Source organism: Mesobacillus boroniphilus (genome assembly GCF_018424685.1).
GTDB lineage: Bacteria > Bacillota > Bacilli > Bacillales > Cytobacillaceae > Mesobacillus > Mesobacillus boroniphilus_A.
In genome coordinates, this window is the sequence record NZ_QTKX01000003.1 from 57,672 (window position 1) to 288,357 (window position 230,686).

Sequence of the window (230,686 nt, forward strand, 5' to 3'; positions counted from 1 at the left end):
GGAGAAATTGTCGGTGTCCGCGATTGCCTCTAAGCGCGAGCTGGTCGAAAGCACGGTGGAAAACCATCTGATCCAATGCATCCAGCAGGGTATGGAAGTCGATTATGACCTGCTGATACCTGCTCAGTATATCGATGACCTGGAGCGGGCCGTGGCAGAAGCCGGCCGCGACAAGTTAAAGCCAATTAAGGAATTGCTGCCTGATAAAGTCAGTTATTTTATGATCAAAGCATTTCTATATATGTCTAAAAAGAAGGTCCATTGATAAGAGACGAAGCCCGCTGGCTTCGTCTTTTTTATGGCCATATGCCCGAAACAAGAGAAGCTCGTGGATTACGGTCATAAGATGGCTGGACATGTGCCCGAAACAAGAGAAGCTCGTGGATTATGGTCACAAGATGGCTGGATATGTGCCCGAAATTAGAGAAACTCATTGATTACGGTCACAAGATGGCCGTACATGTGCCCGAAACAAGAGAAGCTCGTGGATTACGGTCACAAGATGGCCGGACATGTGCCCGAAACAAGAGAAACTCGTTAATTACGGTCACAAGATGGCTGGATATGTGCCCGAAACAAGAGAAACTCGTTGATTACGGTCACAGGATGGCTGGATATGTGCCCGAAACAAGAGAAGCTCGTGGATTACGGTCACAAGATGGCCGGACATGTGCCCGAAACAAGAGCAACTCGTTAATTACGGTCACAAGATGGCTGGATATGTGCCCGAAACAAGAAAAACTCATTCATTTCGGCCACATGGTGTTGGGAACAGTATAATGTCACTCGGTTAACCAGGTGCGAATCCTGACAAACTGAATTTTAACAAGGAAAAAATACTTTTCTGAAAAATTAAAAATGGTAAAATATAACTAGTGCTAAAAAGAGGGTTGGTGTTAGAATGCATCCAATTACAGTTATTGAGATATTGTCGGCCATAGGGTTAATCATACTGATTATGGGAGTTAGTTATTTTTTACCCAGAAAAAAGCGAAAAACTGCTATAAAGATCATCCTGATTGTGATAGTCGTAGAGCTGGCTTTCTTTGCAATTCGTCCTCTTTGGATCAACTATCATCGCGGAATCAAAACGGAACAGCTGACTGACTACCTGGAGAAGAGGTATCCGGGAGAGGAGTTCAAGATCAGTTATCGGACGAGCAGGAGCTATAATCCATATCATATGGATGTCAGGTTCGCCAATGAGCCGGGCTGGAGTTACTCTTATTCTGTAAATGAGAATGAGATCAAACAGGTGGATATTGGTGTGCCGGATGCGGAACTGCCTGAAGAAGGCCGGCATTATGAGGGTTTGGGAGATTGAGAGAATGATTGTTGGAGAATAGCAGCTTTTTATAAAATACAGTGCATCAGGAGGCTTCATGGTTTATTTCAAAAAGGCAATCGAGCAGTTTGTGTTATGGATCGTCTGCGTATTTTTGTTTATCGGGATTTTGTTTTTGCCTGCTAAAACTGATTTTGAGACAGGACCGGGCGGACAGTTCAAATCCGCAAGCTATGATTATGAATTGGACACTCATATAAAAAATATCACCGGTTTCTTTGCTTATGTAAAAGAGAATCCAGACCTTGGAGAGTTTGTCCCTGGCCAGTCATACGCGAATCGGATTGGAGGCAAGGCGTGGAAGAGCTTGCTTTTGATTGTTCCGACTTTGATTCTGGCCTATATTTTTGGTGTGTTAAAGGGGATTTTCGATTTTCGGATGCAGAGAAAAAAGCTCAACTTCCTTGGGAATGGGACGACATGGCTGTTCATCTCAATGCCGGACCTATTTTTCATCATCATTATCCAGATCGGCCTGATGTATTTATATGAAAAAGGTCTGTTTTTCCATGTGACGCTATACGGCAGTGACAAGCTGGAAACCTATGTTGTTGGGATTCTATTTTTGCTGATTTATCCTGTTTTCTACCTTGCGAACATCACCAATGTAAGTTTGCAGGAGCAGGAAGGAAATGATTACATCCGGACTGCGAAGTCAAAAGGAACTCCCAGCATGAAAATATTGTTTCTACATATTTTGAAAAATGCATTTCCTAGAATACTGGCGCAGGCGAATACCATCACTCTCTATGTACTTTCGAATCTATTTATTGTTGAAAAATTAATGGATTTTCAAGGTGCGGCGGACGGTTTGTTTGATGCGGTACTAAGGGGCACAGGCTTCAGGATCGGACTTGATATTATGGTAGACGGCATTTCGGCAACGGGTTATACGATCTTTTTTGCCACGATCATTCTGGTTGCGAATTTGATCGCGCAGATTTTTAAAAGCCTTGTTTCCCCGGTTTCCCAGGAGATGAATCATGAATAAATCATTACTATTTGGCTTGATTATATTGTCTATTCTAGTGGTTATAGCATTTGTGGCACCATATCTTCCATTCGTGGATACTTCTTTGAAAGAAACAGTAATGAGGCAGAAGGAAGACGGTGGATTTGAACTTCCTCCATTCGCACCATCCGCGGATTATCCAATCGGCTCGGATGCAAATGGCAAGGATTTATTGAGCAGGGTGCTGCTGGGTACGAAAGAAACACTGTTAACCATCCTGGCGATCGTGCTGATTCGTTATATCATTGCGATTCCGTTGGCGATGGCAAGCTTTTATTCGCGATTCTTGCAAAGAATACTGATCGTATGGAATCGATTGTTTTCATTTATGCCGCCGATTTTCTTTGTCATTTTGTTAATTGGCACACCGTTCATTACTTTTTCGAGCAACCGTTATCTCTGGATTATGCTCGTGCTCGCTTTGATTGAAGCGGGAAGGGTTGCCGATGTTTTTTTCCAGGGAATGGTCAATATATCAAAAAAACCTTATGTCGAAGCGGGAATTGTTGCTGGCTCTTCGCCGGTATCGATGCTGAAAAACTACTACTGGCCGCCGTTAAGACCTTTTTTCATCGTCCAGTTTTTCTCAGACCTTGGGAGAACGTTATTTCTCATCGGCCAGCTAGGGATCGTAGACATCTTTTTGAGTGTCGAATTCGTTTCCCAGCTCAGTGGAGGGTATAAGGCCATGAATACCTCCAATGTCTGGCCGACCTATTTCGCGGAGATTACCCACCATATTTGGTCACATCCGTGGCTCCCTATTACCGGGACCATTGCGATTGGGATCACCATTCTTGCTTTCTCAATGACAAGCAGCGGGTTGCAGCGATATTATGACAAAAAGTATAAAAGAGCGTAAATGATGGAGAGGTGAACAGACACTTCTCCATTTTGTTTGAAAGTAGGTCAATTAGTTTATCAATTAATGTAACCTTTTGCTCGGTTCTCCAGACAAATATAATGAAGAGTGAATTCAACAGGAGGGTCGGAGAATGAAAAAATTATTAATGATATTGCTGCTTGGGTTGCTGGTTACAGGGTGTGGAACGGGGAATAAGGTTTCAAAAGATAATCAGGATGATGGTAAAAATGGAGGAGGTGCTGGAATCGTGGCGGGAGAGATGGCTGCAAGCTTGACGGAGAAGAGCCCGCTGGTTTTTCAATATGAGGTGAAGAATCAGACGGAGGAAGAAGTGACTCTGGAATTTACGAGCTCGCAAAGATACGATTACTCGGTGAAAACGAAGGATGGAAAAGAAATATTTCTTTTCTCAAGCGTCGCCTCCTTTTTGCAGGCACTGGGGGAAGAGACGGTGAAGCAGGGAGAGTCATTGACCTATGAAATCGACCTTCATGAGCTTAAGCTTGGAAAAGGCGATTATATTTTGACCGCCTGGATGACACCGAAAGACGGCAAAAAATTCGAAGTGACGAAGGAATTTACCGTAAAGTAGGGGGCAACCATGGTGAAGGCAATTAAATTCTTTTTCGTCTTCTTAATTGCCCTGTCAGTTAGCATGGCTGGCTGTGCAAATGAACAGGTTTCTGACGAGGGATTTATTTTAGAAGTTAACGACAATTCCATCCTTGTCGCGCAAGATATCAGTCTGGAAAGATACAACGAGCTCAAAGGTGTCTCGAGTGAGGCTTTGATCGACCAAGGCGGTTTGAAGTTAATCAGGCTGACATATGAAAAAAGTGGTGAGTTTCAAAGAGGCGACCTAGTAAAGTACTGGATTGAGGGCGGTGTGAAAGAAAGTTACCCAGAGCAGGCAAAAGCGAAGAAGGTAGAACGTAAATAAGTTTTTCAGGGCCGGTGCTTTTCGCAATCCGGCCTTTATTATGATAAAATCTGACTTAGCTAATTTACAGCAAAGGACGGAAACGATGAGCAAAACGATACCGGTTAAAAAGAATGATTTTATAGATGTAGAATTTGAGGATTTGACGCATGACGGAGCGGGAGTTGCCAAGGTGGAGGGCTACCCGATTTTTGTCCAGGGCGGACTTCCTGGCGAAAAAGCAAAGATCAAAGTAACCAAGGTGAATAAGGGTTACGGCTTTGGACGCCTGATGGAGATTCTTGAAAGAAGTACGTTCAGAGTAGAGTGTCCTGCTGAGGATGCCCATAAATACGGCGGCTGCCAGCTTCAGCATATCAGCTATGAAGGCCAGCTGAAGTATAAGGAAAACCAGGTGAAGCAAGTGCTCGCGCGAATTGGCAAGCTTGAGGATGTCATGGTACACCCGATTTTGGGGATGGACAAGCCTTGGCACTACCGTAACAAAGCGCAGGTGCCGGTTGGAGAGAAGGATGGCAGGCTGATTGCAGGCTTTTTCAAGCCGCGCAGCCATGAGATCGTTGATACGAACGAAAGTCTGTTGCATCTTCCTGAAATTAATGAAGCAGTCCAGGTGGTAAAAGAGATTGCGAGTGAACTCGGAATCCAGCCATACGATGAGGAGTCCCACAAAGGTGTACTCCGCCACATCATGGCCCGTTACGGGAGACAAACAGGAGAGCTGATGGTTGTCATTGTGACCAGGACGAATGAGATTCCGCAGCGGAACAAATTGGTGGAGGAAATCGTCGCAAGGCTCCCTAAGGTGAAATCAATCGTCCATAACGTGAACTCGAAGAAAACGAATGTCATCATGGGAGACAAAACAGAGGTCCTCTGGGGCAGCGAAGTCATCTATGACTATATCGGTGACGTCAAGTTCGCCATCTCCGCGCGTTCATTTTATCAGGTCAACCCTGAACAGACAAAGGTGCTTTACGACAAAGCGCTTGAATACGCAGGACTGACTGGTGAAGAATCCGTCATTGACGCCTATTGCGGCATCGGCACGATCTCGTTATTTTTAGCGCAAAAAGCCAAGAAGGTATTCGGCGTCGAAATCGTTCCCGAAGCCATCGAAGACGCCAAACGAAACGCCGAACTGAACGGTATCACCAACGCCGAATTCGCAGTCGGTGAAGCTGAAACAGTCATTCCAGCCTGGTACGAAGAAGGAAACAGCGCAGACGTTTTAGTCGTAGATCCTCCACGCAAAGGCTGCGACGAAGCCTTGCTGCAGACCATTATTGATATGAAACCAAAGAAAGTTGTGTACGTATCATGCAACCCAGCCACCCTGGCCAGAGATTTGCGAATTCTTGAAGATGGCGGGTATAAGACAGTTGAAGTACAGCCAGTTGATATGTTTCCGCAGACGACGCATTGTGAAGCGGTAGCGAAGATTGTACTTGCATAATTTGGAGAGCCTTATCCATTAGCGGATAAGGCTCTTATAGTGGTGATCACTTCATCGATTGAATGATATTTCCCTCCCGGATGAGATGTACATCACCGTCCCCATATCTCATGCTGAATGCTGCCATTTATAATAACTCACCAGTAGGAAATACTGTATAAATAAAATGTAACTTGGGGGACAAAATTATGCCTGAATTGCCAGAGATGGAAACATATCAAACATTACTGGGGTCATTGATAGGCGGGCTAAAAATTTCAGATGTTGAGATCGGACGCGAAAAGTCTATTAACGTACCAGTTGACACGTTTACTAAGCAAGTTTCAAATCAAGCTATAAAAACGATTACTAGAAGAGCAAAATATTTAATTTTTCAATTACAAGATGGGAAATGTTTATTATTGCACCTGATGCTTGGCGGATGGATGTTTTTTGGCAAAGAGGAAGATAAACCAGACAGGACAATTCAAGTAAAGCTATCATTTGGAGAACAACATTTATATTACATTGGCCTGCGATTGGGCTATCTGCATCTTTTATCACCCGAAGAGGTCCAGGAAGAGTTTAAAAAACTGGGACCTGAAGTACTTGATGCTGATTTTACACTGGATGCCTTTCTTCAAATAATGCAAAAAAGAAAAGGAACAATTAAAACAACATTGATCAATCAAGAAGTGCTAGCTGGAATAGGGAATGGGTATTCTGATGAAATTCTTTGGCATTCAGAGATTCGCCCTGATACAAAAATCAATGATCTTGACGTGCAACAATTAACACGGCTCTATCATTCGATTCAGTTTATCCTTAAAAAAGGAATAGAACAAGGTGGTTATATGGAAAACCCGCTATATAAAGGAGATGGCAAAACAGGAGGCTACCAATTTTATGTTTATGACAGAGAAGGTAAAGAATGTTCTCGTTGCCATGCTTCCATTATAAAAAGTGAAATTTCTTCACGTAAAACGTTCTTTTGTCCCAATTGCCAGCAATAAATGACAGTTTGTAAGGGTATAAATTTTAGATCGATTACACTACACACAAAGATTGCACTTGCAAAATTAGAGAGTCTTATTGCGGATAAGGCTCTTTTAGTAGTTTGTTTTATTTCCATCTTTTGGTGTGTTATATTGGTATGAGGTTTTGGAAGCGCTTAAGGGAACGGCTAACTTTAAAGGAAGTGAAATAAATTGGACAGTATAATTTTTGATTTAGATGGAACCATCTGGGACCCAATAGACACAGTACTTTGTGCTTGGAACAACGTGATAAGAAAAAATAAACTCATAGATAGTGAATTAACCCGGAAAGATTTTGAAGGTACGATGGGATTACAGATGAATGAAATAAGCAGGAAACTCTTTCCCACCTTAAATAATAAAGAACGGCAAAAAATAATAAAAGATTGTTGCGAAGTAGAACAATCTATCTTAGAAAAAAACGGAGGGGTTCTTTATCACAATGTAGAGAGTGTCCTAAAGGAGCTTTCTCAAAAATACAAACTATACATCGTGAGTAACTGCCAAGATGGTTACATAGAAGCTTTTTATAAGTTCCATAGGCTTGATAAGTATTTTTTAGACTTTGAAAACCCAGGTAGAACTGGTCTGTCAAAAGGTGAAAATATTAACTTAATTATTGATAGAAATAACTTATCAAATCCAGTTTATGTGGGCGACACACAAGGTGATTTTGAAGCAGCTAGATTTGCTAATATTCCCTTTATTTATGCTGAATATGGATTTGGCCATGTAAGTCAATATGATATGAAAGTTAATAGTTTTGAAGAACTTTTAAGAGTAATCTAGAGGAGGATTAACAAGTTTTCAAAGGTGAAACTTATCTGAATTTGTACATAAAGGAAGTTTTAATAAAATCATTCAAACTACAAAGCTCGTCCATATTGATACTGGGGATGATCAAAAGGTCATACGGCTGATAAAATTGCTGAATGTTCATCAAGCACACTCGTGAATTGTGTTTTATAAGAATGATTAAATCCTGTAATGACGGAAGTGAGGGTTTTTATATATGAGAGTAATTGGAATTGATTTATCAGGACCAAGAAATCATAAGGATACAGTTTTCACTATTTTTGAACAAGATGGGAACCAGCTGAAATTTGTTAAGTGGGCAAATAATTTAAGTGATCAGGATATATTGAAAGAGGTTTTTGAGCAAAGCCAATTAGATGAGGTTGTTATCGGAATTGATGCACCATTATCTTATGAAGACGGTGGAGGAGATAGAAAAGGCGACCGGGAACTAAGAAAGTTTATTGTGGATTTAGGGATGAGATCAGGTTCAATCATGCCTCCAACCTTAAATAGAATGGTGTATTTAACATTAAGAGGAATAAAGCTTAGTAGAGAAATAGAAAATTTAAACGCCGGGTATCCAATTTCTTTAGTGGAAGTCCATCCAGGGGCCATAATTGGATCGAGACTGTCCAAACAAAATATTGAATATGTGTTGGCTTACAAACAAGATCGATCAGCTAGAAGCTATATACGAAATTGGCTTGCGGAGCAGGGGCTTTTACAATTACCTATTGAAATGGAAGACGAAAGCCATTCGATCGATGCGTGTGCAGCTGCATTAGGTGCATGGCATTGGAAGGATCCTTCGTATAGTGCAAAGTGGATATTCCCGGCTTGTCATCCGCTACATCCTTATGACTATTGCTGTTAAATTCAGCAGTAGTTGGCAGTAAGTATAGAGAAACATTCCAAATATTCTATTGATGTTATTGTCATGGTGAAATTGAGGAGGTAAGTCTATGGATGTTACACATATTGTTGAAAGAATTAATGATCTGTTCCATATAACAAATATGGAAATCTATTCAAGAGAATCTGGGCTTACATACCATGCAGATAAAAAAGTTAAAAAATTAGGGTACTGTGTGAACCTAACGCTTGAAACGATAGAGGAAGCAAGAATTCATGGTGTTGATATGATGGTGACACGGCTACGAAGAAAAGGAGATAAATGGTAGGAAAGCAGTGATTGTTAAGAAAGATACTGGAAACAAAAATGTAATGTTTGATAGACAGGTCTTTCTCTTAGAAAGTTACATTGGAGCCGATGTGAGTGATGAACAAATGATGAAAGTCATAGAGAACATTTCACTCGAACCAACATCAGAAAAAAATTCATCCTATACACTGGATTATGATGTAGCCCATTTCAGCAAAGGGGATAAACCAACAGAATCGAGAGTTATTCCTTTGAAAAAAGACAGCAAACAACTATTTAGGGTAGGTCAAACGGTTCCTGTAACCGTAGAACAAGGGGTTACTGAAACTGAAGGTAAACTCGAATATGTTATAGAAAAAGTTGAAGTCTTTGATTCAATTAAGGATTTAAAACAAGAGAACTTCAATGAATCAGAGTTAGAAATTCTGAGCGAGAATAAGGCCATAGATCAAGCAAAGAAATTATTGCCTTACAAGCGGGATAAAGTTGGAAATGGCAAAGAGTCAATTGACGAATTAATAGAGTCGAAATTGGTCAATCTTAAATTTGTCTACCTGACAACAACAGTGAAAAATACTAGTAAACAGGCAACCGAAGAAATTTATATGCACCCGTCTTTACAAGTACTTCAATCAGAAAAAGATGCATGGAACTATGCTGGGAAAAATGGAATCAACGAAGAAAGTATTATGACCGGCGAAGTCGATTATTTAGAACCTCACGGAAGTGGAAAAGGCTTTTATAATATTGGGATTATCCAACCAGGTGAAACAAAGAAGATTAATTTAGGTTATTTTGTTGATGAGGATAAATTGGATTCAATCTTCCTTGATGCTTTCCATTACAGTGGGTTTGGTAATACTGAAAATATGAATGCGAAAGATCGTTGGTGGATTGATATTCGTCAATAGTAGCAGATACTATACAACAGATTAGAGCCCGTAAACTTAACCAGCATCTCATGTGTTGCCACATACACACTGGACATTGTGAAGCGGTTGCGAAAATTGTGTTAGCATAACTGAGAGCCTTATCCACAAAGGATAAGGCTCTCTTAAATTTGATACATTAGAACCATGCATCCGTGTTTCTAAACACAACAAGAACCTACCGATATCTAGCCTCATCAATAACTTCCTCGCTGTTAAAAAATCGATCTGTGATGTCTTTTTGCTGTTGTAATGCTATTCCGTCTATATGTACCCGATCCATTAGAGCATATCGCTTGGCTGTTGGAATATAGGCATCTGGTCCAACAGAACAGAAGATGGTGAATCTGTAATCCTGTAAAGTTGAAAATTTTTCATCTCCGGGCAAAACGCTGCTTCCGAATGGGAATATAAAAATATTCGTCTGCCCAATTAACGGCTCAACCTCCGCTTTCCATCTGGCAGAGTCAAGCTCCAAAGTTTTGCTGCTGATTTTCCTCTCATTTAGGTGTCGATAACTATTGTTAGCTAGTATTTCTTTATTTGTTATTACTGTCCGCATTTTCGATAGAGGAAGGGGATCATTCATATTTCTGGTTGGTAAACAGCCATTAACAAGGAAAGAAGATAATATTAACAAAACAAGAATTCTTATTTGCATGAAAAAATCCCCCATTTAAAAATCCTCTTTTTATTAATTATTTCTTTTTAGCCAGGCAAATTCCCTTGTTGTAAAAAATATTGAAGAGGGGGGACTTGACTTGTATAAGACAGGAGGAGTCATCGAAGTCAAGGAACGGCAGCCTCCCGATCCTTGTCGGGGCTGACCAAGGCGCTTGCGCTTCTTATTCTGTGAGTGAACAATCTTCCAATATATAAGATTATTGGAACATTGTTTCTGAATCTTAACCTCTTACAAAGCTTCCACCTCCGTTTATGTTCTAAGTCAGATGTGGAATTTCCCCAACGTTTCCGGCTTTTAGATAAATAGTCCAATCCCCTAGAGAGAAATTCCCATAATATATTGTGTTCTCAATAAAAAATAAGGGAGTGAGATTATTGGGAGATAAAGAGAATCACAATAAAGAAAATTCAGCGAGTATTGGCAATTGTTCAAACAGAAACGTAGTACCGGACGTGAATTTTGACGCAAGAATAAGCAAAGTACCCGTAGTCTTAGCTGAGATTGAAGTTAGTACTCCAGTTAAAGCTGATATTACCTTTCCGGAGGATGTACTGGAAATCAAGGATATAAAAAAACGTGTAGTCCTTGTTCAATGTCGTCTTTTGATGCCAACGAATCAGCTATTCATAAAAGGATATGTAGAAAAAAATATCAAATACGCTGCTGCACCAACGGGATGGATTCGTAAGTCTATAGACTCAAATATCCGGTCTCTTACCGTTAAAGTTCCTTTTGAGTGTACCACTCCAATTAAGGAGTTCATTACTCGTCCAGTAGACATTCAATTTAACCGGCGCAGTGAATTTGATTTTTTAATTACCCAACCTTTACCAGAAGGTTTTCCTGAAAAAGATGAACTGCTGACGAGTGATCTTTCGCAATATCATCAAGATAGTACACAACACTATAATGAACTTCCATACTGCGACTTGGTCTCCAGCCGTATTATAGAGTGGGATGAAGCAACAGACCGGGTTCTGTTGCAAGAGGGAGCAATATTCGAAGGAACCTTTAGGAATGTTGTAGAAAAGATGATTGTCAAGTTTACAATCAAGCTTCTTCAGAAACAACAAGTCCCAGTTGGTGGAGGAGCGCCAGGACCAACCGGTCCAACAGGAGCAACAGGACCGACTGGAGCAACAGGACCGACTGGACCAACCGGAGCAACAGGACCGACCGGACCAACCGGACCAACCGGAGCAACCGGACCAACCGGACCAACCGGACCGACCGGACCAACGGGACCAACGGGACCAACGGGACCGACCGGAGCAACCGGAGCAACCGGAGCAACCGGAGCAACAGGACCGACTGGAGCAACCGGAGCAACAGGACCGACTGGAGCAACAGGAGCAACAGGAGCAACAGGAGCAACAGGAGCAACAGGAGCAACGGGAGCAACGGGACCAACAGGGCCGACCGGACCAACCGGAGCAACGGGACCAACCGGAGCAACAGGAGCAACAGGGCCGACCGGACCAACAGGACCAACGGGACCGACGGGACCAACAGGACCGACGGGACCAACCGGACCAACGGGGCCAACAGGACCAACAGGGCCAACAGGACCAACAGGGCCAACCGGACCGACAGGACCAACAGGGCCGACGGGACCAACCGGGCCAACCGGACCAACAGGACCAACCGGACCAACAGGACCAACAGGACCAACCGGACCAACCGGACCAACAGGACCAACGGGACCAACAGGACCAACGGGACCAACCGGACCAACAGGACCGACGGGACCAACCGGACCAACAGGGCCAACGGGACCAACGGGGCCAACAGGACCGACAGGACCAACGGGGCCAACGGGGCCAACCGGACCAACAGGGCCGACGGGGCCAACCGGACCGACGGGACCAACAGGGCCAACCGGACCGACAGGACCGACAGGACCAACAGGGCCAACCGGACCGACAGGACCAACAGGGCCAACCGGACCAACAGGACCAACCGGACCAACAGGACCAACCGGACCAACAGGGCCAACCGGACCAACAGGGCCGACAGGACCAACCGGACCAACAGGACCAACGGGGCCAACCGGACCGACGGGACCAACAGGACCAACGGGGCCAATTGGGCCAACGGGACCAACTGGAATATGTGAATGTGACGAACTTGAATGTACTTGTACAGAACAAATCAGGAACGTTCTGTTGCAAATTGCTGGTGCGACAGGATCAGTTAACGTTCAAATAAATACTGAAAACGGTGGTACCGTGACAGGATCAATAACGAATGTATCGCAGGTTGGAGAAGGAATAGTTACACTTAATGATGGAACTATAATAAGTATTTGTAAGATAGCCTGGATTAGAACCCCTAATACTAATTTTGAAACATTAGGAATTGTACCGCTGGTTTTACCTGAACCACCTGAGGTAAGCTGTGAAGATGATTGTGAGCAGGAAATAAGAAATGCTTTAATGATTGGCACAGTTTACAACATATCTGCAGGCGGAAATGCAACCGGTAATAGACGAATAAACTTTAAAGCGGTCGGTATAGTCTTCATAGGACAACAAACAGGAAGTAATATTACAACAGATACAGCTGTTTCAACATGTGATATTGAATTTGCTGATCCACAATAAAGATAAATAAGAAAAACTCAACTATTATAGCCCTTCTATTACCCTTGCCTGGTATTTGAAGGGTTTTTTCTTTTGCAGTAACTGGTGAAAAATCAAAATAATAAGATCTTACGAAAAATACCTGTTTCCAGGAATTCCTTATCAAATCGCACTAATCAATTTTAATTTCATATTATAGGATCATGGTATCTTGAAATTAAACTATTTGCGGGTGAAAAGATGATACAAAAGCTCAGAAATTTTGAATTTGAAAAACGTCTGAACCTTCTTCCATTAGCAAAAAAACAACTATTAACCAAATCTAGTAGAAGAATGGAAAGACTTCACATTGTCTATGCTATGACCCATGTCGGCATTTCCGGCGGGGTGAAGGTCATATTAGAGCATGCAAACAGGCTGAAAAAAGCAGGTGCGAGGGTAACGCTGGTATCTCATTTTCAGAAGCCGTCCTGGTTTCCGATTGAAGCGGAATATATCCAGGTTCCATTTGAACTTGACCTGGCAAAAGGGATTCCAAATTGCGATGTGATTGTCGCTACTTATTGGGATCATATTCAGGCGTGCATTGAAACGGGGATTGCTCCTGTTGTTTATTTTGAACAGGGTGATTTTCATCTATTTGACTATGATTCAATGAACAGTATTTTGAAAAAATTCATTCAGAAACAACTTGAAATCCCTCCTTTTATCTTCACTGTGTCCAATCAGGCATCAAAGCAGATTGCTAGCATCTATGGAAGGGAAGCGAAGGTTATTCCCAATGCGGTAGATGAAGATATTTTTACAACAATGAAAGCTGAAAAAGAGAGCGCAGAAAAGCCTTACCTGCTGATGGTAGGGGCCGAGTCTGCGAAATTCAAGGGAATCGCTGATATCATAACTGCCTATGAAAAAGTAAAAAAAGAATTTGATGTCGATTTATACTGGATTACCCCTGAACAGCCTTCTGAGGAAATGAAAAGGAGGGTGAACAAGGTTTTTGTCGGTCCCACTCAACAAAAAATCAGCAGCTTATACAGAGGGGCTTCTTTGTATATTTGCGGGTCAACCTACGAAAGCTTTTCCCTTCCGGCCCTAGAGGCTATGGCCTGCGGATGCCCCGTTGTTACGACAAATAACCTTGGAGTACTTGAATATGCTGTCGACCAGGAGAATGCTTTAATCTGCCAGAAGACTGACCCTGTTGATATGGCAGAGAAAATAGCCTGTGTATTATCAAGTAAAGAGTTACAAAAAAAATTAACGGCCAATGGTCTCATAACAGTTGAAAACTATAAATGGAATACAATAATCGAGGAACTGCTGGATTTTTATAAAAAAGTGGCTTCGCATAAAGTAAAGGGGCAGAATCAGCTCAACGAATGGGAAATCGCTGTAAAATCAGAGCATTTTCTGGCAAAAGAAGATTTAGCGAAACTGAAAAACTTTTTGTGTGTCACCAGCGCGGATATTGTGAAAGCTCCTGTGGTTTACGCTGTTGAAAAAGCACCGCCAGTAGCCAGGTGGGAAGTCGTTGCTTGTCGCAAACACGTGGATGAGGGAAAAACGGAGCATTGCTTCACCCCATTACTGCCGTTCAACAAGCTGCAACTGTTCAATTATCCTGGATACAAGTCATTTTTAATAAAAGAATACGAGGATGCATTGGCTGAATTTCAATTTCTGTATGATCGAGAAGAAAATGAAAAGGAAAAAGCCGCAATTGGCCGGTGGATCGTTCTGAGTCTTTTGAGACTTCAAAGGAAAGAGCAGGCAAAGAAGAGATTAAAGGAGTATATCAAACAATTCACTAATCATGCCGATTTTTATTTGCTGAAAGCTCATCTTGATGAAGATGCGAAGGAAAAAGCCAGTTCAATTGAAACAGTCAGGCTTTTGGGTGATGCCGCGTCACTCCCTGAATTTTTCTATAAAGTGAATCATGAAATTTGAGCTGAAAACCAACCTGGGGCCATGTTGGAAAAGTAAACAAACACTTCTTGCGTATTTTTGAATATACCTAAAATGACTGAAAGAAATTTGAAGGTAAAAAGGAGTTTTTCAATTGACCTATTCATTTTCGCCGGAACAATGGGAGTACTTATTCAGGCTTGGCTATCCGGGTCCCTGGGATAAGGAGTCAATGGCCTCGGAGGCTATTTACAGAGGCGGAGAGGCAATTGTTAAAAGCAAACTACTAAAAAATCAATATCTTCCTTATAATCTTGAAGACATCATCGAGGAAGGCATGAAGAGCCTTTTGAATGATATAATCTGCCTGCAAACAGCAAGCGAAGTAGAAATGCAGCTGTTAGAGGCTTTGCGAGAAAAGAAGGGGTTCAGTGTAATAAGGATTGGTGATGGCGAAATACTGGCTTTATCACACGATATCCTGGTTACTTCAGAAGAAATTAATAAAAATAGACGGCTTAAGGGTATGGGGGGATTTAAGGTCCCGAACCATGAAAAAAGAGATTTATTGGCTAAGAATCTGCTAGAGGCTGATATTGTTGGCATTCCAGAAGCGAGATATCCAGTCTATCAGAGGATGTTCAATCAAGTCGCTAAGGAATATGGGCTGCCATTGCAGTCTATGAAATTGGCTGCTTCACTGATCAATTACCAGATTAACCAGGAAACAGCTTTTTATCATCATGTTTTAAAGAATTATCGAGTCCTGCTGATTGGAAATCGTTCGGCTGATGGAGAGGAATTTTTCATCAAAAAGGGCTATAACTCCATTGCAGGCACCATAAAGGTCCCAGGATTTGATTCGATTGAAAAAGTGATGGAAGAAGCCGATCGATATGAGTATGACATTGCCTTCGTTTCGGCGGGGGTAGCCGCCAACATCATCTGTGTGGAAATAGCCAGGAGGGATAAGGTGGCAATTGATTTTGGGCACTTGCTTGATTGGTATCTGTCAGGCCGCAGGGTGATCAGGACCGAATGAGGAGGCCGATCATCTCTTTTTCAATCACATAACTGGGGTGTTTTTATGATTAGCGTCATTTTGCCAGTGTACAACGGGGGGGATTTCCTTAAGGAAACCATCAGCAGCATCTTGAATCAGACATATAAAAATCTGGAGCTCATCATTGTGAATGATGGTTCAACAGATAACAGTGAAGAGGTAGTGCTGACGTTTACTGATGAAAGAATAAAATATTTTAAACAAGAGAACAAGGGAGTGGCGGAGGCTTTTAACAAGGGATTATCTGAGGCGACAGGAGATTATATCACCTTCCATGGAGCCGACGATCTCTCCCTTATAAACCGTTTTGAACGGATGCTCCAGATTCTTCAGCGCGGCGGGATTGGAGTTGTGCATTCTGATATGCTCCTGATTACAGCAGGGGGCTCACCGATGGGCTACTGGCAATCAGGGAATGTGCTGCCTGAAGGCCTGTATTCTTTTTTCCTGAATGTAGGAACTCCATTCAATAACCCAACAATGATTTTTAAAAGAGATGTGCTCAAAAGCGAAGTAAAATATGATCCTACTATTAAAGTTGGGTCCGATACGGATTTTATCCTGAAGGCTTTAAAGAGTGACTGCCTGTCCTATCATATTCCAGAGCCTTTGTATCTTTACAGGAGGCATCAGACAAATGTGACGAACCAGAAAAATCCGGCTGTACTGGCTCGGCATGTGAAACTGAATCTTTCCGATCATGACCTGAAGAATATTCACGAAGCAAATGGCGGTCCTGATGGTACGGATCACAATCTTTTTGCTGCTAAATTAATTGCCGGGCTCGCATTATCCAGGAGATGGATGATGAATGAAGCATTTATCCTCTTTAATGATGCCATTCCCTTAATCAAGAGTGACCGTGACCGTATTTTTTTTGAAGGGATGAAAGGGTTGATTGAAAAAGACTATCCGCGTGCGGTTAAGCACTTCACCAAGATCGAGAACAGGACCCATCTTGAGGAAAATTATTTAGGTGAAGCCTTGATGTTTTTAAAGAAATATAACGAGGCGTACTTCCATTTCATTAAAGCATTGGAACTGTGTCCGGATTATCATTCTCCTGTTCAGAACCTCAAAGCAATCGGCACTTTAAGAGGGCTTAATGTCATTGATAAACATATAAATAAGTATAAATAGACCCCCGGATTTAGGGGGTTCTTCTATTCAGATACCCGGGTTTTACAGAACACGAAGGAGTGGAATCCATTGAAGGAGAAACTGAAAATTTTACTGCTGGTCAAGCCGTTCTGGATTAAGTTTCCGAAGCATAAGCCAAAGTATGAAACGATTGCTGCCCTGGAGAACGATGCTGAGGTCAGGTACTGGCATAAAGACGGAAACATAAAGGATATCTTGCGAAGAATCGATTTTAAACCAGATTTCATTCTTCAGTATGATGTGGCGTGGGGATATGCTTTTTCACCGATCATCAGCGGCCTGGGGCAAATCGACATCCCTAAAGGGTCAATTGTAATCGACGTCCATTACTTTCCCTATGTAAGAAGGCAATATTTTGAAGACACCAATATGGATATGATTTTTTCCCTCACAAAGTCGCCCTTTTTGAAAACATTTCCCGAATATAAGGAGAAGTTCAGATGGTGGCCGTTTTCTATTAATCCAACTATTTTTAAAGATTGGCAGCTGGAAAAAGACATCGATTACTTACTGATGGGCCAGGTATATGACCACGACGGACAGAACAACACAAATACCCCAAAAGGGAGATACCCTTTCAGGGAGGAAGTTTTAAAGAAAATGAAGGAAGTAGATGGCTTTGTCCATCACGCACATCCAGGGCATGATGCCCCTGAAGCTGCGATCCTGAATGAAAAGTATGCCCGTGAATTAAACCGGTCTAAAATTTTCTTCACCTGTGGGGGGCAGTATAAATACCCTGTTCTGAAATATTTTGAAGCCCTGGCATGCAGGACCCTGCTGCTTGCCGAGCCGGTACAGGATATACTGGATCTCGGTTTTAAAGAAGGCCAGCATTTCGTGGCATGCGATCTTTCAAACTTTCAGGAAAAAGCGCAATATTATCGAGACCATGAAAAAGAACGGCAGCTCATAGCTGATAATGGATATAGGTTTATCCATGAAAACCATACGAATGAAGCCAGAGCCAAGCAAATGGTTCAATATATTCAGGAGTATTTAGATGGGCAGAAAAAATGAATCTGTGAGATAGCTAAAAAGATGAGATATCGAGATCTCGTCTTTTTTTTATGTAAGTTTTGGAAGAAAGGAGGGGGGATACCACTCATGGCTAATCGGTTTACTATAAACTGCCGGTGTCAACCTATTTCCATTCATGCACATTTTAATTGAGTGGTATAAAGGTCCAAGCGCTTGTCCGGACTGTCACATACTCTAATATATGTCTTTTTATCTACTGGAATAGGAAAAAGCTACAGAAAGGAAGGATACCTGTGGATGCACGCGGTTTTTATGAAATGTTAATAAAGAAGTTTCCCATGGGAGAACTGGGAAAAGGGCTGGAGCCTACTTTTCCGGGTAAGTCATATCAGCCAATGACTTATGGTTTGCTGCTTTCCTCTGAAATAATATATTATAGGTTATTTCGCGATCAAAACACTCTTGATAGAATCCAGGAGCTAGTTAACTGGCTGATTGAGAACAAGGATTTAGATAAGGACGGCATTCCGGGATGGGGTCTGCCTCATGAATGGGATGCATATCAGAACGGTTCCGTTAATCCGCCTAATCACCCCTACACTATTACAACATCCATCGTGATGAATGGTTTACTGGATGTTTTATCAATGCTTGAATTGGTGTCTTTTAAGGAGAGAGCAATCATTCAAGGCATATTGGCTAAAACTGCCCTTCATTGGTGCCAGAATGTGTGGACCTCAAATGCTAAAGGGGGCTATTTCTGGTACAGTCTCAGTAAAACTGATTCTAACTTTACCGTGAATGTTTCTGCGATGTTTCTTGGAACATTATCGAGACTATTGGCAGAACACGGCTGTATATTCACTGAGCAGAAATACAGCTTTGTAAAAGGTCGGATCAACTCTGCCGCTAATTCTGTTATTTCAAACGTGAAATTATCTAAAGGGATGCCTGAATGGTACTATACGATCTACGAAGATCCTGCAAAAAAAAGCAAATTAAATGATGTAATACACCATGGATATATTCTATGGGGGATGGAGCTTTACAGGAAGTATGGAGGGTTACATCCAGTGCCGTGGACGATTGAGCAGGCTGTTAAATCCATTGATCGTTTTATTGTTAATGATAAGGTATATAGATTTACTGAACTTAATAAAGGGCCTGCCCGACTGTGGGGAGCTGGAATGGCTTTAGCCTTTTACTCCAGTTACGATGAGCAGGAAAAGGTAAAACATCTGATAGGGATTATCGATGAACAATATGGACCATTTCCTGACCTACTTTATTATCCTTCGGTTTCTAGTAAAAACAAAAACTTTTATCCTCGCTTTGCGGCGCATGTTCTATGGGGGTTGTCACTCAGTTTAGGATAGAAACAAATAAACCTATATAACCAATGTTATATAGGTTTATTTGATTTAACTTCTTTTAAAACTCTTTCAAGATAAGCTATTACGCCATCTCTCAGGTCTTCACGCTGAAGGGCAAAATCAATTGTTGTCTGGACAAAGCCCATTTTTTCGCCAACGTCATATCTTTTGCCTTCGAATTCGTATGCGAATACTCTTTGGATCTGATTCAATTGCTGAATGGAATCTGTTAATTGTACTTCGCCTCCTGCACCCACTTGCTGCAAATCAAGGAACTTGAATATTTCAGGATTCAAGATATAACGGCCGATGATGGCGAGATTTGAGGGAGCGGTGCCTGACGGCGGCTTCTCGACAAAGTTTTGAACATGATATCTCCGTCCATCCTGTGCGGAAGGGTCAATGATGCCATACCGGTGGGTCTCCTCAACCGGCACTCGCTGAACACCGATGATACTTGAGTGTGTCTCTTCATATTGGGTGATCAGCTGCTTTAAGCAGGGAGTTTCGCTTTGAACGATATCATCTCCGAGCAGAACGGCAAACGGTTCATCTCCGATAAAATTCCTGGCGCACCATACGGCATGTCCTAAACCCTTTGGTTCTTTCTGGCGGATGTAATGGATATCAGCCAGTTTAGAGGGGTGCTGAACCCGCTCGAGTAATTCGAGCTTTCCCTTTTCGAGAAGATTGCGTTCAAGCTCATGTGCAATATCAAAATGGTCTTCAATGGCTCTTTTGCCTTTCCCGGTTACAATGATAATATCCTCAATTCCCGATGCTACTGCTTCTTCTACAATATATTCAATGGTCGGTTTATCGACGATCGGAAGCATTTCCTTTGGCATGGCTTTAGTAGCCGGCAGGAACCGGGTACCTAAGCCTGCAGCAGGAATGATGGCTTTGCGTACTTTTTTCACTAGCCTTCCTCCAATAATTAGTTGGTTTGTACATTATACTTATGAATGGTCTTGCATATGATTGGGATGACAAGAATCGGTGACTGCACAATGGCTGGAAAGAAGCTTAGGGAAAAGAGAGTGGTTTGGGATCAACTGATAATCTCCTTTAAAGCATCACAAATTTTCCGGATTTGATTCTTAGTTAACTCTGCGTACATCGGCAGAGATAAAAGGTTATCGGCATACTCTTCGCTGAGTGGAAATGTCCGTGCAGGAATTCCAAGGTCTCTGTAGGCTTCGGTGAGATGGATTGGCGCCGGATAATGGATACCAGTTTGGATGCCTCTGTCGAGCAGCTTCTTTTGGACATCTTCCCGATCCTTGATGCGGATGACAAACAGGTGGTACACATGCCTGACATCTTCTTTTTCAACCGGAAGAATGATATTTGTATCTTTCAGCATCTCCCTGTAGAGAGAAGCGTTTTTCCTTCTTGCTTCAGTCCACTGTTCGATATAGTTCATTTTAACATTCAGGATGGCAGCCTGGATTCCATCCAACCTGCTGTTATAACCGGCAATTTCATGGATGTATTTCACTTTGCTGCCATGCTGACTCAAGAGCCGTACGAGGCCAGCAAGTTCCTTGTCATTCGTCACCACCGCACCGCCATCACCATATGCCCCTAAATTCTTGCCCGGGTAAAAGCTGAAGCATGCGGCATCACCGATCGACCCAACCCGCCTTCCTTTATATTCAGCGCCATGTGCCTGGGCTGCATCTTCAATCACTTTAAGTCCATGCCGGGCAGCGATTTCCAGGATTGGATCCATATCTGCAGGCTGTCCATATAAATGGACTGCCATAATCGCTTTCGTTTTTTCGGTAATCCTGGAAGGGATTTCTTCTGTATTGATCGTATACGTCTCTTTATCATGATCGACGAATACAGGCCTTGCCCCTGTGGCTGTAATCGCTTCTGAAGAGGCAATGAAAGTATTGGCAGGGACAATTACCTCGTCCCCATGTCCGATGCCCATTGCCTTTAAGGTAAGCCACAAAGCGTCCGTCCCATTGCCGACACCAATACAATAAGACGCATGGCAATAATCAGCGAAGTTTTTTTCGAAAGTTGCGACCTCTTTGCCTCCTACAAAGGCACAATCCTCGAAAATTTTTGCGACGGCTTCCTTCACTTCACTTTCAATGCTTTTATACTGGGCCTTTAAATCTAAAAATGGGATCATCATGCTTGGTTTCTCCTTAATAAAAGATCACTTTCCTCGAGTACTTTTACAACATTCAAACCTTTATTGCCGCTGCTCAAAGGCTCTTTGTTGTTCAGGACGCAATCTGTGAAATGGGAAAGTTCAACACTCAATGCTTCTTTTAAAATAAGCTCGGGAAAATACTCTTTTCCATTCTCATACTGGTAGGAAATTTCACTTTTTGAGAAGTCAACATGCTTATGAAATACCTTTATTTTTTTCTCTGGCTCCATGTCGTCGTAAATCATCATGCCTTTTGTTCCGACAATTGCCATTTTCCGGACCTTTTCCGGGTATAGCCAGCTGTTCATAATATAGACTTTCTCTCCGGTTGAATAGGTTAAGTTGAGAAAAGCGGTATCTTCAAGCTGTGGATTGATATCTCGATGCCCATATGCTTTGATCTTGGTGATCTGGCTGCCAATCAGATAGTCGGCAATCGATAAGTCATGGGGAGCCAAGTCCCATAAGACATTGATATCCTTTTGGTATAAACCTAAATTCAGGCGCTGGGATGTGATATACCGAATGGTCCCTAATTCACCTGAATCAATAATTTCCTTCATTTTCCTTACTGCGCCTGTGTATACAAAGGTATGCCCGACCATTAGTGTAAGGTTCATGGAGTCTGCAAGTTTACAAAGTTCCTTTGAAGTTTGAACAGAGTCGGTGAGAGGTTTTTCAACAAAGACATGCTTGCCGTTTGTGAGGGCTTCTTTTGCAAATCGATAATGAGTATTCACCGGGGTCACAATCAGTACGATGTCTATTGCGCGGTCCGTGATGATATCCAGATAGTTTGTGGTGGTTTTAATATAAGGGTATAAGGCTTTTTGTTTTGCCAGCTGTTCAGTATTCAAATCTGCAACATAGATTAACTCAACTCCAGGCAGGGCATCCAGATTTCGGATAATATTTGGTCCCCAATAACCGCAGCCTATGACTCCTGCTTTTAACATAGATTGATCCCTCCTAAAAAATTCTCCTGCAGCGGGAGAGGAGACATTATTCCTGGATGTATCGAATGACCTTAGCCGGGTTTCCGGCAACGATCGAGAATTCCGGGACATTCCTGGTGACAACACTGCCAGCACCGACTATGGCGCCTTTACCGATCGTGAGTCCAGGCAGGATGGTACTGCCGGACCCGATGGATGCCCGTTCTTCTACAATCGTTTCCAGGAGGGTCCATTCGCCATCATTTTGCAAGGTGCCATCCGGATTGGTGGAGCGGGGGAACATATCATTCGTGAACATCACCCCATGGCCGATAAAAACTCCATCTGCTATATGCACTCCTTCACATAAAAAAGAGTGGCTTGAGATTTTGCAATTTTTCCCGATTTTAACTCCTTTTTGGATCTCAACGAATGTGCCAACCTTTGTTCCGTCTCCTATTTCACACCCATAGGCATTTACAAAATCATAAATCCTGACGTTCTCACCTAGCTTTACATTGTTTAAATTGCTTTTATTATTCATATAACACACCCATATCTATCATTTTTATAGATGCTATGGTATAGAGGGTCACCGATTCATAATCAGTCTCTTTATGGTATATGTCGTGAAAATGGAAGTGTATGGGGGAGAGCCTACAGATGTGAAAAATCCGCTGGCAAATGAATGATTGTGCGGATTTTTCTCGGGCCTTGATCATCCACGAAGATTCGCCAGATATTCTTCTACATATTTGATAAATTGCTGAGCCCTTACATCGTTTGTATGGTAGGTATGGATGAACTCGTAGCCTGTATCCGTTATTCGTGTTCTTTCTTTCTCGTTTTCCAGGTAATACATCGCTTTTTCATAAAAATTGGATTCATTACAGGCGACAAAGTTTTCACCATCTACGAATCCCAATTCTGTAAGATCTGGAACAGGCTTTGCCAGGAGCAGCGTTCGGCATGCAGGAGCTTCAAAGTATTTCAGTACTGGATATTGAAACTTGGACCCGCAAGTAAAGAACATTTTTGCCCGATTTAGTTCCTTCGCATATTTTTCATTAAGATAGTTTTTTGAAGTATTCTTTGCGTAGTGTCCAGGATGATGATGAAATAAAAAGCCTTCCTCTTTCCTCATCCGCACTAAAACTTCCTCTCTGAATGGGTACTTTCCCTGTGGAGTACCAGTCACATTCCTGCTCTTTCGTTCCCTGTCAAATACTTGCCCCATCAGCAGGAAATTAATATTCTTCTCAATCTGCCAATCTTTAAAAACCTCAGGATTGATGGCAAAGGGGAACCAGCGCAACTGATCCTTGTATTGAGGGAAAGTTTTTAGGAACGGTGACTTTGTTACAGAAAAGATTAAATCGATTTTATTTCTACTAAAAAATTTTCTTCGTTCGGCGGGGCTGTAGTGGATATCAATTACGATACATCCTTTTGGAATTTTGGTCCTCCCTAATCCCTTTATCCTCGGGGCCAGGGGGCTGTTCCAGGCATGATCATAATGCAGAATGAAATCTGGGGTGAAATTCAATGCAACTAAAATATCATTGATGTGGCCATCTTTATGCCAATACCGCACGTCGGCAAATTTTTCGATTGCTTTGATTGTGTCGAACTTTGGTTGATGCTTTGGTGCAGATTTGTTGAAAGACTTGATCAAAACAAGAATCTTAAGTTTTTCTTTTTCTTCCATGAAAAACACCTCCATATCGGTGTAAAGACTTGTTTATTTTAGCTTATTCACCCTGTTTCCCGATGCTTGGTCAATTGTCATAATTGAACGGCGGAATGGTCATTTTATTTACACAAACAAACTGCCACTACATAAAATAACGGAGAGTAATTGCCAGAAGCTTTCCATGATTTCGGGGGATTTCAGCTAAAAAGGCCAGAAAGGGTGTTAATATGAAAAATGTGACAGTTGTTGGTTTAGGAAAGATTGGCTTGCCCTTAGCCGCAATTTTTGCGAATTGCGGACATTTACATGTGTACGGAGCAGATATCAATCAAACTGTGGTGGACAAAGTGAACCAGGGGATTTCCCATGTGGATAACGAGCCGGGACTTGATGAGCTGATTGCAAAAGCTTATGAGTCCAAAACCCTGGAAGCAACAGTAAATACGTCAGAAGCGGTAAGTAAATCTGAAGTAGTAGTGGTGATTGTGCCGGTATTAACAAAGGAAAACGGCGCAACAAACTATCAATATATCGATTCTGCTGTAGAGGATATAGCCAGAGGGATTAAAAAAGGAACGCTTGTAAGCTTTGAAACAACTTTGCCTGCCGGTGATACGAGAAACAGGTTCGGCCGGACGATCGAAAAGATTTCAGGATTGAAGATGGGGGTCGATTTTTTCTTATCCTACAGTCCTGAACGTGTGTACTCCAACCGGATCATCAAGGACTTGTCTGCCTATCCGAAGGTAGTGAGCGGATTGAACCCCAAAAGCCTGGAGTTAGCGGCTGATTTTTATCAAAAAGGGTTAAATTGCGACATTTTACCGGTCAGCAGCCTGGAGGCAGCCGAATTTACCAAGGTTGCCGAATGCGTATATCGTGATGTGAACATCGCGCTTGCCAATGAACTTGCTATGTATGCAAGCAAGCTGGATATTGACATTATGGAAGTCATAAAAGCAGCAAATAGCGAACCATATTCGAATATTCACCTGCCGGGTGTTGGCGTAGGGGGCCACTGCATCCCTGTATATCCATATTTCTTTATCAATAACGGCCTGGATGAGGGCTTGACCACTTTATCAAGAAGGATTAATGATGATATGGCCAAGTACGCAGTGGGGATGGCAGAAAAAAATCTAGGTTCATTAAGGAATAAAAGGGTCTTAATCTTGGGCTTGTCATTCCGGGGAAATGTGAAGGAGCCAACAAAATCATCCACATTGCTTCTGATTGATGAATTGAAGGAAAAGGGAGCAGCAGTATATGTCGATGATCCTTTATTTGAGGCAGGGGAGATTTCAAAATATGGTGTTGTTCCATTTTCAAAACAGCATGCGGAAGAAATCGAACTGATCATCCTCCAGGCTTACCATGATGAATATAAGAACATGGACTTTTCAGCATACAAAAACTGCAGCCTGGTTTTGGACGGAAGGAATGTGCTGGATAAAGAGGCAATTATAAAGCAGGGCATACACTATGTTGGAATTGGGGTGAAATAGCCGGCAATCAAATAAAATGGCAACAGGAAAGAGGAAATCATCTGGATTCCCTCTTATTTTTTGCTGTTATTTTTCATGAAATCATTAAAAAATTTCTCATTGAACAAGACCTGCTTGTCATCTGGCCGGTATTTTTTGGCGTTCTGATTGTGTTCAATCGATTTTTCTACATTGCCCAGTTCCCAATGGCACACGCATAGCTGAAGATTTGGATACCAAGTGGAATAAGCCTGGTTCTGGAAACCGGCTGTGTCCTTATTCATCTGTATGGAGGTAGTATACCAGTAGATAGCTGTTTGATAATCCTTTTTGGCCTTGAAAATATCGCCGATGCGGCAGCACGGTTCAGGCCGGGGTGCATCGTATGACAGTGACTTCAGTAAAGATTCCATTTCTTCGTCCTTTTCTCCTAGATGGGCATGGCAATCAGCCAGATTCAAACACGCTCTTATATTATCCTCCACCCAGCCTTTTTTGCCTCCAAGGAACTCATGATAGTAAATGATCGCTTTTTCATATTGCCTGTGATCGCGCAGCTCATTGGCATAATAATATAAATCCCTTGGGGTGAAGTCCTCGCCTCTTTTAATCCGCTTCTCATAGATTCTTAAATTCCTGTCAGATGAATGGCCGGTCGATTGTTTTTCATTCTTTTTATGCTCAACTGAAATATCAGAGGATAAAATATTGCCGCTCACATCAAGATATTCATGGACGGGTCCAATCCATTTGAAGTTCTTGCTCCTCTTCACCAGGCGGTTTCTTCTGTAGTGGAAAGTCGGGTTCCCGAATTCATCCCTGAGGATGACATAAATCATGGAGACAGCATCCACATTCGAATTCAGGGAGGTTTTCAGCTTTTTGAACTTTTGCTGGTCAGACGGCAGCAAAATATCGTCCGCATCAAGCCAAAGGATATAATCCATCGTGGCGTTGCTGAAGGCAAAATTCCTGGCAGCGGAAAAGTCGTCAATCCACTCGAAATCGAGTACTTTATCCGTGTACTGCCTGGCTATTTCCTTGGTCCGATCAGTCGATCCGGTATCCACAATGACGAACTCATCACAGATATCCTGTACACTCTTGAGACAGTTCTCCAATACCTCTTCTTCATTTTTAACAATCATGCAGAGACTGATGGTGGGCATTGATTTCCCTCCTGTAAAAGATTTTCTTCACATTTTATGTAAAGGGATAAAGATGTGAAACCTCTTCGAATCCGGATTTGGAATATAGGCCTCCCAGGCAAATACGTTAGTTTAACTAGCCCAGTGGGATGTTAAGTGGCAGACAGTTAAAATTTCCATTTCAATCAGTTTGATAAAAAGTGCTAAAGCATGGTATAAGTGTAAAAGGAGCAGGGATATTCTGCTTTTTAATTTTGGGATTAGGAATTGGCCTGTTATCCCATTATGAGAGGATTTGAAAGAAAAGATGAAAGAAAATTTCTGGCGTGATTTACCACGACCATTTTTTATATTGGCACCAATGGAAGAAGTGACGGATGTTGTTTTTCGCCATGTGGTGAGTGAAGCAGCGAGACCTGATGTGTTTTTTACAGAGTTTACAAACTCGGATAGTTATTGTCACCCAGATGGCATCAAAAGTGTGCAGGGACGTTTGACTTTTACAGAGGATGAACAGCCAATTGTCGCTCATATCTGGGGAGACAAGCCTGAATTTTTCCGGCAAATGAGTATTGGTATGGCGGAAATGGGCTTTAAGGGTCTTGATATCAATATGGGCTGTCCTGTCCCTAATGTGACGCAGAACGGGAAGGGTAGCGGCCTGATCCGTCGTCCGGAAGTTGCAGCTGAATTAATACAAGCGGCAAAAGCAGGAGGATTGCCGGTAAGTGTAAAGACAAGGCTTGGCTTCTCGGATTTAGACGAATGGCGAGGCTGGCTGACACACATATTGGAGCAAGACATTGCGAATCTTTCCATTCATCTGCGTACAAGGGATGAAATGAGCAAAGTGCCTGCGCATTGGGAGCTGATCCCGGAGATTAAGAAGCTCCGTGATGAGGTGGCACCGGATACCCTTTTGACCATCAATGGGGATATTCCTGACCGACAGACTGGTTTGAAGCTTGTTGAACAATATGGTGTTGATGGGGTGATGATCGGGCGTGGCATTTTCCATAATCCATTTGCCTTTGAAATGGAGAAGAAAGATCATAGCAGTGATGGATTGCTTGACCTCTTAAGATTGCATATGGATCTCCATGATAAATATTCGCATTTAGAGCTGCGACCGTTCACGGCTCTTCATCGTTTTTTCAAAATTTATGTCAAAGGATTCCGCGGGGCGAGTGAATTAAGAAATCAATTAATGAACACAAAATCAACAGATGAAGTGCGTGAATTGCTTGATCAATTTGCGTCAAAGAATCTTGATTGAACGGCAAAATAAATGTATCAGTTAGTCATTATTGACGGAATCAGGTGAAACTGGTTCCGTATTTTTTTGTGAAATTACCAGCAACCTTTTCGTTGTCAATTACAGGTGAGAGTGAAGGGAGAAACTTCTAAGAGAAGTAAATGAGTATACATTCACAGAACTGTCGATAAATTTTAAAAACAGCGAAATTAATTGATACGTAATATGGTATTATTTTTTCAGAAGGTAGATGAAAAAATCCCTCAACATTACCCTCAGTATTATCCTTTAAAATGATGAAAACCATTCTGAACAACTTCGAAGCCTCGGATTTTCTTTCGTTAACATCTCTTACTCTTGTTTATTATTTCAATAAAATTCCAAAAACAACAACCGCGAAGGGAGTGATTTCACATGTAAACGACCTATCAACTTTTCTAATCTATAGCGTTTCAATTTTATATTTGAAGGAGGAATATTAATGGGTCATGATATATATGGCTTAAATAAAGCAAGGGAAGAGATTGCTTATGCGCGTTTTAGCATGGGGAATCATAACGCACTCATGCTGTACCGTTTACTTGATGCATATCAGTTCTATGCTGGAGTCAGTGGATCAGGAAAAAGTTCAATTTTCTCGTTACAACAATTAGAAAAAGCTATGAATGGCTATAAGAAATTTTTTAATACTGGTGATTCCCCGTCTGAAAGTGATTGCACATCTTGGGATCAAAAACAAATCCTGGTTTTTATCCAAAACTGTTTGGCGACAGCACAAAAAGAAAAGAGTGTAGAAGTGTATTTTGGCTAGTAGTTTAAATCATTCACTGTTTGTCTTTGAATCTTTCTTCTAAATCCAACCTTTTGTTAAACCCCAATTCATCCTCATTCGCTTCTAATCATAAAATATTCCAATTATAAATACTAAATCCCTTGTCTTTTTCATAGTTATTAATGTTGAAAGTTTAATCATTTTTATTTTGACGAAAGGGGAACAAAAATGGACAAGGATACTGCAAAAGTTGGAAAATGCCCGTTTACTCACGGGGGTGCTACTAGTCATAAAACCAGCGGGACGACGAATAGGGACTGGTGGCCAAACCAGTTACAATTGAATATTCTCCATCAGCATGATCGAAAATCCAATCCTATGGGAGAAGATTTTAATTATACGGAAGAGTTTAAGAAGCTGGACTATGACTCTCTAAAGCAGGACCTAAACGACCTCATGACAGACAGTCAGGACTGGTGGCCGGCTGACTATGGACATTATGGGCCATTATTCATCCGGATGGCCTGGCATTCCGCGGGTACTTATCGTATTGGTGATGGTCGTGGCGGCGGTGGAACTGGATCACAACGTTTCGCACCTCTAAACAGCTGGCCTGACAACGGCAACCTTGATAAAGCCCGTCGACTGTTATGGCCGATCAAGCAGAAGTATGGCAGCAAGATTTCCTGGGCTGACTTGATGTTGCTGGCAGGTAATGTGGCAATTGAATCCATGGGCGGCAAGACAGTGGGATTTGGCGCAGGGCGGCCGGATATTTGGCAACCGGAAGAAGACACTTATTGGGGTGTTGAATCGGAGTGGCTGGGAGATAAACGTTACACAGGTGATCGTGAGTTGGAGAATCCGCTTGCTGCCGTGCAAATGGGTCTTATTTATGTGAACCCGGAAGGCCCGAATGGTAAGCCGGATCCCGTTGCAGCCGCTCGGGACATACGCGAAACCTTTGCACGTATGGGAATGAACGATGAAGAAACGGTAGCACTCATTGCAGGCGGCCATACTTTTGGAAAAGCCCATGGTGCAGGAGACGCGGCCAATGTTGGTCCAGAACCAGAAGCTGCTTCTATCGAGGAGCTGGGCTTGGGCTGGAAAAACTCATACGGAAGCGGCAGGGGACGTGATACCATCACCAGCGGTCTTGAAGGAGCCTGGACGGCAAATCCAACACAGTGGGATAACGGATACTTTGATTTACTGTTCGGATATGATTGGTGGCTGACAAAGAGTCCAGCAGGTGCCTATCAATGGTTGGCTGTGGACCCTGCTGAGAAGGACCTTGCACCAGATGCGGAAGATTCATCTGTAAAAGTTCCAACCATGATGCTTACGACCGATATTGCCTTGCGCCATGATCCTGATTACGAAAAGGTCGCCCGTCGATTCCATCAGAATCCTGAAGAATTTGCTGATGCATTTGCAGGTGCGTGGTTTAAATTATTACATCGTGACATGGGCCCTAAATCAAGATATATAGGTCCTGAAGTCCCGGAAGAAGACTATATCTGGCAGGATCCTGTTCCAGCTGTTGATTATGAATTGACGGATGAAGAAGTAGAAAAGATAAAGGAATTGATCCTCGACTCTGGTCTGACAATCAGCGAGTTAGTTACAACGGCCTGGGCTTCAGCAAGTACCTTCCGTGGCTCGGACTTCCGTGGAGGAGCGAATGGTGCTCGTATCCGTCTTGCTCCACAAAAGGATTGGGAAGTGAATCAGCCGGAACAGCTTTCAAAGGTTCTAAATGCACTGGAAGACATTCAAAGTCATCTGGATAAGAAAGTTAGTCTTGCCGATTTGATTGTCCTGGGTGGAAGTGCTGCGATTGAGAAAGCCGCTCGAAACGCAGGCTTTGAAGTAACCGTTCCATTTGCTCCTGGGCGTGGGGATGCGACAGAAGAGCAAACAGATGCAGACGGATTTGCGGTGCTGGAGCCTTATGCCGATGGATTCCGCAACTATCAGAAAAAACAGTATGGTGTGAGTCCGGAAGAGCTGTTGCTGGACAAGGCACAGCTATTGAACCTTAGTGCGCCGGAAATGACGGCACTGATTGGCGGAATGCGTGTCCTCGGAACGAACCATGGCGGTACTCAACACGGCGTATTTACTGACCGAATAGGCACACTTACAAATGATTTCTTTGTAAACCTGCTGGATATGGGAGTCCAATGGAAGCCTGCAGATGGGGGGGTATATGAAGGGCGTGACCGTAAGACAGGTGGGGTTGTGCGTACAGCCACCAGAGTCGACCTGGTTTTCGGTTCAAACTCACAACTGCGCGCCATTGCAGAAGTTTATGCTCAGGACGATAATAAAGAGAAGTTTGTGCGCGACTTTATTGCCGCATGGGTCAAGGTCATGAATGCAGATCGTTTTGACCTGAATGAAAAGGCTCGTGAGACTTCGGAATTAGCACGCACACGATAAAAAATATTATAAATAGTTTATGAGATAGCAGACCATGAGAAAAATGGTCTGCTATTTTTTCTGCGCAGGGGGAGTTTCCGAAAAAGCGCCATCCCCTGCATTTTTCAATCGGTATAGTGGGGGGACCTTGATTGGATAAGTCTCTTCTATTAATAAAGTGAGTCTATTCTTTTTAAAAAGGGACCTATTCTTGGGAAGAATTATCTATTAACAGGTGGTGTGAGTTTGAGGTATGATGATTGAGTATTTAGATAGTTGAAATTTTATGTATATTCAAATCTTTATATTGTAATATAATATTTTAACCTCTATAATACATAGTATGCGAACATTTGTATTTATATGGAGGACATCGGTGGTTGATTAGACTTTTGTGTCTCCTGAAAACCAGCGCGAATTTTAAAACAAAATAACTTACTTGTGGGGGAAATGGCTATGAAAAATTTACTGAAGACGTGGAATCAAGTAAGCCTGGTGAAACAGATCATTGCGGGTATGTTAATTGGTATTATCCTTGCAATAACGATACCGGAATTAGCAAAGCCGGTTGCTATTTTAGGGTCTTTATTTGTAGGTGCACTGAAAGCAGTTGCCCCTGTATTAGTATTATTCCTGGTTATGTCGGCGATTGCCCAGCATAAACGCGGACAGAAAACAAACATGAAAACGATTATTTCTTTATATCTTCTAGGAACATTTGCGGCAGGACTTATTGCGGTTATTGCTAGTTTTATGTTCCCGGTAAGCTTGAAGCTTATAGCTGGCGCTGAGGGCATGACGCCTCCTGGAAGTGTAGTTGAGGTTCTTAAAACCGTATTGCTTAACATTGTTGATAATCCTGTTAATGCTATTATGAATGCTAATTATATCGGTATTTTAGCCTGGGCAGTCTTAGTCGGCCTTGCTCTAAAAAATGCGGCTGATTCAACAAAAACAGTTATTGGGAATTTATCCGATGCAATGTCCAAGATTGTTACATGGGTGATAAAATTCGCTCCACTTGGCATCATGGGCCTTGTATTTGATTCTATTACAACAAACGGACTTAGCTCTTTGCTAGGCTATGGAAAACTACTTGCCGTTCTGATTGGCTGCATGCTTGTTGTGGCCCTTGTCGTCAATCCGCTAATCGTGTTCACCATGATCAGGCAAAATCCATATCCGCTTGTCTTCAAATGTTTGAAAGAAAGCGGAATTACAGCGTTCTTTACTCGCAGTTCAGCTTCAAATATCCCTGTTAATATTAAAATTTGTGAGGAGTTAGGCTTGGACAAGGATTCATATTCTGTTTCCATTCCATTAGGCGCAACCATCAATATGGCTGGAGCCGCCGTGACGATTTCTGTTATGACACTGGCTGCCGTTCATACACTTGGCATTCAGGTTGACATTCCTACTGCTATTCTTCTAAGTGTTATGGCTGCCATCAGTGCTGCGGGTGCTTCAGGTGTTGCCGGCGGTTCACTGCTGCTGATTCCTCTCGCATCCAGCTTGTTCGGCATTCCAAATGATGTCGCCATGCAGGTAGTTGCTGTAGGTTTTATCATCGGTGTTTTACAGGATTCTTTTGAGACAGCCCTTAACTCATCGACAGACGTTCTGTTCACGGCTGCAGTGGAATTTAAGAAATGGCGTAAAGAAGGAAAAATCATCGAAATCAAAAAAGCAGCATAATTTTACCGGAATAACATGGACTGCCAGCCTGGTGAGTATTCTCATGCACGTGAAGCAGGAACCGAATAGGTTCCTGCTTCTTTGAGGTTCCGTTTATTTTTTTTAATTGTTCTAGTATTGATATTTCGCAGGTTATATGGTAACATTTCGTTAATTTAATAAATTAATCGAGAGATTTTCATTAACTTTGTTTACACTAATAAACTTTAGCATACTGGTTAAATATCTATTTGGCCGGATGAAAAAGCATTTTATTAAACATAATAAAGTTGATAATAAGTAAATCGATGTATTCCTTAAACTAGAACATTAGCTTAAGGAATAGATCGATTTTTTGTTTAAGGGGGATTATATGAAAAAGTCGAAAGGATCTGTTGAGTCTGATATAAGCAAGGCTATAACTCAGTGGGAAAAGGACTATCTTGGACGTGGCTCTGTTTCCGTTAAGACCGATATATTGCGGGATATGGTCATTGTGAATTTGCAAGGGGTCTTGACACCAGCTGAATATTCCGTTTGTGAAACAAAAGATGGAATGTTAACGGTAAAGAAAACGCGTTCGGAATTAGTGGAATCAGGCTTAGAAAACCTAAAAGAAATAATTTTTGCTAACAGCGAGGAAAAAGTAAAAAGTTTTCATAGTGATATAAGTTCACGTACAGGGGAACGAGTAATGGTATTTAAATTATATAACGACCTTGAGAAAAAATTTTCATGATAATAAGAGGGAGATCTTTAATAGCCTTGCGCCAGTTGAAGATAAACCGACAATTCAGTTCAATGGTTTAACCACATTGAACTCTGAAATTGTCGGTTTTTTTATTGGAAAAAATAAGAAGGAGGCAGATGAATGAACGAAATAATACTTCAAAATTTATTATCACCTGTTGTTTTGTTTTTTGTGTTAGGCATTCTTGCGGCGATCGTTAAATCAGATTTAAAGTTCCCCAATGGTTTAAGTGAAGGCTTAAGCATTTATTTATTAATTGCTATTGGAATAAAAGGAGGCATTGAACTTTCGCATTACTCTATAGAATCTGTACTGGCACCAATACTAGGAGCACTATTCTTAGGAATAATCATTCCTGTAGTTACGCTGGTTTTCATGAGAGTGATAAAAATGGATCTGAAAAACTCTATAGGATTAGCAGCCACTTATGGCTCAATCAGTATCGTTACCTATGGAGCTGCTATTACATTTCTGGATGAGAGCGGTACATCTTATGAAGGGTTTATGAATGCTTTGGTTGTCTTGATGGAGAGCCCGGCAATTTTAGTTTCTTTACTGTTATTAAAAATAGTAGAGAGCAAAAAAGACCTTTCGGTTTATTCCACCCGGAATTTAGGCTTTATCCCTGCATACTCAAACTTAATAGATAAAGAAGTACTAAGGGAAAGTATTTTTGGGAAAAGTATTTTGCTTCTTGTTGGCAGCCTGTTAATAGGCTGGGCGCTGGGTGAAAGTGCAGTCCCAATGGTTAAACCTTTATTTATAGACTTATACAGCAGTGTTTTGATTCTTTTCCTTTTAAATATGGGATTGATTGCAGGGAAACGCTTGCCAGAGGTTAAAAAGCACGGGTTGAAATTACTGGCATTTGGTTTGTTTACTCCACTTTTATTTGGCAGTTTAGGTGTGCTGGTAGGGGACTTTGTTGGCTTATCTTTAGGAGGAGTTACATTAATGGGAGTATTGGCTGGAAGTGCTTCATACATTGCGGCACCCGCAGCACTTAAAACTTCAGTGCCAGAAGCAAATCCATCTATATACCTAGGCTTATCTTTAGGGGTCACTTTTCCATTCAACTTAATAATTGGAATACCCGCCTATTATGAAATAGCAAAATGGATACAGTAAAGGAGAGATTATAATGTCAACAATTACAAGCTCAGCCACGAAAAAAACAATGATCATTACAGGTGTCAATCAGGCGATTTATCCTTTGTTTCCAGAGATCACAAATAAAAAGAATAAGGATATGATGATTCTCAACAGTTTTGGGGCAGTTATTACTCAACCCTATGGCTGCTTGATTCGAAATATTATTCTAGCGTTATATAATGAAAATGTGGAAGAAATCTATATAGTCGGTGAAATGGAAAGTAAAGAAATCATACTAAATAAAGAGGAAATACTTAGTAAAATAAAAGAAAATGGAGCTTCAGAGGAGATAATCAAGACAATTAACTACATTGATGTAGTGGAGCGTGATGTAATCAGTTGGTTAGCAGGACCACAAAATATTGAGGATGTTTTGAAGAAGAATAAGGAATTAATAAAAGGCCATCCACTAATTCCAAAATCAATGCCTGTTCATGCTTATATTGCCAATTCAGAGACAGGGGAATATTATCAGGTTTAAAAAGCTGTAAATCAAGGCTGTTTTCGTAAAGATTGTTGTTAAAATCCTAAAGCCGATTTTAACGTAATAGAACGCCATTTTGTAGTTCGGTATTAAGTTTGCATGCTCTTTTCTCATAACAAGAGGCAACTTTGGGAAGAAAAATAGTTCATTCACTCCTATTTTGTAATCAATAGCAACAAAGTTTGAGAAAAGAGCCTAAATCAAAAAGGTAACTCCCTTTCATGATACTTCCTTTTAAGTTAAACGTGAGGATCTCAAATATTAAGATTATTTGCATACGTTTCGGGTATTTATACTGTAAATAGACTTATAGAGGAGAGTGTATCATGAAGCCTTATCTTAAATTTGCAGGAATGGTTATAACCTCGACAATTGTCATGTTCATGTTCAAATACTGGAGCACCTATAAAGTGGACCATGTATTTTTTAGCGAAACAAGGGCTTATATGGCCTTATTGATGGGTGCGACAATGGCAATCATCATGCTGATTTTTATGACGCATATGCTAAAAAACCGCAAAGTGAATATAGGAATTGCTGCGGGCAGTATAGTTGTATTTTTCCTGTCCCTATTCTTATTACGCAGCCAAACCCTTGTCGATGATACAGATTATATGGAAGCCATGATTCCTCACCATTCCATTGCGATTTTGACCAGTGAACGTGCCGAAATATCTGACCCGCGAGTGAGAAAGCTTGCCGATGAAATCATTAAGGCCCAAGAAAAAGAAATTGCAGAAATGAAAGTATTAATAGAAGACCTTGATGATGAACAATAAGTTTCGCTAAAACAGGCTGCCTATTCGGCAGCTTGTTTTATAGGGTTGGAGCCTTCTTGGCTTCGGTCACCTTATAAAAGAAGCGCAATGAAGCCCCATCCTGTTATGCCAAAGCCAGCGACCAGGACCAGTGTCAGGCCGATCAGCTGTTTGTTTTCTTTCTTTTGCTGATACAAATATTCCTTGTAATCAATCTCCCCGCGGGCGAATTGAAGTCCGAGTTCATCTGGCTCGATTCGGTATTGATTCCCTTCCTTATCTGCCAATACGATCTTGGAAATCACTCCTGGGTTGTTGGCTGGGAGGGGTTCGCCTTGTTCAAAGGCAAAACTGCCTTCGCCGATAAATTCGATATACAGCGGGCGATACTTTGTGTATTGCCGGATTTGTTCCGCAAAATGGTACGCCTGCTGCTCGATGTTATGATGGGAAACACACATTTTTTTCACCTCACTACAATTATATTTAAAAAGGGCAAAAAAGGAACACCAAGTGTGATTGCTTCACCTTCTATACAGGAATTGCAGTTATAATGTTCACGGAAGCATAGGACGTACCCCTTACTTACATAATGCACTATTTTACACATAGGATTTATTTGACAGCAGCAGCGATGAAATAGAAGCAGAGAGAACGTCCCTATTCATATCAGAAAGTAGGTCATTAGCGTGAAAACGGAAAAAATCCCTTCAGTACAGGGCAAGATCTTCTCTATATCGGTGACGGCAGCGACAACAGTGTGAAGACTTTAAACCCAGTAACAGGGCATTTCCTCGGGGCTTTTGTCGTACCAGAAAGCGGCGGCTTACTATTGAGGATACAGAAGCACAGGGACGTACCATACCCTGTGCTTTTTCTGTTTGCTGTAAAGAAGGGCCCTTCCATTTGCATTGTTGCATTTGTTCACTTTTTATTCATGTTCTTAGAGCGGAAATGACAATATGATATAAGTAGGGAATCGATTTAAAGGTGGGTTAATAGATGAAGAAAGAAATCCGCTTGAATTTAATCTCGCATCTGGTTTCGCAGCATGAAATCAAAACACAGGAGGAGCTTTGTAACATTCTCCAGCAAAACGGAATGTCCGTTACTCAAGCAACTGTGTCGAGGGATATCAGGGAATTGAAACTAGTTAAAGTTCCAGCGAAAAATGGTCATCAAAAATATGATTATTCAACATCACATGAGCAGTCCGTCAAAAAAAAACTCCAGAATAGATTGAAAGATGCTCTAATCAAGATGGAGCCTATCCATTATTTTGTTTTAATTAAAACTCTGCCAGGTCATGCTCATTCCTTTGGAAGTTTGCTGGATGCCCTCGAGTTTAAGGGGAAGGTAGGAACGATTTGCGGAAATGATACTTGTCTCGTGATTTGTTCATCACCTGATGGTGCGGAAGCCTTCCATAAGTTACTTGAATCCTATCTCGATGAATAGTCAAAACACAGGAATGGGAGTGGTCAGAATGTCCAATGCAAGAGTTATCAATATCCATCCGTTATCGGAATTACAGGAATTTGATATTTTCTCATCGATCTCAATTAAGACACTCCAGAAATACCTCCCATATTTTTATTATCGGACCTATAAAAAAAATCAATGTTTGTTCATGGAAGGGGATCCTAGAGATAAAATTTTTTTTCTGCTTGAAGGATATGTCGCTTTTGAAAGAGGCAGCGAAGAGGGGAAAATGCTCTATTTGGATATCGTCAAAAGTAAGCAAATGTTCCCGTATGGTGGGATTTTTGAAGAAAAGACATATCATGAGACTGCTACCGCATTGACGGATATCAAAGTTTTTTTTATCCAGACAACGGTCATGGAAGAATTATTAAAGAAAAACCCGAAACAATTATTGAACATTATCGCTAAATTGACGAAAATACTGAATCTCCATAAAGATCGGGTGGAAAAAATCCTCATTCCAAATGCACAGGAAAGAGTGCTCCATACGCTTCAATTCCTGATGGATGATCTAGGGGAAAAGAAAGGTGAGGAAGTTGTCATACCTTGTCCTCTCACGGCTTTCTGCATTTCCAAGATTTCAGGTACGACAAGAGAAACAGTCAGCCTCATCATGAACCAGCTGAAAAGGGAAGGAATTATATCTATAAAGTCTAAAGTGATCACAATCCATGAGACTGAATATTTAAGGAATATTTAATAATCTGTGCGTTGCTGACTCTTCAAGAGTCAGCTTTTTTTTATGAAGTTGTTAGAAAAGACTTTTACCTCAAGAATTTTCTCAATTTTAGAACTTTACAAGTGAACTTTTTATGACATCCACTGTTTATTCAAGATATCAGACAAATATCGGTTGAAATTATACAGTTCATACATAAATATTCACTTTCTTTAATGAGGAAAACAAAAAAATGTGAAGGATTTAACAAATGGTTTGTAATCACTCTAACAAAAGAAAGCGCTAACATTTATTAAAATATAGGTATAGCAAGGTTATTAATCAAAAGGAGGAAAGAAGAAGATGAAGCTGATCGCAGACAATACCTGTCAAGAAAAGTCTCTAAATAAGGGAAAGCCCCCCATCAATGTGACATCTGAAATAGGCAGGTTAAGAACAGTAATGCTTAAACGTCCTGGAAAAGAAGTAGAGAATCTTGTTCCAGAGTACCTTCACAGACTCTTATTCGATGATATACCTTATTTGCCAATAATACAAAAGGAACATGATTTTTTTGCAGAAACATTGAGAAGCAGAGGAATTGAAGTTCTGTATTTGGAGCAATTATTTGTAGAAGCCTTAACAAGTGAGGAAATTAAAATTCAATTTATTGATGAAATGCTGCGTGAATGCCATGCCCATGTAAATGGGGCCTCTATCGTATTGAAGGAATATTTACTTTCATTTTCGACAGAGCAAATGGTTGACAAAATTATGAGCGGAGTCCTCAAAAAAGAAATTGACTCTGAAAAAAAGACACATCTTTATGAATTTATGGATGATCACTATCCATTCTATTTGGACCCCATGCCTAACCTATATTTCACAAGAGACCCTGCAGCCAGCATCGGGAATGGGCTGACGATCAATAAGATGAGAGAGCCCGCAAGGCAACGTGAGTCATTGTTCATGGAATACATCATAAAATATCATCCTCGATTTGCTGGAAAAGATGTGCCTGTTTGGTTAGATCGTGATTATCCATTTTCAATTGAGGGTGGGGATGAGCTCGTTCTAAGCAAGGAAGTGATTGCGATTGGGGTTTCCGAGCGTACCTCTGCAAAAGCAATCGAGAAATTGGCGCTGAATCTTTTCAAGAAACAAGCATCTTTCAAAAAAGTGATGGCAGTTGAGATTCCAAAATGTCGGGCATTCATGCATCTTGACACTGTTTTTACAATGGTCGATTATGATAAATTCACGATTCATCCAGAAATACTAGGTCCGCAAGGAAACTTAAATATTTATATCCTTGAAAAAGGGGTGGATGAAGGTACTCCGAAAATTTCATTCCGCACAGATCTGCAGGAAGCGTTAAAGGAAGTATTGGGGCTTGATGACATTATCCTGATTCCATGTGGAGGGGGAGATGAGATTGCAGCATCCCGTGAGCAGTGGAATGATGGGTCTAATACACTTGCCATTGCACCAGGTGTTGTGGTTACGTACGACAGAAACTATATTTCAAATGAATTGCTGCGCAAGAACGGCATCGAAGTTCTTGAAATTCCAAGTTCAGAGCTTTCAAGGGGCCGTGGGGGTCCACGTTGTATGAGCATGCCAATCTTCCGTGAAGATATTTAACTACAATCAATATAAGGGGAGAGATCGATATGGTAACAGTAGTTTCTAATTTTCAAGGTAAAAGTTTCTTGGCTGAAAAGGATTTTTCAAAGGAAGAGTTTGTTTATTTGATCGACCTGGCTTTGAAATTGAAAGAAGAAAAACAGAACGGGATTCCTCACCGTCATCTTGAAGGCAAGAATATTGCACTGCTATTCGAAAAGCCATCAACCCGGACTCGCTGTGCTTTTACAGTGGCATGTACAGACTTAGGTGCACACCCTGAATATTTAGGAAAAGATGATATTCAATTAGGAAAAAAAGAATCGATTGAAGATACCGCAAAGGTCTTGGGGCGTATGTTTGATGGAATTGAATTCCGCGGATTCGAACATCGTAAAGTCGAGATGCTGGCAGAGCACTCAGGTGTCCCTGTCTGGAATGGATTGACTGATTTATGGCATCCGACTCAAACACTTGCTGATTTCCTCACTGTGAAAGAAAACTTTGGACGACTTGCAGGAATTAAATTTGTTTATGTCGGTGATGGCCGAAACAATGTTGCCAATAGTCTTCTTATTGGTGGAGCACTTGTCGGCATGGATGTAAGGATCTGTGCTCCTGAGTCTTTGTTCCCGGCTTCTGAGATTGTCGAATTAGCGAATGAGTTGGCGAAGGATTCCGGAGGCCGTGTCACAATTACAAGCGATGTAGCGGAAGGAGTCAGAGAAGCAGATGTTATTTACACAGACGTCTGGGTGTCAATGGGAGAGGAAGACAAGTTTGCTGAAAGAATCGAGCTGTTGTCTCCATATCAGGTTAACATGGAAATGATGAAAATGACAGGAAATGAAAAAGCCATCTTCCTGCACTGTCTTCCTGCCTTCCATGATCTTGAAACAAGCTACGGAAAAGACATCTACAACAATCATGGACTCGCTGAAATGGAAGTGACAGATGAAGTATTCAGAAGCGAACACTCAAAAGTTTTTGATCAGGCTGAAAACAGGATGCATACAATAAAAGCTGTGATGGCAGCTACGCTTGGGAACATAAGCTGAGGAGAAGGGACATATCGTCCCTTCTTTACTCCAGTATTCGAACCTAACAATATGGTTATTTGAATGGGGGATTTTCGTGGAAGAGCTGACTGAACTCATTCCTGAACTGAGGAAACTGGAAAGTCAATTTCATAATGCGCTGATGAATTCAGTAAGGATTCCAAGTGTAATCCAGGAAAATGAAGGGCAATATCCGTTTGGAGCCCAGATTGATTTAGCTTTGAAAAATATCCTTGAACTATGTGAGCATCTAGGTTTTAAAACTTATTATGACCCAAAAGGATATTATGGCTACGCAGAAATTGGGGAAGGCGAAGAGATGATCGGTGTGCTTGGACATCTTGACGTCGTTCCAGCTGGTAAGCTTGATGAATGGAGAACTCCTCCTTTTGAACCCGTTATCCAGGATGAGAAGATATATGGAAGAGGAACCCAGGATGATAAAGGTCCGACGATTGCTTCCATTTTTGCCGTAAAGGCATTGATGAACCTGGGAATTCCATTTCATAAGCGTGTCCGATTAATCTTCGGGACAGATGAGGAAACGCTTTGGAGATGTATGAATCGTTATTGTGAGCTCGAAGAAATCCCGAGCATGGGATTCACTCCGGACTCCACCTTCCCGCTTGTCTATGCTGAAAAGGGACTTCTTCAGCTTCATTTGGAAGGAAAAAACGACACTAGCCTAAGACTGACAGCAGGTAATGCTTTTAATGCGGTGCCGGACCATGCAAGCTATCGAGGAGAGAACCGAGCAGAACTGAAAGCAGCCCTTAAGGAATTGGACTTTGCATATGAAGCAGACTCCGAAACCGTAACGGTCAACGGAAAATCGGTCCATGCTCAGGTAACGGAAAAAGGAATCAATGCGATCAATCGGCTATTGATTGCATTGAAGAGTATTGGCTATACGTCAAAAACCATTGAATTCGTCAGTGAGGTAGTGAATGAAGATCCATTTGGAAAAAGGATTTTTGGAGAATGCGAAGATGAAGAGTCAGGCAAGCTGAAATTTAATGTCGGAAAGATTGAGATGAATGAAGAGATAGAGAGACTTTCAATCGATATTCGAATTCCAGTTAAGTCTGATAAAGAAGAGATTGTACACCTATTGTCTGAGAAGGCAAGGGAATATGGTCTGGAGTACAAAGAGTTTGATTATTTGAGATCAATCTATATTCCAAAAGACCATTTTTTAATCGAAACACTGATGAATGAGTATCAGGAGGTTACGAAAGATACCGTTTCACAGCCTATTTCATCAGGAGGAGCAACCTATGCCAGGGCAATGAATAACACCGTTGCGTTCGGGGCTGTATTCCCTCATCAGTCGAAAACTGAACATCAGCCGAATGAATATATCGAACTGGAGGCCATTTTTACAGCAATGATCATATATGCAAAAGCGATTTACAGGTTAACTCGCTAGATATGTATTTCAATCATTGGAGGTATTGGTATGAAAAAGTTCAAAATGCCTACAGCGTATACATTATTATTTTTGATTATCGTCGTCATAGCCGCTTTAACCTGGGTCATTCCAGGCGGGCATTACGATACAAAGGTAGATGAAGATACTGGAAGGGAGCTGCCGATAGCAGGCACGTATCAGAAGCTTGCTGAAGATGAACAAACCCCTCAAGGCCTTTGGGAGGTATTGAATGCTCCAATCAACGGTTTCTTTGATGCAAAGGATATTGCCCTTTTTGTACTAGTTATCGGTGGGTTCCTTGGCGTTGTCATGAAGACAGGGGCTATAGATGCCGGGATTGCGAGAGTCATCCGGAAACTGAAGGGCAGGGAGCAATGGCTAATTCCAATTCTAATGATATTGTTCGCAATTGGCGGATCGACTTATGGAATGGCTGAGGAAACAATCGCCTTCTATCCGATCCTCATTCCAGTCCTGATTGCAGCTGGTTATGATTCATTGACAGCGGTATCGATTATTGCGATTGGAGCCGGTATCGGCTGTCTTGGCTCAACTGTCAATCCATTTGCGACCGGTATTGCTTCAGGATTTGCGGGTATTTCGATAGGTGACGGCATTGTTCTCCGACTGATTATCCTTGCAGTCACTTTAATCGTGGGCATTCTTTTCGTCATGCGTTATGCAAAGAAAGTGAAGGATGACCCATCCAAATCCTTGATTGCCGAATTCAAAGAAGAAAATGAGAAGCATTTTCTATCCCAAAAAACAGGAGAATTAGAATTCACTGGACGCCATAAAGCGGTATTATCCGTTTTCGCCTTGACCTTTGTTGTGATGATCCTTGGTGTCATTCCCTGGGCTTATAAATTCAATATTTCAATCTTTGAAGATATGACAAACGCTTTAGCAAGTATTCCGGTCATCGGTAAGTTCCTTGGTGGTATGATGCCACTGGGTGATTGGTGGTTTGGCGAGCTGACCATGCTGTTCTTGACTTCGTCCATCATCATTGCATTCATTTACAGGATGGAGGAAGAGGAATTCACAAGTACTTTTGTCAATGGAGCAAGAGATCTCCTGGGTGTTGCTTTGATCATCGCTATTTCCAGAGGGATTACCGTTGTAATGGATGCTGGCGGAATGACAGCTACCGTCCTCCATTGGGGAGAAGGATTCCTAAGCGATATGGGATCGGTTGTATTTACAAACCTTGCTTTCTTATTCTATCTTCCGCTTTCTTTCCTGGTACCTTCAACATCTGGTTTAGCAACATTGTCAATGCCGATTATGGCTCCACTCGCTGATTTTGCGGGAGTGAGCAGGCATTTAGTCATTACCGCTTACCAGAGTGCCTCAGGGGTAGTGAACCTGCTTACTCCTACCAGTGCGGTTATCATGGGTGCCCTGGCGATTGCGAGAATACCTTATACAACCTATTTAAAACATGTCTGGAAATTAGTCGTTGTTCTTTCAGTAATTGTCATGATCATCTTAAGCATTGCGACAATGCTGAATTAATCGTATTGGCTTTTTATGAAATCCTACAAACACAGATAAAGAGGCGATTAGTATGAAAAAACAAAAGGTTGTGATCGCGCTAGGAGGAAATGCGATCCAGTCAGGAGATGCATCGGCTGAGGCTCAGCAGCTAGCGCTTGAAAATACCGCAAGACAGCTGGTCGGTTTTATTGAAAAAGGGATTGACATCATTATTTCTCATGGCAATGGTCCTCAAGTGGGAAATATACTGCTTCAGCAAAAAGCAGCACATTCAGATAAGAATCCTCAAATGCCCCTTGATACTTGCGGTGCAATGAGCCAGGGAATGATTGGTTATTGGATGCAAAATGCGATGGATAAAGTACTGAAGGAACGAGGGATTGAAAAGAATATCGCTACAATTGTCACTCGTGTCGTCGTTGATCAGAAGGATCCAGCATTTAAAAATCCAACAAAGCCAATCGGCCCTTTTTATAGTGAGGAAGAAGCGAAGAGATTGATGGAAGAAACGGGAGCAAAATTTAAGGAGGATGCAGGAAGAGGATGGAGAAGAGTAGTACCTTCACCACTTCCTGTTAGCATCAAGGAGCATTCTGTTATACAATCTCTTGTCGATGAAGGAAATATTGTGATATCTGTAGGGGGAGGCGGAATTCCGGTCATAGAGACAGAGAATGGTGTGAAAGGGATTGAAGCGGTCATTGATAAAGATTTTGCTTCGCAAAAGCTGGCAGAACTAGTAAATGCGGATGCCCTGATCATTCTAACAGCTGTTGATCATGTATATGTCGACTTCAATAAGCCAACCCAACGCAAGCTAGGAGAAATCAGCATCGGAGAACTATCATCCTATAGTCAATCAGGCCACTTCGCAGCAGGAAGCATGCTTCCAAAAGTTCAAGCAGCGATACAATTCGCACAATCAAATCCAGAGAGGAAAACAATCATCACTTCACTTGACTTTGCTTTTGAGGCAATGGAAGGAAAAGCTGGAACCGTCATTTCGATGCAAGGGGAAAAAATTCTTTCCTAGCAGGTGGATGCATAGGGACGTATCCCATATCCATCAAGTTAAGCAAATAAATATCACTTTATTGGAAAATAGCCTTTCCTTTCTTTAAATCCAAAGAAAGGTGGGCTTTTTTGTATGGTCGAACTAACATTTGAAGACGAATTCAAGCTGTTGTCTGATGAACTAGGTCGTATCTTCTCTTCCAAGTTTCTTGATGAACTGGCTAAGAATCATAAAATTAAGCAACGGAAAGGAGAAGTGGGATATGGCGTATGTCCCCATGCACCCATGGATGAAAAATAGTTGAAAAAGCCAGGAAGATGATTTACTATCAATTCATAACACGATATATTGTGTTGGATAAGTAGTTTTATAACTAAATATTGAAATTACCGATAAGTATGGTGTCTGAACAAGACTTAATAGGGAATCTGGTGAGAATCCAGAACTGTTCCCGCAACTGTAAGTGCTGACGAAATAAGGAAGAACCACTGTCTAAAAAATAGATGGGAAGGCCTTAAATTAGGGTGAAGCACAAGTCAGGAGACCTGCCATATTTATTCGTGTTATCTTCTTCGGGAATTGGGAAGGTATTACGTGGATAAATTGATAGACTCATGCTTTTTTGCTGCTTTATATGAGCTGTTAATCGATCAACGTTACTTAAACCCATCTTTCGAGATGGGTTTTTCTCATTTTTCAGGGAGCATTTTGCACTTAGGGGGTTAACAATGGAAAGATTATCATCAAATGTATCGAGGACATTTCAGAACCGGCTGGTTTTGCCTCCGGATACAAACCATCTTGGAACCATTTTTGGCGGAACGGTACTTTCGTATATTGATGAAATTGCCGCTATAGCGGCAATGAAACATAGCAGAAAGGCTGTCGTCACCGCCTCGATTGACTCGGTGAATTTTTTGTCTTCCGCAATAGTAGGCGATATTTTAACACTCGAAGCGGTGGTCATTTCAACAGGCAGAACGTCAATGGAAGTGTTCGTGAAAGTGGAAAGTGAAAACTTGAAAACTAGCAGGAAAACGTTGACTACCACCTCGATTCTTACCATGGTTGCAAAGGATGACAATGGTAAACCGGTACCCGTCGCAAGGGTGATTCCAGAGAATGATGAAGAACAGGAGATGTTCAACACTGCCGATATGAGAAGGCAGAGGAGGCTGGAAATGAGAAAAAGTAACCAAGATGGAGGAATGTTCAATGAGTATCCAAGTAAAGGATGAAAATGTAGCCAAACTTGTCGCAGAAATAGAGCGGTCGTTCCCTAAACTAGACTTTCAACGGTTCAAAGAAAAGGTGGATCATGCCCTTGAAGTGAAGAAAATGACAGACAGCCAGATCGAAAACATGCTGATTTTATCCGCCGTTGAACGAATCAGCCGGAATGAGCCTGAATGGACATATGTGGCTGCGAGGTTTTATCTAAAGAAATTATACAAGCTTAGCGCAAACTATAGAAATACAAGATTAGAGTCTGGTTACGGATCGTTCTATGAACTTATCAATAGATTAATTGGTATTGGGATTTATGACAGTAAAGTCTTAACATCCTACTCCCGTGAAGAAATAGATTACCTGGAAAAAGTCATTGATCCCGAGAGAGACAAGCTGTTTACATATATCGGTCTTTTAACCATGGCGGAAAGGTATCTGGCGCGAACACAAAATGGTGATTTTGCCGAACTGCCACAAGAACGGTTCATGCTGATCGCCATGACACTGCTGGCTAAAGAACCGAAAGAAAAACGGCTTGAACTAGTTAAGGAGGCATACTGGGCAATTTCAAATCTTTATATGACAGTGGCCACTCCGACACTCTCGAATGCCGGCAAAAGCTATGGCCAATTATCGAGCTGCTTTATCGATACAGTTGCGGACGATTTAAGGAGTATTTACGACTCGAATACAGATATATCGACCTTGAGTAAAAATGGCGGCGGCATTGGTGTTTATCTTGGTAAAATCAGAAGCCGCGGCAGTGATATCAAGGGCTTTAAAGGGGTCAGTTCCGGAGTCATCCCGTGGATGAAACAGCTGAATAACACCGCGGTTTCAGTTGATCAATTAGGCCAGCGTCAGGGTGCAATTGCTGTGTATCTCGATGTCTGGCATAAAGATATCTTCCCGTTTCTGGATGCAAAACTGAACAATGGAGACGAGCGCCAGAGGACGCATGATTTGTTTTCGGGTATTTGCATCCCCGATTTATTTATGGAACAAGTAGAAAAGCGAGGGGACTGGTATCTGTTCGATCCTCATGAAGTAAGGAAGGTCATGGGATTTTCCCTTGAAGATTATTTCGATGAGGAGAAGGGGGCAGGCTCCTTCCGTGACAAATATTGGGCCTGCGTCTACCATCCTAGTTTGTCACATGAAGTGGTACCTGCCATTGAAATCTTTAAATCGATCATGGTCTCTCAGCTTGAAACCGGCACACCTTACATGTTTTACAGGGATCAGGTTAACAGACTTAATGCCAATCACCACAAAGGGATGATTTACTGCAGTAATCTCTGCACGGAAATCACACAGAATATGAGCCCTACCCTCCTTGAAGAGGAAACAGTGAAGGACGGAAAGATTTTAATCTATAAAAAGCCGGGTGACTTTGTCGTCTGTAATTTATCCTCGATTTCTTTAGCGAAAAGTGTGATGGATGATGTATTGGAGAGAGTCATTAATATCCAGGTTAGATTACTGGATAATGTCATAGATATCAATGAAATCCCGGTCCTGCAGGCGCAAATAACCAACAAAAACTACAGGGGAATCGGACTGGGAACATTCGGCTGGCATCATCTGCTGGCTCTTAAAGGAATCAAATGGGAAAGCGAAGAAGCTGTCGAGTATTGTGATGCTCTCTATGAAAATATCGCCTATTTAACAATCAATGCAAGCCTTGGGCTGGCGGTAGAAAAAGGGGCATACCCTTATTTCGAAGGCTCAGATTGGTCGACTGGACAGTTTTTCGAAAAGAGACAGTACACTGGCGAAAGATGGGGGAACTTGGCTGTGGAAGTAAAGCAGTATGGAATCAGGAACGGCTACCTGATGGCAGTGGCACCCAACTCATCAACCTCCATCCTTGCAGGTTCGACAGCAAGCATTGACCCGATTTTCAGGCTTGAATACTCCGAGGAGAAAAAAGATTACAAGATTCCGGTGACCGCACCGGATTTATCAGCTGAAACCATGTGGTTCTATAAGACAGCCTACAGCCTTGACCAGCACTGGAGCATCAGGCAAAATGCACGCCGTCAGCGCCATATCGACCAATCCATCTCGTTTAATTTTTACGTGACAAACACGATTAAGGCAAAAGCACTGCTGGAGCTGCATATGGATGCCTGGAAGTCCGGTTTAAAAACGACTTACTATGTCCGATCCACATCTAGCAGTGAGTTTGACGAATGTGAAAGCTGCCATAGTTAAGAGGAAAGGAAAGAAAACCATGACCCAATTGAAGAAAAGAACTCTTGTAGACGTTGAAGCTCCAAATGCTTCGACTGGAATTATTAATGGCCGTAACTCAAACATATTAAATTGGGATGATGTTCGCTTCCCCTGGGCGTATCCAAAATATAAGAGAATGCTGGGAAATTTCTGGACCCCTTTTGAAATCAATATGTCCAAGGATATTAAGCAATTTTCGAGGCTTTCCGAAAAAGAAAAGGATGCCTTTTTAAAAATCATTGGGCTGTTGGCACTCCTTGACAGCATTCAGACGGACTACGCCAGTAAAGTTGCCGATTATCTAACTGACTCCAGTTTAAATGCTTTGATGATCATTTTGGCGCAGCAGGAAGTAATCCATAATCATTCTTACAGCTATGTGCTGTCAAGCATCGTTCCCAAATCAAAGCAGGAGGAAGTGTTTGATTATTGGAGGACAGAACCAATCCTGCGCAAGCGAAATGAATTTATTACGGACGGCTATAAAGGTTTCGCGGAAAACCCAAGCATCGAAAATCTATTGCATTCCATTGTCTATGATGTCATCCTTGAAGGCCTGTTTTTCTACTCGGGCTTCGCCTTTTTTTATAACCTTGCGCGGAATCAGAAAATGGTTGGCACCAGTACGATGATTAACTACATCAACCGTGACGAACAGCTGCATGTAGGATTATTTGAAAAGATCTTCAAAGAGATTCTAAGTGAAAATCCCGAGCACAACACAGAATCATTGAGGGGATTTGGTACCGCAGCCTTCAAGGAAGCTGCACAGTTAGAGATTGAGTGGGCTAATTATATAATCGGCAACGAGATCGACGGTTTGCTCATGTCAGACGTGGAAGCCTATATAAAGTTCATGGCTAACAAACGAGCAGAACAATTAGGCTTCAATGCGCCTTTCGAAGGACATCGGACCAATCCGTTAAGGTGGATTATCGCCTATCAAGAAGTAGACCTTGGCAAGACAGATTTCTTTGAGCAAAAATCAAGACAGTACACCAAGACATCCGATGAAAACGGATTTGATGAACTATAAAACTCCCGGCAAATTCCTTTTATAAGTTCCGCTAATATTGATAGTATGGGAGCATAGGGACGTACCCTTTGCTTCAATTGGCAGCGGCAGTCATGAATTAGTGCACAGGACGTTGCCATTCATAACCGAAAGTAGGTCAACAAAAATGAAAACGGAAAAAGAGAAGATGTTGGCTGGAGAAATGTATAATCCTGCTGACCCAGTATTAGTAAAGGAACGCGAGGAAGCTAGACGAAAAGTTAGGATATATAATCAAACATTGGAAACCGAAGGAGAAAAACGGACAAAGTTATTAAAGGAATTACTCGGCTCAACTGGAGAAACCGTGGTTATGGAGCCGAATATCCGCTTTGATTACGGTTATAACATACATGTAGGAGAGAACTTTTTTGCCAATTTTGATTGCACCATCCTGGATGTTTGTGAAGTCCGATTTGGCGACAATTGCATGCTTGCACCTGGCGTGCAAATCTATACAGCAACACATCCACTTGATCCAACTGAACGGAATTCAGGAAGGGAATATGCCAAACCGATCACATTTGGAGATAATGTATGGATTGGCGGAAGTGCAATCATTAATCCAGGAGTAACAGTAGGAGACAATGTCGTAATCGCATCAGGGGCAGTCGTGACGAAAGATGTGCCGGATAACGTTGTCGTTGGGGGCAATCCGGCTAGAGTCATTAAACAGATTGAACTTTAAGCAGGTAAGCCTGGCTTGATTTTGGACAAGGATCCCGATAGAGCGAGAGAAATGTCAGGACAAGGTCTTGCGCTGGTAACGAAGTGTTAATGAATGGAGGAAACCAGAATGAAAGAACAGGTTGTGATTGTCGGGGCTGGCCTATCAGGTTTGCGTGCTGCCTCTTTGCTGCAATCAAAAGGCATAAGCTGCAGGGTCCTGGAGGCGCGCAGCCGGCTTGGGGGCAGGGTTTTGAGCATGGCAGCCAAAGACAGGCCGGAGCTTGGCCAGTTTGATTTGGGCCCGACCTGGTTCTGGCCTAATCACGAGTCTGCCATCACCAAATTGGTAAAAGACCTTGGATTGCCCACCATTGAACAGCATATCTCAGGATCAATGCTTTTTGAGCAATCGCAAACTGGGCAGGCACAGCGTCATGTTCTCCCAAAAGGTGCAGTCGAGAGGTCGGTGCGGCTGGCCGGCGGTATGCAGTCCCTTATTGATGCCATCGCATCCTCACTTCCGTCTGGCACAGTCGAACTGAATACCCGGGTTAATGCAATCCAACTGGAGGAGGCAGACGGAGTCACAATAGAAGCTGAACAGTGTGATGGAATAAAGAGAAGCTTTCGGGGTGCAGCTGTAATCCTGGCATTGCCGCCGCGAATACTGGCAGAAAGGATCGCTTTTGAACCGCGACTCCCCGATGGACTAATAGCAAGCCTTAAAGACAAGCCGACGTGGATGGCGGGACAAGCGAAAGCGATTGCGATTTATGATCGGCCATTCTGGAGGGATGCTGGTCTCTCCGGCCAGATCACCAGCTGGGCCGGGCCCTTGCAAGAAATTCATGATGCTTCACCTGATACAGGATATGGCGCACTTTTTGGTTTTTTCGGGCTTCCGGCAAATATGCGTCAAGAAATTGGTGAGGAGCATATTCTGCGACTGGTCACTGACCAATTGACAAGGCTTTTTGGCCCGCCAGCTGGAAAACCCATTGCTCTCCTTTACAAAGATTGGGCGAGCGATCCAGAAACAGCTGTGGAGGAAGATGCACTGCCGTTGACCAGCTTCCCAGACTATGGCCTGCCGGCAGGGAAGAGTTCTTGGGAAAAGAGGGTTATTTTTGCGGCTACAGAAACAGCGCCTGGACATGGCGGGCATCTGGAAGGAGCACTTCAAGCAGCGGAGCGAGCGGCATCTGAAGTAATGAAAGTTTTATGATATGAAAAGAAAGGCCTGGTCCTAAAAAGTGGATCAGGCCTTTTACTAATGGCTCTTTTCGTAAACTTTGTTGCTTTCTCTTTTAAAAGTAAAAATCGGATTCTGGATTTTTACGACTTTTTAAGCATTTGCAGTCAAGGAGCAGGAAGAAAAGAGCCTGAGACCAGTCACAATACGGCAAATAGGGTTATATACGCAAAGCAATAATCAATGCGAAAGCAGCCTTACTTCTCCCCATTGTTACCTGGAAACGTTATGTCGCAGCTTGCTAAAGTCGGACTCTTGATAGTAACTGTTTTTTACGAGAATATTCGGACCGAGGCAGGAAACAGCCGGGCAGTGACAGCTTAGCTGCTTAGCGATTTCGGATTTCTGCCACTTTTGATAGGCATCTTCAAGACTGGTGTTTTGAATATTGCCAAGCGGCGGAGTATCGCCGAAATCGGTGACGATGATATCGCCGTTGAAAATATTCACATTGAGGCGCGAACGACCATCCGGGTCATTCCTGACGGTCACATTTTTGCTGTTGTAAAGACGTTTTAGCAGGTCCAGATCCTCCTGCTTATTGCTGCATGCATAGAAAGGCAGCGTTCCGAACAGCATCCAGACATTTTCGTCACGGATGTCGAGCAGGTGGTGGATGGCTTTGCGAATTTCTTCGAGTGTCAATGATTCGAGGCTGCTTGCGAAATCGCTAGGGTACATTGGGTGCACCTCGTGTCTCTGGCAATGCATTTCATCGACGATTTGCCTGTGAATCTTTTCAAGATACGGCAAAGTTCGCTTGTTCAGCATCGTTTCTGCCGACACCATGACGCCGGCTTTCACGAGTTCTCTGCTGTTTTCTATCATTCTTGTAAAATATTTTTCGCGCTGCTGGTAGTCAGGCTTCTTTTCCATCATCGCGAATCCGCCCTCGACGAAATCATCGACAGTGCCCCAGTTGTGTGAGATATGAAGTACATCCAAATACGGGATAATCATCTCGTACCGCGAAAGATCCATCGTCAAATTGGAATTGATCTGCGTACGGACGCCGCGTTCAAAAGCGTATTTCAAAATCGGAACGACATAATTTTTAACCGAAGAGAGAGAAAGCATCGGTTCGCCGCCGGTAATGCTCAAAGAGCGCAGCTTCGGGATTTCGTCCAGCCTGTGCAAAAGTAGCTCCAAGGGCAGTGCAGCAGGGTCCTTTGTTTGAAGCGTATAGCCGACTGCACAATGCTCGCACCGCATGTTGCAAAGGGTCGTTGTCGTGAATTCGATATTGGTGAGTTGAGGGCTGCCGTATTGTTCGACATCAAGGTAAGCTTCCCAGGGGTCGTGTTGAGGGGTGATTGCTTTTATGTATGACATAATTAGCTCCTTAAAGAGTGATTTTGAAAAACCATTACATTATAACTTAGCTTTCATGCTTCGACTATTCCTTGCCCCCTATTTTCTAGTAAGCTATTTGGAAGTAAGGAAGCAGAAGCAGAAGCAGAAGCAGAGGGCACATGCTGGATCATTTTACCTACTGTTAACAACAGTGATATAGTAATAATTAACTAACTTGAGAGGAAGCTGTAGTACATGACTTGTAATGCGTGTGTCGTCAGCAAATTGCAGTATGAGATTAGGGTAGAAGGGGACCGGAATTTTCTCATTTATCCGGAAGTGGTCCGCCATATGGAACGCAATGGAGAATTAGTCCGTGCCGAAGGGGATACTTTGGTTGTAAGAGAAGCGGGAATGAAGGATTTCCTTGATTTTTGCCATGATCACATGGAGGCGGACAGTGTTTATTTCCGTCTGGATGGCGAAAAATGGCGAGGGCTTACTCAAGCAGAAGAAATCCTTGATAGCCAGTGGATTGACGAGGTCATCCGCAAGGAGCTTGTTACCTGCCACGCTCAGCCGATTCTTGATGCGGAGGGCGGAATTTATGCGTATGAGATGCTGGCCCGATTTTACCGTGAGGATGGTTCAATGATTTATCCTGGAGAAATCTTCGGGGCGGCGAGGAAAAGAGACCGATTGTATGCGCTTGACCGGATTTGCAGGATGGCTGCGGTAAGGGCAGCTACTTTTACTGATAAAAAGGTTTTTATCAATTTCATCCCGACTTCCATTTATTCACCAGAGTTTTGTTTGAAATCGACCACCATGCTGGCAGATCGGTTAGGAGTCAACCCGGATCGTCTTGTATTTGAAGTGGTAGAAACGGAAAACGTGGAAGACACGGATCATTTGAAAAGGATCCTGGCTTTTTATAAAGAAAAAGGTTTCCGTTATGCGTTGGATGATGTAGGCGAAGGATATAGTACACTTGAGCTGCTGTCAGATCTGCAGCCGCATTATATGAAATTGGATATGAAGTATGTCCAGGGAGTTGCACAAGACCCGCAAAAGCAGCGAACGGCTACAGCATTTTTAGCCGAAGCGAAGAGGCTTGGATCGGTTCCGCTTGCAGAGGGAATTGAAGCGGAAGAGGATTTTTCTTGGCTTATGCAAAAAGGATATCAGCTATTCCAGGGATACTTCTTTGGCAAACCGGCTCCAATTGGGAATCTTGGGGGGCAATGCTAGTGATTGGGTCTCTTAATCACTAGTGCTGCCTCTTGGTCTTATTTGAATATTGACATCAGGAATATACTGCAGAATGAGTGATAAACAGATACACTTAATACTTTGAAGCAGAACAGCCTTACCCATTACTGGATAAGGCTGTTATTTGTTAATACGCTTCTGTTTTTACCTTTGCTTGATCGGTTCACGGGCTAAGATTGGTGAAGGAATTGTGATACTCTTTTCTTTTGAACGATCAGGCTTGTTTTTCACAATGGTGAATAAGAAGCAGCCCACAATGACAATGATGCTGCCGACGGCTTGAATCCAGGTCATTTTCTCACCTAGAAAAGCAAAGGCTAAAACGGCTGTGAAGATTGGGTTGAAATTAAGGAACAACCCAGAAGTACTTGGTCCAAGTTTATTCACTCCGATATTCCAGAGGACCATACAAAGTACTGTTGAGACCAGGCCTGTATATAAAATGGATTGAATGAATGATGCATTTACGTTTGTTACAGTGAAATCTGAGATTGAAAAAGGAAGAAGGACAAGAAGGCCAAAAATGCCAGAGTAAAGAATGGACATCATCGGTGTAACGGTTGCCATCGCCCATTTGCTGCAGACCGAATAAATCCCCCACATGCCCACAGCAGCCATCATATAGAGATCCCCTGTATTGAACTGCAATGAGAATATTACCTCGAAATTTCCTTTTGAAAGAACAAGTAAAACACCCAATAGTGAAACAAACATTGAAAAGAATTGAAGTGGATTTATTTTCTCTTTTAGAAAGAAGAAAGAGAAAGCTGCGATTGAAAACATGTTTAACGTCGAGATTAAACCAACGTTGGTTGCCGAGGTTTTTTCCAGAGCCATGAATTGCAATGCCTGAAACAAGGCTACCCCGGTAATTCCCATTAAGAATAAAGGCAGGATGGACTCTTTTGGAGGTATCAGCTTTTTTTCTTTCCACCAAACAAGCGGGATCAGGCAGAGAATCGCGATCGTCCACCTTAGAACGGTCAAGGTGATAGGAGAAGCGTGGTCCACAAGTGTTTTTCCTACGATAAAATTTCCGCCCCAAAGAAAGCTGGTCAGAAGTAATAATAAATAATATTTCACGTCATTTAGCTCCCTTTTCTTAAAGAGCCATTGTGCACAATGACATTGTTTATATGAATTATTTTAACATTTTGCTTAAATAACAAAAGAATATTTTGTATAATTTACTTAATTTGAAATAAATGAAAGTATATTAGACTTTAAGTTTAAAAAAATCGTATATAGGTAGTTATTTAGCGTGTTTTATGAATAATTGAAAAGGGTGTATGGACATGGAATCGATTGTAAACAAAGTTTTGGACAATGTGGATATTAGAATTTTGGATTTGCTTCAAAAGGATGCGCAGCTAAGCAATCTGGAACTTTCAAAGCGTGTGAGTTTATCGGCGCCAGCGGTTCATGCAAGAATTAAGAGATTGGCGTCAGAAGGGTATATAAAAAAGCAGGTCGCCATATTAAACCATGAGAAGCTGGGATTTGATTTACTATGCTTTGTATTTATAAGCACCAATATGCACCAGGCTGAAAAGCTCGCATTACTGGAAGAAACATTGGAATCGATGAAGGAAGTTCTAGAGTGTCATTGCTTATCAGGCGAGTATGATTATCTGCTAAAGGTTGCCTGCAAGGATCGCAAAGGACTGGAGATATTTATTAGAAAGTTGAATGAGCTGGGGATCACCAAGATACAAACAAGTCTGGCTTTAAGGGAAATCAAGGATTCGACGGTATTGCCGATCCATGGTGATAAGTGAATTATTCAAATATTGAATATATTTAAGTGTGTATCCTATAATAAAGAGAGATAAGTTTTGCCTCAAGATATACATAAACAACATCATATTTTTAATCTGGAGGTAATCATGGGAAGATTAGTTCATTTCGAGATTCATGTGAGTGACATGGATCGGGCTAAGAAATTTTATGGAGAGGTATTCGGATGGTCATTTCAAGATTGGAGTGAATATGCAGGAATGCCGTACTTTGGTGCTGTGACTGGCGATGAGAAAGAGCCTGGAATCAATGGTGCATTAATGCAGCGGCAGAGTGCTCCTCCAGTAGCGAACCAGGCATTAAACGGATTCGCATGCACCATGGGAGTAGAAAATTACGATGCAACTGAAGCGAAAATTCTCAAGAACGGCGGCAATGTGGCTATGCCTAAATATGCCCTCCCTGGAATGGCATGGCAAGGATATTATATCGATACTGAAGGCAATATCTTCGGAATTCATCAACCTGATGAGAATGCGAAATAGAAACTATGATATGTGAACAAGTGCAGGATCAAAGGAGACATCAAGCATGCTTGAAAAAGTGCGCACTATCTGCCTTGCACTGCCAGAGGCAATTGAGCTTATCGATGGCTTTGGGCACAATACTTTTAAAATCAATGGGAAATCTTTCGTGATATCAGGAGAAGATGACAAAGGATTCAGCTTGTCGTTCAAGTCTGATTACGAAACACAAGCATTATTGCTGCAAAAAGAGCATTTTTTTAAAACCCCATACATAGGGCATCACGGTTGGGTATCTATTCAAAATCCTGATGGCGAAGTCTGGAATGACTTGAAGGATTTAATCCAAGAAGCCTATTTACGAGCGGCACCAAAGCGTTTGGTTAAGAACTGGGTTGAACTGCGAAAATGATAGACAGAAAATATTAAGTGAAAAATATTAATATTGTAGATTTAGCTGTTTTAAAAAAATCCACAAAAGATTTATTTCTTTTGTGGATTTTTTCGATTTTCCTCTAATGTACCCGTAATGGAGATATTGCCGCGCCTACGGTCACATAAACTTTTTTAATGTGCCCGTAATCGGGATAAATAATTTAATCAAACGTTTGATTAAATTTATGGGTAAAAAAAGACCAATGCTTTTTCTATGATAAAATCAGAATTTCTTATGCAACTAACTATAAGGTTACAACAGAAAAATCCCAAACTTAAATCATATTGTTACTTTAATGGTGAACTATCGAAACATTTTAAAACTTACCTGTATTGGTTCCATTTATAGAATAAGAGCAATCCATCACATGATGATTGCTCTTTATTTTATTCTTCCACTGAAAGCCAAAAGGCCATGGCCAGTCCCGCATAATTCAGAACATTTGCCAAGGAATTCTCCGCTTCTGTCGGCAGAGAAAACCATTTGTTCTCCTTGACTTAATGATCCATCTAACAGCCGCCAATGAGAATGGAGAATCCCAGGATGAAACTGAGAAGTATGGACTTCAAGCTGTATTTCCCCCTTTTTTCTAAATGCCAATTATAAAAAAAGGATATCGGTATGTCGATGCTTTTTTTGTTTTTTTCTTTCATCAGCGATAATTTGATACGGACAATAATTTAGTGCAAAATCAAAAAAGTTTTATTAAAGAATATTTTTTGGTTGAAGGAAACTTTTAATAAAGATAGAATATACATAAATAGAAAATGGGGTGCTAACATGAGGAATTCACGTATCCAGAAGAAAATCTTAATGTATTCATTGATTTGCAGAAAGTTAGGGATTTTAAGCAAGGAGGAATACAACCGAATTATTGGTAAATCATTTTCTGATTAGAATGGAGGTGAAAAGCGTATTTGAACGATAAGTTAATGAAATGGATTTTCTTGTTTCGACACTCCTAATTAACATCATTTTCATTGTGATGATGCCTGCATCAAGAATCGGTGCAAGGTGATTTTTTTTACCGAAAAAGTTGCCCTTGTGCAAAAAAAGTGCAGAAGGCAAATAAAAAGAAAAGAGGGAATGCCCATGTTAAAGTCAATCAAAGGTTTATTTATCCTGTTCATTTCAGTAGGATTACTGCTAGTTGGCTGTTCAGGCGAACAGGCTGGAAAAAGTGAAGATGGGAAAATCAACGTAACAGCAACGATCGGAATGATCGCGGATATAGTGAAAAATGTAGGAGGAGAGCATGTTAATTCAACAGGATTAATGAAATCTGGCGTTGACCCGCACCTTTATAAAGCATCTCAAGGAGATATAAAAAAGCTTGAAGAGGCGGATATGATCTTTTATAACGGGCTTCATCTCGAAGGGAAAATGGTGGATATATTTGAGAAGATGGAAGCAAAGAAACCGACCATTGCAGTCACGAAGGATATTCCTGAGGCAGTATTGCTAGGAGCAAGCAGTGGTTCGTATGCCCATGATCCGCACGTATGGTTCAATGTGAAGCATTGGATTTCAGCGACAGAGACTGTTGCGAAGGAGCTTTCCAAGTTCGACCCAGATCATGAGCAGGACTATAAAAAGAATGCAGAAGAATACATTGCGAAGCTGGAAGAATTAGATCAGTACGTAAGCGAACAGGTTGCAACAATCCCTGAAGAAACAAGGGTTCTCGTTACAGCCCATGATGCGTTTGGTTATTTCGGAGAAGCATATGGCATTAAAGTTATGGGACTTCAGGGAATCAGCACGGCGTCCGAATATGGTTCGAAGGATGTAAGCAATCTTCGGGATTATCTTGTTGACAACAAAATCAAGGCAGTTTTCGTTGAATCCAGTGTCCCGAAAAAAGCGATTGAGGCTGTAATTGAAGGGGCGAAGGAAAAAGGGCATGAAGTGAAAATTGGCGGTGAACTGTTCTCGGACGCAATGGGAGAAGAGGGGACAGAAGAAGGAACCTACCTTGGAATGGTAAGGCATAATGTTGATACGATTGTGAGCGCATTAAAATAGAAGGAGATGTTGATAAATGGTTTCACCTGTAAAAGTAAGCAATTTAACGGTTGCATATCAAAAGAAACCGGTTCTGACTGATGTCTCTTTCAGCGTTCCTGAAGGAAAATTGATTGGAATCATCGGTCCTAACGGGGCAGGAAAATCAACTTTAATTAAAGCGATTCTTGAATTAATACCATCGATCAGCGGCAATGTTGAGATTTTTGGAGATTCATATAAACGGAACCGGAAAAAAGTAGGCTATGTACCGCAAAGAGAGTCGGTGGATTGGGATTTCCCTACCGATGCGCTTGATGTCGTGACTATGGGGCGCTACGGCCATTTGGGCTGGTTTAAAAGTCCGGGGAAAAATGACAGCGCCATTGCAATGCAATCCCTCGAAAAAGTAGGAATGGGCCAGTATGCTCACCGCCAAATCAGCCAGCTCTCCGGCGGCCAGCAGCAGCGTGTTTTCCTGGCTCGTGCACTTGCCCAGGATGCCGAGCTGTATTTTATGGATGAACCATTTGTAGGTGTGGATGCAGCAACAGAAAAGGCCATCATCACCTTGTTGAACAACTTAAAGAAACAGGGGAAGACAGTTTTAGTGGTTCATCATGACTTGAACACGGTCAAAGAGTATTTTGACTGGATCATGCTCCTTAATAAAGAGTTAATTGGAATCGGGCCGACAGAGGAACTATTCACAAAAGAGCTGCTGCAGAAAACGTATGGCGGGAAGTTGACGATGCTCGAGAAAAACTCTTCGCCAATCATTATTAGCTAAGGAGCGTGAGGAAAGATGAACTGGCTTGAAATTTTTCAGGATCCTAATACTCAATGGATTCTGCTGGGATCGATGCTTCTTGGCTTAAGCAGCGGAGTCATTGGCAGTTTTGCCTATTTGCGCAAGCAATCCCTGATGGGGGACGCACTTGCTCATGCCGCATTGCCAGGGGTATGCATTGCCTTCATGATCACGGGGACGAAATCCATCCTCTACTTTTTGATTGGTGCCGCAGCGGCGGGTGTGCTCGCTACATTCCTGATCGGCTATATCACAAGGAATTCACGCATTAAACAGGATTCCGCACTCGGAATCATCCTGACTGTATTTTTTGGATTTGGAATCGTTTTGCTGACACAAATTCAGCATGGCGACAGCGGCAATCAAAGCGGACTCGATAAATTCTTGTTTGGCCAGGCGGCATCGATGGTTCAATCAGATGTATATACTATGGCCATCATCAGCGTCATCCTGGTCGCTTTATCGTTTCTGTTTTTTAAAGAATTCAAGCTTTTATCCTTTGATCCAGGTTTTGCAAAAGGGATTGGGTTGCCAATCATGCTCTTGGACCAATTCATCATGCTGCTGATTGTGACAGCGGTTGTGGTAGGAATACAGGCTGTTGGTGTGGTATTGATGGCTGCGCTCTTGATTACACCGGCTGTAGCTGCTAGGTATTGGACAGAGAAACTGCATATCATGGTGATGTTGGCAGGACTTTTTGGAGCGTTGAGCGGCTTTGCCGGAACCGTCATCAGTACGATGGCCAATAACCTTCCGACCGGACCGCTTGCCGTGCTGTCTGCAACTGCCATATTTGTGTTTTCTGTCATTTTTGCTCCGAAGCGCGGGGTCATTGCAAAGAGCATGATGCAGCTGACAGCGAAACGCGACTACGAGAAACAGTATGCTAGTCAAAAAATGAAGGAGGGATCCCTTTATGAATGATATGTGGATCATCCTGATCGGAATTCTTGTTGCCTGGTCATGCAGCATTTTAGGCTGCTTTCTTGTCCTTAGAAAAATGTCCATGATTGGGGATGCCATCAGTCACTCTGTTCTGCCGGGCATTGTCATCGCCTTCTTATTCAGTGGAACGAGAGATTCCTTCATTATGATGCTTGGCGCGGCAGCCATTGGGCTGGTTACCGTCTTTCTTATCCAGATGTTCCAGAACTCTGGAGTTCAATCTGACGCCTCCATCGGTGTGGTCTTCACGGCTTTGTTCGCCATTGGAGTCGTCCTGGTCAGTATTTTCACAAGGCAAGTGGACCTTGACCTTGATTGTGTATTATATGGAGAAATCGCTTATGCTCCTTGGGATACCATCGATTTCCGGGGAACAAATATCGGACCTAAAGCGATATGGGGGATTGGTGCAAGCTTTTTCCTGAATGTTGTGGTGATTGGATTGTTCTACAAACAATTCAAGCTTTGTTCCTTTGACCCCGCCCTGGCGGCTGCACTGGGAATACCGGTTGCTTTCTTTCACTACTTACTTATGGGACTCGTTTCCATTTCAACGGTTGCTTCATTTGAAAGCGTTGGAGCCATCCTTGTTGTCGGTATGATCATTGTGCCGGCTGCAACTGCCTATTTGCTGACAGAGAGCCTCGGGAAAATGATCGTCATCAGCATGATTGTCGGTGCCATTAGTTCAATAGCTGGCTATTACGTTGCCTATCTCCTTGATGCATCTATTGCCGGATCAATGATTACTGTAGCAGGAGGGATTTTCTTTATCGTGTTCCTGCTGTCTCCGACTCACGGAATCATTTTCAAAAAATGGAGAAGGAAAAAATTAATTTCTGAGATTTCATAGCCCTTCCTATTGGCAGCTTTTTTAAAAAAGAAGAGCAGTTTGATATTAGAGATAGGGGGATGTTTTTTATGGCATCACCAAGTGAAGAAAAGTATCTTGAAGAAATTTATAATAAAGTTTTAGAAAAAGAGTTTACAAGCGTGACAGAAATTGCAAGTTCCCTGAACGTAAACCGATCTTCTGTAACCAAAATGGTTCGAAAATTGAGTGATGAGGAGTATCTGCATTCTCAGCGATATGGGAAGATTCGAATGACGGAAAAAGGGCTGGAGAAAGGGATGGAATTAGCATTAAACCACAAAGTATTGGAAGAGTTCTTTCAACTCATCGATCTTGAGGAAGAGCAAATCCATCGAGAAATATCGAATATTGAATATTACATCAGTGGCAATGCAGTCGCGAAAATCAAGGATTTCATAAAGAAAGAAAAAGGCGAGTAAACAATTTAATAGAAATGTGAGTGATTAACACCGAATAACTTAATCACCCATTTTTAAGAAATTTGGAGCGGTTGGATATCGCTTGTACGAGCAAGATAACGCCAGCTTTAGCGTTTAGTGCAAAATAATGTGCCAACCTTAAGCTTCCAATTACCTCGAGCAGAACTCACGATAGAAGAACTGGTCAGCCAGATAGAAAGACTGGAAGATTTAATCGCTGAGAAAAATGCAACCTTAACAAGATAACAATAAAAAGGCGCAACGAGTGATCATCTAATACTCGTTGCGCTTTTTTCGTTGGCCCTGCGGTTCATCACACTATAAACGAAAAGCCTTACCATTACGGATAAGGCTTTTCGCATTGGATGCTAGGCTATGGTTGCAGTCTTTTGTTGTGCACTGGTCGCTTCTGAGGTCTTTCTCTGGTAGTAATACCAGTTTAAGATAATTGACAGTACATAGAAGCCAATGAAGATAAAGAATGCAGGCGCATAGCCTCCGGAAATATTGATGGACCAGCCGAACAGCTTTGGAATCAAGAATGATCCATATGCTGCGAAGGCGGCTGTGAAACCAAGTACTGGTGCTGCTTCTTTCGGAACGAAGATTCCAGGGATCATTTGGAATGTTGAACCAGAACCGATTCCAGCAGCAATGAACAGGATCAGGAATGAAACCAGGAAGCCGCTGAATTGTTTATTGCCAAGGAAGAAGATGACACTTCCTGCTCCAGCCATCATTACGATCAAGACAATTGATGTGAGTTTGGCTCCACCCATCTTGTCAGCAAGCCAACCGCCTACAGGGCGTGATGCTGCAGCAAGGAATGCGCCAAGGAATGCTAACGAAATATGTTCAGGGAATTGTGACTTCAATAGAAGCGGGAATGCCGCTGAGTATCCAATGAATGATCCGAATGTTGCTACATAAAGCCATGTCATGATCCAAGTGTGCTTTCTTTTTACAATAACGAATTGGTTAGAGAACGATTGCTTTGTTCCCGGCAGGTTATCCATGCCAAACCATGCTGCGATTGTTACGATTGCGATCGGGATCAGCCAGATGAAGGCCGCGTTTTGCAGCCATACTTCCTGGCCGTTTGATAATTGCTGTCCATCACCTGCGACAAAAGCGAAAGTTCCAGTCGTAATAATTAAAGGTGTAATGAACTGAACGACCGAAACCCCCATATTACCTAACCCACCGTTAATACCAAGCGCTGTACCCCGAGCTTTTTTCGGGAAAAAGAAGCTGATGTTGGATGAAGAACTTGAAAAGTTTCCGCCACCCAGTCCGCAAAGTGCTGCTAGCAATAGCATGACTGAGTATGGTGTTTCAGGGTTCTGGACTGCAAAGCCAATGCCGACTGCCGGAATTGCAAGAACCGCGGTTGTCAGGACTGTCCAGTTACGGCCGCCCATCATTCCTACACCAAAAGTGTACACAAATCGTAAAGTTGCACCAACAAGACCTGGCATTGCCGCCAATGTGAAAAGCTGCTGATCGGTAAAACTGAAGCCAATGTCATTCAAGCGAATTGCGACTACAGACCAAATCTGCCAGACAATGAATGCGAGCATCAAGGATGGGACCGAAATCCACAAATTCCGCTGGGCATGCTTTTTTCCTTCAGATTGCCAAAAACGATCGTCTTCAGGATTCCATGTATTTATACGAGACATTTTAATTCCTCCATATGTGATCTGAGTGTTTACAACATTAATAAAACATTTCTATCACAGCTAAGTTGTGACGAACCTCACATCTGAGAACGCCATCACAATTCTGTCAAAAAGTCTTGAACAATTTTTGACAGAGGGTGATAAAAGTCGTTACCTATAGGGGTTTTCCCTTAGGGGGAGCATTCTTGATGGAGAAATTGTAGAAGGGTCAAAGAGTTTTCCGTCAATGGCAGTGTAGAACCAGAGCTCGAATTATTGGGAATGGAAAAGATTAAAGAGAAGCACCGTGTGGTGATTGTCGGTGGCGGTCCAGGCGGGAAAGAAGCTGCAAGCTTTTTAACGTTAAGGGCACAAAGTGACGCTTTTGAAAAAACAGCAAGCTTGGAGGCAAACTTAACTTTGAATAGATCAGCTCTGAAATATACAGCGCTGTTGAAAAACAAGGCTCTTTTCTCAAACTTTGTTGCTATTGATTACAAAATAGGAGTGAATGAACTATTTTTCTTCCCAAAGTAGCCTCTTGTTATGAGAAAAGAGCATGCAAACTTAATACCGAACTACAAAATGGCGTTCTATTACGTTAAAATCGGCTTTAGGATTTTAACAACAATCTTTACGGAAACAGCCAAAAACAAAGAGCCTGCAAATTATCAAAAGCCTTGATTCACAAGGGAATCAAGGCTTTTTTGAGGGGGCGGTAATGAATCTTTATTCTCTTTTAATGGTGACCGGGTATAAATATGGAACTTCCGGTTCTTCGGTTATCTCCCATTTAGAAACTTTAACAAGGGGGATAGGGGTGTCCATGTAGGAACCAGTCTCAATGACACCTTCTATTTTGATCCATGTGTCTTTGTCGATAGCCGCTGCGTCTGGGAACTCAGATAAAAATCCGATGATACTGGCATCTGCGACACAATGGGTGACCAGGAATCTTGATACGACCAGCTGGTCTTCTGCAAAGCCTTCCTCTTTATAAACGAATCCGTAGAGGCTTACCTTCCGGCCTTGGAATTTATCGATGTTGGAGCTGATGGACTCATAATAAGATGAATATATACTGTCATTGAAAATGATGGTGGACCCTGTCTCCAACCCTTTCATCTTTTTATTGTATTCTTCATCCGTCATTTGATTTTCGTAACCGGTGGCAGTCTCGGTGCCTTCGGTTATGTCAGTGCCTTGTCCAGCCTGATAATCGTTCTCCTCTGGCGGCTGGGAGGCATCGCCAGTTCCCTGGCTCTCTGCCCCTTCTTTCGTTTCACTAGTTGCCTGGCTGCTCTGCCCGCTTTTGCTTGAACCAGCGATAGACAGCATCGCGCCCTTTTTATCAGCAATCGAGGAATCGAGAACCTTTGCAGGCAGCATAAAGCCTGTCAGCAAAGGCAGGACGATGATCGAGTAGGACACCAGTTTTTTTACCGAAAAAGGTGTTGTCCCATGGTCATGAAAATGCTCATGGTGATCATCATGCGAGCAGCATTCACCTTCATGACTGCAGGAGTCGTGATCATGTGCCCCTTTTATTGTCCACACCCGTGTAATCTGGATAAAAAACAGCAACAAAAAGAGGAACGCGGCTGCCTGGCTTAAAAGCAAATACTTTGGATTAATGAATAAATAAATCTTACCTGTAAAATGCAGCATATAAATCAAGACGGAAAATCCGAGCAGGATCAGGGACCTTGCCGCCTGCTGTGCATGAAATTGCATGGACAAGACCTCCTATAGCATGCTGCTGAACAGCATCAGAATAGTAAATACAGTTCCTGCCACTAGCACCAAAACGGTCATGACAAATTTAAAACGGAACACACTCATCATCATTAGCGTATTCTTCAGATCAATCATCGGCCCGAAAATCAGGAAGCCGAGAATCGAAGTAGAAGGGAAGATGCTGCTGAACGATGCACCGATAAAAGCATCAGCTTCTGAACAAAGAGAAAGGAAGTATGCAAGCCCCATCATTACGGCAAGGGAAGATGCTGCTCCGCTGCCGATTTCCAGCAGAGTTTTCGCTGGCATATATGTTTGGACAAGAGCAGCAAGAAAAGCCCCAATGATTAAGTACTTGGCCATATCGAAAAACTCATCGATTGAATGCTGGAGCATGGCCCAAAATTTCTCAAGAAAAGATTGTTTCTTGGAATGGCTGTGACTCACAAAGGAAACAGACGACTTGAACTGAGTCCCTTTGAAAAACATGCCTACAAGCAAGGCGACAATGATTGCGATGCCAAAACCAAGTCCCATACGAAGGGCAGCAATTTTAGCATCGTTGCCAAAAGCCATATAGGTTGAAGCTATAACAATGGGATTGATAAGTGGGCCTGTCAGCATGAAGCCAATGGCAGCAGCTATAGGTACCCCCTTGCCCACGAGCCTGCGGATAATAGGCACAATCCCGCATTCGCATGCCGGGAAAAGAGCGCCCACACTGCAGCTCATGAAAATTGCCATATACTTGTTCTTGGGAATCCACCTGCTTATATGCTCTTCAGTTACAAAAATCTGGATCATTCCCGCAATCAGCACACCGATCAGTACGAAAGGGAAGGCTTCTATTAAAATACTGAGAAATATCGTATTCAGGTTCAGAATGGAAGATGGGATTTCCAAATTACTCTTAAACCCCATCCCCAGGCTTAACAGCATTAGAAATGCCAGAATGACAGCAAACCCTGTAATATCCAATAGATTAGACCGGATTAAACGAATCATTTTCTCCTCCTAGTTACTTTTACTAGATTGTACTAATTTAATAAAGAAAATATGTACAATCTAGTAAAAAGAATATCAATTTAACACTTTTTCCAGCGTCTGAAGATTTTTCCGCATCAGGCTGAAATAATCTTCTTGATTCTCCATATCTTGAGCTGAAATGGACTCGAGGTTATACAGGGTCACTGTTTCAGCCCCGATTTCTCTTTGAATCATTTCTGCCACGCGTGAAGAAACATTCTGTTCAAACGCAATGTATTTCAAATCATGTTCTTTTGCTTCTTCAATCAACTTTGTCAATTCTCGTTGTGAAGGCTCCTGTGTAGGAGAAAGTCCATTGACAGCGATCTGGATAATTCCATATCTATTTGACCAGTATCCATACGCTTCATGGGCGACAAGCAAATGTTTGTTTTCTGCCAGGTCAATCACGTTCTTGAATTCATTATCCAATTCCTTTAGGTCTTGCTCAAGTTGCGCGAAATTATGTTCAAACTCCTGTTCATGATCAGGCATAAGCTCAATCAAGGAATCTTTGATATATGATGCCAGTTTGATAGACAGGATTGGATCAAGCCAAACATGTGGATCTAAGTTTTTATCATGATGCTCCTCGTCCGAGTTGGTGTTTTCTTCGTCATGGTGTTCTTCTTCGGAGTGAGCGGCTTCTTCCTCATGGTGTTCTTCTTCGGAGTGAGCGGCTTCTTCGTCATGATGTTCTTCTTCGGAGTGAGCAGCTTCTTCGTCATGGTGTTCTTCTTCGGAGTGAGCGGCTTCTTCGTCATGATGTTCTTCATCAGAGTGAGCGGCTTCTTCGTCATGGTGCTCTTCTTCGGAGTGAGCGGCTTCCTCGTCATGGTGCTCTTCTTCAGAATGAGCATCATCCCCTTCATGAGAATGATCATGGGAAGACTCAATCATATCCACATTTTCTGTGGCTTTTACAATCATGACCTTTTCATTTTTCAAGGCTTGCTCCGCTTTTTCCGCAAATCCTTCAATTCCCGCACCGGAATAAATGAATAAATCAGCTTCAGCAAGCTTCATCATATCCTTCGTGCTTGGTTCGAAACTGTGGGCATCTACATTCGGTGGATAGATGCTTTCCACATCCACTAAGTCCCCGCCGATTTTTTTCGCAAAATCCTGGAGAGGGTAGATGGTTGTAAAGACTGTCAGCTTAGTGGCTTCTGGATTATTTTTGTTGGCTGATTCCTTGCTGGAAGAACAGCCGGCTAGTGTCAAACCGACTAATAGCAGTAAACCAAGTGATAGTTTAGTAATTTTCATAGTGATCTCCTTATACGATAATTCCATTAATCGAAATGATTACGATTTAAATTGTAAAACAGAAAGGTATATTTGTAAATGATTTTAGGAATCATTACGATTTATTAAATGGTTCTAAGTGAACATTATTGATTTAAGAACTAAATTTATATGTAGGTTGATAGATCAATTTTAAAAAATGAACCGAAGATGAAAAGAATAGGCTTTTTTAACATTTAATGTTAGACTGCAATAGTTAATCGGGAATACTAACGGTACAGCTTTCTATAGGAGGATTTTTAATGCTTAACAATGATATAATGATCCGTTTGCGGTATGCGCTGGATATCAAGGATACTGATATGGTGGAGATGTTCAAGCTTGGCGGCGTGAACGTGACGAAGGACGATGTCCGAATGATGCTGCAGAAAATTGATGAAGATGAGTATGGGGATGAAGATGTACCTGAGGACTACATAAGAATCAATAACGCGATGATGGAGCAGTTTTTGAATGGCATGGTTACTTTTAAAAGAGGGAAGCGTCCGGGGGAGAATGGTGCTCCGCCACTAACCGGGGAGACTGTGAATAACCAGCTTTTGAAAAAAGTGAAGATCGCCCTGTCGCTCACGAGCGAGGATATGCTCGAGATTTTTGACCTTGCGGGAGTCCGCGTGTCAAAGGGTGAGCTCGGCGCGATTTTAAGAAAAGAAGGGCATAAGAACTATCGGGAATGTGGCGACAAATTTGCGCGGAATTTCCTGAAGGGCTTGGCCTTGAAATTCCGTGGATAGAAATCTTAAGAGACGGTTCTCATGAAGCATGAGAACCGTCTTCTTGTTTTGTAAGCTGGATTTCTTTAATTTTCTGACGCTGTTCCTCTGGCCACCATGCCCCACAGTCATCGGAGACGACACAGGCGGCGCATTTTTCGAGATCATAGACCTTCATCCCGCTGATGGGCGGGGAATAGAGGTGGAGAGTGACGAGTCCTCTTGCGCCGTCTGCCTGCATTTTATGGACACCTTTCTGCGGAGCATAGAAAAGATGTCCTTGATGATGGTACTCCTTGAATAGTTCTTTCGGAAGTCTGTCGCTCTTGATCTCGTAGACGGAATTGAGGGAAGTCCCGTTAAGGACGTGAATCCAGCCGTGGGAATCGCCATGGTCATGAGGTGCACATTCTAAATCTGACCAGTTCATCACCAGCAGCTCGACATCCTCGCTTTTGTATAGGAGTTTTCGATAATAAGGCTTTCCGGAAGATGATTGGAGGAATGGCTCCATTTCATCGATAGGCATATTGATCTTCGACAGTGCTTCCTTCATCTCGTGTTTGGATGGATTTTTCAATGAATCTAACACATTTTTTACCTGAGGATTCAAAGTCATGAGAGCTCCCACCTTCTTCATTTTCTTAAAAGGGTACGCGCCAATAAACTCGCAAGACCACCATTGACAATGGCCACTCCTATAATAATTATGATTCCGCCAATCGCACTTATGAGGATAAATTTTTCATGTAAAAGAAAAATGGCAGCAATCAGGGTAGCCAGCGGCTCGAGGTACAAAAACATTGACACTTTCGAGGCATCCAAAACCTCCAAGGCCTTTCCCCAATACCAATATCCAATTCCAGACACGAATATCGCAAGGAACAAAAGATGTGCCCACTCCGTCTGTGTCAGCAAGGGCAGGGATTCCCAGCCTCTGTTGCGGATGATAAAAGGGAGAGTGAGCACAAAGCCGATTAAGCTCATGTAAAATGTCACCAAAAGGGCAGGATAGGGGATATGAAGCCTTTTTAAAAGGATGGAATAGACCGCCCAGTTCAGTGTGCTCAGGATCATCAGGATGAAGCCGATGTTCATGGCGAACTCGAAGGAATGGCCGCTTCGGGTGGTAGTGACGATAAATACCCCCGTAATGGCGACCACCATTCCGATTGCTTTTTTTACATCCATCTTTTCATGTAAAAACAGAACTGAGAGGATGACGGTGAAAATAGGCGAAAAAGAAATCAGCCAGCCGGCTGACGAGGCATTGATCGTTAACAGAGCAGTTGCCTGCAGGAGTTGGTGAACAAACACACCCAGTATTCCGAGGACAACCAAGTGAGGAATGTATGCAATCGAAATTCGCAAACGATAGCGATTCAGCAGTAAAATCATCAATAAAAACAGAGCTCCGAGGCCAAAGCGGAGCACCAATAATGAGTACGGATCGAGCTTTCCGAGTACAGCTTTCGCAGAAACAAAGGAAACTCCCCAAAAACTGATTGATAATAGAGCATAAAAAGAAGCGGTAAGCTTGGCGCGAAACGGAATCATTGCACGGAATCCTTTCTGGTGGACAAGATTTCTACCATTCTATGCTTGTCCTGGAGGAAGAAGAATCATGAAAAAATATCCAAAAATATTTACAAAATAATGTAAATCTGAGATGATAAAACAAATGATTGAGGAGGGAAAGTAAGTTTATGGAACCAACATCTAATTGCTAATTATTAATTTTTGTAAATTAATATGGATTTTGTAACGAGTGTAAAAATGCCTATTGCATAGGTTTATTTCGTTATGCTCTTTATGGAATTGCGGCAATTAGAAGATAACTTACTTTACTGAATCGTGATAGTGATGTTTTGGCATGGGCTTTTTTGGCTTGCTGAAATTGTTGATTCAAGACTGTAGGGATTTCTACGGTCTTTTTTTGTTTATATATTAAGAAAAGTAATTTTCCACTTCGAGAATTGTCCAGCTCCAGCGCCTAGCCAGTTTTCATCGCTGAGGTGGCTTCTTGGAGTATCTTGCGAGAAGCGTTAGCTTTGAGCAGCTCGAGTCGCTTGTCTAGTGTCGCCTCCTAGAAACTCCGAAACTTCAACTCTGCCGGCAGAAGCAAAAAGCGCTTCTTTGTCGGAGTCTCCAGTTTCTGCGTTTCTGGACAGTCGGCTATACTTTTCGATTTCGGTCCGCCCAATGAAGTCAAAGAACGACTTCACTGGTCGGCCCTCCACGCTTGTCGGGGCTGACCAAGGCGCTTCCGCTTTTCTTATAAAATTGAATAGTAAATAGGTTCTTCTTTGTGCTGTCCATAAAAAGCGTAGCTTCATTATGGATGAAAGAAGGAGTTTATATGTTAGAACTGAAAGTGCATGGCATTAAAAAATATATGGAAGCGACGCTGGTCGTGAATAGTTTTACATTGGAGGCATTTGAAGGGGATAAGGTTGGGATTGTCGGAGCGAACGGAAGCGGCAAAAGCACGATTCTTAAGGTGATTGCCGGAATCGAGCCTATGCATTATTATCCGGGCTACCCGCAGACCTCAAGCCCGGGCTATGATGAAGGGCTGGTCCACCGTCCTCGGGGAGCATCGTTTGCCTATCTGGAACAGATGCCTTCGTATCCGGCTGGGCTGAAAGTGATGGATGTGCTGAATCTTGCATTTGAAGAGGTTCATGCCATTGAAAAGCAGATGCGTGAAATCGAGGAGCAGATGCAGGTTTTAGAGGATGCGGCCCTGGAAAAAGCACTGAATAAGTATAGTGATTTAGTGAATCTGTATGAAGCAAAGGGTGGTTATGATCAGGAGGAGAAGTTAAGCAAGGTTTGCACCGGGCTTAAGTTTACCGACAGCTTTTTACAGAAGGACTTTGATTTGTTGAGCGGAGGAGAGAAAACGACGGTTGGATTAGGTAAGATCCTGATTCATCACCCGGACATCCTGCTGCTGGATGAGCCGACGAATCATCTAGATATGGATTCAATTGAATGGCTGGAAGGCTTTTTGAAAAATTATAAGGGAATTGTGCTGATTGTCTCGCATGACCGTTATTTCCTCGATAATGTCGTCAATAAAGTCGTTGAGATTGAGGACATGGAAACGATCAGCTACAAGGGCAATTATTCAGCTTTTATCAGCCAGAAAGAAGAAAATATGCGGGTGCAATATGAGCAGTTCCGCGAGCAACAGAAAAAGATCAACAATATGGAGAAACAGGTGACGAGCCTTCGCGACTGGGCATTGAGGGCGGACAATAATAAGTTCTTCAGGCGTGCGGCGAGCATCCAAAAGAAGCTTGATAAAGTGGACCGTATAGATAAGCCGGTTTTTGAACGAAGGAATATGAGGCTCAATTTTAACGACGCGATGCGCTCAGGGAATGAAACGATCAAGGCGGTTGGTGTTTCTAAGCGCTATGAGGATAAGCTGATTTTTGATGGTGCTGATTTGATGGTTCATTATGGTGAGCGGGTCGGCCTTGTTGGTCCGAATGGCAGTGGCAAGACGACGTTCCTGAAGATGCTTTTAGGCGAGGAGCAGCCAGATTCGGGCGTCGTGGAGTTTGGTGCGAATGTGATGGCCGCCTACCTTCCTCAGAAGATTGAGTTTGAGAATGAGCAACTTACGGTTCTCGAATGCTTCCGGGAGGATATCTCGATTGTCGAAGGGAAAGCACGCGAGTACCTGGCGAAGTTCATGTTTTACAAAAAGAGTGTCTTTAAAAAGGTGAAGTTCCTATCAGGCGGGGAGCGAATCAGACTTAAGCTGGCGATGCTGATGTTCCAGGATATCAATTTGCTGATCCTTGATGAGCCGACAAATCACCTGGATATTGATTCAATCGAAACGCTTGAGGCTGCACTGGAAGACTTCAAAGGCACGATTTTCTTTATCTCACATGACCGCTATTTCATCAATAAAATTGGTGAGCGCGTGATTTCGGTTGAGGATTTTGGGTTGAAGAGCTATCAGGGAAACTATGATGATTATAAGAAGGAGAAGTCCGCGGAAAAGGAGAAAGCTGTGACTGAACCGGTGTCTGTTTTCAAGGAGAAGAGGGTGTCGCAACAGTCACACCCTGAACCTTCCGCGAAGCTTTTAAGGAAAATCGAAGGCCTTGAAAAAGAAATCACGGAGCTTGATTTAGTGATGGGTGTTAATCAGGATTATGAGGAACTTGATAAGCTGTATAGCAGGAAACAGCAATTGAATGACGAACTCGAGCTGGCAATGGAGATGTGGTTGAGTGCCGGGGAGTGAGTGAGAGGAAGCATGAAATTTATTCATGCTTCTTTTTTTGTAGTTATAGTAGAAAATCACTATAAATAAGTTAGAAATATCAGAATTTTTTACCTAGAAAGGAATATTTATGGTATAAAAGTAATAAGGGGAATGAGAATGACTTTATATGGGTTATTGGTTTTGGTTCATGTAATCGCCGCCGTTGTTGGTTTAGGAGCGAGCTTTGGAATGCCGGTTGTAGCCAAGTTTGGTGCTAAGTCAGTAACGAATGCGAAAGTTTGTTTTGAGATTAATAGGAAAATAGAAATGTTTGCGAAGATTGGATCGCTTACTTTGTTAGCCAGCGGGATCTTGATGGCCATCGTCAATCCAGTGCTTTGGTCACAGGGATGGTTTATCGGTTCTTTGATCATCTACATCCTGATCCAGCCAGTCGTCGCAGCCATGTTACCAAAAACAATCGAAAAGCAAGGCGATATAGTGATGAACAGCGGTGATGGCGAACTGCCAGCCGAGTATCATCAGTTGGATAAAAAAGCTGCCAAGCTAAACGGCATTGCACACGTCGCTGCTGTCTTGCTCATCGTGCTAATGTCAACAAAACCATTCTAGGGGGATACGAAAATGCAAGCAAAGCCAATGTTCTATGACGGATGCGGAGAAAAGAAACAGACGACAGGTGCCGCACAGCAATCAAACGTGGTAATTACTGCAGAAATGAGAAAATCCATCGGCGGAAATCCTTATGTTCTTGTTAAATAGGATGATAGAAAGAGAGTGCTGGCCTTTTAGGCTGGCGCTTTTTTTGTTATTTAGACAGGTTCTGGGTTGATAGAGGAGATGGTGTCAGAAGTAGGTCTGAGTTCGGACAGGTTTGGAGGTGAAGGGAGAAAAGTTGTCAGAAGTAGGGTGAAGTTCGGACGGGTTTGGTGGTTACGGGTGAAAAGCTGTCAGAAGTAGGTGGAAGTTCGGACAGGTTTGGTGGCGTCAGGGGAAAAGCTGTCAAGAAACCGAAGGAATTAAGACAGGTTTGGTGGCGTCAGGGGAAAAGCTGTCAAGAAACCGAAGGAATTAAGACAGGTTTGAGTGCACCAAGACAAAAGCTGTCAAGAAACCGAAGGAATTAAGACAGGTTTGAGTGCACCAAGCCAAAAGCTGTCAAGAAACCGAAGGAATTAAGACAGGTTTGAGTGCACCAAGCCAAAAGCTGTCAAGAAACCGAAGGAATTAAGACAGGTTTGAGTGCACCAAGCCAAAAGCTGTCAAGAAACCGAAGGAATTAAGACAGGTTTGAGTGCACCAAGCCAAAAGCTGTCAAGAAACCGAAGGAATTAAGACAGGTTTGAGTGCACCAAGCCAAAAGCTGTCAAGAAACCGAAGGAATTAAGACAGGTTTGAGTGCACAAAGCCAAAAGCTGTCAAGAAACCGAAGCAATTAAGACAGGTTTGAGTGCACCAAGCCGAAAGCTGTCAAGAAAACGAGGTAATCATGACAGGTTTGAGTGCATCAAGCCAAAAGCTGTCAAGAAACCGAAGCAATTAAGACAGGTTTGAGTGCACCAAGCCGAAAGCTGTCAAGAAAACGAGGTAATCATGACAGGTTTGAGGTCATCAAGCCAAAAGCTGTCAAGAAACCGAAGGAATTAAGACAGGTTTGAGTGCACCAGGCCAAAAGCTGTCAAGAAACCGAGGTAATCATGACAGGTTTGAGTGCACCAAGCCGAAAGCTGTCAAGAAACCGAAGGAATCAAGACAGGTTTGAGGTCATCAAGCCAAAAGCTGTCAAGAACCCGGAGGGATTAAGACAGGTTTGAGTGCACCAGGTCGTTCTTATTTTTCAAATAGAATCTTCGTGGATCAGCATTTGCAGAGATCGGCCTGCTGCTGGGCATGATTACATTGACGACATATCAATACTATCAAAAAATCGCCGGCCGGCTGATGCTGCCGTATATTGCGTGGGTTGCTTACGCTCTTCAGCTTAACTACAGTATGTGGAATTTAAATAAACAGAAAATGTAAAACTTTTATTAATTATGTAACTTTTCCAATCTATCCCCGTCTAAATTAATAGACTACCAATCCTTCTAAAAATTGGGTGAATAAAAGTTTGCTAGAGCGGGAATACTATAACCAACAATATATTAACAACGGAGGTAGATTAGGATGAAACAAATTAAGGAATTCATGAATGAAGAGGGTTTTGAATTAACAGGTTATATTACACAGTTGTTTGAACAATCTTCTGATAAAAATGAAAAGAAAAAACGCTGATCGCGGGTTAAGCTGATCAGCGTTTTTTCATTTGTTCCAAAACTTCCTCGATTTTTGCGTGATCCTCAGGTGATTCATCGATATGCTTCCACAAGAGTTTACCGTCGGCTGAATAGAGCCAGGTTCCTCCCTGGATGTAGACGTCCTGTGTCTTCATCGATTTCATGACGAATTCCTTTTGTTTCTCATTTTTAGGAATAAAATCTTTAACCTGGCCAGTGATGAATCCGAATCCGGCTTTAGCCAGCAGCTTCCATTTTGGCATCGTTTTATGGCCCATGCCCCGGTATGCTTGGCGGGAAGGATCCCCGAGTATAGGAAAAGGGAAAGGCCCGAACTGGTCAACAAACTGCTTGATAAAAGTTCCTTTTGAAGGGGCAACCGCAACAACCTGGTAGCCTGTTGCTTCAACTTCTGTTATTCGCTCGCGCAACTGCGCAAGATATGCCCGGCAGACTGGTCAGCCAAGATGACGGACAAATACGACCATCGTCGGTTGTCCCTTGATGGCAGCTTCCAAGGTCAGGGATTTTTCAGGATCTGTTGTTTCCAATACATACTTCATTTCGAAACCTCCTTTCCCCCACTATATACAACATCTTCCTTTTGGGAAAGAATTAACATTCCTTAACAATCCTTTTCAATTAATTTACAACTCCTTAAAACCCCATTAATAACTGTCTAGTAATCTTGTACTTGTAGCAACGGACATAATATTTAGGGGGAATTAAGAAATGAAGAGTTTTAAAAAGTTAGCGATGTTTACTATGCTTGCTTCAGTAATGGCATTTGGGACAGCTTGTTCAGATGGAGAAAGCAACGCGGAAGCAACGAATGGCTCTAATGAAACTGAAACTCAACTTGAAGGCAGCGTCGTGATCGATGGTTCTGGAACTGTATATCCGTTCATGGCAAAAATGGCTGAGAATTATATGGATAAGCAAGAGGATGTTTCTGTAGAAGTAAGCCGCTCTGGGACTTCTGCTGGCTTCAAGAAATTCCTCGTTGAAGACGGAACGGACTACAATGATGCATCACGCCAGATCAAAGACGAAGAAAAAGCAAAAGCTGAAGAGCTTGGCATCGATGTGAAAGAAATGAAAGTAGCTTTAGATGGTATTACCATCGTTATTAATAAAGAGAACGATTGGGCTAAGGAACTGACAAAAGAAGAAATCATTGATATCTTCCTAGCTGAAGGCGGTAAGAAGAAATGGTCTGATGTTCGCCCTGACTTCCCGGCTGAAGAGATCAAAACATACGGCCCTAACGAAAACCACGGAACATATGAGTTCATGTTCGAAAAGATTCTTGAAGAAAAAGACCTTGTAGAAGGCATCAACCTTCAGCAAGACTATGCAACACTTGTTGACCTAGTATCAAAAGACAAGAACGGAATCGGCTTCTTCGGCTATGGATATTATGCAAACAACAAAGACAAATTGTCTGCAGTAAACGTTGATTTCGGTAACGGTCCTGTTGAACCTTCTCTTGAAACAATCAAGGAAGACGGCGACTATGCTCCATTCACGCGCCCAGTATTCACATACTTGAACGTGAACATGGCAAAAGAAAAGCCACAAGTGCTTGACTATGCAATCTTCACTATGGAAAACGCTCAGGATGTAGCAGCAGAAACAGGCTTTGCACCACTTTCTGATCAAGACATCCAGTCAACATTGGCTGAACTGCAAGAATTGAAATAAGAAAAATAAAAGGATGGGGGAATCCCCATTCTTTTTTTATGGGCAAAAAAATAACAGTGATTTCCACTGTTATTGCTAATCTAATGACGCCATGAATTTTTGGCGTTATTAATGGCCTGCAGCAAGGAACCTCTTTCCTCATCTGTTGTTGCGTTCAGCAACCGAAGCTTAAGATCTGCGAGTTTTTGCTTTTCCTCTACGGTCAGCCCCTCCCTCATCTTTTCATCCTCCTTAAGCTTTTTTTTATGTCTAGATGAAGAGTGTTAAGGGAGATGTATCTTTCCTTCATCCAAGTTAATTATTCCTTGAACACTTAATTGAGAAATAACAAGAAGGATTGTTGGTTATACTACATTTGATTTCCTTTATTTGTAAAAGAAGAGGCGGATTTATGGTCAATACAATCTATGGGCTGATATGGGCAGGTATATTAATAAAATGGGGAGACTGGAAGAACTGGAGAAAGTACTATCCAACCGTTCTCTTTTTTATCCTCGGGGACTTTCTCTATATGTACCTTTTGTCGGATCATTATCCAATGTGGAGGTATGTTCCTTCACCCGGTGACGAAGAAGCTGGGATCACGAATACGCATATTTCTTTTTCAATCATGGCGATAAAGTATCCGGCGACATGCCTGGCGTACTTAGCCCATTTCCCAAAACACGGCTTCATGAAAAAAACACTTTATTATCTGGCGTGGGTGATTGTCTATTTTGCAAATGAGCTCGTGGATTTACATTTTCAGCTGATCAAATATTTTAATGGCTGGAATCTCTGGTGGTCTGCGCTGTTCAATTCGGTTATGTTCCTCATTTTAAAACTGCATTTTCATAACCCGCTGTTTGCCTGGATTGCCTCTGTGGTTTTTATCTTGTTTTTATGGAACCAGTTCGATGTGCCGGCAACAGTCTTCCGTTGATGGCATAAAAAAATAAGCCTGATTCCCTGTGTGGAATCAGGCTTATTTATTTTCCGATTTTGAACTGCTGGTGAATCTGTGAAAGGAGCAGCTCGATTGCGCCATTTCCTTTCAATTCATACGATTTACTTATTGGATGAAGCATACAGAGATAAGGATAATTGGATAGTGTAATCCGGTCAATTTAAGATATTTATTGGCTTGTGCTGTCTCTTTTTTTAATCCAGACAAATAAGTCAGTTATTAATTTGGCAAAGATTATTATCGATAAGTAGCTGAGAAATAAGTGAATGTAGTTAATCGATCCATACATTCGGAATAACCCTAATCCTACAAGCATGGGTTTAAAAACAAAAGATAGAAATACCGAAGTAAGAATAGAATACAAATAATATTTTTTATTACTGTTTAGCGTGGATTGATAAATGAATATAAAAATTACTGGAATCAGGCTTGAGTCGAGTGTAAGCCCTGGCAAAGCAGGGATGACAGGAAAGGGATAATTCCAGTACCCCAAATTTTTCCCATACAAGTCTTCATATCCAAAAGAAATATGAACACTGTAGCCGTAAAAGAGAATTTGGAAAAGTTTATCTTTATTGATTTTAATAAATAGTAAAACTAAGGGGCCAACAGTAAAAGGACCATCAGCCAGTACTCAAAAGACGTGTATAGAGCGTAGTCCAACCAGTACTCATTTAAAGCCTTTTGCCCTTCCTTTCCCATCTCGACAATCTTATCAAAGCGTGAAAGACGATCATTTTTCAAATTAATCATTCCTTTTAGATCTGCTTTGGATACATATCTATAGATTGCCATGTTCAATAATTTCGTATGCGCAGTGTAGAGGTTATGGAAAAATATTGAACAAAAATGAGTAAGTTCATCATAATGGGGGAAAAAGAGGAAGACAATGATCCAGAAGAACCTATGGAGATTTTCACTTTCAGGAGGTGCTGTTATGTCGTTTAACTATACCGAAGAAGATGGACGTTTTGTCGCGAAGGATTCAGATGGACTTGAGGTCGGGGAAGTGACCTTTACTCGTGACGGGGATGATTACCTTGTCATCAACCATACAGGTGTCGACCCGGCGAATCGTGGACAGGGCGTGGCGGAGGAATTGGTTCGCCATGTTGCGGAAAAGGCGAAGAATGAGGGCTTGAAGGTGGAGCCGGTTTGTTCTTTTGCACAAAAGGAATTCGAGAGGAAACCTGAATATAAAGAAGTTCTTAAGCAATAGTTGGAAGCCTTTGAGTGATCTCAAAGGCTTTTATCCGGGTTGACATGGAAATAGCCTCATGATAAAATTATCTCGAATTCAAGATATTATGTTTTTTTCAAAGTGGATAAGGATAAAGTAATGATAGATATTTTTTTGTATCAATATCTCGGTTTCGAGATAAAGGGGGAGACAACTTGAACGAATTAAAAGGAATTCACCATGTTACAGCTATTACAAGCAGCGCGGAAAAGAACTATGAGTTTTTCACATATGTTTTGGGGATGCGTCTTGTAAAAAAAACAGTCAACCAGGATGATATCCGCACATATCACTTATTTTTTGCGGACGATAAAGGGTCAGCGGGCACGGATATGACATTCTTTGATTTCCCAGGGATTCCAAAGGGTTCTCATGGAACGGACGAGATTTATAAAACTGGCTTCCGTGTGCCGACCGATGCGGCGCTGGAATACTGGGTGAAGCGTTTTGATAAATACGACGTCAAGCATACGGGCATCAAGGAATTGTTCGGCAAGAAGACAATTTCATTTGTCGATTTTGATGATCAGCAATACATGCTGGTTTCAGATGAGTTCAACAAAGGCGTAGCTTCAGGGACTCCATGGCAAAACGGTCCGGTACCGTTGGAGTACGCAATTACAGGCCTTGGACCGATCCACATCCGCATCTCACGCTTCGATTATTTTAAAGAAGTATTGGAAAAAGTCATGCACATGCGTGAAGTAGGGCAAGAGGATTCCTTGCACCTATTTGAAATGGGTGAAGGCGGGAATGGCGCACAGGTCATTGTTGAGGACAATAAAGTGCTTCCGGCGGGACGCCAGGGATTCGGCACCGTGCATCATGCCGCATTCCGTGTTGCCGATACTTCAGTACTTTATGAGTGGATCGAGCATATGAAGGCGGCGGGATTCGGAACATCTGGCTATGTCGACCGATTCTTCTTTGAATCATTGTATGCACGTGTGGCACCAGGAATCTTGTTTGAATGGGCAACAGACGGACCAGGTTTCTTGGGTGACGAACCATACGAAACTCTTGGTGAAAAATTGTCATTGCCGCCGTTCCTCGAATCGAAGCGGGAGCAGATCGAGGACTTTGTGCGTCCGATTGATACAGTCCGCAGCACGCGTGAAATTGAAAAAGAGTATCTATAAGCAAGTTTGTCATAGAAGATTAGTGGAAATACCTTAATGTAGGATCAAATAAGGGAGGCAATCAATATGGTCAAATTAGCAGTGATTTTTTACAGCATGAGCGGAACGAATGTACAGCTTTCGAAATGGGCTGCAGAAGGCGCAAAAGAAGCTGGAGCAGAAGTGAAGGTTTTCAAAGTGAAGGAATTAGCGCCTGAATCAGCGATTGAAGGCAATGAAGCATGGAAAGCAACTGTTGAAAACACAAAGGATATCCCTGAAGTAACTCCAGACGATCTTGAATGGGCAGACGCGATTATCTTCAGCGTACCTACACGATTTGGAAACATGCCATCCCAGATGAAGCAATTCCTTGACACGACAGGCGGCCTATGGGCTCAGGGCAAGCTGGTGAATAAAGTCGTGAGCGCCATGTCATCCGCGCAAAATCCGCATGGCGGACAAGAAGCTACTATCCTGTCTCTGTACACTACGATGTACCACTGGGGTGCGATTGTCGCAGCGCCAGGTTATACCGATCCAGTAACATTCGGAGCTGGCGGCAACCCATACGGCACAAGCGTAACCGTCGACCAGGACGGCAATATGGTTGAAGACGTCGAAGCAGCGGTAAAACACCAGGCGAAGCGCACTGTGACTGTCGCTGGATGGGTTAAGAATGGAAATCAATAAACACTGGAAAAGGCGAACATTGAGAATGTTCGCCTTTTCATGTTCTTTTATATGTTTTAAGCCGATAGTAGGGCTCTATCGGATAAACAGAAGGAGGAATCTCGAGAAAGTGTCCGATAGGTTTGTTTCTGAATGTATTTTAAAAAAATTTAATCACAGTCTGAAAACCTGCGAGATAAAATTAGTCTAACCACTATGTGATCAGGCTGTTGTCGCATTCTAAGCCCCTGAATCCTAAACAATAGTCAGCTTCATCAATCAGTGGGGAGGGTATATTAAGTAACAGGAAGAATACATTAATGGATATGAAAAATGCACGAAGGTATAGTGAATGTAAAGGAGGTAATACAATGACTAATAAGTATGCTGGCTGGAATATTGATAATAGCTATTCGCGTCTGCCTAAAATATTTTATAACCTGCAGAAGCCAACTCCTGTGGAAGCACCGGAAGTGGTTATCTTCAATGAGTCGCTTGCGGAAGAGCTTGGGCTAAATCCCGAAGCAGTGCAAGCTGCTGAAGGGGCTGCTCTGTTTGGCGGCAACGAGATACCTGAAGGAGGTACTCCGCTTGCCCAGGCATATGCAGGACATCAATTCGGCCATTTCACCATGCTCGGTGACGGCAGGGCGGTACTGCTGGGAGAGCAGATTACTCCTGATGGTGAGAGGTTTGACATTCAGCTGAAAGGCTCAGGTCGGACACCATATTCCCGTGGCGGTGATGGCCGTGCAGGCCTGGGGCCGATGCTCAGGGAATTTATCATCAGTGAAGCGATGGTAGGATTGGGAATCCCGACTACAAGAAGTCTGGCAGTGGCGACAACGGGGGATCAAATCATCCGCGAAACAATGCAGACCGGAGCGATCCTTACGCGTGTGGCAGCAAGCCACCTAAGGGTTGGAACTTTTCAATTTGCCGCGAACTGGGGAAAGACAGAGGATCTTCGGGCATTAGCTGATTATGCGATCGACCGCCATTATCCTGAAGTTGAAGGTGAGGATAACGGCTATCTTTCCTTTTTGAAAAAAGTGATCAAGCGTCAGGCAGCATTGATTGCGAAGTGGCAACATGTTGGTTTTATCCACGGTGTCATGAATACGGACAACATGACGATCAGCGGTGAGACGATTGATTATGGACCTTGTGCTTTCATGGACACATATGATCCGGCGACCGTTTTCAGTTCAATTGACCGGGAAGGCCGCTACGCTTATGGTAATCAACCGTATATCGGTGGCTGGAATCTGTCGCGGTTTGCTGAAGCCCTATTGCCTTTGCTGCATGAAGATGAAGACGCAGCGGTAAAGCTGGCGGAAGAAGCCCTCTCAGAATTCCCGGAAATATTTGAGTCAGAATTCATATCCGGAATGAGATTGAAACTGGGTATTTTTAATGAGGAAAAAGAAGACAAGGCGCTTATTTCCGATCTCCTCAATTTAATGCATACACATAAGGCTGACTTTACGAATACGTTTAAAGCCCTGACCTTTGATCAGTTTGAAGGGTCAGAGTTGTTCAAGTCTGAAGAGTTCAAGAAGTGGCATGAAAAATGGCAGGAAAGACTCGGACGCCAGGAGCAATCAAAGGAAGACTCACAGGAACTGATGCGTGACAGCAATCCGGGCGTCATTCCGCGCAACCATAGGGTTGAGGAAGCACTGGAGGCCGCTGTAAATGGTGACTTAAGTGTCATGGTGAAGTTGCTCGAAGTGCTTGCCAACCCATATGAGCACTCAGTTGAACAGGCCGAATACTGCAAGCCGGCACCGCCATCGGCCCAGCCGTACAAGACTTTTTGCGGGACATAAGAGAAAAGCAACGCTGCAGCGTTGCTTTTCTTGTGCGAATTTTTATTAACCCCGCATAAACGATTCGTACCATTTATCCCAGTCAAAGCCGAGTGAGTAAGTGACAGATTTGGACTCCAGTTTTGGACAGTCATGGACACAGCTGCCGCCAATGATGAATTTGAGTGAAGTGTTCGTTTCAAGGCATGACTGTATCCAGTTTTCTACCGTTTTGACCGGAGCGGGATTTGTCATCGAAATTGCGACAACGGAAATGTTCCTCATTTTCATCAGATCTTCTAATCCTTCGAGAGGAGTATTCGGACCAAGATAGATCACGTCATTTCCCTTTTTCTTTAAAAACAAGCTAAAGACCATCAACCCGATTTGATGATGCTCTCCTTCTGGGCAGAATGCCAACACTTTCGGAAGGGCATGGTTCACAGGCAGAACCCTCAGGAATTGGGTGCAGCGGTTAATGATGAACTGCGAAGAAAAATGTTCCTGGGCAACACTGATGGTGCCAGTCTCCCATTCGTCCCCAACCTTATACAAAACCTGAACTAATATGTGGTGGAACACCTCTTCATAGTCATACAAGGAAAAAGCAAGGTCAGCAATCCGGTTTGCCTCTTGGGTATCAAGGCTGACAAGAGCCTGATAAAGCTGTTCCGTTAATTCTTCGAATTTGTCACTGACATGTGGAGGTGACGCTGGAGCAGGGGGAGATTCCCGCAGAAGCCTGACGGCGTCACTGATTTTCATATTCTTTTCGTGTACCTGTGTCTTGATCCACTTGAGTGTTTCTAAATCCTTTTCGTTATATAAGCGATGCCCGCCCTCTGTCCGGGTAGGCGTGACAACGGTGTATCGATTTTCCCATGCGCGAATTGTCACAGCCGGGATATCAAGCAGCTCCGAAACTTGCTTAATGCTATACAAATATTTTCACCTCCACTAATAAGTTATACAAAAATTGCACAAAACAAAAGCCTTAATATCGGGTATTTGAAAAAAAATAAAAAATGTTTGATAATTTTGTATATGTTTTGTATAATTAATCTCGAAAAGGTTACACAAAAATTATACAATTGGTGGTGTCAGAATGAAAACTTTAAATTTGGTATCATTAGTATTGCTTATTGTCGGCGGATTAAATTGGCTATTGGTTGGATTATTTGAATGGGATTTGGTCGGCGGCCTTTTCGGAGGCATGGACAGCCCAATCGCTAAGTTGGTCTACATCCTTGTAGGTCTTGCAGCCATTTACAGCATCACACTTTTATCAAAAGTGAATAAATAGTCATGGAAGGCGTACAGAATTGTCTGTACGCCTTTTGTGTGTCTATGCTTCTTGAATAAAAACGCCAATATGGCTATTCTAGATAAAGGAATCGTCAAAACAGGGGGATAAACCAATGGATAAAAGAGAAATTGAATATAAAATCGTCGAACTGAAGGATGAGTATCTGCAGTTACAGCATAATCTCGAAAAATTGGAATCTGTAAAAGGCAATCTGCATCCGCTGGAGAAGCGTCTTGCCGCAATTGAAGAGGAATTAAGCTCATTGAACACAATGCTTCGTGATATGTAGAATGACAGGCCTATTCTTTAATTTAAAGGATAGGGCTTCTTTATGAGATAAAGTAGGGAATCGGAAAAGTGTCCGTCATTAAGGACATGACGGACGCAAATAGGTGAAGAACTTGAAAAAATGTCCGTCAACAAGGTTATGACGGACACAAATCGGTGAAGTAATTGAAAAAGTGTCCGTCATTAAGGCCATGACGGACACAAATCGGTGAAGAACTTGAAAAAATGTCCGTCATCAAGGCTATGATGGACACAAATAGGTGAAGAACTTGAAAAAGTGTCCGCCATTAAGGCCATGACGGACACAAATAGGTGAAGAACTTGAAAAAGTGTCCGTCATTAAGGACATTACGGACACAAATCGGTGAAGAACTTGAAAAAATGTCCGTCATCAAGGCTATGACGGACAAATATCGATGGGAAAACGGAAAAAGTGTCCGTCGCCAATAAAGCTTAGCTTGTAAAACGGTACTCATCCCGGGTAATCCGTCGGTATCATTAATAATGACTTGCTTCTTTATTTAACTTCGACTTTTATGCCTTCGCTTGCAGAGGTCCTAACTGCGTCTAAAACTTTTTGAGTTGCATGTCCTTGTTCGAAATCGGCGAGGTACGGATGTTTCTTTCCGGAAACCAGAGTTTCATGTAGGGCATCTAATGCCCTTTGAAAGCCGTTATAGTACCTTGCGGCGATCTGCGGCATAGTTGAAGGTGCTTCTATATTTGGTACTAGCTCGACTGCTTCAAAAGGAGAACTTTCAGCAGAAAGCAGAACCTTTTTGTCATCCAGCATCACAAGTGTGCCTTCCGTTCCGTAAATTTCAAGACGCCATGTGTGATCGGTTTGGCGCGCCGCAGAAATGAGTTCAAGCGTTACAGTAGTTCCGGTTTTCAAAGTCCCGATAATCTGGAAAGCATCGTCCGCTGTCCGATGTTCAACATTCCCATTATCATCAGTCTGAGTAGGGATGTGAACGGGAAGCTGGGCAAACACTTCTTTAAATGTGCTGTTCAACCACCATTGAAGAGCATCGGTCATATGGGAGCCGATTGCGCCTAGCATTCCGCCACCCTTTTCCTCCTGGCCCAGCCAGCCGCGAGGTTTTGAAATAAGGCCAGTATAATTCGCAAATGAGCATTGGTAACGGACGTGCAAAATCTCCCCGAGTTTACCGCCTTCCATGATTTCCTTTACCTTTGTACGAGCCGGAAGAAAGCGGAATTCATGGTTGATCAGGCCAAGTTTTCCTGCCTTGTCTCTGGCTGATATCATTTCTTTTGCTTCTGAATCATCCAGAGCCATCGGCTTTTCACAGACTACATGAACCCCCTTTTCGAAAGCGGTGACAACCATCTCCTTATGTAAATGCACTGCAGAAGCAACGACCACTAAATCGAGAGTCTCCTGTTCGAGCATCTGGCGCCAGTCAGTATAGATATTCTCAATCCCGCTGGCATTACGTGCTTCCTCAATATTACCCCTTGATACACTTGAAATTGCCACAACCTCGAATCCTTCATGATGGTCCATCATTGGCGCATGAACCCTGGCACCAAAACCCGTCCCGATTATACCCACTCTAAACTTTTCCAAAAATACCACCCCTGTCCAGAATATAGTTTAATAGTAAGTCCAGCAGGGGCGGTATGTAAATTAATATAAATTAAGAAACAAACTCAATATCTATTCAGGTTTATTCCCTTTTTATTATAAAGCAGGAGGAAAACCAGACAATCAAGGAGAATATGAACTGACAATATACTCTAGTATAGTAGGGGGTTATTATGTTAAAAGCTTGCTGGAGAAACTTTCTATATATACTTGAACATAAAATCAATGTTTTAGTTGAATGTTGGAATGAAGGTTTATACATACAGGGAATTACTCATGACTTATCAAAATTTAATCCAAAGGAATTTTTACCTTATACGAAAAAATTCTTTTTGGATAGGAAAATAGATTCTATTGATGAAAAGAAATGGAAGTTTGCCTGGCTCCATCATCAACATAAAAATAAACATCATTGGGAGTATTGGGTAGTTGATCCGAATCAAAAACAAGCACTGCCCATGCCGAGAAAATATCTATTAGAGATGGTATGTGATTGGCGTTCATTTTCGAGAAGGTGGGGGAAGAAGGTAAAGCTGTCGAATCTCAGTCTTTCAGATAAAATGATACTGCATCCTGAAACGAGAGATGCACTTGAAATGATTATTAAGAATGAAAGAAAAGCGAAGTCTAAAGAAACTATAGGATAATTTTTTTAAAAAAATTGAGGCGGGGTTAATATGAATATTGGGGATCTATTATTTCAGTTAATTTTTTTCATTCTATTGATTGGTATTGTCGCTGCTGTTTTTTATGCTGTCCGGACACTTGTAATAAAGAAACCTGACAATCAGAAGAGCATTGAGCAAAAACTGGATCAAATAATTGAGCTGCTTGAAAAAAACAATAAAGAGTAAAAACAGTTTACCACCTCACGTTTATATGATTGTATGCTGGCACATGTTATAATGAGGGACTAGGTTAATGATAAATTATATATAATTGCACGGATGCCTGAAAAGCCTCCGCCTGGCGATAATATATGGAGGTATAAGAGATGAACAAACGATGGACGATCGGAAAGATTAAAGAGTTTGTGGAGAACAATTCGGAGAGTAAGCTGCTGACGACAGAGTACCAAGGTTTTTCGCAAAAATTACTATTTAAATGCGGATGCGGCAATAACTTTGAAAAAACCTTCAAGAAATTTAAGGATAATCACCAGCGTAAATGTGAAGTGTGTCAACCGCCAAAAGCGTCACGTTAATTGGATACGAAGTGTAAAAGCTAATTGCTGCCTGGGGCTCTATTATATGCTGCCAACCAAGGTGGCTTTTTTTTCGTGTGAACCAATGGAAGTGTGGATCATGGAAGGATTAACGCTTCTGTTTGTTGAACTTATTTGAAGAAGAGAATCTTACAGGAGCAACAAGATTACTATGAAGAGATATATGCTGAAAAACGACTTTAAGGGTTTGGAAAAAGCTACACAATTCTATTTGATTGCGGAATCTGAATTTATCGGAGTCAAAGAGTATGTGCTGCGAACTAGAGACTTGAAAGTCAGGATCTCTATCAATGAAAAAGAACTTCGGGGGAATTTCATTTTATTGAATTAGGTAAGGGAGAGCGGATATGTACTTGTTTTTATCCATACTATTGAGTGTTGTCCTGGGCTATTTTTTACTGGCCATGGGACCAATTTTCGGCGGAATTGTTGCTTTTGGAATTATAGCAGGATGTTTATTTAGAGGGGTCTATTTGCTAAATGATATTCGAAAAAGGATTGCGGTAATTTCTCCTGATGTAAAAGAGGTCCAAGAGCAGGTTCAGGTTCCGGAACTCGTTCCCGAGCATTTGAAAAGCCCGAGTGCATATAAAAAATATCTGGAAGGAAAGCAAGGAAGTCGATAAAAAAGTGGAGGGATCTGATTGCAATTCACAGAAATAGTGGTTTTTGCGATTGTCTGGGGAGGATTGATGACTTATTTCCTGATTCCTTTCGACAATAAAATTAGTATAGAAGGGACGTTCCCCAAAGCTTTTATGGTGAGTTTAAAGAAACAGGTTTTTCACAAAAAGGCTATTCTTGCTTTCGCATTGTTATTGGTCACTTTAATCACTATATGGTCAGATTTTAAATCGGCTGTAGTATATGACATACTCCACGGAATCACTAGAGAATCTGCAGCGGATCCACAGGAGCAGGCAATCTTTTATATGATAAGCGTAATGATATATGCCGCACTTCTCTATCTCTTTTTGGCAGTCAGGTGGACCGTTAAAGCAGTAAAGGCAGCAAAAATAGATTAAGTGACTGGAGAGATAATCGTTTTAAAAGAAACCATAATAATAGTAAACAATTTTGTCCTTATATAATGAGGACTCAAAATAAGGAGAGTATTAATATGGCTAATGGAAATAAAGAGTTATCACGGGAACAGCAGGAAGAACTGCTTGGAGTTTTGAAAGCCCGATTTGAGAAAAATATGGACCGACATGAGGGTCTTGATTGCACAAAAGTGCTGGCTAAACTTGAAGATAACACTGAAAAATTATGGTCGCTCAATGAGATGGAATCAACTGGCGGGGAACCGGATGTTGTTGGTTTTGATCCAGAGACGGGTGAATACATTTTTTATGATTGTTCAGCGGAAAGTCCTAAAGGCCGCAGAAGTCTTTGCTACGATCGTGAAGCACTCGAGGCAAGGAAAAAACACAAACCTGAAAATAGCGTTATGGATATGGCAACTGCGATGGGCATTGAACTTTTAACGGAAGAACAATACCGGGAGCTGCAGAAACTAGGGAATTTCGATCTGAAAACGTCGAGCTGGGTGCAAACGCCTGAGAATATTAGAAAACTTGGCGGGGCTCTCTTTTGTGACCGTCGTTATGACACTGTTTTTGTGTACCACAATGGTGCAGATTCCTACTATGCTGCAAGGGGATTCCGTGGCTCGCTAAGGGTCTAAATCTTTTTATAAAGTTTATTGAGGGTGAGGTAAAAAAATGAATTCCATTATAATTAAGAGACTCACTAATTTAGGTTCTTTTGTTGTTATCGCCGGTCTAATATTAATATTTCTAAGTGATTATTTTGGAACACTAATAGCCGATAGTTGGATAATGGCACAAGGTGGTTCAGCAGACGCTTCTACTTATCAATTTAAAGTGAAAGTAAATACAGATAAGTTTATTATACCTGGAAGCATCCTTTTTGGAATTGGGGTTTCTACCCTGGTTTATACTTATTACAAGCTGTTTAATCTTAATGAGAATAGTTAAAACTAACGAGTCTAAAGTTGAATAAGCTATACATTGAGACTGTGCTCAGAGTTATTAAATACTCTGGGCATTTTTTGTTTTTAGTTACTCTGCTTAGCATTCCATGTTTCACATTACCTCCTCCTGGGAAGATGAAAATATTAGGTCGTATGATAGGAGGTTTCGGAAATGGCTAAAACGATATTTATCACGGGTGCTGGAAGCGGGCTCGGAAGGGGGGCTTCTCTGGGGCTTGCGAAGAAGGGCAACCGTGTGATTGCGACCACTGAACTGACTTCCCAGAAGACGGATCTTATGAGGGAAGCTGAGGAGCAGGGACTTGATATGGAAGTGTTTAAGCTTGATATAAAAAATGAGCGGGATCGTGAACAAATCAAAGAGTATGATTTTGATGTGTTTGTCGCGAATGCGGCGATCAATGAAGGAGGTCCGCTGGCTGAGGTGCCGATGGACCGGATTCGGGCACTTTTTGAAGTGAATGTTTTCTCGACGCTGGAAACTGTGCAAATTGCAGCTAAAAAGCTAGTGGAAAAAAGAAGTGGAAAAATCGTCTTCATGAGCTCGATGGCTGGTATTTCTGCAACACCGTATGTTGGGCCATATACGGCAACAAAGCATGCTATCGAGGGAATCGCACAAACATTGAAGTCGGAGCTTGCGGATTTCAATGTGAAAGTAGCAACGATTAACCCGGGAGCATTCGAAACGGGCTTCAACAAGCGAGCTGCCGAGGAAAAGTGGAAGTGGTACGATGAGGAGAATAATTTTACCCGGAAAGAGGACATGGAAAAGCAGGAGGATGGATTAAAAAACCAATTCGATCCTGAGGATATGATTGCGAAAATGGTAGAAATCATCCCTGCAGATCACCATAAATTCCGTACGGTTTATCCAGAAGAGACGGAACAGCAACTCAAAAAGACGCAAGAAGAAAGATGGACGATGGAAATATAACAGTGGAGATAAGGAGCCTGGCATTTGCTGAGTGCCAGGCTATTTCATATGATGGAACTTCCATCATATTCAACGTGTATAGGTTGTATGTTGTGGTATAGCTTTATGTAGCCTGAAATATTCCAAGGAGGGGAGACGATGGCGAAAAAATCGAATGAGCGGATGAAAAGGCACGATGTGGATGAAAAGCAGACATGGGACTTAACGGCTCTTTTTGAAACGAAGAGTGACTGGGAGAAGGAGCTGAAGGCGGTCAAGGGTGATTTGCCGGAAGTCACTAAGTATAAGGGGAAGCTTGGCGATAGTGCAGGTGAGCTGCTGGAATGCCTAGAGGCTAAGGAGAAGCTGTTGGAGCGATTTAACCTTGTTTCGATGTATGCTAATCTGCGGCAATCCGTCGACCATACTGATCCGGAAAGGCAGAAGGATGCGGCAATTTCGGCGGATGTCCAGTCAAAAGTCAATTCGGAACTGTCGTTTGTCGAGACGGAAATCATCAAGCTCCCGGATGGGAAAATAAATCAGTTTTTAGAAGAGGAGCCAGGATTGGACCCCTTCAAAAAATACTTGAGCGATTTACAGGATCGCAAGCCTCACGCTCTCGGAGAGGAAACAGAGGAAACGCTCGCGGCGTTAGGGTCGCTCTTCAGTTCTCCGTACAATGTTTATAGTCGAGGCAAATTATCTGACATGCAGTTCGATTCTTTTATCGATGACGAGGGAAATGAAATTCCTCTTTCATTTGCTCTCTATTCAGGCAAATACGTGGCTTCGCCGTCAGCAGCCGTACGCCGAAATTCATATGAATCTTTTAACAAGACATTGAACCACTATAAGCATACGTTTGCGGCAACCTATGCGACTCAGGTGAATCAGGAGGTGGCGATGGCCAGGCTCAGGAACTATGATTCTGTGACCGATATGCTGTTAGATGATCAGCAGGTCACCCGGGAGATGTATGATAACCAGCTGGACATCATCCAGGAGGAGCTCGCCCCACATATGAGGCGTTATGCGAATTTGAAAAAACGAGTTTTAGGACTGGATAAGATGACGAATGCAGATCTTAAAGCGCCGCTCGATCCGGATTATAAAATAGAGACCAGCTATGATGAGGCGGCTGAAACGGTCCAGGAAGCACTTGAAATCATGGGGCCGGAGTACAGTAAGATGATCAAGACGGCTCTATCCGAGAGATGGGTTGATTATGCTGATAATGTTGGGAAAAGCACGGGTGCTTTTTGCTCGAGTCCATATGGCACACATCCTTACGTTTTGATGACCTGGCCGGATACGATGCGCGGTGCGTTCACGCTTGCACATGAATTGGGGCATGCCGGACATTTCTACCTGGCAGGAAAGAATCAACGAATGACCAATACCCGGCCATCGAGATATTTTATCGAAGCGCCATCAACGATGAATGAAATGCTGCTCGGAAACTACCTGTTGTCGAATACAAAGGACAAGCGGAAAAGGCGTTGGGTCATCCTCCAGCTATTAGGGACGTATTATCATAATTTTGTCACCCACCTGCTGGAGGGAGAGCTTCAGCGAAGGGTCTACAAGCTGGCCGAAGAAGGAGAGCCGTTGACAGCGAGCTTATTGTCTAAGCTAAAGCTGGAGGTCCTTGAAAACTTCTGGGGAGACTCCGTTGAAATGGACGAAGGAGCCGGACTGACCTGGATGCACCAGCCGCATTACTATATGGGCTTGTATCCGTATACGTATTCAGCCGGGTTGACGGTCTCAACCCTTGTGTCTCAGAGGATTTTGGACGAAGGAGAGCCGGCTGTTGAACAATGGCTTGACGTTTTGAGGGCTGGCGGAACGTTGAAGCCATTGGATTTAATCAAAAAGGCAGGAGTCGATATGTCCAAGCCTGAGCAAATCCGTGAGGCAGTCGCTTATGTCGGTAAACTGATCACCGAGCTGGAAGAAAGCTTCGTGGAATAATGCTTTATAAAAATGGCCGGATCCTCTGTCAGGATTCGGCCGTGGATTACATATTAATCAGTCACAATAAAAGCATCGATTCCCTGACTCTCGATCTCCCGGACGCGAGTTTCGGCGTTTTCGCGGCTTGAAAAAGCACCAGCTTGTACACGGTACCAAGTTTCGCCGGAAATCGTTGCCGTTGCGACAAAGCTCTCAATGCCTCTTGATTGAAGGAATGCTACACGATTGTCTGCATTTTCTCTGTCCTTAAAAGAACCGGCAATCACTTTATAAAGTGTTCCCCGATCATCATTTTGTTTTGGAGTAAGATTGAATGCTTTTGCAATCCCAATCGCGTGTCCCTGGGCAACATCTCGACGCCAGGCTTCCTGCTTGATCAGCTCGGCGTCATGCGCATTATCGATGAAGCCATTCTCGGAGAGCATTGCATCCATCGTTGTTTCGCGAAGCACGTGAAAATCTGCTTTCTTCTTGCCGCGGTCATCGAGTTGATTCAGCTTCATTACCTCTGTATGGATGATGTCACGGTATTTAGCTGTAGCAGAGCTGTCAGATAGGCTGCTGTGGATGTAATCCTCATATCCCTGGGCAGAGCCATTAAAAGCGTTGATGTGAATCGACATATAAAAATCAGCGCCCCAGGCATTTGCCTCATCCGTCCTCTGGCTCAAACTTTTTGTTATATCGCTTGTCCGACTCATCCTGACATCAATATTTTCATAGTTATTTTCGAGGATGGAGCGGATTTTCAGGGCGATATCCAGGGCCAAATTCTTTTCCTGAAGACCATTTCCCTGTGCGCCAGGATCCGAGCCGCCATGGCCTGGATCTAAATATAGTTTCATTGAATCTCCTCCTTATTAATGGTTGTTCCATATAGGATATGTAGGAGAAAAGTATTGGTACGGGTGCATGTCCCGGGATGGAAGAGCTATTTTAATTATTACGGAACATTTGATTGTTTAAATCGTAAAGTTAATAAGTCTACATATGTGAGGTGATATGTTGGAAACGAATGTGAATGCGACGAAAAATGTTAGAACAGTGAGGGAAGATGACTCGAGTCTAAAAAAGGTATTGAATATCATCGGTTTATTCATCTTTGGTGGAATGGCGCTGACAAGTGTTACGAACGCAATGCCTCCGGATTATATGATAGAATACTTCCTATTTATCGCAGGAAGTGCTTTGATCTATTATTTTTTAGTGAACATATACTTCCTTGGACAGACGTGGAGAAAGGTGTTTTATGGTGTTATCAGCTTGCTTGGCGTTGGCAGTTTGATAATGGCCTTTTATCTTGTGAATCATTCATCTCATTAGATTACTAGTTTTTCGACTTGATAGATTTTACTTAATTCTTTGGTGACGGTGCAATTTTACTCTTTAGCGTGCGTTTTCGGTCATTTTTCGTACAAATTTAGAAGATGCAAGTTAGTACGCTTAACGGTGCAATTTTCGTGTATAAGTTTAAGAAACTCCCTTTTCTCGGGGAGTTTCTTATTTTTAAAAAACTGCTTGATTAGTCGCTAAATGTTTGTTTCTGAATATTCATAATATATTTACTTTAATAAATTTTGTAAGCGTTACCATTACTAACATGATGGTCAGGGCGCGGTTTTAGCCTGTTCGTAATATCGTGTAACATCCTTGAAACAAACAAGAATGTTTGTTAGGTTAGATAACCGTAAGCCCCGTGAGGGCAGGAAAAACTTGGACGGCATAATTAACATAAGAATTTTTTTCTGTGTGGTACGGCTGGATAGCTCTTATAACATTCATGCTTAAGAATTCATTTTTCATTCTTGTACGTTAGCCGATTTTTTATTGTCCAGCTACAGCGCCTAGCCCCTCGAGACGTTTGTCTAGCTGAGGCTCCTAACTCCTCGAGACGCTTCGGTCCTGCCAATGAAGTCAAAGACCGACTTCACTGTCAGGCCCTCCAGTGCTTGTCGGAGTTGAGCAGTCGCCTCCGCATTTCGAATTCGGTCCGCCCAATGAAGTCAAAGATCGACTTCACCGGTCGGCCCTCCAACGCTTGTCGGGGCTGAACGAGGCGCTTTCGCTTTTCTAACCACTATGTTAATTATTTCGTTTAGGGAAAACGAAAAGGAGAGATTTGGTGTCTTTTGAAGTATTAATATCTTTAGGAGTTTATTTTATTGCAATGATCCTGATCGGATTGTATGCATACCGCAAAACGTCTGATCTATCAGACTATATGCTTGGCGGACGTGGTCTTGGACCATCGGTAACGGCTCTATCAGCTGGTGCGTCCGACATGAGTGGCTGGATGCTGATGGGCTTGCCTGGCGCGATGTACACATCAGGTATTTCCAGTGCCTGGATCGCAATTGGATTATCGATTGGTGCCTATTTGAACTACCTCATCTTAGCTCCAAGACTTCGAACATATACGGAGTTGGCAAATGATTCAATCACAATCCCCGATTTCCTTGAAAACCGCTTTTCAGATAAGACTAAAATCCTGCGTTCTGTATCTGCAGTCGTTATTATCATTTTCTTCACGCTGTACACTTCAGCGGGTCTAGTGTCAGGCGGTACTTTGTTTGAGTCAGCATTTGGACTTGATTATCGCTGGGGCTTGTTCCTGACAGCTGGTGTTGTAATTGTTTATACACTATTCGGTGGTTTCCTTGCTGTTAGTTTGACTGACTTTGTTCAAGGTGTCATCATGTTCCTTGCACTTGTCTTGGTGCCGGTCGTTGCCTTTACGGAGCTTGGCGGACCAGGTAATGTTATGGATACTGTAAGTGGAATCGACCCAACGTTGATGGATCTTTTCAAAGGTACAACATTCCTTGGAATCATCTCGCTATTGGCATGGGGGCTTGGTTATTTTGGCCAGCCGCATATCATCGTCCGCTTTATGGCAATCAAATCAATGGAAGAGCTTAAGCCTGCGCGCAGAATCGCGATGACATGGATGATCGTTTCGATCGTTGGCGCTTTGGCCGTTGGTCTTGTGGGTATTGCTTACGTACAGGTGAACAACGTAACGCTTGAAAATCCAGAAACTGTCTTTATCATGTTTGCGAACATCCTGTTCAACCCTTATATCACTGGATTCCTGCTCGCTGCGATTTTGGCTGCGATCATGAGTACAATTTCTTCACAGCTGCTCGTCACATCCAGTGCGTTGACAGAGGACTTTTACAAGGCGTTTTTCCGCCGCGAAGCATCTGATAAAGAATTGGTGTTGGTCGGCCGTGGCGCAGTATTGCTTGTTGCATTAGTCGGCATTGCGCTATCATACACGCCGAATGATACGATTCTTTCATTGGTTGGTAATGCTTGGGCTGGATTCGGTGCCGCATTTGGACCGGTCATGCTTCTGAGCTTGTACTGGAAGCAGATGAACCGCTGGGGTGCGCTTGCCGGTATCGTTGTCGGTGCGCTTACCGTCATCATCTGGATCAGCATTGATGGATTATCAGCATTCATGTATGAAATGATTCCAGGATTCTTCTTGAGCTTGATTGCAGTCCTTGTTGTAAGTAAAATCACAACCGGACCAGGTAAAGCTGTAAAAGAAGAGTTTAAAGAAATGGAAAACATAATGTCTGAGTAATAGAGTAATAGGCTGCTAGATTGCTAGCAGCCTGTTTTTTATTCAAGATTTGAATTTCTCCGGCTTCTTCACATAACTTTCTATGATGTATCCACAATCCGTGCAGATAATGTATAAAATCTCAGAGCCTAAACTCATCACCTTATTCTCGGGATACATAACAGCATATCCAGCATGTTTGCCTTTCCCGATTTCCGTTCCGCCGCACTTAGGACATTCTTTCGCATAGTTCATGGGATACATCCTTTCAAGTCCATTTTTTCATATTAGCTGAATTTACGAATTAGCTATGCAATATGTTTCAAGAAATAACCAATTCATTTGATTAAAGCCATGAAGGCTTATCACCGTGGACATTTATTTTTTAAAAAGGTATAATTAATTCGGTTTACGAAATATATTTATTAATAGTTTACCAAACCTTTTTGTTAGGTAAGAAGTTTTTATGCCTGGACCCATGCTCGAAAGTGGAAAAGGGTAATATATGAATATGAAGGTGAACGTATGCAAAAAGAAAAACTATGGACGAGAGATTTCGTCTCGATTTCGCTTGTGAACTTCGTGATGATGCTGTCGATGTATTTGCTGATCGTTACGATGGCATCGTATGCTATCGACACATATGATGCGTCCAGCAGCATGGCAGGATTGGCCTCCAGCATTTTCATCATCGGGGTTCTTTCTGCCAGATTGTATGCCGGCAAGGAAATTGCGAGGATTGGCAGCAAAAAGATGCTAATTGGCGGAATTTTGTTTTTCGTTCTGATTACTGCTCTATATTTAATACCGTCGAACATCTATGTCCTACTGATTGTCCGTTTTCTTCATGGAATCGGCATCGGGTTCGCGGCGACAGCAACGGGAACGATTGTAGCACAGGTTGTTCCCAAGAGCAGGAAAGGGGAAGGGATCAGTTATTTCAGCTTGAGCGTGATTTTATCGACCGCGATCGGTCCGTTGATTGGCCTTCCAATGATCAATGAATTTGGCTATGAGAGTATGTTCATTTTCTCCCTGGTCGTCGGGATCAGCTGTTTACCAATCGCTCTTACGGTTAAAGAACCTGTCGTGGATTACCAGGCGCAAGGTGGTAAAAGCCAAGGATTCAGCTTGGCGAATTACTTAGAGCCCAACGCATTACCTGCATCGATTGTCATGTTTGTTATCGCGCTCGCTTATTCAGGAACACTTTCATTCATCGCATCGTTTGCGAAGGAGGCTGGATTAATAGAGGCGGGGAGCATGTACTTTTTCGTTTACGCGATGGCCGTCTTATTTTCGCGTCCATTCACCGGAAAACTGATGGACGCAAAAGGAGCAAACAGCGTTGTCTATCCGGCATTGCTTGCTTTTGCGGCTGGAATGTATGTACTAAGCCAGGCAAATTCGACAGTGGTATTCCTCCTGGGAGCCGCGCTCATCGGATTAGGATACGGCAATTTCCAGTCAGTTGCCCAGACGATCGCCATTAAGATGACACCGCCGCATCGCATGGGCCTGGCCACCTCGACTTTTTTCATTATGATGGATATCGGTATCGGTGTGGGGCCATTCCTCCTCGGGTACATGATTCCGGACTACGGATATCGAGGGTTATATCTGGCGATGGTTCCGCTGATCATCATCGGCGTGATAATCTACTATGCCCTGCATGGAAAAAAAGAAAAAAGCCTCACCCCTAATGCATAAGAGCCCCTCGCCTGACATTGGCGAGGGTTTTCCTTATATATTCGGTGCATAGTTCGTGTTCTTTTCAACGTCGTTTTCCTCAGCCAAGTCTTCCATTTCCTGCGGGAAACCATTGGCCTGCCAAAATGAGGATTGAGCCAGGAAAAGGTCACATAGAAGGATTCTAAAAAAGCTGCCATGTAATCATGACAGCTCTCAATGCAATATCTACATATTTTCCATCATCTTCTCATCCAGATGTTCCAGGATCATTTCCCATGCGGAATCATGCCTGCTTTTGGATTCTTCGTCAGGGAACCCTTTGTGTGTGAGACTTAAGAGGGTCCCGTCCTGTTTGGGTTGAAGTTCGATTGTCACCACGGTTTCAGCGCCTTTTGTTCCAGCGGCACCAGTCAACCAGGTAAATTCGATCAGTTGGTCCGGTGTCAACCGAAGAAATCTCCCGTAATGAGGGTGGCGCTGCTCGACATTATCTAGTTCGGTTTTGAAGACTGTCTCAAAGAAAAAAACGGAATTGACCTCTGCCTTCATGATCAGCGTTCCGGGTGAAGCAAACCATTCGTCGAACTTCTCGGTCCATGCCTTGAAAAGAACTTCAGGCGATGATTTCATTTTGCGTTCAACCTTGAAGCCATGCGGTCTTGATGAAAGATCGGGTGTTGTTATAGGTTCCATCAGAAATCCCCCTTATTATTTAGCCGGGTACCTTTCTTGTAAAAAGGCCACAGATTGATTAATCAGTGCTTTTAAAACATCAACATCGATGTCGGCTACTTTATTTATGTAGACACACGCTTTTCCAGAGGTATGCTTGCCGAAATTCTTTAATAACGATTCTCTTCCTGTATCTCCTGTAGCAAAATACAAGCTGATTTTCGCTTTGCGAGGCGAGAAGCCTACTAGCGGCGCATCTCCTTCGTGTCCGGACTCGTACTTATAATGATAGGATCCAAAGCCGATGATGCTCGGCCCCCACATTTTCGCTGGGTAACCTGTGGTTTCTGTGAAAATATCCAGAAGTCTATACGCATCCTCCCGTTTTTTGGGGCTGTCGACATTTTCAATAAACTCGATGACACTATTGTCATTTTCTTTTGTTTTCAATTCGTACATCCTAACCAGAGCTCCTTCAAGCCATTTTCCCTTCAAATCAATCGTTTTCTAAGAAGGTTTTCCTCTATATTTACTTTCTAGACCTGCATTGAAATATCCTCTGTCATAATTCGTTCAAAGCTTTTCAACAGAATTGTGACTAATGTCACAACGCAGTCTCTTTTTGATCCGAATTTGATATCTTATAAGTGTAATAATAATAAATAACTTATTGGAGTGAGGAACATGTTTGCAAAATGGTTAAGAGAGAACAATGTTGCTGCTGGTCTACTGGCTGTTATTAGAATATGGCTTGGATACAACTGGATGACTGCTGGATGGGGTAAATTGACTGGGGAAGGATTCGATGCTTCTGGTTACTTGAAAAATGCTGTTGCCAATCCGGTTAAGGGTCCAGACGGAAACATGGTATACGGCTGGTACGTAAACTTCCTTGAAAGCTTCGCGATTCCGAATGTCGAATTGTTCAACTTCATCGTTCCACTTGGAGAGTTCCTAGTAGGACTTGGTTTGATCTTGGGAACACTGACAACTGCTGCAATGTTCTTCGGTCTAGTGATGAACTTCAGCTTCTTCCTTGCCGGAACAGTATCTCACAACCCAACTGACATCTTCTTCGGTTTTATCATTCTTGCTGCTGGTTACAACGCAGGTAAATACGGTTTAGACCGCTGGGTTGTGCCATTTATCCGCAAAACTATTTTCAAACGCGGAGAGGACGTCACACGCAACGCTGCTTAACTTGCTTAAATCCCCCTTTAATATAATAATTGGGCTGCCGGGAATTTCTCGGCAGCCATTTTTTTAATCTCAGTTTTACTCCATAAAACCACATAATTTGTCGAGAGGGCAGGGAGCAAATCCTTTAAGTTTTTTTCGCGCAACCAAAAAAGCATAGGAAATTAAATCCTATGCCTCTTCGCAATTGATGAAGTTATCTACCAAAGAAGTTATTCATCGTGTCTCTGAAATCTTCAAACATGCCATCCCTGTTCCTGTTATTGCGGATGTCATCAGCGAATGTACCCATTCTGTCAAACGCGTTATTATCCACAGAGACATATACATTGTCAATCCCTCTGTGAGCCTGGCGGACCTTTTGTTCAATTTCGCTTTCCAACCCATTTCTACTAACAGTATTTCTATCTGTGCCAACATTCTGGCGGTTTCCGTTTCCGGCATCACCTTTGCCGTCAATGATTCCATCATTTCCAGCACGGTTGTCATCCTGGTCTACTCGTCCATTCTCAGCAAAAGTCCTGCCGTTTCCATCCAAAGCATTATTAACATCAGCATTTCCATAATTGTCGTTATTACCGCCTGCCAGTCTTACAGCTACATACGCATTGTTTTCGGAGATAATGACACGAGCGTCGTCTACTTCTGCCATTTGCTCTACCTGGCGTTCAGCACGATCAGCAAGCTGAAGTCTGTTGTTTTCAGTAGCCGGGCCACGACGAACCTGGCTTGTCTGAACACGCTGTTGGCCGTTGTCGTTGTTATCATTTGCTGCGTTGTTATTCGCTGTGCATCCAGCCAATCCGAATGTAATAGCGGCACAGCTTGCCAAAATTAATGACTTTTTCACTTTATTCACTCCTTGTTTTGTTGTTATTCGTCCTTATGATGGCTTGAAATTGGCGCAGTATGCAGAGGAGAAAAGATTTTTTTAAAAAAATGCTATTCCAAGGATCATTGTTTCTTGTGTCATTCCGGTAATCATCAGGGTTTGGCATTTTTATGGTCCTCATGAAAAAACAAATCTAGTTTGTAACGCCCTGGAGAGTCTTCATTAAAGAACGATTTAATGCTTAGACATAATTCGTTCAAAACATTTCAACAGAATTGTGAATACATTCACAAAAACCCCTATTTTCAAGATAAATTTGATATCTTATAAGTGTACTAATACTAATTAACTTAATTGGAGTGAGGAACATGTTTGCAAAGTGGTTAAGAGAAAACAATGTTGCTGCTGGTATATTGACTGTCATTAGGGTTTGGCTAGGGTACAACTGGATGACTGCAGGTTGGGGTAAATTGACTGGGGAAGGTTTTGACGCTACTGGGTTCTTAACTCGAGCTGTAGAAAACCCTGTTAAAGGCCCAGACGGAAACGCAGTGTACAGCTGGTACGTAAGCTTCCTTGAGAGCTTCGCGATTCCGAACGTCGAATTGTTCAACTTCATCGTGCCAATGGGAGAGTTCCTTGTAGGACTTGGCTTAATCCTTGGTACACTGACAACTGCTGCCATTTTCTTCGGTCTAGTGATGAACTTCAGTTTCTTCCTTGCCGGCACAGTATCTCACAACCCAACAGACATCTTCTTCGGCTTCATCATCCTGTTCGCAGGCTACAACGCTGGTAAATACGGCTTAGACCGCTGGGTGGTGCCATTCATCCGCAAAACTGTTTTCAAACGCGGTGAAGAAGGCGTCCGCAACGCTGCTTAAACATAGTTAAATCCCCCTTTAAAATAAAATGGCTGCCGGGAATTCCTCGGCAGCTTTTTCTTATAGGTCACTTCTTTGTCTTTTAATCTTATATTTCCTGATCTTGTACAAAAGGCCTTGCCTTGTGATGCCGAGAGCTTCGGCAGCGCGTGCCTGGTTGCCATTTTCGCTTTCCAGAGCAGTTTCAATGACTTCTCTTTCAACCTGCTCGAGATGCTCTGACAAGGAGAAATCATCAGTCAGTTCAACTTGAACATCAGGAGTCTCAACCTCTTTCGCTGAAAAATAGTTCTGGATCTCCACAGGGAAATCTTCTAGCATCAATTGTCCGGACCTTGAGAGGACGGTTGCCCTGGACAAGGCATTTTGCAATTCACGGATATTGCCAGGCCAAGGATAGGAAGTGAGATTTGTTAAAAGCTCTTTGGAAATCGAGTAGCTTCGGTTGTGTTCTTCTTCAAAGCCAGCCAAAAATTGTTCCACGAGCAAAGGGATGTCCTCTATGCGCTCACGCAATGGCGGCAATTTAATCCCAATGATATTCAAGCGGTAATACAAGTCCTCGCGAAACTCGCCGTTCTGGACCATTTCCCATAGATTTCGGTTAGTGGCCGCGATGATGCGGACGTCTGAATGAAATTCTCTGGAGGTCCCAAGTGGTGTAAAGGTTTTGTCCTGTGTAAACTGCAGAAGCTTCGCCTGTACATCAAGCGAAATCTCGCCAATTTCATCGAGAAAAAGCGTGCCCTTGTCGGCAGCAGCGCATTTGCCCTCCTGAGACCTTACAGCGCCGGTAAAAGCACCTTTTTCATAGCCGAATAACTCACTTTCCAAAAGATTCGACGGGATGGCGGCACAATTCACCTTGATGAAAGGACCAGTCCTCCGTGTACTTTCCAGGTGAACAGCGTGAGCACCTCGCGATTTCCCGGTCCCGCTTTCACCCTCAAGCAAAATCGTGATATCCTGCCTGGCGACTCGTTCAATCAAGGAGTATACCTCCTGCATTTTAGGGCTCTTTCCAATCATGCCGTGAAGGTCATATTTTTGCTGGACAGCCTGTTTTAATTCTTTGTTTTCTTTTTTCAAGTGCTTCAATTCGAAAGCTCGTTCAATGACAACCTTCAGTTCATCAGCCTTGATTGGCTTGGTCAAGTAATCATATGCCCCTATTTTCATCGCTTTGACCGCATCTTCAATATCTCCGTAGGCAGTACAAGGGATAAAAACGGTATCGGGATAATTTGGCGCCCATTTTTCAAGGAGCTTTAAACCGGTTGTATCCGGCAAAAGAAAATCCAGCAACACAAGATCGATGTTCTCGCTCTCCATAAGCTTTTCAGCGATTTTCCCGGTCTCCGCTTCAATCACCGTATATCCTTGTTTTTGCAAGGTCAGCTTTGTCAGACGGCGGAATTTTTCATTATCTTCAACTAACAAGATTGTTTTTTGCATTGTGATCGCCTTCCTTGTGCTTTTTCAATGAAATCAGGAATGAGGTTCCTTCACCCATTTCACTTTCTACCTCGATATGGCCGTTATGGGAAGAGATGATATCATGGGTAATCCATAATCCCAGCCCGGTACCTTCTTGTTTGGTAGAAAAGAATGGATTGAAGATACGCTTGATCTTTTGCTGCGGGATGCCGATGCCATCATCCTTTATCTCTATTTCAATAGTATCACTATTCGTTCTTTCCATGGAAACGATGATTTGGCCTTGATGGGAAACAGCTTCAATACTATTGATAAAAAGATTGATTAGAGCCTGAATCATCTGGTTCCTGTCACCTTTCACCAAGTAATCCTCACCATCAGCGTCCAGAGTGGCATGGATCTGTTTTTTCCTGAATTGATGGGATAAAAGCTGGAGTGTTTCGGCGGCGACGGTTTTCATGTTGAAAACAGATTCATCCTTCTTGTTTTCCCGGCTGAATTGAAGGAACCTTCTGACGAGATGGTCGAGTCGCTGAATCTCATCCTGGATATCCTTTGCTGCTTCGGAAATGATTTCAACGGAAGCATCATCACTCTCTTTTGCAACAACTATTTCTTTTATTTCGCTGGCGATTAAATCACTGGCAAGCTGGACGGTCCCAAGCGGATTCTTTACCTCATGAGCCAGCCCGGCGGTCATCTGGCCAATCGCCACCAGCTGTTCTGAACGTTGAATATGTGTTTCCAGCTGGCGCACCTTCGTCACATCCCAAAAGGTAATAAGTACCCCAATGACTTGGTCTTTTTCATCTAATAATGGTGAACTGGACTGCTTGATGACTTTCTTTCCCGATTCATTTTCAAAAGTGAAGTCATCTTCAAGGCCGTCAAATTTCCTTGAGACATGCTTGCACTGTTCAAAATGATTCCTGAAAGAAAGCGGCAGGACAGAGACCGATTTTCCAATGGTATTTTCCTTTTGTATATTCAATAAATCCCCGGCGGTTGTATTCATTGAACTGATGAAGCCTTCCGGATTTATAGCGAAGACTCCGAAAGGGAAGGATTCCAGGATCAGCTGCAGCTGGCGTTCATGCGACTTTAAGCTTTCAGCCATATACTTCATCGTGCTGGACAGCGTCTTGATCTCATCCTCTTTTTCAAGAACAGGAACAAACCATTCTCCGCCCTTTGCATAGCTTGCTGCCTGCTGGGTAAGGGCCTTGATCGGCTTGATGATCCAGCGGATACCGAAAATGAGCAAGGTGAGCGCCGCTAAAAAGATCAGGATGAAGCCTTTCCATAAAATATCCTTCAATGAATCTATGACAGCATTTGCTTCAGTCAGCGGGATGGAGGTAGCTGTATAAAACGGCAGCCGATCCACAGGATTGTAGGCGACGAGGGACTCTTCCCCCCAGAGCTCACCCCTGTACACCCCGGTCCTGTCCAAAAAAGCCTCTCGCGTAAACGGATACTCATTAAGCAGGCTTCCGGATTTACTGAAATCGTCCGTATCAAACAATACCTTACCTTCATGGTTAAAAAGGAAGCTGTGCCCGAGGTCGCCGATGACATTTTGCTTGAAGTATTTTTGCAAATAGACAAGGCTGACATAAGCAATCAACCCGCCCTCAACCTCAGCAGCTTCGTCAGCCTGAAAAGGAACGATAATTAATAAGGTAGGCTCTCCGTTCATTTTTTTAATCGAGTCAGCGACAAAAGAGCTGCGCCGCCATTTCAGCTCAGCATACAATTCGGCTTCGGCAGAATTCAGCTTGGAATCTGTTTCAATAAAAGGAGCTTTATAGACGATTCTTTCCTTCTCGTCATTCACAATCTGGATCCTTTTAAAGAAAGGATCATTGACGACGAGATTGGTCAGGACTCCTTCTAATTTCCGCGTCTCTCCAGCCTGATTTTCAACGATATTCTCCAGCAGCTGGATCTTCAGGTTGAATAGGTCGCTGGTCTTGTCGGACATGACCCTTGTCACCTGGATCGCTTGATTCTCCGTCTGATTTTTTATGATATCTCTTGAAGAAGTTGCGGCGAGAATGAATATGATCAACAGAGGAATAAAAATGATGATAGTAGTAAGATATAAAAACCTTTTGGTTAATCGTGATGGGTAAAGTCTTTTCATGCGATTTCACCTTTCTGACAGCCTGCCCGATCAAAAGAAATAAGGAGGCGGGGCAGCTAATAATCTATTACCTTTATACCATACTATTTAATTGCTATGGGCGGTACCCGGGACAAAGGAAGAAGTTAGTATTTTACTAAATGCAGAATATGAGTTGGAATTTTGAAGGCGGTAAAACAAGCTTTAAAAAAGGAGGAAACCATTCCTGATTTCCTCCCAAAAACTATTACTCTTCAATTAACCCATTATCTGTAAGCCATTTTCTTGCGACTTCTGTTTCGCTTTTTTCTTCAATATCGACTTGGTAGTTAAGCTCAGTCATTGTTTCTGTGTTGATTTTTTCAGCCAAAGGCTTCAGAAGTTCTTCTAATTCAGGGTACTTCTCAAGTGATTTTTCATGAACGGTGATGCCGGCATTATAAGCAGGGAAGAAGCTTTTATCATCTTCAAGGTTTATGAGATTAAAAGCTTTGATACGGCTGTCTGTTGAAAAGCCTGTTGCCACATCAACCTGTCCGTCTCTCAGTGCCTGATAGAAAAGGCCAACGTCCATTTTTTTGATGTTGGAAGAACCAAATTTGAATCCATATTCTTTCTCTACACCTTTAATTCCATCAGGTCTTGTTGCGAACTCCGCATCTGCACCTAAAGACAATTTGTTGCCATCATTCAAGTAAGCTGCCAAATCGCTGATTGTTTCAATGCCTAGCTCTTTTGCTTTTTCTTCTCTCATCATCAATGTGTACGTATTGTTTAACTGTGATTGATCAAGCCATACAAGACCGTTATCTTTATCAACTTCTTTTACTTTTTCATAGGCTTCTAATGAATCGGAAAGAGGGTCAAGCTTGTTATAGTTCACAAGGCTGGTTCCTGTATATTCCCAATAAAGGTCGACCTGTTTATTTTCCAATGCCTGGCGGACAACCTGGCTTGCCATATTGTTTTTTTCCTCAACCTCGAAGCCATTCTCCTTTAAGTAGATAGCAAGAATTTTGGAAAGGACGAATTGTTCCGTGAAGTTTTTTGCCCCGACGACAAGCGTTTTGTCAGAAGCAGAAGCGGATGTGTCTTCTTCACTGCTGCAAGCGGATAGCAGTGACAGCATTAAGGTAATGATTACGGCAAATGATAAAATCTTTTTCATTTTGTTTTCCCCCTAAAATTTTGTTTTCTCTATTAATCAGAAATTGTTACAGTTTGTCTTAACCCTTTGGAGATTACCAGTTTTTCGATGAGCCTGACCAATTGATCTGCCAAAAGAGCAAGCAATGTTACCGGGATGGCTCCGGATAGAAGATAAGAATTATCTCTCATCATGATTCCGGTGAAAATCCAGTCACCCAATCCGCCGCCGCCTACTAAATAGGCTAAGGCAGCCGTTCCAATGTTGATGACCACAGCTGTACGGATTCCTGCCATAATCGGATAGGCTGCGTTAGGCAGCTCAATTTTTAAAAGAATTTGAGCTGGTGTATAGCCGATTCCTTTTGCTGCATCCAGCAGATCCGGATCAATCGATTTAATTCCAGCTACAGTATTTCGTAAAATCGGCAGCAAGGAGTATAGGAAAAGAGCAAAGACTGCCGGCTTAAAACCGATCCCCATCCAGGTCATGGCCAAGGCCAGGATTGCAAGGCTCGGAATGGTTTGTCCTAGATTGGCTGTATTCATGAACAGCCATTGAAGTCTTTGGAATTTTGGCCTCGTAACCAGGATACCCATCGGAATCGCCAGCAGGATTGCCAGCAGCGAGGACAGGAGCACCATGTTGATATGCTGCTTCAATAGAAAGAGAAATCCTTCAGAATCATCGATAATCAGCTGGTAATACCCTGACTTGAAGGACCAGGCGAAAAAGCTCCCAACCAGGGTGAAGAGAATCAACTTGATGACAAATGCTACAAAACGTTTGTTGTTCATGATTTCTCCCCCTTATTTAATATGCTGATGCAAATAGGCCTCTACATCATCAATTTGCATCGCACCAACAAGCCCATTGTTTGCCTGGACGACAAGCTGGTCGGCTTCCTGGTTGAGCAGGATGGATAAGGCATCCCTTAAATTCGTATCTACTGGAATCGTCTTTCTATTGGCTTTTTCAGGGCCATCCAATTTCCGCAGCATCCGTTCTGAAATCAAATCCTTCACGGTATGAAGGCTCAGGCTTTTCAGGGCGCGGTCCTTGCCGACGAATTCACGGACAAAATCATTCTTTGGATGTGCTAGCAGTTCGCTTGGCGAATCGTACTGCATCAATTTTCCTTCTTTGAAAATCACAATTCCATCGCCCATTTTGATGGCTTCATCAATATCATGGCTGACAAAAAGAATCGTCTTTTTGACTTCCTTCTGGATTTGTAAAAACTCATTTTGAATCCGCGTTCGGATAACTGGATCCAATGCGCCGAACGGTTCATCCATCAGCATGACAGGCGGGTCTGCAGCCATCGCACGGGCGATTCCGACTCTTTGCTGCTGTCCTCCTGAAAGCTCATGCGGGTAACGCTTCCGGTATTCATCTGGATTCAGGCCGACAAGGTCCATTAAGTATTTATATCTATCTGACTTTTTCTTTCGGTCCCATCCGAGTAAATTAGGGACAGCCATCACATTATCTTCAATCGTCATGTTAGGGAACAGGCCGTTATGCTGGATGACATAGCCGATATTCCGTCTCAACTCGATGTCATTCAAGGAATTGACATCTGTTCCATTGACGAAAATTTTGCCATCGGTAATTGACTCGAGTCTGTTTACCATTCTTAATGTTGTCGTTTTTCCACAGCCGGATGGCCCTAAGAAAACGACGATATTGCCCTCCGGTACATCAAAGCTTACATTATCTACAGCTTTCACTTTATCGCCGTACACTTTGGTGACTTGATCAAACTTAATCATACTTTCACCCCATCTTACTTTTATTTTATTGTTGAAAACCTTTTGGAGTCATGCGTTTTTGGAGTAGCCCCAAAAGTCCGTCTGTCACAATCGCCAGGATTGAAATGGCTATGGCTCCTGCCAGTACCATTGTTGTATTCGATCTTGAAATCCCCTGGTTGATCAACACGCCAAGACCCCCAGCTCCGATAAACGCTGCAATTGCGCCGATTCCGATATTCATGACCACGGCCTGCCTGACTCCTGCCATAATGATAGGAAGGGCATTGGGAATCTCAACACGCAGAAGACGCTGCATCGTACTCATTCCCAGCCCAATGGCGGCATCACGAATATTGGGATCGACATTATTGATGGCTACATATGTATTACGTATAATCGGAAGCTGCGAATATAAGATAAGTGCGATTACAGCTGGCACAAAGCCAATTCCCTGATTGACGATCGACAGAATCGGAATCATGATCCCGAAAAGCGCAATACTCGGAATCGTCATAATCACATTCGCGACCTGAAGTACCGTCTCCGCTAACTTCTCATTGGTCGTCAAGTAAATCCCGAGCGGAAGGCCAATCGCAATGGCAATCAAAATGGACAATCCGACAAGCTGCAGATGCTCCGCACTATATGTCCAAATCGAAGCCTGGTTTTCTAATATGTAGTTCAATAAATTATTCATTCTTTGCACCCCCTTCAAAATAACTAGTACAAATTTAATAATTGCAAGAAGCGTGCCAAGTTATTAAAAAAACGCAGAAAAGCGCCTGAGCCCATATTTTTCGATGGGCCAGGCGCATTTTTAGTTTGGTGATATTTAGAATAGATATTTAAACAGAGTAAAGAATTTTTACAGATTTGTTAAAAAATTTTTACATGATTAAAAGTTAGATTAATTACTTTACTTTTAGTTAACTACCCGGAAATATGGGGGGTAAACCATCTTTATATGAAAAAAGGAGTGAAAGGGAGTTTCATAGAATAAAATATACGATGAATAATAGAAATAGGGGATATGGAGAGTGCTGAGTGTGAAAAAAATACATAAACCATGGATCAAACTTAAGGAAGGCATCGATGCCGAGGATTATGAAATAATCAATGAACTTCAGGAACGCTGTGTTAAGAACGATAAAACAACTCTGAAGCTGGAGCTTGATTACAAGCTCGGGATCAGCGATGACAGCAGCAATGGTGTTAAGGATATAAATGAATTCATGTACTTCGATGGGGAGCAGCTGATTGGCTATCTAGGAATCTGCAGTTTTGGCGGCCCTTGGGAAGTGAATGGGATGGTGGATCCGGAATACCGGCGTCAGGGTGTATTCGCCAAATTGTTTGAACTGGTCCTGGCAGAATGGAAGCGCAGGGATTCAGGCAGCATGCTGCTGCTGAGCGACCACAGCTCGGAATCGGGACAGAAATTTATTGCCGGAACAGGAGCCGCATACAAGCACTCAGAATATGAGATGTTTTTGAGAAAAAATGCTCCTGTCGCCACTCCGGACGGTATAGTTTTCAGGAAAGCGACGAACGCGGATGCGAAGGAAATTGCCCGGCAGAATGCGATTTATTTTAACAGTGAGGAAGAAATTGAGGCCGATGACATGCCTTTGCCTGAAGTAGAGGAAAAGCGCGGGATGACTTCCTATCTTGTTGAAAAAGAAGGGCAAATCATTGGGAAGGTGAATCTGCAGCTGACCTCGAAACTTGGTGCCATCTTTGGTCTCGGCGTGTTGCCGGAGCACCGCCGTAAGGGTTACGGGAGGGCGCTTCTTTTGCTGGCCATTGAAAAGCTGAAGGAAGCCGAAGCACAGGAAATCATGCTTCAGGTAGCGGCGGACAACTCGAATGCCCTTAACCTTTATAAGTCCTGCGGTTTTGAAGAGACATCTACGATGGATTATTTTGAGCTGAAATAAAATAAAGGATATCCACCTAGTGCAGAACGAGGTGGATATTTTTGGATTATTTTGAAACTAACGGCTGGGAAACTCGTATTATATTATTATCAGCTCTTTGATTGGGGGGTATTCCATGAATTGGAAGAAAGACTTTAAAATTTCCGCTCTTGTCATTTTAATAGTCATCACGGCGATTGCTCTTTTGGACAATGCAAGAACAGCAGATTCTGCAGCGAAGCTTGAGGAGGATAAAAATCGACTTGAAAAGAAAGTTATTAGTCTAGAAAAAGAAATCGAAAGGCGATCACGGATAACAGATGAATTAAAGTATGAAAATGATACTTTGGCTGTCAATCTTTCAACCCTGGAAGAAGAAGTGGCGGCAGCGCAATCCTCTGTTCAATATCAGGACTTCATGGATGCGATCAGTGTCGTTAAGACCTATAAAGCTGCAGAAGAGTTTAAAGAAGTAATTGACTTAATTGCTCTTGGAAATTTTACAAGTTTTGGCACCCTTGATCAAGATGACAATTGCCCTTGCACTATTAACTTCAAATATAGCAATCTTGAATGGATCCCCGGTGTAGTTTTAGACTTAAGTGAATTTAAAATTGAAAAAGGAAGAATCGTTCTTACATATCTTACAGTGGAGGACCTGGAAGATAATTATCAATTTGTATTGACTAAGAGCGGTGGCTTTTACGATAGAACTGAAAAATGGAGGATAGAAGAAATTAGGCTTATAGAAAAGGAGGGGTCCACATTTTAAAATTCGATAAACGGTTTCTCCCATTAGTGATTTATTTTTTAGTGGTGATCTTGCTTTTGCTTTTTACGAAGCAAACGAATTTTAATCTTTCAGGTGTCCAATATCAATTCGATCAGGAAACGATGACGATGACCATTGAAAAAGGGGTTTGGAATAAGCAGGTGGATGAAAGGCAGGTTACCGCTCAGGAAGCGCTTGATGTGATGCTGCCGATTAATGAGACGAATCAGCTCTGGAAAATGAACATATATCTGATTGCGCTTTTTGCTGCCGTTTTTATCGCCCTGTTTTTTACGCCTTTACGACCGAAAAGATATTTTAAGTGGTTTATGCTGATTTATTTTATACTCCTTGCGACCTTTATAATATGGGATATTTCAATACATAAGGACCTTACAGGGAAGATTTCCGTTGTTCTGAAGAGTTTGGAATGAAATCCTGATTTCCCTAGCTAGGAAAGTGTTACGGTCATTTTGTGGAAAAATTTTGTTGACAGTTGTATTGTTTTCATGATAAATTTATCTCGAATTAAAAATAATTTATTTTGAGATTTATTTTTTTAACATAATATCTCGAATTCGAGATAATAACAAAACAGGGGGATTTTATAATGGCTAAATTTGCAGTAGACCAGGCGCACTCAGCAGTAGGGTTTGAAGTGAAACACATGATGGTATCAAAGGTAAAGGGACAATTTGGTTCTTATACAGCAAATGTGGAAGCAGCGGACCTGACAGATTTAACAACAGCTTCAATCGCATTCAAAATTGATGTAGCGAGCATCGATACACGAAACGAAGATCGCGAAAACCACTTGAAATCAGCAGATTTTTTCGATGTTGAAAAATATCCAACCATCGATTTCAAATCTACAAGTATCACAAAAGATGGCGATGACTATAAAGTGACTGGTGACCTAACAATCAAGGACGTAACAAAGCCAGTAACATTCGACGTTGAATACGGCGGAAAAGGCACAAATCCATGGGGGGTAGAAGTGTACGGTTTCGAAGCAGAAGCAAAAGTAAACCGCGAAGAATTCGGCCTTACATGGAATGCTCCACTTGAAACTGGCGGCGTTCTAGTTGGCAAAGACATCAAGATCAAAGTGGAACTAGAAGTAAATCCAGCATCATAAATTTATTGAAGTAAAGGGCGGCTATCCAAGAGGAAGCCGCCCTTTACTTTTAAGTAGCTTCGTTATTGTGGGTAACATTACAAATATCATATCCATTTGCTTATGTTTTTTCGTTGTTATATCAACGTTTTCAAAGAAAATAACCCCCTGATTCCATAGCAAATAGCACCCTAAGTAACACCTTGACCATATTTATTGTCATCGTGCGGAATTAGGGGGGATTCTCAGCTATATTGAGAAAAATCAAGAATGATATTTGTTATGGTAGGATATAGTAGAAAGTTTTGAAGAATATTAAGATCTTCAACGACGGGCAGGTGTAAAGGACAATTGGATTTTAAATTTATTCCCATAAATATGGAGTATGTAAAAGAAATTGACTCATGGAATTATAAGGGCTTTATTGAAGAAGTAATGATGACACCATATTTTGAGTCATTCAAGAAGACTAAGATGCTAAAAGGTCCCGGTGGTTGCGACGGATTTATAGCATTAATAGACAATGAGGCTGCTGGTTTATTTGAGTTCAACGTAAAAGGAAACATTATGGAAATAGGATTAGCTTTAAAACCTAATTTAATTGGTAAAGGCTTTGGAACAAAATACGTCAAGCAAGGGATTGAGTTTGGTATTCAATACTATGACATTCATTTTGACTCCGTAAAATTAGTTGTAGACCCGAAAAACAAGGCAGCAATTCGTGTCTATGAAAAGGCAGGGTTTAAAAAGGTTGAACAAAAAGAAAATGAAATTGAAATGAAAATGATTTTGTAAATATTACATAGTGCCCTATAGTGTGCTTAAAAATGTACTTGAAGTAACGGGGGCTTAAAAAAGCTTGAGGTTTAGAAAAATCCTCAAGCTTTTTTGGTGTGCTATTGTTATTTGAATTGATCATTCATATGTTAGTTAAATTGAACTTTAGGTTTACACGGTTAACGGAACTACATACTTTACAGTTCCTTCGTCATGAATGCACTGTTCGGATCTTCCGTATAATCACCGAATGGAGGACAATAGTCAAATCCGTATTTTTCATAGAGCTTCCTCGCAGGGAGGAACGCCTCCATTGACCCTGTTTCGAGACTGAGTTTTTTATAGTCACGGCGCCTTGCTTCTGTGATGATATGCTCGAGCATGGCTTGCGCAACCCCTTTCCGAAGATGGGCAGAGGCAGTCCTCATCGACTTGATCTCTCCATGCTGGCGATCAAGTTCTTTCAACGCACCACATCCCATTAGCTTCTCCTCATCCCAGACTGTCCAGAAAGTAATCTCGGGTTTTCTCAATTGCTCTAGACCCAACGCATGAATGCTCTCTGGCGGGGAGTGAAGCGTCATCCCATGCATATGCTCTCCGATCAACGAAATCACTTCAGGACCTGTCAAATTATCGACTTTGATCTCCATAGAAACCTCCAGGCAATTTTTAATTTGAAGATAATTAAATTATGAATATCATAACCTGTTGATGAAAAGGAAGACAACAAGATTTTTAGAATTAGCGGTGAGGAGTTTTACTAAGAGTAGCTGTTAGTAAGTTAAGAAATCATCGTCACGAATCTGATGCTAAAATTGTTCCAGTTGCGTTGGGGGGAAGAAGTGAAAAATTTCTTGGTAGGAATTCGGGCAGGCTATGGGAATAAGACGAAAAATTGTCCGAACTCAGAAGTCATTTGTTCTGGTTAAAGGGCGAGATTGTGGGGAGGTAATAATAGATCCAAATTGTTTTGTTAAAAATACTCTCATGTTTGAAAAATATTATGTTTTAATCTGATAATTTGGTATAATTTTACCAAAATAACCTAAGGCAAGAGGTACATACGTTGACTAAATCTAAAGTGCAATTTTGGCTGATTCAAATTTTGCTTATTACGACGATCATTTATGTTTCTACGAAGATTTCCTTTATGTTTGAACCTATCGGGATTTTTATTTCGACGGTGTTCTTTCCGATTCTGATTACTGGATTCCTCTATTTCCTGCTTAATCCGGTGGTGGATTTTTTGCAACGAAAGAAAGTACCGCGCGTGGTCGCAATATTGATCATTTATGTGCTGTTTGGGGCACTTCTGGTTCTGGCGATTGGAAATCTGGTTCCTGCGGTTTCTAAGCAGGCTACAGAGCTTGCGAATGACCTTCCTGTTTTCGCTGACAAGACGACTGAGTATTTTTACGATGTTGTTCAGTCTTCAGAGTTTAAAAGCTTCAGGGATGAGCAGCGGGAAATGATTGATACGGTCCAGGAGCGTTTGATTGAGTATGCTAATACTTTACCGAACAAGTTGACGAATGGGTTAAAGGGGTTCCTCGGCATTGTCACAAATATCGCAATCATTCTTGTGACGGTTCCGTTTTTATTGTTTTACATGTTCAAGGATGGGCATAGGTTTCCTCTAGCTGTGTCAAAGTTCATTCCGAAAGACTATCGCGATGAAGGGCTGAAAATCCTGAAAGAAACGGGTGAAACACTTGCGGCCTATATCCAGGGGCAGGTGACAGTCGCCTCAGCGGTTGGGATTTTGGCTTTTATCGGGTATCTGATCATTGATTTGCGATATGCCTTGATCATGGCGTTAATCGTCGCATTCACAAACATCATCCCTTATGTAGGACCGATTATAGGGGGAGCTCCGGCTGTACTGGTCGCGTTCTTCGATTCACCGACAAAAGCTTTGCTGGTGGTCATCGTCATCCTTGCGGCACAGCAAATTGAAGGGAATTTGCTGTCACCGCTTATCCTTGGAAAAACCCTGGATACCCATCCGGCAACGATTATCATTATTTTGCTGGCTGCCGGAAATCTGGCTGGCGTCCTTGGGATGGTGCTAGCTGTCCCAACCTATGCCGTCACAAAAACTATAGTATTGAACCTGGTCCGATTTTTAAGAGCAAGGAAAAGAGCAACGATTACCACAGAGGTAACTTGAGTCATTAACTAACATGAGAATCCTGTCATTAGTCTTTGGGCGATAGAGCTGAGTTGAAGCTGCTATCGCTTTTTTATTAGGGTGGATGTTCTAGTTTGCACGTAATCAAGCCCTTGCAGGAATTATGGTCACATGATAAAGCTAGACAGTCCGCTTGAGGTTAATACAATAAAGTTTCAAGGGAGGCTAACATGTCCGAGGAAAAAAGAGAGCGCTTGAAATTCAAGGAACAACGGAAAAATCCTGGAGCGGCTCTAAACAATGCCTGGGCACAGGCGATGACAGGGGCGCCAGGCAGTGGCTGTTTGGTGAATGTGATCTCGGTTCTGATTGTAGTGGGGGTTGTTCTTTTGATAAGAGCTTGCTCACAGTAGTAAAGGGGGGAGCAACATGAGGGCTGTATTGAGTTTTGTTCTGTTGCTGACAGGAGGTCTCTGTATTGGAATGACTGTTGAGAATTCCATTGTCGGGAACAGCATAGTAAAAGCGATTGGGGTCTTATGCATGATTGGGTTTTGGAGGTTGTTTCCTAAAAGGAATGATAATTTATATTAAGCTCAGCGAGGGGGAAAGGCTATGAAATTCAAGTTATTGATCATTCTTTTACTCATTTCAATGGTGGTTGGCTGCAAGAACACACTCCCGGAAGAGTTTATATACTCCTTCCCGGAAGAGTTTATATACTCCTTTGAAATGAATTCGATTGAAGAGGAAGACCCAGGATGAAATCCAAAGATGGCTGAACGAACCCGACCAAACTACAACAAGGACCTATGAGGTTTATGATGAGATCAACGGCCGTTATTTTGTATATGCTCATTCTCGTAAGTTCAGCGAAGTCGATGTGGAGCAAAAGGGCGACGCGATTAAAGTGATGTTCAGGAACGAAAAGGTTGATGGTTCAGGAAAAGATGCCTTTGTTAAAATAAAATTTAACCCAGACATTATTAAGAATTTTGTTTTGGATTCAGAGGAGGCGGAATGAAGAAAAGGACGTGGCTGCTATTATTCGTGGCGGTTATTACTGCTGCTGCAATCGCTATAATACAAAAGCCTGATGAATCAGACTTTGCAAGCTGGATGGAGGATACTTATGACATACAATGCCTTGATGAACGCTGCGATAACTTTCTGATAGAAGAGGGTAATGAAAGGATTTTAATGCAATCAGTACATGGAGGTTATTCATCAGGTGTCTTTCTAATGGAAGTCCATAATACTTATCGCAATTTTGATGATGCTTCCTATTATCTAGAGCTTGAGGTAGCGGGTGTCTTCGGGAACATAATGATAAAAAATGAAAAGGTAAAAAGAATAAACAAAAGGTAAAGAGATGCTTTTCTGATATGAAGAGCATTTTTTTGGGAATTTATATGTAAGGTTTACTTGACACATAAAGGAAATACTTATATTTTATATGTAAGGTTAACCTTACACAGGGAGAGGTATTCATCTTGAAAAACAAAGTAAAACAATTAAGGGAACAATTGGGCTTAACGCAAGCGCAACTAGGCCAAAAGGTAAAAGTATCACGCCAGGCGATTAATGCGATTGAAAAAAACAAGTTCGATCCTTCGATCTGGCTCGCCTATGATTTAGCGAATTTTTTCAATATGACCATTGAGGAATTATTTGAGTTTGAGGAGAGTGAGCGAAAGTGAGTATACTGAAACATCCAGCCGTAAACATCCTTTTCATTAGTTTCATGTCCGCTATCTATTCTTTCATATTTATTTTTACAGCTGGTCATATGGAATTCGCAAGTATGCTTTCACATAGCAAAACATTGAATTCAGCTTTTTGGAACGGCTGGTCTGACTTTTTAAAGTCAGGCAATATGAAATTCATTGGCTACTTGATCATCGGATTAACTGTTGTGATTGTCGTTTTTATACTTTTAAAAAGGACGAAGCAATACGACGAATATCAAGTGAGTATTTTAGCGAAAAGCCTATTAGTGGCCGGGATTTTATCAATTTTGATGATTCCGTTTCTGTTGATCATGCTATTAAGTGACCCAAACTATAGTACTGAGACGATATTTTTATTTGCCATGATACAATGGGTCGGTGTTTTGGTTTCATATTTATTTTTTGTTGTGCGGTTTTGACGTATTGGTAGGGAACGGTATTTCTGTTGCATGTAATCATTCAAAGGCTTTTTTAAGAGGATGGTTGTTTTAAACTCATCATAAGTGATCTTTTCCGCAGGATTCTTTTGAACTATTTTCCAAAAAGCACTTGGGCATTTCCATCATTAGAGCTCTGTATCTGTACATAATAAAAAAGGATTTCTCGAGGAAGTTCTTTTTCGTATTTTACAAAGACATGGAGGATAAGAGTGGATGAGCGAAACAAAAGAGGAACTTAAACAACAGCTTAGTGTATTAACAGCTCGCAGGGACCGGATGCAAAAGAATCTTTACGAGGTGGAAAAGGAAATCGCGGAAATCACCAATAAGCTTGCTAAGCTAAAATAGCGTCGGTACCAAGAAGGGAGCTGCGAAAACAAGGCAGCTTCCTTTTTGTTTCTTTTAAAGGAATATATCCCTTTTCATTGAATTCAATAAAGAAAGATTCAAGTTGGTGGATAATTCGTAAAGGTGGTCTTCGATGAAGTTCAATCGTTTGGTATGGATTATATTTGTTCCTCTATTCTTATTTTTCCTTGCACTATTCTATATTGAAGTGTCCGTGTATTCACTTTTGCCACTAGAACAGGGCGGAATGAGTTTTTATACAGAATTGAAGAATGTCTGGTATCGCTCCGTATCGCTTTATGCCATTCTTGTAATTGTTTCCTTTTTCTTTTATTTGCTTCTTATACGTAAACGAAGGTAGCCACAAATAAAAACGTCCCTCCATATGCGGAAGGACATTACAACTATTGGTTTTCATTTGCGAGTTCTTTTCGATTTGGAGCAAGTGGAGGTTGTTCTAACCATTTATTTTTTTCCATAATATCAAACCATTTCTTTGTCACCATTAAATTTTTCAAAATGATGCCTTCGTAAGTAGTTATAAGGTCTGTCCGCATGGCAGATGCCAAACCGGTACCGTGATAGACTTGGGCAGCCTGGAACAAGAAGCCGGTATGATACATCATCAGTTTATCTGAAAAAGGAGAGTCCGTTGATGTAGTGACTTCTGTCTCCCACGACCGAGGAGTTGGCAAATTATCCTGGTGCATGATTTTGGAAAAAGATTGTATTTGTTGGTCAGCTGTTTTCTCTGAATCCGTAAAAAACTTTTTAACTTCTTTTGACTGTGCAACTTGACTGAAAGCAATTGAAAGAGTTTTTGCCATAATACTCTTTTTTAGGTTGAAAGAAATACTTATAATTTCTGTGGCAGATAAACTTCTTCCTTTCCCGAAAATTCCATCCGTAAAATCTTCATTCTCAATGAATTCAGGGTTTTTTTTAGGATAAAATAAAGGGTCTCTTTGAAAACTGCCTTTCTCAAGTAATAGTTCAATTGTCTGGTGGTACATTTGTTTTCCGTCGTTATCGCATGAATCGTAAAAATCCCGTAAGTCTTTTCTGACAGAAACGCCTAAGGCAGTGACATGTCCAATCAACCCATGCAATGTCATGATATGTAAGTAATTCAAGCAAAAGATGTCGGAGAACAATTTTTTTGCTCCTTTATTTATATCTGCTTCACTAAATCCTACGGGAATTGGAAAGCCTTCATTCTCTAAAAATGTAACCATTTGTTTCTTCTGTCGTTCGAATGTCGAAATGGCATCCTCAAAAATGGCTTTTATCGCTTCATCTTCAATAATTGTGAACATATATCGATTCACTGCATCGATCATTGTCCCGTTTACATATTCGCCCCACAAGGTTCCGATTTCAGAGGAAGTAAGTTGTATTCTATCCTTGGTCATATTTTCACCTCTACAGTATTATTTCCTCATAATAGAATAAATATAAATGTTCTCTTCGAAAAACACTGATATGAGAATAGCGGAGATATACAACCGAAGGAGACCCTATGTTACATGATCTTAATATGATGGGGAAATCACCATTTCAACCACTGATACTACTAGAAACGAATATAGTAATGAAGTGTTAGTAACACAACTTGCAAATCAAATGATATAACAGAAACTGATGAATGGACTATATTTTATCAGGTTGCAGCGAAACGAAGAGAGATAACAGTATATTATTCATTTGAAAATAAAGTCATAGTTAAACCCGGGCATTGTTAATGAAACAATGCTTTGTCTCATGCCGATTTTCTCAGTTTCACCGTTCGCTTGTTGGGCATAATTTTAAAAAAGGTATGTCTCTGTGTTTCCAAAAAAAAGATTGACACTATAATGTTATAGGAGTAATTTATACTTATTAATTTGAATAAAGACCTTTTTGCTGAATCATTTGAGCGGGGGAACCAATTTTGATAAAGCTACTTTATCTTGGGGTGAATTTTAGCGAATGAAGCTAAAAAGGGATACTCTCAATCCCTAATCCGACAGCTAACTCCGTAAGCCGTGAAGAGAGAAGGGTTGATGATATTTACATTGACCATTCTTATTAGGGATGGTCTTTTTGTGCTTGCATCCACTTTTATTAAAAAATCCGACAAAGTAAAGAAGGGGTTTTCTTGACGTTTTTTAAAAGGAACTGGTTAAAACCTGCGCAAATCATTGTATTGTTTTATGTCATTGCTGTATTGATCTCTGCATTGCTCCTTAGTCTCCCTATTGCTCTAAAACCGGGGGTGAGCTGGACATTTATAGATGTTTTATTCACGGCAGTTAGTGCGGTTAGTGTAACAGGACTAGCTGTTGTATCGACACCAGATACCTTTAGTACAGCTGGGATCTTTATTTTGATGTTTATCCTTCAGTTTGGCGGGATTGGAATCATGACGCTTGGAACGTTTTTATGGCTATTGGTGAGAAAGAAGATCGGCCTTAAAGATCGACAGTTAATCATGACTGATCAGAATCAATCTCAAATATCTGGCCTGGTCAAACTCATGAGGCAAATATTGGCCATCATCGTCTTGATCGAGGCGGTTGGGGCTCTTATTCTAGGAACCTATTTTATTGGCTATTTCCCGACATGGCAAGAAGCCTATCTTCAAGGCTTATTTGCGGCGGTAAGTGCCACGACGAATGCTGGCTTTGATATTACAGGGAGTTCACTGATTCCCTTTGCGCATGATTATTTCGTGCAATCCGTAAATATCATTTTATTAACTTTGGGAGCCATTGGTTTTCCTGTATTAGTAGAATTAAAGGAATTCATTCTGAATCGAAACAAACAAAATCAATCGCATTTTTCCTTATATACCAAGCTGACTACTTTAACTTTCTTTGCTCTTATGTTCTTTGGTACATTCGCAATCCTGCTCTTTGAATATAATCATTTTTTTAGCAACTACAACTGGCATGAGTCGTTTTTTTATGCCTGGTTCCAGTCATCCTCCACTAGAAACGGGGGGCTTGCTACGATGAATGTGAGTGATTTCTCTAACCCTACTTTACTGCTTCTTTGTTTTTTGATGTTTATTGGAGCTTCCCCAAGCTCTGTAGGGGGCGGCATAAGGACGACTACTTTTGCGGTAATTATATTGCTGATCGTCAATTTTGCAAAAGGGCATAATGCGATCAAGGTGTTTGGACGTGAGCTGCATGAGGAAGATGTCCGAAAATCTGTTGTCGTCAGTTTTTTAGCGATGATCCTCTGTTTTGCGGCTGTGGTCATTTTGAATGCAACTGAAAGCTTTTCGATGATGGAGATTTTATTTGAAGTAAGTTCAGCGTTCGGGACGACAGGTTTGTCCATGGGAATAACGCCTGAACTTAGTACAGCAGGAAAGATTGTCATTATTTCCTTAATGTTCATAGGAAGAATAGGAATTCTATCGTTTATTTTCTTGTTCAGCCGCGGAAAGCTAGAGCCAAAATGCCATTATCCGAAAGAAAGATTGATTGTTGGATAGGGTTCCAGGAAGTATTGGGTGAAGGTAGTTGCCCGATGCTTCAACTAAGCGGTTTTGATGCAGGATTTTAACCTAAATCTAACCGCCTGCTTTGTTTATTGGCGAAAATATATTTTTATTGGCGATTTTCAAGATTTATTGGCGAAAAAATAATTTTATTGGCGATATTGAGCTGGTTATTGGCGAAAATCAATTTTTATTGGCGACTTGGAAATTTTAAAGGATTTTTTCCAGTTCGGATAAGGGGGACTAGGGATGCTTCTGGTGTCCCAGGAATAGTAAGGATTTGGGACGGATGAACCGTCCCTTTGTCTCTACGCATAGAACGTCCCAGTCCTCCCCCTTTATAAAGATCCTAACTTAGTGGCAGATATGGCCCCGGCTTTATTTGCAAACTCAGTATACTCCGTTAATTCAGCTTCGTTTTTAGGAATCCCCCTGTCATGAAAACAGGATAGAAGGGCTGCCATAAATGCGTCGCCAGCACCTGTTGTATCTACTGCTTTAACTACAAAACCGGGAACATGTATCCTCATATCATCATGAATGGCGTAAGCTCCGTATTTTCCTTTTGTGATAAAGAGGAATGGAATCTCCATTTTTACTAGTTGCTCTAATCCTTTTTCGAGGGTGTCTGTTTCTGTTAAAAATAGCAATTCATCCTCAGTCATTTTTACAATATCAGCCTTCTGGACATAGGATAAGATCGTTTCTCTGCACTGATTCTCATTTTCCCATCGTTTCAATCGGATATTCGTATCAAAAGCTATTAGTAAATTCTCTTCTTTGGCATATTGAAGAGCCTGTTCAGTTGTATTTCTTGCGATTGGATGAAAAAGAGTTCCCGATCCAAAGTAAAAGATTTTACTAGTATTAAACAGCCTTTTATCAAGCTCCGCCGAGGTGATCCACTCGTCAGGAGTTTCGTTTACATACGAGTGGAAATAACGTTCTCCATGCTGATTTAAGTGAATATAAACCGAGCAGATATTTTTATTAGGTTCATAAGAACAAAAGGAAAGATCAACATGCTCTTTCTTTAATTCTCCCTCTACAAATTTACTTGTTTCATCCATTCCCAATTTGCATAAGTAAGACGAGGGAATGCCATTTCTGCTAATCCCAACTGCTACATTAACAGTAGCTCCCCCTAATAATCGCTCATATGTTGTATTTGATGAATCTAATGCAATATAGTCAACTATTGCTTCCCCTAATGATATAAGACCTTGCTTTTTCAATATGTGACTCCTTTCGCGAACTGCTGCCATATGTATTTTACGAATATTTTAACAGCAATTTCAGAGGTTTGGGAAGCAAGGGGATACATCTGTGGGCTAGAAACATGAAGCTTCACTCAAAAAAGGAATCTTCAATAATCATCAGGACATCCTATTGTCAGGAGGGATGTTTTTTGGGGATTCGAGTGATGTTCATACTAATTTTCATTAGTTTCCATTTACCAATCATGGCAAATGCAGAAACTCCGCTCACTGCTGCATTTACCCGTGACCATCAGCTTTGGATCAAAACAGGGGAACAGGAAAGGCAAATTACAAAAGGGCGGTATGTGTATTCTCCAAAATGGTCATATGATGGACGTTTCATTGCCTATATCGATGGGGATGAACAAGGAGGAAAATCGAATTTATTCATTTATGATACGAAGGCAAAGGAAAGCTACCAGCCTTACATAAGAGTTGAAACCACTGACTTTAAATGGTCACCGGTAAAAAACCAATTAGCCTACACGGATCATGGATTACTGAACGTGACAAAAGAGAAGGATGGCCGCCCGCAGGGTTTCGAAAATGTTGCGCTGGGGGTAAGTGGGTTCGAATGGTTTCCAAATGGCAAAGAATTCATCGTTTCCTCACAATCCAGTTTGCGTCCTACCGGGTGGGGACCAATCCCGCTCTATAAGGTCCCGGTCAATGCGAATCTTGCAAAGGAAAAAATGCAGAAATTTTATACGATCCAAACACATGAACCAGACTTGTTTGGTATTGATGCTGATTATTTTAAGTGGAGCCATGATGGAAAATGGGTCAGTTTTATTCTGATTCCTACGGCTTCCTGGTCCATGGACAGCCAAACATTATGTGTCCTGTCAAATCAAGGAGAACAATTTCAGGCAGTAGGAAAAATGCTGGGGTACAAGGACTGGTTCAAGTGGGCACCATCCTCCAACAACCAGCTGGCCTATATTTCAGGTGAAGGAAGATTTTTCGTTGAAAACAAGAAAACGAAAATCGCTGACATTCCCATCTTTAAGGAGCAAAAGGAATACACGCCCACGGGTTTTGTAGACCTTGATTTGGAATGGTACTCACAGAATCAAGTAATCGTCGCCCGCGCAAAAGAAAACAAGGAGTGGACAGAAGGGCCAGTCCCAACGATGTACACGGCACTCTATGCAATCAATATTAAAACGGAGGAGCAAAAACAAATTACTTTTCCGAAAAAGAATGAACTTGATATAGATCCACAAGTGGCTGGCCATCATCTTACCTGGTTTCGTAAGGATCCAAATGATACCCAGGGTGATGTCTGGGTAAAGAAAGGCTTGAGTGGGGAAGAGTATAAATGGATTCAGAACGTTGATTCTGCTCCGGTGTTTTTAACTGGAAAAGAAAAGCGATGACAGGGACGGGACGAAATTCTTGTCAGGAGTTAGAGACAAGTTCTGTGGACAAGGGAAGATTTCCTCTACGCAAAAAAAAGCAGCGAACTCTGAACTGCATCTCCAATTGTTAGGTGTGTCTAACTTTTTGGGTTCAGTTCAGTCATTCGCTGCTTCAGTCATCAAGATGCTTGTTCTTTATCGGAGACAGAATAAATCATAGAATTTTCCACGCTTAGCAAGCTTTTTCGCAAATCCTTCTTATCATTAAGGATAATGACACAAGAATGCTCAAACTCTCCAAGACCATTGATATATTTTTCATATAAAGCCTCTTCAGCTTCATCAAGGTCTGTGTTTTTTGGAAGTGAAAGTTCAAGTCCAAGCACATATTGTGGACGTTCTGGAATCGAAGTGAGTTGCTTTCGGACGAGATAAGCATTTGTAATTTCCCTGTACTGTGCCAGTTGATTTATACCTGCGAGTATTTCGCTATTTTCTTTGTCATGAGTGATAAAGTGGTCTGTTGGCTGGATATAATCGCACTCTTCATTGGAAGCTTCAACGATTTCTTCCCACTTCTCCAGTTCACCTCTTGTTTTTTCAAATAACTCGCTTTGTTCGGTTTCGTAATAATAACCGCATAATAGGTCAAGCACAGGCAAGCGCAATTCCCAATCATAGGACATAGCAAGGTGGATCAATTGTATTCCTTTTTCTGCAGTGTCCTTGGATTCCAGATAATGCTCTCCTAAAGTCAACAGTGCCCCTGCAGTTCGCGGATCTTCAGAATGCTTCTCACCAATCTCCTCATACAACGGGATCGCTGCTTCCAGGCTATTGAATTCGACTGTCAAATAGGCTTTTTCCAGCAGTTCTTCAAGGGTGGCGACTTGTTTGTTGGATAACTCTTCGAATCGCTGCTTTGATTCATTAAAGTTTTCAATTTCTTCTTTCCAGTTATCCTGGTTGTAGTCAACCCACATTTTATTAAAGTCACTGATCACTCGACCTGGGAATGCGAAGAAATAGTCAAGCGCAGATTCCTGTTGTATCTTCGGCAATTCGGCTTCTACTCCAAGTGCAGAAAGTCTGTCCCTTAAACAAGGGTGGGTATCTGTCATATAACTTTCCTCGGCTAGTTGTTCATTGAAATATCCGGTTGCTTTTTGTTCACTAAGTGACTGGAACTTCTCATTGAAATTTGAATATGGCTGAGGAACGCTGTTCGTCTTTGCGCATTCTTGAAACAATTCACTGTAAAAATCACGGTAATAATAAGGTGCGGCCACAGAGATTACTGTCAATGCTTCACCCATGGCCGGCGAGGATGTTGCTAAGGCTGCCGAACGGTCTGCATCGTATTCTTCCTGTCTGGCCATCGCGAATGTATAGGCATCAAACCTTGGATAAAACCACTGGAAGAACTTTTTGAAGATGAAAGTGCCGAACTGTTCGTTTTCCTCCAATGAATGCAATAAACGGCCCCAGCTCATTCTTAAACGGTATATTTTCGCGCCCAGAGCAGTGTCTGAATTAGAAATATGGGCTAGCTCATGGGCAAGAACAGCCGTAAATTGCTGCTGGGAAAGGGTCGATAGAAGCGGGATCCCGATTACCAGGACGTTCCGCTTTTTTCCGATCATTCCATATGCTGAAATTTGTGCGACAGAGGCATTGAATTCACTATCCAGGACAATCGCATCTATTTGTGGTGTGTTCAATCTATGGCGCAAAGTGTCAATCATCTCAAATAATTTAGGAGCTTCTTCCCTTTGCAGGTAGTACCCATCAGGCATTTCCATTTTCACAATCAGGGCTTTAATAATGAAAAATGACAAGGCACCCGTCAAGAGCAGAACTTTCACATTTCCAAAGGTAAAATTCCCGTCAGCAATCATGACAATTGAAATCGCCATTAAAAATAAAAACAACGACAAAAATAATGCAACATAACCAAAACCAAGTCCAGTAAGCATGATGACTTTGAATCTGTAAAGCTTCGGGTTGGCAGATGCCTGCTTTTCCAGCTTGTTCACCAACGTTTCAAACTCTTGAACTGTCATTCTCATTCCCCTTTATTAAGTTATCGATAGTATTATATCAGGGAGGAAGTTATTGCTAAAAGATGTTTTTTATTGGAAATTATCAATAAATTAGTTATTCAGGAAATTTTTTAATGTGAGCCTGGTGGAAGGGAGCGGTTTCTCTTATGAAAACGAAGTCGAGCTGAGATTTCGGTCACCAAAGGCTTACTTCATAAAAATCTTTAATATTACGTGAAGACAGACTTGTTCCCATTGGCTGAAGGGAACAAGCCGAGCCAGCTGGTCATAGAATAAACATGAAAAAATGGTGGCCTGCCTGGAGGGAGAAGGAACAGGATGATGCGTAATGGAATGTATTCACACGGAACACAAAGCGGACCAATGAACGTGGTGGTAGTTGAGCCATATGTATATTCAGCTCTTCATAATCTTATCGGAAAAAGAGTGGTCCTGGATACAACACGTGGTTCAGTTAGCGGAATAGTTATGGATGCCAAGCCAGACCATGTGGTGATACAGGAGCGTGATTCCACATTTTTTGTCCGGATACGCGAAATCGTTTGGATTATGCCAGAGTCTTAACGGACGACGTAGCTGATTTTACATTTGCTATTAGTGCAGAGGTGAACATATACACCTTGGCATGATTGGAACACATGTTCATAAACTCTATAATCTATGTATGAGTATCCTTCGGGATGCTTTTTTTTGTTACTGGTGGGACGGTTCCTTATTATTACAGAAGGGGAAGAGGAAATACTTGTGCACTTGAATTTACATAGACTTTCGGACAAAATGACGTGCATTCGAGCAAAAGTTGTCCGAAGTAGGTTCATGTTCGGACAAAATGACGTGCATTCGAGCAAAAGTTGTCCGAAATAGGTTCATGTTCGGACAAAATGACGTCCATTCAAGCAAAAGTTGTCCGAAGTAGGATCAGGTTCGGACAAAGTGACGTGCATTCGAGCGAAAGTTGTCTGAAGTAGGATCAGGTTCGGACAAAGTGACGTCCATTTAAGCAAAAGTTGTCCGAAGTAGGATCAGGTTCGGACAAAGTGACGTCCATTCAAGCAAAAGTTGTCCGAAGTAGGTTCATGTTCGGACAAAGTGACGTGAATTCGAGCAAAAGTTGTCCGAAGTAGGATCAAGTTCGGACAAAGTGACGTCCATTCAAGCAAAAGTTGTCTAAAGTAGGATTAGGTTCGGACAAAATGACGTGAATTCGAGCGAAAGTTGTCCAAAGTAGGATCAGGTTCGGACAAAATGACGTGAATTCGAGCGAAAGTTGTCTGAAGTAGGATCAGGTTCGGACAAAGTGACGTGCAATAGAGGAGAAGTTGTCCGAAGTAGGATCAGGTTCGGACAAAGTGACGTGAATTCGAGCAAAAGTTGTCCAAAGTAGCATCAGGTTCGGACAAAATGACGTGAATTCGAGCAAAAGTTGTCCGAAGTAAGTTCATGTTCGGACAAAATGACGTCCATTCAAGCAAAAGTTGTCCGAAGTAGGATCATGTTCGGACAAAATGACGTCCATTCAAGCAAAAGTTGTCCGAAGTAGGATCAGGTTCGGACAAAGTGACGTGCATTCGAGCGAAAGTTGTCTGAAGTAGGATCAGGTTCGGACAAAGTGACGTGAATTCGAGCAAAAGTTGTCCGAAGTAGGATCATGTTCGGACAAAGTGACGTCCATTCAAGCAAAAGTTGTCTAAAGTAGGATTAGGTTCGGACAAAATGACGGCCCCTCAAGCAAAAGTTGTCCCAAGTAGAATCAGGTTTAAAGGGAATCAAATCCAGTGTAAAAAATATAAAGAATAGATAAAGGGAACATTAATAATTGTTGTTTGTCTGTCAAATATCATTTTTTTGGATTGGAAAAATGTACGATAGGACTGTAATAACTAATCGAGTTTTTAGGGAGACAATCTAAATGAAAGATTTAAAGAAATGGCTTATGACTTTCATGGTAGCATTCGTAGCAACGGGCTGCAGCAGCGAAGATTCTGAAAATCCCGAAACTGAAGAAAACTAAGAAGAAGAAAGCACTGAAACAGAAGAATAAAGTGGTTGGGGCATGGGAGTTGGTTCTCATGTCCCTTTTCATTTCTTCTTCTTTGTGTCTTCTTTTTATTGTATAAAAGAAAAAGCCAGGGTTGAGTCCCGGCTTCATTTAACACTATAAACATTCATTTTCAACGGTATGAATCAGTTTTTTTAATAATTCTACCGAGTGGTCCAGGGAGAGTGAATAATACCGCTGTGTGCCCTTTTGTTCCATTCCCACCAGGTTATGTTCGCGAAGAATTTTTAAATGATGGGATATTGCTGGCCTCGAAAGGCTTGAATGCTCTGTGATTTCGTTTACACTTAAGCGTTCATGTTCAGCTAATAATAGAATGATATCTTGTCTTGCAGGGTCACTTAATGCCGTGAAAAGCGGTATACACGAACGGAATACTTCGATTGCTTGTTCCCCCATTGGATGCTCTCCTTTGTTGATTCATTATCTTTTATTAAATCGCAGTTAAGCTTCTTTCGCAACATATTTGGCTATTTTTGCTGCAAGGCTTCTAGGCAGGAACTTCGCTGTGTAGGCTCCAATTTTGTTCACGCTTCCGGTAATGACGACACGCTTTCCTGCCATTAACGCCTGATAACCTTGTTTTGCGACTTCCTCTGATGACATGGCTCCGCTGAACATCTTTGTATTCTCTACATTTGCAATGGCCGCAAAATTGGTCTTTGTCGCTCCAGGGCACAGCGTAGTAACTGTAACGTTTGTGCCTGCCAGCTCTTCTGCCAGAGCTTCGGATAAGGACAAAACATAGGCTTTTGTCGCGTAGTAAACGGCCATCAAAGGTCCTGGCTGGAATGCAGCAGTACTGGCAACATTGAGAATCCTTGCTTTATGTGTGTTTCCCTTAAGGTCAGGCAGAAAATAATGAGTTAACTCAGTAAGTGCGGTTATATTCAATCGAATCATTTCCGATTGTTTCAAAATATCTAGCTCTTCAAATTTTCCCATCAGTCCAAACCCGGCATTATTCACTAAAGTATCGATTGTGATTCCCGCTGCTTTTACTTCTTCATACACTTCTTTGGCTGCGTCGGGCTCGCTTAAATCCTTCGTGATCACAGTAACGTTTAAGTTAGGATATTGATTTTGAATTTCCTCCATTTTGGTCTTATTTCGGGCGACTAGCACCAAATCATACCCATCTTCCGCAAACAATCCTGCAAATTCATATCCTAACCCGCTAGTTGCTCCAGTGATTAAAGCAGTTTTATTCATGTTGAATCCTCCTATTTCGTTATGTTTATAAGTTTAAAAGTTTAAACGTTTAAAACCTTAAACAAATGGTAAGCTATTTTATTAAAAACTGCAAGTAATTTTATAAGTTAAAGGTGCTATAAAGGAAGGAAAGTGTGGAGGGGGATAAATCATGCTCATCTGCACTTCAAAAGGAGCAAAGGGTCCATTCCAGGCCAGCTATGCTCCCGAATCGTCCCGAATGAAGAACGCGGTTAGTAAATGCTGGAGGAATGCACCCATTAATTGTTATTGGACGGTAAGTAAGTTTTGTATGAGCTGCCGGATTAACCAGCAGCGGGAGCAGTCGGTCCTGCTGTCCGGGCGCCTAACTCCTGATCTAATAGTAAGAGTGCAGAAGGGGTATCCTCAGCAAGCTTGAGACGATCAATAATTGTTTTAGCCTGAGCCTCTTCATCTATTTGTTCCCTTAAAAAGTCCTGGATGATTATAGCTGCCTGCGGGTCGATTTGATTGACATAATTATAGGCCTGGCGATAGGTATTCGTAACAAATTGTTCATGCCCTAATACTTTTTGAAAGGCCTCTAATGGGGTACCGAATTCATTTGGTTGTGCAGGCATACTATTAATTTGGACAGTACCGTCCCGGTCCACGACAAAATCAATTAATGTGAGCATATGGGTTCTTTCTTCCTCGGATTGCAGCCTTAACCAATGGGCCATACCAGTAAAGTTCTGTTTAGCCATATAAGCAGACATAGCAAGATATAAAGTAGACGAAACATGTTCAACTTGTATCAAATCATTAAACAAGCTTTGCAATTCCTCATTCAATTTCCTCACCCCTGATCAAAAATCCTACAATTTAGTGTATAAAAATTGGGCATGGGCGTACCTTGTATTAAGTTTTTTATAAAATCAGTACATTTTCAATAGGTTCGTTTATACGAGTAAAGTGGAAAACGAAGCACTTTCAGGAATTAATTTTGTGAGAAAGGAAACCTCTTTCCTGTGAAGTGGATTAATATTCCATGTATAGGTCTTAGGACTGATTAAAAATTAAAGCCCCAGCCTGTTAATTGATCATGGGTAATGGCTTATCATGAACCTATAATCAATTGGAGGCGAAATAAAATGAAAAAAGTGATCGGTTTTGGTTTGGCAGCATTATCAGCTGTTTTAATACTGTCAGGATGTAATAACACAATTCTTGCTAATAACGAAAGTGATGATGAAATCGTCGTTGAGAAGGATCGGGCAAAAGAGCTTGAGGTTGTTTTGAATTTTGGCGCCGGGAAAATGGATGTTGCGGGTGGCGCTGATGAATGGGTAAGTGGTAACGCAATCTATGAACCTGAAAAAATGAAACCTGAAGTCTCGTATGATTTAAAAGGGAAAGTGGGCAAAGTAGAGATTGCTCAGCCAGATCATTTTAAAATCGGAAAGATGAAGAATGAATGGGATTTGAAAATCAACGAGGATGTTCCAGTGGAACTTGTCGTAAATGCAGGCGCATCAGACACCGATCTTGACTTAAACGGGATTCAACTTTCCAACCTTGAAGTGAACGCAGGGGTTGGTGATTTAACCGTGGATCTGGGAGGAGATTGGAAAGAAAGCTTTGATGTCCGTATTTCATCGGGAGTAGGAAAGATGACTGTGATCCTTCCAAAAGATACAGGAGTGAGAGTACACGCACAAAAAGGCATAGGCTCTTCAACCTTTGAAAACTTAATTTCAAAAGGAGACGGCGTTTATGTAAATGAAGCTTACGAAGATGCAAAAGTAAAGATTGATCTTGATGCAGACTTAGGTGTCGGCGAAGTAACATTTAAAACGGCAAAATAATTCGGTAAGGGGGACGACTCCAGCGTTTCATCATTCGTAAAGAATGGTGGGACAGCGGAACCGTCGCTCTGTATTCAGAAATCAAACCTTTTTAATCAAACGTTTGATTAAGAAAAAAAATCGCTTTTTCTTTATTGTCTTATCTCAGCAATTCTTTTACGTGTACAATCATTCCTTTTGAAATCGTAAGCCTCATCCTCAAAATCCATGTGCTTAGATTAGTATTAGTGGTCATTCCGATTTTGTTTATTTTCGGCGGACTCAAAATATTCACTGATGATAAAGATCAATAAACAGGCATGATCAACCTATATTTATACCAATCAGAATAAATGAAAGGATGAGTGGGATATTATGGGTAAGCTAAGGTAAAGGGAATTGAATCCATAATGAATAACTATTTCAAAAACATTAATAATAAAAATTTTAAAGTGAACGTCTATAAATCTCCCTGGGCTGCAGCGAATGGTCTGCGTGCTTACCTGGCTTTGGCCAATTTTATAATCGGGATTATATAATCGCAATCACATTAGGCTTATGGGAAATTCTTGTTAACTTAATGAGCGGATTGAATTGGTCCATATATTATTCATTTATTGGGGATTTGCAACAATCATTTGAGGTAATAGATTGGGGATGGGGCTTGTATTATCCATCTGTATACGTCTTCAATATCTGGCATGCATACGATAGAGCCAAAACAATCAACTTAGAGCTCGAAAATAGAGGGGTTCCCAAACCAGAAAAATATGCACACAGCTTAGGTTTTTTTACAGGATTGTTCTTGGGTATGTTCTTTGGAATACACTGGAACTTTTTCGAAAGTCCAGTCTTTAGTGGGCTAACGTTAGGTCTTGTTTTGGGAATATCAGGTCATGTTCTTGAAAAACGCATATTGAAGAATAATTAATTTAACTGGAATCATCTCTAGTAAAAAGCAAAAAATATTTTCGGGACGAGGGAACAGTTATAGTACTTCACAGATTGTATACATATGTGTGACAACAGCACAGTCCCTATGTCTGCAACGCCATAACATTTTGGTGATACACATCGTTAACGGTGTGTTTTTTTGTATAAAGAGATGCCGGGGAAGGTTCTAATATTTCATTGTTGTAATAAATTGTATTTTCGTAAAGCGCGAAAACCGTCCCTGTGTTTCTCCAAGAAATCGAATAAAGGTGCAGGAATGTTCAAGAAGGAATAATAGATTACTTTGTTGAAGAATGTATCGAACAGCATATTTCGCCAGGAGCAAAAATCTAGGAGGATTAATGATGTTACATACGAAACCAGAATATGACGATTTCCCATTAAAGGCATATGACAAGATTCGGTATGCAGATACTGATCGTCAGGGGCATGTGAATAACGCACTGTTTTCAACATTCTTGGAAACTGGAAGAACAGAGCTTCTCTATGCAAACGAGCCACTGCATGCAGAAGATGCTTCATTTGTAATAGCGAGTCAAAAGCTGGATTTACTTTCTGAAATACGATGGCCTGGGACAGTTGAGATCGGCAGTGCCATTACAAGAATTGGCAACAGTTCCTTGTCTTTATTTCAAGGAATCTATCAAAATGGAAAACTTGCTGCAGTGGCAGATACCGTCATCGTGCAAATGGACGACCACACTAGAAAATCTGCGCCACTTTCACCTGAAACAAAAGAGCGATTAAAGCAATATTTAGTTGAAATTCAATAAAACTATATAACCAATGATCGAAACGCAGGGACGGTTTCAGTGTTTGAGACAGTGGAACGGTCCCTTTATCTATATCAGATTTTTAGGAGTGATTGTTTTGGAATTGAGTGATGTTATACACGGGCACAGATCGATACGAGAATATGAAGATAGGGAAATAAGTCAAGATCTGCTAGACCAAATTTTAGAGGCGGGTATTCGAGCCTCCTCAAGTGGCAATATGCAAACTTATTCGATTATCGTCACAAAAGACAAAGAACTTAAAGAAAAATTATACACTGCTCATATGGAGCAATCGATGGTTGTTGATGCACCTATACTAGTAACATTTTGTGCTGATTTTAATCGAATGAGGAAATGGCTTGCACTCAACGATGCACCGGTACATTTTGATAATTACATGAGCTTTATGATCGGTGCCATTGATGCGACTCTGGTAGCGCAAAACTGTGCCCTGGCAGCTGAAAATGCGGGACTAGGCATCTGCTATATGGGCTCGACGCTTGCAAATTGTGACCAAATTGGTGAACTGCTGAACCTGCCGCCAAATGTCGTACCCGTTGTTGGTTATTCATTAGGGTATCCCGCAGAAAACCCTGCTCCGCGTGATCGATTGCCGATGCATGGACTTGTTCACTACGACCAGTATGAAGATTACTCGGATGAAGACATTCTGGAAATTTATAAAGATCGAAATGAAAAAGGATGGAACCGCTACATGGCCGTCCCAAAACTTAAAGAAATGACAGAACAATTAGGGTTGAAAAATCTTGCTCAAATCTATACTAAAGCCAAGTATACGAAGGAATCGCACCTCGAATTTTCACAAACCGTGCTGAAGTACTTGGAGAGACAAAACTTTATGAATAATGAATAAAAAATACGATCTTATCGTTATTCAAAAACTTTCTCCTCAATTATTTTTATAAATTAGATTCTCCTTGATGATCTTTTGAAAAACGTCTCAATCCATTGGTATAACTGGGTTGAGACGTTTTTTATTTGTATAAAACTACGCGGGATGGATTATAACATGACGGAAATGAGGTTTGCATAAAAAGTCCAGGCTGTCTAATGAAATTCACAAGAAAGACGCCTTCCTATCCTCATCTCTGGGGAGGCGTCAATTCATTCACTTTCTTTTTGCAGAAAGCGGCCTGTCCTGTAAATATAACTCCAGATCAGGGCTGTTTCCTTTCATTATATCATCGGCAATGATTTTCGCTTGCATCTGGCTGTAAACTGTTCCGTTGTCTCCAAACGCAAAAAGGAAATAGCTGTTTGGATATTCGTCATACATACCAATAATCGGCAGACCGTCCGCTGTTCCCCCGTAAAACGCGCCCAAATAATAGTCAGGTTCAACAGAGATGGAAGGGAACATCTTGTTGAACTCATCGATCAGCTTGTCTCGCTTATGAATCAGTTTGCTGTCCCGGTCTTTAGGATAATTTGTATTATCATCAAGCCCGCCAATAATGATGCGGTTATCGGCTGTTGTCCGTAAAAATATATATGGCCTGGCTGTTTCCCATAAAAGCGTTCGGTTGTACCAGGCTGATAGGTCGTTAACAGGCTTTGTTGTGACGGTATACGTACTGACAAAAGAAACAAGCTTTTCCTTTTTCATGTCGATTCCTTCGTAGCCTGCAGCAAAAATCACCTGGCCTGCAGAGATGGAGCTGCCCCCTTTTGTGGAAATGATCATCCGGTTCGTTTGAGGATCATAATGATGGCCATTCATCTCGGTGTTTTCGTATATCTGAATTCCTTTCTTCGCCGCGTAGTCCATTAACGCATGAGTAAACTTGAAAGGATTCAGCTCTCCATCATTAAAGGAATAGATGGCCGCCTCTCGGCTGAATGGATATTTCTCTTCGATCTCTTCTTTTTCGAGAAAAGCCACTTTCATGCCTTGTAGCTTTAAGAATTCGTACTCTTTTCTCAGCGCATCGACATCCTCACTGCAGCTTGCAGAATAAAGTGAATCTCTTCGGCAAAATTCACAGTCGATATCAACCAGCTTCGATGCTGCTTCCATTTCATTGATGGCTTCCTGCAAGAGTTCCAAATGTCTTGAAATATAATCATTTCCAAAGGTGTTGACCAGGTTCGTGAACATCTTCTCCCCGGAATACTGAATGAGCGCAGTATTCGAACTGGTGCTGCCACTCCCAATCTTCTCTTTTTCAATGACAGCGACTTTTAACCCAGAGTCCGCAAGGTAATAGGCGCATTGCGAAGCAGAACTTCCCCCTCCAACAATCAAGACGTCACATTCCAAATTTCCCTCTAACGGTGGGTAGGAGGGAGGAGAAGGAAAAGTCGCAGGCCAATAATAAGTACCAGACATTAAATTCATGTGTTTCCCCCATCTCATAAAGATATTCAATAGTATTTCCAGGCCATGGCATGACATACCATTTTATAGGTGGGACATGGGGACATGTGTCTCCTATCATTAAAAAAGCTCCCTGATCAGGGAGCTTTCAATTATGTATTTCTAAGAACAATAATAAATCCATCGAGTATCTGATGACTTACCTTAAATCCTTTGCTTTTGTAAAATTGCAGGGCGGCAACATTCCCGTTGGATACATAGATAAACTGGTCATGAATGTCGTCAAAGGAATCAAGCCAATCCTTTGATTTTTCATACAGAACTGATCCGATCCCCATGCTGCGATACCCTTCTTTGAGATAAAATTGAGAAAGGCAGCCGACATCATTTCCTTTTACCGAATCCATGTCAAAAAAAGTAGCAAATTCATTCGAATATACTTCTTTCGGAGAAACATTACTATATACGTAGCCAACAATTTCATCGCCATCCATCGCGGCAATGATATAATTCGCCTTCGCGTTCTTAACTGAAGGAACCATTCTGGATTCAAAGCTCATGCCATTAAAGAGCTCCGGACGTACAGTGGCTAATGATTTTTGGTAACTCATCAATTCATTGCAGAGATGTTTCACGCGGGTAATCTGCTCATCAGGAATAAGCTCATAACGAATTGCCATCATCAACTTCCTTTCTAATCAGGGTTTTAATGGAATTATATATCAAAACAACAGTTCATGATAACCAAAATAAAAAGGAAGCATGGGTCAGTTCTCATGCTTCCTTTCTTGTTGTTGTGAAAACGATAAACAGCTTGTCATGATTAGTTAACATCGTTCATAAACTCTATCAAAAGGGGGTGTAGAGTTGAATCAAGTTTCTAACAGAGTAGATTATTATCTAAAAGACAAACGTCTCTTAAGTGCCAATGTAAAGCATTGGGAGCAATACATTGCAGCCTTGAGGGCCAGTAATACTGTAACGATAGACAAAAAAGAGTATATGGTAGACAAAATAAATATGGTTCATGATCCTGGAACCATAGTATTAAAAGTCAACATTGAACCACTTAGAATATATAAATAAGTATCCTTCGGGATGCTTTTTACTTTTACTGCAATTAAGTTCATGATTGTTTTTTATTTCCCATTTTTATGAAACAGCTGTGGTATTACATAAATCGTGAAGAGACAGAGGAATCGGTCCGCGGCATCACATCGAGATTTTATATTTTAAAAATATCAATTGAAAGAATATTTATAAATAGGTAGAATATTACTAATAATCAAAATTCTTCAAGAAATTTTATTGTTGAAAGGAGGGAAGGTTTAAGTCAATCTCAATAATTTTAAAGGAGAGAAGAAATGAATAGGAAGAAAATGTCACTTTCTAACAAGACACTGATTGGTATGATTTTAGGTGCAATTATTGGATTTATTATCGGACCTCGTATTGAAATGATTTCGGTTATAGGAGATATATTCTTAAAAATGCTGCAAATGGCTATTGTACCATTAATTTTCTTTACGGTCGTTTCAGCTATTGCAAGTATGAACGATTTAAAGGTTCTAGGCCGGATTGGAAGTAAATTAATTCTATTATTTATGGGAACCACTCTCGCAGCTTCAGTAATCGGAGTAATCGTTGGGCGGACTATAAATCCTGGAAAAGGCCTTCTTCTAAATGATTTACCACCAGTTGATGCGGTAGCGGAAGCGCCGACAATTCAAAGCGTCTTAATTAATATGTTCCCCCAAAATATTCTACAGGCAATGGCAGAAGCAAATATGCTGCAAGTGATTGTCTTTGCTATTTTTTCTGGAATTGCCATTCTCTTGTTGCAAAAAGACGATCGTGAACGGATAACTGGCATATTCCAAGTACTCTCTCGGTTTGTTATGAAGATTCTCAACATCGTCCTCGAGTTTTCTCCATACGGGGTATTTGCGTTAATGGCTGTGACGGCCGGAAAATATGGGACCTCAATTATTGGTCCATTAACTAAATTTATTGGGACAATCTATCTGGGACTGTTTGTGCAAGTTTTAGTTGTATATTTTGTCTTGTATTATTTATTTACAAGAAAGAATCCATTCATTATGTTTAAGAAAATTAAGTCCGTTTGGATTACAAGCGCTACAACGTGTAGCTCAAAAGCGACGATGCCTGTATCTATTAGGACTTGTGAAGAGGATCTTCACTTATCAAAAAATGTGGTAGGCTTAACAATTCCAGTTGGTGCCTCGATGAATATGGATGGAAATGCTCTATGGTTCGGTGTTGTGGCTATCTTTGTTTCAGCCCTGGCAGGGGTCGAGTTAACCCTGACACAACAACTGGTTGCAGTGTTTATGGGAGTTTTAATGACTTTAGGAAGCCCTGGTATACCAGGTGGGATTTTTGTTGCAACGGCAGTATTCTTAAATGTTTTAGGACTACCACTCGAAGTTATTGGATTATTAGCTGGGATATTCCGAATCATGGATATGGGAATCACTACGGTTAATGTAGTCGGATCCGTTGTCGTGGCTTCCATTATTGGACGTAAAGGAAAGACCGATATTCCTATAGATGCTCCCGCGTTGAATAGCTAATTTTTTTTATAAACGACAATGACAATACGAGGAGGTGTCGAGATGAACTATGCAGAAACGATCGCCGACTTGATAGGAAAGACACCACTGTTAAAACTGCAAAAACTATCAGACCAAGCAAATTGTTTTGCCAAGTGTGAATTCCTTAATCCCATCAGCATCAAAGATAGACCGGTACTGAAGATTATTGAAGATGCAGAGGAAAAGGGACAGATTAAACCTGGAGATACACTCATTGAGATGACTAGTGGAAACACCGGTATGGCATTAGCCTATATTGCGTCTGTAAAAGGATACAGAGCCATTTTAGTCATGTCTGAAATCCAGAGTGTAGAAAGAAGAAAAATCATGAAAGCTTTTGGAGCCGATTTAATCCTCACGCCAGCAGAAGAAGGAACAGCAGGAGCGAAGAAGAAGCTTCAGGAGATATTAAAAGAACATCAAGATTATTATTACGTAGGACAACATAAAAACATGAACAATCCTGAATCTCATTATAAGACAACCGGTCCCGAGCTATGGGAAGACACTGACGGTAAAATTGACATTCTTGTTGCAGGGTTGGGTACTGGAGGGACCATCTGCGGTGCAGGGAAATACCTCAAGGAAAAGAATCCGGATATGAAGCTGGTCGCTGTGGAACCTTATGATGCGCCATTCATATCTAAGGGAGTTTTCAAGGCACATAGAATCATGGGTACAGCTCCTGGATTTATGCCAGAAACCCTTAACAAAGAAATAATTGATGAAATCATGTTGGTAAAAGAAGAGGAAGCCTTTGATATGTGCAGGCAATTAGCAAATAAAGAAGGCGTACTTGTAGGGATATCATCCGGGGCTGTGGCCAGTATAATGCAGGAACTGTGTAATAGACCTGAGAATAAAGGCAAAAACATCGTTGGAATTTTTGCTGATTCAGGTCAAAGGTATCTAAGTGTAGAGGGATTATTTAATAGTTAATATGATACTTTGACTTCAAATAGGGTTCCTATCAGCCACCGAGATGATCGGTGGCCTTTTTTATTAGAAAGCAAAAGCCCCGTTCCTTGGCAGATCACTTATCGTTAACTAAAAAGTAGGCGGTGACCCAGGATGTAATTGGAATCACAAGGGTTACTCCGATTCCGGCACAAAGGATAGTGATCATTTCAGCGCTAAAGATCTTTGAATTTATGATCTCTCCTGCTGAATAGGACAAGTCTTTGAACCAGATCAGCAGGGCCAGGTAACTTCCGAAGAAGGCGAAGAATAAGGTGTTGGTGCTGGTCCCTAAGATATCCTTACCGATGCTTAACCCGGATTTAAACAATTCTTGTCTGCTGATGTGCGGATTATGGTAATGGATCTCACGCATGGGGGAGGAAATAGCAATAGCAGCGTCCGTTATTGCCCCGATCGTGCTCATGATGATGACAGATACGGCAATTTTAACGAAATCTACCCCAATATGAAGCGAGAACATGCCAAGCTCCTGGATTTCTTCTTCACCAAAGCCCTGGATTCTAGCCTTATCTGCTACGATAAAAATAAACATAAGCAAAACAATCGTAGAAATCACCGTCGAGATAAAGGCAGTTTTTGTTGTCTTGTTCACTTCATTAATGTAAAAGAGATTAATGAGGCCGATGAAAATACAAGCGACTAAAGTAATAATAATCGGATTAGCGTTTGGGTCGTTCATAAAAATGACGGCAATGAAAATCACGCTAAAATTGAAGAAGATCGCTAAATAAGATCTGACGCCTTTACCTCTTCCAATTAAGGTCATCAAGACAAATAAGATGGCAGCTAACACCACAAGTGCGTTCATAATCTAGCCTTCTTTCTATTAATAAAAAAGATCGTCACATAGAGACCAATTGGGATGGTCAAAACAATTCCAATCCCGCCTGCCAATGCCCGGGCCATTTCAAGCGAAAGGTTCATGGAAAGGGCAAAGCCTAATGGAGAACCATTTTTAAAATAAAGAATCAGGATAGGAATCGAACCGCTGATATAGACAAAGAACAAAATATTCGTCATCGTTCCCATGATATCTTTGCCAATTTCCATTCCGGATTTGATCAGTGCCTTAACAGGTATGTTGTTGTTCTTTTCAAACATATTGAAAATAGAAGAAGACATCGTAATGGCAACATCCATGACAGCTCCAAGGGAACCAAGGAACAAACCCGCAAGAAACACCATGTGGTAAGGACGGGTAATAAACTGAAGCTCTTCGTATCGAAGGCCTTTTTCTGAGGTTCCCCATAGGACCAGCCAGACTATAAGCAGGGATGCAAAAGTCCCCAGGAGGGTTGCGATGATAGCAGCATAGGTTTTTTCATTCAGGCCATTAACGAGCAATAACGAAAGCACGGTAAATATGACAACACCAATGCTGCAGATCAGCAACAGGCTCCAGTCTGGGTTATTCAGATAAATATCCAAAGCATAGGAAAGCAGAAGGGCATTGATGACCAAACTGATAATCGAGAACAGGCCCTGTTTTCTTCCGACAATCAACAGCACAAGGACAAACACCCATGCCACATACAAAAGGTATTTATCGCGTTTCACGTCTTTGATAGTACCCTGTAATTCCCCTTTATCCTCTAATTTAGGATCAATGTCCACGAATAGTTCGTCCCCGGCAACGAATTCATGATCGTACGCTTTAGATGTAGAGAATTCATTCACTAGGTAAATGAGCTCGCCCTCTTCTTCGCCATTTTTTATTTTTGCGATTAAGCGCTGTGTGAATAGATGATCTTTATTGCCGAGCGGATTTTCCACTTCCATTTTGTCGACCAGTTCTGTATCTAGCACCTTCACGATTGTACGTTCATACAGGAAATGATTATTATGTACAAACACAATTGTCGCCACAATAAAAAGGAGAAACAGGGATAGAAAAAGGATTTTCTTGAAAGACAACTTATTAAGTAGATGCTTAAACAAGTTCAAGTTAAACCTCCAGTGTGGGTTAAATTAGACTCCAAAATAAAAAACACCTTCGTTGATTGAAGATGTACATCAAAATTCTTGAAACAAATAGACTCTTTTCAACCGTGATAGATAACGGTCTCTCCAGATACAATGACAGTTCATTTGTTAACAGTCTAGTCCGCTTCTATGGACAGTTCCAGCAGCAAGTCTCCTCACCCAACAATGGGGTGGATAGTCAAAGTAATCTTAACAATAATGATTTTGGCAAGTCAAATAGAACAGGGGTCCACTCCAGGTTTTCATATGTAATGTAACTTTAGTAAGAAGAGTGCTGAATTTTTGTTAAGGCTGTAGCTAGTAAGTTCATGCAAAGATGGTGCGGAGTTCTTGCTTATTAATATTTTTTGAAGAGCTGGAATAGCAATCATCATGAAGGATTAGCGCCTTTCTTGTAGAATTTTAATGAGGTGAATGTAAGGATCGTTGATGTCCTTGTCAATCTAAGACTTAAGCCGTCTGGATGCAAGGATCTGACATTACAATTAAATGAGGGAATCTATATGAGGAACAAAATCATCATTTTAGCAGCTTTGGTCATTGTTTTTATACTTTTACATTCAACACCAACTATGGCATTAAAAACACATGTTTTTATGATGGGGTATCCGAAAGCTGCGATTTCATCAGGAGTGATTGAAGATGAATATCATAACGAAGTGGATAAAGAAAAATTTGCTGAATTAAACGCTAAAGCGTACACTCTGACAAAACCGCCTACTGAAAAGGCTACTCAAGGTGAACTTAGAAATTATCTTGTGAGGAAAGTTGGGTTTCTGCACTTTGCTGAATACTATGGCGAAGGTTAGAAATTCCTAGGTAACTGGTTCAGAGGTTCTTTTTGAACAAATGTCCGGTGAATACTAGTTTATGTTTTTTCTAATCGTTACTATTAATCAAAAAAGACAAGGTGGACAATATGGAAGGTACTATTGTAATAGAAAAAATGCGTTCAGATGATTGGGAAGAGGTAAGAGCAATCTACCTTGAGGGAATTGCTACTGGGCATGCGACTTTCCAAAAGGAAGCTCCTTCTTGGGAGGAATGGGATTACGGTCATAATGCAGAATGTCGGATTGTTGCGTGCTCAGAAGGGGAAGTTGTGGGGTGGGCTGCGTTAAGTCCTGTATCAAGCAGGAGTGTCTACTCGGGTGTTGGAGAAGTTAGTGTGTATGTCAGTCAAAAACATAATGGAAAGGGCATTGGCAGCCTTCTCTTAAAGTCCTTGATTGAAATTAGCGAACAGAATGACTTTTGGACATTGCAATCTAGTATATTCCCTGAAAACGAAGGAAGTATTAAGTTACATAAAAAATATGGCTTCCGGGAAGTGGGACGGCGGGAGCGAATTGGTAAGATGGATGGTGTGTGGCGTGATACGGTCTGGCTGGAAAGAAGAAGTAGAATAGTAGGAGATCAATAAATATTGATTTCTCACTTAATATATTTCAATCTGATAACATTTCCTTTAAAACTTCCCTTTTAATTCAAGGAATGTGATAATATGACGGACAAGTTAAGTGAAAGGGGAGTTTTTTTATGATGAAGCGCATTTTAACAGGCATTCTTTTACTGAGCGTGGCTGTCCTTGTGCTTGGCGCATGCAGTAATGATAGCTCGAAAGGGAATACTGAGAAAGATAATAAAGAAGATTTGGTTGCAACAGTAAATGGGGAAGGCATTTCGAAACAGAAATATGAGAAAGAGCTGGAGGCCATGAAAGCAACTTATGAACAGCAGGGCATGCCAGAAGACCAGATGGATAGCAAGCAGAAAGAAGAACTCGAAAAGTCCGTTCTTGATCAGATGATCAATGCGGAGCTGCTTCTCCAGACAGCTGAGAAGGACGGCATCTCGATTGAAGATAAAGAAGTCGATGCAGAGCTTGAAAAGATCAAAGCCAACTTCGAAGATGAAAAACAGTTTGAAGAAGCACTGAAAAAGAATGAAATGACCGAAAAAGAACTCAAGAGTCAGCTGAAAAAGCAATTGACTGTTAATAAATATCTGGACAGCAAGGTCGGCAAGTTAGAAGCAACCGACGAAGAAATCCAGGCCAGATATGAACAATATAAACAGCTAGCCGAAAGCCAAGAACAAAAGCCGGAAGATCTCGAGAAGGTAAAACCACACCTCGAGCAGCAACTTCTCTCGGAAAAAGAAAATGAAAAAATCAGCAAGCTAGTGGAAGACCTCCGCAAAGCTAATGAAGATAAGATTAAAATCATTGAGGCATAGGTGAGGTACTCACATCTCATGAATTTAAATTTTGGCAGACAAGAATAGGATGATTCCACCTTTGCTGTAATTTTAAATAAAGTGAGAAAAGAGGATGGACATTAGTCTATCCTCTTTTAATATGTTTTTTTAAGGCCCTTTGCTGAGAACAAACTCAATCTATCTTCTTAAAATAAACCTGGTGCAGATTCATCCTGGGTTCCCGAATGGACATAAGAACTCCCTTTATCTCAGTTCCTCATGTTTCTCCTCGTATTCCAAGGATTTTGTCGATGGATATTTCTTTATTGAGAATTACTTGTTCTTTATAATGGAATCGTAAGCTGATATTTTTCTAAGGGGGATGAAGATGGCGAAAATCATTGTTACTTATGACCAACCGAAAGACCAGGAAGGTTTTGAAAAGCACTACCATGAGGTTCATATTCCGCTTGTTCAGAAAGTGCCAAATTTAAAAGGTGCAGAGGTTCATCGTGTACTGCAATCCATGTATACTGATGAAAAATTGTACTTGATTGCTGAACTGCAGTTTGAAAGTCCGGAAGTTTTAACACAGGCACTGGCAACGCCAGAATTTCAGGAAGTTCAGGGAGATGTCAAAAACCTAGTAGCCTATCTTAATAAGCCTCCTGTAGTGGCGATTGTGGATTAAACTATTAGAAGCATGGGGTTCCCTTTGCTTCTTTCTATATTTTCGTTGTTTGAATTATTGAATAAGTATATTTTTATGAAACGCTAAGGGGTTTTTTGCTCTTAGCGTTTTTAAAGTTAATTACTGTACTTCTGATATATCCGCAAATTTTCCCCTGAGAAAGCCTCAACAGTGATTAGCCCCTCATAATGGACCTTATCTTCAAAATGTTACCGCTTCCATTCACTATCTCGGCCATATGCTCACGAATGCCCCCATATCCCTTGAAACCAAACTTGAGGATGTTACCATTAATAACGTTGGCAAAAGACGAACGGTATACGAACATTTTTTGAATGAGGTGCTTGTTCCTTCTGTTGCAGACAGATTTACGAGGAGGTATTGGATGTTAGAGCAAGACAGGAAGATAAAAAGAGTTGTAATTAAGATTGGCAGCAGTTCGCTGACGAGTATGCACGGGGAGATCAGCCGCCGGAAGCTCGAGAACCTGGCGAACCAGATTGTTGCTCTGAAGGATGCGGGCTATGAAACGGCGGTCGTTTCATCAGGCGCAGTAGCTGCAGGATACCGCAAGCTCGGCTGCATTCAGCGACCGACTTCATTGCCGGAAAAGCAGGCAGCCGCCTCGATTGGCCAGGGCCTGTTAATGGAATCTTACTCAGAACTCTTTTTATCTCATGGGTACGTGGCTTCCCAGATATTGATTACAAGAAGCGATTTCGCGAATGAAAATCGCTACAACAACATGAAAAATACGTTGAACGTCTTGTTGGAGAGAGGGATCATCCCGATCATCAATGAAAATGACACGGTTACGGTCGACCGACTTCGTTTCGGTGATAATGACACATTGTCGGCAAAGGTGGCCGCGTTGATCGAGGCAGACCAGTTGATCATTCTTTCCGACATCGACGGATTGTATGACGATAACCCGAACAACAACCCAGACGCTAAGTTGCTTGATAAGGTCCATGAAATCACTCCTGAAATCGAAGCAGCAGCAGGTGGTTCCGGAAGCGCCGTCGGTACAGGCGGGATGAAATCGAAAATCTCCGCTGTAAAAATTGCCATGGCATCCGGTATCGATTCGTTTTTAGGAAAGGCCGACAGCAAGGATATTTTAGTGAAAGCAGTGAGCGGAACGGCAAAGGGAACGTATTTCAACCAGGATCCCGAAGGCTTCAACCTCGACAACAACCAGCAATGGATCGCGTTCCATTCGGGACCTGAGGGCGAAGTAATCATCAGCCCAGAATCAAAGACGGCAGTTATCGAGGATCGGAAAAATATCCTCCCATCTGACATCCTTCATATAAAAGGCAGGTTTGGCAAAGGAGCCGTCGTCAGAGTGTTGGATGAAAACGGAGAAGAAATTGGCCTGGGCAGAATCAATTATTCTCACGAAAAATTGGACCAATTACTGATCGAAGAAGAATGTGAGCGAAAAGAAGCGATAGAACAGGACACGTTTGTTTGTTCACGTGATTTTGCAATGCCGGTATCAGTCTAAAAATTCACAGGAGGCGTTTTGATGACATTAATAATGACTCAAACAACGACAGTAGAAGAACAAGCTATTGCAGCGAAAAAGGCAGCTAAACAGCTAAGCATCCTTTCCACCGCGGAAAAGAACGAAGCCCTGCTTATCCTGGCAGACGCTCTGGAAAGGAATTATGAAGCGATTTTAGCAGAGAACGAAAAGGATCTGATGAATGGAAAAGAAAAAGGCTTCGAGGATGCATTCATGGATCGCCTCGCACTTACTCGCGAGCGAATCGCAGACTTTGCCGAAGGACTTCGCCAGGTCGCTGAGCATGCCGATCCAGTCGGGGACGTTCTTTCAGACTGGACACTGGAAAACGGACTCAATGTAAAAGAAATCCGCGTTCCGCTAGGAGTCATCGGCATGATTTACGAAGCACGCCCGAACGTAACCGTCGATGCAGCAGGCCTGGCACTCAAATCAGGAAACGCCATCATCTTAAAAGGCGGATCCTCTGCACTGTCCTCAAACAAAGCCATCGTCGACACCATGCACCACGCGCTCGAAAATACGAAGGTGCCAAAAGAAGCCATCCAATTCATCGCAACAGCAGACCGTGAAGCAACACAGCAGCTATTCACGATGAAAGAACATATCGACGTCCTGATCCCACGCGGAGGCGGAGCTTTGATCAAAGCAGTCGTCGAAAACGCAACGGTTCCTGTACTTGAAACGGGAGTCGGCAACTGCCACTTGTATGTAGACGAAGAAGCTGACACAGAAAAAGCACTGAACATCATGATCAACGCCAAAACAGACCGCCCGGCAGTCTGCAACGCAGCTGAAACACTCATTGTCCATCAAGCTTGGCTTGAGAAGAATAAAGAGCAGCTTGCGGCAGCATTCCAAGAGAACGGGATTACTGTACATGGAGACGAAGCAGCAGCTGCCACACTGCCAAATGTAGTGCCAGCAACCGAGACCGACTGGGCTGACGAATATCTTAGTCTCGACATCGCTGTTAAAGTTGTTAACGATATCGATGAAGCCATCGACCACATCGACCAGTACGGTACAAAACACTCAGAAGCTATTATTACTGAAAGTGCTGAGAACGCAAAGAAGTTCCTGCAGCTAGTAGATGCAGCAGCGCTATATCATAACGCATCCACTAGATTCACAGATGGAGGAGCATTAGGGTTCGGTGCTGAGATTGGCATTTCTACTCAGAAGCTTCATGCTAGAGGACCGATGGGGTTGCCGGCGCTAACTACCAGGAAATATGTTATGGTTGGGGATGGGTTGGTGAGGTAATATTTTCATTGACTAACTTAATAATAAAAAATGTAGGCTTTCCTTGCCAATTTGGCGGGGAGAGCCTTTTTTTATTTTCGAACATGGGGGCTGTACTAGTAAAATATGAACACTTAATGCTTTCTTTCGATCTCACAGGTCCGATACTAGAACCGTCTTGGAGTTTCCTTTTTTCGAAAAGGGATTCTTTAAGAGAAAGAGAAATTGTAGAAAGAGAATAAACTATGAAATAAAAATTGGGCATTTAATATGAAAACATTTAAAAAAAATGAACTTTTCAAGATGGTAATGACTCTAACATAGGAGCGGGGTGAGGGAATGGATGTTGTTCGGTTGGTGAAAAAGGCCAAAAGGGGAAGTAAAGAGGCGTTGATGAAGCTGATCATGGCTGAGAAAGATCATATGTATCGGCTTGCTTTTACCTATATGGGGAATCAGCATGATGCGATGGATGTACTGGAGGAAATGATTGTTCGGTTGTATGAAAACATTGATCAGCTGAAAAAGGAAGAAGCTTTTTATAGCTGGAGCAAAACCATCCTAGTGAATATTTGCAAGAAGACTCTTCGTAAGCAAAAAAAGCTGGTGCTGATTGATGAATGGCATTCTTCTATCGAAAATGAACGTATTCATTTAAATACAAACAGTGATGATCAAATGGAGATTGCCGAAATGTTATCCATCTTAAATGAAAATCAAAAAGAAGCGATTAAATTAAAGTATTTTCTAGACCTTGATTATCAAACAATCGCGGAAATGACCAATGTTCCGCTTGGAACGGTTAAATCGAGGATTTATGAAGCGTTGAGGAAGTTAAAAGACCATTATGGAGGTGAAGGCAATGAACGAGATAGAGGGTCGATTGAATGAGGAGAAGAAGCGGTTGGACGCAATAACCGCTCCGGAAGAATTCGAAGCAAGATTACGAGGTGCTCTCGATGCTAAACCTTCAAGGAAGCCTAAGCACAGATCGCGGTATTTAATGGTCGCTGCTGTGGGCTTACTATGCTTCATGCTTATTGGTTACAATTATAACGCCTTTGCCTACTATGGGAAAAAGCTATTCGGTTTTGATGAAGTCATTAGTGAGACTTTGCAAGATTTAAATGAAAAAGGCATGGGACAAATAGTTGATAAAAAGACTACTTTGATTGATGGTACGGAGCTGACCATCGATGGAATCATGACAGATGCTAACCAATTAATTATGTATTACACGTTATCAAATCCTCAAGGCTTGAAGGATACGTTCAGTGACATTTTTAATCCTGATAAAGTAACGGGCTTTCTTACCAATGCCCATGGGGGAGGAGGCACAGCCATCATTAATGATTCCGGTAAAGAAGTGAAAGGGACATTATACTTTGATCCGGTTAGCCCATTCTCAAGAAAATTGACCTTGCACTTTAGGCAAGGTGTGGATAATAGGGAAGGGAGCGTTACATTTCCTTATGATCCGAATAAAGCAATGCAGACTCAGATTCATCAGTCGATCAAAGAAACAATTAAAGTTGATAAAGGAACGTTAACTTTCAAAACGATTAAGGCGACACCGACGTCAACTGTTATTGAAGGGAAAATGGACGTTGTTGATTATGATCGGCTTCACTTCGGTCTTGAGGGAGTCGAGTTAATCGCAAATGGGAGATCCATTCAGAAACTTGGTTACGGTGTTAAGTCATCATTTAATGGAAGCAAGTTTGATCTCCGTTTCGATGGCCTGCCAGCACAACTTGATTCACTTGAATTAACCGTAAAAGAGTTTATAGGTTATAAAGAACTGGAAGAACAGATCCCGCTTACTTCGGATGAAGAAATTCACTTTGATCTAGAAGGAAATGATTTGTGGATTAAAGTAGTTGCTGCAACTGAAAAAGGAATAGAAGTCACCTTTAAGACAGACGGAAATGTATTGCTCGATGGAGTTTCAATCAAAAGCGGCTCCAGGAGCACTCCTTTAAAAACAACAATAGGCCATAAGCTGGAGAAACAAGGAGATGGACGAATCATCAGTGAGCGGACAATGATATTTGAAACGAAAACCATGCCAGATCATTTACTGGTCGAAGGCATTTATTATGTAAAACAATACAATGAACAGATTGAGATTCCGGTACATTAGGGTTTGAGCGATAGCGCCGTATTAAGGTGCTGTCGCTTTTTTTTTAGAGGGAGACACAGGGAATAGTGATTCATTATGATAAAACCGGAGGAAAGCTAGTATCAAATTCTCAACTATCCCTTATGCAGGACAACCGAATGGAAAGAAGGAACTGAGCTGATGGTATAGAATATTTAAGAAAAGGTCTAACTTGTGAAGAGAAACTGATAGATCAAAGGAGATAAGAAAATGAATGTTCTCATCGTATTCGCGCACCCGGACGGCCAATCGCTAAACGGGGCATTAAAAGACATAACGGTTGAAATCCTTGAACAGAATGGTCATAAGGTAGCGGTATCAGACCTATATGCTAAGAAGTTTAAAGCAGTTGCTGATCAAGACGATTTCCTTGTGCTTAAAAATCCAAATCGTTTCAATTATATTTCCGAACAATACCACGCGCTGAAAAATAACACCTTCGCAGCTGACATTGTTGAAGAACAAAAATTAGTAACCTGGGCGGATTTGATCATTTTTCAATATCCGATGTGGTGGACGGATGCCCCGGCGATATTGAAGGGATGGTTTGATCGTGTTTTCTCCTACAATTTTGCATACGGTCCAGGCAGATATGAAGAAGGAAACCTGAAAGGGAAAATGGCCTTCGTATCTGTCACTCATGGAGCGGAGGATCTGTCGGAGTACGGGGAAACTGGAATTAAAGGCAAAGTCGAGGAACGATTGTTCAATATTCAGCATGAGAAACTTTACTTTTGTGGGATGACCGTACTTGAGCCTTTCCTGTTCCCGGCAGGTGCAGATGAGGAAACTAGATTGCAGCATTTCGAAGACTGGAAGGAACGACTAGCGCGATTAAAAGATGAAACGCCTGTATATGCTTGATTTGTAGATGCCTCTTTCATATGATAGAGGCATTTATTTGTGAGAGCTTCAATTCAAAAGATTACTATTTCATCAGGATGGTGATCAAAATAGTCATTTTAGTCAAAGTACATTCCCTCAACAAGTGCATAGGATATCTTTATAAACTGTGAAGGGATTGACTGAAAATGTACTATGTTCCATATGGGTATCCAAATCAAAACCCTTATTATGTGAATGGATCGATGTATCACAATGCGAGACAGACTGTCTATGGGCCTTATTCGTATGCAAATCCTTATCGCTATCCCAATGGTAATGGAAATATCCTTTTAAAGGACTATGGCCCAAATCCATATGTTGTCGATATTAATCAAGCAACCATTCAAAACAACACGTATCGCACTGCTTTATGGACAGGCGAACATTTGCAAGTAACGTTGATGAGCATCGAGGTTGGCGGAGACATCGGTTTGGAGATGCATCCTGATGTTGACCAATTTTTGCGGATTGAACAGGGCCAGGGGATTGTTCAGATGGGTACAACGAAAGACAACTTAACTTTTCAAAGAAATGTCGTTGATGATTCTGCCATCATGATCCCTGCTGGCACATGGCATAACGTGACCAATACAGGCAACATGCCGCTGAAGCTGTACTCGATCTATGCTCCTCCTAACCATCCATTTGGTACTGTCCATAAGACAAAAGCAGATGCAATGGCTGGAGAAGAAGCCAGCGCAAATGGGAATACAGTTGTCTTTGGCAGGACTCCAGACGACTGGGTACGTCACACGGAATATTTAGTGAATGAAGGATTGGAAGATGTGAAAAGGGGAATAAACGCTACGCACATCCTTCAAGAATTCATTCTTATGGGAGTCCTGGTAGGCAAAGGTTATTCTCCTGAAGAAGCATACGAAACAGTAGAAGAATGGGAACGTACAGGAGAATCCAAACTCCTGCAGGAAAGCAAGAATATGTAGGGATAGGAATCGGGGGAGAAGCGAAGGGACGTACCCTTTGCGTCTTTGCTGTGTTTCGGTTCAGGTGAAAAGTATTGATATTATTTAGAAAACGTAACGAGACACAGGGCGGTCCCGGTGTCTCGTTATTCCACGTATCCCAAAAGTTTTGTAAAATTGTAAGGGAGAAGACAAGGAGCCATCCATTTGTCTCCATCAACCGTAAAGTGGTGAGGATGATTCAACAGTTACTTTTACTTCAACGTGTTATTGATTATATAGAGGATCATATTAAAGAGGAGCAGAGTGCTGAAGAGCTGGCAAGAATGGTTGGGTATTCTCCTTATCATTTTTCGCGGATTTTTCAGAAACAGACAGGTTATACATTGATGGATTATGTGGTAAAAAGGAAGCTCCAGTTTGCACTGTATGAATTAGTGAATGGGAAAAAGATCATCGAAATTGCCCTGGATTATGGGTTTGAAACACATGCTGGCTTCACGAAAGCGTTCAAGAAGTGTTTTGGAAGTCCCCCGAGTCTTTATAAGGAGCATGGCCCGACATCATTGCCTCAAAAACTAGATCTGAATAGCCTTCACGAAAAGAACACGGGCGGCATTGTCTTGCAGCCTCAGATCGTCCGCAGGAGTGCTTTTGCTGTCGCCGGGAAAATCTTCAGTATAGAGAATTTCCCTGCTGACAGAAATGTGCCGGCCTTTTGGGACCAGGAAGGTTTGACAGATGGTTCGATTGAAAGGTATTTGTACGAAGTAATGTCACCGAAAAAGCATGGAGAGTATTGTATCAATTTGAGCCGCAGCCTTGATGAAGACAGGTGCCGTTATTTATTTGCTGTAGACTATGATGATGAAAAAGGCTTACCCGACGGATTAACAGCTACAGAAATCCCCGAGGCTGTCTATGCCATATTCCGGACACCTTTGGTTGAGGTTGGCCAATTCGCTGCGGCGATTAAAGGGACGTGGAGATATATACTCGAGGATTGGTTTCCGCACTCATCCTATGAAGTGGATGAAGAAGGATTTGACTTTGAATTTTATGATGAGCATTGCCATCATTGGGATTATAAAAGAATCTATATGGAAATACATATTCCGATCAAAGAAAAATCTCGAGAGTGAAATCACCCTCGAGATTTTTTGATGACCAATTGATAAAGATAGATGACAGGCGTTAAAAGAATGGCGCTTGCAATCATGGCGATTTTGATAGAAAAGTTGGCGGCAATCAATCCAATCGCCGGTCCTCCACTTATTTGGCCAATGGCGTCAACCTGGCCTTTTACCGAAAAGAACGTCGCACGTGTCGAGGAATCAGGAATGATCTTATTCAGCCATGTATCCTCAAGCGGTGCCATGACAGACCTTGTTCCTTGTATGATTAGATAAAAGCACAGCAAACCGATGATACCAGTTGAAAGAGCAAAACCGGTCAGCGACGTGATAATCAGAACACATCCAATCAGCAAAGATGCATAGATGGTGTTCAACTGATGATGGAGAGAACTCCGGCTGATAAAATGAAGACCGACAAATGATAGGAGCATAACGACAAAATTAATGCTTCCGATTAGGACGACCAAATTGCCTTCTGTCATGTAGGCGAGACGAGTTTCTTCGAGAAAGTGAGAAATCCATAGCCGGTCAAAGCCTTCACTATATAGCCCGAAAAACAAGGCAATAAGGAGAAGAATCCGCATTAGATAACTGGCCTTTGTATAATGGACCATCTCGTTCATATTACTTTTCAGCGTCTTCCAAGTGGATGTATTTTCATGTTGGACAGGTTTGAAATTCTCTTCCTTCATAAAAAAGAGCAGAAAGACAGCTAATCCCACCATGGATAATCCGCCAATGATGATAGGCAAATTGATCATGAAAAAATAACCGATCAGCATACTCAAAGGAATCGCGATCACTTGTCCGAGTGTGCCAGCCTTTGCACCATTCACAAAAGCCTCGGAAGCACGATCTTCTCCAATCTCATCAGCAATCCAGGCTTGATGCGCTCCGCTTGTAAACGTGTAGCCAATTCCCCAGAGAACCTGAGACAATAACACGGCTGCGAAATACGGAAAACTGCCCTCGATGAGGAATCCAGCCCCAATCAAAAAATACCCGATAATCACCGAAAGCCTGCGACTTTTTAAATCCGCCATAAACCCAGTCGGAATCTCAAAAAAGAAAACAACCGCCTCCAGAACAGTGCCGACCAGAACCAACTGCAGCGGATCAAGACCAACGACCTTCACATGATAAAGCAAGTTAACCGTAAAAATAAATGTAAAAAAGAACTGTGACCAAAAACGTGTATAGATATAGACACGATACGAATCCATTTTTTGAATAAATGTCAATTTCATCTCCCCCTATCCAGATTATAGAGAGGGAGGGAGACAATTACTTTTCCAAATTTGCGGTTTTTGGAGTGTGGGGGATGTAGCCGTTTCTTATTTGGATTGGCCAAACAGATATTATCCAAATGGGTCAACGTCACCTCCCCGTGACTCATGAGAAGACCTGCACCATTGAATAAAGTAAGAATAAGATATTGGGCGATTGATTTTTGGAGGTGCAGAATGGAGAGCTATTCTACCCAAAGTATTATTGTTCTTGGTACGGCTATTCTTGTTATAGGTGCGTTTTTTGTCTTTATTGGGGAGTTTAGAAAACTCGGGGAAATAGCAGAAGATACTCAAGCGGTACATGTGTGACTTCTGGAGAATCAGGTCCCTTCTTTTAAACTATTTCAGTTTCAAGATGAAATGTGAGAAGCTTCCCTCAGCTATAAAAATACAAAACTTTTTCCATGTTGAATCGTATTAAAGGCAAGGACTGATCAATGGAGGTTTAACATGGACAAAGCAAACAGGAATATTGAGAATTATATTCTGATTTATTCCCAGCTAAGAGAAAGATACCGCTGGAAGGTGACCGATCAATCGGTTTTGATGATGGTCGCATCTTTGTATATCTCCAACAACCGGACCTTTGATATGAATAGATTTACTGAGCTTGCCGAATTTATAAAAAGTGAGTCTGGGATCTTTTCGCCTTTGCGATCCGAGTCCCGTTTCACCTTTGCCGCTATGCTTGACACAAGGTTTGAAAGTCCTAAAGAAAAATTTCCTGCCTTTATCGCCGCATACAATGCCTTGGTATCAGAGGGCTTCAGCAAAAATACGTTCACCTACATCGCCGCCATGCAACTGGTCACAGCGAACCTAGTAGACCTTAAGTCCCTCTCTGAACGGGCAAGAGCCATTTACAAGAAAATGAGGGAGGAGCATTTGTTTTTGACTGGTCACAGCGACTATCCTCTTGCTGTCATGCTGGCTCAACACGACCGTCAGACAGATGAGATGATTTCTTATATTGAAGACCTGTACAGCAAGCTTTCGCAAAACGGATTCCGGAAAGGAAACGATCTGCAAAGCATGAGCCATATACTATCACTAAATGAAAATAGCACTGCAGATGACATGGTTGCTCTATCCACTGAAATCTATGACAGAATGAAAAAAGAAGGAATCAAACCCAAGTCCATGTTCTACCCACAGATTGCGCTGCTCACCTTAATTGAAAAAGGCAACGACAATCTTTCGGAAATAAAAGCAATATGGGAGCAACTGAACGCAGAGAAGCTTTTTAAATGGAAAAAAGACATCAATTTCATGATGGCCGTTAATTTCGTCATCAGTGACAAAGTCGAACATTCACCCCTGCTTCAGACCAATCTTTCTACCACAATTGAAACATTGATCCAGGCTCAGCAAGCAGCATCGATCGCAGCTATTTCAAGTGCAGCTGTCGTGGCTTCTTCATCTGGAGGGGAATAAAGCATGGGAAGCGCAGGGGTCTGTGCTTCTTTTTTCGTTTCAGGTGAGGCATAGGGATGTTTCAATAAAGGTTAGCTTACCTTTCCCGATACATGGGGACGGTTCTGGCGTCTTATAAAAATGGGTGCGAATGTCGTCCCTCAATCCTTCAGTATAGAAAATCTAAAAAATAGTTGCATAAGGTTCAATGACAATGTATTATGTAGGTAAGCGCATACAGAACGGATTGTTACTGTTAAATCAGGCAAAACCGATTCCTTTTAACAGGGGAAGGTTTTGCCTTTTTTGTTATCGGAGGTGGAAGAAGTGAAGATCAACAAAATACTGAACAACAATGTAATTGTCTCTACAAAGGATAAGCAGGAAGTAATCGTTATGGGGCGAGGGATTGCCTTTAATAAACGGGTTGGAGATGACATCGATCAAGATAAGGTAGAAAAGATTTTCACTTCGGAAGACCAGGATCTTACAAAGAAGTTTAAGACCTTAATTGCGGATATCCCGATGGAATACATGGAGCTGTCGGAAGAAATCATTCAGTATGCTAAGCACAAGCTTGGTAAAAAGCTGAATGATAGTATCTACATCTCTCTTACTGATCATATTCATTTTGCAATTGAGCGCTATCATAATAACCTTCCAATCAAAAACGGATTGCTCTGGGAAACAAAGAACCTGTATAAACAGGAATTCGAAATTGGACTTGAAGCGTTGAATATGATTTGTGACCAGTTCAATGTAATTTTGCCAGAAGATGAGGCAGGGTTTATCGCGCTGCATCTCGTTAATGCTCAGTTAAATGAGGAAATGACGAATACGGTCGATATGACCAAGGTGATTCAAGATATTCTAACCATTGTGAAATATAGCTTCAAAATTGAGTTTGATGAAAATTCCTTGAACTATCACCGTTTTATTACTCATCTGAAGTTCTTTGCTCATCGATTGGTCAAAGGTGAGCACTATAAAGATGGGAAAGACGATCTTCTAAATGTCATTATTAATAAGTATCCTGATGCTTATCAATGCTCACTAAAAATCAAAAAGTTTGTGGAAAAGCAATATCGATATGAGCTAACGGAACAAGAGATTCTCTATCTGACGATTCATATCGAACGTGTAGTTAAAAGATAAATATTCTTTCCGTTTAGGATTGTTACTCTGTGAGGCAAAACCTAAATTACGGGAATGTCAGGCTTTTAAGGTCTGGTCTTCACGTAGTTTAGGTTTTTTCTTTTATAAAAAAGCTTTGAAAATAATAGGGGGTGCATGGTGATGAACCATCAAGAGCTAGGTATAAAAATTTTAGAGCTGGTCGGCGGGGAGGAAAATGTTCAAAGTGTGATCCACTGTATGACCAGACTTCGATTTAACCTTCGTGATAACAACAAGGTGAAACGCAGTGAGTTGGAAAATTTGGATGGTGTCATGGGCACGAATATAAGCGGTTCACAGTTCCAGATCATTATCGGGAATGACGTACCGAAAGTGTATAAAGAAATCATCAAAAATAGTAATTTAAATGAAGACAGTAACAATGGAGAGAAGTCAGGCGGAAGAAACGTTATCAGTGCAATCTTTGATGTGATCTCTGGTGTTTTCACTCCGATTCTTCCGGCGATTGCAGGGGCAGGTATGATCAAAGGTATCCTGGCGATCCTGTCAACATTCGGATGGCTTGATCCAGCCTCTCAGACATACATCATTTTAAATGCCATTGGGGACGGAGCATTTTACTTCTTGCCAATCCTGTTAGCTGTCAGTTCAGCTCGTAAATTTGGAAGTAATCCATATATAGCAGCAACTATAGCGGCAGCGATTTTGCATCCGACACTAACAGCTTTATTTAGTGCAGGTGAACCGGTCAAGTTCATTGGCTTGCCTGTAATAGCAGCAGTTTATTCTTCAACCGTTATTCCGATTATCCTGGCTATTTGGATCGCTTCACATGTTGAAAAGTTTGTAGACAAATTTACTCATAACTCTTTGAAACTGATTGTTGTACCGACACTAACCATTTTGTTTGTTGTACCGGTTACATTAATGACAGTCGGGCCGCTGGGTGTTGTTTTTGGGGATTATTTATCTAGTGGTTTAAGCTTCTTATTTAGCGATTATGGATTTATTGCAATGGTTTTACTGGCCGGAACTTTCTCGCTAATCATTATGACAGGTATGCATTATGCCTTAGTACCTATTATGATCAACAACCTGACAGTAAAAGGGATTGATTATTTAATGCCTGCAATGTTCCTGGCGAATATGGGGCAAGCAGGAGCAGCATTCGCTGTATTCCTGAAATCAAAAAACAAAAAGTTTAAATCTCTATCATTAACTGTCTCTATTACTGCACTTATGGGTATTACAGAGCCTGCGATGTATGGAGTGAACGTAAGACTTAAAAAGCCATTTGCTGGCGCTTTATTAGGGGCAGCTGTTGGAGGACTCTATTACGCATTCACAGGCGTTGCTGCGTATATCCTGGGAGGAAGCGCTGGTTTGCCTGGAGTTACATCATTTATCGGCCCAACTTTTGTGCATGCACTAATCGGGCTTGCCGTTGCCTTCTTTGCGGCAACCATCATTTCATATCTGTTAGGGTTTGAAGATATTCCTGAAGAAAACAAGGAAGAAATGAAAGCTGATGTAGCTGCGAATCTTCCAGTAGCAGAAGGTGATTCTGTATTAATAAGCCCGGTCAAAGGGGAAGTTGTCAAACTTTCTGAAGTTAGTGATCCAACCTTTTCATCTGAAGTAATGGGTGAAGGAATTGCGATTAGACCGCATGATGGAAAAATTGTTTCTCCTGTTAATGGCGTTGTGACAACACTTTTTAGAACCAAACATGCGATAGGTATTACATCTGAAGAAGGTGCTGAAATCTTGATCCATGTTGGAATTGATACCGTAAAACTGGAAGGTAAACATTTTGAGGCGCTGATTCAACAGGGAGACTCAGTGGTGGTTGGCCAGCCATTATTAGAAGTGGACATTGATGCCATCAAGCAAGAAGGCTTTGATACGGTAACACCTGTCATTATCACAAATACCACTTCTTTTACAAAAGTGGATAAAACCAATCTGGCCACTGTTACACATAAAGATGTTCTATTAAGACTTGAAGCCGAAAATTTGAATAAGAGTGCGGTTTAAAACGAATCACAACATTAAATAAAAAACTTGGAGGTAATTACTATGAATTTTCCTGAGAACTTTTTATGGGGCGGTGCGACAGCTGCCAATCAATTAGAAGGCGCATCTCAAGAAGGTGGAAAAGGTCTTAACCTTGCAGATGTTTTACCTGGAGGAAAATCTCGTCTTAAGCTTCTTTCGCAGCCGGGATTTGATTTTGAAATGGACACAGAAAAGTTTACTTATCCAAACCATGAGGCGATTGACTTCTACCACCGTTATAAAGAAGATATTGCTCTGTTTGCGGAAATGGGCTTTAAAGTGTTCCGTATGAGTATTGCGTGGAGCCGTATTTTCCCTAATGGTGATGAGCTTGAACCAAATGAAGAAGGACTGGCTTTCTACGATCGAGTATTTGATGAACTCCATAAATACGGAATCGAGCCATTGGTGACAATTGCGCACTATGAAACGCCATTGCATTTGATTAAAGAATATGGTGGATGGAAAAACCGTAAACTGATTGAGTTCTTCGAGCGTTATGTAACAGTTATTTTTAACCGCTATAAAGATAAAGTGAAATATTGGCTCACATTTAATGAAATCAATGGTGCCACACACTTCCCGCTGTTTGGTCTGGGATTCTCAGCAACCAGTGAGGAATCACGTCTTCAGGAAAGCTTCCAGGGACTGCACCATCAATTTGTCGCAAGTGCAATTGCTGTAAAACTAGGGCATCAAATCATCCCTGGATCACAGATTGGCAACATGCTGATATACGCACCAACTTATTCATACGATTCCAATCCTGAAAATGTAATGCATGCTTTGGAAGATGGTAGAATCTTTAATTTCTTCTGTGGAGATGTACAGGTTCGCGGAGAATATCCAACGTTCATTAATCGTTATTTCAAAGAAAACGATATTAAGATTGAGATGCACGAAGGTGATTTAGAGACCATCAAAGAAGGAACGGTAGACTTCATTTCATTTAGCTACTACATGTCAAGAACAGAGAAAAAGCAGAAAACACCAGAAGAGGTTGGAGAAGGAAACCTGATTGGTGGTGTAAAAAATCCATTCCTGAAGGCAAGTGACTGGGGATGGGAGATCGATCCGACGGGCCTTCGTGTAGCACTGAATGAATTATACGACCGTTATCAAAAACCGCTGATGGTCGTTGAAAATGGATTAGGCGCCTACGATAAGGTTGAAGAAGATGGAAGCATCAACGACGATTATCGTATTGATTATCTGCGTGACCATATTAAAGCAATGGGAGAAGCCGTTGAAGATGGTGTAGATCTCATTGGATATACATCCTGGGGCTGCATCGACTTAGTAAGCGCCTCATCTGGAGAATATTCCAAGCGATACGGATTCATCTATGTCGACAAACATGACGATGGAAGCGGAACATTGGAAAGAAGCAGAAAGAAATCATTCTATTGGTATAAAGATGTAATTAGCAGTAATGGGGAAAAGCTGTAAGAGATACAGGGAGACTCAGGTTTCCTGTTTGAATAAAGGGGAGGAGCGTGAAGCGGGTTAGCTTTGCGCTTCTTTTTTTAGGGTGATTCGTGGAAATGGGAGATGTCCTACACTCCATCAACACTTCTTTAATTTCAATTACCGAATGAGACGCGAGAGCAGTCGCTGTGGTTTACTCCAAGAAGGATTTATGAGTTTAAAATGGAATATAATTAAAATAAAACTTTTTAGAGGGTGTAAATGTGAACTCTGCGGGAGAAACACTACAAGAATTAACGGATAAATAACAATGGTTAGAAGCTTTTCCCATTATGAATCAGTTACGTACTGAGCTGACTCAAAAGACATATCTGGAATTACTAGAGGAAATGAGGAAAGATGGGTATTCTTTATATGCTTTATATAAAGATTATCGGATTGTATCCTTAGCTGGTTTAAGCTGGAGAGTGAACTTCTATTATAAACGTCACGTTTTTATATATGAACTCATAACAGACTCCGCTTACCGCTCATCTGGGTTTGGGGAGAAAGAAGAATTACCCATCAATTAATAATCTGGATCAAGTTGAAAGCAGGGCTGCCTTCAGGATGCCTGCGTTACATAACCATACGGATTTGACACATAGAAAAACGGAGGAATTTAGATGAAAACAGAACAACAGTATTTTGAAGAGGGAAAATCAATTCAAGCTTATATGGATGAAATGGGCACATTAAAAGAGGAAAGTTTTGCTGTTTATGAACAATTTCAACTCCCTGCAGATGGATTTGCTGAAAAGTTAAAACAAAATCAACTTCATTTCCTAACGATTACCGAAGATTGGTGTGGAGATGCCATGATGATTAATCCTGTTATTCGCAAATTAGCTGAAGCTGCCAATATTGAAATGCGCGTCGCATTACGAGATGCAGATACAGATTTGATTGATCGTCACTTAACAAACGGTGGACGTGCCATTCCAATGATTTTAATCTTTAATAATCAAGGAGATTTACTTGGAAAGTGGGGACCTCGTGCACCCAAAGCTCAGCAAATCGTTGATGAAGTTCGTGCTGTGTTGCCACCAAAAGAGGATCCTTCCTTTGCGGAGAAACAAAAAGAAGCCTTTGGTTCTTTAAGAAAAAGGTATACAGAGGATCCGGTTCTGTGGTCAGATGTTTATGATAGTTTCAAAGAGACGATATTAGCTATTTTGAAGTGAATAAAGGGGCAGGATAGGGAAACAACGAAGAGTATCCTTATGGTAATGAAAAGGTGATTTTTATGATAACGAAAAATAAATATCTATTGGCATCCATTGTGTTATTTGTGATTTGCTTTATAACTTGGCAGGTAACAGGGGCTTTAGCGGAAAACACGAGCGATATGGATAGTGTCACTTCATTTGCGATATTTAGCTTTCTAGGAACAGTTCTTTTTCTTCTGATTACTTTAGTTCTATTGTTGATAACAGTTGTATCTAAGTTTAAAAACAATAATCTTAATCTGTAAAAATCAGATTATTGCTCTAATGAAAAAATGGCGTGTCAGAACTGGTGTCAGTTTACACGCCATTTTCTGTCATTTATTCGATATGCACACTAAAACGGATCGGTTGATAAGCGTGAGACATAGGGAAGGTTCAGGTGCCGCGTGAATTGTAATCTTGGGCACAGTCTAAAATGAGTTTTGTCCATTTTATGTGACAAACAAGAATAATTATGGCTCTACTCTTTATTTCGGTTCCCACATGCGACGCGAGAACCGTCCCTGTGTCTCGACAAAAAAAGTATGCATCTCCTTATTTTAGAGGGAGGATTCTTGTTCTGCCGACTCAGGCTGACGCATTTCCTTAATAGACATCACTCCAAACAAGCCAATTAGAGAAAAGATGACTGGAATGATGAATCCATAAAAATAGCCTTCAGTCATACTGCCTGAAACAGAATGAAAATGATCCAATACTTTTCCGAAAAACCCTGGCAGTAAAACAGCACTTAGAAATCCACCAGTATTCGCAAAACCAGATACAAAGCCAGATTCCCTAATAGGAAAGGATTGACGAACGACAGCAAAAGTTAAGGCACTTGCTCCAAATCCAAAGCCGATGATAAAGAAAAGCGTAATGAGAATGAAGAATGGCGGATTCCCTTTAAATAAAAGGAAAGCAGACCAGCTTGTCAAAATAATAAAATGAACAATTACATAAGGACGCTTAATTGTTTCAAGACGACTTGAAATCCAACTGGTTAGCGGGGCTCCTATAAGTGCCCCTATAAGACCAACCATTATAAGTTGACTGGCATCTGATCGAGTCATATCATACATATTCATCCCATAGGGCACTGCCCATGAACTAATAAAGCCCACATAGCCGCCAACAACCCCAAAATGACAGAAGAATAAAGCCCACGCCTGCCGATTCAAAACGATTCTTTTCAGTAACACCGAAATGTTTTGACGTTGAATTTCATCTTTTACAGCTACCGATTCATTATGAAAGAGTTGTCTTGGTTTCTTTACCAGTACAATATAAAGAAGAATTCCTGATAAACATAAGGCTATGCCCGCAGAAAAAAAGGCTGCCCTCCAGCCAAGTAAGTCAATCCAAGCGGAGAAAGGAACGGTCGCGAGAAGGAATCCAAGACTTCCCGTCATTCCCGCAACCCCAATTAATCTAACAAACTCCTTTACTTTAAACCATTGGCTTAAAATCAATACCAAATTGACCCAAATAGTCGCATCTCCAATTCCCGTAAGTATCCTGGCAAAAAACAAGACAAACTCATGTGTTCCAAGACTATAAATGATCGTGCCTAACCCAGTAATGATTGCACCTATAATGAGAAAAAAATTCGGCCCAAACCGATCAGCTAAAATCCCCATTGGAATTTGCAAACTAGTATAAACAAAGAATTGCATACTCGTCAGTAACCCAATCGTTGTTGCTGTTACATGAAAATCCTTCATCACCTGCTCTGTAATCAATCCCGGAGCTGTTCGTTGGCTCGACATTAATAAGTAAGTTAACAATACGGAAACAAATACAACCCACCGAAACCTGCTATTTTGTTGGTCCAATGATTTCTACTCCCGTTAGCTTTTACACTATATATATGGAAATTCAGCACTGGTAATGATAACTTACTGAGAGCTTCCTTACGTTCTCTTTTTATCGGAAATGGCGACAAAAGGGTTTCTTTTCAACTGATTCATTTAGGAGCAGAAGGTACGTCCCTATGCTTCCACAGCCCAAAGCTGTCAAGAAAAAGCGGTAATTGTGACAGCTTTCAGGTTGCAGAGCCCAAAGCTGTCAAGAAAACGCGGTAATTGTGACAGCTTTCAGGTTACAGAGCCCAAAGCTGTCAAGAAAAAGCGGCAATTGTGACAGCTTTCAGGGTGCAAAGCCCAAAGCTGTCAAGAAAAAGCGGCAATTGTGACAGCTTTCAGGGTGCAAAGCCCAAAGCTGTCAAGAAAAAGCAGTTATTGTGACAGGTTTCAGGTTGCAGAGCCCAAAGCTGTCAAGAAAAAGCAGTTATTGTGACAGGTTTCAGGTTACAGAGCCCAAAGCTGTCAAGAAAACGCGATAATTGTGACAGCTTTCAGGTTGCAGAGCCCAAAGCTGTCAAGAAAGTGCTAATGCTGACGCTTTAGGGGAGATACTTTGAGCCCCAGGAACACTGGGGAAAGCTGATCTATTGGGCGACTGGTAATGGACTATACACGCCCCAGCAGTCTTTTATCGGGATATCATTAGATAATCCGGATCAAGTGGAAAGCAAGGATTGTCGTCACGATGCCTGCGTTACATTACCTGAGGGATTTAATAAAGATAACCATAAAGACATGAAGTTCAGGAAGTTGGAAGGCGGGCAATACGCCCTGTATGCCTTTTATGAAAAACCTGAAAAGCTAAATTCCGCTTATCAATACATATTTGGCGAATGGCTGCCAAATAGCGATTATGAAGCCGATTATCAAAGAAATAACCTCGAATTCAATTTGAATAACCCTTCTGAGGATCCAGAAGGGAAATGCAGAGTTGATTTATTTATACCTGTTAAAAAGGGAAAATCTTAAAGCAATAATTATAGAGTGTCACCAGTCAATGGTGACATTTTTGCATTGTACGAAGGTGAAAGAAGGGGTATTTATTTTTTTAGAGAATAGTAGTTTTGAGAATCTCTTTATATTAAATTTAGAAGCTAAAGGGTGAAAATGAAATTGATGATCAAGTTCTCAATTGATAAAGATAGAAGCTTTCATTTAAGATCTGCAGCCATTATAAAAATTAATGGTAGGGTCTTATTTCAAAGGTCAGTTAATAGTGAAAATTGGTTTTTGCCAGGAGGAAGAGTTGAATATTTTGAGTCAACAGAAGTGACATTAAAAAGAGAGTTAATGGAAGAGTTTAACTTAAAGGTAGATCATATGAAACTCTGCTGGGTAGTGGAGTATTTTTTAGAGGCTGGGAATAAAAAAATTCAGGAATTAGGTATGCATTACCTTGTGGAAATTCCCGAAGATCATGAATTAGTTAACAATAAAGATGAGTTCAAAGGAGAGGAAGACGGATATATTCACAAATGGATTGAGATCAATGAACTTGATAAGTACAAAATAGTACCCGAGTTTGTTGTTCCTCAGTTACAAAAGTTGGAAGACCTCAACGATATAGAACATACAGTTTTAACAGTAGTAAGGAACTTGGGACCGTTCTAGTGCACCGTGAAAGATAAATTTTAAGGTTCCGTATATATGCAAATTCGGCCAGTTGAGATAAGCAATCTGCTTATCTCTTTTTTAAACTCCGCGAATATGCAGATTTTGAGAATCGTCCCCGGTCCTATCTACAAGTCCTATCTACAAGTCCTATCCTCCATAGTGTCTTAGTAGTATTTTAATGACCTATAGTATGTATTTTGCCCTTGCAGCAGAGGTAAAACGAATGAGGCTCACGTATTCTTTCCTTGAAATAAGATTTTTCAAGGAGGGTTTTAGGTAGATGAAAAAACGAAAGCTCGTGACAGCTGTATGTACGACACTGCTTGCCGGTCAGGTTTTGCTCACAAGCGGAATCAATGCTAATCAAGTAACTGGCCCGGTGACCGCAGAGGGAATCCATGAGGATCATGAGTCCCATCTGTATGATGTCCGAAATGTGGTAAACAGTGTTCTGCCGACACAGGAACAGCTTGATGCCGCTAATACACTAGTAAAATCAGTTGGGGCAGGAACGAAGATTAAATGGAACACCGTGTTTGGAACCCCATCGACCATTATCAAGGAACAGGGATATTTGACAGCTCCTTCTAATGAAAGCGCTGAGACGATTGCGCGCAACTGGTTAAAGCAAAATGCAGCGCTATTTGGGCTTCAGTCCTCAGACATTGACTCATTTATCGTAAGCAAAAATTTTGAAATGCCGGGAACAGGGCTTCGTCCAGTCACTTTGCAGCAAACCTTTGATGGAATTGAGTCGGCTTACGGAGGACGAGTGATCATCGCGGTCAACAAAGAGGGCCAGATTCTTTCCGCAGCAGGAAACCTTAGCCGCGCAACAGGCTTGATTGCAGACTTCCAGCTTTCAGAAGCAGATGCCTTAAACAAGGCAGTTGAGCTGCAATTGCCAGACGTAAGCTTTGTTCCAAAGCTGCTAAATGAGGAAAAAGGCTGGTCAGTATTTGCCGGAGGAGATGTGCTGCCGGCTGAGCAGCGTGTAAAGAAAGCAACGTTTATTACGAAGGACGGTGTCCGGCCAGCTTATCGTGTGCTTTTCATCAAGGAGCTGAATGAAGGCTTCGAAATGGTGATCGATGCAGCAAATGGCAAGCTTTTATACCAACGCTCCCTCGTTGACACTCTATTAGAGACAGAAGGACTCATTTTTGAGAACTATCCTGGTGCATCTGCTGGCGGAACTCAGGTTGTGAAGTCGTTTAAAGGGGATCCAAAGGCGTCACCAAAAGGCTGGCTGATTCCGGGCACAAGCTTGGGATTGACGACATTTGGAAACAACGCCAACTCGTATGCGAACTGGAGCAACTTTTTAGTCCCGGCGGATCAGGCTGTTCGTCCGCTTGCGTTAGACGGCGATTTTAGCTACTTATTTAAAAACGCGTGGCAAAAAACAAACGGGCAAACGACACCGCCATCCTATGCAGAGGATTTAAACAGTGCAGCGACGAACTTGTTCTATCATCATAATCTATTCCACGACTATTTTTACAACCTTGGATGGACAGAAGCAGCCGGGAACCTTCAGCTTACAAACTACGGAAAAGGCGGAATGGACGGCGATGCAATCTTAGGTCTTGTCCAGGCAGGGGCGCTGTCAGGCGGTGCGCCAACGTATACGGGACGAGATAACGCCTACATGCTGACGCTGCCTGACGGGATTCCGGCGTGGAGCGGAATGTTCCTTTGGGAACCAATACCAGGGGCATTTGAGGGACAGTATGCAGATGGGGATTTCGATGCCGGGATTATTTATCATGAATATGCCCATGCGCTGACAAATCGTTTCGTAGCAGGCGGAGAAGCACTCGGCAGCCACCAGTCAGGTTCCATGGGCGAAGGCTGGGGCGACTTCTTTGGAATGCACTATCTGGCGAAAAAAGGCCTTCAAGAAAAGCCGGTTGTCGGAGCCTATGTGACTGGGAATGCTGAACGAGGAATCCGCAGTTATTCACTTGATGAGGCGCCTTACAACTATGGAGATATTGGCTATGATGTTGGCGGGCCAGAGGTTCACTCTGACGGCGACATTTGGGCAGCTATTTTATGGCATGTCAGAGATACATTAATTGATAGAGTTGGAAAAACGGAAGCAGAATCAGTCATCGAGCATCTTGTGATGGATGCCATGCCAATCTCTGTTCCGAACCCATCGATGGAAGACATGAGAACGGCGATACTTGCCGCGGATTTTGAACGCTACGATGGAAAGCACTATGATGCTTTATGGACTGCATTCGCACAGCGCGGGTTAGGAGCAAATGCATTATCCAAAGGCGGAGACGATACAGAACCAGTTCCAGGATTCAACCATCCAGATGGACAGCGAAATGGCCAGTTGATTGGAAAGGTGGTTAACGCTGCTACAAATAAACCGATCCAGGATGCACGAATCATCATTGGTGATTTCGAAGCAAGAACAAGTCCAGTGGCGGTATCGGGCCAAAAGGGCGACTTCGGGGCTTATATTGTAGAAGGAATCTATGATATTACGATTCAGGCAAAAGGTTTTGGATCGAGAACCATTCGTGATGTTGCTATCAAAGCAGGGGAGAAGAACCGATTGACCTTTACAATTGGACCAAACGTTGCCTCATCTTTTAACGGAGCATCGATTTCTAGCGTATCCGGATCATCGGACAGCAACCCGGTTAAGTTTGCGATTGACGACACAGAAGCAAGTGTGTTCGCTTCAAATACGCAGGAAAATGGGTTCCTTGGTGCGGACTTCATCGTTGATCTGGCAGGAGATGAACCAGTTGAAATTTCTCATGTTCAAGTAAGTGCCATGAAGGACATTTCCGGTTCACGATTTGCCACACTGAAAAACTTCAGTTTGCAAACGTCAATTGATGGTGAAAACTTCACAACCGTCTGGAAAGGAAAATTTGAAGCAGGAAAGCCAAGGCCAACGGTAGCTGACCTTCATTACCAGGGGATTGATCTTCCACAAACAGTGGAGGCAAAATACCTTAAATTTATCGCACATGATACACAGGACAATACAAAAGGCTTTGTTCAAGTAGCAGAAGTTCAAGCCTTCTCTGAGCAAAAATCAAAGATTGAACCTCTTGAGCTAGAACCAGAAGAACCGTTTGTTGTGGAAGGCACTGTGCAGGCAGGGAATGCAGGAACAGGAATTGGAAGTCTGGCAGGTGTGCCGGCGACACTGGCCGTCACAGAAAATGAGTTCGTGACGACCCAAAATCCAGAGCCGGCATCTCAAGGTGCAGATGGATATGTGGTGACCCTTCCAGAGCAATATGGCGATGGAATCCATAACTTCACACTAAAGGGAAGCAATGACGGATCGTATGACTACGATGTCTACTTCTATAATAAGAATTTTGAACTGATTGGGAGTGTCGCGACTTCTGGGGCGAACGAAGCAGGAGTCATTCCAGGCGGCACACGCTATGTGTATGTTGGATTATATTCAGGAGCAAATGTACCGTTTACGTTTACAGCGGTGAGTCCTTATTAAAGATATCTCTAAAACGAGGGTGTCCAAAGGTGTTAACTTTTGGGCACCCTTGCTTTATTGCTGCTGGTACATTTGATCGTGAAACAAGAGAACGGTTTTTCAGTCTGGAATTGTGAAAAATTTAAAGTGACGAACTGTCTATATTCTCAGTACGGAACGGTTCCTAGGTCTCGGCGGTGTGAAGAATCCGTTCCTGAAGGCAAGTGACTGGGGTGGGGAATCGATCCGACAGGCCTTCGTAGGGCATTGAATGAGCTATATGACCGTTATCAAAAACCTTCCGTACTAAAGTAATGTAAAGAATTAACACACTAACGCACCGGGGGTCAGACCCCCGGTGCGTTAGTGTGTTAAAGAAAACTCAATAATGTCAAAATAAAAGAAAAAGACCATCCAATGTTCTTTTCCTGCAATTAAAGGTAATTTTTTAATGTCTCTTTAAGGGTCCCTCTTGTTTCCGTATCGTTTTCAAAAAGTATTCCGCCATGGACCATTTTTCTTACTAGATCCGGTCGGAGCCCGGTTAGGATGGCTTTGCAGCCCATCATGGCCACTCCAGTCAAAATCTTTTGAAAGTAATCAATAACATCCGGATCCATCATGGCTACACCTGATAGGTCGATCACTAAATTTTGGAACCTTGTGTTGGCTATTTCGTTTAAAACTTTCTCTTCAATGATTCTAATTCTAAAGGAGTCTATTGTCCCAATTAGAGGTAGAACAGAAACAGTCTCACTTACTGGAATGATTGGGACAGACAAATGTTCAACCATCTCTCTTTGCTTATGGAGCATTTGATCTTTATATGTTGAGTAGCTGAGAAAGAAGCTGTTAAGAAACTGGTCTATTTGTTCGTTGATGAATTCTTCCATTACATAAAAATCCTTTTTTCCATCAGTCAGATTCTTATCTTCATCAATTTCACCAATTATCTGCCAAAAAGTTCTCCTGATCGCTTGAACCCATTCCAATTTTAATGACAGAGTCAATGAATGTCCTGCCCATGCAATTCCCTCTTCCTCCGCAAAGGCGATTAAATCCTTCTCATTTTGATTGATTATGTAGAAAATTAATTTCCTGGCATTTTTTAATAGATCAATGTTCCCCTTTTCTAAAATCTCAGTGATTTTCCCAGAAACATTTACAGCTTGAGAGAGGAGATTCTCTTCAAATATTTGTCCACTGGAGTTAAAGTAATTATTGATTTCTTCTCTTAAATCATTTATGTTATTCAACTTTTATACCCCCGAAGTAATAACTTTACAACCGATATTAGCTACCCTGTTAGACGGTTTTATAAACCTATTTACCTAAAAAAATGCGAATGTTTTTTGAATTCCCAAAAGTTAGGAAAAATGAACCAAATGCCGTTGGGTGAGAGCACAGGGGTGTACTCAGTGTTTTTTTTCACCGGTTTAATTTTGGGAGCATTAAGGTACGTGAAATGCTTTGTTCTTTTGATTAATTTAATTAAAAAAATCCGATAAAGAAAAATAAAAATCTCAGCCAAAAGTTGTAGATAGGTTACACCATCCTTCCGAAGAGATCGTTCAATGGTTTTCTTATAATAAAGATAAGAAAAGTCATAGGAAGGTGTTCAAGATGAACCATTATATATGTAATACTTGCGGTGTCCAATTTTCCCATTCTGCTCATGCTCCTGAAACCTGCTCGATTTGCGCTGACGAAAGGCAGTATATCCATCCGGATGGACAATCATGGACAACGCTTCAACAGCTTGTAGAATCAGGGAAATATAAAAATACCATTGTCCAAGAAGAGGAAGGACTGTACAGCCTTACCACTACACCTTCGTTTGCTATTGGGCAGACAGCCTATTTAGTTCGGAATGAAGGGTTCAACTTGTTATGGGACTGCATCACCTACCTGGACGAAAAAACAGAAAATGAAATACATTCTCTAGGAGGAATCGATGCAATCGCATTATCCCATCCGCATTATTATTCGACACAGGTTGAATGGGCTGAACGATTCGGAGCAAGCATTTATATCCACGAAGCAGATCGCCAGTGGGTCACTAGGCCGAGTGACAGGATCATATTCTGGTCTGGTGATTCTCTGGAGCTTGATGCGGGTGTAACATTGCATCGTTTGGGTGGTCATTTTCATGGGGGAAGTGTTTTACACTGGGGAAATGATTTGAACAAGCAAGGGGTACTTCTTACTGGCGATATCATTCAAATAGTGGCCGATCGACAATGGGTAAGTTTCATGTATAGTTATCCAAACCTTATTCCATTGCCAGCTAACAAGGTTCAGGAGATGGCAGCTAAAGTCAGCGTTCTAAATTTTGACAGACTATATAATGCATTTCATCGTGTCATTAAGGAAGATGCCCATCAGTCTGTTCAAAATTCCGCTAAGAGGTATATTGAGGCTTTGGAGGGAAAGTTCGTTCATATAAACAACTAAATGATCATCTGAAATAACGCCTGGTTGGTAAAACCAAGCGCTCAATGGGAGCAAGGGGACGGACCTTATGCTCCTTTTTTCGTAATTACTTTGGAGGCAAAAGGTATGTCCCTCTGCATCTCATCGTACCATTCTAGCCCATTGAAATTAGAATATACTAATGCTAGTAGTCTATAATTATAGATTATTGGAACATGGATCATGTGGATGTTGGTGCGATTTATCTATAATGCCCGTCCTGTTTGAATGGTATTTTAAATGGTCTTGTTGTTCAAAGACTTAAGCAGATGTAAACAAAAGGTTTCTCTCATCATTATTATATTCGTTCCAGAATGGCACATGGAAACCGACCCCTGCCTCTTGTTCAGCACCAAGGGGGCAGTCGATGTAAAAGGTGTTTTCGGAACTGGAAGACGTTCAGGTTAATGCTTCTGAATAAACGTGAGGTGGGTGCAGCGAAATGTGGTATAGATTAAAAAGACTTCACCAACTGAATGGATGGGCTACCTTATTTTTGTTCATAAGTGGCATCTTGCTTTTCATTCCTTCATTAAGGGGGCCATTGGCTTCATACCGTGTCATGTTGAAGGATGCCCATATTTGGATCGGTTTTGCAACTGTTGCCTTCCTTCTGGTTTATTTCCGCTATTTCGCTTTCCACTACAAAGTCATAAAAAAACAACAAGGGAAGAAACGGAACCTTGCGATGGTTATTGGATTGATCATCGGCTGGATTATTAGCGGTATGGTACTCACCTTTCAAAGGAGTCTGCCTGAAGAAATCGTTCAGACTTCATTGATCGTACATGATGTATTCACCTGGATTGGTCTGCCGGTCCTCCTTTTCCACTCAGTGACTAGGTCAGGATGGTTTAGGAAAAGATCAGATCTACTGCAAGAAAAAAAGAAAGAACTATATGCCTTCAGCCGCAGAGGATTTTTCAAATACGGCATTGTCACTTTGCTTGCGATCTTTTTGGGTCCATCTATTTATAAATGGCTTAAACAAGTGATGGATGATGGGGGATCGACACTGCAGGAGGTGGCGCTGAACAGCACAAATGAGCTCTCGCCCCTGCCAATTCCCGCCACCCAATCCTCCCCTCCCATTGGTGGAGGCTATGAAGGGAAATTCCGTGTTTATACAGTAACGGAGACACCGGTTTTTACGAATGAAAATTGGAATTTTACGATGGATGGACTCGTTGATGAACCAGCGTCGTTGTCATGGGAAGAATTCGTCAAATTGAAGAGAACAGTCCAGGTCAGTGATTTTCACTGCGTTACGGGATGGTCCGTGCTTCATGTCACGTATGAAGGCATCCTGCTGAAAGATCTCATGAAGAAGGTAAAGCTGAAAGAGAACGCCTCCCATCTAAAATTTTACTCGGGCGACGGTGTCTATACGGACTCATTGTCCCTTGAACAGGCAGCCTTGGATGATGTCATGGTCGCTGTGCTCATGGATGGAGAGCTGATCCCGTCAGATTATGGAGGCCCCGTCCGGCTGATTGTTCCCAAAATGTATGCCTATAAATCTGTGAAATGGCTTGTCAGAATCGAAGCTATCGATCATGTACACGAAGGCTACTGGCAAGTGAGGGGATATGATACCGATGCATGGGTAGGATCATAAGTGACAACTTGACCTAATCTTGTACAGAAAGATGGAGCTGTAGAAAAAACAAACAGGGAGCAAGGGTGACGGACCTTTTGCTCTTTTTTTCGCAATTGTTTTTGGGAGCAAAAGGTATGACTCTCTGCTTCCTGTGGAAGCGATAAATAAATGGAGGAATACAAAAAAGCCGCTCTGTTAAGAGCGGCTTTCCTCATTAAGGGGGGATACAAGGAAATTTAGGCGATCAAAAATTTTTGCTGGACTGGCTATTGCCATGTGATTAAATCGCAATAAAGGGATAAGTAGTTGCGCTTTCCCTATTTGCTGACATTTTTCACTCTCCCACTTTGAACATTTGGGTGGGGGTTAACCCCTAGCATCACTGCCAGGGGTTTTTGGTAATGTTGTCTATATGCCTAAAGAGCAGTGAGAACACCACCCAATCAAGCATTTTAGCGCCATAGTCAGCAGGCAGGTCCACCCATATACCTGCGTACCCTTGTGTGCACCAAAGAATAAACACCAAAACCAAGTATCCACCAACAATCTTCAATACGTCCAATAAATTTGCCATTGTACATTCCTCCTTAATGAGTTGAGCTTCCCAATACCCAAACCCATTAAGGCGGGCCGTTCCGCCCGTTATCTAAATATTACCACAAGTGGATAAAACAAGCTATTAATCGGCCTTATGCATCTGTTAAGTAAATAGCTCAATGCATCTCCAATAAGCTAAAATATGAAAAAGAGCAAAGGGGGCGTCCCAAAATCATTATTTTGCTGCGTTTATAGCATAGAGCTGAAGTTCCTCATCGTCTTGAGGAAGAGTCACGTATCCTTCAAAAGTCATACCAAGCTTTTCAAGGAGTTTTGAGGAGGAAGCATTGTCTTTGGTTGTAATGGCAACGATTCGTTCCAAACCTAGTTTACGGGCATATTCCAATGTTCCTTTTGCTGATTCAATGGCATATCCTCTTGATTGATATTCGGCAAGGAAGGCATATCCAATATCGACATCCTCTAGCCCATCCCGTTTAATCAAGCCGCATAAACCAACCGGTAGTTGACTCTCTTTTAGTTCAACCACAAAAAGGCCGAACCCAAATCGTTCGTACATTTTTCTTGGCCCGGTCAAAATATAATTCTTAGCATCCTCAAGCGACCGAATGCCTTTATCTCCAATGTATTTTAGCCATCCTGGTTCATTCAGCAATTTAAAAATAAACTCTCGGTCACTGACTTCTAGCCAGCGGATTTTCAAACGTTCTGTTTCAAATACAAGCACATGCCCTACCTCATTTCTAAAAAATAATCCAGTGTAGCACCATCTTATCATTATAGGAAGTTTTCGAGTAGATTTTTAGAGAAGGGGACAATTATAGAGTTTCATCCTGTTTATTCTGCAGTTTGTAATGCCATACCTACCAAACCGTCCCTGTATCTCATCGATTGTCTCACGGAACGAAAGGAAGAACCTGCTCAGGCATTATGCTGTCTTTTAATTGGTGGAAGTATAATTGGATTGATTATTTACCTGATCAGTGATCCAACGAGGACGGAGAGCCTTTTCGCAGCTTTGAAAATATGAGGACTTTTCCTTGCTAGTGGCACAGCCATCACAGCGAGTTATTTCATTTGGCCAAAAAAACAAAGTCACAAGCCGAACTGGATGATGGATAGGAAAATAACTGCTTCATTAAAGGTTACGTGTTCGGATTGCTATGCCGGCGATTTGGTCCTTTTCATTTATTGAGGCATTCTTACTTTAAAGGATTTAGGCCGCTCCTTATTGAATTTTCATATTAATAAGGTGCAGGAGTTTAAAAGTGCTGTTATCTTGTATTCAACAAATGGTATTTATTGTGTAGTGTTAAATCTGTAAGAGAAAAAAGGAGGATTCTATTTTTGAATATATTAATTTTGGGTGCAACTGGACGAGTTGGAAGTCAAATAGTAACTTATGCTCTTCAGGATAGACACCATGTTACGGCATTAGTTCGCACTCCAGAGAAAATTCAAATAAAAAGTGAAAATTTAAACATTATTCAAGGGAATGTTTTAAATGAAAAGGATATTGTAAGTGCAATGCACGGGATTGATGTAGTCATTAGTGCACTAAATACTGATGGCACAACCACTCTATCAGAAAGCATGCCACTAATTATAAAAGCAATGGAAAACGAGGGTATACAAAGAATTATCACTATAGGAACTGCAGGAATCTTACAAAGTAGGACTACGCCAACTTTACTCCGTTATCAGTCAAGCGAATCAAAGCGTAAATCAACCCGTGCTGCAGAGGAACATCATAAAGTTTACGAGATACTTAAACAATCATCACTTGAATGGACTATTGTATGTCCTACGTATTTACCGGATGGAGAAAGTATAGGTGAATATCGGGTGGAGCGTGATTTTTTGCCGGTGGCTGGAGAGAAAATATACGTTTCGGATACAGCAGAATTTACATATAAGCAGATTGAAAGTAACAATTATTTAAAATCACGTGTAGGAATCGCCTACTAAGAATATTCTCTTCCATTATTGTTTGCTGTCAAATGAGACATGGGGAAGGTGATGCGCCTCAACAATTGTTACATCCATAAGCAATGCTCTAAAAAAGCTGCAGGCTATTAAGATAGCACAAATGTTCAATAGTGAGTAAAGGGGGGATAACCCTCTTTTTTTGCATCTAGAAAGAGGTTAAGGTGACATACATAAATAACGGGATGGAGACAAGGAGACCGCTGTCCCGATGGTGAGACAGCGGCATTGTGATGTGCACGCGCGAAATCGTCCTACCTTGACGACACAACCAAGAACCGTATCGTCTGATCTGTATGGTTGTACCAATAATGCGTTTCGCTGGCTGAAAAGAACCAGGATTCTCCTTGTTGGAGTTCGATCATCTTTGTACCTACTTGCAGGGTTAAAGTTCCTTCTATTACATAGACAAATTCATGTCCGCTATGTGCAAATGGTTGTCCGTCGCTTTGGTTTGCTGGGAGAGTGACGAGTATCGGATGGAATTCTGGATTTGGGACTTGCTGTGTCAGGTCTTTATAATGAAATGAACGTTCACTCATCGGTTCATTATTACTTGGAAAAAAGGTACTTGGATTGACGCCAAGAACTTCGGATATTTTACGAAGGGACTCTAGTGTGACGCTGGACTTTCCGCGCTCTACTTGTGAAAGAAAGCTTATGGAAACACCTGCTCCTTCCGAAAGTTCTTTCAATGTCATTTTTTTCTCTTTACGGATTTCTTTCAGTCGTACACCGATCATAAAACTCCCACCTTCCTATTTACCATTTTTAACTTAGATGAAGATTGTGTCAATTTGAACATTGTTGACAGAAAATTAACTATTATCTAAAATCTAATTATTGAAGTGTCACTTCAATTTTAAAAAAGGAGGAAGAGAAAATGCAACAGTTAGATAAGAAAACAACTTATCGTGTATTAATCGCCAGCCTCGTTGGCAGTTCCATTGAATGGTTTCTGACTATTTCTTGTATGGAACAATGGCCGCCCTTGTATTTAATCAATTATTCTTTGTCAACGAGGATCCAACAGTAGGATTGCTTTTAGCTTATGCATCGTTTGCACTTTCGTTTTTTATCCGGCCATTCGGAGGAATTATTTTTAGTCATATCGGGGATCGAATCGGCAGGAAAAAAACACTCGTTTTAACATTGAGCTTAATGGGTGCTGCAACTTTTGCAATGGGTATCTTGCCAACATATCAAGCTATCGGTGTAGCTGCACCGATCATTTTGATCACCCTTCGTCTGATCCAGGGACTTGGAATCGGCGGGGAATGGGGAGGAGCTTTGTTGCTTGCAACTGAGTATGCTCCAGCAGAACGCAGAGGATTCTTCGGTTCGATTCCGCAAATGGGTGTGACGATCGGTATGGTGATGGGTACACTCGCTCTTTGGCTCATGAGCTTATTGCCTGAGCAGCAATTCATGTCATGGGGCTGGCGCGTGCCATTCATCTTCAGTGCATTGCTCGTGGTCTTTGGTTTATGGATCCGAAAAGGAATCGATGAGACACCGGAATTCAAGGAAGTTCAGCAAAAAGGCGAAATTCCAAAGCTGCCAATCGCTGATACCCTTCGCTATTACTGGAAAGAAGTGCTGATCACCATCGGTGCGAAAGTGGTGGAGACAGCTCCATTCTATATTTTCAGTACGTTCATAGTTTCCTATGCGACAAGTACTCTAGGATTCAGCCGCTCCGCTGTGTTAGGTTCCGTCATGGTGTCAACCGTCATTACGACGATCCTTATTCCAATCATGGGAAGTCTGTCAGACCGCGTTGGCCGTAAGAAAATGTATATCGTCGGTACAATAGCAATGATGGCTTTTGCTTTCCCATACTTCTGGATGATCCATCAAGGCAGTGTACTCATGCTGGTTTTGGCGACGATCATCGGCCTGGGGATCATTTGGGCTCCGATTACGGCAGTACTTGGAACGATGTTCTCGGAAATCTTTGATGCCAAGGTTCGCTATACTGGTGTCTCACTAGGTTATCAAATCGGGGCCGCAGTCGCTGGCGGTACAGCGCCGCTCGTTGCCACAGCGCTGCTCGCAGCATTCGATAATTCCTACGTCCCAGTTGCACTCTACATCATGTTCACTGCAGTGGTATCACTGATTGCCATCTGGGCAGTGAAAAGCCGCGTTGAACCAACTGTGATTACTGGTAAAATTAGCTCGGCCAAATAATTTGGCCGAGTTTTTACATAAGAAGGAGAGATTATACATGCTTATACTGAACGAACAACTGATCCAATCCATCTATAAAATCGAAGATGCCATTCGAGATGTCGAAGCGATGTTGGTGGCGATTCACGAAGGGCGTGTTGAAAATCCCCATCGGACAGTCCTGAATGTTCCTGAACGCAAAGGATCTGTTCTCTATATGCCAAGCTCGGATGGAACATCCATGGCAGCGACCAAAATTGTCTCGATTTTTCCTGATAACAGCTCAGTAGATCTTCCAACCACACAAGGAGCCATTTTACTCACAGAACTACAAACAGGAAGACATATAAGCTTATTGTCCGCTTCCTATTTGACACGATTGAGAACCGGCGCATTAAGTGCCATCTCAGCCCGCCACCTCGCCAGGCCAGACAGCCAAGTGCTGACCGTCATTGGCACAGGCGGAATGGCGTTCGAGCAAGTACTTGGAATAGTGAACGTCCTGCCGATTCAAGACATCTACTTAATCAACCGTTCCATCGATAAGACATACACATTCGGCGAAAAGCTCAAAGAGGCAGGTATTACCGCTAAAATACATACCGGAGTCGACCGCAACGAAGCCGTCGCACAGTCCGATGTCATTTGCTGCGCGACCCGGTCAACGGAAGAAGTATTTGATGCTGATTATGTAAAAGCAGGGACACATATCATCGGAGTAGGGAGTTACTTACCAGAGATGCGTGAAATACCGTTGGGTGCGATTGAAAAAGCAGAATTGATTTATGCGGATGATTATGAGGGGATGAAAGCCGAAGCTGGAGAATTCATTGATGCGGTGGGAAGAGGGAAATGGTCGTTTGATCAGCTTTCGGGGACGTTGGCTGAACTTCAAATGAATCCCGTTGAGCGTGGAATTGAGGATATTACTATTTTTAAATCAGTTGGAGCGGCTCATTTTGATTTGGCTGTGGCAAAAGGGGTTTTTAAGAAGGCTAGTGAGTTGAATAATGGGGAGTAGGTTTTTCTGTAGATCCCCAGTACTGTTTTTTGGGGTAAGGGGAAAGAGTTCCTGGCCCCAAAAACTTTATAAACCTTTTGATGGGAGAATCTTCGGATTTTCTTCTATGTTTTTTAGAAATGGGAGTTTTCTAACTTTCGATTACATAATATTAGAAATTTCAATAATTCTAAATCCTCTGTCCTGATAGTTAAAAACACTCATCTTTTAGAAGAAGAACTAGAAAGCCAATTCTTACTCCTTTATTTCTATTTCAGAATGAGACGCAGAACCGTCCCTGTGTCCCATTTCAATACCATAATGTGTGCTGAATGATTTAATTTAACAAAATTGTTTATTACATTTATCAATAAGGGACGATTCCGTTGTCTCGAAGTAAGTAAAAATATGTTATTTTTGGGACGGTAAAACCGTCCGCTGTCTTGGAAAATGATGAGGGAGCCCTGACTTGGTGTTGGGGTTTCTTTTATTAGCTAAACAGATGGTCAATGGACCGTGGGGAACTATATGGTAATTTTAAAAATACTAAAACAATTTTTTTGCTTCAATATTCTACAGGTATATAAATATGTAGAATCAATATTACTGTAGAATTATTTTGCGTCATTCTAATCAGTTAACGTTAATGATTTTAATATTACACTAATTTTAGAGGCGTTATTTTGAGATTTTAGTATCGCAACAGTGTAAATGTTGACAAATAACTGTAGAATTGTTATCCTGTTTTTAACAAATTTAGGAGGTTTTTAAATGGCTATTCTACAGAAGTTTACTCAGGGTATCTCGGGTGAATGGAATTATCGAAAAGAATTAGTTTCCTTGTTGTCTTCGAAAAAGTATAACAATTTTACATTCGCTTCCGCATTCGCTACAGAAAGCGGTGTAGATTTAATTGAAGAATTTCTCAAGGAACTAGGTGGAAAAATAGAAGTATTCATTGGGGTAAGGAATGGAGTAACAACCTACCAAGCAATTGCGAAATTGCTTACGCTTGGAGCAAAAGTATATGGTATCGACACTGGTAGTGCGGCTAAAATTTTTCACGAAAAAACCTATACTGCCAGTAATAAAGAAGAAGCCCTTATCCTAACTGGCAGCGGTAACTTAACTCGTGGCGGACTTGTTACGAATATTGAATCAGGTACTTTAGTAAAATGTGATTTGAAGAATGAGAACGACATGGAATACTTTCAGCAGTGTCTTGATCAATTAGAGATTCTTAAAAAAGATTACCCAAGGAATGTTTATGAAATTACCGATGTTCATATGGCAAAGGAATTATTGACAAATGGTATTTTACTAGATGAAAAGAAAACAGTGCCTAGGACAGTAAAAGGTACTTCAAAACCGAATTTAGCAACTTACGAAGTTCCTCCGATGAAAACCTTTATAGAGAAAGTTGAAGGCAAAAAAGCTTATAAATCAGCTAAAAAAGAAGAAAACTATGTATTGGCTGTTCCTAATGAAAGTCAAAATGATTACAATCTGTTAAACTTTGAAGAGATTTGGCGAAGTAAGGAACTTACAGAACGTGATCTTAATATACCTTCAAATGAAGCTACAAACACCACAGGTTCTATGTTATTAAAAAAGGGTGTCTACGACATCGACCAACAAACATACTTTTATAATGAAGCTTTTGGGGATTTAGAATGGACTCCGGGAATAGGTAAAAAAGCTCATTTCCTTTATGCTAAGGCTCATTTTGATTTCTTAATCGACGGTGTTTTTATAAAAGGCTATGATTTGGTGGTAAAACATGACCCTCGTACTGATACAAAAACTTATTTTCAAAAGCAGCCAATGACTCATTTACTATGGGGTAACGCCAAACCTTTGGTAGCTAAGCGGCATTTACTAGATGAAATTATGACCTTATATAAAGACAAAAATAATTCTGGTAAATTTTTGATTAAGATTGAAGCGGAAGAATAAAAAAATAGAAAACCTGTACATTCTGCGTAGGTGTACAGGTTTTTTTATGTTATAATAAGAACATACGTTCCCTTAACATTTAATAATAAATTAGTTGAAAATGTGTTAGAATCGAGGAAGGTGATAATAAAATGAGATTGAGACAAGATGCATCAGCTGAAAAACTTGCAGGTAGATATTACACACCATATGATTTAGCTGAATTTATCGTACAATGGGGTACCTCAAATATTGATATTAATAATATTTTGGAGCCAAGCTGTGGGGATGGGGTATTTTTAGAAGCGCTGCGTCATATTGATATGAATTTCAATTGTTCAGCTATAGAAATATTTGAGGAAGAAGCATTAATAGCTCAAAATCGACTCATTCTAGATGAGAGATTTAATATCGTCGTATCCGATTTTTATGAATCATATATTGAACTTGTAGCTAGAAATGAAAAATTTCAATTTATTATGGGGAATCCCCCATATATTCGTTACCAGTACTTAACTCCGGAACAGCGTGATATTCAATCTAATATCTTGAATATGAGTGGAATGAATGCAAATAAATTAATAAACGCATGGGTTGCATTTGTAGTCGCAGCGGTAAGTGTTATGGATAATGATTCTAAAATAGGGTTTGTTATTCCAGCTGAACTATTACAAGTAAAGTACTCAGAGCAATTAAGAATGTATTTAATGAGAGAATTAAATGAAATTACAATTATTACTTTTGAAGAACTTGTATTTCAAGATGTAGAACAAGAAGTTGTAGTGTTATTAGGTAGAAAAAGAACCGGCCATCAGGGTAGCCATGTCATGAAAATACTTGAATTTACTGATGTTGAAGACTTAGTGAATAACTTCACTACCGTGAATAGAGTTAATCGATTTCAACCGATTGATATGAATACAGTGAAGTGGACAAAGTACTTTTTGACAACAGAAGAAAATAGAGTAGTTCAGGAAGTAATTAATAATAGAAACACCATTCGATTCGCGGACATAGCAGAAGTAGATGTTGGTATTACTACAGGAAATAATAAGTTTTTCTGTGTTGACCATAAAACAGCTGTAAGCTATGACCTTCTAAATATTTCTAAGCCGTTAATTGCAAGAAGTGTAAATATTCCAGGTGTCACTTTTGATAATGATGATTGGCAATACAATATCGAAAGTGGATCAAGAACATATTTATTAGACTTTAACCAAGTACAAGAAGAACAATTAACGGAGGGACAAAGGGATTATATAAGACAAGGAGAAGTAAATGGTGAGAACCTTGGCTATAAATGCAGGATTAGACAAAGGTGGTATGCTATACCGTCTATCTGGGAGCCTGATGCTTTCTTTTTAAGAAGGAACTATCACTATCCTAAATTTGTCTTAAATCAAAATCATGCAGTAAGTACTGATACCATGCACCGGGTGGCATTTAATATGGGTGTGAGTCCTAAAAAAGCTGTATTATCATATTACAATAGCATTGCCTTTGCCTTTACAGAATTAGAGGCTAGAAGTTACGGTGGTGGAGTCTTAGAGATCTTACCTAGAGAGTTAGAAAATGTTCGTATTCCTAACATTTTTGATTTAGTCATAGAAGATGAGATAGTGGATATGTTATTTAATTTTCTAAATCAAACAATTCGTGAAGAAAGAAATATTGAGGAAGCTTTAAATTTAATTGATGAGGTATTACTCATAGAGCGAATGGGTTATACGAGAGAAACTGTCAATAGTCTCAGAGGAGTTTGGCACCGTCTAAAGAACCGCCGTTTAAGCAGAGGGGTTACTACGATTATAAACGAAATTTAATTAATTTATGTATAGATCTTTGAGCAAGAGACGTATCCTAATCTTTCATTTTTTTCTCAACCGATGAAGTGCATCTACTTTGAGCAAGCTGGCAGCATGGAGTGATTTTATGCTTCCTTTTATAAAATGAATTGTTATTAGGATTTTAAGATGCTTAGTTAACGATGGAGGGAAGCTCTGACTTAATGTCGGGGCTTCTTTATTTAGTCCGATTCATGAATCTTGAACACCTTAGCATTCTCTCCAAAAAAAGTTTAATTTCTGAAACAAAAGAGCCATCTCCGCGTTCGCAACTCTATTATTCCAGGCGAGATATGGTATTCACACATTTTAAGGTTTTATAAACAATCGCCTTCACCAGCTTGTCTAATTTTAATATAGATGCAATTGCTTCAAATTAATGAAGCCTTCGAACAAGGAAGGTTTCATTAATTTGAATATTCTGGAGCCTCTGAAACAAATAATTGTCCTGAGTAGAATCCCAATGTTTAGCAGTGAAAATTCCAAGTGCAATTGAAAGATTTGTTGATGAGCTTCCAATTCCACCTGTGTTAACTATTGGCGAAGAAAAATATGCATATTGGGTATAAGTGTAGCATTCGGCAGAATTAGTTCCACATTCCTTCTGTATGGGTTTCAGACGCTTTCTTTTTAAAAAGAAATAATAAATTCCTAAGTTTGTACTAAATAGTATTGATGCGGTGTGTACTGATACCATGCATAGGATACGATTTAAAAAGATATTGACAGGGATAAAGTACTGCTTTCTTATTACAATAGTATAACCTTTGCTTTTACTGAGATTGAAGGTAGGTGAAGGCCTGTCCAGTTATATTCATTAATTTATTTTCCAATTTTTATTCTGCAAAAGTTGAAGTTAATAAAAATCTAAGTATTGAGAAGTAAGCAATTAATTAACTTTTTGAAGTCATCATTATTTTTAATCTAATCTCCCTTTATTGTATAATTTTAGGTATATTTGTTATTTTTAAAAATTGTAGAAGGATGGTGGTTTAAAATGTCATTAAAAGAAGAGATCAACAAGAAAGCAAAGGAAATACAAGCGGATGGGTATCCAATGTCAATTGGAGAATTAATAAATATGTATAAAGATGAAGAACTTGTTATTAATCCAGAGTTCCAACGGTTTTTCAGGTGGACCGATTTGCAAAAAACTAAACTAATAGAGTCAATCCTTTTAGGTATTCCTATTCCTCCGATTTTTGTTTCTCAACGTGATGATGGAGTATGGGATGTTATTGACGGATTACAAAGGTTGTCTACCATAATGGAATTTGTTGGAGAGTTAAAAGTGCATCCTGGAAGAGAAAAAGGGCCATTGAAGTTATTTGGAACAAAGTTCTTGCCTTCTCTTGGGAATAAGGTATGGCTTGATACTGCTAGTCCTGATAATTCATTTACTTCAGAACAGAGAATAGATTTTAAAAGATCTAAGCTTGATATTAAAATAATAAAGAAAGCCAGCGATAAAGATGCCAAGTATGAGCTTTTTCAAAGGATTAATACAGGCGGTACTAAACTAGAGCCTCAAGAGGTCCGAAATTGTTTGCTTATTATGGTTGATAGGGATTTTTACTTGTGGGCAGCAAAATTGAAGGAAAATCAAAATTTTCAAAATTGTATTCCACTGACTGAAAAACAATATTTAGAGCAATATGATATGGAAATTTTTATGAGGTATTTGGTTTGTCGTCATGCAAACTTTGAGGATATTAAAGGATCAGAGGATATGGCGGATTTCATAACTGATGAAGTTATTAGGTTAATCGAAAACAAGGTTATAAATTATGAAGAAGAAGAACAGGTATTCACTAAAACTTTTCACTATCTAGACAACATTCTTTCAGAAGATAGTTTCAGAAAATATGATCATGATAAGGGAAAGTTCAGAGGAGCTTTTTCATTAGCATCTTTTGAAACGATTATTGCTGGACTAAGTGAAAATATTGATAATATATCCGCTAAAGATTCCGATGAGATTGCTACAATTATAAAAAATATTTATAGTTCAGGTCCATTTTTATCGATAATTTCTGCTAGTAGCCGCCCTATTATTAGGATAAAAGAATTAACTAGTTTAGGAAGGAATATCTTTGGACAATGAGTACAGAGCATTTGGAAAGACTCCAAGATAAACTTGATAAAAATTTAGCTTGGAGAAAAAGAGAACTAACAACTTTAAAGTCAAATATAGATGTTTCAGAAGGTACAGTGCTTAATACATTCATTAGAGTTGGAATAACCATTTTATATTCACATTGGGAAGGATTTATTAAAACAGGTGCAAGGGAATATTTAAATTATTTAAACTTTCAAGAGATAGAGTGTCAGGATATGACGGATAATTTTATTACTTTATTCTTCAAATCTACTATTGTTGATGCAAGGGAATCAAATAAATCCATAGCACATCATAGAGTTACTCAGTCTCTTTTTAACCACTCGGGAAAAATATTTAAAGTAGATGTTATGAAGAAACTAATTGTGGATACAGAGGCAAATTTAAATTATAAGGTTTTAGAAGATATTCTTTTTAGTCTGGGGTTTGACAAAACAAAGTACGAATTAAAAAAAAATTATATAAAAGATATGATGGTAGATGATAGAAATAAAATCGCACATGGTGAATATTTAGAATTGGTAGATAATAGATTGCAGGATGCTGATAAAAAAGCTAAGGACCAATTCGAAACCCTTTATAAAGAAATTCTTGATTTAATAGAACACTTCAAAGAACAAATCATGGATGCGGCATCTCATAAACTTTATTTGAAACCACCTTCTGTAGTAGAGTGAAATTTAAAAATGTTAAGTTGTAAAACGTGCCTGAGATTGAACTAGCAATTATAAGTTTGTATTTAACATAATTGCAGAGTTGGATTAAATAAATCTAAAGAGAAACGATAAGCAGTTCACCCTGCTTATCGTATTTTTTTGTCCGAATTAGTCAATTTCACCCTAAGAATTCCTATCTGATTGTTCACAAAACCGCCATAATTTTCCCTATCCCACCCTGTCCTATCCACCCCTTCATCTATATATAAAGTGTGAAAAGGTAGTGCATTAGCATTACAATTAAATCGGCGGTTATTGAGAGTTCTGGGGAGTATTCAAAGTTTGGTTCGTTGAAGGAGTTTAACAATCATTTTGAGATGTGGATGGCGGATAAGAAGCGTTTTTTCAGTAAGGGTGAGTTGATGAGTGGGTTAACCGGCAGACTCGTTTTGCTGCGAAGGTACCTGGGGTGGCCAATACCAAGATTGGAACGGTCCTTAAGCCGATTTGAAAGGAGTTTGTCTATGAAACTGCGCGCAAGAACGGATTTCAGTCTAGTAATCTGTATGTATTCAATCGTTTCCCAATGAATGAACTCCCGGATGGCGATCAATTGAGCCACCAGTATAAAACTATCATTCCTTCTGAAACTAACATAAAAAGGAATAATAAACTTAAAGAAAAGGCAGCTGAAAAGCAATCATCCATAATCACAGAGGTGAAACCCATTGCTAAACAAGTACAGGAGGATAATCTTTTTCTTGTAAAATACTTTTACCCGCCTGTTTTTAATTCCTGAACCAGAAGTGGTTGAGAATATTATAAGAAGGAGAGTATTAAATATTACAAACTCCAGGACGAATTGCTAAAAGTTGTGATGAAAATGGTTGCTACTACTGAAATATGGTCACAAATAAAGATACTATTTCTAATCTTCTTAGTATTAAGAAGGTTTTTTGCTGTTAAGGTAGCTCTGTAATATAATAAAAATATGAAAATATTGTAAAAAGGAGTGATTCGGAATGAATAAGGAAAAGATTCGATTTGTTATTTTAAGAGAAACGGAAAATGGGACTCTGTTTAAGAATGTCAGCGGAAACAATTTTAACGAGCTGGAGTTAGGATTTAGCTGGGAAGAGTTTGTAAATCAGGTAGGATTCCTGGTTAGAGAAGGCTATTTAACACGGCCATTGTATGCTGACAATACGATTTATTACTACCACTCCACGCTTACTGAAAAGGGAGAAAATTACTTACAGGAGAATCAATGGTACTCTAAAGCCTATCGAACCGCTAAAGAGATTAAAGGTTGGCTTTCATTATGAGTAAAAAAACAGGGCAATGAAAGACATAGACATGGACAAGGGGACGGTTCTCGTGGCTATCAAAAAGTGAAATTATGTAAATGTTAGAGGCAGTAAGAACCGTCCCTCTGTCTCAAAATTGAGGGGGCTTTTTTTTGGAAAATAATATTACTTTGAAAACGATTAATGAATTATTGGACTCTGCTGCGTTCTTTATACCTTCATATCAGCGTGGATATCGCTGGGACAGGCAGCAGGTTTTAAACTTATTGGATGATGTTTACGATTTTATGATAAATAGAGAAAAAAATAGTTCATCTGAATTTTATTGTCTTCAGCCAGTGGTTGTTAGAAAGATTCAAGAAGCGGAAGGAACGGTACCGCTCTATGAAGTAATAGATGGCCAGCAGCGATTGACGACAATTGCATTGATTTTGACCTATTTAAATGAAGATCCTTATCAACTTACATATGAAACCCGCCTAAATAGCAATGAATATATTTGGAACATCCGTGAAGATATTGATAAAGAGAATCATGATAAAAACATCGATTTTTATTTTTTTAAACAAGCATTTCTTACTATTGAAGAATGGTTCCAACGGCCAAGGGAAAACCGACGTACTTTAAAGCAAAAATTTTCTATTGCATTGGGAGAGGAGGTAAAAGTCATCTGGTACGAGGTTGCCGCTGACATAGAAGTCCGTGAAGTTTTCAGCCGGCTAAATATCGGGAAGATTCCATTGACAAATGCTGAATTAATTAAAGCATTGATCTTATCCAAGACTCCGGAAAAACAAAAGTTTGAACTTGCTAACGAATGGGATCAGATTGAGCGAAGCCTTAGGGAGGATAAACTATGGTATTTTATCCAGCCATTAAAAGCCTATACCAACCGTATAGAATTTTTATTTGATCTCTATACAGAGAATGTTTCTAGCAGACATCATGATCCATTTTATACTTTTTACGAAATACAAAAGGAAGAAGATTTTCAAGCACTTTGGTTAGAAATTAAATCATATCTTGCCAGATTCAAAGAGTGGTTTGAGGACCGGGAACTTTATCATTTACTGGGGTATTTAACACAGTATAAATCGGTTGCAAATTATATGAGTTTATATGACAGCGATTCTATTCTTGAAAAAGAAGATTTCCGCCGTGCATTAAGGAAAGAGATAAGGTCTGAAATAAAGAATATCAGCCTGGCTGAGTTAAGCTATGGTGACCGGGATAAAGGGAAAATTAAAAAAGTATTATTGCTATTTAATATCCTGACAACTTTAAAGCAAAAAAACGATGAGGCCAGATTTCCATATGACCGGTATGTTAAAGAACATTGGAGTATCGAACACATACATGCCCAGAATGCAGAAGGGCTTAATACAAAAGAACAATGGCAGGCATGGATTAAAGATACGATTTATACACTAATCGAACTCAACCAAATGAATGAGCAGCCAGAATATAGTGAATTAATTACAGCGCTTAAAGATGGTATTGATGACAAGAATTTTAATAAAGACAAATTCACAGAGTTATTTAACAAAACATTGGAAGTGACTGAAGACCACTTTGGTTCTGATGTGCATGTATTGGAAAACCTCGTTTTATTGGATAGAGGGACCAATAGCGCGCTTAGTAACCATTTTTATCCAGTTAAATATAGAAGGTTAAAGGAGTACGACAAGGAAGGAAGTTTTATACCAATTTGCACCCGGAATACTTTTATGAAGTATTACAGTAAAAAGGTGGATCATTTCCAATTTTGGTCAGACCAGGACCGTAATGATTATCTGGCAGCAATAGAAGAAACATTGGCAAACTTTTAAAAAGGGAGGCAATTATGTTAACATTTTGGGATTTAATAAATGATTATCAAATCAAAATACCCATCATCCAGCGTGATTACGCACAGGGTCGCACTGACGCTAAATCTTCGGACATTCGCGATCTGCTGCTGGAGCATTTAAAAGAGGCACTGAATGAAACTAGATATGTCGACTTTGATTTTATTTATGGAACAGTTAATGGTGTTGAAAATGAAAAAGTGCTTATTCCTCTTGATGGCCAACAGCGATTAACGACATTATTTCTTTTGCATTGGTATTTTAATGTTAAGGAAGAGGCGGATTTGCAAGAGACGTTATCGAATTTCTCTTATGAAACTCGGATAAGCGCCCGGGATTTTACAAGATCCCTTGTGAAAGAGTGGATTGGCTTTGAAGACATTGAAAATGAAGTATTATCCAAAATTATAATTGAAAAAAAGTGGTTTCATTATCATTGGCTGCAAGATCCTACAGTACAGGCGATGTTGGTTATGCTTGATTCCATTCATGAAAGGTTTAAAAATCTTGAAAGAGAGATAATCCCGCTCCTGACAAGCGAGGATTCTCCTATTACATTTCAATTTCTGGAGCTAAAGGAGTTTGGCATGGGAGATGAACTTTATATTAAAATGAATGCTCGTGGCAAGCCACTGTCTACATTTGAAAACTTTAAAGCGCAATTCGAACAAATACTCGAACAAGCGGGTTTCAAAGATAGAAGCAAGGACTTTTCCTTTATGCTGGATAAAGAATGGACAGATTTGCTATGGGAATACAGGAGTACTAGCCATACAATTGATGAAGCCTTTGTTGAGCTATTCAGTTTCCTTACAACTTCTCTTGCGATTAAGGATTCATCATTCCGAAATCCGCACATTTTCTCTGAGCCATTTGTTAAGCAATCAGAATTAAAATCCATCTATCAAAAGGAAGTCAATATTGAGTTTCTTTTTGAATCGTTATCATTATGGAGCAGCCGTGATGAAATACATAAAGAATTCAAAGAAATAGCAGAAAAAATCTCTTTGTTCACCCCCCGCCATCAATTGCTTGATGCATGTATTAACGGTGAATTAAGCTTGCCGGAAAGAATCTATTTGTATATTATTTTTCAGAAAAAGTTACATGGCCAAGAAGCAGATATACCTGCAACCCTGCGAATCATTAGGAACCTAGTTCAAAGGGTACGGCAGGTGAATAACGGCCAATTTAACAGTAACCTGCGTTTTGATACCCTTGGACCGATTTTCAGGACTATTGATAAACTGATTGAAACAAACCTGCCAGCTTATGAAGCGATCCTCTCATTTAAAAGCGTTGAAGGTTTTACCGACACTAGCTGGGAGCAAGAGAAAGAAAAAGCTCAATTCATAAAAGAAAATCCTCAGCTAAAGGATTCGTTATTTGAATTAGAAGATCTTCCTTTGTTCAAGGGTGCCATTCATCAATTATTACCTATTTTTAAACAGTATCCATATGAAACATTAATGTTTACAAAAGCATTGCTCCAGTTGCCGGATGAATTAGTTTCGCGTGCGATGTTAACGATTGATGATTATTCTATCCAGTTAGGCTGGAGTAATTTAGGGCCAAGGTATGTATTCGGAGGCAGTTATTATCGAGAGTTTATTTGGACAAATAACAATGATTTGACTGAGTTGTTTTCGACTTTATATACATTACTCATTGAATCGCCACTTAAGTCTGTTGAAGAAAAACTAATTCATGTCATTGAACATAATAATGAATGGGATCCAACATCTTGGGCATATTACTTTGTTAAATATCCAGCCATGCTTAAAGGAAGAAAATTATTGTATGTCTATGAAGATGAAGAGAAGTATGCTATTGAACGTTTAACAGGTGCGAATCTACAAGCAGATCATATTAACCCTTTTTATGAAGCTGTAATTAATGAGATCGATGATACAGACATTTGTTCTTATGGGTCTTCTTCAGTACGCTTAAGTGAAAAGAGTAGATTAAGAACTAAGTTTGGGATTGAGTTCGATATTTCGGAGGGAAAGTGGACTTATAAGGGAAATGAGGAAATTGCTAAAGAATTGGATAAATACGTAGATACCATAAAGGAGACCGACCTTGTACAGCAAGGTGTATTGTTAGTACGTTATGCTTATGACCAATCTAAGGCTTTAAAAGTGGCTCAGTAGGATTTAATACGAGATAACATAAATCCCAATAACTAATTAAATTGGAGGAACATATGGACTATATATATATCGATGAAAAAGGGCCACAAGAAACAATTAGGATGACGGCTCCCTATGATGAAGAAAAGAAAATTAAGTTAGGAAATGATAACATGTTTGTTTATGTTGCTAACTTAATCAAGATAAAAGAGGAATGTCTCCATGAAATTGAAGAGAAATATGAAATCCTAGAAAGAGATTACATGTCTTCTAGAAATTTTCTTGACAATAAAAAAGAATTAAAAGGAAAAGACATTTTGGGCAAGAATTTCAAGTATGGTATAGCAAGTCTTAAAGGTCGTGAACTAGATTTTTATAATGCCTTGTTTGACCTACTTCTTGAAAATCAAGTTGATAATTTATTATTGTCAATTAATAAAATTTCTCTCGTTGCAGACAATAGATTGTCAGATTGGATTCTTAAAATGGAAGAAAAAAGATTCATAGAATCGCCAAAGCTTTTAAAATATTCTATAGTAAAATATTTGGAAAGAGAAGCCAGTAAAAGTGTGATTCAATCTTTTTTTGATTCTAATAAGGGAAATAGAGAAGTTCTTACAGAAATTCAGAAAGACATGAAAGCATTCGTTGAAAAGAACCAGGATATCCAGAGAATGAAAGTCCAAATAAAGGATTACAAAAATATAATTCAAACAATAAAAAAAACAAAGCATTTTATTCAAGAAACTCCTTTTGCTGTAGTCTCATTTGATTGGAACAAGGTGTCATTTGACCTTGACTTGTGGATATCAGAAATGTCCCTTGCTAATAAAATTAATATACAGTCTTCAGAACTGATTCTTGATGAAGGGATACCCTCAGAACCGTTCAAGAAATTAAATTTTCCATTAATAAAAGAAAATGAAGATTCTGTTAATCATGTTGGACTTCGGATTTCTGATGTTTTGGTCGTAATTTCAGGAAAATATATTTCAAAATTAGCAACTGATGTCAAGTATGATAAAAATAATCCGGAAAAAAGGAAACTTTTATCTAAGGATTGGTTTCAATTAGATGAAGAGCAATTTGCTTTATTGAAAAAGATGACAAAATATTTTTTTTCTCATGATTCAACCTATTGTTTTATAGTTGATACGTATTTTGATGATGCACTTTTATTTGAAACTTATCTTAGGTATATAAGTTCTTATGAAACTTTTAATGATTTTAAGGGACATATAGAAGCACATGTAGACCAACATTTTGAATATTTAGCCGGGAAATTCAGGTCCAAATATGAACTGGCATTAGAAAATGATATAGTAGCGAAAAAGATATATGGGAGTACGCTTTCTGGCATTAAGGCTGGAATTGTTCGTCCTATATGAAAAAACTAGTACCAAAGGTATTGAATAATGTAAAAGAGTTTTTGTAGTTGCCAACAAGGCATTGAAAATAATTTTCAATGCCTTGTTTTTTTGCCTCTTAAATAACTACGGTGAACCGTACCGTAAGTAAGCGCAAATCCAACATTTGAACTGTTCCATTAACTGTCCACAAAACCGCCACAAACCACCGCTTCCCACCCTGTCCTTTCCACTCTTTCATCCATATATAAAGGGTGAAAGGGTGGTGCATTAGCATGACAATTAAATCGGCGGTTATTGAGAGTTTTGCGGAGTATTCACAGTTTGGTTCGTTGAAGGAGTTTAACAATCATTTTGAAATGTGGATGGCGGATAAGAAGCGTTTTTTCAGTAAGGGTGAGTTGATTGGGTTGAAGAGGCTGGCTCGTTTTGCTGCGAAGGTTCCTGGGGTAGCGAATGCCAAGATAGGGATGGAACTGAAGGCGATTTATGAGGAGTATGGGGAGATGGGAATTTCCCGTTCTACTTTTAAAAGGATGATTCTGAAGGCTAGTAATATTGGTATTTTTACTGTATATGAAACTGCGCGCAAAAACGGCTCACAGTCTAGCAACCTGTACGTATTCAATCGTTTCCCGATGAATGAACTACCGGATGGCGATCAATTGAGCCACCAATATAAAACTATCATTCCTTCTGAAACTAACATAAAAAATAAAAATAAACGTGAAGAAAAGGCAGCTGAAGAACAATCATCCGAAATCATAGAGGTAAAACTTGATACTGAAAAAGGACCGGAAGACCATCTATTTGTCAGTGACCGAGTTCCAAGTGATTTCGTCAATCTTGTGAAATACTTTTTCCCAGCTGCAAAGTCGATCGAAGAATTCTGGCGGATGAGCATGGTCGCTGCCTACCGTCAAAACTATGAACAAGACACCGATCCTGTTGTCCCTGTCACTTGAATCCTTCAGACAGCTTGTCCGGAAGCTAAAGTCGAAGGTGGAAGTGAAGAATCCAATTGCTTATTTTACCGGGATTCTGAACAAGAAGTTTCAGGAGCATTATTTTGAGGAGCTTTATGATATGATTCCGGTTTGTTGAATTAAGCCAAGTTTTTTCGAGGGACAAGGGGTACGGTTTTCAATGCCTCGTAAAATGCTTTGAGACAGTAGACAAGGGGTACGGTTTTAGTGTCTTGAAAATTGTGAAATATGGAGATCTAGGGGGAGAACCTTCCCTGTGTCCCGTCAAACAATTGACCCGCGCTCTCCTCCCAAAGATATCCGCCAATGCCTATCCCGATTTTATTATCATTCATATACTGATAAAAATGGCTGGAGGTGAAAACATTTGAGTTATAGTTATTTAAAATGGTCTGAGTTACCGTACGCTGGAGAGGATTTACCTCCGTCTGATCCGGTTACACCTTTAGCCGGAAGATGGCCGTTAGCCTTTTTGAAAAGAGATGAAGATGGGCACTTTCTTGATTCCTTTGGACGGAGGTTGAAACTCCCATTAGGCATCCTCGGTTGATAAACTTTGAAAAAGAATTGGAGGCTGTACAACGGACACTCGAAAATTTAACTTCAACCCAGAAGCAAATAGCTGTCTATTACGGGACAGGAGTACCTACTAAACAATGGACTCCGGTTGCTGACCGCTTAATAGATACGTATGATGTTACTCCTACTCAAGCAGCTCGAATCCAGGCAGTATTGCATGGAGCTATCAATGATACAATGATTGTTGTATGGGATTTAAAGTATCGATGGAATGTGGCAAGACCGAATCAGTATGACCAGGAAATGGAAACCATTTTATGTACCCCGAGGTTTCCAACATATCCCTCTGGACATGCTGCAATGTCTGGTTGTGCGGAAGTCATCTTGAGTTATTACTTTCCAACTGAAAAAATGAAGCTGGAGAGAATTGCTGAGGAAGATGCAGCAAGCCGTTTATTTGCCGGCGTCCATTTCCCTTCTGACAACTCAGAAGGACTTGAATTAGGAAGATCAATCGGACATCAGATTGTAAAAAATTTAATTAGAGAACAAGACCATGACATGCGGGAAATTGATCAGCAGTACAGGGGAAATTTTGATGCTGATATTTTCGCCATAGATTATCAACAATTTATTCCTTTCGATTTCTCTTCAGACTGTACTTCCCTCATAAAGTCAGAACCCAAAAAGTTATTTAAAAATGTAAATGTTCCAAAGCCCCTAATAAAAAAACTGAGGTGAAGTATTTGAAGAAGCACAGGGACGTACCCCGAGATGTGACCCTATGCTTCTTGCTTTTTATTTTGCGACAAGGGATGGTTCCGGTGTCTCGTGAATTGTAAAAATCTAACTATGTAATCTCGGGCACAGTCTAAAATGAGCTTTGTCCCAATTCTTTTCTTAACTTATAGAGCATGGACTCAACGAAGATTAATTAGGGTTATTCTTTAACTATTGCGATTCCCGAATGAGACGTGAGAACCGTCCCTGTGTTGCTTCGTTACATTGATGCGGTGATTTTAGCAAAAGATAAATAGGATGTTAATCAGCATTTTTCTAAAGTTACCTAAATAGATTTAAATGTTTAAAACTTAATCCTAAATGGATACACAAGGAATGGAGGGATGAAGATGAAAATACTTATTATCGGTGGAGATGCAGCGGGTATGAGTGCTGCGATGCAAATGGTTCGAAACAGCTCTGGACATGAAATCACTGTGTTGGAAAAGGGAGGCGTGTATTCATACGGTCAATGTGGCCTGCCTTATGTGATCAGTGGGAAGATTGAGTCCACAGATCAGTTAATCGCGCGCACTCCGTCTACTTTTAAAGAAAAATATGGCATTGATGCACGGGTATTTCATGAAGTCCAGAAGGTAGACACAGAAAATAAAATGGTAAGTGGAATAAACCATAGTAATGGTGAGCCATTCAGCGTTCCATATGACCGCCTTCTGATTGCGACTGGTGTAAGCTCGGTCGTTCCAAAGTGGGAGGGTGTGACACTTCCAGGTATTTTCTCACTAAAAACCATCCCTGATGCAAAAGCAATCATGGATTATCTAGAAAGAGATATACATAATGTGACCGTAATTGGCGGCGGATATATCGGGCTTGAAATGGCCGAAAGTTTTGCGGAGCTCGGCAAGAAGGTAACGATTATTGAAAGAAATAAGCAATTAGCCAAAATATTTGATACAGACATGGCAGAACTGATTCATGAAGAAGCAGTAAAGCAAAACATTGTGTTAAAAATGGTTGAATCCGTGGAAGCATTCGGTGGAAGTGACCATGTGGAATCTGTGAAAACCGATAAGGGAGAGTATGAAACAGATTTGGTGCTAGTCGCTGTAGGTGTGAAGCCCAATACTTCCTTTTTAGAAGAAACAGGAATCAAAACCAGTGTAAATGGTGCGATCCAAGTTAATGCCTATATGCAAACCAGTATTGAGGATATCTACGCGGCAGGAGATTGTGCCACACAATATCACCGGGTAAAAGAGAAGGATGACCATGTTCCATTGGGAACACATGCCAATAAGCAAGGACAAATCGCCGGATTGAACATGGTTGATGTACATAAAACGTTTAAAGGAATTGTAGGCACATCCATTATTAAGTTTTTCGATTTAACTTTGGGGAGAACAGGGCTATCAGAAAAAGAGGCAAACATGCTGAACATCCCCTGTGGCTCTGTAACCATTACAGCAACTGATATCGCTGGTTATTATCCGGATGATAAAAAAATGAAATTGAAACTTGTCTATCATAAAGAGACACATAAGGTTCTTGGCGGGCAAATTATTGGGGAGAATGGCGTCGATAAACGAATCGATGTCCTAGCGACGGCCATATTTCATTCCATGACGACCGAAGAGCTGCTTGATTTAGATCTGGCGTATGCTCCCCCGTATAATGGTGTATGGGATCCAATTCAGCAGGCGGCTAGGAGAGTGGAGTAGGTGGGAATAGGATAAATGAATATTGTTACAAAATCGTTTTTCATCGATTTTGCCGACAGTGAACTCAAAAGCTGACTTTATTTTGATCAGGGGAAAGATATTTTTTCAACTCCTGAGCGAGATATAGGGACGGTCCTTAAAGCGAAAATAGGAAGACTTGGTCATACAGAAGAGGATAACGACGTGAGCGGCCATTGATCATTACTGAAAAGAATTGTGATCAACGCGGGAAGCATGGGGACGTATTCTGTGCTTCTTTTTTGCATGGGGGAAAAGGAGGAAAGCCAGGGAGAATATTCCCTGGCTCAATACGTAAATTCCTGAGACGGCAGAACCGTCCCTCTGTCGCGTTCTTGTACTATGCAATATAGTAAACCATAGAACTACTTAATTATTTTGAGAATCTCTTTTGAATGCTTTAACAAACCTAGTAAACCTAGTCCTTTTTTTGCATCTTTGGATAATTTCTTTTCGGCAATCTTTACTATTTTTTCTTCAGCATTAGAATAATTACCCGAATGAAAAATTGGCTGCGGGTCGTATTCTATTGCAAGTTGAATTGCTTTAGCTTCATCTTCTCCGACAATTTTATTCGCTAAAAATAGAGCCATATCTATACCTGCTGAAACACCAGCGGCAGTGATATATTTTCCTTGCTCAACAATTCTTTCTCTTGTGGGAATGGAACCGAAATCACTTAATAGATTAATTGGCTTCCAATGTGAAGTGGCTTTTAATCCTTCGAGTAAACCTGCTGAAGCAAGTAACATAGAACCAGAACATACAGATGTAGTCCATTTTGTCGTTTTATCAATTTCCTGAATCCACTTTAAGACATTCTCTTTTTTCATTTCCTCAATAAATCCTATCGTTGAACCTGGTATGACTAAAATATCCGCCTCTTTCATGTCCGTTATACTATGTTTCACATTAATATCAATAAAACCGGAATCAGCCTTTATTTCACCTATTCTTTCAGCAACAAAGTATATTTCGGCACCAGTCATATTCCTTAAAACCTCATATGGTCCAATAGCATCGAGCATTGTAATACCGTTGTACACATAAATGATTATTTTCATAATTCTCCTTATTAGCCATTCCTTTTTTAAATAATAGCTTTTTCCTTATTTTACAATAAAACCGAGACATTGGGACAGTTCTGATGTCATATGAATAGCTGAAATATGTACCGCCCACGTTTTTTTGGAGAATTGCCGGGAGATGCTACAGACAAAATAGTTGTTGTTGAGGCAAAGGTGGTTGGAGTGAAGGTGTTGTCGATGATTCAGCCCCGGGCGAGTCTGTTTGTCTTGCGCGAGGCTCAATATGAAACGAGGTCATGGGGTACGAAGTATCGTGGCTCTCTTGCAATCCATACCAGCAAAAAAGTCAATAAGGTGGTCTGCAGCCATGTGGCGGTCAAGTCGCTGCTTTTAAAGCATGGGTACAAGGCCGATGATCTTCCAGCTGGCGTCATCATTGCCACTTGCTATCTTGAAAATTGTTTGAGGGTGTGGAAAACCACGAGACATGGGCCGTGTTTGAGGATGGGAGAATCGTAACAGGCAATGACTTTTTCCCTCGGTGATTATAAAGTCGGAGGGTATGTCTGGGAAGTCAGGAATATGAAGATGCTGGACAGCTTCATACCGGCTAAAGGAAGGCTTGGGTTATGGGAGTATGATTTGTAGAGTGCCTGTTCATCGGGGAACACGAAGCATGGGACGTCCTTAAGCCACTTGTACTTTAATCTTGTTTTCTAACTCATGGAAATTTTCTGCTTTAAATGCTTTCCGTGTTGTTTTAAACTAAGTTCAAACCAAGTTGAAAGAAATGAAGTGATAAAATGAAACTTAAAATACAAGTTCCCTTTTTTATAGTCGGACTTATCCTTTTTAGTTATGGTATAGCTGTGGCAATCAAGGTTAAGTACTTAGGGGTCCACCCCTGGGATGTATTGAATATTGCATTTTATGATAAGTTTGGTTTAACAATCGGAACGTGGAACTTGATTTTTGGTATCATGTTAGTTCTTGTAACGCTGTTGATTAATCGTACTTATGTTAATATTGGCACCTTTATTAATGCACTGATGGTTGGCCCAATGGTTGACTTTTTTCTCTGGCTAGATGCTTTGCCCCAGCCTTCCACGCTCATGTTTGATGTGTTGGTATTGCTGCTTGGTGTTGTGGTCATGGGTATTGGAGGAGGAATGTATAATGCTGCTAGAATCGGATCAGGGCCAAGAGACGGATTTATGCTTGCGATTTCAGTTAAGCTTGGGTATTCAATCAGCAAAGTGCGTATTATTGTTGAGAGTGTTGTGCTGGTGATTGCCCTGTTACTGGGAGGGCCGGTCTTTATTTTCACCTTTATTTTTACATTTATCCAGAGTCCAATTTTCCAGGCTTCCTACAAGGTGTGTACAAGATGGATTGAAAAATTATCTAGCTCAATTAACAAAAAGGCGATTTCTATTTGATAACAGACGTGCCTATTGCTTCTGCTTTTTCAAGAACCTTCCCATCATCTAACTAAAAGTTGCCGATGTGAATGAGAATCTTTCATACTTAACAGAGACATAGAGACGGTTCTCGTGTCTCATCCGTGAGCCCGTAAAGGTTTATAACTATTAATTGAAAAGGGAAGCAAAATCTTGCTTCCCTTTTCCTTTGTTCAGAGCGTGCCACTAGGAACCATCATCCTATTTTACTGGGATCCTGAATAAGAAGTTCCAGGAGCGCGTTATTTTGAAGAGCTTTATGATCTGCAGGTTTGTTGAGATAATCCATATTATTTCAAGATCACGTTACTTGGAATTCTACTATGTTCTGTGATGTATCTAATTGAGCAGGCGACTTAGGAGGGGCCATTGTGGAGTGCAACACTCCCCGAAAAGTGCAAATTGCAGTAAGCAGGGCTGTGTCACCTTCCCTGCAGCCCTTTTTTATTTCCTTTTCCTCAGTTTCTCTAAGTACAGTGCCATACCTATGTAAATGCTTAAGAGTAAAAATATGAATAATGGAGTGGATAGTGAATCCATCGCATCACCTTCTATTTCAATTCATGTAACGCTGGGTGAAAAAACAATAAGAGAACCGCAATAATTGGTGCCGACACCAGGAATGCTGCTAAAGGGTTCTTGAAGTGAATTTTAATTACAGTAAAAGTAATGATGTTAAATAATACAGACCACCAGCCGTTCCAGCCATTTTCATAAATAAACAGACCCTTTGCCTCAAAGAGATATTCTAAGATAGAGAAATATGCCACCCAGATCATTAAATATAAAATTCCTTTTAACTTTCCCTTTGGAAAATATTCAAGATAAATCATCAATACGACAGGGACAATTAAAAATGTAAAGGCAATCTCAATCAGTGTGTGATTTAGCCAATCTACTGTAACAGCTTTATACTTCCATAAAGTATGTTGATAAAAGAGGAAGTTATACAATAAATTACAAATTATATAGAACTGGACGGTGGGGTAGTATTCCTTCCACCTTTCCCACTTAACGAATTTTTTTGCAAAAGCAATATAAACAACAATGACCAATAATAAATACATGTTTAATAACCTTCTTCTACCTTTTAGTAGAATTTTCTCCAAAAATGATCTTCCTTAGACTCATTGTGAGACACATCACGGCTCTGGCGTCTCAATAATTGTATTCAGACAGGGGGACGGGCTAAATGTGTCTTTTTACGAGACGTCGGTAACGTCCCTTTTTTGTTTCTTTCTGTTTCGCAGGATATCATTTATATGTTCGAGGCAACCATCTGTCCTAGGCAGCACATTTTTAAAAGTTTGGATTAACGTTTTTCGAACCACAAAAGGGCAATGTCGCTTTTTTAATTAGGGTTACGTATAATGAAACTATAGAAAAAAATATACGATTCATTAGGAGGCCGAATGTTTCATGAATAGTGAACTAACAATGCCGACAAAAATATCGTTCAAATCTAATAGGGTTATCGTAAATGGGGAAGTTAAGCGGACAGCGATCTTCGCCAGATTCATGGTCGCCGAGGTCCAGACTGAATTAAATGAAAAATACTATCTGATTTTCTACAAAAATGCCCTTATCTATGGTGCGAAGCTCGAAAAGGTTCAAAAAGATTCATTTATTGATAAAATGCTCAATGAAGGGATCGTCTTAGATCAAAATCACCCGCTTCTGCCTGTACTAATTCCCTCGACAGCTTTAGCCATACCAGCTAAAAATAAGCTCTTCAATCATCTCCAGCGCAATTATTCCCTTCTTGAAATACCATGTATCGCCGCAGCACTCGACTCATTTTTCTCACAAGAACAGCTCGCCAAACAGATCGAAAATATCTTTTTTCACTATAGAAGAAACGGCAGTTTTTACAAGGCCTTTCAATCTATCCATATTTTGTCCAACTTATCTCCCTCCCTGGAACACCTTAAAGATCGCCTCCATGCCCGTGAATACAGCTCATATTCAAGTTTCTACGCAACTTCATCTTTATCGGCAATCCAAAAGAAAGACCCCTTATTTGCAGAGTTCCATTGCTATACGAATCGGAAAAACCCCGAACATTATCAAATGCTGGAAAACATATTAAATAACGAAGGGCGGTATGCAGAAGGGCTGCTGGTTTGGCTGGAGGACAAAAGGAATCTTACTGCTGAGTCCGTAAAGAGGCAAACAGAGTTGGCCTTGAATTATATCCCGCTCGAAAATTGGATTCTAGCTTTATCCTATGCAAAAATTAATCCATATAAGTGGGTACCGGAATCTCGGACTTTTATTGAAGCATTGATAAGAGAAGGGCAATATGAGAAAGCGGCCGTTTATTTATTCCCGTTCATTGAGGATCTGCCAGCAGAGTTTCATCAGGTCCTTAATGAACTTTGGAAGCATATTGATGCTGAATTTGTATCTTCTCATCTGGAAGAGTTTCTGTTGCTCCATCAGCAAGTTGCTCAGGAAAATGACCCGAAGCAATCTGAACAAAGAATTCTGCAGCTGACTGCAAAGCTAATGGAAGGGCATGATTTGAAAACTGTTTGTGAAAAGCTGAAACCGATTCAGATGAAATTTCCACATTCTATCATCATTCGGAAAATCAATAAAATGGCCGCTCTCATGGAGAATCCAGACAGAATGATGGAATTGGGGCAATTTTACGCAGATTTCAACCAATATGATCAAGCAATCGAATGTTTCTTCTGGGAAATGGAGCTCAACCCGGCTGACCCAGCTCCGGTCAGGCAGCTGTGCAAAATGTATCAGCACAAAGGCATGGTCAAAGAGGCGTCAGCCTATCAGCAAATTTATACACAATTAAGGAGCGACCAGGAGACGGGCTAAGGCTTGGACATGGAGAGGGGACGGTTCTCATGTCCCTGAATTGTGAAAAAGTTCCGTTTTATGAGCCGCTAAAGTTATCTCTCTTTGGTTTAATAAGGAGACTTCCCCTATTTTTGCGCTATTATTAAAAACCCCGAGCTAGTGTCTGGGGGTTCCATAAAGCTTTCAGCTTAGTATAAAAAAAACTTCCTCCTGGCCAATCACCACGGAGGAAGTTCTATGTCTAAAGATAATGATAAATTAGCACACACTACTTGGAATCGTAAGTATCACAGTGTATATATCCCTACTTCTGTGCCGTATGAAGATCGGATATTATGATTTTATTAGCTTTTAATGCTTGCTTTAAGGTTGCCTGTGTTGGAATCTTATGAAAGTTGATCCCTAGTTGGACAGCTGTTTGTGCTATTTCTGGGCGTATTCCGCTTATATACACTTTTACACCGATTAACTTCAAAATGTCAATGATTTGGAATAACTGGTTTGCTACCATTGTATCTATAATGGACACACCTGATAAATCGATAAACAGATGAGTTATTCTGTAATCTTTGCTTTGCATCAGGACGGATTCTGTTATGTACTTTGCACGCTTGGTATCAATTTCTCCTACAAGTGGCAATACTCCTATAGAATCTGAGAGTGGTATGATTGGGGCACTCAATTCATTGATCAATTCGCTTTGGACAGAAAGTCTATCATTGTAATAGTGATGGTATTCTTCAGTCAAAGTTTCAATGATTATATCAAATGTGGAATGGATCAGTGAACTCCATTCCAGTATTTCCGTTCCGGAAATTTCCTCTTTATTCTCCATTACGAACTGACTGATATGTTCCCAGAAAACACCTCGAAACACCCGGAATTGATGAATGATTTCGTGGATGGGAGTCCTTGTTTCCACGCGGTCCACTGCAACGGTTCGTGCCCAAGCTTTAATCTCTTGATCTACTTCATTTTCGGTTGCAACGAGTACTTTGGCTACGGTTTTAATAAAAAGACCATTTTGCTCTCTTAATTTAGCTTCAGCTTGGTGGTTGTCAGAAGAGTATACACTTGTTGGGTTGCTAGGTCTCGTACTTAGCCATTTATTAGTGAGAATTGAAGGGTCTTCAGTAATAAAATCATAGAGCTTCTTATTATTATCGAAATCCATAGTTTTCTCCTTAAATATTAAAATTCTTAGCCCGAATGCGCATGTTAAGTCAACTATAATGAATGTCTTATATAAAATCAAATTTAGGATATCTAGGAATAGGGACTTATCATATTTGCTTCTGAACAGTCCGGTAATCGTAAAGTGATGTTCATTAGAGAAACAGCATTGGGACAACAGGACGATTCCTACGGCTCTCAAAATGTAAAGTGTGGGAGAGAAGTGTCTCTAGTCCTTTAAGCTTCTTTTTAGTACCTCTCAAAAAATTCCCAAGCCCCATATCTCCAAATTGATAATAAATAAAATACAATAAGAATCTCCTCATTCTCTTTTTTACATACTTTTCCTGTGCCTGAGTAACATTAATAGAAAAATGAATGGGATGCAGGAGGATTCATAATGAATTTGGATGATGTAATTTTATCACGTGAAAAAATGAAGGGAATTGTCCATACGACACCCCTTGATTATTCTAAAACGTTTAGCACTCTCTCAAATAATGAAGTATTTTTGAAGCTTGAAAACCTGCAAAAGACGGGCTCCTTCAAAGTCAGGGGTTCTTATAATAAACTCATATCTTTGTCTCCTGAAGAGCTTCAAAAGGGAGTTGTGGCAGCTTCTGCCGGGAACCATGCCCAGGGTGTGGCGTATTCGAGCCAGATGCTTGGCATTCCGTGTACAATCGTGATGCCAAAAGGCGCACCTCTCAGCAAGGTGCTGGCAACGCGGCAATACGGTGCTGAAGTCATCCTCGAAGGTGCGGTATTTGATGAAGCTTTAGCTTATGCATTGGAGCTGAAAGACAAGATTGGCGCAACTTTTATCCATGCTTTCGATGATGAGGCAGTCATTGCCGGACAAGGGACAGTTGGTTTGGAAATTCTTGATCAGCTGCCAGATGTGGAGGCGATTGTCTGCCCTGTTGGCGGGGGAGGTCTTATTGCAGGTGTTGCGCTGGCGGTAAAAGAGAAAAATCCTGACATTAAGGTATATGGAGTCCAGACGCTCGCTTGTCCTAGTATGAAACAGTCATTAACAGAGAATAGACCTGTCGCAGTTGAAGCAGCTCCGACGATGGCAGATGGAATTGCTGTCCAGAAGCCTGGGCAAAAGACTTTTGAAATCATTAGAAAATATGTTGATGACATTTTTTGTGTGGATGAAATGGAAATAGCCAGAACCATGCTTCTTGTCCTCGAGAGAAATAAGTTGTTGGTAGAGGGATCAGGCGCGAGTCCGCTTGCAGCACTGCTTTATGACAAAGTAAAGCTTACCGGCAAGAAGGTTGCCGCTGTTTTAAGCGGGGGCAATGTCGATGTCAATTTCATATCCCGAATCATCGAACGCGGACTGGTTGAATCAGGAAGATTTGCCCATTTTACGATTACTTTAAAAGATAAGCCGGGAGAGCTGCAAAGAGTGTTAAGCTCAGCAACTGAACTTAATGCAAATATCCAATTTGTCAACCTGCACCGTATCGGCAAGCATATCTATCCAGGCTATGCTCAGCTGGAGCTATCAGTAGAGACGAAGAACCATGAACATATAGAGCAGCTATATAACAAGTTAAGGAATCAGGGTTTTCAGCTGCAAATGGACGAATAAATTTAAAATATGGTGAAGTCCGAAAGAGAAATGTTGAAGAAGTAAACAAGGAAGAAAAAATTAACTGATAAAGCAGAAAGAGAAGACGAGAAAGAGGAGCAAGTAGTAGGAAAGAAAGCTGAAGAAAACAAGAAGAGAAAAAAAGACAGCGAATAATGCAAATTCACGGTGCTCCCAATTTGGTGGCACTTTTTTTATGGAAAAAGGAAATCATCCTAATTAGAGGACATCCATTTTGGTGATTGATAGAAAAATAGATATTTTACAGGTACAGTTTGTCCATACATTAACGACGGAATTGAATAAATTATAGTATCCACAAGGAAAGGAGGGGATGAAAGAATGGGAAAAAAGCTCACATCAGGTCCATTTTTTGTACCATTATCTTTGGATGGAACATCTAGCGGATCGGTAGATTTTCTATTGATAGGATTCAAAAATCTGGCAGACGAAGAGTCCACTGTGAATTTATCCGTACTAGTTTGCCGCGATCCTTTTTTGTACCCGGGTATCTCTCCGGAAGTTCCAGTTCCGATAACGATATCAACTGGAACATACACGGAACTGCCAATCGATATACCAGCAGGAAGCTGCACAGTGGTAAAGGTAGATGCTGGCCAAGGAACATTCCAAGGTAACAACATGCTTCGAGTCACATTGGAAGGAGATTTGGATGAAGATGGCGAAGGAGTGGTCGTAGCACTGTCCGGTGGCAAAACAGATGGACGTACAGCAGTGTCAATGGTGTTCAAGCATGATGACTTTATCGAATTAGATGACTAAAACCAGGTAGGGTCAGGTAAGCCTCATTTGATGCCAAATGAGGCTTATTTTAGTTATAACAGAACTATAGATGCTTCATTTCTATAGAGTACTAGTGCCATCCCTCTGTCTCATGGCCAGGGAATGACTCCTCCATTCTCCACATATTATTAATTAGTTTGATATCAGGTGCTGTTTACCTTAGTACCGTAAGGGGGATGGAAAAATGGCAGAGCACAGAAAAAAGCACAGGAGAACTAATTTTCTAATTCTTATGGTTGACCAGGAGAGGTACCCTTCGGTGTATGAATCGGATCAGCTAAAGGAATGGAGGAAGAAATACTTAATTGCACAGGAGCTGCTTAGGGAGAATGGATTTGAGTTTCATAAGCATTATGCTGGGAGTACGGCGTGTTCGCCGAGCAGAGCCACTTTTTATACTGGGCAATATCCATCATTGCACGGTGTCACGCAAACGAGTGGTGCTGCAAAATCGGCATATGATCCTGATATGTTCTGGCTTGATCCGAATAGTGTTCCGACAATGGGCGATTATTTCCGGGAAGCTGGATATCGTACATTCTGGAAGGGGAAATGGCATGCATCTGAAGTCGATGTTCTGGTTCCTGGAACGAAGAATGCAGTGCCAAGTTATACATTGACAGGGCTTCCAGATAAGGAAAATGTGCAACTATATCTCAATGCGAATCGCTTGGACCCCTATGGTTTTTCAGGCTGGGTTGGTCCGGAGCCTCACGGATCAGCAGCAAGAAATTCAGGTTCTTCTGCAGCAATTGGCATCAGTGGCCGTGATGTCGTGTATGCAAATGAAACAGTTGAACTGATCCGTTCTCTCGAGGATGAAGCCAAGTCGGATGATAAGAGTCCCTGGCTATTGATGTGTTCATTCGTCAATCCACATGATATTGCTTTGTTCGGAGCACTTACAGAGAGGAGTCCTTTGTTCCATTTTGAAGTGGATCCAACGGTACCGTTTATACCGAAAGCTCCAACTGCGGATGAATCCCTAGAGACAAAGCCAAGTGCCCAGGCGAGCTATAGAATAACATATCAGCAGGCGCTGCAGCCTTTACGGGACAGTCTGTTTTACCGGCAACTGTACTATTCCTTGCAAAAGAAAGTCGACGACGAGATGCAAAAGGTCTTTCAGGCTTTGAAGGACTCCGTATTCTATGAAGATACAATCGTCATTTTTTTATCGGATCATGGGGAGTTATTGGGCGCTCATGGCGGACTATTTCAAAAATGGTATAACACGTATGAAGAGTCTATTCATGTGCCGCTGATCATCCATAGCCCAAAGCTCTTTTCCGGTCGTCAAGGCACCGAGATGCTGACGAGTCATGTGGATGTATTGCCAACGATGTTAGGTTTGGCAGGAATCAATATGGAGGAAATACATGAAGCTTTAAGTCGAAAGTATACTGAGGTGCATCCTCTTGTTGGTCGCGATCTTACGCCTTTTTTACACGGAAAAACAAGTTTCTTCCGTAAAGACGAACCGCTTTATTTTATGAGTGATGATGATTTTACAAGGGGATTGAATCAAGTCAGCCCGTCTGGCAGGCCGTATCAATCAGTGATTCAGCCCAATCATACGGAAGCGATCATTACGACGCTCTCTACTGGAGAGCATGGAAAAAAAGAGGTTTGGAAGTTAACACGTTATTTCGATAATCCTCAATTTTGGAGCGACCCAGGCTGTGAGGATGTAACGACGAGCCAAGTCGCTGATAGGCACACATCGGATGAAACTCAGTGTTCACTTTGTATAACAAACACGAAAACCAATCCAGTACCTGAACAATTTGAGCTATATAACTTGACCTCGGACCCGCTTGAAGAAAAGAACCTAGCCCACCCTCCCTTCAGAACCCCTGAATCGATCGCAGTGGAAAATTTATTGATAACTGCACTGGAAGAACAATGCCGTCAGAAGAGATTGTCCCCTACAAGCGGAAATGTGCCAGGGATGCCATCATGCGATTGCAAAGGAACAACTTGAAAAGGAATGAAGCAAGGAGCTAATCCTGCTAAATTAAACACTAAAAAAAGCAAAAGTCCGATTGCTTCTCATTTTGCTGCAGCCATTCTTCCTTGTAAAAAATTATGCAGTTTTTCGTAAAACACCAGGTTGAGCACCATCGTAATAGTGTAAAAAATAACGGAATAATAAAACTTCCAGCTTTTATAGGTGAATAAATGAAAGAAGTATACAGATATGCCTTCCAATGTACTTAAAAGAAGAACACTCAGTACTAAAAAAGACAATTTATTCAAAGGAATTCTTTTATACCAATGCATTATGAAAAGAACGGTTCCAGGATAGACAATGTTTTGGAGAAATACATCTGTTAATTCGCCGCTGTTTCGATCGACAGTATCGTAAAAGTCATACGGGGGCATCGCAAGGAAATAGTCACCCACTGTTGTCATTTGTAAGTTCAATAGAGAAATGCAGATAATCTGTGACCAAAGGAGTTTCCGATTTTTGATCGTAACATAATAAACTGCAGACAGCACTAATTCTGTAATAAAGATCGCAAACCATTCATTCTCATCGAATGTTTTTGGGAGAATCGGTTTTATGGTTCTCTCATATGTTTCGCTCATCACGGAATCACCTTTTCTTTTCTTAAAATCGGAGGCAATAGTTCCATGAAAAGAATGCATATAGAAAGAACTATCATCGACATAACAAAATCAATGGATGGATACCAGCTCTTGCTGTGCGATGCTAATACACCTATCAGGAGCAGGATTTTTTCAATGAGGACTCCTCCTGCTACCCAGGAAAAGCAAATCATGATTTTAATGGAAAATTTCAGGTCGGAACGCAATGCATACATGACCCACATAAGAAGAGCGGGAAAAATGATCCCATATTGCAATCTCACTGTCCAAAAGGGCAAATGCTCCTCTACTACCCGCAATCGGTCATAAGGGGACGATAACAGGTAGAAGAAATTCTGGCACTGGTATGAATTGAACATAAAGAGAATGAAGATTTCAAATGGATCAAAACGCTTTTGTAAGAATTTGAGGCTGATGAGTAATATAAGGGATATCGAAAAAAATGAAATGAAAATGAATAACATATCCTTACAACCTTTTTGATAAAGTTAAATGCTAGGATAGGTTCTGCGTATACGTAAAAAAATATCCATCTGTCATGCCAATAGCCCAGGGAAGTGACCAGTGCTTCATTTCTTTGATTTCAACAAAGGGACGGTTGTTCTTTTCATTTTTTGAAAAGAACAACCGTCCCACAGTTTCTTTATCGTCCGTTTAAAATGGAGTTCACAATGTGAAGGGAGTCCCATTCGCCTCTGGAAAACTTTGTGATCGGGTACTTTTTAGGGAAGAGTTTTGTGCATATCTCATTTGCGGTATCGCCCTTGCCATGGAGCGTGATCACCTCATGTTGGATGGACAGCAGGTAGTCAAGCTTGCGGGTTAGAGCGGCACGCCCATTTTCTACATATCCTGCATGACTGCAAAACATCTCCTCGAAGTCATAGGTTAATACTCGCTTTAAGGAGTCGGTGATTTGAGGGATGCTTTCTTCTGTCATGCTCACTTTGGTGCGCTCCTGGACAAATAAATCGCCGGTAAACAATTGACCTGTTTCCCGATTTAAGAACACTTTATGGTCATGCGCATGGCCGGGCGTGTCGATGGCATCCCAGGTGGCAGTGTTGGAAGTGAACGTATCGGGCATCGCTTGAGCGAGGAACGGTTTTCTCCGTCCCCAGAAAAGCTGACGGTATAAGGGATAATCCGCCTTTTGCATGCAAGACTGGATGGACTTTTGGTTTAGATAGATGGGATGCTGTGTTGATTTGGCGGCATAGGCAGCACAGCCTGAATGATCTTCATGAAAATGAGTCAGCATCACCTGCTGAAAATCTACCTCATCAATGAAAGCTTTAAAATACTTCTGCAAAGATTGCGCTCCAGTATCAATTAAAATTCCATCAGTGGCATAACTATAAACATTTAAGGATACACCTTGAAAACGAACTTGGCCGTTTATGTAGGAAACCCCATTTCTCTCGCCTTTCAATGCCTTTTTTTTCAGAAGCAACTTCATCCAATCCCTTCGACGGTTCTAGTGTATCGTAAATGATATAAGTGGGGATAGAACGATCCCACGGTCTATTAAGCAGCTTGTAATCTATCTAACTCTCCCAAGGCCCCAATCTCGATATTGATAATAAATATAAAACATGAAAAAAATAAAGTTGAGGAAGAAAGAAATAAGGAAATGAGATTTTTGAATTCTTATTTTCCACAATAAAAATACAATAAAGAAATTGATCATTATAGGAACAAATGTATAGGTTAATCTTTCATCTATGAGAGAAAGTGCATTAGGACTTAGCCAGTGAATGAATCTGTCTGATATCTGTGCTATAACGGAAAAAATGATCAAAAACCAAAATAAAATGAATAAAATTACTTTTTTCATTTCAACCCCAGCTTTCTCATTAACTTCTCCCAATATGCTTCAAGGCTTCTCTCTTGCTCAAGTTTGATAGTGGGTATTTATTTGTAATTTCGATTACTTTCTCTGGGTTTTGTTTCGCGTATTCTCGTAATGCCCAGCCGATTGCTTTATTGATAAAAAATTCCTTTGTATGGCAGGTTCGTGAAATGATATCCTCGAGCATTGCCACGTCGGTTTTCTCTTTATAGCCTAATTGGAATAGGATACAAGAGCGGATCAGCCAGATGTTTTCGGAGGCAATCCACCTGTCGACTATTTGTTGCCGGCACTGCGGGAATTTTTCGAGATAGTATCCAAAATGTTTTTTTGCAATATGATCGATGGTGTCCCACCAAGGCTTGGTCGTGATTATGAATTCCAGCAGGTGGAGATCCTTTTCTGTAAACTGTTTCTTCATTAAATCTAATAAGTAAAGACCGGCAATCTGCATTTCTCTCTCTTCCAGCTCCCAGAGAGAAGTGATGACCTGGTGTAAATCTTCCTTAGCTGGCAAGCCATAGTTCTTCACATGCTGCTTGAATACTTCCTTCATTTGCGGGGCTCTCAACCCAATAAATCTAAATTGATTCCGCATGTAATTGGACAGCCTTATTGCCTCTTCGTTATTCCGGTGTTTTAAGGCCGCTTCATATAATGCTTCAACATAGGTTTCCATTTTAGCTCCACCATTTCATGATTATTTATCTTTATTGTATAGTTATCCAGAATGGGAAGCACCTATTTCTTGTGGGGAAAAGTACTAATGAGGGAGGAACGGTCACTCTCAATATTCTTCCTTTGTTTTTTGAAAGCTGCTAGTTCCATAGTGAAATTGTTGAATCTTCCATGTACGTGGTATTTTACATACTTTTCCTACTCCTGAGCAACATAAAAAGAAAATGAATGAAGGTCAGGATAAGGGAGCGTTTTCGTGTCTCATGAAAAATTGTGAGGCGCTAGAAAAGTCCCTTTGTCTCCAGCCAAAAAACTAGGAGGAAAGTAATGAGAGACAATAAAGAAAAGAACAAAAGTCCGGAAAATAGAAAAAAGGTTCAAAACGAAGAGTCATTTGAGATAAGCGAAACAGGTTACGGGCTGGAATCAGTTGAAAAAGGGACAGATTTCGCGGAGGGAGATAGAAATAATTTTTCTAACGGTGGCGAGTTTTAAATTTATTCTTTATGTTGGATTCTTACAACAGAACTAGCAGACAGTTCTGCGGTCTCATAAGTAGAGACAAAGGACCATGCACGTATCGAGTAGCTTTATAAGAAGTTAAGGGACCAGGGTTTTCAGCTGCAAATAGGCGAATAAACAGGGAAAGGGAGCAGGAGCATGGGGTACGTCCCCATGCTTCTTTGTGAGGCAGAATGATCGATTTTCTAGTAAAAAATAATAATAGTATAATGGACTAACAAGGTTTGTTCTATATTGGACTACTAGACGCTTAAGGGGTTGGATTAAACGATGGACGAAAGAGTAATCAAGTGGGGAATATTAGGAACAGGTCTAATAGCAAGTGCTTTCGCTAGGGATTTAGCGTTTGCTAAAAATACGGAAAAGGCTGCTGTTGGTTCACGTACAAAAGAGAGTGCTGCCAGGTTTGCGGAGGAGCATGGCGTTTCACGTGCTTATGGAAGCTACGAAGAACTAGTTCAAGATCCGGATGTCGATGCAATTTATGTTGCTACGCCACACCCTTTTCATAAGGAAAATGTCTTGGCGTGTCTTCGTGCTGGTAAGGCTGTCCTTTGCGAGAAACCTTTTACCATAAATAGCGGAGAATTAGATGAGATCATTCAGTTTGCCAGAGATAAAAAGCTTTTCTTAATGGAGGCGATGTGGACACGTTTCCTGCCTCCAATTGTTAAAGTGAGAGAATGGATTGATAGCGGAAAAATTGGCGATGTACTTTTAGTAAAAGCTGATTTTGGTTATCGTGCACATTGGGATCCAGAGTGGAGATTACTTAATCCTGCCCTTGGAGGAGGAGCATTGCTTGATATAGGGATTTACCCTGTATCATTGGCCTCGATGATTTTTGGAACAAAGCCAGAGAAGATTCTCAGTACTGCCCATATTGGTGAAACGGGTGTTGATGAACAGTTTTCTATCATTATGTCCTATCCTGCAGGAAAGACCGCCACCCTTAACGGCGCATTTCGAGTTGGTCTAACTAATGAAGCTTATATACATGGAACAGAAGGATATATTCGGATTCCATCTTTCCACAGTGCCAAGTCAGCAACCTTATATAAGGATGGGGAAGAAGCAGAGACATTTAATGATGACAGAAAGTCGGCTGGTTATGCGTTTGAAATAGAAGAAGTAGGAAAATGCCTGAGTCAGGGTCTTTTAGAAAGCTCTGTCATTCCGTTGGATGAATCATTAGAAATAATGAAATTGATGGATGAAATTCGTGGGCAGTGGGGATTAAAATATCCGTTTGAATAATCTTAATGAGAAGCACGGGGACGAATCCCTGTGCTTTTCTTATTGGATTTCTTTAACATTAAGCGGAGAGACAAAATAATGTTAAAGAACAACAAGCATGGAGACGAAGAGTGCTAATAGTAATCAAACATACTATACTTCGTACTATAACCCTCGCTCCTTGTTAAGGGCCTTCTTCGTCAAGGAGGAAATAACAAAGATGATTAAAACAGCTGCCGAAATTCCAATCATCAATTGCGTGCCCGATATCGGAAAGTTTTCTGCTAATTGTACTGAGTATGCTAGTAAAGACGCGGTGAAAAATTTTGAGACTGAGGCAATCAGCAAAAATCTTTTTGGGGCTACTTTCCCTATTCCTGCACCTACACATATGATCTCATCTGGAAGGATTGGCACGATAAACAGTAGGAACATAATCAATGTTTCATTTTTAGAGACATAGTTTTGATATTTTTCCAGCTGATCTTCTTTGATCATCTTTGATGTGAATTTCCTGCCCCCGTATCTGGCGGCAAAAAACATGGCTGTTATCCCCAATAGTGTTCCGAGAAAAGCAATGGCTGCAGCAGTAGCAGGCCCGAATACAGCACTCGCACCAGGAACGGTGACAGCTTCAGGGATCGGAAGAAGAATTGGCTGGGCAAAGCTAATGAAGAAGAATATATATTTGGCTGTTTCAAGGTGTTCATTTAACAACCCTTCAAATCCGTACGTATCAGTAAGGACAATCATTTTTGTCGTATAAAAGATTGCCAGTGCAAGAAGCAATAGAGCTGCCAAATAAAGTAAGGCCATCCTGTTGACCTTCATAAGTTTTCCCTGCTTCGTAATCAGGAAATATCCATCGATTAACAAAACAATAATAACAGAGCTTAAGTAAAGCCATTTATATATTGGCAGAACAGTAGGCAATAATACGGTCAATAAATATAATGACAGGATACTGAGGGCTAAGTGTAGAATGAATTCCATTTTTTCATTGTGGGTTTCTTTATGTGATAACAAGTTGGTATTCCCCTTTATTACAATGTCAGTCTGCTTTTTTGCTTGTGTTTACATTATAGTAAAGGAGCTGATTTGATTCGACGCGCTTAGGGTTGAAACTGCGCTAGGACCTGAGGCTTAATTAATAAGACAGCAGAAACACGATTTGTTATCCGAGAAAAGCAGCCCTTTGCCTCTTCCAAAGCTTGTAAGAACTGAGAATATTTTATATGATTTGGTTGAAAAGGGGGCATTAGTTATGGTTTGGTTTTTTATTGGAATCTTTGCTGCAGATTTATTATTAGGCTTTATGCAGGCACCAGTATGGGCATTTATCGTGGTTAATCTTATTTTTATTGGGGTCTATATGTTCAAAAGTTTTTATCCGGTTCTATTTGAAAAGAATCCGGAAAAAGTATTGAACTACCTGAAAAATTCAAAGCATCCGCATTTCCCATTTTTTTATTACTTTTTTAACGATCAATTGGAAGAAGCAGAACAAAAGCTGTCTCAAATAAAATCTCCGAATTATCAGAGATTGAATCATGTGAACCTGCTTGTAAAAAGGAAGCAATACGACGAAGCAGAGGAACTGGCACAAGGTTTAAAAGATAATGTGTATAAATGGTACTCACTCGCTGGTATTGCAATCGAGCGAGGGGATCTGAAGTCGTACAAGATATACAGAGAAAAAGTCCGAAACCCTTTTTACAGAAAGCTATTAGAAATGGAAGAAATGGTTCAAGATGGGGAGAAGGAAAAAGTGATTTCTGAATTGGAAAATTTGATTCCAGATCTGAGAGGGTCCAAGTTGCTTAGCGTTATTGAGTATAAACAAGAGTTGTTAAAAAGAGGGGTATAGGGAAGCACGAGGAGAATCCTATGCTTCCATTCTAAATTTTAAGTAGACGTCTCGATGCTCCTATTCGACTAATCCAAACCCTTTCGCAAAGGAATATGTAAGAAATCCTACGCCGAAAAGTATAATCAAGAACCTTATAAACCAGGGATATCTGTATGGGTGAAAGAATGAAACGATGCCAATTGCTACAAATAAAATACCTATTAAAAGTGTATGTAACATTTGCATTCACATCCTTCAGATCAGTCTCTTTGTTCCTCAATTTCCTTCATAATATCGTAAGCACCACTGGATTTGTTTGAGCATACCACGGCAATGCTTTGATCAGCTGGATAATAAGCTGAATGAAAGCTGACTCCCGGGTCATAACCCATTACATGGTATTTCAAGACTTGATTGTCCTTCATATTAATCCAGACTCCGTAACCATAATATCCTGTTTCATTGACTTGAACGTGGGGAGTCAGTAGTTTGTTCAGTGTTTCCTTACTTAGTAATAGTTGATTGAAAAGCGCCTTCCACAGTTTAGCCATGTCAGCTGCTGTGACGTATGCGCCTCCGTCAGAACCGCCTTTTACCGGCAGTGAATAGATATTTGTTTTCCAGCTTCCATCTGGAAGGTCAATATAACCTAAAGCCGTATTCGATGGGAGAGCGTCAAAGGAAAAATAACCAGAATCATTCATCCCCGCTTTATTAAAAATATGCTCCTGAACGAATTCAGTAAACTCCATCCTCGAAGCCTGCTCGACAATTAAGCCCAATAAAATGAAGCCTGCGTTATTGTAGTGGAAGGATTGACCGGGAGCGGATTTCATTTGCTCATTCTGGAACATGGGTAAGAAATCTTTAAGACTCCTGATGTGATACATCGGTCTCTTAATCCATAGCTCCTCAAAATCATCCATGACATTCTCGTCAAAATAGTCAGGGATACCGGATGTGTGTGTCAGCAAATGGTGGATTGTAATCTCCTCACTGAAACTGGGAAACTCTATATCAAGGCAATCTGTTAATCTCGCATCAAAGCTGAGCTTGCCTTCCTCCACAAGCTGGCAGACAGCGATTGCTGTGAAAAGCTTACAGCCAGATGCAATCCCGAACCTGGTCTCCGCGTTGTTTTCTGACCGATCAGCGCGGTGGGAGTAGCCGGAGCTGGCCGTCAGGATGTGACCGTCCCTGTCATGAACCATTACTGTTCCTGAAAAATCAATCTTTGCTTGGATTTCTTTAATGCTTTCCCTTAAGTTTTTCATACTGATTCTCCTAATTTTTTGTGATTATAGTAGCATAGGGTACGTCCACATATTTCCCTCTCGCTGTTTTTCACCAAAGAGATTCCTCTTGATTCGACAGTTCTACCATAAATGGATATGTCCCAAGGTAGATGGGAATCGATACAACTAATGCCAAAATAAGCTTTTCTGCTGTCCCAGCCCAACCTGTCACAATACCGAGCTTATCTTGACAGCTTTTCTGTTGTCCCAGCTGAACCTGTCACAATACCGTGCGTATCTTGACAGCTTTACTGCTGTCTCAGCTGAACCTGTCACAAATCCGAGCTTATCTTGACAGCTTTTCTGCTGTCGCAGCTCAACCTGTCACAAATCCGAGCTTATCTTGACAGCTTTTCTGATGTTTCAGCTCAACCTGTCACAATTCCGGGCTTATCTTGACAGCTTTTCTGCTGTCGCAGCTCAACCTGTCAAAAATCCGAGCTTATCTTGACAGCTTTTCTGCTGTCGCAGCTCAACCTGTCACAATACCGTGCGTATCTTGACAGCTTTTCTGCTGTCGCAGCTCAACCTGTCACAATACCGAGCTTATCTTGACAGCTTTTCTGTTGTCCCAGCTTAACCTGTCACAAACCCGAGCTTTTCTTGACAACTTTTTTGCTTTCTCAGCTCAACCTGTCACGATTCCGAGCTTATCTTGACAGCTTTACTGCTGTCCCAGTCCAACCTGTCATAATTCCGAGCGTTTCTTGACAGCTTTACTGTTGTCGTAGCTCAACCTGTCACAATACCGAGCTTTTCTTGACAACTTTTTTGCTTTCCCAGCTCAACCTGTCCCAATTCCGAGCTTATCTTGACAGCTTTTCTGCTGTCTCAGCTGAACCTGTCACAATTCCAGGCTTATCTTGACAGCTTTACTGCTGTCGCAGCTCAACCTGTCACAATACCGAGCGTTTCTTGACAGCTTTTCTGCTGTCTCAGCTGAACCTGTCACAATACCGTGCTTTTCTTGAAAATAAGGAATGGGCCCAAGAAGACATTGAAAAGCGGCAAGTGTGATAGAGGTAAACATCGAGGAAGTTTTTCTTGTGTGAGTAGTAAGATATTGTTTTTCCCCGCTATCAGGACAAAGTATGGCATTATTCAACGTAAAGGCTTTTTTAAACGTCTTTTTCCAGCTCCATGTACTATGGCAGTTTTGGCAGGTTGGTATCATGAATCCATCCTAATATTCGGTGATTTTATCGTATCATTAACTTGCCATGCTGGTCAGTTATTCACTGTGATTTTTAAAAAGAGAGGCGAGGGAGTTGCCTTATGCTTCCGGCATTCCTTATAAGAAAGGGAACAAGGGGTACGTCATTGAAACTTTATGAAGGCTAATTCGTATATAGTAGTACTAATTATAAGGGGTTTTAGTATGGGGAATATGATTCTTTTTTCACTTTTGGTTGGATTGGCTTCTGCACTGGTTCTGATTCCTTTTTCAAATAGGGAAGATTACAGTGGGAAAGTGAAATCGTTGTTATTGATTGCTGCGATTGTTCTTTTTACACTTGGGACTTTTACGTTTTATTACATGTTTAATTTAGACCGGAATCTTTCTTCTTTGTGGCCGATTGCGATTGTCCTCACGTTTGGCGGAATGTTTTTTGCGGCTGGGAAGGAGCAGATGGTTAAAGGGAGCTTGTTTTTGCTGAGCTTGCTTGTAGGTGTGTATTTTATGATTGCTTTTCTTTTTAACGCTGAGGAAAAATATGAAACGGCGAAGATGGCGGAAAAGATGGAGATCTCGACATTTGATGAAAAGGAAACCCCGGCGAGTGTCCCTCCTCATTTTGCACGTAATAAAATGAAAAAGGCGTTCGGCCAGGTTCCAAATACAAGTTATTATGAGCTTGGGAATCTGCAGATCCAGAAGGTCAATGGAGAGTATGTCTATATCGCTCCTGTTGAATTTTCGGGCTTTTTCAAATGGTGGAATGGCGAGTCTACACCGGGGTATTTTACCATTAGTGCCACCGATTCATCAGCAAACCCGAAATTCAAGAAGTCAGATATGATTTATACACCTTCTTCATTTTTTAATAAAAATATCGAACGCCACATCCGAATGCAGTATCCAGAGTCCATCTTCTACGGAGACACCCAGCTAGAGGTCGATGATGAAGGAAAACCTTATTATATCAGGACTTTCGGCGAATTCATCTCTGCCCGCAACGGCTTTAAAGTGAAAGGGATTGTGGTCGTTGATCCAAAATCGGGGGGGACGAAGGCGTATGCTTTGGCAGATGTGCCTGAATTTATCGATGGCGCAGTTTCTCCGGAAGCCGTCAGCCTGAAAAATAGCTATTACGGTAATTACATTCATGGTTATTGGAACAGTGTGTTTGGCAAAACGGATGTGAAACATCCTTCAGATGAAGGAACCGAAGCCCAGGTCAGCCCGATTTTCGATGAAAATGGCGATATGTATTACTTCACCGATTTTACCAGCCCGAAAGAAGGAGTCGACTCCATGCTCGGGTATTCGCTGACGAACTCAAGGACAGGGAAAGCGACCTTCTATACGGGGAATCTCGAGGAGTCCTATATGGATTCCGAAGGGGCCTTACAAATTATTGAGAAGAAATTCATCGAGAAAAAGTGGCATGGTGAAATGCCGATTCTTTATAATTTCTACGGAGAAGCAAGCTGGTTGACGCCGGTGCTTGATTCGAATGGGTTCCTGCAAAATTACTTTATCGTATCTGCAGCAAACCCGGAGATTTCGTCTTATGGAAACACTCCAAATGAAGCATTGAGAAAGTATAAAACCGCATTGCAGCATGGCGGCGGAACGGTGGATGGCAGTTCGAAGGCTAAGGAAAAGCAGGCGAGCGGTACCGTATTGCGCGTCTACAAAGAAAAAACAGGCGATTACACGATTGTTTCGATCCTGCTAGATAATAAAAAGAACTACATCGTCTCATCAGAAACCAACCCACTGGCGATTTATGTAAAAGAAGGCGACCAAGTAAATATCAAATACATGGATACCGGCGAAACCTTCCTGCCGGTTAAAGAGTTAGTGATACAAGGATTGGAATAAAGATAAACAATTAGTGCCTGATTCCTGATGTTATATTGCACCCAGGCTCAGGCACTTTTGATTTTGGAAAATAGGGATTATGGAAAACTCGAGGAACTAAGAAGTATTATTGTGAGGATATTTAAGAGAGTGGCTATAAAATCCTATTGTTGTTTTTCATTCAGAATCTCTAAAACATCCTGATGCTGCTTCTGAACATTGGAAACATGCTTGATCTCACTTGAAAGTTCTGATTTCGTTTCATCAAGCTTCTTCATTAGACTGCCATAGTAAAAAGCCACTTCTTTCCTTATTTCACTCTGTTCTGCTAATAAAGACTGCTGGCCTTTACTCAATTCACTCTGTTTTGATAGTAAAGAGTGTTGGCCTTTTCTTAAATCACTCTGTTCTATTTGTAAAGATTGCTGGCCTTTGCTCAATTCACTCTGTTCTGCTAATAAAGACTGCTGGCCTTTGCTCAATTCACTCTGTTTTGATAGTAAAGATTGCTGGCCTTTGCTCAATTCACTCTGTTTTGATAGTAAAGATTGCTGGCCTTTGCTCAATTCACTCTGTTTTGATAGTAAAGAGTGTTGGCCTTTTCTTAAATCACTCTGTTCTATTTGTAAGGATTGCTGACCTTTCTCTAAAGTGCCTATACGAATCTCCATAGAATCAAACCGAGCATCAACTGAATCAAATCGCTTATCAACAGCATCAAACCGCGCATCAACTGAATCAAACCGAGCATCAACTGAATCAAAACGCTTGTCCATGGAATCCAAACGATCTAAAATCTTATTCAATATTTCCTCCATCTCATTTCACCTCCTTCTCTATGGATTTATTATACCCAGTCCAGTAAAATAAGTCAGCACAAAAAGTATGTTCTTCCAGCAGAATGAGGAACTCAGGATAGGACTGCTTGTTTAAAAGGGCATGTCGTAAAACGGTACAACCGTCCTTCAAAAAAAGGTGTTTTTCTATATAATGTAGAAATTAATATGCACATTGAATGGGAGGCACCAATACATATGTCCTTAAGTAAATCTAGTGAATTAAAACTTCGAGATATTATAATTCCAGAAGATTATGAGCAGCTTGCAGATCTTCTTAATATGATTGAACCAGGATCTGCATCCGCTCAATCCCTTGAAGAGGAAGATCGGCAAATGCCATCAACATCTAATTTGAAAATAAATGAAGATGGTTTATTAGTTGGTTTCGGGAGAACAAGAGTTATTGCTAAGAATGTAAAGGGGCAGATAATTGGCTATGGTGCTTCTTTCCGGGCTCCATGGGTGGATCCGGGGAACGTCGGAAGCGTCTTCTGTGTTCACCCTGATTTCCGTGGGAAAGGGATAGGAGAAAGGATACTGGCGCATCTTGAAAATTGGGCGAATGAGCAACAAGCATCTGTATTATCCTCTATCGTAATGGATTGGATTGATGATTCGCTTCCATTTGTGCAAAAGCGTGGCTTTTCGGTAGACGCTCATGTATTCGATTTAGAATTGGACGTCAATCAATTTAACTATGCAAAATATGCTAATATAGTTGAACGTGTCGCCAAGTCAGGCATTCAGTTTACTACTTTAGCTGACCTGACGGGTGAGGATTCAGAATCTAAATTGTATGAGTTATGTGTAGAGACATCCAAAGATAACCCTGGTCAATATTCCAGCCTTCCTCCTTTTGAGCAATGGAGGAAAGAGTTCCTGCCGGAAGACAACTCGCGCAAGCAATGGGTTTTTCTCGCAGTTGATGGTGAGCGTTTCGTTGGTTTGACTCAATTATTCAGCACGGAAGATGATGCGGTGTTTTATACAAACTATACGGGTGTCCAAAAGGATTATCGGGGACGGGGAATTGCAAAAGCGTTGAAATTATTATCTATTGATACCGCGATTAAATCAGGGGCACATACAATGACCACTGACTCGGAGGAACAGAACGCCCCGATGCAGCATATTAATAGAAGCTTTGGATATATTCCTGGAAAAGGCCACTACCGTATTTTAAAGCAATTAAGAAAATGATTTATCACTGTTGAGGGAAGGGATTGTCATGAAGGTCGAAGCACTAAAGACGGAGCAGCTTGGGGATTTTAGAGCATACTGTAAAAAACACCGAAAGGAACTGGATGATTCTTTTCTGTATGATGAAGACTTACAAAATTTTAAGATTGATGGAGAAAATCCTACCTATATTTTGACTGACGTGAGCGGGAACATAAAGGGAGCCGCCTCTCTTATTCTGAATGACTATCATCGAAAAGGAAAAAGGGCAAGGTTCCGGATTTTTCATTGTGAATTCCACGACGACCAGTTCTATAAACAGCTCTACGAGGAGATATTGAAACATACCAATTCATTGGATCATGTTTTTTTATTTGTACCCTTGCTCAATCAGAAACTGCAGGATGTCATGGTGAAGCTGAAGTTTGACGTGGAGAGGTATACCTTTCTGCTAGTCAGGGAGGACATTGAAGTTCGGGATCCGGCTATTCCACAAGGATTTGAGATTAGGAGTTTCAGGCCTGGTGTGGATGAGAATGCCTGGTGCATGGTAAGGAATGGTGCGTTCTCGAAGCTAAAGGGAAGTGAGACGCCGATTACGCCTGAAATGGTCGCGAAAATGCCGGTTGAGTCTGATTACCTGGACGGCGGAATGATGATCCTCTATGAGAATGAAACACCAGTTGGGGTAGTGAGAGGTTCGGACGATGAATATGAAGATTCCCCAATTATGAACATAGGACCACTGGCCATTTTGCCGGAATATCAGGGGAAAGGGTTAGGAAGGGTTCTTTTAAGAGCAGCGCTCAAGTTTTCGAAGGAAAAAGGATACAAAAGATGTGTTCTGTGTGTAAATGCAGACAATGAGCAAGCCAAAGCTCTATACCTGAAGGAAGGATTCGAGCAAACGGAAGGCGTAGTATGTTATCGGTATGAACTAATGCAAAATGAAAAATGATGAACTGGGCAGTTTTTTTTAAAAAAAATGCTGGTACGAGGAATAGGAGAATGACGGTATGATCAGGCTGCTAAAATATGAAAATCTTTCGCAGTTTAAAGAAGAGATAACGGGCTATTTGGAACAGGATGAAGTGGTGAATAATTTGCCGCTGGGAGTGTTGAAATCTGCAGAAAAAACCCCGCTGTTAATGGCTGTCGTGCGGAAGGATGAAGAAATTGGGTGGGCTATACTTCAAACTCATCCAGATAAGATCATTTTTTCAAAAGCTGCGTCTTTTTTACCTGATGAACTTCGACTGATCGCAGAGCAGATGCATCACGAGTTTGAGAGTATTCCGGGTCTTATTGGGGACAGGAAGCTGATTGTCGAACTGTCCGGCCATCTTTCAAAGCTAAGAGGTGTGACAGCAACCGTGGAAATGAACCAAGGAATATATAAGCTGGAAAAGGTGAAGAGGAAAATCGGATCGAATGGAAAGCTTCGGACACTAAAAGAACAGGAACATGGTCTTGTAAAAGAATGGGTGTATCAATTTTGCCTGGACGTCAACCTGCCGATTACCATCGATGAAGCGGATACCAAAGCCGATGAGCTGATTCAGAAAGGGCGATTGTGGGGGTGGGAAATAGAAGGGGAGATTGTTTCTATGGCAAATGCATCAAGGCCTACGGAAAGAAACATCAACGTCAATTTTGTATACACACCCATCGAGTATAGAAAGAAAGGCTTTGCTTCTGATTGCGTTGCAGCACTCTCACAAATGATGTTGCATCAAGGCTATCAAACAACGAGTCTATATACCGACCTCAGCAATCCTACTTCCAATAAAATCTATCAGGAAATTGGATATGAATGGGTTGCAGATTCAGTTGTGATGGCATTAGGAGAATAACCATGCTGATCAAATCAATCAGGTGTCAGGTGGAAGAACAAAAGAAGGATTTATTTTCAAAGGGACAAACACAATGGGAGCCACTCTGCTATGAGATAGGATTTCTTGGACAGCTAGGCGGCTGGTGCGAAAAGGATCCAAACAAGGCCTGGATTATTGCTTTCTGGGAAAATCCATCAGCTTATCAGCAGTTCATGAAGGAAGTGCATGATAGGATATTCTTGGATTCAGGGCAAGGAAAAACGTATTCGTCAATCGACGTTGTTTTTTTTGAACTGGAACATCAGCCACAACAGATGGTTTCCTTGGTGGAAAAGGCTGATGTCCTTAAAGCAGAAGTATTGGATTCTACTCTTAGGCTTTCAGGAGGAGAAGAAGGAATCATAATAGCCAACGAAAGTTCTATAAATGGACATCCGGTGCCTAGCCTTTCTGACACTATCCAGGTAGAGGAAGCATGGAGAGTCGTTCCAATCTTTCCTGGGGGCAAATAAATTCCGTTTGATTTTTTTGTTGCTGTTTAAGCGTGAAAAGAAACATAATCCCTTTGCTTCTTAATAAAGGAACAGGGGACGGTTCATTTTTTCATAAAATAGAACCATTGTGATACAGCATAACCATCCCGATGTTTCTTTTATTTATCTGTTTTAGCCTGTTTATTTAATAGAAAAATAGTCAGGGCGACAACAATTGCTAAAAATCCCGCTATCCATATATAAAATTCAGTTTGGTTCTGGGTGCTGCTCAAATCCACTTTTTTTGTTGGGGGTTCACCTTCACCTAGAACCTCCAAATCATTCTGTAAAGTACTCAATTTATTTGTTCGATCACAAATGATGGTTACTAGCGATTTTCCTCCGTACATGTCTGATTCGATCGCATAAACCAGATATTCTTGTCCCTCGATAAATGGATACCCGCAGTCTCCTCCTCCCTCGCCAGTGGTGATGATGACTTGTGATTCTTCCACGCCCTTCCACGTATTTGTTACTTCAAAAATGACCGATTTAGTCATATATCCGTTTGCGTTCCTGTCTTTTATATCGAGCACCTTCCCGCTAAAAACAGCTTTTGAGCGTTCCAATTCACTTTCTGCAGTCGGTAATTCCGCACAAGAACATGCACTTGTAACAGCAGGGAAGGAGCCCAATAGAAACATACCGATGAAAATAAATAAGAAAAATAGTTTCGCTTTCTTCACAACAGCCTCTCCAATCGCTTTCTTTTACATAATTATTCTAGTAGATGGAATCTAGTACCTTCTTTATTGGAACGGAAAAAGGATACATCGCAATGGACTGAAAAATAGTACATCATGTGAAACAACATCACACAGTGCTGTCCCCTGTGTACCTTTTAAAAAGATGTCTAGCATAATAGGGAATTAAAGGTAAAATAGAGTTAGAGATAAAGAGCGTGTTAAAAAGGGGGGAATGAGTTTGATCCCAGCAAAAATGGATGCCATTACGATTACCACTGTACAGGAAAAAGGGATCGATTCTGTCGTTGATTGGTTCGACCGGCATAAGCAATCCTTCTATGCACTGGGCTGGTTTTATCTTCGTAATCAGCAGCAGATGGAAGAGCTATTTTACCGATCGATTATAAAAGTGCACAAGGAATTGCCTCGATATAAAAATGATGTCTCATTCGCATTGTGGGTTACTTCGATTTTCATCGATAACTGCCGTGAGCTCTCTCAAGATAAAGTTTTACCAGTCTCCGAGGGAATGGAACCACATGAGAACTTATTTAAAGCACTGGATCAACTTGAGGATGACGAAAAGGAAGCGATGGTCCTTACATATGGTACAGGGTTTTCTCAAGAAGAAGCTGCGCATTTTCTTCGGTTTTCTGCTGATAAAATGAAAGAGTTATTATTTTCCGGGATACAGTCGGTTAGAACACAACTGTACGGGTCAACCTTTAATGGCTGTAGGGAGTACCATAAGAGTTACCTCGATTACTTGGAAAAATCCATGGATCGGCCGGAAAAAATTGAGTTTGAGATGCATATTTACGATTGCCGAGAATGCCAGGAGGATTTGGCAACCTTTCAGGATGTCACGCTAATGCTAAATCACGCTGATTGGATGAATGACTGGCCTGTGCCGGAACATTTCATGGAAAACATCAAAGAGAGGCTGGCGGAAAAAGAGAAAGACAGGCAGCAGAAGAGCAAAAAACGCAAAAAAATGGCACTTTTTTTCGCGAGTGTATTCGTTTTTATATTCGGAATAGGGTTCTTTACCGGCGCATTTGCCAACGTTTACTATGGATGGACAGAAGAAGACGAACAACTGCGTGCCTTTCTGCAGCAGGGTTTGGGTCAAAGGATGAACCTGGAAGCGGAGAGCGACGGGATAAAAATTAAGATCAAAGGCGTGGTTGCTGATGATTTCCAGACACTTGTTTTTTATGAAATTGAAGATATAAATGAAGACAAGCAATATGCAATGAATTATGGGGATGGGCTTTTTGTGGAGAACGAGAGTGAAATCATGAGCCAGGAATCATATCCTCGGTATTATCTTCCAGACCTTGATGCAGAGATGAATAAAAAAGAAAAGAATGTGTTTTATGGAAAGCTCGGGATGCGGCCGCTTGATGAAGATAACGGCATAATAAAACTGAAAATTGAAAGAATTCTAGAGCTGATTCCGGAAGATCCATCTTCAAGGATTGGGTTCGGTAACAGGAGTAATGGATTCAAAATGGGGGAGTGGAACTTTGAGGTCCCGGTCACCAAACAACCTTCTATTGAATACGAATTAGACAAAACATCAGAAATCGAAGGGGTCCAAGTCCGGTTTGATAAGTTAACCATTGCTCCTACGGCAACGATTTTGCACTATGGTATTCACACGGGAGAGCCAGAGAAAAGGATGGAATTTATTAGTTTTGGCGATCTGGAAGTGAACAATAAAAAAGTGAAAACGGATCGGTATGGCGGTTTTTATCCAGAATCACGGTTTGACATGGACTGGCATGGTTTTCAAACACATTTTGACCCGATTTTTGGTGAAAAGCCAAAGGAAGTCAAAGTCCAATTCGCATCGGCCTATTTTACAATTGAAGACGATAAAAGCATCGATCTGGATGTTAATGCTAAATACCCTCAGACATTTGAATATGCAGGGAGTACCATCAGTATCGATAAAATGGAAGTAGGACAGCCGACAACCATAGTCATCAGCAATCATGAAAATCGGGAATATGAATCTCTCCATTTAAATGTTGTGGGGGAAAACGAAGGGGATATTCATCCAATGTCGATGGATTCCAAATCAATACTTGTTGATAAAAACGGAGTCGAATACGATCCGATGTCAGGCCCAATCGAGTACGAAAAACTTGAACAACCTCGACATTTCATTACAGAGCAAACCATAAGGCTAGAAGGAAACAAAATAATTCCAAAGAGACTTGATATTTATGGATATAACACAACCAAATATTTAGATGACGTTGTGGAGATTTCGGTGAAATGACGGAAGCGTGGGGACGTACCCTGTGCTTCTTTGGGGATGAGGGTGATAAGAGGGCGATTCCAGCGGATTCGTAAATCGTAAAAACAGGTCATTTTGTGAGACAGTTGAATCGCCCTTCTGTTTATATGATGTGTCCAATCTTGTTTGATGTCTGCCATATGGAAATCGTGTAAGGAGGTAGAAGAATGAAGTTATTCATGCAAGCAGCGGTTGGTTCAATCGCCATTCATGTAATCTATTTACTTGGTTTGATGCTAATCGGTTACATTAAGACAATGAATTATACACCGGATATCGAGGGCTCCTGGAAAAGTGTTGAGCCTCTTCAAAATGAAGTGGCTTTTGGTTTGGCGAGTTCTCCTTTTTTCTTCGTCTTTACATTTATCGGAGCAGCAGTGATTTGTGGGATGGCGATAGTCTTTAATAGAAGATTACGGGGTTAGAAGTACAGGACACACTGACTCTAACAAAGGGTGAGGTTCAGACGTATCCTATGCTTTGTCCAAGTTCCACAACATGGGGATTACATTAAGAGGATCGAAATTAATTTTATACAGATTGGCTGCATTCAGTTTGGACTGCGGCTTGAGAGGACAGAAGAAGATGAAGTATGGGGCGTATTTGGGCTGGGGCGTTTCATTGGTATCTTTTCTTATTATTATGGTTGTTGACCAAACAGTGTATCATGGCGTTTGGCCTTCGAACCTGCCTGTTATACTCTTGGTTACACATGCGCTTTATTTTCGAGCAGATGTAAAGGAAAAGAGTAGAATTCCTTATTGGATGTTTGCATTGCTTTTTTTAACCATTCTGTATTTCTCATTGCCTAAATTCACCTATAATCAGGCGGAGAAAATCGTTATGGAGAAATATGAGATCATAAACGAAAAGGAGCAGACAATACCTGTGACTGGCTCCGGATTTCATCCCTTCGCACTCACACATTTCTATTTCTTTAAGGTCAGATCAATTGATGCAGAGTTAAGGGTCATAGTAAACCCGGATACAGGAGAGATCATCGTCTTGCAATAAATTAGTTATCTAGCCTTAAAGAGGAAAAACCACTCAAAGTGGTTTTTTTAGTCGCGCATAGATCCGGCCTCTCTGGAAGTCATTGCACCTTGACCTGCAGCAACATCCTTTTGGATTTGTTGTTTTACTTTTTTGGCATCCGTTCCCGAAAATCCAGGTTGCATAACGGAACCTGACTCTCCTTTAGCTTGTTGATTTTTCTGCATATGAATCCTCCTTGGTTTTGATTTAACAAACCTATTATTTACAAAAAGATGCTAAGTAACCAAAAGTGATTATGGAGACGTCCCTATACTATGCAGAAAGTATTGTTTTAAGTGAAAAGGGCTTCTATGGTTATTTTGAGATTATAAAGTAGAGGATAGTTAGTCTAATTGCATGCTCTTTTCTCATAACAAGAGGCTACTTTGGGAAGAAAAATAGCTCATTCACTCCTATTTTATAATCAATAGCAACAAAGTCTGAGAAAAGAGCCTTATTTAAAGATTAGAAGAGGAACAAAGGGACGATTCCATTATAGGAATCGCCCCTATTTTTATTCCTCGTGTTTTTCCACCTGTTTTCTTCTCCAATTTTTAGGATTAAAGTACTTTCTTATTTTACCTGCAACTTCTTTCCCGACCATAATCGCCCCAATCCAGAAAGTGATTTCAGCAAGTACCAGGCAGCTTGTGATACTGATGACCTTCAATTTGCCGGAAAGCGGGAGAAAAGGAATGCCAACTGGAATCACCCATATTATAAATGATGAAATAATAAGGGCCATTCCAATTTTATATACCAAAGGTTTTTTATTTGTTGAATCGGTTTGCATCCTAAACCTCCGGAATGAATTTATTTAATCTATTGTTTGATTTTAACACAATCGGCCTGGTTTTATAGGTAAGCCATAGAAGGTATTGTTGGTGATTTGGTGGAAATATAACAATGGGAAGAGGAAGGGGATGGATATGGGTAAAAAAATATTGTTATTGATAGTTTGTTGCATTCCAATCATTACAGCGTGTACCGATACAGAAACAGTCGATAAGCTCAAGGATGAAAAAGAAACTCTAACCTTGGATCTTACTGAGAATAAAGAGGAAATTGAAAGATTAAAAGAAAAAATAGCAGGATTGGAAAAGCAAATTGAGACAAATGAAATAGAAAACGACCTGTTTCCCCAATTGAGCAACCTGTCGAAAGATTTCGTAAAGGCACATACTACAGGTAACAAAGAAACATTGCAAACTCTTCTGTCCGATGAACTCATCCTGGAGGAAAGAGACAAGAAGTTATTTATAAAAGACAACGAAGATGTGGAATGGCTGTTATATTCTGCTGATGGTCAGTTGGAGAACTGGGTCATACAAGGTTTTCATTACGATCGCGAAAACAATACCTATACTGTCCATATAAGAGAATTTTTCAGTGATGCTGACGGTGAGCCAGTTAGTCCTCCAACATTCTTGAATCTGAAATTCAAATTATACAATGACGAGTGGAAAGTTGATGGTTTGGAGTTTGATGTATAGAAGTAAGAGAAGCATAGGGCGCACCCTATGCTTCTGTTTTATTCATAAATATAGCTGATGACGTCCAATGCCTGATCAACGGTTTCTACCGTAACATTCGCTTTATTGGATAGTTCCTTCAATGGATGAATCAAGGATTCTGGTCTGACTATGATGGTTGGTTTGTTCATCGTGATCGCAGCGCTGGCGTCCATCGCCGTGTTCCATTGTTTATATTTTTCGCCGAACAGCGCGATGACTATATCGGATTTTTGCATTAACACCTGTGTCCTGAAATTGTTGATATCAGATGCAACATCGTCCTTATATACGTTGCCTGGCTGTTTTCCGAGGATATCCTCACCAATATTGTCTGAGCGATCATGGTTTGTCTGCGGTCCGACGAAGACCAAAGGCAAGTTCTTTTCCTTCGCCTTTTTAGCCACCTGATCTCGCCAATCATCGTGAATCTGGCCAGCCAAATAAACCGTTAATTCCATCGTAACACCCTCCAATTGAATATATTGTAATTTCATCATATAAAACTTTACTGATAATTCAAAGGAATTAGGGTGTTGTGATTTCTCGAAAGGTAAATTAGTACAAGTGAATACTGCAGAAAAGAGGTTACAGACTGGTTCTGCTGATGGCCAGGAAAAGCATATCGACCGGAGCCATTTCTCTATTTTTAATGATAATCAAGCAAAATGGGTGTTGTAATCACATCAAATAGATATAGAGGTGAATAACATGTGTGAAAACTGCAATGGTCAAGTAATGAAAGCAGCGAAGGATATCATGGTCGCTCATTTCTCCTGACAAACTGCCAAACGTCTTTTTGCAGCCTGGGGCCTATTATTATAGTCTTTCCTTTTTATATGGTAGAATGGCTTACAAAAAGTTTTAAGGAGGAAGAAATATTTGAACAAGCTGCCTATTAATGAAAATGGTTTGAATGCTTCACAGCTTATTTTTGGCTGCATGGGCCTTGGAGGAAGCTGGGACAGCAGTCCAATCGAGTCAACACATGTCAAGCAGGCGCATGAGGCGGTGGAAGCTGCCCTAGAGTCAGGAATTAATATGTTTGATCATGCGGATATTTATACCTTGGGAAAAGCTGAGACTGTGTTTGGGCAGGTTTTAAAAGAAAAGCCTGGTCTTCGCGAGGAAGTCATCATTCAGTCCAAATGCGGCATACGATTCGGTGATCAGGAATCGGGTCTGCCAACACGGTACGATTTTTCCAAATCATATATTCTTGACAGTGTGGATGGCATCCTTTCAAGGCTTGGCATCGACTATCTCGATATTTTGTTATTGCACCGCCCAGATCCTTTGATGGAACCGGCTGAGGTTGGGGAAGCCTTTCATCAGCTAAAAGCTTCCGGTAAGGTTCGTTCGTTCGGTGTGTCTAATATGAGTGCTGGTCAAATTCGTTTGCTGCAGAGAAATACCGATGAAAAGATCATCGTCAATCAGCTGGAAATGAGCTTGAACAAAATCGGCTGGCTTGACACAGGCGTGCATGTGAACCAGGAAGCAGCTCGCCAGAATACATTCCCAGAAGGCACGCTGGAGTATCTTCAAATGGAGGGGATTCAGATTCAGTCTTGGGGATCACTCGCGAAGGGGCTCTATACTGGGAAAAATATCGAAAATGAAAGTGAAAGTGTAAAAAACACTGCGGCTTTGGTGCAAAAACTTGCGAAAAAAAAGCAAACCACGCCAGAAGCCATCGTGCTAGCCTGGCTGATGAGGCATCCGGCAGCTATCCAGCCTGTCATCGGAACGGTGAATCCAGCTCGGATCCAGGCATGCGGAGATGCAGTCAACGTCGATCTCAGCCGCGATGAATGGTATTCATTGTATGTGAGCTCCAGAGGCGAAAGATTGCCTTAGGAAAAGAAAATAAAGGGACGGTTTCGGTGTTTCACAACAAGAAACCGTCCCTGTTTTTGTTCGGGAAAAGCGTAAAAACAAATGTACCCCCAACCGCAAGAATTATGCGGCTGCGGGTACGAATCGTTTTAGCGAGGTTTCTTTTAATCAGTCAGTTTTTTTGCGACGATTTTTCCTTCCTTACGCAGGGAAAGCATGGGAGGAACGGTCTTTACTAGAGGATATCTTTAAGACAAATCAGCATAGAATGCCTATGCTTTTTTTGTTTGGTTCATAACTATTTATTATCGTATTCTATAAAAAACATCGAATTTTCTTATTGACAAGACAGGAATATAATATGGTCAGGAGGTGTTAAAAAATGGATTATTTCATCCTGTTTTTTATTGGTATTTTAGCGACGGCGATAGGAACTTTGGCAGGAGGTGGGGGGTTGATCAGTTTGCCGGCTATGCTGGTGCTGGGTATGCCAGTTCATTCTGCGATAGCTGCCAATAAAGTTTCGAACACGATCAGCTCCTTCTCCAGCTTTTTTCATCTGTATAGAGAAAAGAAAATTACTTTTAAGGAATCATTCTGGATTATCCCGGTTAGCCTGAGCGGCGGGGTTAGCGGAGGCATTATTGCTTCAAAGATAGAAAGTGAAGATATGTATGTTGTGGCGATTGGCTTGCTGGTGTTTGCATTTTTTGTCTCGTTCATCAAAAAAGGGAACTTATCCGGGGATCAGCCTTTAAAGGTATCTGGTAAAAGCGTTCCAGGTTTATACGCAATCGGGATTTATGATGGACTTTTTGGGCCGGGGCAAGGGACGCTGATGCTTTATTTGTTTGGCTATTTGAACATTGCCTACATTAAGGCAGTCGGATATGTTCGTCTTGCCACGTTTTCAAGTTGTTTAGGTGCAGCCATTACCTATATTTCAACCGGAGCTGTCATCTGGCCGCTGACCATCGCCTTGATGCTGGGTTCAGTGACAGGAGCGCAAATCGGTGTGCGGATAGCGAGTAAACTGAAGCCACAATACGTAAAACCCATTTTACGATTGATGACGGTGGCATTGGTTGTTCAAATCTTTTTAGAGAAAGTGTTGTAGTAACCTGAGCTAAATTATTTCCATAAGAACTTCAAAGAAACACATAAATTTTTTTTCGTTGGTCTAACAAATATACTCACAGCACATTGGAATTTGTCGATATATGTCTAGTAGGTATAATTAATCATAAATAGTATGAAAAAGGTGGAAATGTTTGTGACCAATGAATTAATGCTTAAAAACAGGATCATGACGTATTTGAGTGCTGGGGTAGTAGCTTTATCACTAATTGTGTATGTGCTGCACCGTTTCTTTCATCTTTTTGAGGATTATCTAGTGTCGAATGGACTGAGCACTACTAATGAAGGCGCACTGGAACTTGTCTTGCTCTCTATTCCTGTTTTTACTATCGCTGTCGCACTGTTGTTTTTGATCAAGGGTATTTACAATGAGTACCTTCCATTATTGAATACGGTTACGCTCACTTTTGCTTCGATTTCACTCATCGCAAGCGGGAATGGGATGGTCGAGTATCACTTCTCTATTTTCATGGTCATTGCTATGATCGCTTATTATGAGTCTATTAAAATGATACTTGTTTCAACCGTTGTGTTTGCTATCCAGCATTTGGTGGGCTATTTTACAGTGCCTGAAATCATTTGCGGAACGGACGAGTATCCTTTCGGCGTTCTTATGGTGCATGCGATCTTCTTGATTTTTACAAGCGGGGCAACGATCCTCCAGATTTCGATGAAAAAGAAATATATCCAGCAGGTAGAGGCGGATCGGGTGGAGAAAAAAGCGCAGTTTCGGCATGTTCTATCTAATCTCCAAAAAACGTCTGATAAAATCATGGATACAACAAGCCATTTAGTCAGCAATATTTTTAAAACATCTTCTTCGTCAAAAGAAATCGCTTCCGCTATACAGCAAATTGCGAGCGGTTCTGACCTGCAATCGAATTCTACGAAAGAGAGCTCAACGGCGATGAATGAGATGGCGGTTGGAATTCAGCGAATTGCCGAGAGTTCGGGGATTGTATCACAGCGCTCTCAGGAAACGGTTGATGAAGCGAAAAATGGCGCAGAATCGATCCGAAAAACAAGAAAGCAGATGGAATTCGTAGATGTTTCGGTGAAGGATCTCGCGTTGACGATTGATAAAATGGCAATGAAATCAAATGAAATTGATGGCATTGTCCAGGTCATCACGCAAATCACGGAGCAAACGAACCTGCTGGCGTTGAATGCGAGCATAGAAGCCGCGCGTGCGGGAGAGCATGGAAGAGGCTTTGCGGTTGTGGCGGAGGAAGTGCGGAAGCTGGCAGAACAATCAAAAGGATCGGCCGCTGATATTACCAGGATCGTCGAAGAAATCCAGCAAGCGACTTCAACAGCAAAGCATTCAATCGATAAAGGAATCACGGAAGTAAACGAAGGCCTGGTAAATGTAATACAAACGGATCTTGTCTTAAACAGCATCGTCCAATTTGCCGAAGAGGTTGCGGCCCAAATCGAGGAAGTGTCGGCAGTAGCCGAGCAAATGTCCGCAAGCTCTGAGGAAATATCGGCTTCGATTGATGAAATGGCATTCATCGCCGAAACATCCAATGGAAATACGATGAGCGTACTCAAACTGACAGACGAACAAATCTTTGCGATTGAAGAGGTTGAGAAAGTGTCTGGTATACTGCAGGATATCTCTGAGGATTTGAATAGATTGGTATCGGAGTTTGAGCAGGAATAAAGCTGTACCAGCCCTTATCTTATGGATAAGGGTTTTTTGCATAATACCCCACTTTCCATTCCAGTATTTTACTGCTATGTTAAGATTATAATTTGGTATTTTAATCCATTATATAAAAGGGGGAAAGATATGTCTTCGGAAGTATTAACAATCACTGGCCTGATAAAATCATATGGCAGCAAGGAGGTACTCAAAGGCATAGACTTGAAGGTTGATAGAGGTGAAATCATTGGATACATAGGGCCTAACGGTGCGGGCAAAAGTACGACGGTAAAACTGATGCTTGGCCTTGAAGAAGGATATTCTGGGCAGATTGAGATCTTTGGTGAGGATATCGCAAGGCACGATGCGAGCTACAAGAAGAGGATCGGCTATATCCCCGAGACTTCGGAAATGTATGATTCACTGACTGCCCAGGAGTATTTGACGTTCGTTGCCGAGCTGTATGGGATGGATTATGACGACGCGGACCGGAAAGCGGAGCAGCTATTTGATGTGTTTGGGCTGGGGGATGTCTACCATTCCCGCATTTCGTCTTTTTCGAAAGGCATGAGAGTTCTCCAAGTTTGAGCTCGAGCAGCTTTCAATTGATAAGACTCTTGTGAATAGCCGTGAGTTTTTCGAAGAGGCCTTTCATAATGCGCAATTGGACTATCGCGAAGTAGAATTCGAGAGCGCTGATCCAGTGCCGTCGATCAGTCTGAAAATAGATAACGGCAGGATTAAGCAAGTCTTGGCGAACTTGATTGATAATGCAGTCAAGTACGGTGGAACGAACATCATCGTGAAAGTGGAAAAGCTTGGCGGATATCTTCAAATCAATATAAAGGATAATGGCCAAGGAATTGAAAAGGAAGACCTGCCATCCATCTTTAATCCATTTTTTCGTGGCGAAAAGTCACGCTCAAGGGAATCCGGCGGAACCGGAATTGGCCTTGCGATTGTAAAATACATCATCGAAGCACACGGCGGCGAAATTCGGGCCGTAAGCAAGCCGGGGAAAGGGAGCGAGTTTGTTTTTACCCTTCCTTTATATTTAAAAGGCGAATGAAGCATGGGACGTACCCTGTACTTCATTTTTGTATACAGTCTCTCACGGTTTTTGTACGAAATCCGGTGTTCATCCGATGTTCACGCGCATACATATATAGTTAACAGCATTTTAATGTACAGCGAGGTGATGACATCATGTTTTCTGTTACGGGAATGCAGGGTTTTGAAATGTTTTCTGCACAGCATTTGATTACTCTGGGAATTTTCTTTGCGGTTTGTCTTGGATTGGTGCTATTCAGAAACCAAATCAGGCCGCATAAAAATGTTTTGAAATGGATCATATTTTGGACTCTTGTGGTGTGCCAGGTTTCACAACAGTTGTGGCTCATCCTGACAGGGCAATGGCAAATCGGTGACCTTCCTTTACACATGTGTTCGATGAGTTCCTTTCTGGCAATGTACTTATTTTTGAAGAAGAGTGTGAAAGGCTTTTATGTGCTCTACTTCATTGGCACCTTGCCGGCGGTTTTAGCCATGGTTACACCTGAAATGTCTTACACCTTTCCTCATTTCGACTATATTGAATACTTCCTCAATCATTCAGCCATCCCGATTGCCGCATTGTATTTCATCCTTTTTGAAGGCTACAGAGTTCCCCGCAAAGCCATTCTATTCACTTACCTTGTCGTGAACATCGTCGCCGTTCCAATCTTCATTTTCAATTTCCTGTTTGATACGAATTTCTTCTATTTGGCGAGTCCGACAGAAGCGAAGACAATTCTATCCTTTTTCGGCAGCGGTATCATGTATTATTTGAATCTTGAAGCTGCGGCACTCATTGTCTTCAGCATTACTTATATACCGATGTGGCAGCTGATCAAGAGAGAGAATCGAAGACGGTTGGTTGGCCAGTATCATTAGTAGGACTGATCTAAGGCGTTTGACGCTGGCATCCCCAAGATGTGGGATCAGGCGAATCGGGATGGGACTGCTAATAGTGTATAAGAGAGCGGCGAGAGGCCGCTCTCTTTGTCGTTTGGGAGGTTCTGCCTGTGTGGGAGCTTTTTTACTCCCCAAACTCTACATCAAATAGATAATTAGATGATTCG

226 protein-coding genes, 7 pseudogenes and 2 riboswitches (2 of these 235 only partly in view) are annotated in these 230,686 nt (G+C 41.3%); of the genes and pseudogenes, 165 read left to right on the forward strand and 68 right to left on the reverse strand.

The features are described 5' to 3' along the window. From recQ to DYI25_RS17685, 13 genes and pseudogenes are all read left to right on the forward strand, one after another. Window positions 1–265 carry the 3' portion of a DNA helicase RecQ gene (gene recQ, locus DYI25_RS17625; RefSeq protein WP_213371393.1) on the forward strand. It extends 1,868 nt beyond the left edge of the window, so only the last 265 of its 2,133 coding nucleotides appear in the window; its start codon lies beyond the left edge, outside the window; its stop codon occupies window positions 263–265. Window positions 266–387: 122 nt separating this feature from the next. Next, window positions 388–780: a hypothetical protein gene (locus DYI25_RS17630; protein ID WP_213371395.1), complete on the forward strand. Its 393-nt coding sequence runs from the start codon at window positions 388–390 to the stop codon at window positions 778–780. 121 nt (window positions 781–901) lie between these two features. Continuing rightward, window positions 902–1,324, forward strand: a complete 423-nt coding sequence (locus DYI25_RS17635) for a DUF3139 domain-containing protein (RefSeq protein ID WP_213371397.1) — start codon at window positions 902–904, stop codon at window positions 1,322–1,324. Between the two features lie 58 nt (window positions 1,325–1,382). After that, window positions 1,383–2,336, forward strand: a complete 954-nt coding sequence (locus DYI25_RS17640; protein WP_213371399.1) for an ABC transporter permease subunit — start codon at window positions 1,383–1,385, stop codon at window positions 2,334–2,336. Next, window positions 2,329–3,219 (forward strand): ABC transporter permease subunit, encoded by an 891-nt coding sequence (locus DYI25_RS17645; protein ID WP_213371401.1) that lies wholly within the window; start codon window positions 2,329–2,331, stop codon window positions 3,217–3,219. Before DYI25_RS17640 ends, DYI25_RS17645 begins: the two co-directional genes overlap by 8 nt. 133 nt (window positions 3,220–3,352) lie before the next feature. Then, a complete protein-coding gene (locus tag DYI25_RS17650) occupies window positions 3,353–3,814 on the forward strand; it encodes a BsuPI-related putative proteinase inhibitor (RefSeq protein ID WP_213371403.1) in 462 nt (153 codons plus the stop codon). Window positions 3,815–3,823: 9 nt separating this feature from the next. Further along, a complete protein-coding gene (locus DYI25_RS17655; RefSeq protein ID WP_213371405.1) occupies window positions 3,824–4,162 on the forward strand; it encodes a DUF3221 domain-containing protein in 339 nt (112 codons plus the stop codon). A gap of 85 nt (window positions 4,163–4,247) precedes the next feature. Further along, window positions 4,248–5,618, forward strand: a complete 1,371-nt coding sequence (rlmD, locus tag DYI25_RS17660; protein WP_213371407.1) for a 23S rRNA (uracil(1939)-C(5))-methyltransferase RlmD — start codon at window positions 4,248–4,250, stop codon at window positions 5,616–5,618. 188 nt (window positions 5,619–5,806) lie between these two features. Next, window positions 5,807–6,610, forward strand: a complete 804-nt coding sequence (gene mutM / locus DYI25_RS17665; RefSeq protein ID WP_213371409.1) for a bifunctional DNA-formamidopyrimidine glycosylase/DNA-(apurinic or apyrimidinic site) lyase — start codon at window positions 5,807–5,809, stop codon at window positions 6,608–6,610. A gap of 195 nt (window positions 6,611–6,805) precedes the next feature. Then, on the forward strand, window positions 6,806–7,423 hold the full coding sequence (locus tag DYI25_RS17670) for an HAD family hydrolase (RefSeq protein WP_213371411.1): 618 nt from the start codon (window positions 6,806–6,808) through the stop codon (window positions 7,421–7,423). 223 nt (window positions 7,424–7,646) lie between these two features. Continuing rightward, window positions 7,647–8,306, forward strand: coding sequence for a DUF429 domain-containing protein (locus DYI25_RS17675; RefSeq protein ID WP_213371412.1), 660 nt, complete (start codon window positions 7,647–7,649; stop codon window positions 8,304–8,306). 88 nt (window positions 8,307–8,394) lie between these two features. After that, window positions 8,395–8,613: a Nif3-like dinuclear metal center hexameric protein gene (locus tag DYI25_RS17680; RefSeq protein WP_213371414.1), complete on the forward strand. Its 219-nt coding sequence runs from the start codon at window positions 8,395–8,397 to the stop codon at window positions 8,611–8,613. After that, window positions 8,588–9,505 (forward strand): annotated as a pseudogene (locus tag DYI25_RS17685) (anti-sigma factor); the annotation flags it as partial. The gene DYI25_RS17680 and the pseudogene DYI25_RS17685, both read left to right, overlap by 26 nt. 196 nt (window positions 9,506–9,701) lie before the next feature. Here DYI25_RS17685 and DYI25_RS17690 read toward each other — a convergent pair. Further along, the gene (locus DYI25_RS17690) at window positions 9,702–10,184 is read right to left on the reverse strand and encodes a hypothetical protein (RefSeq protein WP_213371416.1); all 483 of its coding nucleotides are present in this window, start codon (window positions 10,182–10,184) and stop codon (window positions 9,702–9,704) included. Window positions 10,185–10,582: 398 nt separating this feature from the next. Between DYI25_RS17690 and DYI25_RS17695 the strand changes: the two genes are divergently transcribed. The 6 genes from DYI25_RS17695 (at window position 10,583) to DYI25_RS17720 (ending at window position 19,282) form a co-directional block, all read left to right on the forward strand. Continuing rightward, on the forward strand, window positions 10,583–12,811 hold the full coding sequence (locus tag DYI25_RS17695; protein ID WP_213371418.1) for a CsxC family protein: 2,229 nt from the start codon (window positions 10,583–10,585) through the stop codon (window positions 12,809–12,811). Window positions 12,812–13,123: 312 nt separating this feature from the next. Beyond that, window positions 13,124–14,743 (forward strand): glycosyltransferase family 4 protein, encoded by a 1,620-nt coding sequence (locus DYI25_RS17700; protein ID WP_213371420.1) that lies wholly within the window; start codon window positions 13,124–13,126, stop codon window positions 14,741–14,743. 112 nt (window positions 14,744–14,855) lie between these two features. Next, window positions 14,856–15,743 (forward strand): GT-D fold domain-containing glycosyltransferase, encoded by an 888-nt coding sequence (locus DYI25_RS17705; RefSeq protein WP_213371422.1) that lies wholly within the window; start codon window positions 14,856–14,858, stop codon window positions 15,741–15,743. 45 nt (window positions 15,744–15,788) lie between these two features. Beyond that, the gene (locus tag DYI25_RS17710) at window positions 15,789–16,904 is read left to right on the forward strand and encodes a glycosyltransferase (protein WP_213371423.1); all 1,116 of its coding nucleotides are present in this window, start codon (window positions 15,789–15,791) and stop codon (window positions 16,902–16,904) included. Window positions 16,905–16,973: 69 nt separating this feature from the next. Beyond that, on the forward strand, window positions 16,974–17,945 hold the full coding sequence (locus tag DYI25_RS17715; RefSeq protein WP_213371425.1) for a glycosyltransferase: 972 nt from the start codon (window positions 16,974–16,976) through the stop codon (window positions 17,943–17,945). Between the two features lie 254 nt (window positions 17,946–18,199). Beyond that, the gene (locus DYI25_RS17720) at window positions 18,200–19,282 is read left to right on the forward strand and encodes a hypothetical protein (protein ID WP_213371427.1); all 1,083 of its coding nucleotides are present in this window, start codon (window positions 18,200–18,202) and stop codon (window positions 19,280–19,282) included. A gap of 26 nt (window positions 19,283–19,308) precedes the next feature. Here the strand turns inward: DYI25_RS17720 and galU are convergent, their stop codons facing one another. The 6 genes and pseudogenes from galU to DYI25_RS17745 form a co-directional block, all read right to left on the reverse strand. Then, complete coding sequence (gene galU / locus DYI25_RS17725) at window positions 19,309–20,199, reverse strand: UTP--glucose-1-phosphate uridylyltransferase GalU (protein ID WP_213371429.1); 891 nt, start codon at window positions 20,197–20,199, stop codon at window positions 19,309–19,311. Between the two features lie 131 nt (window positions 20,200–20,330). Continuing rightward, on the reverse strand, window positions 20,331–21,431 hold the full coding sequence (locus DYI25_RS17730) for a DegT/DnrJ/EryC1/StrS family aminotransferase (protein ID WP_213371431.1): 1,101 nt from the start codon (window positions 21,429–21,431) through the stop codon (window positions 20,331–20,333). Then, window positions 21,428–22,408, reverse strand: a complete 981-nt coding sequence (locus tag DYI25_RS17735; RefSeq protein ID WP_213371433.1) for a Gfo/Idh/MocA family protein — start codon at window positions 22,406–22,408, stop codon at window positions 21,428–21,430. The genes DYI25_RS17730 and DYI25_RS17735 overlap by 4 nt, the downstream gene beginning before the upstream one ends. Window positions 22,409–22,469: 61 nt before the next feature. Beyond that, window positions 22,470–22,706: pseudogene (locus DYI25_RS22815) on the reverse strand (DapH/DapD/GlmU-related protein); the annotation flags it as partial. Between the two features lie 3 nt (window positions 22,707–22,709). After that, window positions 22,710–22,931, reverse strand: a pseudogene (locus DYI25_RS22820) (hypothetical protein); the annotation flags it as partial. A 174-nt stretch (window positions 22,932–23,105) separates the two neighbouring features. After that, window positions 23,106–24,095 carry a glycosyltransferase gene (locus DYI25_RS17745; RefSeq protein WP_213371436.1) on the reverse strand — a complete coding sequence of 330 codons (990 nt, stop codon included), beginning with the start codon at window positions 24,093–24,095 and terminating at the stop codon, window positions 23,106–23,108. A 212-nt stretch (window positions 24,096–24,307) separates the two neighbouring features. Between DYI25_RS17745 and DYI25_RS17750 the strand changes: the two genes are divergently transcribed. Beyond that, complete coding sequence (locus DYI25_RS17750) at window positions 24,308–25,585, forward strand: nucleotide sugar dehydrogenase (RefSeq protein WP_213371438.1); 1,278 nt, start codon at window positions 24,308–24,310, stop codon at window positions 25,583–25,585. Between the two features lie 53 nt (window positions 25,586–25,638). On the opposite strand, the gene DYI25_RS17755 is transcribed toward DYI25_RS17750, so the two are convergent. Continuing rightward, window positions 25,639–26,733: a glycosyltransferase gene (locus DYI25_RS17755; RefSeq protein ID WP_213371440.1), complete on the reverse strand. Its 1,095-nt coding sequence runs from the start codon at window positions 26,731–26,733 to the stop codon at window positions 25,639–25,641. Between the two features lie 286 nt (window positions 26,734–27,019). On the opposite strand from DYI25_RS17755, the gene DYI25_RS17760 reads away from it, so the two are divergent. The 8 genes from DYI25_RS17760 to DYI25_RS17795 all read left to right on the forward strand — a co-directional run bounded on the left by DYI25_RS17760 (window position 27,020) and on the right by DYI25_RS17795 (window position 36,006). After that, the gene (locus DYI25_RS17760; protein WP_213371442.1) at window positions 27,020–27,988 is read left to right on the forward strand and encodes a tRNA dihydrouridine synthase; all 969 of its coding nucleotides are present in this window, start codon (window positions 27,020–27,022) and stop codon (window positions 27,986–27,988) included. 460 nt (window positions 27,989–28,448) lie between these two features. After that, window positions 28,449–28,778: a hypothetical protein gene (locus tag DYI25_RS17765; RefSeq protein ID WP_213371444.1), complete on the forward strand. Its 330-nt coding sequence runs from the start codon at window positions 28,449–28,451 to the stop codon at window positions 28,776–28,778. Window positions 28,779–28,967: 189 nt separating this feature from the next. Further along, window positions 28,968–31,187, forward strand: a complete 2,220-nt coding sequence (gene katG, locus DYI25_RS17770; protein WP_213371446.1) for a catalase/peroxidase HPI — start codon at window positions 28,968–28,970, stop codon at window positions 31,185–31,187. Window positions 31,188–31,622: 435 nt separating this feature from the next. After that, the gene (sstT, locus tag DYI25_RS17775; RefSeq protein WP_213371448.1) at window positions 31,623–32,861 is read left to right on the forward strand and encodes a serine/threonine transporter SstT; all 1,239 of its coding nucleotides are present in this window, start codon (window positions 31,623–31,625) and stop codon (window positions 32,859–32,861) included. A gap of 352 nt (window positions 32,862–33,213) precedes the next feature. After that, entirely contained in the window at window positions 33,214–33,579 is a 366-nt protein-coding gene (locus DYI25_RS17780) for a DUF2294 domain-containing protein (RefSeq protein ID WP_213371450.1), read from the forward strand. Window positions 33,580–33,711: 132 nt separating this feature from the next. Next, a complete protein-coding gene (locus DYI25_RS17785; protein ID WP_213371452.1) occupies window positions 33,712–34,719 on the forward strand; it encodes a sodium-dependent bicarbonate transport family permease in 1,008 nt (335 codons plus the stop codon). Between the two features lie 13 nt (window positions 34,720–34,732). Beyond that, window positions 34,733–35,224, forward strand: coding sequence for a hypothetical protein (locus tag DYI25_RS17790; RefSeq protein ID WP_213371454.1), 492 nt, complete (start codon window positions 34,733–34,735; stop codon window positions 35,222–35,224). A gap of 329 nt (window positions 35,225–35,553) precedes the next feature. Continuing rightward, complete coding sequence (locus tag DYI25_RS17795; protein ID WP_213371456.1) at window positions 35,554–36,006, forward strand: DUF305 domain-containing protein; 453 nt, start codon at window positions 35,554–35,556, stop codon at window positions 36,004–36,006. 71 nt (window positions 36,007–36,077) lie between these two features. On the opposite strand, the gene DYI25_RS17800 is transcribed toward DYI25_RS17795, so the two are convergent. Beyond that, window positions 36,078–36,446, reverse strand: a complete 369-nt coding sequence (locus DYI25_RS17800) for a hypothetical protein (protein ID WP_213371458.1) — start codon at window positions 36,444–36,446, stop codon at window positions 36,078–36,080. A 541-nt stretch (window positions 36,447–36,987) separates the two neighbouring features. Here DYI25_RS17800 and argR point away from each other — a divergent pair. The 13 genes from argR (at window position 36,988) to DYI25_RS17865 (ending at window position 51,175) form a co-directional block, all read left to right on the forward strand. Next, window positions 36,988–37,443: an arginine repressor gene (gene argR / locus DYI25_RS17805; protein ID WP_213371460.1), complete on the forward strand. Its 456-nt coding sequence runs from the start codon at window positions 36,988–36,990 to the stop codon at window positions 37,441–37,443. Between the two features lie 28 nt (window positions 37,444–37,471). Further along, entirely contained in the window at window positions 37,472–38,170 is a 699-nt protein-coding gene (locus tag DYI25_RS17810; RefSeq protein WP_213371462.1) for a Crp/Fnr family transcriptional regulator, read from the forward strand. 321 nt (window positions 38,171–38,491) lie between these two features. Next, on the forward strand, window positions 38,492–39,772 hold the full coding sequence (gene arcA / locus DYI25_RS17815) for an arginine deiminase (RefSeq protein ID WP_213371464.1): 1,281 nt from the start codon (window positions 38,492–38,494) through the stop codon (window positions 39,770–39,772). Window positions 39,773–39,801: 29 nt separating this feature from the next. Next, window positions 39,802–40,812 carry an ornithine carbamoyltransferase gene (gene argF, locus DYI25_RS17820; protein WP_213371466.1) on the forward strand — a complete coding sequence of 337 codons (1,011 nt, stop codon included), beginning with the start codon at window positions 39,802–39,804 and terminating at the stop codon, window positions 40,810–40,812. 76 nt (window positions 40,813–40,888) lie between these two features. After that, window positions 40,889–42,241 carry a M20 family metallopeptidase gene (locus DYI25_RS17825; protein ID WP_213371468.1) on the forward strand — a complete coding sequence of 451 codons (1,353 nt, stop codon included), beginning with the start codon at window positions 40,889–40,891 and terminating at the stop codon, window positions 42,239–42,241. 30 nt (window positions 42,242–42,271) lie between these two features. After that, window positions 42,272–43,762 carry a YfcC family protein gene (locus DYI25_RS17830; protein WP_213371470.1) on the forward strand — a complete coding sequence of 497 codons (1,491 nt, stop codon included), beginning with the start codon at window positions 42,272–42,274 and terminating at the stop codon, window positions 43,760–43,762. A 52-nt stretch (window positions 43,763–43,814) separates the two neighbouring features. Next, window positions 43,815–44,777, forward strand: coding sequence for a carbamate kinase (gene arcC, locus DYI25_RS17835; protein ID WP_213371472.1), 963 nt, complete (start codon window positions 43,815–43,817; stop codon window positions 44,775–44,777). A 114-nt stretch (window positions 44,778–44,891) separates the two neighbouring features. After that, window positions 44,892–45,059, forward strand: coding sequence for a hypothetical protein (locus DYI25_RS17840; protein WP_213371474.1), 168 nt, complete (start codon window positions 44,892–44,894; stop codon window positions 45,057–45,059). Between the two features lie 82 nt (window positions 45,060–45,141). After that, window positions 45,142–45,326: riboswitch (cobalamin riboswitch) on the forward strand. A 161-nt stretch (window positions 45,327–45,487) separates the two neighbouring features. Next, window positions 45,488–45,997 (forward strand): acyl-CoA thioesterase, encoded by a 510-nt coding sequence (locus DYI25_RS17845; RefSeq protein WP_213371476.1) that lies wholly within the window; start codon window positions 45,488–45,490, stop codon window positions 45,995–45,997. Beyond that, entirely contained in the window at window positions 45,975–48,206 is a 2,232-nt protein-coding gene (locus DYI25_RS17850; RefSeq protein ID WP_249745536.1) for a ribonucleoside-diphosphate reductase subunit alpha, read from the forward strand. Before DYI25_RS17845 ends, DYI25_RS17850 begins: the two co-directional genes overlap by 23 nt. A 19-nt stretch (window positions 48,207–48,225) precedes the next feature. Beyond that, window positions 48,226–49,263 carry a ribonucleotide-diphosphate reductase subunit beta gene (locus DYI25_RS17855; protein ID WP_213371480.1) on the forward strand — a complete coding sequence of 346 codons (1,038 nt, stop codon included), beginning with the start codon at window positions 48,226–48,228 and terminating at the stop codon, window positions 49,261–49,263. 145 nt (window positions 49,264–49,408) lie between these two features. Then, window positions 49,409–49,969 (forward strand): sugar O-acetyltransferase, encoded by a 561-nt coding sequence (locus DYI25_RS17860; protein ID WP_213371482.1) that lies wholly within the window; start codon window positions 49,409–49,411, stop codon window positions 49,967–49,969. Between the two features lie 108 nt (window positions 49,970–50,077). Continuing rightward, a complete protein-coding gene (locus tag DYI25_RS17865; protein WP_213371484.1) occupies window positions 50,078–51,175 on the forward strand; it encodes a flavin monoamine oxidase family protein in 1,098 nt (365 codons plus the stop codon). Window positions 51,176–51,415: 240 nt separating this feature from the next. On the opposite strand, the gene yfkAB is transcribed toward DYI25_RS17865, so the two are convergent. Continuing rightward, complete coding sequence (gene yfkAB, locus DYI25_RS17870; protein WP_213371486.1) at window positions 51,416–52,534, reverse strand: radical SAM/CxCxxxxC motif protein YfkAB; 1,119 nt, start codon at window positions 52,532–52,534, stop codon at window positions 51,416–51,418. Between the two features lie 216 nt (window positions 52,535–52,750). On the opposite strand from yfkAB, the gene DYI25_RS17875 reads away from it, so the two are divergent. Next, window positions 52,751–53,746 carry an EAL domain-containing protein gene (locus DYI25_RS17875; RefSeq protein WP_213371488.1) on the forward strand — a complete coding sequence of 332 codons (996 nt, stop codon included), beginning with the start codon at window positions 52,751–52,753 and terminating at the stop codon, window positions 53,744–53,746. 165 nt (window positions 53,747–53,911) lie between these two features. Here DYI25_RS17875 and DYI25_RS17880 read toward each other — a convergent pair whose 3' ends face one another. Continuing rightward, window positions 53,912–54,850, reverse strand: a complete 939-nt coding sequence (locus tag DYI25_RS17880; RefSeq protein WP_213371489.1) for a DMT family transporter — start codon at window positions 54,848–54,850, stop codon at window positions 53,912–53,914. A 212-nt stretch (window positions 54,851–55,062) separates the two neighbouring features. On the opposite strand from DYI25_RS17880, the gene DYI25_RS17885 reads away from it, so the two are divergent. The 3 genes from DYI25_RS17885 to DYI25_RS17895 all read left to right on the forward strand — a co-directional run bounded on the left by DYI25_RS17885 (window position 55,063) and on the right by DYI25_RS17895 (window position 56,440). After that, window positions 55,063–55,545, forward strand: coding sequence for an Lrp/AsnC family transcriptional regulator (locus DYI25_RS17885; RefSeq protein ID WP_213371490.1), 483 nt, complete (start codon window positions 55,063–55,065; stop codon window positions 55,543–55,545). A gap of 108 nt (window positions 55,546–55,653) precedes the next feature. Further along, the gene (locus DYI25_RS17890) at window positions 55,654–56,049 is read left to right on the forward strand and encodes a VOC family protein (RefSeq protein WP_213371491.1); all 396 of its coding nucleotides are present in this window, start codon (window positions 55,654–55,656) and stop codon (window positions 56,047–56,049) included. A gap of 46 nt (window positions 56,050–56,095) precedes the next feature. Then, the gene (locus DYI25_RS17895) at window positions 56,096–56,440 is read left to right on the forward strand and encodes an MmcQ/YjbR family DNA-binding protein (RefSeq protein WP_213371493.1); all 345 of its coding nucleotides are present in this window, start codon (window positions 56,096–56,098) and stop codon (window positions 56,438–56,440) included. Window positions 56,441–56,845: 405 nt separating this feature from the next. Here DYI25_RS17895 and DYI25_RS22825 read toward each other — a convergent pair whose 3' ends face one another. After that, entirely contained in the window at window positions 56,846–56,947 is a 102-nt protein-coding gene (locus DYI25_RS22825; protein ID WP_213371495.1) for a hypothetical protein, read from the reverse strand. A 609-nt stretch (window positions 56,948–57,556) separates the two neighbouring features. Between DYI25_RS22825 and DYI25_RS17905 the strand changes: the two genes are divergently transcribed. The 5 genes from DYI25_RS17905 to DYI25_RS17925 all read left to right on the forward strand — a co-directional run bounded on the left by DYI25_RS17905 (window position 57,557) and on the right by DYI25_RS17925 (window position 61,520). Continuing rightward, the gene (locus tag DYI25_RS17905; RefSeq protein WP_213371497.1) at window positions 57,557–58,489 is read left to right on the forward strand and encodes a metal ABC transporter solute-binding protein, Zn/Mn family; all 933 of its coding nucleotides are present in this window, start codon (window positions 57,557–57,559) and stop codon (window positions 58,487–58,489) included. Window positions 58,490–58,505: 16 nt separating this feature from the next. Further along, the gene (locus tag DYI25_RS17910) at window positions 58,506–59,258 is read left to right on the forward strand and encodes a metal ABC transporter ATP-binding protein (RefSeq protein WP_213371499.1); all 753 of its coding nucleotides are present in this window, start codon (window positions 58,506–58,508) and stop codon (window positions 59,256–59,258) included. A 15-nt stretch (window positions 59,259–59,273) separates the two neighbouring features. Then, window positions 59,274–60,206: a metal ABC transporter permease gene (locus DYI25_RS17915; protein WP_213371501.1), complete on the forward strand. Its 933-nt coding sequence runs from the start codon at window positions 59,274–59,276 to the stop codon at window positions 60,204–60,206. Further along, window positions 60,199–61,080 (forward strand): metal ABC transporter permease, encoded by an 882-nt coding sequence (locus DYI25_RS17920; protein WP_213371503.1) that lies wholly within the window; start codon window positions 60,199–60,201, stop codon window positions 61,078–61,080. The genes DYI25_RS17915 and DYI25_RS17920 overlap by 8 nt, the downstream gene beginning before the upstream one ends. 68 nt (window positions 61,081–61,148) lie before the next feature. Further along, complete coding sequence (locus DYI25_RS17925; protein WP_213371505.1) at window positions 61,149–61,520, forward strand: metal-dependent transcriptional regulator; 372 nt, start codon at window positions 61,149–61,151, stop codon at window positions 61,518–61,520. Window positions 61,521–61,888: 368 nt separating this feature from the next. Here the strand turns inward: DYI25_RS17925 and DYI25_RS17930 are convergent, their stop codons facing one another. Beyond that, on the reverse strand, window positions 61,889–63,202 hold the full coding sequence (locus DYI25_RS17930; protein WP_213371507.1) for an MFS transporter: 1,314 nt from the start codon (window positions 63,200–63,202) through the stop codon (window positions 61,889–61,891). A gap of 261 nt (window positions 63,203–63,463) precedes the next feature. On the opposite strand from DYI25_RS17930, the gene DYI25_RS17935 reads away from it, so the two are divergent. Then, window positions 63,464–63,718: a hypothetical protein gene (locus DYI25_RS17935; RefSeq protein WP_213371509.1), complete on the forward strand. Its 255-nt coding sequence runs from the start codon at window positions 63,464–63,466 to the stop codon at window positions 63,716–63,718. Window positions 63,719–63,910: 192 nt separating this feature from the next. On the opposite strand, the gene DYI25_RS17940 is transcribed toward DYI25_RS17935, so the two are convergent. From DYI25_RS17940 to DYI25_RS17950, 3 genes are all read right to left on the reverse strand, one after another. Next, entirely contained in the window at window positions 63,911–64,915 is a 1,005-nt protein-coding gene (locus DYI25_RS17940; protein WP_213371511.1) for a TIGR03943 family putative permease subunit, read from the reverse strand. Between the two features lie 12 nt (window positions 64,916–64,927). Then, window positions 64,928–65,923, reverse strand: coding sequence for a permease (locus DYI25_RS17945; protein WP_213371513.1), 996 nt, complete (start codon window positions 65,921–65,923; stop codon window positions 64,928–64,930). 75 nt (window positions 65,924–65,998) lie between these two features. Next, a complete protein-coding gene (locus tag DYI25_RS17950; protein ID WP_213371515.1) occupies window positions 65,999–67,213 on the reverse strand; it encodes a metal ABC transporter solute-binding protein, Zn/Mn family in 1,215 nt (404 codons plus the stop codon). A 281-nt stretch (window positions 67,214–67,494) separates the two neighbouring features. On the opposite strand from DYI25_RS17950, the gene DYI25_RS17955 reads away from it, so the two are divergent. Continuing rightward, entirely contained in the window at window positions 67,495–67,986 is a 492-nt protein-coding gene (locus tag DYI25_RS17955; protein WP_213371517.1) for a DUF1456 family protein, read from the forward strand. 19 nt (window positions 67,987–68,005) lie between these two features. Here the strand turns inward: DYI25_RS17955 and DYI25_RS17960 are convergent, their stop codons facing one another. From DYI25_RS17960 to DYI25_RS17970, 3 genes are all read right to left on the reverse strand, one after another. After that, window positions 68,006–68,584, reverse strand: coding sequence for a cysteine dioxygenase (locus DYI25_RS17960; RefSeq protein ID WP_213371519.1), 579 nt, complete (start codon window positions 68,582–68,584; stop codon window positions 68,006–68,008). 17 nt (window positions 68,585–68,601) lie between these two features. Further along, window positions 68,602–69,522, reverse strand: coding sequence for a DMT family transporter (locus DYI25_RS17965; RefSeq protein ID WP_213371521.1), 921 nt, complete (start codon window positions 69,520–69,522; stop codon window positions 68,602–68,604). Window positions 69,523–70,010: 488 nt separating this feature from the next. Then, window positions 70,011–70,190, reverse strand: coding sequence for a hypothetical protein (locus DYI25_RS17970; RefSeq protein WP_213371523.1), 180 nt, complete (start codon window positions 70,188–70,190; stop codon window positions 70,011–70,013). Between the two features lie 134 nt (window positions 70,191–70,324). Here DYI25_RS17970 and abc-f point away from each other — a divergent pair, with 134 nt between their 5' ends. From abc-f to DYI25_RS17990, 4 genes and pseudogenes are all read left to right on the forward strand, one after another. Then, window positions 70,325–72,235: a ribosomal protection-like ABC-F family protein gene (gene abc-f / locus DYI25_RS17975; protein WP_213371526.1), complete on the forward strand. Its 1,911-nt coding sequence runs from the start codon at window positions 70,325–70,327 to the stop codon at window positions 72,233–72,235. A 138-nt stretch (window positions 72,236–72,373) separates the two neighbouring features. Next, on the forward strand, window positions 72,374–72,829 hold the full coding sequence (locus DYI25_RS17980) for a DUF2269 family protein (protein WP_213371528.1): 456 nt from the start codon (window positions 72,374–72,376) through the stop codon (window positions 72,827–72,829). 12 nt (window positions 72,830–72,841) lie between these two features. Then, window positions 72,842–72,979: a hypothetical protein gene (locus DYI25_RS17985; protein ID WP_213371530.1), complete on the forward strand. Its 138-nt coding sequence runs from the start codon at window positions 72,842–72,844 to the stop codon at window positions 72,977–72,979. 1,104 nt (window positions 72,980–74,083) lie between these two features. Continuing rightward, window positions 74,084–74,239 (forward strand): annotated as a pseudogene (locus DYI25_RS17990) (tryptophan-rich sensory protein); the annotation flags it as partial. Between the two features lie 268 nt (window positions 74,240–74,507). On the opposite strand, the pseudogene DYI25_RS17995 reads toward DYI25_RS17990, so the two are convergent. Then, window positions 74,508–74,939, reverse strand: a pseudogene (locus DYI25_RS17995) (AhpC/TSA family protein); the annotation flags it as partial. A gap of 286 nt (window positions 74,940–75,225) precedes the next feature. Between DYI25_RS17995 and DYI25_RS18000 the strand changes: the two are divergent. Beyond that, a complete protein-coding gene (locus tag DYI25_RS18000; protein WP_213371534.1) occupies window positions 75,226–76,197 on the forward strand; it encodes a PstS family phosphate ABC transporter substrate-binding protein in 972 nt (323 codons plus the stop codon). Window positions 76,198–76,277: 80 nt separating this feature from the next. Here the strand turns inward: DYI25_RS18000 and DYI25_RS18005 are convergent, their stop codons facing one another. After that, entirely contained in the window at window positions 76,278–76,415 is a 138-nt protein-coding gene (locus DYI25_RS18005; protein ID WP_213371536.1) for a hypothetical protein, read from the reverse strand. Window positions 76,416–76,588: 173 nt separating this feature from the next. On the opposite strand from DYI25_RS18005, the gene DYI25_RS18010 reads away from it, so the two are divergent. Next, a complete protein-coding gene (locus DYI25_RS18010) occupies window positions 76,589–77,119 on the forward strand; it encodes a CBO0543 family protein (RefSeq protein ID WP_213371538.1) in 531 nt (176 codons plus the stop codon). Window positions 77,120–77,740: 621 nt separating this feature from the next. Here DYI25_RS18010 and DYI25_RS22500 read toward each other — a convergent pair. Next, window positions 77,741–77,896 (reverse strand): hypothetical protein, encoded by a 156-nt coding sequence (locus tag DYI25_RS22500; RefSeq protein WP_249745538.1) that lies wholly within the window; start codon window positions 77,894–77,896, stop codon window positions 77,741–77,743. Window positions 77,897–78,080: 184 nt separating this feature from the next. On the opposite strand from DYI25_RS22500, the gene DYI25_RS18020 reads away from it, so the two are divergent. The 4 genes from DYI25_RS18020 (at window position 78,081) to DYI25_RS18035 (ending at window position 82,005) form a co-directional block, all read left to right on the forward strand. Then, window positions 78,081–78,362 (forward strand): GNAT family N-acetyltransferase, encoded by a 282-nt coding sequence (locus DYI25_RS18020; RefSeq protein WP_213371539.1) that lies wholly within the window; start codon window positions 78,081–78,083, stop codon window positions 78,360–78,362. 176 nt (window positions 78,363–78,538) lie between these two features. Beyond that, complete coding sequence (locus DYI25_RS18025) at window positions 78,539–79,522, forward strand: ring-cleaving dioxygenase (RefSeq protein ID WP_213371541.1); 984 nt, start codon at window positions 78,539–78,541, stop codon at window positions 79,520–79,522. Window positions 79,523–79,582: 60 nt separating this feature from the next. Beyond that, window positions 79,583–80,194: an NAD(P)H:quinone oxidoreductase gene (wrbA, locus tag DYI25_RS18030; protein WP_213372486.1), complete on the forward strand. Its 612-nt coding sequence runs from the start codon at window positions 79,583–79,585 to the stop codon at window positions 80,192–80,194. Window positions 80,195–80,544: 350 nt separating this feature from the next. Then, entirely contained in the window at window positions 80,545–82,005 is a 1,461-nt protein-coding gene (locus DYI25_RS18035) for a protein adenylyltransferase SelO (protein WP_213371543.1), read from the forward strand. A 45-nt stretch (window positions 82,006–82,050) separates the two neighbouring features. Here DYI25_RS18035 and DYI25_RS18040 read toward each other — a convergent pair whose 3' ends face one another. Further along, the gene (locus DYI25_RS18040; RefSeq protein WP_213371545.1) at window positions 82,051–82,926 is read right to left on the reverse strand and encodes a MerR family transcriptional regulator; all 876 of its coding nucleotides are present in this window, start codon (window positions 82,924–82,926) and stop codon (window positions 82,051–82,053) included. 163 nt (window positions 82,927–83,089) lie between these two features. On the opposite strand from DYI25_RS18040, the gene DYI25_RS18045 reads away from it, so the two are divergent. From DYI25_RS18045 to DYI25_RS22670, 3 genes are all read left to right on the forward strand, one after another. Beyond that, window positions 83,090–83,287, forward strand: coding sequence for a DUF378 domain-containing protein (locus DYI25_RS18045; protein WP_213371547.1), 198 nt, complete (start codon window positions 83,090–83,092; stop codon window positions 83,285–83,287). Window positions 83,288–83,402: 115 nt separating this feature from the next. Then, window positions 83,403–83,579 carry an SE1832 family protein gene (locus tag DYI25_RS18050; protein ID WP_170029930.1) on the forward strand — a complete coding sequence of 59 codons (177 nt, stop codon included), beginning with the start codon at window positions 83,403–83,405 and terminating at the stop codon, window positions 83,577–83,579. 320 nt (window positions 83,580–83,899) lie between these two features. Continuing rightward, window positions 83,900–84,028 carry a hypothetical protein gene (locus DYI25_RS22670; protein WP_274609533.1) on the forward strand — a complete coding sequence of 43 codons (129 nt, stop codon included), beginning with the start codon at window positions 83,900–83,902 and terminating at the stop codon, window positions 84,026–84,028. Window positions 84,029–84,095: 67 nt separating this feature from the next. Here the strand turns inward: DYI25_RS22670 and DYI25_RS18055 are convergent, their stop codons facing one another. Continuing rightward, window positions 84,096–85,172, reverse strand: coding sequence for a Gfo/Idh/MocA family protein (locus DYI25_RS18055; RefSeq protein WP_213371549.1), 1,077 nt, complete (start codon window positions 85,170–85,172; stop codon window positions 84,096–84,098). A gap of 191 nt (window positions 85,173–85,363) precedes the next feature. Here DYI25_RS18055 and DYI25_RS18060 point away from each other — a divergent pair, with 191 nt between their 5' ends. The 10 genes from DYI25_RS18060 to pepF all read left to right on the forward strand — a co-directional run bounded on the left by DYI25_RS18060 (window position 85,364) and on the right by pepF (window position 91,325). Next, window positions 85,364–85,837, forward strand: coding sequence for a DUF5662 family protein (locus DYI25_RS18060; RefSeq protein ID WP_213371551.1), 474 nt, complete (start codon window positions 85,364–85,366; stop codon window positions 85,835–85,837). 30 nt (window positions 85,838–85,867) lie between these two features. Further along, on the forward strand, window positions 85,868–86,044 hold the full coding sequence (locus tag DYI25_RS18065; RefSeq protein WP_213371553.1) for a DUF4083 family protein: 177 nt from the start codon (window positions 85,868–85,870) through the stop codon (window positions 86,042–86,044). 140 nt (window positions 86,045–86,184) lie between these two features. Then, window positions 86,185–86,394 (forward strand): hypothetical protein, encoded by a 210-nt coding sequence (locus tag DYI25_RS18070; protein WP_213371555.1) that lies wholly within the window; start codon window positions 86,185–86,187, stop codon window positions 86,392–86,394. Between the two features lie 172 nt (window positions 86,395–86,566). Further along, window positions 86,567–86,746, forward strand: a complete 180-nt coding sequence (locus DYI25_RS18075) for a hypothetical protein (protein WP_213371557.1) — start codon at window positions 86,567–86,569, stop codon at window positions 86,744–86,746. A 16-nt stretch (window positions 86,747–86,762) separates the two neighbouring features. Next, entirely contained in the window at window positions 86,763–87,041 is a 279-nt protein-coding gene (locus tag DYI25_RS18080; RefSeq protein ID WP_213371559.1) for a hypothetical protein, read from the forward strand. An 18-nt stretch (window positions 87,042–87,059) separates the two neighbouring features. Continuing rightward, window positions 87,060–87,440 carry a hypothetical protein gene (locus DYI25_RS18085; RefSeq protein ID WP_213371561.1) on the forward strand — a complete coding sequence of 127 codons (381 nt, stop codon included), beginning with the start codon at window positions 87,060–87,062 and terminating at the stop codon, window positions 87,438–87,440. 95 nt (window positions 87,441–87,535) lie between these two features. Next, entirely contained in the window at window positions 87,536–88,102 is a 567-nt protein-coding gene (locus tag DYI25_RS18090; protein WP_213371562.1) for a DUF4256 domain-containing protein, read from the forward strand. A 37-nt stretch (window positions 88,103–88,139) separates the two neighbouring features. Next, window positions 88,140–88,415: a hypothetical protein gene (locus DYI25_RS18095; protein ID WP_213371564.1), complete on the forward strand. Its 276-nt coding sequence runs from the start codon at window positions 88,140–88,142 to the stop codon at window positions 88,413–88,415. Window positions 88,416–88,583: 168 nt separating this feature from the next. After that, the gene (locus tag DYI25_RS18100; protein WP_213371566.1) at window positions 88,584–89,369 is read left to right on the forward strand and encodes an SDR family oxidoreductase; all 786 of its coding nucleotides are present in this window, start codon (window positions 88,584–88,586) and stop codon (window positions 89,367–89,369) included. A 138-nt stretch (window positions 89,370–89,507) separates the two neighbouring features. Continuing rightward, window positions 89,508–91,325: an oligoendopeptidase F gene (gene pepF, locus DYI25_RS18105; RefSeq protein WP_213371568.1), complete on the forward strand. Its 1,818-nt coding sequence runs from the start codon at window positions 89,508–89,510 to the stop codon at window positions 91,323–91,325. 53 nt (window positions 91,326–91,378) lie between these two features. Here pepF and DYI25_RS18110 read toward each other — a convergent pair whose 3' ends face one another. Then, window positions 91,379–92,173, reverse strand: a complete 795-nt coding sequence (locus DYI25_RS18110) for an N-acetylmuramoyl-L-alanine amidase (RefSeq protein WP_213371570.1) — start codon at window positions 92,171–92,173, stop codon at window positions 91,379–91,381. Between the two features lie 157 nt (window positions 92,174–92,330). Here DYI25_RS18110 and DYI25_RS18115 point away from each other — a divergent pair, with 157 nt between their 5' ends. Beyond that, window positions 92,331–92,651 (forward strand): hypothetical protein, encoded by a 321-nt coding sequence (locus DYI25_RS18115; RefSeq protein WP_213371572.1) that lies wholly within the window; start codon window positions 92,331–92,333, stop codon window positions 92,649–92,651. Between the two features lie 799 nt (window positions 92,652–93,450). After that, complete coding sequence (gene putP, locus DYI25_RS18120) at window positions 93,451–94,920, forward strand: sodium/proline symporter PutP (protein ID WP_213371574.1); 1,470 nt, start codon at window positions 93,451–93,453, stop codon at window positions 94,918–94,920. A 42-nt stretch (window positions 94,921–94,962) separates the two neighbouring features. Here putP and DYI25_RS18125 read toward each other — a convergent pair whose 3' ends face one another. Beyond that, window positions 94,963–95,154: a transcription initiation factor TFIIIB gene (locus tag DYI25_RS18125; RefSeq protein WP_213371576.1), complete on the reverse strand. Its 192-nt coding sequence runs from the start codon at window positions 95,152–95,154 to the stop codon at window positions 94,963–94,965. 270 nt (window positions 95,155–95,424) lie between these two features. On the opposite strand from DYI25_RS18125, the gene DYI25_RS18130 reads away from it, so the two are divergent. After that, on the forward strand, window positions 95,425–96,609 hold the full coding sequence (locus DYI25_RS18130) for an MFS transporter (protein WP_213371578.1): 1,185 nt from the start codon (window positions 95,425–95,427) through the stop codon (window positions 96,607–96,609). Window positions 96,610–96,816: 207 nt separating this feature from the next. Here DYI25_RS18130 and DYI25_RS18135 read toward each other — a convergent pair whose 3' ends face one another. Both DYI25_RS18135 and DYI25_RS18140 read right to left on the reverse strand, forming a co-directional pair. Next, window positions 96,817–97,284 (reverse strand): SRPBCC domain-containing protein, encoded by a 468-nt coding sequence (locus tag DYI25_RS18135; RefSeq protein ID WP_342032539.1) that lies wholly within the window; start codon window positions 97,282–97,284, stop codon window positions 96,817–96,819. Window positions 97,285–97,299: 15 nt separating this feature from the next. Next, window positions 97,300–97,722 (reverse strand): DUF1801 domain-containing protein, encoded by a 423-nt coding sequence (locus DYI25_RS18140; RefSeq protein ID WP_213371580.1) that lies wholly within the window; start codon window positions 97,720–97,722, stop codon window positions 97,300–97,302. A gap of 225 nt (window positions 97,723–97,947) precedes the next feature. Here DYI25_RS18140 and DYI25_RS18145 point away from each other — a divergent pair, with 225 nt between their 5' ends. Then, window positions 97,948–98,463, forward strand: a complete 516-nt coding sequence (locus DYI25_RS18145) for a DoxX family protein (RefSeq protein WP_213371582.1) — start codon at window positions 97,948–97,950, stop codon at window positions 98,461–98,463. Window positions 98,464–98,656: 193 nt separating this feature from the next. Here the strand turns inward: DYI25_RS18145 and DYI25_RS18150 are convergent, their stop codons facing one another. After that, window positions 98,657–99,310 carry a YhcN/YlaJ family sporulation lipoprotein gene (locus DYI25_RS18150; protein ID WP_213371584.1) on the reverse strand — a complete coding sequence of 218 codons (654 nt, stop codon included), beginning with the start codon at window positions 99,308–99,310 and terminating at the stop codon, window positions 98,657–98,659. A 350-nt stretch (window positions 99,311–99,660) separates the two neighbouring features. Between DYI25_RS18150 and DYI25_RS18155 the strand changes: the two genes are divergently transcribed. Beyond that, on the forward strand, window positions 99,661–100,176 hold the full coding sequence (locus tag DYI25_RS18155; protein WP_213371587.1) for a DoxX family protein: 516 nt from the start codon (window positions 99,661–99,663) through the stop codon (window positions 100,174–100,176). A 60-nt stretch (window positions 100,177–100,236) separates the two neighbouring features. Here DYI25_RS18155 and DYI25_RS18160 read toward each other — a convergent pair whose 3' ends face one another. The 6 genes from DYI25_RS18160 to DYI25_RS18185 all read right to left on the reverse strand — a co-directional run bounded on the left by DYI25_RS18160 (window position 100,237) and on the right by DYI25_RS18185 (window position 107,339). Beyond that, window positions 100,237–101,631 carry a sigma-54-dependent transcriptional regulator gene (locus DYI25_RS18160; protein ID WP_213371589.1) on the reverse strand — a complete coding sequence of 465 codons (1,395 nt, stop codon included), beginning with the start codon at window positions 101,629–101,631 and terminating at the stop codon, window positions 100,237–100,239. Next, on the reverse strand, window positions 101,606–103,759 hold the full coding sequence (locus DYI25_RS18165) for an ATP-binding protein (RefSeq protein WP_213371591.1): 2,154 nt from the start codon (window positions 103,757–103,759) through the stop codon (window positions 101,606–101,608). The genes DYI25_RS18160 and DYI25_RS18165 overlap by 26 nt, the downstream gene beginning before the upstream one ends. Window positions 103,760–103,985: 226 nt before the next feature. Continuing rightward, window positions 103,986–104,906 (reverse strand): glycine betaine ABC transporter substrate-binding protein, encoded by a 921-nt coding sequence (locus tag DYI25_RS18170; RefSeq protein WP_213371593.1) that lies wholly within the window; start codon window positions 104,904–104,906, stop codon window positions 103,986–103,988. A 32-nt stretch (window positions 104,907–104,938) separates the two neighbouring features. Then, window positions 104,939–105,682, reverse strand: coding sequence for an ABC transporter permease (locus tag DYI25_RS18175; protein ID WP_213371595.1), 744 nt, complete (start codon window positions 105,680–105,682; stop codon window positions 104,939–104,941). 12 nt (window positions 105,683–105,694) lie between these two features. Next, entirely contained in the window at window positions 105,695–106,660 is a 966-nt protein-coding gene (locus DYI25_RS18180) for an ABC transporter ATP-binding protein (RefSeq protein ID WP_213371597.1), read from the reverse strand. Between the two features lie 25 nt (window positions 106,661–106,685). Next, window positions 106,686–107,339 (reverse strand): ABC transporter permease, encoded by a 654-nt coding sequence (locus DYI25_RS18185; protein ID WP_213371599.1) that lies wholly within the window; start codon window positions 107,337–107,339, stop codon window positions 106,686–106,688. Window positions 107,340–107,688: 349 nt separating this feature from the next. Here DYI25_RS18185 and DYI25_RS18190 point away from each other — a divergent pair, with 349 nt between their 5' ends. The 5 genes from DYI25_RS18190 to DYI25_RS18210 all read left to right on the forward strand — a co-directional run bounded on the left by DYI25_RS18190 (window position 107,689) and on the right by DYI25_RS18210 (window position 111,242). Further along, complete coding sequence (locus DYI25_RS18190) at window positions 107,689–108,579, forward strand: GNAT family N-acetyltransferase (protein ID WP_213371601.1); 891 nt, start codon at window positions 107,689–107,691, stop codon at window positions 108,577–108,579. Window positions 108,580–108,694: 115 nt separating this feature from the next. Beyond that, on the forward strand, window positions 108,695–109,330 hold the full coding sequence (locus tag DYI25_RS18195) for a hypothetical protein (protein ID WP_213371603.1): 636 nt from the start codon (window positions 108,695–108,697) through the stop codon (window positions 109,328–109,330). 56 nt (window positions 109,331–109,386) lie between these two features. After that, window positions 109,387–109,764, forward strand: coding sequence for a hypothetical protein (locus tag DYI25_RS18200; protein WP_213371605.1), 378 nt, complete (start codon window positions 109,387–109,389; stop codon window positions 109,762–109,764). A 176-nt stretch (window positions 109,765–109,940) separates the two neighbouring features. Beyond that, on the forward strand, window positions 109,941–110,468 hold the full coding sequence (locus DYI25_RS18205; RefSeq protein WP_213371607.1) for a YceI family protein: 528 nt from the start codon (window positions 109,941–109,943) through the stop codon (window positions 110,466–110,468). Between the two features lie 330 nt (window positions 110,469–110,798). Then, window positions 110,799–111,242 (forward strand): GNAT family N-acetyltransferase, encoded by a 444-nt coding sequence (locus DYI25_RS18210; protein WP_213371608.1) that lies wholly within the window; start codon window positions 110,799–110,801, stop codon window positions 111,240–111,242. 179 nt (window positions 111,243–111,421) lie between these two features. Here the strand turns inward: DYI25_RS18210 and DYI25_RS18215 are convergent, their stop codons facing one another. Continuing rightward, window positions 111,422–111,877, reverse strand: coding sequence for a GNAT family N-acetyltransferase (locus DYI25_RS18215; RefSeq protein WP_213371609.1), 456 nt, complete (start codon window positions 111,875–111,877; stop codon window positions 111,422–111,424). Between the two features lie 416 nt (window positions 111,878–112,293). On the opposite strand from DYI25_RS18215, the gene DYI25_RS18220 reads away from it, so the two are divergent. The 9 genes from DYI25_RS18220 (at window position 112,294) to DYI25_RS18255 (ending at window position 116,237) form a co-directional block, all read left to right on the forward strand. Then, entirely contained in the window at window positions 112,294–113,397 is a 1,104-nt protein-coding gene (locus DYI25_RS18220; RefSeq protein WP_213371610.1) for an AI-2E family transporter, read from the forward strand. A gap of 191 nt (window positions 113,398–113,588) precedes the next feature. Further along, window positions 113,589–113,771 (forward strand): hypothetical protein, encoded by a 183-nt coding sequence (locus DYI25_RS18225; protein ID WP_213371611.1) that lies wholly within the window; start codon window positions 113,589–113,591, stop codon window positions 113,769–113,771. Between the two features lie 202 nt (window positions 113,772–113,973). Next, window positions 113,974–114,123, forward strand: coding sequence for a hypothetical protein (locus DYI25_RS18230; protein WP_213371612.1), 150 nt, complete (start codon window positions 113,974–113,976; stop codon window positions 114,121–114,123). Continuing rightward, the gene (locus tag DYI25_RS18235) at window positions 114,101–114,382 is read left to right on the forward strand and encodes a hypothetical protein (RefSeq protein ID WP_213371614.1); all 282 of its coding nucleotides are present in this window, start codon (window positions 114,101–114,103) and stop codon (window positions 114,380–114,382) included. Before DYI25_RS18230 ends, DYI25_RS18235 begins: the two co-directional genes overlap by 23 nt. After that, on the forward strand, window positions 114,379–114,726 hold the full coding sequence (locus DYI25_RS18240) for a hypothetical protein (RefSeq protein WP_213371616.1): 348 nt from the start codon (window positions 114,379–114,381) through the stop codon (window positions 114,724–114,726). Before DYI25_RS18235 ends, DYI25_RS18240 begins: the two co-directional genes overlap by 4 nt. Before the next feature lie 125 nt (window positions 114,727–114,851). Then, on the forward strand, window positions 114,852–115,058 hold the full coding sequence (locus DYI25_RS18245) for a helix-turn-helix transcriptional regulator (RefSeq protein ID WP_213371618.1): 207 nt from the start codon (window positions 114,852–114,854) through the stop codon (window positions 115,056–115,058). Continuing rightward, complete coding sequence (locus DYI25_RS18250; RefSeq protein ID WP_213371620.1) at window positions 115,055–115,507, forward strand: hypothetical protein; 453 nt, start codon at window positions 115,055–115,057, stop codon at window positions 115,505–115,507. The genes DYI25_RS18245 and DYI25_RS18250 overlap by 4 nt, the downstream gene beginning before the upstream one ends. A 234-nt stretch (window positions 115,508–115,741) precedes the next feature. Continuing rightward, window positions 115,742–115,876 (forward strand): hypothetical protein, encoded by a 135-nt coding sequence (locus DYI25_RS22675; protein ID WP_274609535.1) that lies wholly within the window; start codon window positions 115,742–115,744, stop codon window positions 115,874–115,876. 133 nt (window positions 115,877–116,009) lie between these two features. Next, a complete protein-coding gene (locus DYI25_RS18255; RefSeq protein ID WP_213371622.1) occupies window positions 116,010–116,237 on the forward strand; it encodes a hypothetical protein in 228 nt (75 codons plus the stop codon). Between the two features lie 43 nt (window positions 116,238–116,280). Here DYI25_RS18255 and DYI25_RS18260 read toward each other — a convergent pair whose 3' ends face one another. Next, a complete protein-coding gene (locus tag DYI25_RS18260; protein WP_213371624.1) occupies window positions 116,281–117,288 on the reverse strand; it encodes a DUF3231 family protein in 1,008 nt (335 codons plus the stop codon). A gap of 478 nt (window positions 117,289–117,766) precedes the next feature. Beyond that, window positions 117,767–117,915: riboswitch (cyclic di-AMP (ydaO/yuaA leader) on the forward strand. Window positions 117,916–118,013: 98 nt separating this feature from the next. Between DYI25_RS18260 and DYI25_RS18265 the strand changes: the two genes are divergently transcribed. Next, on the forward strand, window positions 118,014–119,360 hold the full coding sequence (locus tag DYI25_RS18265) for a TrkH family potassium uptake protein (RefSeq protein WP_213371626.1): 1,347 nt from the start codon (window positions 118,014–118,016) through the stop codon (window positions 119,358–119,360). A 344-nt stretch (window positions 119,361–119,704) separates the two neighbouring features. Here the strand turns inward: DYI25_RS18265 and DYI25_RS18270 are convergent, their stop codons facing one another. Beyond that, on the reverse strand, window positions 119,705–120,601 hold the full coding sequence (locus DYI25_RS18270; RefSeq protein ID WP_249745540.1) for a carbohydrate kinase family protein: 897 nt from the start codon (window positions 120,599–120,601) through the stop codon (window positions 119,705–119,707). A 227-nt stretch (window positions 120,602–120,828) separates the two neighbouring features. Between DYI25_RS18270 and DYI25_RS18275 the strand changes: the two genes are divergently transcribed. Next, window positions 120,829–122,004 (forward strand): translocation protein TolB, encoded by a 1,176-nt coding sequence (locus DYI25_RS18275; protein WP_425374536.1) that lies wholly within the window; start codon window positions 120,829–120,831, stop codon window positions 122,002–122,004. A 161-nt stretch (window positions 122,005–122,165) separates the two neighbouring features. Here DYI25_RS18275 and DYI25_RS18280 read toward each other — a convergent pair whose 3' ends face one another. After that, complete coding sequence (locus DYI25_RS18280) at window positions 122,166–124,049, reverse strand: M48 family metallopeptidase (RefSeq protein ID WP_213371632.1); 1,884 nt, start codon at window positions 124,047–124,049, stop codon at window positions 122,166–122,168. Between the two features lie 318 nt (window positions 124,050–124,367). On the opposite strand from DYI25_RS18280, the gene DYI25_RS18285 reads away from it, so the two are divergent. After that, the gene (locus DYI25_RS18285; protein WP_213371634.1) at window positions 124,368–124,613 is read left to right on the forward strand and encodes a YuzF family protein; all 246 of its coding nucleotides are present in this window, start codon (window positions 124,368–124,370) and stop codon (window positions 124,611–124,613) included. 1,591 nt (window positions 124,614–126,204) lie between these two features. Here the strand turns inward: DYI25_RS18285 and DYI25_RS18290 are convergent. The 3 genes from DYI25_RS18290 to DYI25_RS18300 all read right to left on the reverse strand — a co-directional run bounded on the left by DYI25_RS18290 (window position 126,205) and on the right by DYI25_RS18300 (window position 128,135). Further along, on the reverse strand, window positions 126,205–126,507 hold the full coding sequence (locus tag DYI25_RS18290) for an ArsR/SmtB family transcription factor (RefSeq protein WP_213371636.1): 303 nt from the start codon (window positions 126,505–126,507) through the stop codon (window positions 126,205–126,207). A 45-nt stretch (window positions 126,508–126,552) separates the two neighbouring features. Then, the gene (locus DYI25_RS18295) at window positions 126,553–127,320 is read right to left on the reverse strand and encodes an SDR family NAD(P)-dependent oxidoreductase (RefSeq protein WP_213371638.1); all 768 of its coding nucleotides are present in this window, start codon (window positions 127,318–127,320) and stop codon (window positions 126,553–126,555) included. Window positions 127,321–127,625: 305 nt separating this feature from the next. Next, window positions 127,626–128,135, reverse strand: a complete 510-nt coding sequence (locus tag DYI25_RS18300) for a ferritin (protein WP_213371640.1) — start codon at window positions 128,133–128,135, stop codon at window positions 127,626–127,628. 300 nt (window positions 128,136–128,435) lie between these two features. On the opposite strand from DYI25_RS18300, the gene DYI25_RS18305 reads away from it, so the two are divergent. The 3 genes from DYI25_RS18305 to DYI25_RS18315 all read left to right on the forward strand — a co-directional run bounded on the left by DYI25_RS18305 (window position 128,436) and on the right by DYI25_RS18315 (window position 131,732). Then, complete coding sequence (locus DYI25_RS18305; RefSeq protein ID WP_213371642.1) at window positions 128,436–129,149, forward strand: toast rack family protein; 714 nt, start codon at window positions 128,436–128,438, stop codon at window positions 129,147–129,149. Window positions 129,150–130,423: 1,274 nt separating this feature from the next. Next, entirely contained in the window at window positions 130,424–130,855 is a 432-nt protein-coding gene (locus DYI25_RS18310; RefSeq protein ID WP_213371644.1) for an acyl-CoA thioesterase, read from the forward strand. Between the two features lie 88 nt (window positions 130,856–130,943). Continuing rightward, the gene (locus DYI25_RS18315; protein WP_342032548.1) at window positions 130,944–131,732 is read left to right on the forward strand and encodes a nitroreductase family protein; all 789 of its coding nucleotides are present in this window, start codon (window positions 130,944–130,946) and stop codon (window positions 131,730–131,732) included. 255 nt (window positions 131,733–131,987) lie between these two features. Here the strand turns inward: DYI25_RS18315 and DYI25_RS18320 are convergent, their stop codons facing one another. Beyond that, window positions 131,988–133,217 carry an NAD(P)/FAD-dependent oxidoreductase gene (locus DYI25_RS18320; protein WP_213371648.1) on the reverse strand — a complete coding sequence of 410 codons (1,230 nt, stop codon included), beginning with the start codon at window positions 133,215–133,217 and terminating at the stop codon, window positions 131,988–131,990. A gap of 131 nt (window positions 133,218–133,348) precedes the next feature. Next, window positions 133,349–133,879 carry a GNAT family N-acetyltransferase gene (locus tag DYI25_RS18325; RefSeq protein WP_249745541.1) on the reverse strand — a complete coding sequence of 177 codons (531 nt, stop codon included), beginning with the start codon at window positions 133,877–133,879 and terminating at the stop codon, window positions 133,349–133,351. Window positions 133,880–134,063: 184 nt separating this feature from the next. Here DYI25_RS18325 and DYI25_RS18330 point away from each other — a divergent pair, with 184 nt between their 5' ends. The 3 genes from DYI25_RS18330 to cysK all read left to right on the forward strand — a co-directional run bounded on the left by DYI25_RS18330 (window position 134,064) and on the right by cysK (window position 136,750). Continuing rightward, window positions 134,064–134,282, forward strand: a complete 219-nt coding sequence (locus tag DYI25_RS18330; protein ID WP_213371650.1) for a hypothetical protein — start codon at window positions 134,064–134,066, stop codon at window positions 134,280–134,282. A 278-nt stretch (window positions 134,283–134,560) separates the two neighbouring features. Further along, window positions 134,561–135,790: a dicarboxylate/amino acid:cation symporter gene (locus tag DYI25_RS18335; protein WP_213371652.1), complete on the forward strand. Its 1,230-nt coding sequence runs from the start codon at window positions 134,561–134,563 to the stop codon at window positions 135,788–135,790. 42 nt (window positions 135,791–135,832) lie between these two features. Beyond that, entirely contained in the window at window positions 135,833–136,750 is a 918-nt protein-coding gene (gene cysK / locus DYI25_RS18340) for a cysteine synthase A (protein ID WP_213371654.1), read from the forward strand. 94 nt (window positions 136,751–136,844) lie between these two features. Here the strand turns inward: cysK and DYI25_RS18345 are convergent, their stop codons facing one another. Both DYI25_RS18345 and DYI25_RS18350 read right to left on the reverse strand, forming a co-directional pair. Continuing rightward, complete coding sequence (locus tag DYI25_RS18345) at window positions 136,845–137,600, reverse strand: YibE/F family protein (protein WP_213371656.1); 756 nt, start codon at window positions 137,598–137,600, stop codon at window positions 136,845–136,847. Beyond that, the gene (locus DYI25_RS18350) at window positions 137,597–138,736 is read right to left on the reverse strand and encodes a YibE/F family protein (RefSeq protein WP_213371658.1); all 1,140 of its coding nucleotides are present in this window, start codon (window positions 138,734–138,736) and stop codon (window positions 137,597–137,599) included. Before DYI25_RS18350 ends, DYI25_RS18345 begins: the two co-directional genes overlap by 4 nt. A gap of 542 nt (window positions 138,737–139,278) precedes the next feature. Between DYI25_RS18350 and DYI25_RS18355 the strand changes: the two genes are divergently transcribed. The 11 genes from DYI25_RS18355 (at window position 139,279) to DYI25_RS18405 (ending at window position 149,552) form a co-directional block, all read left to right on the forward strand. Beyond that, a complete protein-coding gene (locus DYI25_RS18355) occupies window positions 139,279–139,584 on the forward strand; it encodes a hypothetical protein (RefSeq protein WP_213371661.1) in 306 nt (101 codons plus the stop codon). A gap of 110 nt (window positions 139,585–139,694) precedes the next feature. Further along, window positions 139,695–140,198 (forward strand): GNAT family N-acetyltransferase, encoded by a 504-nt coding sequence (locus DYI25_RS18360; protein ID WP_213371663.1) that lies wholly within the window; start codon window positions 139,695–139,697, stop codon window positions 140,196–140,198. A 116-nt stretch (window positions 140,199–140,314) separates the two neighbouring features. Beyond that, window positions 140,315–141,013: a SurA N-terminal domain-containing protein gene (locus DYI25_RS18365; RefSeq protein WP_213371665.1), complete on the forward strand. Its 699-nt coding sequence runs from the start codon at window positions 140,315–140,317 to the stop codon at window positions 141,011–141,013. 349 nt (window positions 141,014–141,362) lie between these two features. Then, a complete protein-coding gene (locus DYI25_RS18370; RefSeq protein ID WP_213371667.1) occupies window positions 141,363–141,665 on the forward strand; it encodes an EthD family reductase in 303 nt (100 codons plus the stop codon). A 385-nt stretch (window positions 141,666–142,050) separates the two neighbouring features. Then, a complete protein-coding gene (proB, locus tag DYI25_RS18375; RefSeq protein WP_213371669.1) occupies window positions 142,051–143,175 on the forward strand; it encodes a glutamate 5-kinase in 1,125 nt (374 codons plus the stop codon). 18 nt (window positions 143,176–143,193) lie between these two features. Beyond that, a complete protein-coding gene (locus DYI25_RS18380; RefSeq protein ID WP_274609536.1) occupies window positions 143,194–144,462 on the forward strand; it encodes a glutamate-5-semialdehyde dehydrogenase in 1,269 nt (422 codons plus the stop codon). A 318-nt stretch (window positions 144,463–144,780) separates the two neighbouring features. Further along, window positions 144,781–145,332 (forward strand): RNA polymerase sigma factor, encoded by a 552-nt coding sequence (locus tag DYI25_RS18385; protein WP_213371678.1) that lies wholly within the window; start codon window positions 144,781–144,783, stop codon window positions 145,330–145,332. Continuing rightward, window positions 145,304–146,584, forward strand: coding sequence for a DUF4179 domain-containing protein (locus tag DYI25_RS18390; RefSeq protein WP_213371680.1), 1,281 nt, complete (start codon window positions 145,304–145,306; stop codon window positions 146,582–146,584). Before DYI25_RS18385 ends, DYI25_RS18390 begins: the two co-directional genes overlap by 29 nt. A gap of 228 nt (window positions 146,585–146,812) precedes the next feature. Continuing rightward, window positions 146,813–147,466 carry an NAD(P)H-dependent oxidoreductase gene (locus DYI25_RS18395; RefSeq protein ID WP_213371682.1) on the forward strand — a complete coding sequence of 218 codons (654 nt, stop codon included), beginning with the start codon at window positions 146,813–146,815 and terminating at the stop codon, window positions 147,464–147,466. A gap of 167 nt (window positions 147,467–147,633) precedes the next feature. Continuing rightward, entirely contained in the window at window positions 147,634–148,431 is a 798-nt protein-coding gene (locus DYI25_RS18400; protein ID WP_213371684.1) for a cupin domain-containing protein, read from the forward strand. A gap of 74 nt (window positions 148,432–148,505) precedes the next feature. Then, window positions 148,506–149,552 (forward strand): helix-turn-helix domain-containing protein, encoded by a 1,047-nt coding sequence (locus DYI25_RS18405; protein WP_249745542.1) that lies wholly within the window; start codon window positions 148,506–148,508, stop codon window positions 149,550–149,552. Window positions 149,553–149,554: 2 nt separating this feature from the next. Here the strand turns inward: DYI25_RS18405 and DYI25_RS18410 are convergent, their stop codons facing one another. Next, entirely contained in the window at window positions 149,555–150,787 is a 1,233-nt protein-coding gene (locus DYI25_RS18410) for an MFS transporter (protein ID WP_213371685.1), read from the reverse strand. A 222-nt stretch (window positions 150,788–151,009) separates the two neighbouring features. Here DYI25_RS18410 and DYI25_RS22680 point away from each other — a divergent pair, with 222 nt between their 5' ends. The 7 genes from DYI25_RS22680 to DYI25_RS18440 all read left to right on the forward strand — a co-directional run bounded on the left by DYI25_RS22680 (window position 151,010) and on the right by DYI25_RS18440 (window position 158,094). Then, a complete protein-coding gene (locus tag DYI25_RS22680; protein WP_274609537.1) occupies window positions 151,010–151,144 on the forward strand; it encodes a hypothetical protein in 135 nt (44 codons plus the stop codon). A 141-nt stretch (window positions 151,145–151,285) separates the two neighbouring features. Beyond that, on the forward strand, window positions 151,286–152,269 hold the full coding sequence (locus tag DYI25_RS18415) for a DUF4003 family protein (RefSeq protein ID WP_213371686.1): 984 nt from the start codon (window positions 151,286–151,288) through the stop codon (window positions 152,267–152,269). A gap of 306 nt (window positions 152,270–152,575) precedes the next feature. Further along, the gene (gene licT / locus DYI25_RS18420) at window positions 152,576–153,403 is read left to right on the forward strand and encodes a BglG family transcription antiterminator LicT (RefSeq protein WP_213371687.1); all 828 of its coding nucleotides are present in this window, start codon (window positions 152,576–152,578) and stop codon (window positions 153,401–153,403) included. Window positions 153,404–153,544: 141 nt separating this feature from the next. Next, entirely contained in the window at window positions 153,545–155,422 is a 1,878-nt protein-coding gene (locus tag DYI25_RS18425) for a beta-glucoside-specific PTS transporter subunit IIABC (protein ID WP_213371688.1), read from the forward strand. A gap of 42 nt (window positions 155,423–155,464) precedes the next feature. After that, on the forward strand, window positions 155,465–156,892 hold the full coding sequence (locus DYI25_RS18430; protein WP_213371689.1) for a glycoside hydrolase family 1 protein: 1,428 nt from the start codon (window positions 155,465–155,467) through the stop codon (window positions 156,890–156,892). Between the two features lie 311 nt (window positions 156,893–157,203). Continuing rightward, on the forward strand, window positions 157,204–157,443 hold the full coding sequence (locus DYI25_RS18435) for a hypothetical protein (RefSeq protein ID WP_213371691.1): 240 nt from the start codon (window positions 157,204–157,206) through the stop codon (window positions 157,441–157,443). Between the two features lie 93 nt (window positions 157,444–157,536). After that, complete coding sequence (locus DYI25_RS18440; RefSeq protein ID WP_213371693.1) at window positions 157,537–158,094, forward strand: thioredoxin family protein; 558 nt, start codon at window positions 157,537–157,539, stop codon at window positions 158,092–158,094. 584 nt (window positions 158,095–158,678) lie between these two features. On the opposite strand, the gene DYI25_RS18445 is transcribed toward DYI25_RS18440, so the two are convergent. Further along, on the reverse strand, window positions 158,679–159,953 hold the full coding sequence (locus DYI25_RS18445; RefSeq protein WP_213371695.1) for an MFS transporter: 1,275 nt from the start codon (window positions 159,951–159,953) through the stop codon (window positions 158,679–158,681). Window positions 159,954–160,526: 573 nt separating this feature from the next. On the opposite strand from DYI25_RS18445, the pseudogene DYI25_RS18450 reads away from it, so the two are divergent. From DYI25_RS18450 to DYI25_RS18460, 3 genes and pseudogenes are all read left to right on the forward strand, one after another. Further along, window positions 160,527–160,952 (forward strand): annotated as a pseudogene (locus tag DYI25_RS18450) (AraC family transcriptional regulator); the annotation flags it as partial. 147 nt (window positions 160,953–161,099) lie between these two features. Further along, window positions 161,100–161,594 carry an NUDIX hydrolase gene (locus DYI25_RS18455; RefSeq protein WP_249745579.1) on the forward strand — a complete coding sequence of 165 codons (495 nt, stop codon included), beginning with the start codon at window positions 161,100–161,102 and terminating at the stop codon, window positions 161,592–161,594. Between the two features lie 283 nt (window positions 161,595–161,877). Beyond that, window positions 161,878–165,093, forward strand: a complete 3,216-nt coding sequence (locus DYI25_RS18460) for a M36 family metallopeptidase (protein WP_213371699.1) — start codon at window positions 161,878–161,880, stop codon at window positions 165,091–165,093. 413 nt (window positions 165,094–165,506) lie between these two features. On the opposite strand, the gene DYI25_RS18465 is transcribed toward DYI25_RS18460, so the two are convergent. Next, window positions 165,507–166,328 (reverse strand): STAS domain-containing protein, encoded by an 822-nt coding sequence (locus DYI25_RS18465; protein ID WP_213371701.1) that lies wholly within the window; start codon window positions 166,326–166,328, stop codon window positions 165,507–165,509. 367 nt (window positions 166,329–166,695) lie between these two features. On the opposite strand from DYI25_RS18465, the gene DYI25_RS18470 reads away from it, so the two are divergent. Continuing rightward, complete coding sequence (locus DYI25_RS18470) at window positions 166,696–167,526, forward strand: MBL fold metallo-hydrolase (RefSeq protein WP_213371703.1); 831 nt, start codon at window positions 166,696–166,698, stop codon at window positions 167,524–167,526. Window positions 167,527–167,986: 460 nt separating this feature from the next. Further along, window positions 167,987–169,162 carry a molybdopterin-dependent oxidoreductase gene (locus tag DYI25_RS18475; protein ID WP_213371706.1) on the forward strand — a complete coding sequence of 392 codons (1,176 nt, stop codon included), beginning with the start codon at window positions 167,987–167,989 and terminating at the stop codon, window positions 169,160–169,162. 361 nt (window positions 169,163–169,523) lie between these two features. Here the strand turns inward: DYI25_RS18475 and DYI25_RS18480 are convergent, their stop codons facing one another. After that, window positions 169,524–169,718, reverse strand: coding sequence for a hypothetical protein (locus DYI25_RS18480; protein WP_213371708.1), 195 nt, complete (start codon window positions 169,716–169,718; stop codon window positions 169,524–169,526). A gap of 198 nt (window positions 169,719–169,916) precedes the next feature. Next, window positions 169,917–170,429, reverse strand: a complete 513-nt coding sequence (locus DYI25_RS18485; RefSeq protein ID WP_213371710.1) for a GNAT family N-acetyltransferase — start codon at window positions 170,427–170,429, stop codon at window positions 169,917–169,919. 620 nt (window positions 170,430–171,049) lie between these two features. On the opposite strand from DYI25_RS18485, the gene DYI25_RS18490 reads away from it, so the two are divergent. Beyond that, entirely contained in the window at window positions 171,050–171,670 is a 621-nt protein-coding gene (locus DYI25_RS18490; protein WP_213371712.1) for an NAD(P)-dependent oxidoreductase, read from the forward strand. Window positions 171,671–171,942: 272 nt separating this feature from the next. On the opposite strand, the gene DYI25_RS18495 is transcribed toward DYI25_RS18490, so the two are convergent. After that, window positions 171,943–172,431: a helix-turn-helix domain-containing protein gene (locus DYI25_RS18495; RefSeq protein WP_213371714.1), complete on the reverse strand. Its 489-nt coding sequence runs from the start codon at window positions 172,429–172,431 to the stop codon at window positions 171,943–171,945. 140 nt (window positions 172,432–172,571) lie between these two features. Between DYI25_RS18495 and DYI25_RS18500 the strand changes: the two are divergent. From DYI25_RS18500 to DYI25_RS18525, 6 genes and pseudogenes are all read left to right on the forward strand, one after another. After that, window positions 172,572–173,881, forward strand: a pseudogene (locus DYI25_RS18500) (MFS transporter). A 37-nt stretch (window positions 173,882–173,918) separates the two neighbouring features. Next, a complete protein-coding gene (locus tag DYI25_RS18505) occupies window positions 173,919–174,881 on the forward strand; it encodes an ornithine cyclodeaminase family protein (protein ID WP_213371716.1) in 963 nt (320 codons plus the stop codon). 750 nt (window positions 174,882–175,631) lie between these two features. After that, complete coding sequence (locus DYI25_RS18510; RefSeq protein ID WP_213371718.1) at window positions 175,632–176,816, forward strand: phospholipase D family protein; 1,185 nt, start codon at window positions 175,632–175,634, stop codon at window positions 176,814–176,816. A 131-nt stretch (window positions 176,817–176,947) separates the two neighbouring features. Further along, a complete protein-coding gene (locus tag DYI25_RS18515) occupies window positions 176,948–178,618 on the forward strand; it encodes an Eco57I restriction-modification methylase domain-containing protein (protein ID WP_213371720.1) in 1,671 nt (556 codons plus the stop codon). Between the two features lie 1,018 nt (window positions 178,619–179,636). Further along, on the forward strand, window positions 179,637–180,743 hold the full coding sequence (locus tag DYI25_RS18520; protein ID WP_213371722.1) for a DUF262 domain-containing protein: 1,107 nt from the start codon (window positions 179,637–179,639) through the stop codon (window positions 180,741–180,743). After that, complete coding sequence (locus DYI25_RS18525; RefSeq protein ID WP_213371724.1) at window positions 180,740–181,435, forward strand: MAE_28990/MAE_18760 family HEPN-like nuclease; 696 nt, start codon at window positions 180,740–180,742, stop codon at window positions 181,433–181,435. The genes DYI25_RS18520 and DYI25_RS18525 overlap by 4 nt, the downstream gene beginning before the upstream one ends. A gap of 346 nt (window positions 181,436–181,781) precedes the next feature. Here DYI25_RS18525 and DYI25_RS18530 read toward each other — a convergent pair whose 3' ends face one another. Further along, complete coding sequence (locus DYI25_RS18530) at window positions 181,782–182,027, reverse strand: hypothetical protein (RefSeq protein ID WP_213371726.1); 246 nt, start codon at window positions 182,025–182,027, stop codon at window positions 181,782–181,784. A 409-nt stretch (window positions 182,028–182,436) separates the two neighbouring features. Between DYI25_RS18530 and DYI25_RS18535 the strand changes: the two genes are divergently transcribed. The 7 genes from DYI25_RS18535 to DYI25_RS18565 all read left to right on the forward strand — a co-directional run bounded on the left by DYI25_RS18535 (window position 182,437) and on the right by DYI25_RS18565 (window position 192,034). Next, on the forward strand, window positions 182,437–182,739 hold the full coding sequence (locus DYI25_RS18535) for a YjcQ family protein (RefSeq protein WP_213371728.1): 303 nt from the start codon (window positions 182,437–182,439) through the stop codon (window positions 182,737–182,739). A 134-nt stretch (window positions 182,740–182,873) separates the two neighbouring features. Continuing rightward, the gene (locus tag DYI25_RS18540; protein ID WP_213371730.1) at window positions 182,874–184,550 is read left to right on the forward strand and encodes a DUF262 domain-containing protein; all 1,677 of its coding nucleotides are present in this window, start codon (window positions 182,874–182,876) and stop codon (window positions 184,548–184,550) included. 14 nt (window positions 184,551–184,564) lie between these two features. Further along, window positions 184,565–186,721, forward strand: a complete 2,157-nt coding sequence (locus DYI25_RS18545; protein ID WP_213371731.1) for a DUF262 domain-containing protein — start codon at window positions 184,565–184,567, stop codon at window positions 186,719–186,721. A gap of 53 nt (window positions 186,722–186,774) precedes the next feature. Next, window positions 186,775–188,088, forward strand: a complete 1,314-nt coding sequence (locus DYI25_RS18550; RefSeq protein WP_213371732.1) for a hypothetical protein — start codon at window positions 186,775–186,777, stop codon at window positions 188,086–188,088. Window positions 188,089–188,342: 254 nt separating this feature from the next. Next, window positions 188,343–189,032 (forward strand): hypothetical protein, encoded by a 690-nt coding sequence (locus DYI25_RS18555; protein ID WP_249745543.1) that lies wholly within the window; start codon window positions 188,343–188,345, stop codon window positions 189,030–189,032. Window positions 189,033–189,599: 567 nt separating this feature from the next. Further along, window positions 189,600–190,313 carry a vanadium-dependent haloperoxidase gene (locus DYI25_RS18560; RefSeq protein ID WP_249745544.1) on the forward strand — a complete coding sequence of 238 codons (714 nt, stop codon included), beginning with the start codon at window positions 189,600–189,602 and terminating at the stop codon, window positions 190,311–190,313. Between the two features lie 389 nt (window positions 190,314–190,702). Continuing rightward, window positions 190,703–192,034 (forward strand): CoA-disulfide reductase, encoded by a 1,332-nt coding sequence (locus tag DYI25_RS18565; protein ID WP_213371733.1) that lies wholly within the window; start codon window positions 190,703–190,705, stop codon window positions 192,032–192,034. Between the two features lie 383 nt (window positions 192,035–192,417). On the opposite strand, the gene DYI25_RS18570 is transcribed toward DYI25_RS18565, so the two are convergent. Beyond that, entirely contained in the window at window positions 192,418–193,116 is a 699-nt protein-coding gene (locus DYI25_RS18570) for a DJ-1/PfpI family protein (RefSeq protein WP_213371734.1), read from the reverse strand. A 105-nt stretch (window positions 193,117–193,221) separates the two neighbouring features. On the opposite strand from DYI25_RS18570, the gene DYI25_RS18575 reads away from it, so the two are divergent. After that, window positions 193,222–193,599, forward strand: coding sequence for a hypothetical protein (locus tag DYI25_RS18575; protein ID WP_249745545.1), 378 nt, complete (start codon window positions 193,222–193,224; stop codon window positions 193,597–193,599). A 284-nt stretch (window positions 193,600–193,883) separates the two neighbouring features. Further along, a complete protein-coding gene (locus DYI25_RS18580; protein ID WP_213371735.1) occupies window positions 193,884–194,519 on the forward strand; it encodes a YczE/YyaS/YitT family protein in 636 nt (211 codons plus the stop codon). A 572-nt stretch (window positions 194,520–195,091) separates the two neighbouring features. Here DYI25_RS18580 and DYI25_RS18585 read toward each other — a convergent pair. Further along, window positions 195,092–195,607 carry a CBO0543 family protein gene (locus DYI25_RS18585; RefSeq protein WP_213371736.1) on the reverse strand — a complete coding sequence of 172 codons (516 nt, stop codon included), beginning with the start codon at window positions 195,605–195,607 and terminating at the stop codon, window positions 195,092–195,094. 352 nt (window positions 195,608–195,959) lie between these two features. Here DYI25_RS18585 and DYI25_RS18590 point away from each other — a divergent pair, with 352 nt between their 5' ends. Then, window positions 195,960–197,378 carry a hypothetical protein gene (locus tag DYI25_RS18590; protein WP_213371737.1) on the forward strand — a complete coding sequence of 473 codons (1,419 nt, stop codon included), beginning with the start codon at window positions 195,960–195,962 and terminating at the stop codon, window positions 197,376–197,378. Window positions 197,379–197,664: 286 nt separating this feature from the next. On the opposite strand, the gene DYI25_RS18595 is transcribed toward DYI25_RS18590, so the two are convergent. Next, complete coding sequence (locus tag DYI25_RS18595; protein WP_213371739.1) at window positions 197,665–198,534, reverse strand: STAS domain-containing protein; 870 nt, start codon at window positions 198,532–198,534, stop codon at window positions 197,665–197,667. A gap of 396 nt (window positions 198,535–198,930) precedes the next feature. On the opposite strand from DYI25_RS18595, the gene ilvA reads away from it, so the two are divergent. The 3 genes from ilvA (at window position 198,931) to DYI25_RS18610 (ending at window position 202,927) form a co-directional block, all read left to right on the forward strand. Next, window positions 198,931–200,139, forward strand: coding sequence for a threonine ammonia-lyase (ilvA, locus tag DYI25_RS18600; RefSeq protein WP_213372496.1), 1,209 nt, complete (start codon window positions 198,931–198,933; stop codon window positions 200,137–200,139). A 342-nt stretch (window positions 200,140–200,481) separates the two neighbouring features. Continuing rightward, on the forward strand, window positions 200,482–200,922 hold the full coding sequence (locus DYI25_RS18605) for a hypothetical protein (RefSeq protein ID WP_213371741.1): 441 nt from the start codon (window positions 200,482–200,484) through the stop codon (window positions 200,920–200,922). 205 nt (window positions 200,923–201,127) lie between these two features. Next, window positions 201,128–202,927, forward strand: coding sequence for a sulfatase-like hydrolase/transferase (locus DYI25_RS18610; RefSeq protein WP_213371743.1), 1,800 nt, complete (start codon window positions 201,128–201,130; stop codon window positions 202,925–202,927). Between the two features lie 68 nt (window positions 202,928–202,995). Here DYI25_RS18610 and DYI25_RS18615 read toward each other — a convergent pair whose 3' ends face one another. Further along, window positions 202,996–203,535, reverse strand: coding sequence for a hypothetical protein (locus tag DYI25_RS18615; RefSeq protein WP_213371745.1), 540 nt, complete (start codon window positions 203,533–203,535; stop codon window positions 202,996–202,998). Window positions 203,536–203,580: 45 nt separating this feature from the next. On the opposite strand from DYI25_RS18615, the gene DYI25_RS18620 reads away from it, so the two are divergent. Beyond that, a complete protein-coding gene (locus tag DYI25_RS18620; protein ID WP_213371747.1) occupies window positions 203,581–203,865 on the forward strand; it encodes a hypothetical protein in 285 nt (94 codons plus the stop codon). Window positions 203,866–204,199: 334 nt separating this feature from the next. Here DYI25_RS18620 and DYI25_RS18625 read toward each other — a convergent pair whose 3' ends face one another. Next, entirely contained in the window at window positions 204,200–205,009 is an 810-nt protein-coding gene (locus DYI25_RS18625) for an MBL fold metallo-hydrolase (RefSeq protein WP_213372498.1), read from the reverse strand. Between the two features lie 403 nt (window positions 205,010–205,412). Next, the gene (locus DYI25_RS18630; RefSeq protein ID WP_213371749.1) at window positions 205,413–206,087 is read right to left on the reverse strand and encodes a DNA alkylation repair protein; all 675 of its coding nucleotides are present in this window, start codon (window positions 206,085–206,087) and stop codon (window positions 205,413–205,415) included. 326 nt (window positions 206,088–206,413) lie between these two features. Here DYI25_RS18630 and DYI25_RS18635 point away from each other — a divergent pair, with 326 nt between their 5' ends. Together DYI25_RS18635 and DYI25_RS18640 are read left to right on the forward strand one after the other, a co-directional pair. Continuing rightward, window positions 206,414–206,581, forward strand: a complete 168-nt coding sequence (locus DYI25_RS18635; RefSeq protein ID WP_213371751.1) for a hypothetical protein — start codon at window positions 206,414–206,416, stop codon at window positions 206,579–206,581. Between the two features lie 297 nt (window positions 206,582–206,878). Further along, window positions 206,879–207,865, forward strand: a complete 987-nt coding sequence (locus DYI25_RS18640; protein WP_213371753.1) for a Gfo/Idh/MocA family protein — start codon at window positions 206,879–206,881, stop codon at window positions 207,863–207,865. A gap of 144 nt (window positions 207,866–208,009) precedes the next feature. Here DYI25_RS18640 and DYI25_RS18645 read toward each other — a convergent pair whose 3' ends face one another. Then, window positions 208,010–208,870, reverse strand: coding sequence for a TVP38/TMEM64 family protein (locus tag DYI25_RS18645; protein ID WP_249745547.1), 861 nt, complete (start codon window positions 208,868–208,870; stop codon window positions 208,010–208,012). A gap of 238 nt (window positions 208,871–209,108) precedes the next feature. Here DYI25_RS18645 and DYI25_RS18650 point away from each other — a divergent pair, with 238 nt between their 5' ends. Then, window positions 209,109–209,711 (forward strand): tetratricopeptide repeat protein, encoded by a 603-nt coding sequence (locus tag DYI25_RS18650; RefSeq protein ID WP_213371755.1) that lies wholly within the window; start codon window positions 209,109–209,111, stop codon window positions 209,709–209,711. Window positions 209,712–209,953: 242 nt separating this feature from the next. On the opposite strand, the gene DYI25_RS18655 is transcribed toward DYI25_RS18650, so the two are convergent. Beyond that, the gene (locus tag DYI25_RS18655; protein ID WP_213371757.1) at window positions 209,954–210,967 is read right to left on the reverse strand and encodes a serine hydrolase domain-containing protein; all 1,014 of its coding nucleotides are present in this window, start codon (window positions 210,965–210,967) and stop codon (window positions 209,954–209,956) included. Between the two features lie 865 nt (window positions 210,968–211,832). Then, window positions 211,833–212,162 (reverse strand): TIGR04104 family putative zinc finger protein, encoded by a 330-nt coding sequence (locus DYI25_RS22750; protein ID WP_342032540.1) that lies wholly within the window; start codon window positions 212,160–212,162, stop codon window positions 211,833–211,835. A gap of 204 nt (window positions 212,163–212,366) precedes the next feature. Between DYI25_RS22750 and DYI25_RS18665 the strand changes: the two genes are divergently transcribed. After that, entirely contained in the window at window positions 212,367–214,037 is a 1,671-nt protein-coding gene (locus tag DYI25_RS18665) for a hypothetical protein (RefSeq protein WP_213371760.1), read from the forward strand. 143 nt (window positions 214,038–214,180) lie between these two features. On the opposite strand, the gene DYI25_RS18670 is transcribed toward DYI25_RS18665, so the two are convergent. Beyond that, window positions 214,181–214,834 (reverse strand): hypothetical protein, encoded by a 654-nt coding sequence (locus DYI25_RS18670; RefSeq protein ID WP_213371762.1) that lies wholly within the window; start codon window positions 214,832–214,834, stop codon window positions 214,181–214,183. A 216-nt stretch (window positions 214,835–215,050) separates the two neighbouring features. Here DYI25_RS18670 and DYI25_RS18675 point away from each other — a divergent pair, with 216 nt between their 5' ends. The 4 genes from DYI25_RS18675 to DYI25_RS18690 are packed head-to-tail and all read left to right on the forward strand — an operon-like array spanning window position 215,051 to window position 218,381. Continuing rightward, the gene (locus DYI25_RS18675) at window positions 215,051–216,055 is read left to right on the forward strand and encodes a GNAT family N-acetyltransferase (protein WP_213371764.1); all 1,005 of its coding nucleotides are present in this window, start codon (window positions 215,051–215,053) and stop codon (window positions 216,053–216,055) included. 28 nt (window positions 216,056–216,083) lie between these two features. After that, the gene (locus tag DYI25_RS18680; RefSeq protein ID WP_213371766.1) at window positions 216,084–216,992 is read left to right on the forward strand and encodes a GNAT family N-acetyltransferase; all 909 of its coding nucleotides are present in this window, start codon (window positions 216,084–216,086) and stop codon (window positions 216,990–216,992) included. Between the two features lie 58 nt (window positions 216,993–217,050). Continuing rightward, window positions 217,051–217,887, forward strand: a complete 837-nt coding sequence (locus tag DYI25_RS18685) for a GNAT family N-acetyltransferase (protein WP_213371768.1) — start codon at window positions 217,051–217,053, stop codon at window positions 217,885–217,887. Between the two features lie 2 nt (window positions 217,888–217,889). Then, window positions 217,890–218,381, forward strand: a complete 492-nt coding sequence (locus tag DYI25_RS18690) for a YdbC family protein (protein WP_213371770.1) — start codon at window positions 217,890–217,892, stop codon at window positions 218,379–218,381. 140 nt (window positions 218,382–218,521) lie between these two features. Here the strand turns inward: DYI25_RS18690 and DYI25_RS18695 are convergent, their stop codons facing one another. After that, complete coding sequence (locus DYI25_RS18695; RefSeq protein ID WP_213371772.1) at window positions 218,522–219,088, reverse strand: hypothetical protein; 567 nt, start codon at window positions 219,086–219,088, stop codon at window positions 218,522–218,524. Window positions 219,089–219,320: 232 nt separating this feature from the next. Between DYI25_RS18695 and DYI25_RS18700 the strand changes: the two genes are divergently transcribed. The 3 genes from DYI25_RS18700 (at window position 219,321) to DYI25_RS18710 (ending at window position 222,410) form a co-directional block, all read left to right on the forward strand. Next, window positions 219,321–221,378, forward strand: coding sequence for a DUF4179 domain-containing protein (locus tag DYI25_RS18700; RefSeq protein ID WP_213371774.1), 2,058 nt, complete (start codon window positions 219,321–219,323; stop codon window positions 221,376–221,378). A gap of 185 nt (window positions 221,379–221,563) precedes the next feature. Continuing rightward, window positions 221,564–221,821, forward strand: a complete 258-nt coding sequence (locus DYI25_RS18705; RefSeq protein WP_213371776.1) for a hypothetical protein — start codon at window positions 221,564–221,566, stop codon at window positions 221,819–221,821. A gap of 160 nt (window positions 221,822–221,981) precedes the next feature. After that, complete coding sequence (locus DYI25_RS18710) at window positions 221,982–222,410, forward strand: hypothetical protein (protein ID WP_213371778.1); 429 nt, start codon at window positions 221,982–221,984, stop codon at window positions 222,408–222,410. A gap of 47 nt (window positions 222,411–222,457) precedes the next feature. Here the strand turns inward: DYI25_RS18710 and DYI25_RS18715 are convergent, their stop codons facing one another. Both DYI25_RS18715 and DYI25_RS18720 read right to left on the reverse strand, forming a co-directional pair. Next, complete coding sequence (locus DYI25_RS18715; protein ID WP_213371780.1) at window positions 222,458–222,616, reverse strand: hypothetical protein; 159 nt, start codon at window positions 222,614–222,616, stop codon at window positions 222,458–222,460. Between the two features lie 329 nt (window positions 222,617–222,945). Continuing rightward, window positions 222,946–223,224, reverse strand: a complete 279-nt coding sequence (locus DYI25_RS18720) for a transporter suffix domain-containing protein (protein ID WP_213371782.1) — start codon at window positions 223,222–223,224, stop codon at window positions 222,946–222,948. A gap of 136 nt (window positions 223,225–223,360) precedes the next feature. Here DYI25_RS18720 and DYI25_RS18725 point away from each other — a divergent pair, with 136 nt between their 5' ends. Continuing rightward, on the forward strand, window positions 223,361–223,924 hold the full coding sequence (locus DYI25_RS18725; protein ID WP_213371784.1) for a hypothetical protein: 564 nt from the start codon (window positions 223,361–223,363) through the stop codon (window positions 223,922–223,924). A gap of 38 nt (window positions 223,925–223,962) precedes the next feature. Here the strand turns inward: DYI25_RS18725 and DYI25_RS18730 are convergent, their stop codons facing one another. Continuing rightward, window positions 223,963–224,403: a YtoQ family protein gene (locus tag DYI25_RS18730; protein WP_213371786.1), complete on the reverse strand. Its 441-nt coding sequence runs from the start codon at window positions 224,401–224,403 to the stop codon at window positions 223,963–223,965. A gap of 421 nt (window positions 224,404–224,824) precedes the next feature. Between DYI25_RS18730 and DYI25_RS18735 the strand changes: the two genes are divergently transcribed. From DYI25_RS18735 to DYI25_RS18760, 6 genes are all read left to right on the forward strand, one after another. Continuing rightward, window positions 224,825–225,802, forward strand: coding sequence for an aldo/keto reductase (locus tag DYI25_RS18735; protein ID WP_249745548.1), 978 nt, complete (start codon window positions 224,825–224,827; stop codon window positions 225,800–225,802). A gap of 361 nt (window positions 225,803–226,163) precedes the next feature. Beyond that, window positions 226,164–226,898 carry a sulfite exporter TauE/SafE family protein gene (locus DYI25_RS18740; protein ID WP_213371788.1) on the forward strand — a complete coding sequence of 245 codons (735 nt, stop codon included), beginning with the start codon at window positions 226,164–226,166 and terminating at the stop codon, window positions 226,896–226,898. A 156-nt stretch (window positions 226,899–227,054) separates the two neighbouring features. Continuing rightward, window positions 227,055–228,584 (forward strand): methyl-accepting chemotaxis protein, encoded by a 1,530-nt coding sequence (locus tag DYI25_RS22755; RefSeq protein WP_213371789.1) that lies wholly within the window; start codon window positions 227,055–227,057, stop codon window positions 228,582–228,584. Between the two features lie 129 nt (window positions 228,585–228,713). Continuing rightward, on the forward strand, window positions 228,714–229,154 hold the full coding sequence (locus DYI25_RS18750; RefSeq protein ID WP_213371790.1) for an ABC transporter ATP-binding protein: 441 nt from the start codon (window positions 228,714–228,716) through the stop codon (window positions 229,152–229,154). A 31-nt stretch (window positions 229,155–229,185) separates the two neighbouring features. Then, a complete protein-coding gene (locus DYI25_RS18755; protein WP_213371791.1) occupies window positions 229,186–229,635 on the forward strand; it encodes a sensor histidine kinase in 450 nt (149 codons plus the stop codon). A 137-nt stretch (window positions 229,636–229,772) separates the two neighbouring features. Then, window positions 229,773–230,498 carry a TIGR02206 family membrane protein gene (locus DYI25_RS18760; RefSeq protein WP_213371792.1) on the forward strand — a complete coding sequence of 242 codons (726 nt, stop codon included), beginning with the start codon at window positions 229,773–229,775 and terminating at the stop codon, window positions 230,496–230,498. A 145-nt stretch (window positions 230,499–230,643) separates the two neighbouring features. Here DYI25_RS18760 and DYI25_RS18765 read toward each other — a convergent pair whose 3' ends face one another. Further along, on the reverse strand, window positions 230,644–230,686 hold the 3' end of the coding sequence (locus tag DYI25_RS18765) for a hypothetical protein (RefSeq protein WP_213371793.1). Its footprint extends 860 nt past the window's final position; the window shows 43 of its 903 coding nt (coding positions 861–903); the start codon falls outside the window, past its right edge; its stop codon occupies window positions 230,644–230,646.

Coding starts and splice junctions, on each gene's coding strand:
- rlmD (WP_213371407.1), top strand. CDS start 4,248: ATGAGCAAAACGATACCGGTTAAAAAGAATGATTTTATAGATGTAGAA.
- DYI25_RS17675 (WP_213371412.1), top strand. CDS start 7,647: ATGAGAGTAATTGGAATTGATTTATCAGGACCAAGAAATCATAAGGAT.
- DYI25_RS17710 (WP_213371423.1), top strand. CDS start 15,789: ATGATTAGCGTCATTTTGCCAGTGTACAACGGGGGGGATTTCCTTAAG.
- DYI25_RS17910 (WP_213371499.1), top strand. CDS start 58,506: ATGGTTTCACCTGTAAAAGTAAGCAATTTAACGGTTGCATATCAAAAG.
- DYI25_RS18290 (WP_213371636.1), bottom strand. CDS start 126,507: ATGGGGGAACAAGCAATCGAAGTATTCCGTTCGTGTATACCGCTTTTC.
- DYI25_RS18545 (WP_213371731.1), top strand. CDS start 184,565: ATGTTAACATTTTGGGATTTAATAAATGATTATCAAATCAAAATACCC.
- DYI25_RS18655 (WP_213371757.1), bottom strand. CDS start 210,967: ATGAAAAACTTAAGGGAAAGCATTAAAGAAATCCAAGCAAAGATTGAT.
- DYI25_RS18035 (WP_213371543.1), top strand. CDS start 80,545: ATGACTAATAAGTATGCTGGCTGGAATATTGATAATAGCTATTCGCGT.
- DYI25_RS18565 (WP_213371733.1), top strand. CDS start 190,703: ATGAAAATACTTATTATCGGTGGAGATGCAGCGGGTATGAGTGCTGCG.
- DYI25_RS18580 (WP_213371735.1), top strand. CDS start 193,884: ATGAAACTTAAAATACAAGTTCCCTTTTTTATAGTCGGACTTATCCTT.
- DYI25_RS18650 (WP_213371755.1), top strand. CDS start 209,109: ATGGTTTGGTTTTTTATTGGAATCTTTGCTGCAGATTTATTATTAGGC.
- DYI25_RS18130 (WP_213371578.1), top strand. CDS start 95,425: ATGCAAAAAGAAAAACTATGGACGAGAGATTTCGTCTCGATTTCGCTT.
- DYI25_RS18185 (WP_213371599.1), bottom strand. CDS start 107,339: ATGAATAATTTATTGAACTACATATTAGAAAACCAGGCTTCGATTTGG.
- DYI25_RS17855 (WP_213371480.1), top strand. CDS start 48,226: ATGACCCAATTGAAGAAAAGAACTCTTGTAGACGTTGAAGCTCCAAAT.
- DYI25_RS17810 (WP_213371462.1), top strand. CDS start 37,472: ATGTCCAATGCAAGAGTTATCAATATCCATCCGTTATCGGAATTACAG.
- DYI25_RS17790 (WP_213371454.1), top strand. CDS start 34,733: ATGTCAACAATTACAAGCTCAGCCACGAAAAAAACAATGATCATTACA.
- DYI25_RS18460 (WP_213371699.1), top strand. CDS start 161,878: ATGAAAAAACGAAAGCTCGTGACAGCTGTATGTACGACACTGCTTGCC.
- DYI25_RS22825 (WP_213371495.1), bottom strand. CDS start 56,947: ATGGTTTTCTCTGCCGACAGAAGCGGAGAATTCCTTGGCAAATGTTCT.
- DYI25_RS18275 (WP_425374536.1), top strand. CDS start 120,829: ATGGCAAATGCAGAAACTCCGCTCACTGCTGCATTTACCCGTGACCAT.
- DYI25_RS17645 (WP_213371401.1), top strand. CDS start 2,329: ATGAATAAATCATTACTATTTGGCTTGATTATATTGTCTATTCTAGTG.
- DYI25_RS17650 (WP_213371403.1), top strand. CDS start 3,353: ATGAAAAAATTATTAATGATATTGCTGCTTGGGTTGCTGGTTACAGGG.
- DYI25_RS18570 (WP_213371734.1), bottom strand. CDS start 193,116: ATGAAAATAATCATTTATGTGTACAACGGTATTACAATGCTCGATGCT.
- DYI25_RS18690 (WP_213371770.1), top strand. CDS start 217,890: ATGCTGATCAAATCAATCAGGTGTCAGGTGGAAGAACAAAAGAAGGAT.
- DYI25_RS18635 (WP_213371751.1), top strand. CDS start 206,414: ATGAGAGACAATAAAGAAAAGAACAAAAGTCCGGAAAATAGAAAAAAG.
- DYI25_RS18255 (WP_213371622.1), top strand. CDS start 116,010: ATGAAGTTCAATCGTTTGGTATGGATTATATTTGTTCCTCTATTCTTA.
- DYI25_RS18760 (WP_213371792.1), top strand. CDS start 229,773: ATGTTTTCTGTTACGGGAATGCAGGGTTTTGAAATGTTTTCTGCACAG.
- DYI25_RS18355 (WP_213371661.1), top strand. CDS start 139,279: ATGAGGAACAAAATCATCATTTTAGCAGCTTTGGTCATTGTTTTTATA.
- arcC (WP_213371472.1), top strand. CDS start 43,815: ATGAAAAAACAAAAGGTTGTGATCGCGCTAGGAGGAAATGCGATCCAG.
- DYI25_RS18155 (WP_213371587.1), top strand. CDS start 99,661: ATGTTTGCAAAGTGGTTAAGAGAAAACAATGTTGCTGCTGGTATATTG.
- DYI25_RS18740 (WP_213371788.1), top strand. CDS start 226,164: ATGGATTATTTCATCCTGTTTTTTATTGGTATTTTAGCGACGGCGATA.
- DYI25_RS18070 (WP_213371555.1), top strand. CDS start 86,185: ATGAACAAACGATGGACGATCGGAAAGATTAAAGAGTTTGTGGAGAAC.
- pepF (WP_213371568.1), top strand. CDS start 89,508: ATGGCGAAAAAATCGAATGAGCGGATGAAAAGGCACGATGTGGATGAA.
- DYI25_RS18125 (WP_213371576.1), bottom strand. CDS start 95,154: ATGAACTATGCGAAAGAATGTCCTAAGTGCGGCGGAACGGAAATCGGG.
- DYI25_RS18610 (WP_213371743.1), top strand. CDS start 201,128: ATGGCAGAGCACAGAAAAAAGCACAGGAGAACTAATTTTCTAATTCTT.
- DYI25_RS17640 (WP_213371399.1), top strand. CDS start 1,383: ATGGTTTATTTCAAAAAGGCAATCGAGCAGTTTGTGTTATGGATCGTC.
- DYI25_RS17935 (WP_213371509.1), top strand. CDS start 63,464: ATGGAAAAGATTAAAGAGAAGCACCGTGTGGTGATTGTCGGTGGCGGT.
- DYI25_RS18700 (WP_213371774.1), top strand. CDS start 219,321: ATGAGTTTGATCCCAGCAAAAATGGATGCCATTACGATTACCACTGTA.
- DYI25_RS17785 (WP_213371452.1), top strand. CDS start 33,712: ATGAACGAAATAATACTTCAAAATTTATTATCACCTGTTGTTTTGTTT.
- DYI25_RS18605 (WP_213371741.1), top strand. CDS start 200,482: ATGGGAAAAAAGCTCACATCAGGTCCATTTTTTGTACCATTATCTTTG.
- DYI25_RS17635 (WP_213371397.1), top strand. CDS start 902: ATGCATCCAATTACAGTTATTGAGATATTGTCGGCCATAGGGTTAATC.
- DYI25_RS18145 (WP_213371582.1), top strand. CDS start 97,948: ATGTTTGCAAAATGGTTAAGAGAGAACAATGTTGCTGCTGGTCTACTG.
- DYI25_RS18615 (WP_213371745.1), bottom strand. CDS start 203,535: ATGAGCGAAACATATGAGAGAACCATAAAACCGATTCTCCCAAAAACA.
- DYI25_RS17780 (WP_213371450.1), top strand. CDS start 33,214: ATGAAAAAGTCGAAAGGATCTGTTGAGTCTGATATAAGCAAGGCTATA.
- DYI25_RS18670 (WP_213371762.1), bottom strand. CDS start 214,834: ATGGAGGAAATATTGAATAAGATTTTAGATCGTTTGGATTCCATGGAC.
- DYI25_RS18725 (WP_213371784.1), top strand. CDS start 223,361: ATGGGTAAAAAAATATTGTTATTGATAGTTTGTTGCATTCCAATCATT.
- DYI25_RS18090 (WP_213371562.1), top strand. CDS start 87,536: ATGGCTAATGGAAATAAAGAGTTATCACGGGAACAGCAGGAAGAACTG.
- DYI25_RS18345 (WP_213371656.1), bottom strand. CDS start 137,600: ATGAACGCACTTGTGGTGTTAGCTGCCATCTTATTTGTCTTGATGACC.
- DYI25_RS17920 (WP_213371503.1), top strand. CDS start 60,199: ATGAATGATATGTGGATCATCCTGATCGGAATTCTTGTTGCCTGGTCA.
- DYI25_RS17690 (WP_213371416.1), bottom strand. CDS start 10,184: ATGCAAATAAGAATTCTTGTTTTGTTAATATTATCTTCTTTCCTTGTT.
- DYI25_RS17915 (WP_213371501.1), top strand. CDS start 59,274: ATGAACTGGCTTGAAATTTTTCAGGATCCTAATACTCAATGGATTCTG.
- DYI25_RS18585 (WP_213371736.1), bottom strand. CDS start 195,607: ATGTATTTATTATTGGTCATTGTTGTTTATATTGCTTTTGCAAAAAAA.
- DYI25_RS17965 (WP_213371521.1), bottom strand. CDS start 69,522: ATGATTCCGTTTCGCGCCAAGCTTACCGCTTCTTTTTATGCTCTATTA.
- DYI25_RS18115 (WP_213371572.1), top strand. CDS start 92,331: ATGTTGGAAACGAATGTGAATGCGACGAAAAATGTTAGAACAGTGAGG.
- DYI25_RS18710 (WP_213371778.1), top strand. CDS start 221,982: ATGAAGTATGGGGCGTATTTGGGCTGGGGCGTTTCATTGGTATCTTTT.
- DYI25_RS17750 (WP_213371438.1), top strand. CDS start 24,308: ATGAAAAATGTGACAGTTGTTGGTTTAGGAAAGATTGGCTTGCCCTTA.
- DYI25_RS18470 (WP_213371703.1), top strand. CDS start 166,696: ATGAACCATTATATATGTAATACTTGCGGTGTCCAATTTTCCCATTCT.
- DYI25_RS22680 (WP_274609537.1), top strand. CDS start 151,010: ATGGAGAGCTATTCTACCCAAAGTATTATTGTTCTTGGTACGGCTATT.
- DYI25_RS18230 (WP_213371612.1), top strand. CDS start 113,974: ATGAAATTCAAGTTATTGATCATTCTTTTACTCATTTCAATGGTGGTT.
- DYI25_RS18160 (WP_213371589.1), bottom strand. CDS start 101,631: ATGCAAAAAACAATCTTGTTAGTTGAAGATAATGAAAAATTCCGCCGT.
- DYI25_RS17980 (WP_213371528.1), top strand. CDS start 72,374: ATGACTTTATATGGGTTATTGGTTTTGGTTCATGTAATCGCCGCCGTT.
- DYI25_RS18515 (WP_213371720.1), top strand. CDS start 176,948: ATGAGATTGAGACAAGATGCATCAGCTGAAAAACTTGCAGGTAGATAT.
- DYI25_RS18170 (WP_213371593.1), bottom strand. CDS start 104,906: ATGAAAAAGATTTTATCATTTGCCGTAATCATTACCTTAATGCTGTCA.
- DYI25_RS18620 (WP_213371747.1), top strand. CDS start 203,581: ATGAAAAGAATGCATATAGAAAGAACTATCATCGACATAACAAAATCA.
- abc-f (WP_213371526.1), top strand. CDS start 70,325: ATGTTAGAACTGAAAGTGCATGGCATTAAAAAATATATGGAAGCGACG.
- DYI25_RS18285 (WP_213371634.1), top strand. CDS start 124,368: ATGATGCGTAATGGAATGTATTCACACGGAACACAAAGCGGACCAATG.
- DYI25_RS18180 (WP_213371597.1), bottom strand. CDS start 106,660: ATGATTAAGTTTGATCAAGTCACCAAAGTGTACGGCGATAAAGTGAAA.
- DYI25_RS17860 (WP_213371482.1), top strand. CDS start 49,409: ATGAAAACGGAAAAAGAGAAGATGTTGGCTGGAGAAATGTATAATCCT.
- DYI25_RS18320 (WP_213371648.1), bottom strand. CDS start 133,217: ATGAATTTAATGTCTGGTACTTATTATTGGCCTGCGACTTTTCCTTCT.
- DYI25_RS18215 (WP_213371609.1), bottom strand. CDS start 111,877: ATGGAGATCAAAGTCGATAATTTGACAGGTCCTGAAGTGATTTCGTTG.
- DYI25_RS17925 (WP_213371505.1), top strand. CDS start 61,149: ATGGCATCACCAAGTGAAGAAAAGTATCTTGAAGAAATTTATAATAAA.
- DYI25_RS18385 (WP_213371678.1), top strand. CDS start 144,781: ATGGATGTTGTTCGGTTGGTGAAAAAGGCCAAAAGGGGAAGTAAAGAG.
- DYI25_RS18430 (WP_213371689.1), top strand. CDS start 155,465: ATGAATTTTCCTGAGAACTTTTTATGGGGCGGTGCGACAGCTGCCAAT.
- DYI25_RS18680 (WP_213371766.1), top strand. CDS start 216,084: ATGAAGGTCGAAGCACTAAAGACGGAGCAGCTTGGGGATTTTAGAGCA.
- DYI25_RS18750 (WP_213371790.1), top strand. CDS start 228,714: ATGTCTTCGGAAGTATTAACAATCACTGGCCTGATAAAATCATATGGC.
- DYI25_RS18555 (WP_249745543.1), top strand. CDS start 188,343: ATGACAATTAAATCGGCGGTTATTGAGAGTTTTGCGGAGTATTCACAG.
- DYI25_RS17760 (WP_213371442.1), top strand. CDS start 27,020: ATGAAAGAAAATTTCTGGCGTGATTTACCACGACCATTTTTTATATTG.
- DYI25_RS18100 (WP_213371566.1), top strand. CDS start 88,584: ATGGCTAAAACGATATTTATCACGGGTGCTGGAAGCGGGCTCGGAAGG.
- DYI25_RS18140 (WP_213371580.1), bottom strand. CDS start 97,722: ATGTACGAATTGAAAACAAAAGAAAATGACAATAGTGTCATCGAGTTT.
- DYI25_RS18005 (WP_213371536.1), bottom strand. CDS start 76,415: ATGAGGGAGGGGCTGACCGTAGAGGAAAAGCAAAAACTCGCAGATCTT.
- DYI25_RS17985 (WP_213371530.1), top strand. CDS start 72,842: ATGCAAGCAAAGCCAATGTTCTATGACGGATGCGGAGAAAAGAAACAG.
- DYI25_RS17795 (WP_213371456.1), top strand. CDS start 35,554: ATGAAGCCTTATCTTAAATTTGCAGGAATGGTTATAACCTCGACAATT.
- DYI25_RS18295 (WP_213371638.1), bottom strand. CDS start 127,320: ATGAATAAAACTGCTTTAATCACTGGAGCAACTAGCGGGTTAGGATAT.
- DYI25_RS18665 (WP_213371760.1), top strand. CDS start 212,367: ATGGGGAATATGATTCTTTTTTCACTTTTGGTTGGATTGGCTTCTGCA.
- DYI25_RS22675 (WP_274609535.1), top strand. CDS start 115,742: ATGAGCGAAACAAAAGAGGAACTTAAACAACAGCTTAGTGTATTAACA.
- DYI25_RS17800 (WP_213371458.1), bottom strand. CDS start 36,446: ATGTGTGTTTCCCATCATAACATCGAGCAGCAGGCGTACCATTTTGCG.
- DYI25_RS17875 (WP_213371488.1), top strand. CDS start 52,751: ATGACTTGTAATGCGTGTGTCGTCAGCAAATTGCAGTATGAGATTAGG.
- DYI25_RS17850 (WP_249745536.1), top strand. CDS start 45,975: ATGAGTATCCAAGTAAAGGATGAAAATGTAGCCAAACTTGTCGCAGAA.
- cysK (WP_213371654.1), top strand. CDS start 135,833: ATGAACTATGCAGAAACGATCGCCGACTTGATAGGAAAGACACCACTG.
- DYI25_RS18280 (WP_213371632.1), bottom strand. CDS start 124,049: ATGACAGTTCAAGAGTTTGAAACGTTGGTGAACAAGCTGGAAAAGCAG.
- DYI25_RS17845 (WP_213371476.1), top strand. CDS start 45,488: ATGGAAAGATTATCATCAAATGTATCGAGGACATTTCAGAACCGGCTG.
- yfkAB (WP_213371486.1), bottom strand. CDS start 52,534: ATGTCATACATAAAAGCAATCACCCCTCAACACGACCCCTGGGAAGCT.
- DYI25_RS18520 (WP_213371722.1), top strand. CDS start 179,637: ATGTCATTAAAAGAAGAGATCAACAAGAAAGCAAAGGAAATACAAGCG.
- DYI25_RS17730 (WP_213371431.1), bottom strand. CDS start 21,431: ATGATGATCCCATTTTTAGATTTAAAGGCCCAGTATAAAAGCATTGAA.
- DYI25_RS18535 (WP_213371728.1), top strand. CDS start 182,437: ATGAATAAGGAAAAGATTCGATTTGTTATTTTAAGAGAAACGGAAAAT.
- DYI25_RS18080 (WP_213371559.1), top strand. CDS start 86,763: ATGTACTTGTTTTTATCCATACTATTGAGTGTTGTCCTGGGCTATTTT.
- DYI25_RS18390 (WP_213371680.1), top strand. CDS start 145,304: ATGAACGAGATAGAGGGTCGATTGAATGAGGAGAAGAAGCGGTTGGAC.
- DYI25_RS17945 (WP_213371513.1), bottom strand. CDS start 65,923: ATGATTCGTTTAATCCGGTCTAATCTATTGGATATTACAGGGTTTGCT.
- DYI25_RS18715 (WP_213371780.1), bottom strand. CDS start 222,616: ATGCAGAAAAATCAACAAGCTAAAGGAGAGTCAGGTTCCGTTATGCAA.
- DYI25_RS17630 (WP_213371395.1), top strand. CDS start 388: ATGGTCACAAGATGGCTGGATATGTGCCCGAAATTAGAGAAACTCATT.
- argR (WP_213371460.1), top strand. CDS start 36,988: ATGAAGAAAGAAATCCGCTTGAATTTAATCTCGCATCTGGTTTCGCAG.
- DYI25_RS18205 (WP_213371607.1), top strand. CDS start 109,941: ATGGCTAAATTTGCAGTAGACCAGGCGCACTCAGCAGTAGGGTTTGAA.
- DYI25_RS17885 (WP_213371490.1), top strand. CDS start 55,063: ATGGAATCGATTGTAAACAAAGTTTTGGACAATGTGGATATTAGAATT.
- DYI25_RS18360 (WP_213371663.1), top strand. CDS start 139,695: ATGGAAGGTACTATTGTAATAGAAAAAATGCGTTCAGATGATTGGGAA.
- DYI25_RS18135 (WP_342032539.1), bottom strand. CDS start 97,284: ATGGAACCTATAACAACACCCGATCTTTCATCAAGACCGCATGGCTTC.
- DYI25_RS17895 (WP_213371493.1), top strand. CDS start 56,096: ATGCTTGAAAAAGTGCGCACTATCTGCCTTGCACTGCCAGAGGCAATT.
- DYI25_RS18075 (WP_213371557.1), top strand. CDS start 86,567: ATGAAGAGATATATGCTGAAAAACGACTTTAAGGGTTTGGAAAAAGCT.
- DYI25_RS18595 (WP_213371739.1), bottom strand. CDS start 198,534: ATGGATTTCGATAATAATAAGAAGCTCTATGATTTTATTACTGAAGAC.
- DYI25_RS18525 (WP_213371724.1), top strand. CDS start 180,740: ATGAGTACAGAGCATTTGGAAAGACTCCAAGATAAACTTGATAAAAAT.
- DYI25_RS18425 (WP_213371688.1), top strand. CDS start 153,545: ATGAACCATCAAGAGCTAGGTATAAAAATTTTAGAGCTGGTCGGCGGG.
- DYI25_RS18365 (WP_213371665.1), top strand. CDS start 140,315: ATGATGAAGCGCATTTTAACAGGCATTCTTTTACTGAGCGTGGCTGTC.
- DYI25_RS18630 (WP_213371749.1), bottom strand. CDS start 206,087: ATGGAAACCTATGTTGAAGCATTATATGAAGCGGCCTTAAAACACCGG.
- DYI25_RS17940 (WP_213371511.1), bottom strand. CDS start 64,915: ATGCAATTTCATGCACAGCAGGCGGCAAGGTCCCTGATCCTGCTCGGA.
- DYI25_RS17830 (WP_213371470.1), top strand. CDS start 42,272: ATGAAAAAGTTCAAAATGCCTACAGCGTATACATTATTATTTTTGATT.
- DYI25_RS17755 (WP_213371440.1), bottom strand. CDS start 26,733: ATGCCCACCATCAGTCTCTGCATGATTGTTAAAAATGAAGAAGAGGTA.
- DYI25_RS18720 (WP_213371782.1), bottom strand. CDS start 223,224: ATGCAAACCGATTCAACAAATAAAAAACCTTTGGTATATAAAATTGGA.
- DYI25_RS18240 (WP_213371616.1), top strand. CDS start 114,379: ATGAAGAAAAGGACGTGGCTGCTATTATTCGTGGCGGTTATTACTGCT.
- mutM (WP_213371409.1), top strand. CDS start 5,807: ATGCCTGAATTGCCAGAGATGGAAACATATCAAACATTACTGGGGTCA.
- arcA (WP_213371464.1), top strand. CDS start 38,492: ATGAAGCTGATCGCAGACAATACCTGTCAAGAAAAGTCTCTAAATAAG.
- DYI25_RS18505 (WP_213371716.1), top strand. CDS start 173,919: ATGCTTATACTGAACGAACAACTGATCCAATCCATCTATAAAATCGAA.
- DYI25_RS18000 (WP_213371534.1), top strand. CDS start 75,226: ATGAAGAGTTTTAAAAAGTTAGCGATGTTTACTATGCTTGCTTCAGTA.
- DYI25_RS18675 (WP_213371764.1), top strand. CDS start 215,051: ATGTCCTTAAGTAAATCTAGTGAATTAAAACTTCGAGATATTATAATT.
- argF (WP_213371466.1), top strand. CDS start 39,802: ATGGTAACAGTAGTTTCTAATTTTCAAGGTAAAAGTTTCTTGGCTGAA.
- katG (WP_213371446.1), top strand. CDS start 28,968: ATGGACAAGGATACTGCAAAAGTTGGAAAATGCCCGTTTACTCACGGG.
- DYI25_RS17745 (WP_213371436.1), bottom strand. CDS start 24,095: ATGGAAGAAAAAGAAAAACTTAAGATTCTTGTTTTGATCAAGTCTTTC.
- DYI25_RS17890 (WP_213371491.1), top strand. CDS start 55,654: ATGGGAAGATTAGTTCATTTCGAGATTCATGTGAGTGACATGGATCGG.
- DYI25_RS18195 (WP_213371603.1), top strand. CDS start 108,695: ATGAATTGGAAGAAAGACTTTAAAATTTCCGCTCTTGTCATTTTAATA.
- DYI25_RS18335 (WP_213371652.1), top strand. CDS start 134,561: ATGAATAGGAAGAAAATGTCACTTTCTAACAAGACACTGATTGGTATG.
- DYI25_RS18060 (WP_213371551.1), top strand. CDS start 85,364: ATGTTAAAAGCTTGCTGGAGAAACTTTCTATATATACTTGAACATAAA.
- DYI25_RS17735 (WP_213371433.1), bottom strand. CDS start 22,408: ATGTTAAAAGCAGGAGTCATAGGCTGCGGTTATTGGGGACCAAATATT.
- DYI25_RS18065 (WP_213371553.1), top strand. CDS start 85,868: ATGAATATTGGGGATCTATTATTTCAGTTAATTTTTTTCATTCTATTG.
- DYI25_RS22500 (WP_249745538.1), bottom strand. CDS start 77,896: ATGATTAATTTGAAAAATGATCGTCTTTCACGCTTTGATAAGATTGTC.
- DYI25_RS18455 (WP_249745579.1), top strand. CDS start 161,100: ATGATCAAGTTCTCAATTGATAAAGATAGAAGCTTTCATTTAAGATCT.
- DYI25_RS18050 (WP_170029930.1), top strand. CDS start 83,403: ATGGATAAAAGAGAAATTGAATATAAAATCGTCGAACTGAAGGATGAG.
- DYI25_RS17765 (WP_213371444.1), top strand. CDS start 28,449: ATGGGTCATGATATATATGGCTTAAATAAAGCAAGGGAAGAGATTGCT.
- DYI25_RS18095 (WP_213371564.1), top strand. CDS start 88,140: ATGAATTCCATTATAATTAAGAGACTCACTAATTTAGGTTCTTTTGTT.
- DYI25_RS18475 (WP_213371706.1), top strand. CDS start 167,987: ATGTGGTATAGATTAAAAAGACTTCACCAACTGAATGGATGGGCTACC.
- DYI25_RS18495 (WP_213371714.1), bottom strand. CDS start 172,431: ATGATCGGTGTACGACTGAAAGAAATCCGTAAAGAGAAAAAAATGACA.
- DYI25_RS18370 (WP_213371667.1), top strand. CDS start 141,363: ATGGCGAAAATCATTGTTACTTATGACCAACCGAAAGACCAGGAAGGT.
- DYI25_RS18400 (WP_213371684.1), top strand. CDS start 147,634: ATGTACTATGTTCCATATGGGTATCCAAATCAAAACCCTTATTATGTG.
- DYI25_RS18325 (WP_249745541.1), bottom strand. CDS start 133,879: ATGATGGCAATTCGTTATGAGCTTATTCCTGATGAGCAGATTACCCGC.
- DYI25_RS17865 (WP_213371484.1), top strand. CDS start 50,078: ATGAAAGAACAGGTTGTGATTGTCGGGGCTGGCCTATCAGGTTTGCGT.
- DYI25_RS18510 (WP_213371718.1), top strand. CDS start 175,632: ATGGCTATTCTACAGAAGTTTACTCAGGGTATCTCGGGTGAATGGAAT.
- DYI25_RS18575 (WP_249745545.1), top strand. CDS start 193,222: ATGTACCGCCCACGTTTTTTTGGAGAATTGCCGGGAGATGCTACAGAC.
- DYI25_RS18020 (WP_213371539.1), top strand. CDS start 78,081: ATGTCGTTTAACTATACCGAAGAAGATGGACGTTTTGTCGCGAAGGAT.
- DYI25_RS17960 (WP_213371519.1), bottom strand. CDS start 68,584: ATGACTTTGAATCCTCAGGTAAAAAATGTGTTAGATTCATTGAAAAAT.
- proB (WP_213371669.1), top strand. CDS start 142,051: ATGTTAGAGCAAGACAGGAAGATAAAAAGAGTTGTAATTAAGATTGGC.
- DYI25_RS17655 (WP_213371405.1), top strand. CDS start 3,824: ATGGTGAAGGCAATTAAATTCTTTTTCGTCTTCTTAATTGCCCTGTCA.
- DYI25_RS17950 (WP_213371515.1), bottom strand. CDS start 67,213: ATGAAAATTACTAAACTATCACTTGGTTTACTGCTATTAGTCGGTTTG.
- DYI25_RS18010 (WP_213371538.1), top strand. CDS start 76,589: ATGGTCAATACAATCTATGGGCTGATATGGGCAGGTATATTAATAAAA.
- DYI25_RS18225 (WP_213371611.1), top strand. CDS start 113,589: ATGTCCGAGGAAAAAAGAGAGCGCTTGAAATTCAAGGAACAACGGAAA.
- DYI25_RS18045 (WP_213371547.1), top strand. CDS start 83,090: ATGAAAACTTTAAATTTGGTATCATTAGTATTGCTTATTGTCGGCGGA.
- DYI25_RS18305 (WP_213371642.1), top strand. CDS start 128,436: ATGAAAAAAGTGATCGGTTTTGGTTTGGCAGCATTATCAGCTGTTTTA.
- DYI25_RS18165 (WP_213371591.1), bottom strand. CDS start 103,759: ATGAAAAGACTTTACCCATCACGATTAACCAAAAGGTTTTTATATCTT.
- DYI25_RS18590 (WP_213371737.1), top strand. CDS start 195,960: ATGAATAGTGAACTAACAATGCCGACAAAAATATCGTTCAAATCTAAT.
- DYI25_RS18640 (WP_213371753.1), top strand. CDS start 206,879: ATGGACGAAAGAGTAATCAAGTGGGGAATATTAGGAACAGGTCTAATA.
- DYI25_RS18685 (WP_213371768.1), top strand. CDS start 217,051: ATGATCAGGCTGCTAAAATATGAAAATCTTTCGCAGTTTAAAGAAGAG.
- DYI25_RS18110 (WP_213371570.1), bottom strand. CDS start 92,173: ATGAAACTATATTTAGATCCAGGCCATGGCGGCTCGGATCCTGGCGCA.
- DYI25_RS17955 (WP_213371517.1), top strand. CDS start 67,495: ATGCTTAACAATGATATAATGATCCGTTTGCGGTATGCGCTGGATATC.
- DYI25_RS17840 (WP_213371474.1), top strand. CDS start 44,892: ATGGTCGAACTAACATTTGAAGACGAATTCAAGCTGTTGTCTGATGAA.
- DYI25_RS18310 (WP_213371644.1), top strand. CDS start 130,424: ATGATGTTACATACGAAACCAGAATATGACGATTTCCCATTAAAGGCA.
- DYI25_RS18260 (WP_213371624.1), bottom strand. CDS start 117,288: ATGACCAAGGATAGAATACAACTTACTTCCTCTGAAATCGGAACCTTG.
- DYI25_RS17680 (WP_213371414.1), top strand. CDS start 8,395: ATGGATGTTACACATATTGTTGAAAGAATTAATGATCTGTTCCATATA.
- DYI25_RS18440 (WP_213371693.1), top strand. CDS start 157,537: ATGAAAACAGAACAACAGTATTTTGAAGAGGGAAAATCAATTCAAGCT.
- DYI25_RS18480 (WP_213371708.1), bottom strand. CDS start 169,718: ATGGCAAATTTATTGGACGTATTGAAGATTGTTGGTGGATACTTGGTT.
- DYI25_RS17905 (WP_213371497.1), top strand. CDS start 57,557: ATGTTAAAGTCAATCAAAGGTTTATTTATCCTGTTCATTTCAGTAGGA.
- DYI25_RS18415 (WP_213371686.1), top strand. CDS start 151,286: ATGGACAAAGCAAACAGGAATATTGAGAATTATATTCTGATTTATTCC.
- DYI25_RS17700 (WP_213371420.1), top strand. CDS start 13,124: ATGGAAAGACTTCACATTGTCTATGCTATGACCCATGTCGGCATTTCC.
- sstT (WP_213371448.1), top strand. CDS start 31,623: ATGAAAAATTTACTGAAGACGTGGAATCAAGTAAGCCTGGTGAAACAG.
- DYI25_RS18705 (WP_213371776.1), top strand. CDS start 221,564: ATGAAGTTATTCATGCAAGCAGCGGTTGGTTCAATCGCCATTCATGTA.
- DYI25_RS18435 (WP_213371691.1), top strand. CDS start 157,204: ATGAATCAGTTACGTACTGAGCTGACTCAAAAGACATATCTGGAATTA.
- DYI25_RS17930 (WP_213371507.1), bottom strand. CDS start 63,202: ATGTCTCGTATAAATACATGGAATCCTGAAGACGATCGTTTTTGGCAA.
- DYI25_RS18395 (WP_213371682.1), top strand. CDS start 146,813: ATGAATGTTCTCATCGTATTCGCGCACCCGGACGGCCAATCGCTAAAC.
- DYI25_RS18550 (WP_213371732.1), top strand. CDS start 186,775: ATGGACTATATATATATCGATGAAAAAGGGCCACAAGAAACAATTAGG.
- DYI25_RS18730 (WP_213371786.1), bottom strand. CDS start 224,403: ATGGAATTAACGGTTTATTTGGCTGGCCAGATTCACGATGATTGGCGA.
- DYI25_RS22750 (WP_342032540.1), bottom strand. CDS start 212,162: ATGATACCAACCTGCCAAAACTGCCATAGTACATGGAGCTGGAAAAAG.
- DYI25_RS18175 (WP_213371595.1), bottom strand. CDS start 105,682: ATGAACAACAAACGTTTTGTAGCATTTGTCATCAAGTTGATTCTCTTC.